We start from the raw sequence: 223,139 nt of genomic DNA on the forward strand, positions 1-223,139 counted from the left end.
CTCGCACGTACTTGTCACCAGTGATGTGATAAGGATGCAAACCGATCTGCTTGGTGCAGGCGGTGACGCCGATTAACGGCAGGCGTGACATGTAACACCCCGGTATTATTGCTGTTATGGGTTTGAATCGAGCTTAGCCTTGTTCATTTTTTTACACAACACCCCCGTAAAAAATACAACACGGCCCGCTCAAGCCTGCGGGCGGCACGGTTTTTTTTAAGTGAATGGCGCCCTAAAAAGCGTCAAAAATGGCCTTTCAGCGCTTTTTTAGGGCGAAAAACAGGCTGCTTGACTTCGGTATGCCGTTCGGGTTGACTGAAACCCGTAGCGCTCAATGATTGATATTTTTAACAACAAAGGTGTTGCATCATGTCGGTACCCCCGCGTGCCGTTCAGCTGAATGAAGCGAACGCGTTCCTTAAGGAACATCCTGAGGTTCTGTACGTTGACCTTCTAATTGCGGATATGAATGGTGTAGTGCGCGGCAAGCGCATTGAACGCACCAGCCTCCACAAGGTTTACGAGAAAGGCATCAACCTGCCAGCCTCTTTATTTGCTCTGGATATCAATGGCTCAACGGTGGAAAGCACCGGTCTGGGTCTGGACATCGGTGACGCAGACCGAATCTGTTATCCAATCCCTGACACCCTGTGCAATGAACCATGGCAAAAGCGCCCGACTGCGCAACTGCTCATGACCATGCACGAACTTGAAGGTGAACCTTTCTTCGCCGATCCCCGCGAAGTACTGCGTCAAGTCGTGACCAAATTCGACGATCTTGGCCTGACCATCTGCGCCGCGTTCGAGCTGGAGTTCTACCTGATTGACCAGGAGAACGTGAACGGTCGTCCGCAACCTCCTCGCTCGCCAATTTCCGGCAAACGCCCGCATTCGACTCAGGTCTACCTGATCGACGACCTCGACGAATACGTCGACTGCCTCCAGGACATTCTGGAAGGTGCGAAAGAGCAAGGCATCCCGGCTGACGCCATCGTTAAAGAAAGCGCCCCGGCTCAGTTCGAGGTGAACCTGCACCACGTCGCCGACCCGATCAAGGCGTGCGACTACGCGGTATTGCTCAAGCGCCTGATTAAAAACATCGCCTACGACCATGAGATGGACACCACATTCATGGCCAAGCCTTATCCGGGCCAGGCGGGTAACGGGTTGCATGTACACATTTCGATTCTGGACAAAGATGGCAAGAACATTTTTGCCAGCGAGGATCCCGAGCAGAACGCCGCATTGCGCCATGCAATCGGCGGTGTGCTGGAGACCCTGCCCGCCCAAATGGCGTTCCTTTGCCCTAACGTCAACTCCTACCGTCGCTTTGGCGCACAGTTCTACGTGCCGAATTCGCCGTGCTGGGGCCTGGACAACCGCACGGTCGCGATTCGCGTTCCGACGGGTTCGTCCGACGCTGTGCGTATCGAGCACCGGGTAGCGGGCGCCGATGCCAACCCGTACCTGTTGATGGCGTCTGTTCTGGCCGGTGTTCACCACGGCCTGACCAACAAGATCGAGCCGGGTGCTCCGGTTGAAGGCAACAGCTACGAGCAGAACGAGCAAAGTCTGCCCAACAACTTGCGTGATGCACTGCGCGAGCTGGACGACAGCGAAGTGATGGCCAAGTACATCGACCCCAAATACATCGATATCTTTGTCGCCTGTAAAGAGAGTGAGCTGGAAGAGTTCGAACACTCCATCTCCGACCTCGAATACAACTGGTACTTGCACACCGTGTAAACGGATCGTGCGCAAAAAAACGCCGCCGGCTTCTGAGCCCGCGGCGTTTTTTTTGGTTTTTTCGTTCAATTAATCAGGCTTTTTCTGTCGCCACACAGGACAAATCTTACATAAAAATACATTTGAAGCTCCCAAGATGATCGACTTGTTGAGCCTCACATAGGGCGCTCCATTACCTTCACCGGACTGCCTTTTTATGCATCTTGTCTTGAAGCGGTCAGCGATCAAACATCACCGCCTGGCGGCGACCCTTTTGTTAATGGCGTTGATGGTCTATCACTCTGCCTTGGCTGAGGAAGCGCCTTGGCGCTATCACGCGCCTTCCCGTGCAGAGCACCTGGCAACGCTGGACCCAAAATACGCGTTGTGTAGTGCCGGGGAACATCAGTCGCCTATCAATATTGAGCAGGCGGTGTTTGCCGATTTGCCCCCCTTGCAGGTCCGCTATTTCAGAGGCCCTGCCACTGTGAGGCATAACGGGCATACGCTCGAAGTTCGTACAGACCTCAAAGGTGAGCTCAGGTTAGGCAATAAAGTCTATGAACTTGACCAGTTGCATTTTCATACCCCAAGCGGTGTGCAAATCCAGGGTCAGATTTATCCCCTGTCTGCGCATCTGGTTCATCGCGACAAAAAAGGCACGCTGGCGGTGATAGCCATTCAGTTCAAAAAAGGAAAAGAAAACATCAGTCTCGCTCAGTTGTTAGGGGTCATGCCTCGACACAAGGGCGATGCCTATGTGTTAGGGCAATTGGATGTGGAGCGTTTTTTTCCTGCTCAGCGTCATTACTACACTTACCGAGAAGGCTTGCCTGTACCGCCCTGCACTGAAAGGGTCCGCTGGCATATCTTGAAAACGCCCGTCGAAGTGTCTGAGGAACAGATTGTTGCCTTTCAATTGATGTTCCCGGTTGATCCGCAGCCCATCGAGCCTGTGATCAAGCACGCCGTGAGGGTCAGTGGCTAACCGCCCACTCGGCTCGTACAATGCCTGCTCCCCCGCAGGAGAGCCCCATGACGCGCCCCGCCCCTTCACGTGCAACACCTCGCAAGGCCCGCGCACGTAGCCAGGGTCGGATTGAGGCCATCCTTGCTGCCGCCCGCACGTTGCTTGCCACCGAAGGGGTCGCCAGTCTGTCCATTTATAGCGTGGCAGAGCGGGCGCAAATTCCGCCGTCCTCGGTCTACCATTTTTTTTCCGGTGTTCCGGGGCTGCTCGAAGCCCTCACCAATGATGTTCACGCCGCGTTTCGCGCCTGCCTGCAAGTGCCCGTCGAGCATGCGCAGGTGCACGGCTGGCGCGATCTGGCCCGTGTGGTGGAACAACGCATGCTGAGGATATACAACGAGGATGCGGCTGCTCGGCAGCTGATTCTGGCGCAACATGGCCTCACCGAAGTCACTCAGGCCGACCGTCAACACGACCTGGAACTGGGCCAATTGCTGCACGCCGTGTTTTCCCGGCATTTCCAACTGCCCGTCATGCCTGATGACGTAGACGTCTTCACCTTGGCGATGGAGCTGGGGGATCGCGTATACGCGCGTTCGATTCAGCTTCACGGCAGCATTACGCCGCGCATGGCCGAAGAGGGCATGCGGGTGTTCGAAGCCTATCTGGCGCTCTATTTGCCGCCGTTTCTGCCCAAGCGCACGGCACCTGTTTCAGCGGATCACTGATCTGCCGCTGGCTTTTTAAACACGTAGAACAGATTCGGTTCGCTGACCACGTACACCGTGCCTTCATCGTCCATCGCGACGCCTTCAGCCTGCGGGACTGATTTCTTCAAGCCATGCCGCCCTTTTTTCAGGGACAACGTGCTGATAGGGCGTCCTTCTACATCCAGTTCGATCAACAGCTTCGACTCGTCCGAAAGCGCCAGCAAATGGCCGCTGCGCTCATCGTATTGCAGGCTCGACAAGTCGCGTACAAAGAGCCGGGAGTCGCGGCGCGGGTTGTTCACCACATGGGTCGCATACGGCCGTTGGGGATTGGACTGAGGAAAGCCGCGCACTTCGTAGATCAGCATGGGATCACGCTCTTTGGCGACAAACAGGCGCTTGCCCACCGAGTCGTACGCCAAGCCTTCAAACCCCTTATTGCCCGACAGATTGATGCCCAAGGTCAGTTGTTCGGCGTGCGCCGCGTCCAGCACTTGGGTGCTGTCATCCACATGGACCTTGATCAGGCGCTGCTGACGCTCGTCGGTGATGACATAAGTATCAGGCCCAATGAACTCCACTGCCTCGGCGTCACCGAAACCGATCAGCGGGATGCGTCGCAAAATCCTGCCGTCCAGGGACAGCTCCACCAACTCGGCTTGCTTGTTGGTGACGGTAAACAGGCTTTTACGCAGAGGGTCGTAGGTGAGTGCGGATACATCGTCTTCAAGGCCTTCAATTTTCTGACCCTGCAGCACGGCCTGGTATTCGCCCAGATTGATGCTCTGCGGATCAACCGGCTCCCACAATTGGCGGGCGTTGAACCACGCCCGCTCAAACAGGCGAACGTGCTGTGCAGCAAAGCCTGCGGCCACAAAGACCACAAGCAGGAGGCTGATGAAAAAAACAGTAGAGCGACGGGTGCGGCGCATGGATTTCGAACTCAAATCAGATCAGGCCGTGTAGATACCACGGCTGTATGAATTAAACCTTAATCTACGTAGCACGCCGCCGCCTTCAAGAATAATCCTACGTGTCTATAGGTTATTTCTTGGTTTTCTCGAAGCGGTAAAACAGATTGGGCTCGCTGACCATGTACAGGGTGCCCTGTTCATCAATGGCGACGCCTTCAGCACGAGGAATTGTCTCTTTCAAGCCGTTGAAGCCTCCGAGCAGCGTCATGAAACTGACTTGCTCCCCCAACTCATCCAGTTCAAGCAACATGTGCGAGTCAGCCGACAACACCAACGTATGACCGGTGCGTGGATCGACGCTCAAGGCCGACAGGTTGCGCAAGTCCAGTTCATCACTGGGCACTTTTTGCTTCTCCCCGGTGAGCACCTGACTGCCATCGCTCTTCCAGATGAACATCGCCGGGGGGCGTTCCTCTCCCAGCAACAGTTGCTGGCGGCGCGGGTCCCAGGCGATGGCTTCAAAGGCTTTATTCTGGTCTTTCGAAACCCCAAGGTCGTATTGAGGGAAGTCAGCCCTGTTCAAGCGCTGGGTATTGGCGTCGATTTTCACAACGGTCAGGACGTGATTGCGTTCATCCACAATAGCCAACAGCCCATTTTCCATGACGGTCAGCCCTTCAGGGTTGCTCCACCCGTCCAGGGGGATTTTGCGCAATACGTCGCCTTCAAGGGTTAACTCGACCAGAAACGGGTTTTTGCCCATGACCGAAAACAGCGTCTTGGTCAGTGGCGAATAGGCCAGATCGGAGGCCTCATCTTTCTCCATGCCAGGCAAGGCTTTGGCATCAATGACAGCCGTGTAATCAGGAAGCCAGACGCTTTCGCCCTGTTCCTTCTTGCTCTCGAACCGTTCCAGCACCCATAACGCGCCCCGATCATCCCAGTGCATGGCTATCACCAGGCCGTAAAGCAAAACAACCAGCAGTAAAAGCCAGTAATACCAGCGCAAGCCAAAGCGCGAAGGTCGGCGAGCAGACGGATTTAGTAGGGGATCGGTGGGCATGGGTGTGCTCTTCCAGAAATTTTTGCTACGTCTAAATAACACAAACAGGTTTCAGTGACGGATTTCTCCCGCAGGCATTATCCGGATGGCATGTGAAATTATTGGCAAAAGGGCTGACAACAGGGAGGCAAGCTTAGAGGAACGCCGGGAAAATCATCAGTGATGGCGTATGGCTATGGTGCTGTGAGCGCGAAAGATTAATGGCCAGCGGCTAGGCGTAACCTATTAAAGTCGTTGTAGGAACCATCTATAAATTCGCGCGATAACTAAAATACCCCTCGGTATCCACGACATGCATCTTGTGCATGGCCGCATCAAATAAGATGAGCAGCGCTTTAACTTGTACGCAAGTACATTACATATGTGTGCCTTTTAAAACTACAAATAGGCGAAAGTTGCTGATCGAAGCATCCTGAAAGTAGGAACTTTCCGAATAGCTTGCAGACATTTGTATTCGATTACTTCAAACTTGACACCTGCCTTCTTAGCCACTTATCTAATAAAACGATTTCCATCGTTTGCACTTTATATCGGCCGCCCCGTATGCAGGGGGCGATCGAGCGGAGGGCAATCACACGTATTCCGGGACATGACATCCGCTGCGGGTCTCGGGCCAGGCTTCATTTGCGCTGACGTACGCGGTTATGTTCTTAATAAATGATTATGGAGTTTTCATATGCCATTCACCTCGCACACGCAAAAACTCGCGGCGCCTACCCTTTATCAAACTAATAAAAACACTATTTGTGCGTTGGCCGCCGAGCAGCTGTTCATAACAATCATGCCCTATACAAATATGGAGGAGGGCGACCTGATCGAGTTGTTCTGGGATGGTTGCTATGTAACTTCTCGACAAGTTGGAAAGTTGGATGTGGGGCAGCCCTGCCAGCTCAGGGTGCCGGAAAGTTTCATACAAAATGGTACTGCCCGACTTTATTATCGGGTGATGCATGTAGGTAGCAGCCCTGCACTGTCCGCTCAACTCAAAGTCCTGGTAAAACTGGATTCCCCAGGCGGCAAGGCCATCGGTGAAGAAAACCAGGGATTGGCACCCGTGATCATTCCTGATCCGATCCAGCGCTATGGGGTCAACCCGAGCCAAATGAAGCGTGGGGTGCCGCTGACCATTGAGCCTTATCCCAACATGGCAGTCGAAGATGCCATCACACTGATGTGGGGCGACATTCGCATGGATGTGCCCAAATTGCGTGTGATGGATATCGGTAAGCCCGTGAATGTATTCGTCCCGCCCGAGATCATTCAGGAAGCCGGGGAAGACCTGAAGCTGGAAATCACCTATTGCGTGATCGATCGCGTCGGCAATAACTCGCGATGGGCGCCTCCTCGCAGCATCAGGGTCGGGGCCAACAAACGTTACGTTAATCCTGCTCCCCGCGAGCTGCTACGCGCGGCTGAACCTAGGCCCAACTGGCGTGAATAGCCCGAGCCATCGCTGTGAGAAGTAAGTAAACAGGATGTGAGAAACGTCTATCTATATTCCTAAAAGTTAGTTCTTAAAATTTTTATACTCGATTAGGGTATATAGACCGGACCACCGGACTCTCAAGTGATTATCCGCGCCGTTGAATGGCGCTCCCATGAGATGCGAGGTAGGTATGGTCAGTAACACAATCACCCTTGTGCGTAACGCCAGGGCATTGGGTGCAGCCAAGGAGCGGTACTGATGTCTAATTTGGCTAATGCACATTTGCACAGCGACCAGGACGTCGCGCCTTTGTTGTTACCTGCGCGCATTCTGCGCACGGATAACGAAGCCCTTGAAGCTGCGCACGCCCTGGCTGCTGTGGCCCGCGAACACGCTGCCAAGCGAGATCAGCAACGCAAGCTGCCGTGGTCCCTGATCGAGGCGTTCACCCAGAGTGGCTTGGGCAGTATTTCAATCCCCCGCGAGTTTGGCGGCCCTCAGGTGTCTTATGTCACCTTGGCTGAAGTCTTTGCGATCATCTCGGCGGCCGACCCGGCGCTGGGGCAGATCCCGCAAAATCAGGTCGGCATCCTGAATCTGATTCTGAATACGGCGACTCAGGCTCAAAAAGAGCAACTGTTTGGCAGCGTGCTGCAAGGGTGGCGCATTGGAAATGCCGGCCCTGAGCGCGGCAGTAAAAACACCCTCGACCTTAAAGCGCGTATCACTGCTGATGGCGATGCATTCGTCATCAACGGTCAGAAGTTTTACTCAACCGGTGCGTTATTTGCCCACTGGATTGCCGTCAAAGCGCTGAATGAAGCAGGTAAACAGGTCATCGCCTTTGTGCAGCGCGCAACGCCGGGTTTGCGTGTGGTAGACGACTGGTCAGGTTTTGGTCAGCGCACGACTGCCAGCGGCACCGTGCTGCTCAACAATGTGCGGGTTGACGCTGACCTGGTGGTCGACAACTGGCGACTCAACGAAAGCCCGAATATTCAAGGCGCGGTGTCGCAGCTGATTCAGGCGGCCATTGATTTGGGCATCGCCCGCGAAGCCATTGCCGACACCGTCCGCTTCGTGCGTGAACGCTCTCGCCCGTGGATTGACGCCAAGGTTGAGCGCAACAGTGATGACCCGTATGTGATCGCAGACATCGGCAAACTCAGCATCGAGTTGCATGCCGCAGAAGCGCTGCTGCGCAAGGCCGGACGTGTGCTCGATGAGGTGAGTGCCAGCCCCGTCGACGCGCAAGCCGCCGCTCGCGCCTCGATTGCCGTGGCCGAAGCCAAAGTGTTGAGCACCGAACTGTCGCTATTGGCCAGCGAAAAACTCTTCGAGCTGTCCGGCAGCCGCGCCACCCTCGCCGAATTCAACCTTGACCGGCACTGGCGTAACGCCCGCGTACACACCTTGCATGACCCGGTGCGCTGGAAATACCACGCCATTGGTGCGTATCGCCTGAACGGCACCTTGCCCGCCCGGCATTCCTGGATCTGACTCTGGAGAGAACCATGTCACTGACATCCCAACAGGTCCCGGTGCTGCGCAGCGACGCCGAGGCCCTGAGCGTAGCGCGTGAGCTGGCGGCCGTTTTAAAGCGCGACAGCGCCCTGCGCGACCGCGAACGGCGCTTGCCCCACGACGAACTCGAACTGTTTTCCCGCACCGGCCTGTGGGGCATTTCCGTGCCCAAGGCCTTTGGTGGCGCGGGTGTTTCAAACACCACGCTGGCCAACGTAATTGCCGTGATTGCGGCGGCGGACAGCTCGCTGGGGCAAATCCCGCAAAACCATTTCTATGCCCTCGAAGTGCTAAGGGTGAATGGCAGCCCGCAACAAAAGCAGCGTTTGTATGAAGAAGTCCTCGCGGGTCAACGTTTCGGTAATGCGCTGGCGGAGCTGGGTACCAAAAACGCTCATGAGCGTACGACTCATCTGGCAAAGGCTGAGCACGGTTTCCGTATTACCGGCCGCAAGTTTTACGCCACGGGCGCGCTGTATGCGCAACGCATTCCCACCTCGGTGGTCGACGATGATGGCATTCAGCATCTGGCTTTCGTGCCGCGTGACAGCGATGGGCTGACCGTCATTGATGACTGGAGTGGCTTCGGCCAGCGCACCACGGGCAGTGGTTCGGTGGTGTTCGACAACGTATTCGTGGCCGCTGAAGAGGTGATCCCGTTCCAAAGCGCTTTCGAGCGCCCGACCACCGTGGGCCCGCTGGCGCAGATCCTTCATGCGGCCATCGACACTGGCATTGCCCGGGCGGCTTATGAAGACGCGTTGCACTTTGTGCGCACCAAAACCCGCCCGTGGATCGACGCCACCACCGACATCGCCAGTGAAGACCCGTTGACCCTCAAAAGTTTTGGCCACCTGAGCGTGCGCCTGAGTGCGACCGAAGCCCTGCTGGAACGGGCCGGGGAGTTTCTTGATCGTGCCCAGGCCAACCCGACTGCCGAGACAGTGGCCGCTGCCTCCATCGCCGTGGCCGAAGCGCGCGCCTTGAGCACCGAGATTTCCCTGGCCGCTGGCAGCACCTTGTTTGAACTGGCGGGCAGCCAGGCAACCCTGGCCGAGCACGGGCTGGACCGCCACTGGCGCAATGCCCGGGTGCACACCCTGCATGACCCGGTGCGCTGGAAGTACCACGCCGTGGGCAATTACTACCTCAATGATGAAAACCCGCCACTGCGGGGGACGATCTGATGGCCAAGAAAAAGATCCTGCTCAATGCTTTCAACATGAATTGCATTGGCCACATCAACCACGGGTTGTGGACACATCCGCGCGACAACTCCACGGCGTTCAATACCCTTGAGTACTGGACTGAACTGGCGCAGTTACTGGAGCGCGGGCTGTTTGACGGCCTGTTTATCGCAGACATTGTCGGCGTGTACGACGTGTATCAGCAGTCAGTGGATGTCCCGCTCAAAGAGTCGATTCAATTGCCGGTCAATGACCCTTTGTTGTTGGTGTCGGCGATGGCAGCGGTCACCCGCCACCTTGGTTTTGGCCTCACGGCGAACCTGACCTACGAAGCGCCGTATCTGTTCGCACGTCGCATGTCGACGTTGGATCACCTCAGTCGCGGCCGAGTGGGCTGGAACATCGTGACCGGCTACCTCGACAGCGCTGCCAAGGCCATGGGGTTGAAGGAACAAGTCGAGCATGACCGCCGTTATGACCAGGCCGATGAATACCTGGAGGTGCTCTACAAACTGTGGGAGGGCAGTTGGGAAAAGGGCGCGGTGATTAACGACCCGGCGCAGCGCATCTATGCCCGGCCGGAGAAGGTACACAAGGTGAAGCACCAGGGCGAGTTCTATCAGGTGGAGGGTTATCACCTGTGCGAACCCTCGCCCCAGCGCACGCCCGTGCTGTTTCAGGCCGGCAGTTCCGACCGCGGGCTGGCCTTCGCCGGGCGCCATGCCGAATGCGTGTTCATCAGCGGTCAGACCAAGTCGGCAACCCGCCAGCAGGTCGACAAGGTGCGCGCCAGCGCCGAGGCCGCCGGGCGCAACCCGGATGACATCAAAGTGTTCATGGGCCTCAACGTGATCGTCGCGCCGACCGAGCAACAGGCCCACGCCAAGCGCGAGGAATACCTCAGCTATGCCAGCGCCGAAGCGGGTGTGGCGCATTTCTCCAGCTCCACGGGCATCGACTTCTCGGACTACGAACTGGACGAACCGATCCAGTACGTGAAGAGCAACGCCATTCAGTCCGCCACCCAGGTGCTGCAAAACAACGATTGGACGCGCCGCAAACTGCTGGAACAGCACGCGTTGGGCGGGCGGTACATGACGGTGGTGGGGTCGCCCGAGCAGGTTGCCGATGAGCTGGAAGCGTGGATTGCAGAAACCGGGCTGGACGGTTTCAACCTGACCCGCATCGTCACCCCGGAAAGCTACCAGGACTTCATCGAGCTGGTGATACCCGAGTTGCAACGCCGGGGCTCGTACAAAACGGCCTATGACCCCGGCAGCCTGCGTCAAAAACTGTTTACCGAAGGCGATGCGCACCTGCCCCAGCGGCATACCGGTGCGAGTTACCGCCACAGCGCCTGAAGCGGCGCTCTTGAATGTCCCCCTTTGACTGGAACATGCCCATGAACAAAAAACACATCACCCACCCAGTCAACGCACTGGTGTTAGCCCTCGGCCTGATCAGCGGATTCGCCCATGCCGCCGACAACCCCCTCAAGGTTGGCACGACTGCCGCCTTTGCCATCCCGCTGGAAACAGCCGTCGCAGAAGCTGAAAAACAGGGCCTGAAAGTGGAACTGGTGGAGTTCACGGACTGGATCGCGCCCAACACCACCTTGGCGGCGGGCGATATCGACGTTAACTATTTCCAGCACATTCCGTTTCTGGAGAATGCCAACGCGGCTTCCGGCAGCGATCTGGTGCCGTTCAAACCGGGGATCATCAACAACATCGGCTTGTACTCCAAAACGTACAAAAGCCTGGAAGCGCTGCCGACCGGGGCCACGGTGGCGATCGCCAATGACCCGATCAACAGCGGTCGCGGCCTGCAATTACTGGCTAAAGCGGGGCTGATTACGCTCAAGCCGGGCGTCGGTTACAAAGCCACCGAAGACGACATCACCGCCAACCCCAAAAACATCAACATTCTGCAAGTCGAAGCCGTGCAATTGGTCCGCGCCTACGATGATGCCGATCTGGTGCAGGGTTATCCGGCCTACATCCGTCTGGCCAAAACCTTTGATGCCGGTTCTGCCCTGCTGTTTGACGGCCTCGATCACCCGGAATACGTGATTCAGTTCGTCATCAAGCCGCAGAACAAGGACGACCCGCGCATCGCCAAATTTGTGGACATCTACCAGCATTCGCCGGTGGTCAAAGCGTCGCTGGATAAAACCTACGGCACCTTGTACCAGCCGGGCTGGGGAGGCTGACATGAGCGTGGCCATTGCTCGCGCGCGGCTCGACACCCAGTCACCCGGTGCGACCCAGACCGAACTGCACCCTGAACTCAGCCGCGCCCATGTGCGCTTTATCGGCGTGGGTAAAACCTATGACGGGCGCCAGGGCCCGGTGGATGCGCTGTCGGGCATCGACCTGGCGATTCAACGCGGGGAGATCTTCGGCATCATTGGCCGCAGCGGGGCGGGCAAATCGTCGTTGATTCGCACCATCAACCGTCTGGAACAACCCACCCGCGGCCGTGTGCTGATCGATCAGGTCGACATTGGCGGGTTTGATGAAAACACGCTGGTGACGCTGCGCCGGCAGATCGGCATGATTTTTCAGCACTTCAACCTGATGTCCGCCAAAACTGTGTGGCAAAACGTGGAGTTGCCGTTGAAGGTGGCGGGCGTGCCGAAATTGCAGCGCGAACAAAAAGTCCGTGAGTTGCTGGAACTGGTGGGCTTGCAAGGCAAGCACACGGCCTACCCGGCGCAGCTGTCAGGCGGGCAGAAGCAGCGCGTGGGCATTGCCCGTGCATTGGTGCATAACCCTGCCATTTTGTTGTGCGACGAAGCCACGTCGGCACTCGACCCTGAAACCACGCACTCGATCCTCGGCTTGTTGCGTGAGATCAACCAGCGATTGGGGCTGACCATCGTGCTCATTACCCATGAAATGGCTGTCATTCGCGACATCTGCCATCGCGTGGTGGTCCTGGAGCAGGGGCGCATTGTCGAGCAGGGCCCGGTGTGGCAGGTGTTTGGCAACCCACAGCACGAGGTCAGTAAAACGTTGCTTGCGCCGTTGCAGGATGCGTTGCCCGAAAGCGTGCAGGCACGCATTAGCGCGCAACCGGTGTCGGCGCAATCGAGTGTGATCCTGCGCTTGCGCTTGACTGGCCAGCAGGCGCAGGAGCCTGACCTTGGCGCCCTGTTTGCCGCACTCGGTGGCCAGGTGCGCTTGCTGCAGGGCGGGGTTGAACAGATTCAGGGCCATGCCTTGGGGCAACTGCTGCTCAGTGTCAGCGGCATGTCAGTGGGGGCGGAAGAACTGCGCAAGCGCGCCCAACACTGGGCACAACACGTCGAGGTGATCGGTTATGGCATTTGATCGTTTGTGGCAGGGGGTGATCGACACCTTCCTGATGGTCGGCGTGTCGTCGTTGATCGCGCTGGTGCTGGGGATTCCGCTGGCGGTCATTTTGGTGACCAGTGACAAGGGCGGCATTTATCAGGCGCCCGCGCTGAACAAGGCACTGGGCGCGTTCGTGAACCTGTTTCGTTCCATCCCGTTCCTGATTCTGATGGTGGCCCTGATTCCGTTCACCCGGCTGATTGTCGGTACGACTTACGGCGTGTGGGCGGCAGTCGTGCCATTGACCATCGCCGCAACCCCGTTTTTTGCGCGCATTGCCGAGGTCAGTTTGCGTGAAGTGGACCACGGCCTGATCGAAGCGGCACAAGCCATGGGCTGCAAACGCCATCACATCATTTGGCACGTCCTGCTGCCTGAAGCATTACCCGGCATCGTGGGTGGATTCACCATCACTCTGGTGACCATGATCAATTCCTCCGCCATGGCAGGTGCCATCGGCGCGGGCGGTCTGGGGGACATTGCCTATCGGTATGGCTACCAGCGATTTGACACTCAAGTGATGCTCACTGTGATTGTGTTGCTGGTGGTGCTGGTCGCGGTGATTCAGCAGGGAGGGGATCGTCTGGCGAGGGGGCTGAACAAGCGGTAAATCAGTCCCGATAACCTGCTGGCACACGTGCCAGCAGGTTTTTCACGGTTAGCCCCGGGCTTTGCGAACACCCTCAGCCAAGGCGGCACACAGGCTCAGCACACCATCCACAGCCTGTTCCGGGGTTGCGGCATTTTCGATCTTGTCGATCAGCGCCGAGCCGACCACCACGCCGTCGGCCAAGCGGGCAATGGCGGCCGCCTGTTCCGGGGTGCGAATGCCAAACCCGACACTGATCGGCAAGTCGGTGTGCCGACGCAGACGTTCAATGGCTTCACTGACCTGATCGGTGGTCGCAGAACCTGCCCCGGTCACACCCGCGACCGACACGTAATACACAAAACCCGAACTGCCGGTCAGTACTTTGGGCAGTCGTGCGTCGTCGGTGGTGGGTGTGGTCAGGCGGATAAAATCCAGGCCCGCTGCTTGTGCGGGGTCGCACAGCTCGCTGTTGTGCTCGGGCGGCATGTCCACCACGATCATCCCGTCAACGCCGGATGCCTTCGCTTCGGCAATGAATTTGGCCACGCCGTAATGGTGAATCGGGTTGAAATAGCCCATCAACACCAGCGGGGTATCGCTGTTCCCTTCGCGGAACTCGCGCACCATTTGCAGGGTTTTGGCCAGATTCTGATGGCCGCTGAGCGCACGAATGTTGGCCAGTTGGATGGCGGGACCATCGGCCATCGGGTCGGTGAACGGCATGCCCAGCTCGATCACGTCCGCCCCCGCAGCAGGCAGGCCTTTAAGAATGGCCAGCGACGTGGCGTAATCCGGATCGCCCGCCGTGACAAAGGTCACCAGTGCGGCGCGATTCTGTTCCTTGAGTTCGGCAAAGCGGGTTTGCAGGCGGCTCATCATTGTTTCTCCTGCTGGGACTGTTCCATGTGGTGCATCACGGTTTGCATGTCTTTGTCGCCGCGACCGGACAAGTTGACCACCATCAAGTGGTCGGCTGGCAGGGTCGGTGCGCGCTTGAATACTTCAGCCAGTGCGTGGGCGCTTTCCAGCGCGGGGATGATGCCTTCCAGGCGGCAGCATTTATGGAACGCGTCGAGGGCTTCATCGTCAGTGACCGAGGTGTATTCGACACGACCGATGTCATGTAACCACGCGTGTTCCGGGCCGATGCCGGGGTAATCGAGACCGGCAGAAATGGAGTGAGCGTCGATGATCTGACCGTCGTTGTCCTGCAACAGGAACGTGCGGTTGCCGTGCAAGACCCCTGGCTCTCCACCATTGAGGCTGGCGGCGTGCTTGCCGGTTTCGATGCCGTACCCGGCCGCTTCGACGCCGATGATCTGAACGCTGGTGTCGTCCAGGAACGGGTGGAACAGGCCCATGGCGTTGGAGCCGCCACCGATGCACGCCACCAGGCTGTCGGGCAGGCGGCCTTCCTGTGCCTGCATCTGGTCGCGGGTTTCCTTGCCGATCACGGCCTGGAAGTCGCGCACCATCGCCGGGTACGGGTGCGGGCCTGCCACGGTGCCGATCAGGTAGAACGTGCTGTCGACATGGGTCACCCAGTCACGCAGGGCTTCATTCATGGCGTCCTTGAGCGTGCCGGTACCGGCCACGACCGGGATCACTTCGGCGCCCAGCAGCTTCATGCGGAACACGTTGGCTTGCTGACGTTCGATGTCGGTCGTGCCCATGTAGATCACGCATTGCAGGCCGAACCGCGCCGCCACGGTGGCGGTGGCCACGCCGTGCATCCCGGCGCCGGTTTCGGCAATGATGCGTTTTTTGCCCATGCGCCGTGCCAGCAGGATCTGGCCGATGCAGTTGTTGATTTTGTGCGCGCCGGTGTGGTTCAGCTCTTCACGCTTGAGGTAGATTTTTGCGCCGCCGCAGAACTCGGTCAGGCGTTCGGCGTAGTACAGCGGGCTGGGACGGCCCACGTAGTCGCGCTGAAAGTACGCCAGTTCTTTGATGAATTCGGGGTCGTGCTTGGCCAGCTCGTATTCGCGATCCAGCTCAAGGATCAAGGGCATCAGGGTTTCTGCCACGTAACGGCCGCCGAATGAACCGAACAGGCCATTGGCGTCGGGGCCGGTACGCAAATTGGATTGAGTCATGGGACGCTCCAGCTGAAAAGGTACGAAGGTCGATGGGCCTGACTCTACGCGCGACAGACCGCGATGAAAACCGATAAGATCGCCGCAACCTGTCAGGAAAACTCACAGATACCATGAGCCGCGACCTCCCACCCTTAAATGCCCTGCGTGCCTTCGAAGCCACTGCCCGCCTGAACAGCGTCAGTCAGGCGGCTGAACAGTTGAACGTCACCCACGGCGCCGTCAGTCGGCAAATCAAAGTCCTCGAAGAGCACTTGGGCGTGAGCCTGTTCGTCAAGGAAGGCCGTGGCCTGAGGCTGACCGACGCCGGGGTGCGCCTGCGAGATGCCAGCAGCGAAGCCTTTGATCGCGTACGCAACGTGTGCAACGAACTCACGCAAAGCCACATTGATGCGCCGTTTGTGCTGGGGTGTTCGGGCAGTTTGCTGGCGCGCTGGTTCATCCCCCGGCTGGGGCGGTTGAACGCCGATTTGCCGGATCTGCGTTTGCACCTGTCTGCCGGTGAAGGCGATCTTGACCCCCGTAAACCGGGACTCGACGCCTTGCTGGTGTTCGCTGAGCCGCCGTGGCCCGCCGACATGCAGGTGTATGAATTAGGCAGCGAGTGGATCGGGCCTGTGCTCAGCCCGCGCTTCGCCCGTTATGAACAGTTGCGCAATGCACCGGTCGGCGCCTTGCTCGATGAGGCGTTACTGCACACCACGTCCAGGCCGCAGGCATGGCCCAGCTGGGCGCAGCAGCATGCACTCGATGCAACGGCATTGAAATATGGGCAGGGGTTTGAGCACTTGTACTACCTGCTGGAGGCCGCAGTCGCCGGGTTGGGCGTTGCGATTGCCCCGCAGCCGCTGGTCACCGAGGACCTCAAGGCAGGGCGCCTGGTTGCGCCGTGGGGTTTTGTGCAAACCCCGGCGCAACTGGCGTTATGGCTGCCCAAACGCGCCGCAGATGGGCGCGCCCGGCAACTGGCGCAATGGCTCAAGGCTGAGCTTGCGCGTAACGCGGTTTAGTTGCCGCGCTTGCACATCAGGTAAGCGGCCAGCAGGCCCAGTGCGCCGATGGCAACGCCCGCTGTGGCGTAGGGGTGCTCTTGAGCGTATTCGCGGGTGGCAATGGCCGTCTCGCGGGTTTTGTCCTTCACTTCTTCGAAGGTTTCGCTGAGCAGGTGACGGGAATGTTTGAGGGCATTCTCAGCATTGCCTTTGAGTGCCTTAAGGGTCTTCTTGGACTCTTCCGAGGCGTCGTCTTTGAGGCTTTCCAGAGACTTAAGCAGGCTCTCGATCTCAGCTTCCATGCTTTGCAATGAGGCTTTACGTAAAGAATTGCTAGCCATTAGGGCTCTCCTGCATTGATGAGTGACTGTGTGTGTTAAGTCCGACTCCGGCGTTTTCAGAAAGTGCAGTAAACCTGAACTTTTCCTTTCGCATCGCTTCCCAAGTATTCAGCACATTCGCTGCGAGTAACGATAAATGGAGAACGTTATGTCTGACCATCACACCTACAAGAAAATCGAACTGGTAGGCTCGTCCCCGAGCAGCATAGAAGACGCCATCAGTAATGCACTGGCCGAGGCCAACAAAAGCATCAAGCACATGGAGTGGTTCGAAGTGCTGGAGACTCGCGGGCACATCAAGGACGGCAAAGTGGCGCACTACCAGGTGACCCTTAAGGTCGGATTCCGCATCGCCAGCAGCTGAGTCGCGCAATCCTTTTGAACTTGTGAGCTGGCCGTTTGCCATAAACTCCGCTACACCGTCTGGGTGCGACGCTGCACAAGCGCGGCGCACCCTTTTTGTTTTGAACAGGGGATGTGACGGATGAAGAAGATTTTAGTGGCTGTCGGTTTGATGACACTGGCGAGCACAGCCTTTGCCGCAAAAGACTGCGGTGAGCTGAAAAGCGAAATTGCCGCCAAACTAGACGCCAAGGGTGTTCCACACTACTCGCTGGAGATCGTGGACAAGGGCGCTTCGGCTGATGGCAAAGTGGTCGGCACCTGCGGCGGTGACACCAAAGAAATCGTTTACAAGCGCGGATAAGTCAACGCGTACAAAAAAGCCGACGCATGCGTCGGCTTTTTCATGCCTGAGGTTTTATTTCGACAGGGTTTTTACGCCTTCTGGTGTGCCCAGCAACAGCAAATCCGCAGGCCGTGCCGCGAACAAACCGTTCGTCACCACGCCCACGATGGCGTTGATTTGACGCTCCAGTTCCACCGGGTTGGTGATCTGCATGTTGAACACGTCAAGGATGATATTGCCGTTGTCGGTGATGACACCTTCGCGGTAAACCGGGTCGCCGCCCAGTTTGACCAACTCGCGGGCCACGTGGCTGCGGGCCATCGGGATCACTTCGACCGGCAGCGGGAACGCACCCAGCACTGGCACCAGCTTGCTGGCGTCGGCGATGCAGATGAAAGTCTTGGCAACGGCGGCCACGATCTTCTCGCGGGTCAGGGCTGCGCCACCGCCCTTGATCAGGTTCAGGTGCTCGTCGCTCTCGTCGGCGCCGTCCACGTAGAACTCCAGGTCGCTGACGGTGTTGAGTTCATACACCGGAATTCCGTGGCCCTTGAGGCGTGCGGCGGTGGCTTCGGAGCTGGCGACGGCGCCGTCGAACGCGCCTTTGTGTTGGGCCAGTGCGTCGATGAAGCAGTTGGCCGTGGAGCCGGTGCCGACCCCCACGATGCTCTTGTCATCCAGTTTTGGGAGGATGAAATCGACAGCCGCTTGGGCGACGGCCTGTTTGAGTTGATCCTGGGTCATGCGGGCTCCGGGGCGGGAAGGGGAACAGAAGGCCGGCATTATACGGACAAGCGTTGAGCTGTGGGCGTGGTCTGACAACGGGTGCGACCCTGTGCCCTGTTCCTTTAGGAGAGGGTCGGGATAAGGAGACGGTATAAACCTCCCATTTCGTGTGGTCGGCCGCGTAAACGCTGGGGTAGACTCCCGGGTCCCTGCTAACTCGCACAGTGACGCTTTCCGATGCTCGAACAGTACGTTAAGAAGATCCTCAACTCGCGCGTTTATGACGTGGCCGTTGAAACGCCCTTGCAAGCCGCCAACCAGCTGACCGAGCGGTTGGGCAATCAGATTTGGCTTAAACGCGAAGATCTGCAGCCGGTGTACTCGTTCAAGATTCGTGGCGCTTACAACAAGTTGATGCACCTGAGCGACGCCGAGCGCGCGTGTGGCGTGGTCACGGCTTCTGCGGGCAATCACGCTCAGGGCCTGGCGCTGGCCGCCAAAAAGCTGGGGGTCAAGGCCACCATCGTGATGCCCAAAACCACGCCCGAGATCAAAATCGAAGGCGTGCGTTCCCGTGGTGGCATTGTGGTGCTGCACGGCGATTCGTTCCCCGAGGCGCTGGCGTACTCACTGCAATTGGTGGAGCAAAAAGGCTACGTCTACGTGCATCCCTACGATGACCCGCACACCATCGCCGGGCAGGGCACCGTGGCGATGGAAATTCTGCGCCAGCACCCGGCGCCGCTGGACGCGATTTTCGTGCCGGTGGGCGGCGGCGGGCTGATTGCAGGGATCGCCGCGTACGTGAAGTACTTGCGGCCGGACATCAAGGTCATTGGCGTGGAGCCGGACGATTCCAACTGCCTGCAAGCCGCCATGGCCGCGGGCGAGCGCGTGGTGTTGCCGACCGTGGGCATCTTTGCCGATGGCGTGGCCGTCGGCCAGATTGGCCAGCACACCTTTGATATCTGCAAAGACTACGTGGATGAAGTCATCACGGTCAGCACAGACGAGATCTGTGCCGCCATCAAGGATATCTTCGACGATACCCGCTCGATCACCGAACCTGCCGGTGCGCTGGGTGTGGCCGGGATCAAGAAATACGTCGAGCAGCGTGGCGTGAAGGGCCAGACGCTGGTTGCGATCGACTCGGGCGCCAACGTCAACTTCGACCGCTTGCGCCATGTGGCCGAACGCGCGGAGTTGGGTGAAGGCCGTGAAGCCATCATCGCGGTGACCATTCCTGAAGAGGTCGGCAGTTTCAAGGCGTTCTGCCAGGCGATCGGCAAGCGTCAGATCACCGAATTCAACTACCGCTACCACACCGGCCGGGAAGCGCACATTTTTGTCGGCGTGCAGACGCACCCGGTCAACGATCCGCGCAGCGCCTTGCTGGCGAGCTTGCGCGAGCAAGGCTTCCCGGTGGTGGACCTGACCGACAACGAACTGGCCAAGTTGCACATCCGCCACATGGTGGGCGGGCACGCCGACAAAGTCAGTGATGAGCAGTTGTTCCGCTTCGAATTCCCGGAACGCCCCGGTGCCTTGTTCAACTTCCTCAACAAACTGGGTGGGCGCTGGAATATCTCGATGTTCCATTACCGCAACCATGGCGCCGCAGATGGCCGTGTGATGGCCGGATTGCAAGTGCCTGCGGACGAGCGTCATCTGGTGCCTGCCGCGCTGGCGGATATTGGCTACCCGTACTGGGATGAAAGTGATAACCCGGCCTATCAGCTGTTTCTTGGCTGATAGGCGCTAAGCTGAATGAACCGTTCAAGGAAGCAATGACATGGAAACCTTCACCGCGTTGAAGCTGTTGCATGGGGTGTCGACACTGCTGCTGTTCGTCTGCGCCATTGCGTTGCTGGTGGTGGTTATTCGCCGTAACCGGGCCGGGGATAAAGACGTGTCGGGTGGCGCGTTGCGACGCCCGTGGGGCTTTGTCTGGGCACTGATGGGGTTGTGCCTGCTGGCCTTGCCCGTCAGCGGGTGGTGGCTGGTGCATCTGGCGGGTTGGCCGTTGAGTCAACTGTGGTTGCTGGCGGGTAGTTGCTTGTACCTGCTGGGCGCGCTGAGCTGGGTGTGGTTGGTGGTCAGGCTCAATCGCTTGCGGTTGGGGCACGTGGCCAAACACCCTCGTTTCACGCTGCTGTTGGCGATTTTTTGTGCCGTTTGCTTTGTCGCCATCGCCGGTTTGATGGGCGCCAAGCCGGTTTAAGCCGTGTGCTGAACCCGACGAGCCCCTCTGCAAAGAGGGGCTTTTGCATTCAGTCGCGCAGCGACATGACCTTCCAGCCACGTTTGATGGCTTCGGCCCGCAGGTTGGGGTCCGGGTCGACGGCTACTGGATGGGTGACACATTCCAGCAACGGCAGGTCGTTCATCGAATCACTGTAAAAGTAGCTGTCTTCGAGGGTGTGGCCGTTTTCTGCCATCCAGCGTGTCAGGCGCGTGACCTTGCCTTCTCGAAAGCACGGAACGTCAGCGCTGCGGCCGGTGTAGCGGCCATCGACGATCTCGCACTCGGTGGCGATCAAATGTTCCACGCCCAGGTGCCTGGCAATCGGCGCGGTGACCACGCGATTGGTGGCGGTAATGATGACCAGCGTATCGCCAGCTTCGCGGTGTTGGGCCAGCAGCGCCTGGGCCTTGGGCAGCATCAACGGCTCGATGCAGTCGCGCATGAATTCACGGTGCCACTGATCCAGTTGCGCCATGTCATGGCGGCCGAAGATTTCCATGCTGAAATTCAGGTAGGCCGCGTTATCGAGTGTGCCTGCCAGGTAATCCTGATAAAACGCGTCGTTGCGCGCTTTGTAGGCCTCACCGTCGAGAATGCCGCGTTCGCACAGGTAATCGCCCCATGCGTGGTCGCTGTCGCCGCCTAAAAGGGTGTTGTCCAAGTCGAATAAAGCCAGACGCATTGCAATTACCCGCTGAGCTGTCGGTTGAAAGCCCACAAGAATACGGTCTTTTAAGAAGAGTGCACATAAGACAGGGTGGCGCGTTGCTGCGTTCACAACCTTTGTGGAACAATGCGGCGACATGCGTTTGCGAGGTTGTTGCCGTGATCGACCCCGATGGTTTCCGTCCTAATGTCGGGATTATTCTGACAAATGATGCTGGTCAGGTACTTTGGGCTCGCCGAATCAATCAAGACGCGTGGCAGTTTCCACAGGGCGGTATCAACCCTGATGAGACGCCAGAGGACGCCTTGTACCGTGAGCTGAACGAAGAAGTTGGCCTTGAACGCGAAGATGTAGAAATACTCGCCTGCACGCGAGGCTGGTTGCGCTATCGTTTGCCGCAACGTTTGGTCCGTACCCACAGCCAGCCGCTGTGCATCGGCCAGAAGCAGAAGTGGTTTTTGCTGCGCCTGATCTCTAACGAGCAGCGGGTGCGGATGGATTTGACCGGTAAACCGGAATTCGATGGCTGGCGCTGGGTCAGCTATTGGTATCCGTTGGGCCAGGTGGTGACATTCAAGCGCGAGGTCTACCGTCGCGCTCTCAAAGAGCTTGCCCCGCGCCTTTTAACGCGCGCCTGACACGGAGTTCGACCCCGAGCCATGCTCAATACGCTGCGCAAGATCGTCCAGGAAGTTAACTCCGCCAAGGATCTCAAGGCGGCGTTGGGGATTATTGTGTTGCGCGTCAAAGAGGCCATGGGCAGTCAGGTCTGCTCGGTCTATTTGCTTGATCCAGAGACCAACCGTTTTGTGTTGATGGCCACCGAGGGCTTGAACAAGCGCTCGATCGGCAAGGTCAGCATGGCGCCCAACGAAGGCCTGGTCGGCCTGGTGGGCACCCGTGAAGAACCTCTGAACCTCGAAAACGCCGCCGATCACCCGCGCTATCGCTACTTTGCCGAGACCGGTGAAGAGCGTTATGCCGCCTTCCTGGGCGCGCCGATCATCCACCACCGCCGTGTGGTCGGCGTTCTGGTGATCCAGCAAAAAGAACGTCGCCAGTTCGACGAAGGCGAAGAAGCCTTTCTGGTCACGATGAGCGCGCAACTGGCCGGGGTGATCGCCCACGCTGAAGCCACCGGCTCGATTCGCGGCCTGGGGCGTCAGGGCAAGGGCATCCAGGAAGCCAAGTTTGTCGGCGTGCCCGGTTCCCCCGGCGCAGCGGTCGGCACGGCGGTGGTCATGCTGCCCCCGGCCGATCTCGACGTGGTGCCCGACAAGGCCATCACCGACATCCCGGCGGAAATCGCCCTGTTCAAGACCGCCCTCGAAGGCGTGCGCAATGACATGCGTGCCGTGTCGAAGAAACTCGCCACGCAACTGCGCCCTGAAGAACAGGCGCTGTTCGACGTTTACCTGATGATGCTCGACGACGCGTCACTGGGCAGCGAAGTCAAAAATGTAATCAAGACCGGTCAGTGGGCCCAGGGCGCGTTGCGTCAGGTGGTGACGGACCACGTCAACCGTTTCGAATTGATGGACGACGATTACCTGCGCGAGCGGGCGTCGGATGTGCGCGACCTGGGTCGGCGGTTGCTGGCCTATTTGCAGCATGATCGAAAACAAACCATGGTCTACCCCGACCACACGATCCTGGTCAGTGAAGAGCTGACGGCAACCATGCTTGGCGAGGTGCCCGAGGGCAAACTGGCCGGTCTGGTCTCGGTACTGGGTTCGGGCAACTCCCACGTGGCGATCCTGGCCCGGGCCATGGGTATCCCGACCGTCATGGGCCTGGTGGACCTGCCGTATTCCAAGGTCGACGGCATTCAGATGATCGTCGACGGCTATCACGGCGAGGTCTACACCAACCCCAGTGAACTGCTGCGCAAGCAATACGCCGACGTGGTGGAAGAAGAGCGTCAGTTGTCCCAGGGCCTCGATGCCCTGCGCGAACTGCCGTGCATCACCCCGGACGGGCATCGCATGCCGCTGTGGGTCAACACCGGCTTGCTGGCCGATGTGGCACGGGCGCAACAGCGCGGCGCAGAAGGCGTAGGTCTGTACCGCACCGAAGTGCCGTTCATGATCAATCAGCGCTTTCCGAGCGAAAAGGAGCAGCTGGCGATTTATCGCGAGCAACTCGCCGCCTTCCATCCGCAACCGGTGACCATGCGCAGCCTGGACATTGGCGGCGACAAGTCACTGTCGTACTTCCCGATCAAAGAAGACAACCCGTTCCTCGGCTGGCGCGGGATTCGCGTCACCCTCGATCACCCGGAAATCTTTCTGGTTCAGGCCCGGGCCATGCTCAAGGCCAGCGAAGGCCTGAACAACCTGCGTATTTTGTTGCCGATGATCTCTGGCACGCACGAACTCGAAGAAGCCCTGCACTTGCTGCACCGTGCCTGGGGCGAAGTGCGCGATGAAGGCACCGATGTGCCGATGCCCCCCATCGGTGTGATGATCGAAATCCCCGCAGCGGTTTACCAGACCCGGGAACTGGCGAGGCAGGTGGACTTCCTGTCTGTCGGTTCCAACGACCTTACCCAATACCTGCTGGCGGTGGACCGCAACAACCCGCGCGTTGCCGACTTGTACGACTACCTGCACCCGGCGGTGCTGCAAGCCTTGCAATCGGTGGTGCGCGATGCCCACGCCGAAGGCAAGCCTGCCAGCATCTGCGGCGAAATGGCGGGCGATCCGGCGGCGGCGATCCTGTTGATGGCCATGGGCTTCGACAGCCTGTCGATGAACGCCACCAACTTGCCGAAAGTGAAATGGATGCTGCGTCAGGTTGAACTCAGCCGTGCCAAGGAGCTGCTGGCCGAAGTCATGACCATCGACAACCCACAGGTGATTCGCAGCACCGTGCAACTGGCCCTGAAAAACATGGGCCTGACCCGCATGATGAACCCGGCGGCCATCAAGCCGTATTAATAACCGCCTCACCCGGCCCTCTCGCACAGGAGCGGATCAGGGTGAGGGCTGCTCCAGCCTGACTTCCCCCAGGCGCCCGCCATTGGGCCCGAAGCTGTGTTCTACCATCACCCTTGAACCGTCAGCGTTAACAATCAGTGCCGTGCTGGAACGGGTGCCGTAGGTGGTGCTGGCAATAAAGATACTCGACAGCAAATGCTCCGTGGCCAGCCCCACACCGGTATCGGGCAGGTCACTGAATGAGGCAGTCTGTCGATCTTCCAGAATGGCCAGCAACGCTTGCGGGTCGGGTGCGTTTAACACGTCGCCGAGCGCGGCCCTGGCTTTCACTAATTTGGGCCACGGTGTGTCCAGTCCGGCGTTGGACAGGCCATAAACCCCCGAACTCAGGCGCACCGGGGCGACGTCCCTGGAATTGAAATGCCACAGCTCGTTGCGGGTGCCCACCAGCAAATTGAAGCCGGCGTAATTCACTGATTGTTGACTAACGTCGTTTAAATACTCGGCAGTCGATAGATTCCCGCTTAAAAAGCGCGCAACCAAATCCCCCCGCGAACGCCGTGTAGGCGGTTTGTGCGGTTCGCGAATATTGGTCAAAGCCGCAAAGCGGCCGTTCGCGCCAACGCCCAGCCACGTGCCGCCTGCCTCCAGATCACGCCCGGCATACACGTGCGGCGCATCGACCCACTGCGCAAGGGGCCTGGCGGGGCGGGCATAAAATTCATCCCGGTTCGCCGCCACCACCAGCGGCTGTGCATGGCCGGGGCGCCACGCGAAGACAATCAGGCACATGGTCAGTCCTTAATGTTTTTTTAACCCCTGTACTTATAGATTGCTCAGGCGTCTCGCGCCATGTGTGGAGCCCAAGCCCTTGCTCCGTTACCATGCGGGTCAAATTTGGGGGGGCGTCATGGAATTTCTGCTCTATCTGGTGCTGGGAGGCTTTGCCGGGGTATTGGCCGGTTTGTTCGGGGTCGGGGGCGGCATCATCATCGTCCCGGTGCTGGTGTTCAGTTTCACCTTGCAGGGCTTCAACCCCGAGGTGCTGACCCATCTGGCCGTGGGCACCTCATTGGCCACGATCATCTTTACTTCGATCAATTCGATCCGCGAACACCACCGCAAAGGCGCGGTGCGCTGGCCACTGTTTGTGTGGATGGCGCTGGGCATTTTGATCGGCGCGGGCATCGGTGCGCTGACGGCCGAAGCGATTGCCGGTCCTCATTTGCAGAAAATCATTGGCGTTTTTGCCTTGGTCATCGCCGTGCAAATGGCGCTTGAACTCAAACCCAAAGCCAGCCGAACGGTGCCGGGTAAAGTCGGTCTGACCCTCGCGGGCACCGTGATTGGCTGGGCGTCGGCGATTTTCGGGGTGGGCGGTGGCTCCTTGACCGTGCCGTTCCTGAGCTGGCGCAGTGTGCCGATGCAGCAAGCCGTGGCCACGTCGGCCGCTTGCGGGCTGCCGATTGCGTTGGTAGGTGCATTAAGTTTCATGATCATTGGCTGGCACAACCCCGACCTGCCCGCGCATAGTCTCGGGTTTGTGTATTTGCCGGCGCTGCTCGGGATTGCCCTGACCAGCATGTTTTTCGCCCGTTTTGGTGCGCGTTTGGCCCACACACTATCGCCGCGCTTGCTGAAACGGCTGTTTGCCGCACTGTTGTTCTGTGTCGGTTTGAGTTTCCTGATCTAACAAGGAGTCGCAATGCTGCCTTACCCGCAGATTGACCCGGTGGCATTGGCCATCGGCCCGCTGAAAATCCATTGGTACGGCTTGATGTACCTGATCGGCATTGGCGCCGCCTGGCTGATCCTGTCGCGCCGCCTGAACCGCTTCGACCCGACCTGGACCAAAGAGAAACTCTCCGACCTGGTGTTTTGGGTGGCCATGGGCGTGATCGTCGGCGGGCGATTGGGCTACGTGTTGTTTTACGACCTGAGCGCTTATATCGCCAACCCGCTGCTGATCTTTGAAGTGTGGAAGGGCGGCATGGCGTTCCACGGCGGGCTGATCGGCGTGATGCTGGCGACCTGGTGGTTCGGCAAGCGCAACAACAAGTCGTTCTTCCAGATCATGGACTTTATTGCGCCGGTGGTGCCGATTGGCCTGGGTGCCGGACGTATCGGCAACTTCATCAATGCCGAGTTGTGGGGCAAGGCGAGCGACGTGCCCTGGGCGATGATTTTCCCGACCGATCCGCAGCAACTGGCGCGTCACCCGTCGCAGCTTTACCAGTTCGCCCTCGAAGGTGTGGCACTCTTCCTGATTCTGTGGCTGTACTCGCGCAAACCGCGCCCGACTATGGCCGTTTCCGGCATGTTCGCCCTGTTCTACGGGATTTTCCGTTTCATCGTCGAGTTCGTCCGCGTGCCGGATGCTCAGCTAGGCTATCTGGCGTTCGGCTGGGTGACGATGGGTCAAATTCTCTGCATCCCGATGATTCTCGGTGGCCTGTTCTTGATCTGGTGGGCGTACCACCGCGATCCGGCGGCCCGCCAAGCAGCGCAATAAATTCGAATCGCAGGGCTGCGCGGCCCTGCATTCAAACGGTAGGAAAACCATGAAGCAATATCTCGACCTCGTTGCCGACGTCATTAAAAACGGCACCCTGCAAGCCAACCGTACCGGTGTGAAGACCATCAGTCTGCCCGGCGCCATGTTGCGCTACGACCTAAAGGAAGGCTTTCCGGCCATCACCACCCGCCGCATGGCGTTCAAATCGGCCATTGGCGAGATGTGCGGTTTCTTGCGTCCGGTCAACAGCGCGGCTGACTTCCGCGCCCTGGGCTGCAAAGTCTGGGACCAGAACGCCAATGAAAACGCCCAGTGGCTGGCCAACCCGTTCCGTCAGGGTGAAGACGACCTTGGCGAAATCTATGGCGTGCAATGGCGCAAATGGCCCGCGTACAAGCAGATTGCCCGCAGCAATCGGGCGGCCATCGAACTTTGCCTGAGCCAGGGCTACCGCCAGATCGCTGAAGGTGAAGAAGACGGCCAACCGTACGTGGTGCTCTACAAGGCCATCGATCAGGTGCGCCAGTGCGTCGACACGATCATCAACGACCCGGGCAGCCGCCGTATCCTGTTCCACGGCTGGAACTGTGCCCAGCTCGACGAAATGGCTTTGCCGCCGTGCCACTTGCTGTACCAGTTCCACCCGAACGTCGAGACCCGGGAAATCTCCCTGACCCTCTACATTCGCTCCAACGACCTGGGCCTGGGCACGCCGTTCAACCTGACGGAAGGCGCTGCCTTACTGAGCCTGATCGGCCGCTTGACCGGCTATACGCCGCGCTGGTTCACCTACTTCATTGGCGATGCCCACGTGTATGAAAACCACCTGGACATGCTCAACGAACAACTGACCCGCGAGCCGTTCCCGATGCCCAAACTGGTGATTTCGGAGCGCGTGCCCGAGTTTGCCAAGACGGGTGTGTACCAGCCTGAATGGCTGGAGCTGATCGAGCCGAGCGACTTCAGCCTCGAAGGCTATCAGCACCATGCGCCCATGACCGCGCCGATGGCGGTGTAACTCACCCTCCCGATCCCGCGCCGCGTCCAACCCTGACGTTGTACGCGGCATTATGGGTGCTTGGATCTATACCGAAAGAGTCTATTCAACTGTTAGTTATGACAGTTACTGATAAAGCAGACGCATGTTTATTTGGCTCTTCAATTGCGATGCAACTGGAGAGCCTGTCATGACGCATAAAGATGAATTAAACACTGAAGGTTTCTGGCTGAGCGAAAACGTTGGCACAGCGATAAAACGTGATACCCGGACGAGTGGTAAAAGTGTCCGGGCTGGTTTATTCCCGCCACAGGTCATATACCTCTACGAGGAGGAATATTTTTATTTTGGTGTCACTGCGCCCGAGGGGGTGGTCATTGCGCAGGAAATAATCGGACATCCGTTTTTTAGAAATGCAATAACGGTATTCATAGATACAGATGTACCAGAGATTGAAGTCGGCGACACAGTTCGGGCGGTCTGGACTGTACTCTCGGCAGACGATTTTTATGAATATCGATCGGACCCCGTGCGTGTTGAGAGCAAACAAGAGGGTGTGCTGATCACCTTGCCTGACACCGAGGCGGTCAGATTTGTAGGGAAGAAATCCGAAATTGTCTATTTCCATATGCCACAAGCGGGGGGTGTCACACCTTCGCTTGGAACGTTGGTGTATGTCGCACCCTCATTGGGGCCTAAACCCATCCTGAAGGTAATGGGTGTGGTTGATGGTGTTCTGGATACGAAGGCTCACCCGGATGGCATTAAAGTCATTATTGATCCCATTGCCAACATGCACCGATATAACGCGCTGGAGATCCGCTGGACACAGGACTCCGGTATTTGGGTCGACTCTCAACACAAAATGACCGTTTACCCAGACCAATCAATGGAATTCACGATTCCCCCGGTTGTCTATCAGCCCCATGTCGGCAAGCACGTATTAGTGCGGTACTTTATTTTTCTTGGGGCGAATATGAGCCCGAATCTGAGGTGGTCAGCTAGTACTCTCACGTACGCTGAATTCGACTTGATTTGACCGCTTCAAACAGTCAATTAATAACGCTTTCTTGTTAATTGACTGTACTTTACCCATCAATGCCCGTGGCTTCTGCCCACATGGCTCGGTTCGCCTTCTGGCGCAGCCACTGAACCGCTGACCTCCAGACGCTGCAATATCGCACACTGATCCTTCTCCGGGCCTTCGCCACAGCGTTGGCGCAGGTCGAGCAGCTGTGTCTGCAAGGCCTGCAAGCCATCAATTCGCGCTTTCACGTGCTGGATGTGCTCGTCGATCAGCGCGTTGACGCTTTCGCATTGGTCCTGCGGGCTGTCGCGCAGGTTCAGCAGGCTGCGGATCTCTTCAAGGGTCATGTCCAGGCTGCGGCAATTGCGGATAAACGTGAGTCGCTCAACGTGTGTCTGGGTGTACAACCGATAATTACCCTCACTGCGCGCCGGTTCCGGCAGCAGCCCTTCGCGCTCGTAATAACGGATAGTTTCGACCTGACAGTCGGTCAATTTCGCCAGTTCCCCGATTTTCATTACGGCTCTCTCCGAAAGGTTGCTTGACCCTATAGTGGCTACAGGGTCTTTACTTGGCAACAAGCACCTTTTCTGGACGCACCCTGATGAGCGATTCCATCCACACCCCGCACAAACCGCACGCTGATCACGATCACGATCACGATCACGATCACGATCACGATCACGATCACGGCGCCACGCATGCGCCTGAAGCCCATGCCCACAGTTGCTGTTCGGCGGCAGAAGGTCCGAGCGTGATTAAACTCAGCGCTAAGCCCACGGCAGGCGCCCGGCTGAGCAGCTTTCGCATTGAAGCGATGGACTGCCCGACCGAACAAACGCTCATTCAGAACAAATTGGGCAAGCTGGCGGGTGTGCAGCAACTGGAATTCAACCTGATCAACCGCGTGCTCGGCGTGACCCACGACCTGCCGTCTACCGACCCTATAGTCGAGGCGATCAAGTCCCTCGGCATGCAGGCCGATCCGTTGGAATCGGGCAGCGATAGTCCGCCGGCGCCGGTCGAGAAAAAACATGCGTGGCCGCTTGCAGTGTCCGGCGTGGGAGCACTGGCTGCGGAAGTGCTGCACTTCACGAATGCCGCGCCGACCTGGGTGATTGCGCTGGTGGCGCTGGTGTCGATCTTCAGCGGCGGTCTGACCACCTACAAGAAGGGCTGGATCGCCCTGAAAAACCTCAACCTGAACATCAACGCGCTCATGAGCATCGCTGTGACCGGTGCCATCTTGATTGGCCAATGGCCTGAAGCGGCGATGGTGATGTTCCTGTTTACCGTGGCCGAGCTGATCGAAGCCAAATCCCTCGACCGCGCCCGCAATGCCATCGGTGGCCTGATGCAAATGGCGCCTGACAAAGCCACGGTGCAGCAGGCAGACGGCGGCTGGCTTGAGCTGGACGTCAAAGACATCGCCCTGGAGGCCATCGTGCGCGTGCGTCCTGGTGAGCGCATTGGCCTGGATGGCGAAGTGGTGTCAGGCCGTTCAACCATCGATCAGGCGCCCATCACCGGCGAAAGCCTGCCGATTGAGAAAACCGTGGGCGATAAAGTCTTCGCCGGCACCATCAATCAGGCGGGATCATTGGAGTACCGCGTCACAGCGGCGGCCAACCATTCCACGCTGGCGCGCATCATCCATGCCGTGGAACAAGCCCAAGGTGCCCGGGCCCCGACCCAGCGTTTCGTCGACAGCTTCGCCAAAATCTACACACCCGTGGTGTTCCTGTTCGCGCTGGCCGTGGCAGTAGTTCCGCCGTTACTCATGGGCGGCTCGTGGTTTGACTGGGTTTACCGTGCGCTGGTGTTGTTGGTGGTGGCGTGCCCGTGCGCGCTAGTGATTTCGACCCCTGTGACCATCGTCAGCGGGCTGGCGGCTGCGGCGCGCAAAGGCATCCTGGTCAAAGGCGGGGTTTACCTCGAAAGCGGTCACACACTCGACTACCTGGCGCTGGATAAAACCGGCACCATCACCCACGGCAAGCCGGTGCAAACCGATTACCTGCCGCTGGACCCGCTGGTGGCTGACCGTGCTGTATTGCTGGCCGCCAGCCTGGCCTCGCGTTCCGATCACCCGGTGTCGCTGGCAGTGGCCAATGCCGCTGTGGATAAAAAACAGGCATGGCGCGCTGTGGATAACTTCACCGCACTGGCCGGGCGTGGCGTGCGGGGCGAAATCGACGGCACGCTTTATCACTTGGGCAACCATCGTCTGGTGGAAGAACTGGGCCTGTGCTCCCCTGAGCTGGAAGAAAAACTGTTCGCCCTGGAGCAGCAGGGCAAGACGGTGATCCTGTTGTGCGACAGCGCAGGCCCCATGGCGCTGTTTGCCGTTGCCGACACGGTCAAGGCCTCCAGCCGCGAAGCGATTGCCGAGTTGCACGCGCTGGGCATCAAAACCCTCATGCTGACCGGTGACAACCCGCACACGGCCAAGGCCATTGCCGCGCAAGTGGGCATCGACGAAGCGCAAGGCAACCTGCTGCCGGAGGACAAACTGAAGGCCATTGAAGCGCTGTATGCCAAAGGCCATCACGTCGGCATGGTCGGTGACGGGATCAACGACGCCCCGGCCCTGGCACGGGCCGAAATCGGTTTCGCCATGGCGGCGGCAGGCACCGATACGGCGATAGAAACGGCTGATGTCGCCCTGATGGACGACGATCTGCGCAAAATTCCGGCATTCATTCGCCTGTCACGTCAAACGTCCAGCATCCTTAAGCAGAACATCGCGTTGGCGCTGGTCATCAAAGCGATCTTTCTTGCGGTAACCTTCCTCGGTCTGGCCACCATGTGGATGGCCGTGTTTGCCGACATGGGCGTAAGCCTGTTGGTGGTGTTCAACGGGTTGCGCCTGTTGCGCAAATAGATCAAGAGAGGCCGCAGTGCTGAGTGCCGAGCTGAAAGCGTTTTACCGGGTGGCCCAATTGGGCAGCATGACGCAGGCTGCGAAAAAGCTCGGGCTCAGCCAGCCGACGGTGACCACGCAGATTCGCCAGCTTGAAAGCCAGTACGCCGTGGAGCTGTTCTACCGTGGAGGACGCCGTCTGACCTTGACCGAAGACGGCGTGCGCTTGATGCCGATGGTCAAGGCGTTACTCCAGCAAGAAGCGGACATCGAATTCTTCCTGCGCAACAGCGGCCAGGGCACGGGCGCATTGCGTATCGCCGCGACCGCGCCGTATTACATCCTCGATCTGGTCAAAGCCTTTCGCGAGCGTTTGCCGCAGATCGACGTGTCGGTGGACATCGGCAATTCGCAGCAAGTCCTGGAGGCGCTGGAGGAGTATCGCGTCGACATTGCGGTGTCCTCGCAACTGCTGGAAGACCCGCGTCTGATACGCCGCGTACTGGGCTCGGACCCGCTGGTACTGGCGGTGCATCGCAATCACCCGCTGGCCGCGCTGGATCATGTGCCGCTCAGTGCATTGGCCGGGCATTGCCTGTTGATGCGCGAACAGGGTTCGACCACCCGTCGTCTGACTGAAGACCTGCTGGCCACCGCCGGTGTGGGCTTTGGCCCGCTGCTGGAGATCGGCAGTCGCGAGTCCATTCGTGAAGCCGTTTTGCGCAACATAGGCATCAGCATCATCGCCCGTCAGGAAGTGCCGCACGATCCCCAGTTGCGGGTGCTGACGCTGGAAAACGCGCCCGTGATTCACGAATACCTGTACTGCCTTAAAGAGCGAAAGGCGGCGCGTTTGCCAGCGGCCTTCCTGGGGTTGGCGCAGGAAATGTCGGGCTGCTGAAAAGTCCCTCACCCAAATCCACCAATACCACTATCGGCAGCTTTTGCCTTGCTGCCACATCTTGTACGCATTGCCTCTCTAGGATGACGCTCATCTGCTTGATGAGGTGCATCCATGAACCGCTCCAACGCAACCGTTTTGTCCCAACCCGGCGTGCCGATGCAGGTGCGCAATGTGAGCAAACGCTTCGGCGCGTTCACCGCGCTGGATGATGTGTCGCTGGATGTGGCCGCAGGCGAGCTGGTGTGTCTGCTCGGGCCGTCCGGCTGCGGCAAGACCACGTTGCTGCGTTGCATTGCCGGGCTCGAACGCCAGGACAGCGGCGTGTTGTACCTGGGCAGCCGCGATGTCTCCGACCTCGCCCCTCAAGCACGGGATTACGGGATTCTGTTTCAGTCCTACGCCTTGTTTCCCAATCTCAGCGTCGAAGCCAACATCGCCTACGGGCTGGCGGGCAGCAATCGCGATGTAGTGCGCAAACGGGTCTGCGAAATGCTGGCGCTGGTGGGCCTGACCGGCAGCGAGAAGAAATTCCCCGGCCAGCTCTCGGGCGGTCAGCAACAACGTGTCGCACTGGCCCGGGCACTGGCGCCGTCGCCTTCGCTACTGTTGCTCGATGAACCCATGTCGGCCCTGGATGCCAGAGTGCGCGAGCATTTGTGTACCGAGCTGCGTCAATTGCAGCGCCAGCTCGGCATCACCACGCTGATGGTCACCCACAATCAGGACGAAGCCATGCTGATGGCCGACCGTATTGCGGTGATGAACCATGGCAAGGTCGAGCAATACGACACGCCCCAAGCGATTTACAACCGGCCTGCTACGCCGTTTGTGGCCGAGTTTGTCGGGCAGGGTAATTGGCTGCCGTTCCAGCGCAGCAGCGACAGCCATGCACAGGTCGGCGGCCTGAACGTGCGGCTGGCGGATGATACCGGCCATGCCGCCTCAGGGCGGTTGTTCTGCCGGCCTGAAGCAATCACTGTTAATCCGGTGCTGCATCAGGAAAACCTGTTTCCCGCCCGTGTGCGGGAGATCACCTTCCTCGGCAACCGCTGCCGCATGCGCTTTGAGCTCAACCATTTGCCGGGTCATGCGCTGATGGCCGAAGTGAGCAGTCATGACCTGCCGCGCCTCGGTAATCAGGACATTGTGGTCGCCTTGCCGCCCGCCAGTTTGCAGGTGTTTGCCTGAGATGGCCGCGGACATGGCGTTGCCACTGCCCGGCAAATTGACTCACCGCTTGTCGCGTGCCGAACTCGGCGACCGGCTTTTCGTGGTCGGCGGCAAATGGCTGTTATTGCTGCTGTTGGTCGTCGCGGTGTTGATGCCGTTGCTGGCGATCTTCTGGCGCGGCTTCAGCGCAGAAGACGGGCAGGGCGGCGGCTGGGCGGCGGCACGGGCGCTGTTGGTCAGTGACAACTTTCATTGGTTGCTCGGCAACAGCCTGAAGGTTTCGCTGAGCGTGGCGGTGATTGTCGTACCGCTGGCCTACCTGTTTGCCTACGCGTTGCAACGCACTCTGATCCCCGGCAAACGTTTCTGGCGCGGGCTATCGCTGTTGCCGTTGATGGCCCCGTCCATGCTGCCGGGTATTGCGCTGGTCTACCTGTTTGGCAATCAGGGCCTGTTGCGCGGTCTGATGCCGGACAACATTTATGGCTTTTGGGGGATTGTGCTGGGGGAGGCGATTTACACCTTTCCCCATGCCCTGATGATTTTGCTATCGGCCCTGTCGCTGGCCGATGCTCGCCTGTTCGATGCCGCGTCCAGCATGGGCGCTGGGCCTTTCAAAGCGTTTCGCAGCATCACCTGGCCCGGCACACGCCAGGCCGTGTTTGCCGCGTTCTGTCTGGTGTTCACCCTGACCATCACCGATTTTGGCGTGCCCGTGGTGGTGGGGGGCGACTATCAGGTGCTGGCGCTGGAAGCCTACAAAGCCGTGGTCGGGCAGCAACAATTCGGCCGGGGTGCCTTGATTGGTATGGTCTTGCTGCTGCCTGCGCTGTTCAGTTTTGGCGTCGATGCGTGGCTGCGCCGGCAACACGGCGATGCCATGAGCGGCCGTGCTCACGTCTTCACACCGGCGCCGGGCAAGGTGCGCGACGGCTGTTATCTGGCCATCGTGCTGCTGATGTGCGCGGTCTTGCTGACGGTGTTCGGCATGGCGGTGTATTCGTCGCTGGTCACGTTCTGGCCCTACAACCTGTCGCTCTCGCTCAACCACTATCAATTCAACGACACGGCCGGGGGCGGCTGGCTGGCCTATCGCAACAGCCTGACCATGGCACTGTGGACGGCGTTGATCGGCAGCGCAGTGATCTTCACCGGCGCGTACCTGATGGAGAAAACCAACAGCCAGAAGGGGCTTAACCTGGCCCTGCGCATGCTCAGCTTTGTGCCCATGGCCGTGCCGGGCCTCGTGTTGGGGTTGGGCTACGTGTTCTTTTTCAACCTGACCGGCAACCCGCTGCATGTGCTGTACGGAACCATGACGCTGTTGGTGGTGTGCACCATTGCTCACTATTTGACCACTGCGCAAATGACCGCCACCACGGCCCTGCGCCAACTGGATGCCGAGTTCGAAGCCGCCGCGTTATTGCTCAAGGCCCCGCTGTATCGCCATTACCTGCGGGTCACGGTGCCGATCTGCCTGCCGGCCCTGCTGGACATCGTGCGTTATCTGTTTGTATCGGCCATGACCACCGTGTCGGCCGCGATTTTCCTCTACAGCCCCGACACCCTCCTCGCGGCGGTGGCCGTGCTGAACATGGATGACGCGGGCAACGTGGGCGGCGCCGCCGCCATGTCGACCCTGATTCTGTTGACCTCGGCGGGTGTCTCCCTGCTGCTGGCCGCTGCCTCACGCGGCTTGCTGCGCCGTTCGCAAGCCTGGCGCCAAGGCGCCCCGGCGCAATGATCCGTCCTTCACTCACTCAAAGGAACCGCACCATGTTCAAGCCTCTTGCCCTTGTCGCTGCTGTCCTCACGGCTTTTAGCGTCAACGCGTTTGCTGCCAACACCCAGTTGACCGTGTACACGGCCCTCGAAGCCGAACAGCTCAACACCTACAAAAAAGCCTTCGAAAAGGCCAACCCGGCCGTGGAAATCAAGTGGGTGCGTGACTCCACCGGCATCATCACCGCCAAACTGCTGGCCGAGAAAGCGCGTCCACAGGCGGATGCGGTGTGGGGGCTGGCGGCGTCCAGTCTGGCGATCCTCGACCAGCAAGGGATGTTGCAACACTATGCGCCCCACGACCTGGGCAAGATCGGGCCGAACTACCGCGACGCCGCCAACCCGCCGGCCTGGGTGGGGATGGACGTGTGGGCCGCGACGATTTGCTTCAACACCATCGAGGCTGAAAAACAGGGCCTGACCAAGCCCGTGAGCTGGCAAGACCTGACCCGGCCCGAATACAAGGGCAAAATCGTGATGCCTAACCCGGCGTCATCCGGGACGGGGTTTCTGGATGTGAGCGCGTGGCTGCAAACCTTCGGTGAAAAGCAGGGCTGGCAGTACATGGACGATCTGCACCAGAACATCGGGCAATACGTTCACTCTGGCTCCAAGCCCTGCAAGTTGGCGGCTGCGGGTGAATTCCCGATCGGTATTTCGTTTGAATACCCGGCCGTGCAGCTCAAGCGCCAGGGCGCGCCGCTGGACATCGTTTTGCCCAAAGAAGGCTTGGGTTGGGAGATTGAGGCCACGGCGGTGATCAAAGGCACGCCCCACGAAGAGGCGGCGAAAAAGCTGGCAGACTTCTCGGCCAGCCCTGAAGCCATGGAGCTGTACAAAGAGAACTTTGCGGTATTGGCCCAGCCGGGGATCGCCAAGCCGCAGACCGAACTGCCTGCCGACTATGAGCAGCGTTTGATCAAAAACGACTTCGCCTGGGCCTCGAAAAACCGCGACCAGATTTTGACCGAGTGGCGTAAGCGTTACGACGGCAAGACTGAAAAAGCCGCGCCGTAAAGGGCCATCCGAGGAGTTCGCTATGTCCGATTCCAACTCGATTCTGATCGTCGGTGCCGGGATTCTTGGCCTGTCCCACGCCTACGCGGCAGCCCGGCGCGGCCTCAAGGTGCGGGTGTTCGAGCGCACGGCCACGCCACTGGGCGCGTCGGTGCGCAACTTCGGCCAAGCGCTGGTCACGGGCCAGCCCCCCGGCGAAATGCTGGACCTGGCCCGCGCCAGCCGCAGCATGTGGGCAGACTGGTCCCGGCAGGCGGGCTTCGACCTCAAGCGCAACGGCTCGTATCTGTTCGCCCGCACCGAAGCCGAAGAACAACTGCTCGATGCGTTCTGTCAGGGCCGCGCGCAGGAATATGGCTACCGTGCCGAATGGCTCGGCGCCCGTGATCTCGGCACCCTGTATGGCGGCCAGTTCAAGCATCACCGCGCCGCGTTGCATGGCCTGGACGACCAACAAGTCTATTCCCGCGAAGCCATCCCGGCGTTGATCGAGTACCTGCGCAACGCGCTGGGCGTCGTGTTTCATTTCTCAACCCTGGTGCGCGACGTCGAACCGGGCGTGGTGCACACCACCGCAGGCAGCTTCAAAGGCGCGCAAGTGATTGTCTGTTCGGGCCACGATTACCAAACCCTGCTGGCAGCGCCCATGGCGCAGCTCGCGCCTAAAATCTGTCGCCTGCAAATGTTGCGTGTGCGCCCGCAGGTGGCGTTGAACCTGCAACATGCTTTGCTCACGGGCCTGAGCTGCGTGCATTACGGGGCGTTTGCCGATTTGCCCGAGGCCGCCGCAGTGCAGGAGGAGATTCTGCGCAACAGCCCTCATCTGGACGATCACGGTATTCACCTGCTGATCAGCCCGACCCCTTATGGCGATTTGATCGTCGGGGATTCTCACGAATACGGCGACGATCCATCGCCTTTCAACGGCGAACAGGTTGATGAGTGGATGCTGCAACTGTGTGAGGACACCCTCGGCTGTCGCGTGCAGGTCGTAGAACGCTGGCAAGGGGTGTACGGCGCCAAAGGGGCCAGACCTTTCTCATGGCTGGACGTGGCACCGGGCCTGCATGCCGCGCTCATGCACACCGGGGTGGGCATGAGCATCGGGCCCGCCATGGCCGAGGACAATATCGCCCGCATGCTGCAGGAGGCGTGACGCGGCTGACGTGCGGGCGCTTGGGCTCAGATCTGTTCGGCCAACGCTTCAATCTGCTCCTGACGCTCAGCCTGGCTCAGCTTCGGGTGCGGGTTGAGTGACGACCACTGCGGGTGCGCCCGCGCCTTGTACAGCGCTTCTGGCAGCTTGCCTTCGCGCCAGGTGGTCTCTTGTGGCGTGGCGACCTTGATGCTGTCGACGGCGGCATGCCCTCGGGCGTTCAGCGCATGCAGCAATTGGCGTTGGCGCAAGGCCAGCAGGCGCAGCACGCTGTCGTCCACGGTCAGTTCGCGCTGGCCTTTGATTTTGCCCAGCAAGCGGCTGCCATAACTGCGCGCGGTTTGCAGGGCGCCACCGGCAATGGCCCCGGCCAACGCTGCCGCGCCCAGCGTCAGGCCGCCCACCATCAAGTCCACGCCCGCACCTGCCGCGGCGCCTGCGGCAATACCGCCGCCCACGCGCACGCCCAGTTGTTTGAGGGTTTCGGGGTTGAACAAGTCATCGCCCCAGCGCCCGTCCAGCAGTGGCAAATCGCTGGCCGCAGCGTCGCTGGCGCGAAAACCGTAGAGCTTGAGCAGGGCTTCCACGCAACGTTGTTCGCGCTGGCGAACGGCCTGACGCAGTTGATGAATGGCCTCCTGTTCAGCCGTTTTGTTGCTGACCACGCTGCGTCGACAGGCCGCGCAGTCGATCAGCAATTCGGCAATCAGGCGCAGCGCGCTGTGCTTGCGGGCCTCGCGCTGGGCTTGCAGATCGGTGACCAGGCGCTGCAGCGCGTCCCGTGAGTGCTCCAGCAGCAGCGCAAGGCTTTCATACAGGCGCCGTTCGCCATCCTCGGGCGGGGCGACGCTGTCGAAACGCACCAGTGCATGCAAACCGAGGCGCGCCAGGGCGTCGCGCCACTCGGGTTCGCGCTGTTGCGGACTGCTGACGAAATTGAGCACCGGCAGCAGCGGTTTGCCGCAACTGGCCAGCACGCTGAGTTCGTCACGGTATTTGGCGAGCACCGGTTCGCGGGCATCGATCACGTAGAGCCCGGCGTCCGAAGCCAGCAGTTGGCGCAGGACTTTGGCCTCTTGCTCGAAGCGCTGTCTGGCCTCGCTGCCTTCCAGGAAGCGCGCCACCCGGGCCGGGCCGTCCAAGCGTTCACCGGGGCGGTCGAGGCGCTCCAGGTAGTTGAGCAGGGCGATGGCATCTTCCAGCCCCGGCGTGTCGTACAACTCCAGTAAGGCTTCGCCGTCCACTGACAGGCGTGCCCCTTCAACGTGCCGGGTGGTGCTGGGGCGATGGGAGACTTCGCCAAAGCCGACATCCCGGGTGAGGGTGCGCAAAAGCGAGGTCTTGCCGACATTGGTGTGGCCGACCACGGCCAGCGTCAGAGGCTTAGTCATGGCCCGTCTCCAGCCAGTTCAAGGGCGCGCTGGCGGCAAAGGGCAGGCCCAGTTGCTCCAGCGCGGCATGCCAGTCACTCAGACGGTCAGCGTCCAGCGCCTGACCGGGCGGAGCTTGCAGCAACCAGACCCGCGTGGCGGCGGCACTGCGCGCCAGTTCACCAATCAACGCCAGGCTGCCGCGGTCCGGTGAGCGCCGCGGATCACAGGCAATCGCCAGGCGCGCGGGCGGGAAGCGGGTCATTTGCTCCAGCAGGGTTTGCCGTGACTCGCGGCTGTCGAGGATGCCAGCGTCTTTGACCGAGGCAGGTAAGGCGGGCGGCCATGGCTGTTGGTCGTCGAGTTCGAGGCCCACGATCAGTGCGCCATCGGTTTGCAGTGCCGACTGCCCGGCCTGCACGCGATGCAACTGTTCGGGCGCGCTGTCGTTGACACCCAGGCGCTCGCTGCTGGGCATTAAGGGTTCGCGCAGTTGGCTGTAGCCGGGCAAGGTGAGGTCCAGCTGCAAGGTGTCGCGTCCGGTTTTCCAGCGCCAGCGGCAGAAAACGTAGAGCAGCAGGCGCGGGATCACGCCATAGATCAGAACAACGCCGACCAGCCAGATCGCCCAGGACTGACGAACCAACTCGTTGTTGTAGAGACTGCTGTCCGTGCTGACGAGGATCATCTCCACGGTGGGCACGCTGAAACCCAGCCAGTTCGGCAGTGCGCCCAGCGCCCGTGTGGCAGCGACGAACACATCGGCGCCGAGGATCGTGGTCTCCCAGATAAACCCGTAGCGGCGCGTGGCCATGAGCAACAACATCATCACCAGCGCGCTGAGCATGGCCAGCAGCCACAGGCCATTGACCAGCGCGCCAACGGCCCAGCGATTGAGCTTGCGCCGTTGCAGCAACAGCACTAACGCGGGGCCAAGCTGTGCGGCCTTGGCATCGCGGGCGAGTTTTTCACTGAGCCATAGCCACAATCGGCCCAGACCCGCACCGTGCTCACCGGCACACACCAGGCCGACCACCCAGCTCAGCAGCAGGATCAGGTTGAGCCCGAGCAAACTGCCCAGCGCCCAAAACACGTTGACCGGTGTCTGGCCGTTGCCCAGCGCCGCAAAGGCCAGCCCGGCACCGCTGACGATAGCCATCACCGCGAGCACCAACAGGGCCAGCCGCGCGCCTTGCAGCCAATGCAGCATGGCGCTGAGCAAACCGTCGCGCTCGGCCAGCCACAGGGCCCGGTTTTCAATGCGTGCGGGCAAGTCGCCGCAGGTAGTGCGGGCGCGGCGGTTGGCTTCCAGATCATCCAGCGGGCCAGCATGTGCTTCGCGCAGACGCACGGTTTCAGTCAGCCAAAGGCGTTGCAAAGGAGAGAGTTGAGTCACAGGCCGATCCATTCAAGTGAGCCAAGAGCATAACCGCTGCGGCGCCGGACGGGGTACTGCGGGCGCGGGTCGCTCTGGTATCCTCGCCCCCATGAAAAAAACACTCCCCCTCAGCCTGATCGCAGCCCTCGGTGAAAACCGCGTGATCGGCGTCGACAACAGCATGCCGTGGCATTTGCCGGCGGACTTCAAATATTTCAAGGCCACCACCCTGGGCAAGCCCATCATCATGGGGCGTAAAACCTGGGACTCGCTGGGCCGCCCCTTGCCGGGCCGGTTGAACCTTGTCGTCAGTCGTCAGACCGGCTTGCAACTCGAAGGTGCCGAGGTGTTCGCCTCCCTCGATGCCGCCGTCGCGCGCGCCCAGGCCTGGGCGGTGGAACAGGGTGTCAGCGAAGTGATGTTGATTGGGGGCGCGCAAATGTACACCCAGGGTCTGGCGGATGCCGACCGGTTGTACCTGACGCGTGTGGGCCTGAGCCCGGAAGGCGATGCGTGGTTTCCTGAGTTTGATCAGGCGCAGTGGACATTGGTGTCCAACGAGCCGCATGCGGCTGAAGACGGAAAACCGGCGTTCAGTTTTGAAGTGTGGGAAAGGGCTTAAGCAAGCATTGAAGCCCCTCTCCCATAGGGAGAGGGGTCAGTGAGGGTCAAGCGTTACGCGTGTGCCAGCTCGCCATGATCGTCTTCAGCCAGAATGGCTTTATCCGTCTCATTCATGATCTGGCTGGTCACCGTACCGGCCACCATGGCGCCGCTCACGTTCAAGGCCGTGCGGCCCATGTCGATCAGCGGTTCAACCGAGATCAACAGCGCCACCAGCGACACTGGCAGGCCCATCGCGGGCAGTACGATCAGCGCAGCGAAGGTTGCGCCACCGCCCACGCCAGCCACACCGGCTGAGCTCAGCGTCACGATCGCCACCAGCGTTGCAATCCACAACGGGTCCAGCGGGTTGATGCCCACTGTCGGGGCAACCATCACGGCCAGCATGGCCGGGTACAGACCGGCACAGCCGTTTTGACCGATGGTCGCGCCAAACGAGGCCGCAAAGCTGGCGATGGACGACGGAATCCCCAAGCGACGGGTTTGCGCCTCAATGCTCAACGGAATGCTGGCTGCGCTTGAACGGCTGGTGAACGCGAACGTCAGCACCGGCCAGACCTTACGGAAGAAGCGCAGCGGGTTAACCCCGGACAGCGACACGATCAGCCCGTGAATCACGAACATCAGCGCCAGGCCGATGTAAGACACCACCACGAAACTGCCGAGTTTGATGATGTCTTGCAGGTTGGACGTCGCCACCACTTTGGTCATCAAGGCCAGCACGCCGTACGGGGTCAGTTTCATGACCAGACGTACCAGACGCATCACCCAGGCTTGCAGGGTGTCGATGGCATTGAGCACTTTGCTGCCTTTCTCCGGCTCATCCTTGAACAGTTGCAGCGCGGCAACGCCCAGGAATGCAGCAAAGATCACCACGCTGATAATCGACGTCGGCTTGGCGCGGGCCAGGTCGGCAAACGGGTTTTGCGGGATAAACGACAGCAGCAACTGCGGCACATTCAGGTCGGCCACTTTCCCTGCGTAATCGCTTTGAATGATCTGCAGGCGGCTCATCTCCGCAGCGCCCGCCACCAGACCTTCAGCCGTGAGGCCGAACAGGTTGGTCAGGCCGATGCCCACCAGCGCTGCGATCATGGTGGTAAACAGCAGCGTGCCGATGGTCAAAAAGCTGATCTTGCCCAACGACGACGCGTTATGCAGCCGCGCCACGGCGCTCAGGATCGACGCAAATACCAGCGGAATCACGATCATTTGCAGCAACTGCACATAACCGCTGCCAACCAGATCGAACCAGCCGATGGACGTTTTCAGGGTAGGGTTTTCAGCACCATAGATAAGGTGCAAACCAAGACCGAAAATCACACCGACAACCAGCGCCAGCAGGACTTTTTTAGCAAGGCTCCACGCGGTGTGGCGGGTCAGCGACAAGCCGAACAGCAACGCGAGGAACACCAGCAGATTGAGGATCAGCGGGTAATTCATGAAAGCTCCGAGAGGCGACTTGTACCAGTCTTGGGATGTAACAATTTCGAACCGGAAATGCTAACAGGTTGATATAGCTAGAAATATACCGTTCTGGAATGACTACCTTTGATTTGGGAATAAGCCTGTCGACAGGCCGAAGGTTGTTTGTGCCTCTCGTGTCGCTTATAGAGAAGCATAGCGGCTATGCGTCAGACGAATCAGCATTCGGCGCTGCGTTGACGTGCCATCAGTCGGGTCGCAAGCGCTCCGGGGGGAGTAGCAGAATCGGTGTTGGCATCATATGTATGAATACCCATTCACCCAGGCTTTGCAGGCTTGGCTGCGAGGTCAAAATATCCAACTGCCCAGCGCCTGCCCTGCGACAACCTCCAGCCGTGCGAGTGGAGCGCTTGAGGCAGAACTCAAAGCATGATCCCTGCTTCAAAAAATGCTGGAAATCAATAAGGAATGAATGGATGAGGCTCAAAGATATTAGGTATTACTCCTTGGTCACCCTGATGGCTCTCGCCAATGCGGCATTTTATACAGTGTTTATAATGCTGGGGTTGCGTGAAGTCTTTCCATCGATTGAAGAGAACTTTGAAGTAATATCTGCAGCGATGTATATATTCTTGGTGGTTGTCGGGGTGGCATGGGGTATTCCAAGGCTTAGGACGTTTTTCGGGTAGTGGGTCCTTGATTTATTGCTGAGTCGTGTGCGTGTCATGTTCCAAATTGAGTAATGAGTTCAACGAAAATGCGTCAACAAGCGCTTCCAAAATTAACGAAATTTTGCCTGTTTGTTTATAAGCATGCTCACTGTCGGTGGGGATGTGTCTGAATAATTTGAATGTGTCTTCTTTTTCTACACGTCTAGCGAGTCCTGTTGCTGATAACAATAAATCGGCAGAGTAGTACGCCATGTCACCTTGGTAGGCATCTTTGTAGAATTGTCTGTAGCCCTGTCTGATAAAGCCTACGGCTTCATTATTTCCATTGTAAATATTGGTCGCGCCTTCATATATGTTATTAAGGCCGTGCATGATCATCGGACCTCCATATGCAAAACCCAATCCCCGAGTGCTTACTATTGATTGGGCGCCTGTTTTTACTTGCATAGCACCCCCCTGCAATGCCTATTCCGTTTTTTGCATAGAATATTATTTTGTTGGCTAATTCATCGTATTCACTTTTGAGTTTCTGCATGCCTTCCCAGGCGCTGATAACACTGTCATTGACATCGCGAATGACGTTGTTTAGGTAATTTGCAATTGCCGAGCTGAAGGTGAGCTGCATGACACCGTCAGGGAGAAAAGTTCCTGTCGCTGAACAACCCAATGACATCAGGTCTGAGGCCGCTTTTGTGACATCGTGGATGTCACACTGTTGGTCGTTCATATCTCGTTTATCCATGAGCTATGTGCACTCGTTCCAGCCGGGATGTGTGTCCATGTAATATCCCGATAACGAATGGCAACGATTTCTTGCGGCTGGCCATCTGTCATATGAATAGCATGGGGTACTTGAATGTTCATGTAAGCAATGCGTGCACCAGACAGGCGAACGTTGAAGTATTTTTCTTGGCTGCCCACTGTAGACGTTCTATAAAAATCAATGATGCATTCGACTTCCTCCCCATCGTGAAGTGCTGCAGCGATCAGTGGCGAAGACTTATCTATATTCTTTGTAATAACGACAGGTTTGTGTTGTCCGCGACCGCCAGTAATTGTCCCGTCACTGCCTGCCACCATGTCATGTGAATACGCTAACACCATGATTTCGTCAGCGTGGCCCATTTGACATTTATTGCCTATAGAGTCTTGGGTCGAACAGCCGGAAGATATTAGGCCTTGTTTTCTTCCTGTAATTGACATGTAGCCATGATTAGCCATTTCAGCATCCCCGTTTAATTGAGCACTGACTGTATTGCAGTAGTGGCTAATGGGCTGTAGGGGGATTCCTGAAATTCAAATAAAGCATTGCAAATGAGCTTTGAATCCAGAGCATGCCAGCCAGGACACATCTTTTCCGGATGCTTTTGGTTTCAAGGGTGAATATCTTTTGCCCGCTCATTAAAAATCCCGGCACATGGCCGGGATTTTGGGGGGCGAGGTGGGTTACGGCACCAGTTTGTCCAGCAAGGCTTTGTCACGTACCGCGCCCTTGTCGGCGCTGGTGGCGAGCAAGGCGTATGCCTTCAATGCCGTGGTGACTTTGCGTGGACGCACTTCGACCGGTTTCCAGCCTTTTTTGTCCTGCTCGACCCGGCGCGCCGCCAGTTCTTCGTCGCTGACCAACAAGTTGATCGAGCGGTTCGGGATGTCGATCAGGACTTTGTCGCCGTCCTGTACCAGGCCAATCGCGCCGCCCGCCGCAGCTTCCGGTGAGGCGTGGCCGATGGACAGGCCCGACGTACCGCCCGAGAAGCGTCCGTCGGTGAGCAAGGCGCAGGCTTTGCCCAGCCCTTTGGATTTGAGGTACGAGGTGGGGTAGAGCATCTCTTGCATGCCCGGCCCGCCTTTCGGGCCTTCGTAGCGAATGATCACGATGTCGCCCGCCTGCACTTCATCCGCGAGGATGCCGCGCACGGCGCTGTCCTGGCTTTCGAAGATTTTGGCGTTGCCTTCGAACACGTGAATCGACTCATCGACCCCGGCGGTTTTCACCACGCAACCATCCAGCGCGATGTTGCCGTACAGCACGGCCAACCCGCCTTCCTGCGAGTAAGCGTGTTCGACGCTGCGAATGCAGCCGTTTTCACGGTCGTCGTCCAGCGTGTCCCAGCGGGTCGACTGGCTGAACGCGGTTTGCGTCGGGATGCCCGCCGGGCCCGCGCGGAAGAAGGTGTGCACGGCTTCGTTGTCAGTCTGGGTGATGTCCCACTGGGAGATGGCGTCGGCCATGGTCTTGCTGTGCACCGTCGGCAGGTCGGTGTGCAGCAAGCCGCCACGGGCCAGCGAGCCGAGGATGGAGAAAATGCCGCCAGCGCGGTGCACGTCTTCCATGTGGTACTTCTGGATGTTCGGCGCCACTTTGCACAGTTGCGGGACGTGGCGCGACAGGCGGTCGATGTCCTTGAGGTCGAAGTCGATCTCGGCCTCCTGGGCGGCGGCCAACAAATGCAGGATGGTGTTGGTCGAGCCGCCCATGGCGATGTCCAGCGTCATGGCATTTTCGAATGCCTTGAAGTTGGCGATGTTGCGCGGCAGTACCGATTCGTCGTTTTCGACGTAGTACTGGCGGCACAGGTCGACGATGGTGCGGCCTGCTTGCAGGAACAGTTGCTCGCGGTCGCTGTGGGTGGCCAGTGTCGAGCCGTTGCCCGGCAGCGCCAGGCCGAGGGCTTCAGTCAGGCAGTTCATCGAGTTGGCGGTGAACATGCCGGAACATGAACCGCAGGTCGGGCAGGCGCTGCGCTCGTACTCGGCAACCTTCTCGTCAGAAGCGCTGGAGTCGGCTGCAATCACCATGGCATCCACCAGATCGAGGCCGTGGCTGGCGAGCTTGGTTTTGCCCGCTTCCATCGGCCCGCCGGAGACGAAAATCACCGGGATGTTGAGGCGCAACGAGGCCATCAGCATGCCGGGGGTGATTTTGTCGCAGTTGGAAATGCACACGATGGCGTCGGCGCAGTGGGCGTTGACCATGTACTCCACGGAGTCGGCAATGATCTCGCGGCTCGGCAGCGAATAGAGCATGCCGTCATGGCCCATGGCGATGCCGTCGTCCACGGCGATGGTGTTGAATTCTTTGGCAACGCCGCCTGCGCGCTCAATCTCGCGGGCGACCAGTTGGCCCATGTCCTTGAGGTGGACGTGGCCCGGCACGAATTGGGTAAAGGAGTTGGCAATGGCGATGATCGGCTTCTTGAAGTCGGCATCTTTCATCCCCGTGGCGCGCCACAACGCGCGCGCACCGGCCATGTTGCGGCCATGGGTGGAGGTTTTCGAACGATAGTCAGGCATGGAGCAACTCCGGGCGGCTAATCAGGTAACAAACAGGGAAGTGAGCTTCTAATCGCTGACTGACAACACAGAAAATGACTACGTGTCAGCAAGCTGCCGTTAACGCTGCGGGATCGCCGCGCGTCTGGGCCTGAGCTCATAAACCCGCCGGGGATGATTGGCGATGAATGCGTCGATTCTACACGGCTGGCGGGCGGAGGGAATGGGCCTAACGCACGGCCCACAGAGCAAGGGCTATGCCGGGCGCTGTTCGCGCAGGCGTCGGCAGGTTGCCAGGATCAAGCCCAGCGCAATCAGGCCCAGCGCCATGAAGGTGGTCGCCAGCGTCACTGGCAGGCTGGCCGGGCTGAGGTTGACCCAGGCACTGACAACCCCGCCGCAGATGAAGATCAGCGCGCTGCCGGCTGACGACGCCGTGCCTGCCAGATCAGGAAAGACGTCCATCGCCCGTGAGGTGGCAATTGGCCGGGCGATGGTGATGCCCATGGTGCAGACCATCATGGGCAGCAGCACGTTAAAGACCGTCAAGCCTGCGTGGCGGTGCAGCAGCCCCATCAAGCCCCCCGCCAAAACGATCAATAACAGCCCGGCAATGATCTGTCGGTTCGCGCTAATGCGTTTGCTGAGTCCATGAGCCAACACGCCGCCGCCCACATAGGCTGCGCCGTACACCAGCAGTATCAGCGAGAAGGTGTAGCTGGACAGGTGCAGTTGCTCCAGAAACAACAAGGGCGACATGACGATGAATGAAAAATGGCAGGCGAAAGCGATGGCCGATATCAACCAGTAGCTGATGAACGTGGGATTGCGGCACACAAGGGCGTAGGCCCTCAGCAGGCTGTGGGAGGACGGATTGCGCGCGGGGTTGTCCCTTAAGTGCCTCCAGGCAATGACCCAGACGGTCAACCCCAGCGCAATGAACACCCAGAAGCTGCCGGGCCAATCGAAGGCGTCCTGCAACACGGTGCCCGCCAAGGGTGAGAGCGAGATCGCCAGCCCGCTGGCGGTGACCATCAGGATGCGCAGATGGTCCCGTTGCTTGCCGGTGAACAGGTCTTGGATCAAGGCTTGAGACAAAACGAAACACCCGCACCCGACGGCCTGCAGGCACCTGAACAGCAGAAATCCGCCGTAATCCGTGGACAGCACGCAACCCGCCGCGCCGACAATCGACAGGGCCATGCCCGCAAGCAGCAAGGATTTGCGCCCTATGCGGTCAGAAAGCGGACCTATGAGCAGTTGTGAAAGCGAAATGCCAATAGCGAACAGGCTGATGGACAGTGCGATATCGCCCGGTGTTCGTTGAAAGTAGTCAGCCAGGGCCGGAAATGAGGGCAATACGACGTCCAGCGGGAACACCCCGAGCACCACCATGCTGAGCAACATGAAAATCGCCAGACCCGGTCTGGTCGCGGGCGTTTCAGGCATCCATAAACCCCGCGCTCAAGAACAGTCGCCGGTTGTGCTCCAGGGTGAAAAAACCGGCATTGGCCAACGCCAGCACGGTGGCTCTGGCCCCGGCACGCACGCGTTGTTGGTGAACGGCGGGCTGCTGCAACTGGATGCAGATCTGTTCGATAGTGGTCGGGTTGAGGTCGACACTGGCGAGGCTTTCTTTCAGCCAACGGGTGTCGCTTTCGAAAAAGATGCCGAGGAGGGTGAGTAACTGGGTGGCCGCTTTGGCGCGCTGGACGTCATCGAGCAACGACCACACATGGGCGAACACTTCACTAAAGTACCGGCTGTGACGGGCTTCGTCCCCAAGATGGCTTTTGAACATGTCCAGCACGGTGGACACCAGCGGGACATGGATGGCGCCGAGCAGCTCTTTGGCAATGATCGTCTCGGACACAAAGCCGATCAAAAACCAGTGCAGAGCCCTGTCCGCCGGTCGGCAGATGTCTATTTGATGCTGCAGGCGCTGGATGCGGTGGGCGGGGCGGGAGCGGTTGTTGATGCCGTACAGCTCAGCCACCTGTTCGGCGATCTGGTTGGAGAACAGCGCGTGATAGCCCTCGTCGGTGTACAGCTGCAAGGCGGCGTTTTTCATGGCGAGCGGCACGTGAAGGCCGAGTTCGTTGTGGATCAGGGTCTCGAGCGCGCGGTTAACCAGTTTGTGTTCCAGCACCGTGGTGTAGTCGAGGAAGTACACCAGTTGATTGGCCTCCAGGCGCCGCACCACGGACGTGCCTGCCTGCACGATGTCCGGGTGATCGAGGTAAGGCATGAAGGCGGGCACAAACCAGTGGCGGTCGCCCAGTTGGGACTCCAGGTCGGCAGGCAAGGCGTAAGGGGTGCGATCCAGACGCACGCTGGCGTTGGTGTCCCAGCCAGCCAACGTGTAGGGCGCAGGGGAGGCACACGTTCTTTGGGGGCAGGGTTTGTTCACGGTGCGGGGTCCTTGTGCTGGATGAGCGCCATCAGTTCCTGGCATTGCACTTGGCCGTCGCCTTTGCCGCAGCCCACAAAAAACAAGGGCTGTTCGGGGCTGTCGTCCAGGCCCAGCAGCGCTTCTACACGGTCATCGGTCAGGGCACCGGTCAGCCAGGTATCCAGCCCCAACTGTGTGGCCACAAGCTGGAACGTTTGAGCGATATGCCCGGCCTCAACGTAGGCCATGCGATAAGCCCGTGAGTGCTCGTACTTCCACCACAATTTGTCGAAGCGCGAGGTGATGAACAGCCCGACGGGCAGGGTGTTGATGAAATGCTGGCCGCACAGCAGCTTGCCCAAAGGCTCGTCCGGGAGCGGGCTGATGAGGCTCAGGGCATGCAGGTCACTTGAATAGGCATACACGCCAGCCTTGAGACCGGTCACGTGCTGCACATACACATAACCCTCGCAGGCGTTGAGTCCGCCGCCGGAAGGACTGCTGCGACGCGCTTCCATGCCCAGTGGAATGGACAGATTGATCTCGCCCCGACGTTCGTTCAGATAGCCGAGTGATAGGTAAAGCAAGGTGCTGAGTTGGCGCAATGAAAGGCTTTGCCCGGTAAAAGAGCGGGACGTTTTGCGGTTGATCAATGCAGTGGCCAGCGAACCTTTCAAGGCGTCGGCAGGCTTGCACACGGGCAGGGCCACCAGATTGGCGTTATGAGGATCGATACGATTGGGCTCGGGGGCCGGGGTGCTCAAGACTTCGTTGCAGTGTGCCAGGTACTGCACGGCCCATTCATGGACGTCTTGAGGAATGTGCTCCTGCGGCAGGTTCTTGGTGCCGATATGGAAGATTCGGGAGAGGTCATCCCAGCCCCATTCCGGTGTGGGGATTTCTTCGTCCGTAATAATCGAAGCCGCCAGAAAGTCCTGATCGACAGTGCTGTTGGGGTCGAAAAGTTCAGGGCAAGTAATAAGTTGGGTTAATCGCTTGCTGTAGTGGAAGTCGAGTTCAAATTGCGTGTGATTGGAATAGTTCCAGACAATGTGATGCGGTGGCCGGGCCAATATAAACAAGTAAGGATTTATATGCATGGATCAACAGCTCTGAAGGGGAAGGTAATGAAGCCGGGGTGTCGGCAGGCCCCGGCTTCATTGTCAGCGACGTTGCGTTAGCGCTGAGGAGGGACGGCCAGACAGGCCAGGTTGGCGATTTTGCTAGCTTCTAGAGAAATGGCTTTCATCATCGTGCTCCTTACATAAAAGTGGGTGACTTCAGGGAGTAAGTGCAGTCACTTCGTACTGCGTCGTTCTCGAAGTGACTTGGTTAAAACTAGCTGCTTACGGAAAAACAACAATGTTATATGAAGTGAGTTATTGCCCGCTTTCATGTGGGAATACTCTTAAGTAAGAGTTAAATACGAGTTTTATCTACAGGTAGTTCGCTGAAAGCGCTCTGTATAGGCGATTTTGGTATTAAGGCTTAAAGTGTCGAGGTGCTTTTCTTACAGGGATTTTGAACGATGGTCATTACACGCTCCATCAAGACCTGCCTGGCCATTGGCCTCGTGCAGGGGGTGTTGCTCTGGCTGGCCCGCTCTATCACCGAAAACGGCCTCAAGTTCGCACTGGTGACGGCGGTGTTGGTGGGGGGCATCAACGTGCTGCTGCTGGGCGATAACGTGCGTCAGCGCGGCACCGGCTGGCTGGTACTGGGCCTGACGGGCGTGATGAGCGCCATCAGCGCCTGGGTGTTCTGGGAAGGGGGTGAGCAGTGGCGTTCAAGCAGTTGGCTGACGGGCAGTTGGACCTGTTTCGGGGTGGTGATTGCGTACATCTGCACGGTCTTCATCCTCAGCTGGCCGACCCGCGAAGGGCGTTTCCCACGCTATGAAGACTTGTTCCGCCACGCGTGGGACACGGTGTTCATCGTGCTACTGGGGCTGCTGCTTAACGCGGTGTTCTGGGCGTTGATCCTGTTGTGGGGCGGCCTGTTCAAAATGCTCGGCATTGTGGCGCTGAACACATTGTTTTCCACCGACGGATTTATCTACATCAGTTCGGCCATGGTGTTTGCTCTGGGCCTGAAGATGGGCCGGGACAATGATCGGGTGATCGGCTTGCTGCGCGGCATTCTGCTCACGTTGTGCCGGTTCTTGCTGCCGCTTGGCGTGCTGATTGGCCTGGTGTTTACCTTCGCCTTGCCCTTCACCGGACTGGGGCCGATTTGGGACACGGGTTATTCGACGCCAATCATGGTGTGTCTGGTGGCCGTCATCCTGTTCCTGCTCAACGGCGTGGTACAGGACGGCGAACACGAGATTGGCTACCCCAAGTGGCTACTGCGCATGGTCGACCTGTGTTTGTTGTGCCTGCCGGTTCTGGTGGTGCTGGCCGGGTATTCGACCTGGTTAAGAATTGAACAGTATGGCCTGACGCCGACCCGTCTGTTGGCGATGCTGCTGGTGGTCGTGATGGTGTTGCACAGCCTGGCGGCTGTCTGGGCCGTGGTGCTGCCACAGCATCAGTGGTTGGCGCGTTTGCGAGTCAGCAACCCGTTGATCGCGTTGTTGAGCGTGTTGCTGTTATTGGCGATTCATACCCCGTGGTTCAGCCCGCTGCAGTTCAGTGCCCAGAATCAGGTCAACCGGGTTTTGAGCGGCAAAGCGTCGGTCGACACCTTTGATGCAGACACCTTGCGTTACCGTTTGGGACCTCCCGGCAAACAGGCTTTTGAGGCCTTGTTGGCGCAGGTGGAGCAGGGGCAGGTGTTGTCGGCGCCACAGCGTGACGTGCTGTTGAAGCGTCTCAAAGAGGCGGACATGGGGGACCGGGTTAGCGGGCCAAGTGAGCGGATGCTGGAATGGATCGGCCCTAAAGTCGAAGGCAGTGAGCAGTTCGCTGATAGGGGCATCGGCGGCCAGCCCTGCTGGGCACCGGGGTGCGCGTTGTGGGCGGTGGATCTGAATAACGACGGGCAGATGGAAGTGCTGCAGTTGCCGAAGCAGAAGTGGTCGGGCCCTGTGTACTTTTTTACGCGCGACGCCCAAGGCCAATGGAAACGGGCGGGCACCTACGAGGAAAGCGACAACTCTCCCGAGTTGATTGAGGCGATTCGTCAGGGGAAGGTGAAGGTGGTCAAGCCGCGCTATCAGTCTTTACAGATTGGCACCACAGAACTGAGCCCCAAGCTGGATCGAGAACCGCAGCCATAAGCCTGAAGCCACAGCCGCTACCGTCGGTAGCGGCTGTGGAACGTGCCCGTTTAGCTGTTTGGCAGCAAACGGCAGGTGATGCTCTTGATGTAGCGCGTTTCCTGGATCGCCGGGTGTACCGGGTGATCCGGGCCCTGGCTGCCGCGTTCCAGCAACTGGATATTGCGGTCCAGGTGACGGGCGCTGGTCAGCAGGATGTTTTGCAGGTCGTCTTCGGGCAAGTGCATCGAGCACGATGCGCTGACCAGAATGCCGTCTTTGGTGAGCAGGCGCATGGCTTGCTCGTTCAGGCGGCGGTAGGCGCCTTCGCCGTTTTTCAGGTCTTTTTTACGTTTGATGAACGCCGGCGGGTCGGCCACGATCACGTCGAAACGCTCTTCGTTGGCTTTCAGCTCTTTAAGCGCTTCAAACACGTCGCCTTCCAGGCAGGTCACGCGGTCCGCGAAACCGTTGAGTGCCGCGTTGCGCTCGACGCCGTCCAGTGCGAACGACGATGCATCCACGCACATGACTTCGCTGGCGCCAAAGGCAGCAGCCTGGATGCCCCAGCCGCCGATGTAGCTGTACAGGTCCAGAACGCGCTTGCCCTTGGCATACGGCGCCAGACGGGCACGGTTCATGCGGTGGTCGTAGAACCAGCCGGTTTTTTGTCCGGCGATGACCGGGGCTTCAAACTTCACGCCGTTTTCTTCCAGCGCAACCCACTCCGGCACCAGACCAAACACGGTTTCGACGTAACGCTCAAGGCCTTCGGCATCACGGGCGGCCGAGTCGTTCTTGAACAGAATGCCGCTCGGCTTGACCACCTGAACCAGCGCGGCGATCACGTCGGCCTTGTGCTGCTCCATGGTCGCGGAAGCCAGTTGCACCACCAGAATGTCGCCGAAACGATCCACTACCAGGCCCGGCAGTAAATCCGAATCGCCGTACACCAGGCGGTAAAACGGTTTGTCGAACAGGCGATCACGCAGCGAAAGCGCCACGTTGAGGCGGTGAACCAAGAACGACTTGTCCAGTGGCACTTTGACGTCGCGCGACAGCAAACGCGCGCAGATCAGGTTGTTCGGGCTCATGGCAACGATGCCCAGCGGTTTGCCGCCAGCAGTCTCCAGCACCGCTTGGTCACCAGCCTTGAAACCGTGCAACGGCGTGGTGGCGACATCGATTTCGTTGCTGTAGACCCACAAGTGGCCGGCGCGCAGGCGTCGATCGGCATTGGCTTTAAGGCGCAGGCTTGGCAGGGACATGACGTCGCTCCGGGTATTGAAAAGGGCGCGATTATAGCCCTAGACGCGCACGCGGGGCTTGGCTGATTCACCGCATTGTGTCGGATTGCCTGCGCAAAGCTGCGGTAAATTCCGTTAGAATCGCGGGCTATTCCAGAGTGTGTCGTCATGCCCCCAGAGCTTTCATCCGAACAGATCAGCCAAACGCTGCAAGGCATTAGCGTGCCGCCTCAACCGCAAATCATGGTGGATTTGCAGATGGAGCAGTACATGCCCGATCCGGACCTGGAGGCCATTTCCCGCCTGATCGCCCAAGACCCCGGTTTGTCGGGCGCCTTGCTGAAAATCGTCAACTCGCCGCATTACGGCCTGACCAACAAGATTGCGTCCATCAAGCGGGCCGTGACGTTGCTGGGCTGCCGGACGGTGATCAATTTGATCAATGCGCAGTCGATCAAAGGCGAGATGTGCGACGAAACCATCGTAACCCTCAACCGGTTCTGGGACAGCGCCCAGGACGTGGCCATGACCAGCATGACACTGGCCAAGCGCACCGGCTCGCAGGCGGTCGATGAAGCCTACGCGTTAGGGCTGTTTCACGATTGCGGCATCCCGTTGATGCTCAAGCGCTTCCCCAACTACATGTCAGTGCTGGAACAGGCCTACGCCAATGCCGGTCCGAACAGTCGCGTGGTCGACACCGAAAACACCCACTTCAACACCAACCATGCGGTGGTCGGCTACTACACGGCCAAGTCCTGGCGCTTGCCGGAACACCTGACCCACGCCATTGCCAATCACCACAACGCGCTGGCGATCTTCAGCGACGACTCGTCGCGCCACAGCCAACTGAAAAACCTGCTGGCGATCCTCAAGATGGCCGAGCATATTTGTGCCTCGCACAAGGTCTTGGGCAATCAGCGCGAAGACCACGAATGGAACAGCATCAGCCATCTGGTGCTGGATTACATCGGTCTGTCCGAATATGACTTTGAGAACCTCAAGGAAAGCATCCGCGAGTTGGGTGCCCACTAGGTTGTCCCCCGCCGGAGTGTCGAATGCCTGAATTACCTGAAGTCGAAACCACTCGCCGCGGCATTGCCCCGCACCTCGAAGGGCAGCGGGTCAGCCGGGTGATCGTGCGTGAGCGGCGCCTGCGTTGGCCGATTCCCGAAGACCTGGATGTGCGTTTGTCCGGGCAGAAAATCGTCGGGGTCGAACGTCGCGCCAAGTACCTGCTGATTAACGCCGAAGTCGGGACATTGATCAGCCATTTGGGCATGTCGGGTAATTTGCGTCTGGTTGAGGCGGGGTCACTGGCGGCCAAGCATGAGCACGTGGACATCGAGCTGGAGTCCGGGCTTGCCCTGCGCTACACCGACCCGCGCCGCTTTGGCGCGATGCTCTGGACCCACGACCCGCTCAACCACGCATTGCTGTTGCGTCTGGGGCCTGAGCCACTGACCGATCTGTTTGACGGCGAGCGCCTGTTCCAGCTGTCGCGCAAACGCGCCATGGCGGTCAAGCCGTTCATCATGGACAACGCCGTCGTGGTGGGCGTGGGCAATATCTATGCGACTGAAGCGCTGTTTGCGGCTGGGATTGACCCGCGCCGCGAAGCCAAAAGCATTTCGCGGGCTCGCTATCTGAAGCTGGCGATCGAGATCAAACGCATATTGGCGGCAGCCATTGAGCGCGGGGGCACCACCCTGCGGGACTTCATTGGTGGCGATGGCCAGCCCGGCTACTTCCAGCAAGAACTGTTTGTGTACGGGCGCGCCTACGAGCAGTGCAAGGTGTGCGGCAGCGAATTGCGCGAGGTCAAGCTGGGCCAGCGCTCAAGCGTGTTCTGCCCGCGCTGCCAGACCTGAGTCGGGTCGCGCGGCTGACGGCACCGTGTTGTTTTACGCCTTGCCAGTGATCTGACGGTATTTTTCCATCAGCTGTTCTTCGGTTTCCGGGTGGGCTTCATCCAGTGGGATGCAGTCGACCGGGCAGACCTGCTGGCACTGCGGCTCGTCGTAGTGACCGACGCACTGGGTGCACAGGTTCGGGTCAATGACGTAGATCTCTTCACCTTGGGAGATCGCGGCGTTCGGACACTCGGGTTCGCAGACGTCGCAATTGATGCAATCGTCGGTGATGATCAGGGACATGGGTACTCCTGCCGGGGCGGTCGGCCCGGGCAACTGAAATCGAATGCGGGCAATTGTGCCGCATTGGCGCCCGCAGTGCACGCGGGCGCCGCTTCAGCGGTCACTTCTTGCGAAAGCGCTCAGTCAGGGCATCGGCCACGGCCGGGTGCACGAACTTGCTGATATCACCGCCCAACGCTGCGATTTCTCGCACTAACGTCGACGATATGAACGAATAACGCTCCGACGGCGTCAGGAACAGACTCTCAACATCCGGTGCCAGTTGGCGATTCATGTTCGCCAGCTGAAACTCATATTCGAAGTCCGACACCGCTCGCAGGCCGCGCAAAAATACATTGGCGTTCTGCTCTTTGGCGAAATGCGCAAGCAGGGTCGAGAAACCGACCACTTCGACATTGGGCAGGTGTTTGGTGACTTCGCGCGCCAGCTCAACGCGTTGTTCCAGGGGGAACAGCGGGTTTTTCTTGGGGCTGGCAGCGACAGCAATGATGACGTGGTCGAACAGGCGCGAAGCGCGTTCAACCAGGTCGCCATGGCCCTTGGTAATAGGGTCGAATGTACCTGGGTACAACACTCGGTTCATCGCGTCGTCCTGGCGGGAATCCGTTGGGGAGTCGGATGGTATCGCAGCAATCCCGGTCGGCCAAGTCGCCATTCGCAGTAGAAAGCACTATAGACGCCGCTGATTTGCCGATTATTTTCAGTTTTCATCCGGCTTTTACCAGGCGTTCGGCCAACAGTGTCGCCAGTTTTGCCGTGAGCCCATACACCGACAGTTGCGGGTTGGCGCCAATGCTGGTGGGGAATAATGAGCCGTCATGTACCGACACATTGCTCAGTTGATGATGTCGCCCAAGGCTGTCAGTGACGGCGAAGTGCGGATTCTCACCCATCGCGCAGCCGCCCATCACGTGGGCGCTGGCCAGACGTGTCCGATACAGCTCAAGGCTCAAACTGTCGATCAGTTCACGGGTTTCTCGCAGGTTTGTGCACATACGCGCATCGCTGTGCAGTGGCATCACGGCGCTGGCGCCTGCGGCAAATTGAACCTCGGCCATGCTGTGAAAGGCCCGCCTCAACCCCTCCCAGCCGTATGCCGTGAGGCGGTAATCCAGCACCGCAGAGCCGTCGCTGCGCAATTCAACGCTGCCGCCGGGGCTGTCGGGGTGAAAACCGTCGCGCATCAGGGCCAGCATCATCTGGGTGTTGGGCAACTGCGCCATGTGTTGCGCACCGGTTTCGCCATAGCGGGCAAACAGGGTGGCGGCCAGCGCCGGGTGCAAGGGCGGTACTTCGAGTTTGTAGCCCATCGGCCCGGTCACGCCGTCTTTCCACTGAAAATGGTCTGAGTAAATCGACTGCGGGGCACCGTAAAACCCGTTAATGGCGGTAGGAAACTGTGCGGCAGAAAAGTTGACCACGTGCAGAAATGTCCGCTTGCCCAGCGTTTTATGGGGATCGGGTGCGTCCGACCTCAGCAACAGGCCGGGGGTATTGATGCCACCGCCCGAGAGCACGTAATGCCGCGCCCTGACCGTGATCAGCCGGCCGGTGGGGGCGACGCAGCGCGGGTCCATGGCTTGGCATTCCAGCCCTGTGACCTGATCGCCCTTAATCAACAGGCGGTGGGCGCGTGCCAGATACAGCAATTGCCCCCCGTTTTCGAGGGTGGCGGGGATGGTCGTTACCAGCATCGACTGCTTGGCGTTGGTCGGGCAGCCCATGCCGCAATAACCGAGGTTCCAGCACCCGCGCACGTTGCGCGGGATGACGTCCCAGCTGTAACCCAACTGCTCGCAGCCGGTTTGCAGCACCTGATTATTGGCATTGGGCGGGACCCGCCAGGGTGCCACGCCCAGGCGTTGCTCCATGCGCTCGAACCAGGGCGCCATCTGTTCGCTGCCATGACCGACCACCGCATGCTCACGGGCCCACTGTTCAAGGGTGGGCGCGGGCGTGCGAAAGCTGGACGTCCAATTCACCAGCGTGGTTCCGCCCACCGCCCGGCCTTGCAAAATGCTCACGGCGCCGTCTTTGCTCATGCGGCCGATGCCCTCCTGATAGAGGCTGGCGTACGCCTCGTCTTCGAGCATCTTGAAATCACTGCTGGTTTTGAGCGGGCCTTCTTCGATCAACAGCACCTTCAAGCCCGCTGCACTGAGGATCTCGGCCGTGGTGCCGCCCCCTGCGCCGCTGCCGATGATGGCAACGTCGGCGTCCAGGATCAGGTCATGGTCGAGCTGCGCACCGTTGAGGGTTTTCCAGCCACGGGCCATGCCGTCGCGAAAGAGGTCGGGGACAGGCATAAGGAGGTATCCATTGGTTTTTATTGTTTTGGATGGTGCGGATCAGACAGTCGGCGGACCGGGATACCCGCACTGTGCCCAGGATTCCGGTCGTTCGTACCAACTCATCATCACCAGTTGCAGCAGGGAGGCATGCCCCATGCGCAGCAGGCTCAGGCTGCTGTTCTGCCAGCGTTCGAGAAAATGCCGAATACGTTCCGGGCTGGCGTTTTCCCAACCGCCCCAGACACCGGTGAGCGGGCCGCGTGTGACGGGCATGGCCAGCACATCAAACAGTTGCTGAGTGAGCGTTAATAGCGCGGGTGACAAGCGATTGAGGTTGCTGTCCAGCTTATGCAGGGTGGCATCGTTTGCACCGGGCATCAGTGATGGCGTGACGCTGCCGGCCAGCATGACGGGGATCAATGCCTGCAAAAAGGGCAGATCACGGTTACGCAGGACCGCAAAGCCACAGGCGCGGTCGCTGGACGAGCAACCACTGAGGCTGGCGGTTAAGCCGGCGGTGGCCAATAAGGTACTGGCCACCAGGCCGACTTTCATGACGCCCCGGCGCGACAACAGTGCGTTTTCCATACGGGCGTCAGGCATGCCCACTCCTTGTCGATCAGCGAATAAAGAGTTTCTGCACCCAGCGCCCGAGGGTGCGTCCGTAGGGCGGGTAGATGGCCAGCGAGCTGTTCACACGTTGCTTGGTCAGCACGGCTTTGGCATGGCTGAAGGTCAAAAACCCTTCGTGACCGTGATAGCAGCCCATCCCGGAAGGCCCCACGCCGCCAAAAGGCAGGTCGTCGATGGCCACGTGCAGCAAGGTTTCATTCACACACACGCCGCCTGAGTGGGTGTTTTCAAGCACCCGTTGCTGTTCGGCCTTGTTGTAGCCGAAATAATAGAGCGCGAGCGGGCGGGGTCTGTCGTTGATGTAGGCCAATGCCTGTTCCAGGTTGCGATACGGCACGATCGGCAGGAGCGGACCGAAGATTTCCTCCTGCATCACCTGCATCTCGTCGTTGACCTCCAGCAGCAGGCAATGGGGCATGCGTCGGCCCTGGCCCTGCTCATACAGCGGGATCAGGCGTGCGCCTTTGGCGCTGGCATCGGTTTTCAAATGCTCCAGGCGCGCCAGTTGCCGCTCGTTGATGATGGCTGTGTAGTCGGGGTTATCGCTCAGCGTCGGATAAAAACTGTGCATCACCTGACGATACGCATCAATAAAAGCGCCGACCCGGTCTTCAGGCACCAACACGTAATCAGGGGCGATACAGGTTTGTCCCGCATTCAGGCTTTTGCCCCAGGCGATGCGCTGGGCGGCGTCCTTGAGCGGTACGTCGGCCGAGACAATGGCCGGGGATTTGCCCCCCAGTTCCAGCGTGACCGGCGTCAGGTGTTCGGCCGCCGCACGCATCACCAACTTGCCCACATGGGTCGAGCCGGTGAACAGCAGGTGGTCCACTGGCAAAGAAGAAAAAGCCACCGCGACCTCGGCATCGCCCAGCACCACGGTGACCATGTCATCGGGAAAAATCCGCCCCAGCAGGTCTTTGAGCAAACGCCCGGTGGCCGGGGTGAATTCACTGAGTTTGAGCATCACCCGGTTGCCCGCCGCCAACGCACCGATCAAGGGGCCCATCGCCAAAAACAGCGGGTAATTCCACGGAACTATGATCCCGATCACGCCCAGAGGCTGATACAGGACGCGGGCGCTGGCGGGTTGGAACATTACGCCTACGCTGCGAGAAGAGGGTTTCATCCAGCGTTTAAGGTGTTTAAGGGCGTAATCGATGTTGTGCAGGCTGGGCATCAGTTCGGCAAACAGCGTTTCGTCAGGGCTACGGTGGCTAAAGTCCTGGCTGATGGCGTCGATTAACACCTCGCGTTCATCGCTGAGCAACCGCCGTAGGCTTTTGAGCCACTGCTGGCGTTGTGCAAGCGGAGGATAAGGATGCGCAGCGTAGGCCTGACGCTGTTTGTCGAGCAGGGAGAGAAGATCAGTCGGTAGGACTTTGGTGTCTTGATGGTAGGCACTGTCTACAGACATGATCCGCTCCGGGTCGTTTTTTATAGGTAATGTTTACAAGAGCCAGGTCGTTTCTAGAACGTATGCTCTAAGTTGTCAATCAGGGGGCCTGCCTGTCGCGTTGTTTATCGATTCGGGGTTAGGCCGTAAGATGCCATTCGTTCTCAAGTAAAGCTCAAGACCATGGCCGCACGAATAAAAACCAGCCAGCGTATTGTCAACACCAGCCTGGAGCTGTTTAACCAGTTGGGCGAGCGCAGTGTGAGCACCAACCACATTGCGGCGCACATGGAGATTTCTCCGGGCAATCTGTATTACCACTTCCCCAATAAGCAGGCGATCATCGCCGTTTTGTTTGGCGAATACGAAACGCTTGTCCTGAGCTTTTTGCGCGCGCCAGAAGGGCGTCTGGCGACGGTTGCCGATAAACATTTCTACTTGCAACAACTGCTCGATGCGATGTGGCGCTACCGGTTCTTGTACCGTGACATTGAGCATTTGCTGCACAGCGACAGCGAGCTGGCCTCCCGTTACCGGCTTTTCTCGCAAAACTGCCTGAAGCAGGCCCAGTTGATTTATGCGAGCTTCGTCGAGGCGGGGATTCTCAACATGACCCCGCTGCAAATCGAGTCGTTGACCCTCAATGCGTGGATCATCCTGACGTCATGGGTCGGGTTTCTGTGTACCACGCGTGAGAACAGCGACCAGCTCAGCGAGCAGGCGATCAAACGTGGTGTTTATCAACTGCTGGTACTGGAAGCCGGGTTCGTCACCGATCAGGCCCGGGAGGCGGTTGATGAACTCATCAAGGAATATTACGTTCCGCTGGAAAACACCCTGGATTCTCACTAACTGCTTTTGATCCGTCACAGGAGTTCACGATGCCCGTTGCGCAATTGATCAGCCCTCAAGCCCTGAACGAACGCCAGTCCCAGCCCGGTTTGGTCATTCTGGATTGCCGCTTTGCGCTTGAAGACCCGGACTACGGGCTGCGCAGCTATGCCGAAGGCCACATCGAGGGCGCGCAGTTTGCCGACCTGGAACGCGACTTGAGTGGCCCGGTGACCAAAGGCGTCACGGGGCGTCATCCGTTGCCTGATCCCGATGAGCTGATAGAGCGTTTGCGCGGGTGGGGCATCAACAACGACAGCGATGTGGTGCTGTATGACGACGGTCCGGGGGCATTTGCCGCGCGGGCGTGGTGGTTGTTGGCGTGGCTGGGCAAGCGGGACGGGGTGTTTGTGCTCGACGGCGGCCTTAAAGCCTGGCACGCCGCGGGTTTTCCGCTGAACCTTGATTCGGTCAAGCTTCCCCGGGGGCATTTTGACGGAGCACCGGACAATCAGTTGCTGATCAAGGCCCAAGCGCTGCAAAAGCGCCTCAACGACCCTGTCCTGACCTTGATCGATGCTCGCGCCTTGCCGCGCTTTCGGGGCGAGGTTGAACCGATCGACCCGGTGGCCGGGCACATCCCGGGTGCGCAATGTGCGGCTTTTGGCGAAAACCTCGACAGCAGCGGGCGGTTTCTCCCGGTTGAGCAACTCAAGCAGCGTTTTGCCGAAAAACTCGGTGATCGCTCGCCGGATGAACTGGTGGCGTACTGCGGTTCTGGCGTGACGGCGTGTCATAACTTGTTCGCGCTGGCATTGGCCGGTTATCCGCTGGGCAAACTCTACGCCGGGTCATGGAGCGAATGGATCAATGACCCGCAGCGCGGCGTTGCGACGGGCGAGTAAAAGGCGCGGTAGCCGCCGGGTGGGCGGGCAACTGCGGATTGATCGGTGTCAGGTACACGCGGCCCGGTAGGCCGCAGGCCCCACACCGTAAACCTTTTTGAATTGTCGGCTGAGGTGGCTTTGGTCCGCGAACCCCAGTTGGGTCGCGACGTATACCGGCAAGCAACCTTGTTGCAATAAAGCCCGCGCGTGAGCGACGCGTTGCTGCATCAACCAGGCGTGCGGCGGCATGCCCGTGGCGCGCTGAAAGACCCGCGCAAAGTGAAACGGCGACAAATTGACGGCTGCCGCCAGTTCTTCCAGCGATGGCGGATGCGCCAGGCGTGTCTGCAACAGTTCCTTGGCCTGCCTCACCGCCCGGTGTTCCACCCCCGGTGGGGCCGGTTGCGGCAAACGGGCATGGCGGCTGAGCAGCGCAAGCATCATCTGCCGCCAGACGGTTTGTTGTTGCAGCGCCGATTCCGGGCCTTCGAGCAGTTGGTGCAAGTGGCACAGCCCGCTGAACAGTTCGGGGTCTTGCAGCAGCGTGTCGTTGAACGTGGGCAAGTGCGTGCCGGGCAGGTTCAGTTCCTCCAGCAAGCTGTGCATCTGCGCGTTGTCAGGGTAGAAGGCGCGGTAGCGCCAGCCGGCGTCGTGGCCTTTGTGCCCGTTATGCACTTCGTCGGGGTTGATGAGTACCAGCGTCCCGGTGGGCGCCAGGTGTTCAGCCCCGCGATACCGATAACGCTGGGCACCGGCCATGATCATGCCGATCACAAAGCCATCGTGCACATGGGGCACGAAACGGTGTTCGATGTAGCGCGCGGTGAGTAACTCGACACCTGTCAGCGGGGCTGTTTGCCAGAAACGGATCGACTCACCTTGCTCGCCGTTCATCACGCCGACTCATGTTTCAGACTGGCCAGCCACTGCGGAATGCGGCGTTCAAGGTAGTAACGCGGTGTTCTCAAGGAACCTTCCACGAAGCCCACATGGCCGCCCCTGGCGTGCAGCTCCAGCTCGGTGCAGGGTGACAGCTCGCTGGCTTCGGGGATGCTGTGCTTGAACACGAACGGGTCATCTTCGGACTGGATAATCAACGTCGGTGTCTCGATAGCGCCCAGGTAGTAACGGCTGGACGCACGGCGGTAATAGTCGTCCACATTCAGATAGCCGTTGAGCGGGGCCGTGACCCGGTCATCGAACTCCCAAAACGTACGCATTTTGCTCAAGGATTTAAGCGTGCCCAGTTTGGCCAGCGTGGCCAGGCCTTCCTGCTTGGCGTCGTGGGTGAACTGACGCTGTTTGTTTTTCACGTACGCCACCATCTCGCGCATGAAATGCGCTTGATACACCTTGGAAAACCCTAGTCCGATGCGGTCTGCGCATTGGTCCAGTCGGAACGGCACCGACACCGCGACTGCGCCCTGCAGACCACTGGCGCTGCCCGATTCGCCCAAGTATTTGAGCAAGACGTTGCCGCCCAGCGAGTAGCCCACGGCATACAGCGGCGCCAGCGGGAAGCGTGCACGCAGGTGGGCGACAGCGGCGGCCAAGTCTTCACTGGCCCCGGAATGGTAACTGCGCGCCAGCAGGTTGGGTTCCCCGGAGCACCCACGCCAGTTCAACGCCACGCTGGCCCAGCCCTGAGCCGCCAGCGCGCATTGTTGGCCCACGATGTAATGCGACCCCGAAGAGCCGGTCAAGCCATGCAGGAGTAACACCAACGGTTGATAGGCCGATGGCGCGCCATGCCAATCCAGGTCCAGAAAGTCGCCATCGTCGAGCCACAGCCGTTCTCGCTGGTGTTCAACCACAGGTTTGGTACGCCACAACGGCCCCCATAACGTTTGCAGATGTGGGTTGCCAAGGCCTGAAGCTGGGTTAAACGATTCAACAGGTAACGCAGGGGAAACTGGAGCGCGCACTTAAGTTCTCAATCGGTGACAGGGGTTGGGGTGTGCTTAAGTTGCCACAACACGGAGCGGTGCCCAAGCAGTGTGTGCTGGCCGGGGCTGGCCCAATTGGTCGATGTGCAGGTCTGCCCGGTGTCGGGCGTCCCGGTGACGATGTCGGGCAGGGGCCGTTGTTCGACGCTGGGACCCAGTGTCAGGCTGACCCAGCTATCAGCGTCAAGGTGCCGTTTCATGGCCGCCGTGATCTGTTGCGGGGTCATTTTTTGGATTTCGGCGGTTTTGAGCGTGAAATCCAACGCTTGGTCGAAGCGGTTGATGATCCCCAGTTCATTGAGCAGGTTCTTGTTGGTCGCCATCAATTGGGGCAGGGCCTGGCGCAGATATTGTTTGATGGTGTCCAGTTGTTCTTCGCTCGGGCCTTCCTTGAGAAATTGCGCAAACAGCGTTTTGGCCAGGTTCAGGGCTTCGCGACTGTAAGAGGGCGGGGTGCTGAACTGGATCATCCAGCCTGTGGCACCTCGGGCATGCTCGATGTCGGAAAACACCCCGTAGGTCACGCTGTATTTTTCACGTAACTGAGCATTGAGTACGTGAGAAAAAACGACATTGGCGATACGAATCGCGATGGCGTCCGGGTGCTGATTGGGCAAGGCGTTTTGCATCATCAACAGCAGCGTCCGGTTGGCATCTTCCTCCAGATGCACGTGCTGGCCAGTGCTTGGCGCCGCGGTGAAGGTGGGCGCAGCCGCCAGCGCCGGACCTTGTGGCAGCGCATCGGCCAGGTGCTGGCTGAACGCCCGCGCCTGTTCCGGCGTAAGGTCGCCCACTATCACGATGTGTGCGTTGGCGGCGGTATAAGCGCGACGATAAAAATCACGCACCTGCCGGGCATCGATGTGTTCAAGGCTTTGCGTCGTGCCATTGACCGGGCGCGACAGCGGGTGGTCCTTGTACAGGGTGGCTCGTATCAAGGCCAGCGCCCGTGACTCGGGGAGCGATTGTTCGAGTTTGAGATCCGTCTGCAGCGACCGCCTGATCCGCTGCAGGTTTGCCTCGCTGAAGGTGGGGCGGGTGAGGGTCTCGGTAAACAGGGCCATCACCGGGTCAAGGATGGCTTTGTCGCTCAGGCTTCTGAGCGTGTAATAGCTGTGTTCGGTGTCGATACCGTGGGTGATTTTCACGCCGTAACGGTCAAACCCGCGGGCAATGTCATTCGCTTGCTTGAGCGCCGAGTCCCCGCTGAACAGCGATTGGGTCATGGCGGCCAGCCCTGGGCTATCGCCGTCGTGATAACTGCCGGCGGCAAAGCTGAGTTTCAGGTCGATCATGGGCAAGCGGTGACTTTCGACAAACAGCACGCGGGTGCCTTGTTTAAGCCTCCAGGACTGGATGAGCGGGGCGGTGGTGACGGCTTCGGGTTCTGTCAGTTCGCGCAGCGATTGCAAAGGCAGCGAGGGTGCCGGGTGTTCGGCAGCGTGAAGGTAACGACCCATGCACAGGGCAATCCCCAGCAGTGCAATCAGGCAGGTGAGTGCGCAGCGAGTAAAGGTCTCGGGGTTATTCATGAGGCATCTCCTCAGGCAGTGCGTAGCTGGTGGTCAAGTGATCGGTTGCGAGGAAGGTGCGCACCACGCGTTGAACGTCTAGTGGGGTGATGGCCTTCAGGGTGTCGAGCCTTGCCTGTTCCGAACGCCAGTCCAGCCCGGCCATCTCCTGCTTGCCCAACTGCAACGCCCGGTTCGACAGTTCGTCCTGATCGAACACGCGTCGGGCAGTGATCTGAACGCGTGCGCGGTCCAGGTCCTGCTGACGGGGAGGGGCCGTTTTCAGCGTGTCGATAAGGGCCAGGATCCGGGTTTTGACTGCCTCCATGGACCCGGCTTTCTCAAGGTCAGGCAAGGCCCGGATGCTGAACAACTCATCACCCTGACTGACGGCTGTGTAGTGAACGGTTATGCCGCTCACCAAGCCTTCCTGATGGGCTAGTCGGGTCTTGAACAGCGAGCTGTTTGCGCCTGCCAGCAACTCGCTGAGCAGTTCCAGTGCCGGGGCGATCGTGGGGTCTGCTTGCGTCTTCAGGCTGGGTACGTTGAAGGCCATGTAGAGCACAGGAATCTGGTGAGGGATGTATTGGGTGATGCGACGTTCACCCGGTGTCGGCAGTTCGAGGGGGGCAGGGCTGTAAGGCAATGGTCGTCGCGCGATGGGCCCGAAGTAACGCTCGGCCAGCTGTTTGACCTGCTGTGCATCCACATCGCCGGTGACCACCAGTACCGCGTTATTGGGCGCGTACCAGTGGCCGTACCAGTGCTTCAAGTCTTCTATTTGCAGACGATCCAGGTCATGCCGCCACCCGATGACCGGGTTGCCCGCAGCGCTTGCAGGCAGCGCCAGGCGTCGTGGCAACTCCAGTGCGCGTCTCAGGGGATGGTTTTCAAAGGACTCACTGCGTTCGTTTTTGATCACTTCTCGCTCGCCGCCCCACTGGGTGGCGGACAGGTGCGAGGTGCTCATCTGGTCGGCCAGAATTTCAAAACTCACGCCCAGGGCGTGCGCAGGCAGGGTGTGAAAGTAGAGGGTTGCGTCATTCAGGGTCGTGGCATTTTCGCTGCCGCCCAGGTGTTGCAGGATCTGGTCGGACTCGCCCGAGCACAGCTTGCTGCTGCCATTGAACAGCATGTGTTCCAAGGCGTGTGACAGGCCTGTCTGGCCGGGGCCTTCCTGGTTCGAACCAATGCGATACCACAGGTGGGAGTGAACCAGAGGGGCGTGGTGGTCTTCATAAACAATGAGCTTCAGGCCGTTGTCGAGCATGAACTCATGAATCGATGGTGGGCGGCTGGCGAACGCCAACAGCGGTTGCAACATGACGCCGAATACCAGTGCGGCGAGGAGTGGTCTCATGGGGGTGTCCTGACGATTGTTCGTCAGGACAGGTTGCGTCACACGCCTGTTGCACGTGCGTTACATAAGTACGCAATGATCGGCGCCGGGCATTCAGGGCGCCGGGACAGGTAAAGGACGCTGGGTCGTCGTGGGGCCATGGCTGGTTATCACCCATTGATCGGCCTTGAGATACCGGTTTATGACCGCTTTGATGTGCGCAGGCGTCAGCTGTTGCGCTTGCATGACCAGCGCGTCGAAGTTGCGGGGTAACCCGTGTGCGCCGATGAGCAGCAACTGTTGCAGCATTTGCGCATTGCTGGCGCTGGTCAGCGGCAGGTTCCCCGCGAGCCGTCGCTTGACGTCGACCAGTTCTTGCTCGGTTGGCCCTTCGTCCAACCATTGCTCAAACAGCGTTTTGACAAGCCTGATCGTGGCCTCTTGGTGGTCGGGATCGGTTTGTACGCTGATGGTCCAGGGGCCTCCCGCCTGCCACAGCGGCATGAAGGACGCTGCGCTGTAGGTCAACCCGCGCTTATGGCGTAGCTCATTGATCAGGCGGTTATGACCGGAGCCACCGAACAGCAGGCTGGCCACTTGCAGCGCGACGTAATCGGGGTGATTGGCCGGTATGCCGGGCTGCGCCAGCATGATGTGGGTCTGGCCGGAGAGCGCTTCAACGTGCGCATGGCCGGGCCGGGTTGCCATGCCCATGTTCAGCGCAATGGGCGCCAGTTTCGGCCCTTGAGGCAATGCCTGGCTCAAGGCGATGCTGAGCGTTGTGGCGTCGTCCAGCGAGAGGTCACCGACCATTACCAGCAAGGCATTGGAGGCGCTGTAGGCCTGTTGATGGAAGGCCCGCAGGTGTTCAGCCCCGAGCTTTGCGATGCTCTGCTCGTTGCCTGCCTGCGCACTGGCGTAAGGATGACCGGCGTATAGCTGTGCATGCAGGGCCTGTTGGGTGAGCAAAGCGGGGTTTTGCCGGGCCAGCGTGAGTTCGTTGAGTGCGGTTGCCTTGATGCGCTCGGTGGCCGTCGGGGAAAACGCGGGGGCGCTGACCAGTTGCGTGAACAGCTCAACGGCCGCGCTGCGGGTCTTTGGTTCGCTCAGGGTGCGCAGGTTCACGCGCACTTCGTCCTTGTCCACGGAAGACGTCAGTTGCGCGCCCAGTTGATCGAAGGTGTCGGCAATGGTCTGCGCGTCCTTGCCCTCAATGCCTTGATGCAACAGTTTCAAGGTCAGGGCGGCTCGCCCCGGCATGTCATCGTCCCGGCTGCTGCCTGCCGAGAAGCGCACGCTTAGGTCCACCACAGGAATCTCGCGGGTTTCGATAAAGAGCACGCCGGTGCCTTCATGGGTTGACCAGGCATGAATCTTCAGGGGCCGGTTGGCAATGTGGCTGTCATCAAGGGTCTCCAGGGTCTTCAACCCCGCCGACACGGGCTCTACGGCGTGCGCCGCGGCGTTCAGGCTCAGGCTGATGACCAGCACTGAACGTGCTGCGCGCAGGAAGGAGGAACGCTTCGGCGTCGAGCACAGGTCAGTCATGTTTTTTCTCCGGCCCCGGCAGGTAAGCGGCGCTGTAGCGGTTTTCAGTGAGGTAGGTGCGGGCCAGTTGCTGAATGTCAGATGCGGTCAGTGCCAGCACGCTCCGGGCCTGAGTGTCGAGGGTGGACCAGGGCAGGCCGATGCTTTCCAGTTCGCCCAGTTCGCTGGCTTGTTTCTCGACTTGATCGTGGGCATAGATGCGCTTGGTGATGATTCTGCGTTTGGCGCGGTCCAGGATTTCAGCGCTGACGGGCGTGGTTTTTAGCCCATCAAGGTGCGCCCAGATCAGGCGCTCGATGTCGTGGGGCGTCTGCGTACTCGAAGGGCTGATTTCAGCCCACAACCTGAGCAGGCCATCGCCGCGGTTCAACAGGTCGTAATGGGAATAAGCGCCTGCCAGCAACCCTTGTTCATGGAGCAGACGGACTTTGAGAGGCGAGCTGTTGCTGCTGGCCAGCAACTCGTTGAGCACCAGTAGGCCAAACGCGGTTTGAGGGTCTTTCGCGGTTTTTAAACTGGGCACGTTAAACGCCAGGGCCAGCTTGCCATTGGGGCTGGGGAGGCCAAGGTGCAACTCGCGGCGCCCGAGACGATGCAGTTCGACCGGCGGCCGTGCCGTGGGCAAGGGGCGTGCGACCAACGCGGCGAAATGCTCGGTGACCATGGCTTTGACCTGCGCCAGGGTAACGTCGCCGGCGATGACCAGAACGGCATTGTTTGGCGCGTACCACTGTCGATACCACTGGGTGAGTGGCGGGTCGGGCATGCGCTGGATGTCATGCATCCAGCCCAGAATCGGGTTTTTATAGGTGCTGGCCACATGGGCCGTGGTTTTAAGCCGCTCGTTGATCACGCTCCACAGGTTGTGGTCGACGGTGGTCAGGCGTTCTTTTTGGATGACCTGTAATTCGGTCTGTAACTGGGCTTCACTCCAGCGTGCGCTGCGCATCTGATCGGCAAGTACTTCCAGCGACACCGCCAGCCGGTTCTTCGCCTGTAGCTGCGTGTAGAACGTGGCATCGGGACGGGTGGTGGCCTGGTGGCTGACGCCCAGCGAATCAAACACCTTCACCGCCTGGCCTTCAGGCAACTTGCTGCTGCCTTTGAACACCATATGTTCCAGCGCGTGGGACACACCTGTTTGCCCTTCCTGCTCATAGCTGGCGCCGACCTTGTACCAAAGCTGGGACGCCACCACGGGGGCGCGGTGATCTTCGCGGACGACGACCTTCAGGCCGTTGTCGAGTGTGAAAACGTGAGTAACGGGGTGTGAGTGGGCATGAACGGTCGCTGGCAACCACAAGGCGATTAGCCAGCGACCCAAGAGCGGGAGTTTCATCCGGGAGGATCCTTGAGTGTTCTGTTTGTAGGTCAGAACAGGGTGGATCAACCCGAAGGCAGCAAGGCGGTATATAGGTAGCGCGCCTTACTCAAGGGGGGTCAAGGGGTGCGCGGCAGGATATGCGCCACACTCAAGCGTTCCGGTGTGAAGTACGTGTTGGCCACACGCAGGATGTCCTCGGCCGTGATGCTGCGGATCTGTTGGGCTTCGTCATCGATCAGCGTCCAGGGTTGACCGATGGCAAGCAGGTTGCCGATCACCGAAGCCTGCATTTCCAGGGTGTCCAGATCGTTAAGGTAGGCCAGGGCCTGATGTCGGCCGTAGCACAGCGTGTCTGTATCCAGCGCCTGATTTTTGAGTGTTTCCAGCAGTTGCTTTATTTCCAGCTCAACGTGATCGATAGACGCCGAGGTGTGTTCGCCGAGGGTGGCGCTGATCAGGAACAGATCATCTTTTAGGCGATAGCCCGGAAAGCGGCTGATCGCGCTGCTCAGGGTTTGCGCGCCACCGGACAACTTGCCCGGTAGCCAGGCCTGCGGGCCTCTGGTCAGCAAGGCGCTGATGACTTGCAACGCGCGCAGGTCGCGTGTGTCTTCAACGGTGGCCAGCCCAGGGGTGTTGAAGGCCAGTTGCAGGCGCGGCCTCGGGGTATCGAGGTATTGAGTGAGCCTGCGTTCATCGCCAAGGGGCTGGCTGGCAGGCTGTTCTATGGGAGTAAAGCCATTGAAACGCGGAACACCGCCAAACATGCGCTGGACCAAAGGTTGAATCTCTTCAAGGGTGGTATCGCCTGCCACGACCAGAATCGAATTGTTGGGCGCGTAGCCTTCTTCATGCCAGCGCAGTACATCCGCGACCGTCATGCGCTCAAGGTGGTCGATGTTTGCGAATTTGTAGACCTTGCCGGCCGCGGGGAAAATCAGCTGTTCGAATTCAGGGCTGATCCAGTGATCCGAGGTGAAGTACGGCTCGCTCAGTTCCAGTTCTCGGGTGCGCAGGAGGCCTTTGTTGAGGCGCTCCTGGGTCAGTACGGGGGTTGCCATCCTGCCCGCCAGCAATTGCAGAACCGTTTGCAGTCCGGTTCGCGGCGCTTCTAGGCTGTAAGTGCTGAGGTGGTAATCGAGCCAGCCGTTGGCAACGGCGCCGATTGTCTTCTCCAGCGCTTTGTCTTTGAAGGTGGCGCCACCCGCCAGATAGGCCAGACCGCGCTGGTCCGGGCGTTCATGGTCGGTGCCGACTTTGTGGAACAACGAGGCGCAGATAGCCTCGGTGCGGTGATCCTGGCGCACAACGACGTGCAGGCCGTTGTCCAGTGTGTAGGCGTAAGTCGGTTTTTCAGTGGTAGGGCTCATGGTTCACATTCCGTTGTTTGGATAACGCCGATCGGTGCAGATGCGCACGTAAGGAGAGCGATCGGGTCGAGCAAACAGAATGCGTGGTTGCCGGGCAGGCGGGGCGGTACATAGATAGGGCAGTTGCAGGTGACATGCAGCCGTTGCCGCCATGGACGGCAGCGACTGCACAGAGGTCAGCGGCGCTTATTGTTCAGCAGGCACCTGAGGCGCTTCACGCTGCCACAGGGCGTAGTTCACGCCCCCGGCTTTTTGTTCGCGGTGCAAGCGCCAGTTGGCAGGTAAGCCCAGTTCAGAAGGACGGACCTCGCTCTCGGTGTAGACCCAGGCCTCGTCTGCCAGCCAGCCGCGCTGTTCCAGCAGGTCGCAGGCAGGCTTGAGCAGGTCCTTGTGGAACGGCGGGTCGAGGAAGACCACGTCAAACGTGTCGCCGGGGGCGGCATCCAGATAACGCAGGGCGTCAGTTTGCTGCACCTGGCCTACGGTGCACCGCAGGATGCCCATGTTCTCGCGGATGTTGGAAATCGCATCGCGATTGCTGTCCAGTGCCACGCCCTTGGCGGCCCCACGGGACATGGCTTCGAGGAACAGTGCGCCGCTGCCGGCAAACACGTCCAGGACCTTGGCGCCGCCGATGTAGGGCGCGAGCCAGTTGAACAGGGTTTCACGTACACGGTCGGGTGTAGGCCGCAGGCCTTCTACGTGGGGGAAGTCGAGCTTGCGGCTGCGCCATTCCCCGCCAATGATGCGTAACTGACCCGCACCCGAGTGCGATGTGTTTTTGGGCTTTGCCATTAATGCTCCGGAACCCCAAGAGGTTGCTCTGAAGGTTTATCGGTTGGAGGCGGCAGTGGTTTTTGCGGCACGGTTGGGCCGGCGGTCACCACGACCATTTTGTCGGCGCTCAGGTGCTTGTTCATGGCGGCCTTGACCTGCTCGGTGGTCAGGTTCTGGGACTGCTGCATGAAGGTTTCGAGATAGTCCAAAGGCAAATCGTAGAAGCCCATCGCGCCCAGTTGGCCGACGATGGCCGCGTTGCTGGCAGTGGACAGCGGGAAGCTGCCGGCCAGTTCACGTTTGGCATCGTCGAGTTCTTTTTGCGTCGGACCTTCTTTGAGGTAGTCAGCGAGGATGTCCTGCACCAGCTTGAGCGTGCCTTCGCTCAGCTCTGCGCGGGTTTGCAGGTTGATCAGGAACGGACCGCGAGCCTGCATCGGGCTGAAGTTGGAGTACACGCCGTAGGTCAGGCCGCGTTTCTCGCGCACTTGCGTCATCAGGCGCGTACCGAAACCGCCACCGCCGAGTACCTGATTGCCCAGCGACAACGCGGCGTAGTCAGGGTCGTCGCGGTCAATGCCCAATTGCGACAGCAGCAAGTGAGTTTGCTTGGACGGGAACTCGATGTGGGTTGCACCCGGCTTGGGCTCGGTCGGCTGCACGGTTTTTGGCAGCGCAGGGCCTTTGGGCAGTGCGGCCGATACTTGGGCGGCCATGGCTTGGGCCTCTTCGCGCGACAGGTCGCCGACGATTGCGATCACGGCGTTGCCCGCCGTATAAGCCTTGTTGTGGAAGGCTTTGAGCTGGTCGACGGTAATTGACGTCACGGTTTGAGCATTGCCGTCGCTGGCGTGAGCATACGGGTGATTGCCGTACAGGCGCTTGAACAGCTCATCGCTGGCCAGTTTGCCGGGGTTTTGCTTCTGGAATTCAAAGCTGGCCAGCAGTTGGTTTTTGATGCGGGCCAACGAGTCGGCCGGGAAGGTCGGTTGGCCAATCACTTCAGCAAACAGGTTTAACGCAGGCGCGCGTTTGGCCGGGTCGCTCAGGCTGCGCAGGGAGGCCACGGCCATGTCGCGATAGGCACCATTGCCGAACTCGGCTCCCAGGCCCTCAAAACCCTGGGCGATGGCGCCGACATCTTTACCGGCAACGCCTTCATTGAGCATGGCATTGGTCAGCAAGGCCAGTCCTGGAGTGTTGTCGTCCTGACTGCTGCCGGCGGCGAAGGTCACGCGCAGGTCGAACATCGGCAACTGGCGGGCTTCAACAAACAGGACTTTGGAGCCTTCGGCGGTTTTCCAGGTTTGAACATTCATGGCGCGGTGGCTGGGGGCCTTGCCGTCCAGTTCTGCCAGCGACTCCAGCGTGTGCTCGGTCTTGGCGTTTTCCAGTGCCGGGCTGGCTACGGACTCAGCCGGGCTGGCGAAATAGTAGCCGAGTGCGCCGACCAGAACAGCGGCGGTCAGGCCGAGCAGGGCGTAGCGGGGACCTTTACGCTCACTCATGGGTTTTCTCCTCGGGCAGTACGTGCGCAACGCTCAGACGGTCGCGAGTGAAATAGGTGCGGGCGGCTTGCTGGATGTCGGCCGGGGTGACTTTTTGCAGGTCTTGCAGCTCGGTGTCCATCAGCTTCCAGGACAAACCGACTGTTTCAAGCTGACCGATGGACGTGGCTTGCGAGGTGATCGAGTCACGTTCGTAGACCAGACCGGCGATCACTTGAGCGCGAACGCGTTCCAGTTCTTCAGGCGTGGGCGGCGTCTTTTTCAGGTCGTCGAGCAAACGCCACAGGCCCGCTTCGGCTTGAGCCATCGTGACCTTCTTCTGGCTGTTGGGCATGGCGCTGAGCAGGAACAGGCTGTCGCCCCGGGTGAACGCGTCATAGCTTGACGATGCGCCGGAGACCAGTTCTTCACCGCGCTCCAGTTGAGTGGGCATGCGCGCACTGTAGCCGCCGTCCAGCAGGGCCGAGATCAGGCGCAGGGCGTTGGCCGTGACCGGGTCTTTGGCGGTGGACACGCTCGGCACGTTAAAGCCCATCATCAGGCTCGGGAGTTGGGTCTGCACATGAACCTTGAGCAGGCGCTCGCCGGGGGTCGGCAGTTCAAGCGGGGCCTTGGCGATCGGTACTTCACGCTTGACCACCGGGCCGAAATAACGCTGGGCCAACGCTTTGACTTCGTCCGGGGTGACGTCCCCGACCACCACCAGCGTGGCGTTGTTCGGTGCATACCACTCTTCGTACCACGCGCGCAGCTCGGCAACGCTCATGCGCTCCAGGTCGACCATCCAGCCGATGGTCGGGGTGTGGTAGCCGCTGGACGGGTAGGCCATGGCGCTGAACAGTTCGTAGGCTTTGCTCATCGGTTGGTCATCGGTGCGCAGACGGCGCTCTTCCTTGATGACTTCGATCTCGCGTTTGAACTCTTCGGGCGGCAGACGCAGGCTGGCCATGCGGTCGGCTTCCAGCTCAAAGGCCACACCCAGACGGTCGCGGGCCAGAACCTGGTAATACGCGGTGTAGTCGTCGCTGGTGAAGGCGTTTTCCTGTGCGCCGAGGTCGCGCAGGATCAACGAGGCTTCGCCGGGCCCCACCTTGTTGCTGCCTTTGAACATCATGTGTTCAAGGGCATGGGACAGGCCGGTCTTGCCAGGTGTCTCGTAACTGGAGCCCACCTTGTACCAGACCTGCGACACCACGACCGGCGCGCGGTGGTCTTCGCGGACGATGACTTTAAGGCCATTGTCCAGACGGAACTCATGGGTGGGTTGCGGCTCGGCTGCCAAGGCCGAAAGTGGAAGGCAAACTGTGCTGAGCAACAGGCCAGCAGCGCGGCGGGCTAGAGCATTCATTCGTTTTTAAACCTGTAGGGCTGCCCGCTTGGCCTTAGCGTCTGCGGGTGAGGAGGTGCTAGGATACTGATCCGTTTTACTGGCGGCCACGCCTATCAGGCCTTTGACGATCAGACGACGTTTGATCGGGCAGTATAGGAGCCCGCTTGGAAGTGTGGATGTATCCCGGTAAATTTCGCTTTTTTGCCGATTTTCCCGATCCAGTTCCGAGTAAAGACGAAGTTTCGCAGGTGTTTTTTACCCTGCGACTAAGTTGTGTGCGAACGAGCTGACAAAAATACAGTCTTTTTCACACCGAATATTATTTGCCGGGGCGCCACAGTGGCGCTTCGCTACGATGAGATAGCCGTCCTCCATGTTTGGTTCCAACGACGACAAGAAGAACCCAGCCAAGGCTGGCGAGAAAAAAGGCCTGTTCGGATGGCTGCGCAGAAAGCCGCAGGAAGCCGTCGTTGAACAGCCGGCTGCGACCCCCGAGCCAGCGCCCGAGACCTTGATCGACGCCGCGCCCGTGATCGTGGCGCCCACCCCTGAAGAAGTGGTGTTGATCGAGCCTGCTGTCGAGCCGCAGACGGCCGCTGAGCCATGGCCGCCTTTGCCCGTCCCGGAAGAGCCGGTGGCGTTGGTCGAGGACGTGCAAGCGCCGCATATCGTGCCGCCGATTCCGGCGCCGGAAATCGAGGTGGTCGCAGAACCTGTGATCGCCACGCCACCTGTGGTCGAAGTGCTTGAGCACATCGAGCCTGTGATTGAACCAGCCCCTGCCCCGGTCATTGAACCGGTGGCCGAGCCCGTGGTGGTTGCGCCTCAACCGGTGCCTGCTCCGGTCGTTGAAACGCCGCCTGCGGTGATTGAGGCTCCGGCTCCCAAGGCCGAACCTGCTCCCGAAGCCAAAACCGGTTTCTTTGCCCGTCTCAAGCAAGGTCTGTCGAAAACCAGTGCCAGCATCGGCGAGGGCATGGCCAGCCTGTTCCTGGGCAAAAAGGCCATCGATGACGACCTGCTCGAAGAAATCGAAACCCGCTTGCTGACGGCAGATGTGGGTGTCGAAGCCACGTCGGTGATCATCAAGAACTTGACGCAAAAAGTGGCGCGCAAGCAATTGACTGATGCCGACGCTTTGTACAAATCCTTGCAGGACGAGCTGGCGGCGATGCTCAAGCCGGTTGAACAGCCGCTGAAAATCGAATCGCAAAACAAGCCGTTCGTGATTCTGGTGGTCGGCGTGAATGGGGCGGGTAAAACCACCACCATCGGCAAACTGGCGAAAAAACTGCAACTTGAAGGCAAGAAAGTCATGCTCGCTGCGGGCGATACTTTCCGCGCTGCGGCGGTGGAGCAATTGCAAGTGTGGGGCGAGCGCAACCACATCCCCGTGATTGCGCAGCACACCGGTGCCGACTCCGCCTCGGTGATCTTCGACGCCGTACAAGCGGCCAAGGCCCGCGGGATTGACGTGCTGATCGCGGACACGGCCGGGCGTCTGCACACCAAAGACAACTTGATGGAAGAACTGAAAAAGGTTCGCCGCGTGATCGGCAAGCTCGACGAAGACGCGCCGCACGAAGTGCTGCTGGTGCTCGACGCCGGTACTGGCCAAAACGCCATCAGTCAGGCCAAACAATTCAATCAGACGGTCGCGCTGACCGGCTTGGCGCTGACTAAGCTGGACGGTACGGCCAAAGGTGGCGTGATCTTCGCCCTGGCCAAGCAATTCGGCATCCCGATCCGCTTTATTGGTGTCGGTGAAGGCATTGATGATTTGCGCACGTTTGAATCCGAACCCTTTGTTCAGGCTCTGTTTGCGGAGCGGGAGCGTCCATGATTCGTTTCGAGCAGGTCGGTAAACGCTATCCAAATGGACATGTGGGCCTGCACGAGCTGAGCTTTCGGGTCCGCCGTGGCGAATTCCTTTTTGTCACGGGCCATTCTGGCGCGGGCAAAAGTACGTTGTTGCGCCTGTTGCTGGCCATGGAACGCCCCACCAGCGGCAAGTTGCTGCTGGCCGGGCAAGACCTGAGCCAGATCAGCAACGCGCAAATCCCGTTTTTGCGGCGTCAGATCGGCGTGGTGTTCCAGAACCACCAGTTGCTGTTTGATCGCACCGTGTTCAATAACGTCGCCTTGCCGTTGCAGATTCAAGGGCTGTCCAAGGCCGAAATCGTCAAGCGTGTTGATTCGGCGCTGGAGCGGGTATCGCTCTCGGATAAAACCGACCTGTACCCCGGCGACTTGTCCACGGGCCAGCAACAACGCGTGGGTATTGCCCGCGCCATCGTGCATCGCCCAGCATTGCTCCTGGCCGATGAACCCACCGGCAACCTCGACCCGCGTCTGGCGGCGGAAATCATGGGCGTATTTGAAGACATCAACCGGTTGGGCACCAGCGTACTGATTGCCAGCCACGACCTGGCACTGATCGCCCGCATGCGTCATCGCATGTTGACCTTGCAGCGCGGGCGATTGATCGGCGACGGGGAGGCCGGGCAATGAGTGCAACACGCAGCCCCAAGGTATCGGAGCGCGTTGCGCCCAAGGCCGCTGAACCGCAGCCACCGAAGAAAAAGCACGATGAAGACGACGGCCCGACGTTTGGCATGTTGTTTCACGCCTGGATCGACGCGCACCGCGCCAGTTTGCTCGACAGCCTGCGGCGTTTGGGCAAGCAGCCGATTGGCAGCTTTTTTACCTGCCTGGTGATGGCCGTGGCGCTGAGCTTGCCCATGGGCTTGTCGTTGTTGCTTAACAACGTGGAACGCCTGGGAGGCTCGTGGCAGCGCGCAGCACAGATTTCGGTGTACTTGCAGATGGACGCCACGGGCGATCAGGGCGAGCAACTGAGCAATCAGATAAAAGGTATGGCCGGTGTCGCGCAGGCTGAGTTCATCAGCCGCGAACAAGCCCTTGAAGAGTTCCAACAGCAGTCAGGGCTGGGCGAAGCGCTCAAGGAGCTGCCGGACAACCCGTTGCCGGGCGTGGTCCTGGTAACGCCGAATGAGGTAGATAAAGCCACCCTTGAGGCCCTTCGCGAGCGACTTTCCGAGTTGCCGAAAGTGCAACAGGCGCAACTTGATCTAGTCTGGGTTGAGCGTCTGGCGGCCATCCTCAAATTGGGTGACCGTTTTGTGTTCGGTTTGACGGTGCTGCTGGTCTCGGCCCTGTTGCTGGTGATCGGTAATACGATTCGGCTGCATATCGAGAACCGCAGAGTCGAGATTGAGGTCACCAAGCTGGTCGGCGGTACTGATAGCTATGTGCGTAGGCCGTTTCTATACATGGGCGCGCTTTATGGCTTTGGTGCCGGTGTACTTTCGTGGGGCGTTCTGGCGTTCGGTCTGAACTGGCTCAATGACGCGGTTGTCGGGCTGGCCGGTCTTTATGGCAGCGATTTTGCCCTCGCGGGCGTGCCTGTTGCCGACGGTCTGTCGCTCTTGCTTGGCGCGGTACTGTTAGGGTATATCGGTGCATGGATTGCGGTAGCACGGCATTTACGTGAGCTTTCACCCAAGTAGTTTCATTTTTACCTGTTGACCTTTTCAGCTTATGTGGGAACTTTTTTTGTGGTTCCCGGTCAATTTTCGCAGTGCTGAACTGCACGAGTTATGTGAGTCGGAGGTTTTTCGTATGACCACTTCTTTGCAACCTGCGTATGCGTTGGTCCCTGGTGCGAACCTTGAGGCCTACGTAAACACCGTGAACAGCATTCCTCTGCTGACGCCGGAGCAGGAGCGTGAACTGGCCGAGAGTCTCTATTATGAGCAGGATCTTGAGGCGGCTCGGCAGATGGTGCTCGCCCACCTGCGTTTTGTCGTACACATCGCTCGTAGTTATTCGGGCTATGGCCTGGCACAGGCCGACCTGATCCAGGAAGGCAATGTTGGCCTGATGAAAGCGGTCAAACGCTTCAACCCTGAAATGGGTGTGCGTCTGGTGTCGTTCGCTGTGCACTGGATCAAGGCTGAAATTCACGAGTTCATCCTGCGCAACTGGCGGATCGTGAAAGTGGCGACCACCAAGGCGCAGCGCAAACTGTTCTTCAACCTGCGCAGCCAGAAAAAACGGCTGGCCTGGCTGAACAACGACGAAGTACATCGCGTGGCTGAGAGCCTTGGCGTTGAACCGCGCGAAGTACGTGAGATGGAAAGCCGGTTGACCGGCCATGACATGGCGTTCGACCCGGCTGCTGAAGCGGACGATGACAGTGCGTTCCAGTCGCCAGCCAACTATCTGGAAGACCACCGCTACGACCCTGCGCGTCAATTGGAAGATGCTGACTGGACCGATAACTCCACCAGCAACCTGCATGAAGCGCTGGAAGTGCTGGACGAACGCAGCCGCGACATTCTCTATCAGCGCTGGTTGGCTGAAGAGAAAGCCACGCTGCATGACCTGGCACAGAAGTACAACGTGTCTGCCGAGCGTATTCGTCAGCTGGAAAAAAGCGCGATGAACAAGCTCAAACTGTCGATTGCCGCCTAAATCGGTCGACAAAAAAACGCCCCGCTGAGTCGGGGCGTTTTTGTATGTGCATCACGCTGAAGTGCCGAGAGTCAGTGCCTACAAGGCCCACGGCGCCTGGCGTGAGTTGTTCAGGGTGTCCAGATAACTGTCCCCGCCCAATTGACGCATTTGCTGGCGTATCCAGGCCGCACGCGTGCTCACATACGCAGACGGGCGACCGGCGCTCCAGTTGCGCGGGTTCGGCAATACCGCGGCCAATTGGCTGGCCTGCTGACGGCTCAACCGGGCAGCACTCACGCCAAAATGATGTTGCGCGGCCGCTTCGGCGCCAAACACGCCGTCATCCCACTCGGCGCTATTGAGGTAGACCTCCAGAATGCGTTGCTTGGGCCACAACACTTCAATCAGCCCCGTGAACCAGGCTTCCAGCCCTTTGCGCAGCCAACTGCGGCCCGACCACAAAAACAGGTTTTTAGCGACTTGCTGACTGAGGGTGCTGGCCCCGCGCAATGTGCCGCCCCGCTCGTTGTGTACGAACGCGGCGCGAATGGCACTCAGGTCAAAGCCCCAATGCTCGGCAAATTTCTGATCCTCGCCGGCAATGACGGCGACTTTCAAATCATTGGAGATCTCGTCCCATGGCCGCCAGCTGCGTTGCAGGTCGATGGGCTGGCCGTCGAACCACGATTCAACCTTGCGCTCCACCATCAGCGCGGTGCCTGGCGGTGGCACCCAGCGGAAAATCAGCACCAGCACGGCACTGCCGGCAGCGAACCATAGCAGGGCTTTGAACAATCGATGAACCAGTAAACGCAGCATAGATGGCTTGGCCGAACCCGTTGAGCGGGCCATTATACAGACCCTACGCCATTCGATGACCTTACGGGAGTGCCCCCATGCTGCGCGTTTTTCTGATGCTGGCTGCGTTTTTTGGCTTTACCGGTGTGGCGCTTGGCGCCTTTGCAGCCCACGGCTTGAAAAGCCGTTTGAGCGAACAGTATCTGGCTGTTTTTCATACAGGCGTCACCTATCAACTGGTTCACACCTTGGCTCTGCTGGGCGTGGCGCTGCTTGCCACCCAGCTGCAAAGCCGCTTGGTGACGTGGGCAGGCGTGTGTTTCGCCGTGGGGATCGTGCTGTTCTCCGGCAGCTTGTACCTGCTGACGATGAGCGGTATTGCCAAGCTGGGGATGATCACCCCGATTGGCGGCGTGGCTTTTTTGGCGGGCTGGTTGTGCTTGGGACTGGCCGCCTGGCGCCTGAGCTGAGGGCGCAAGATGAATGGCTTGGGTCGACCTGACGGATCGGGCTAGAATGCTGGCCCCCTAAAAATGAAGGCAGCGTCGAGCATGCGCATTCAGTTGAACGGTGAACCTTGTGAACTGCCGGACGGCGAGACCGTCGCAGGCCTTTTGGCGCTTCGGGAGTTGGCGGGCCGTCGGGTGGCGGTTGAGCTGAATCTGGACATCGTCCCGCGCAGCCAGCACGCAGACACGGTGCTCAAAGAGGGCGATCAGGTCGAAGTGGTTCACGCCATCGGTGGCGGCTAGGTTTCGGACCGAACGTTTACCCCCGCAGCGCCACTGAGAATTCATATTCAAGAGGTTTACCGATGAGCAATGTTCGCAGCGACAAGCCGTTTATCCTGGCCGGCCGTACGTACCAATCCCGTTTGCTGGTGGGCACGGGCAAATACCGCGACCTCGAAGAAACCCGTCTGGCCATTGAGGCCTCGGGTGCTGAAATCGTCACAGTCGCCGTGCGTCGCACCAACATCGGTCAGAACCCCGGCGAGCCGAACCTGCTCGATGTATTGCCGCCAGACCGTTACACCATCCTGCCGAACACGGCCGGTTGCTTTGACGCCATTGAAGCGGTGCGCACTTGCCGTCTGGCCCGTGAGCTGCTCGATGGCCATAACCTGGTCAAGCTTGAAGTGCTGGCCGACCAGAAAACCCTGTTCCCCAACGTGATCGAAACCCTCAAGGCCGCCGAAGTGCTGGTCAAGGAAGGTTTTGACGTGATGGTTTACACCAGTGATGACCCGATCATCGCCCGTGAGCTCGAAGCCATGGGCTGCGTGGCCGTGATGCCGTTGGCTGGCCTGATCGGCAGCGGTCTGGGCATCTGCAACCCGTACAACCTGCGGGTCATCCTTGAAGAAGCCAACATTCCGGTGCTGGTGGACGCGGGCGTGGGCACGGCCTCCGACGCGACAATCGCCATGGAAATGGGCTGCGAAGCGGTGCTGATGAACTCGGCCATCGCCAATGCCCAGCACCCGATCCTCATGGCCCAAGCCATGAAATACGCCATTGAGGCAGGTCGTCTGGCCTATCTGGCCGGGCGTATGCCGAAAAAACTCTATGCCAGCGCCTCCTCGCCGCTGGATGGTCTGATCAAGTAAGAGCCCCTGATGACTGAACCACTCGATACCCCAACCCCGGAAGAAGGCGAAGATCGCCAGCACCGTCGCATCAAGAGCTTTGTCATGCGCGCCGGGCGTATGACCGAAGGCCAGCAACGCGGCCTCGATCAAGGTGCGCCGCTGTACGTTTTGCCGCTGGCCGATGCGCCGGTCGATTTCGATCAGGTCTTTGGCCGCTCTGCACCGCGCACGCTGGAAATCGGCTTTGGCATGGGGCATTCCCTGCTGGAGATGGCAGCAGCGTCGCCGGAGCAGGATTTCATCGGGGTCGAAGTTCACCGTCCGGGCGTGGGCGCGTTGCTCAATGGCGTGCTGACCCAGGGCCTGACCAATCTGCGTGTCTACGATTGCGATGCCATCGAAGTCCTGACCTGCTGCGTCGCGGACAACAGCCTGGACCGTCTGCTGCTGTTCTTCCCGGACCCGTGGCACAAGAGCCGCCATCACAAGCGCCGCATCGTGCAGGCGTCTTTCGCGGAACTGGTGCGCTCCAAGCTCAAGGTCGGCGGTGTCTTGCACATGGCCACCGACTGGGAACCCTATGCCGAGTACATGCTTGAAGTCATGAACGTGGCACCGGGTTACCGCAATCTGGCCGAAGACGGCCGTTGCGTGCCGCGCCCTGCTGAGCGCCCGGTCACCAAGTTCGAACGCCGCGGCGAACGTCTTGGGCATGGCGTGTGGGACTTGAAGTTCGAAAAACTGGCCTGAGCCGTTTTTCAATGACTGGCCTCCGTTCGGGGGCCGGTTTCTTTAGGCGACGTCCGTCGCGTTGCATCACAGCACGAACCTGACGCGTTTGCTCAGCAGGATCAGCACCGGCGCGGCCGCCAGCGCCAGGGCGATGACCACCAGCGCCAGCAGGTTGCCGTACGCCATCCCCGCCGCCAGTGCCCCCAAAATAAACATTGGATGGATGTAATACACCGCCGAAGACACCTTGGCCGCCGTGTTGCGGGTGGACGCCCGAAAATACACGCACGCCAGCAAAAACAACGCGGGCGTGAGAACGGGCAACGAAAACATAAAGTCGAAATACACCTGCGGCTTGGCCCGCAGCGAGTAATTGATGTACGACTCGGCCAGCATCAGGGCTGTGCCCGCCACCAGCCAGCCCCACACCCATGGGCGTGTCACCTTTTGCGGGACCTGATGCCTGGCCAACACAAACCCCATGCACATGAACGGGAAACCCATGAACAGGAAGTTACGGGCGGCGTAGTCGTTTTGATTGAAGTGCTGCAGCAGGGGGTCGGGCAGAACGTAATAAACACGCGCATATTGCAATGTCAGCCCGATCGCATAGGCGATCAGGGCCAGCGTCATCAGCGTTGGAGTGGCCGAATTGCGCAGCGCATACAGGATCAGTCCACCGCCGAGCATGCCCACCAGATACCAGAGGTGGAAATAGCCGATCAGCAAAGACTTGATGATCCCGAGCACGCCTTTTAGAGAGCCCAGCGTCGCAGGGTCGACGTAAAACGGGCTGTAGACCAGCATCCAGAAGAGGTACATCCACAAACCGCGTTTGAACCACGTGCCGAACGAGTGGCCTTCGCTGAGGGTGTGGAACAGGTAATACCCGTTGATGATAAAGAAGACAGGGACCGCGACCCGAAACAGCCCATTGCCCAGCATGTAACCGATGGCCGTGTCATTACCGCCCAGAATCTTGCAGTGCAGCGCGACGACGGCTATCGCCAGCGCCACTTTCAGTGCATCGAGATTGCCATTTAAAAGCTTCGGCATGGGCAGTGCTCACGTATCAGGCGATACCCAAGCGTAGCCCACAATCGGCTGCTTTCTGCGTGGCCTTTATCCCCCCGGCCAGCACTTGCAGCTACAGGTTAGCGGCGATCAGCCACCACGCCGATCAGCACCAACACCACCAGCAACACCGGCGCCAGGCTGTAGTTGTTGAACTGACTCAGCCCGCGCTCGACCCACGGCGTGGCGTAGATCAGCGCTGCGCCGCTGCCGATCAGGCACAACAGCGCCATCAGCGGGACGCGCAAGGCGCCTGCAATGCTGCCCAGACGTTGCTCGACCCAGCCCTTGAAGTCAGCGCCAAACAGCACCAGCAAACAGCCAATCAATGCCAGGGAGATCTCCGAGAGGTGGCTGCGGCTCCAGCGCGATACCGTGGCAAGCAGGTCGAGTACCAAGTCCATTCGATTTCCTTACGTCAAAAAGTGCTGCAACAGGTCATTGAGAAACAGCTGGCCTCGGGCAGTCGCCGCCAGGCGTGTCGGTTCGACCTGCAATAAGCCACTTTGTTCGGCGGCTTCACGCCCGGCGTTCAAACTGTCGAGGGGTAAGCCGGTGCGCAGTGGATAAAGGGCTGAATCCACGCCGTCAGTCAGGCGCAAGGCGTTCATTAGAAACTCAAACGGCAGTTCTTCGGCAGTCAGAACTTTCTCGCCAGCCTGAAAGCTCTTCGCCGGATTTAGGTAATCTTTCGGTAGGCGGGTTTTCCAGGTGCGCACGATGCGGCCATCGGGATGGCTCAACTTGCCATGGGCACCGGCGCCAATGCCGATGAAGTCGCCAAAGCTCCAGTAGTTGAGGTTATGCCGCGCCGGTCGGCCGGGCAGGGCGTAGGCCGACACTTCGTACTGTGCGTAGCCGTGTTCGGCGAGCAGGGCTTGCCCCGCTTCCTGAATGTCCCACAGGGTGTCGTCTTCCGGCAGCGTCGGAGGCTGGTTCCAGAACACCGTGTTGGGTTCCAGCGTCAGTTGATACCACGACAGATGCGTCGGCTTGAGGGCGATGGCCTGGCGCAGGTCGCTCAGGGCGTCGTCCAGCGACTGATCGGGCAAACCGTGCATCAAGTCCAGGTTGAAGTTGTCAAACCCCGCCTGACGCGCCATGCCAGCGGCACGCACGGCTTCGTCGCCGTTGTGGATACGCCCCAGTGCCTTGAGCTTTTCTGGCTGAAAACTCTGGATACCAATGGACAGCCGATTGATCCCCAGCGCACGGTACGCGACGAACTTTTCCTGCTCGAACGTACCGGGGTTGGCTTCCAGCGTGATTTCGATATCGGCGGCAAACGCAATGCGTGCTTCAACGCCTTTGAGCAAACGGCCCAGCGCCGCGGCGCTGAACAGACTCGGCGTACCGCCGCCAAAGAAAATAGAACTCAGCTCGCGCCCATATGCCGCGTGCAGGTCCTGATCGAGATCGGCCAGCAGCGCGTCCACGTAGGCTTCTTCGGGCAGTTCCGGGCTGGCGGTATGGGAATTGAAATCGCAATACGGGCATTTGCGCACGCACCACGGAATGTGGATGTACAACGACAGCGGCGGCAGTTGCGTCAGGGGGGCGCGGGGCGCCTGCTGAGAAAAGCCAGCCGCACCGAGATAGAGCGGCTGAGGAGGTGTGTCGTGGGTCATTTCAGGCCCAGACGCTGACGCAGCAAAGCCATGGCGCGAGCGCGGTGGCTGAGCTGGTTTTTTTCCGCCGGGCTGAGCTCGGCGCTGGAGCAATTGCGTTCAGGCACCCAAAACAGCGGGTCGTAGCCAAAACCGTGCTCACCGCTGGCGGCAGGCAGAATGCGCCCGTGCCACAAGCCTTCGCAGATAATCGGCAGCGGGTCGTCAGCGTGGCGGACCAAAGCCAGGACGCAGACAAACTGCGCGCCGCGTTCGGCTTGCGGCACGTCTTTGAGGGCATCGAGCAATTTGGCGTTGTTCGCCGCATCGCCCTGGCCATCGGCATAGCGGGCAGAGTAAATGCCTGGCGCGCCGCCCAGAGCATCCACCGCCAGCCCCGAGTCGTCCGCCAATGCGGGCAGGCCGCAAATGCGCGATGCATGGCGGGCCTTAAGAATGGCGTTCTCGACAAACGACAAGCCGGTTTCTTCCGGCTCGACGCTGCTGAACTCTCCAATCGAGCGCAACTGCACCGACTCGCCGAGCATGGCCTGAAGTTCTTTGAGTTTGCCCGCGTTGTGGCTGGCGAGTACCAGTTGCGTGAAGTTCATCATTCGATTGGAGCGACCATTTGAGTAAATTCGATTGTTTCAGCGCGAGCGCCGCCCGCTTTTACATCCACCTTGAAGGTGAAGGTTTGCGGGCCTTTGACCGGGAACTGGGCCAGGTAATTGATCTCGCCACCTTTGCCGACTTGCCGGAAGCTCAGGCGCTTTGGCTTTTCATCCCCGGTTTTAACCGTGCCCTGCACATTGGCCGGTATATTTTTGCCCGCCTTGTTGACGGTGATGTTCAGCACGGCGTTGTTCTTGCTGCGCGAGACCTCAACCTGTTGGGCAATCTTAGGCGTCAGAAAAGTAGACGGGAACGCGTTGTAATACACCGTCATGTCGCCAAACGTCTGCTGCCGTTGGGCAGGATTCACGTCGGCCGCCATGGCCTGCGCGCCCAAACACATTGAAAGCAGTAGTAACCCAATACGACCCATGGTCTTTCTCCTTTGAGCGAACCTGTTAAACCGCGACGTTATGGTCCTGAAGGCCAGGACTGCTGACACGGTAAATGCCAATCTCGCCCAACAGGTTAGGCCATATCTTGCTGGCCCACCCGTGTCGATGTTGTTGATCCACGGCAAGGCGGTTGATGACACGCGCTTCACGCTCACGGCACAGCGCTTCGAAGTCTTCAAAGGTGCAGAAGTGAATGTTCGGCGTGTTGTACCAGGTGTACGGCAAAAACTCGGACACCGGCATGCGGCCTTTGCTGGCCAGGTACCAGCGGCAGCGCCAGTGGCCGAAGTTCGGGAAGGTGATGATGCATTGACGGCCGACCCGCAGCATTTCGTCGAGGATCCGGTCGGGGTAGTGCACGGCCTGCAATGCCTGGGTCATGACCACGATGTCGAAGCTGTTGCTGGCAAAGTTGCCCAGCCCTTTGTCGAGATCCTGCTCAATGACGTTAATGCCTTTGGCAACACATTCGGCAATGTTGTCCGGGTCGTTTTCCAGCCCGTAGCCGGTGACGTGCTTGTTGTCGCGCAGCCAGCTCAGCAGTTCGCCATTACCGCAACCGAGGTCGAGCACGCGGCTGCCAGCGGGGATCCAGTCTTGGATGATTTCCAGGTCGGCTCTCATGGCGTTCTCACAGTTCAATACGGTTCATGTAGTTGCTGAAGGCTTGCAGGTAGCGCGGGATCGGAATCAGAAAGGCGTCATGGCCCTGCGGCGCGTCGATCTCCAGGTAGCACACGTCTTTTTTGGCGGCCATCAACGCATCCACCAGCTCCCGCGAGCGGGCGGGCGAGAAGCGCCAGTCGGTGGTGAACGACATCACGCAAAAGCGTGCCTTGGCGCCCGCAAAGGTCTTGGCCAGGTCGTCATCGAAGTTCGCCGCCGGGTCGAAGTAGTCCAGCGCCTTGGTCATCAGCAAATAGGTGTTGGCATCGAAACGCCCGGAGAACTCTTCGCCCTGATAGCGCAAATAGCTCTCAACCTGAAACTCGACGCTGTGGAAGTCGTAGTTAAGGTTTTCGTTCTTCAGCCCGCGGCCGAATTTTTCGCCCATCGAGTCATCCGACAGGTACGTGATGTGGCCGACCATTCGCGCCAGCATCAGACCGCGTTTGGGGATGACGCCCTTTTCCTGAAACGACCCGCCATGGAACTCGGGGTCGGTGAGGATGGCCTGGCGCGCGACTTCGTTGAACGCGATGTTTTGCGCCGAGAGCTTCGGCGCCGAGGCGATGGCCAGACAATGGCGCAGACGGTCGGGGTAGCTGATGCTCCATTGCAATGCCTGCATCCCGCCAAGGCTGCCACCGATCACGGCGGCCCACTGCGAGATGCCCAGGCGGTCAGACAGACGCGCCTGGCTGTGCACCCAGTCTTCAACGGTCAGCACCGGGAACGACGCGCCAAACGGGCGGCCGGTGTCGGGGTCGATGCTGCTCGGGCCGGTCGAACCGTTGCAACCGCCGAGGTTGTTGAGGCTGACCACGAAGAATTTGCGGGTGTCGATGGGCTTGCCGGGGCCGATACAGCTGTCCCACCAGCCGGGCTTGCGGTCGTCGACGCTGTGATACCCGGCGGCGTGATGATGACCTGACAGCGCGTGGCAAATCAGCACGGCATTACTGGCCGACGCATTGAGCTGGCCGTAGGTTTCGTAAATCAGGTCATAGGCTGGCAGTGAGCGGCCGCAAGCAAGTGCCAGCGGTTCGCTGAAATGTGCAACGTGAGGCACAACCAGACCAACGGAATCGGGGGGAAAGGCAGCTGGCATCGACCCTGCTCTCATTTAAATGAGGCGTAAGTCTAATGAGCGGGGCAGCGAGCGGCAAGCAATGGTGCAAAACCCTTTGGTCGCGTTTGAAGGCTGTTCTGAAGGCCGTCGTACAGCCTGTCGCAGCCCGCGCAAACGGGAACAGACCCTAGAGGTCGGGACGGGTCAACCCGGGCAGCACCGGCAGTTTTTTGGGGCTGTGCAGGCGTACCCGTTTTTGCCGGTTGAGTTCGCCACTGATCAGGCTGACCTGACTTTTGGCGATGCCAAACGCCTTGGCCAGAAAAGCCATCAAATGGGCGTTGGCCTTGCCTTCGACCGGTGGGGCGGTGAGCCGGATTTTCAGGCGGTCACCGTGCAGGCCAGCGAACTCATCGCTGCTGGCCTTGGGTTGCAAATGACAATCGAGAATCAGGTCGTCACCGTCCCAGCGGAAATAACTCATCAGATCAGGCCGAACAGCTCAAGCGGCATACCGACGTACATGGCCAGTGGCGGGATCACGTAGCTCTGGATCAACTGGATGACCATGAACGCCAGGATCGGCGAGATGTCCAGGCCGCCCAGGTTCGGCAGGAAGCGACGGAACGGGGCCAGCGCCGGCTCGGTGATCTGGTTGACCAGCTCAGCGCCAGGGCTGGTGCTTCCCGGTGCCACCCACGACAGAATCACGCTGATGATCATGGCGAAGAAGAACACTTTCAGGAACAGTGCCGTCACGCCGATGATCGACCACAGCAGCAGCCCGAGGATGTTGAACGGGATATAGCTCAAGGTCAGCACGATGGCGAACACCACCATTTGCACCAGAATCGCCAGTACCAGCGACGACATGTCCAGGCCGAAAATGCTGGGAATCACGCGGCGCATGGGCTTGAGCAGGGTTTGCGTGGCCTTGACGATGAACTGGCAGATCGGGTTGTAGAAGTTGGCGCGTACCAGTTGCAGGATGAAACGCAACAGCACGACCAGCAAATACAGGCTGCCCAGGGTTTGAACCACAAAAATGGCAGCGCCATTAAGTCCTGACATCATTTGCTCCTTTATTGACCCAGTTGTTCGGCCAATTCGGCCGAGCGGTGCGCGGCGGCACTCAATGCTTTTTCGACCGTGGCTTCAAAACCACTGGCCTGGAATGACTTGATTGCAGCTTCGGTGGTGCCCGCGGGCGAGGTCACGCGACGACGCAATTCGGCCGCGTCGGCATCGCTGTCCACGGCCATGCAGGCGGCGCCCAGTGCTGTGTGCTCGGCCAGTTTCTCCGCGACGTCATGGCTCAGGCCCAACTTCACGCCCGCGTTGGTCATGGCTTCGATCAGCAGGAAGAAATACGCCGGGCCACTGCCCGATACCGCCGTCACGGCGTCGATCTGAGCTTCTTGCTCGACCCAGACCACAACGCCCACAGCGCTCAGCAGCTCATCGGCCAGCGCGCGTTGTGTTTGGGTGACCTGCTGAGTGGCGAACAGACCGCTGACCCCTTTGCCCAGCAGGGCAGGCGTGTTGGGCATGCAGCGCACCAGCGGCTGAGTGCCCAACCATTCCAGCAAACTGGAGGCGTTGATACCGGCAGCAATCGACACCACCAGTTGTTTGGGCTGAAGGTGCGGACGCAGGTCCTGGCACACAGCCTTCATCGCCTGTGGCTTGACTGCAATGACAATGACGTCAGCGTCCTGCACCGCTTTTTCGTTTTCAGCGAACACGTCGATACCGTGTTCGGCCGCTACCTTGGTGCGGGTGTCGGCGCCAGGGTCGCTGGCGCGGATCTGTGCAGCGTCGAACCCTTTGGCCAGCAGGCCGCCGATCAAGCTGGAAGCCATGTTGCCGGCTCCGATAAAGGCAATACGCGTCTTGCTCATGACCGATCCTTATAAGTGTGAGGCAAGCCTTTTCAGGCCTGACTGTAGTCGCGAGCGCCAAACAGTGCAGTACCGATCCGCACCCACGTGGCGCCTTGGGCAATGGCCGACTCAAGGTCGTGGCTCATGCCCATGGAAAGTGTGTCGAGGCCCATGTTCAGGCCCTCTTGCAATTCACGGACCTTCGCAAACGCGGCGTCCTGTTCGGCGCGCTCGTCGGTGGGCTCGGGAATCGCCATCAACCCGCGCAGTGTCAAGCGTGGCAAAGCGCTGATGGCGTGTGCCAGCGCGGGCAGGTCAGCCGGGGCACACCCGGACTTGCTGGCTTCGCCGCTGACGTTCACCTGAATGCAAATGTTCAACGGGGGCAGCCCGTCTGGCCGCTGCTCTGACAGACGTTGGGCAATTTTGAGGCGGTCTACGGAATGCACCCACGCAAAATGCTCAGCGATGTCACGCGTCTTGTTCGATTGAATGGGGCCGATGAAGTGCCAACACAAGGGCAGGTCAGCTAATTCGACCTGTTTGGCGCGAGCTTCCTGCAGATAATTTTCGCCAAAGTCGCGCAGCCCGGCGGCATAGGCGTCACGCAGCGCAGCGGCGGGTTTGGTCTTGCTGACCGCCAGTAAGCGAACGCTCGTTACATCGCGTTGCACAGCCAGTGCGGCCGCACGGATGCGCGCCTCAACCTGAGCAATGTTGTCAGCTATCGTGGACATTCAATTAAGCCCGCCGTGGTGAAAGTCTGCGGCATTCTACTGGAATTGGGAGGGGGGATGGATATCGCCGACCTGTTGGCTGTATGCGTGGCGCGCGGCGCATCGGACATGCACCTGTCTGCGGGCGTGGAGCCGCTGCTGCGCATTGATGGCGAGCTGCAGCGGTGCGAGCTGCCGAGCGTAAGTGCGCAGTGTGTACTCGAACTTATCCACAGCATGATGACCGCGTCGCAGCGCGAGGCGTTTGAAACAACCCTCGAAGCTGATTTTTCGTACACCGTGCCGGAGCTGGGGCGGTTTCGGGTGAATGCCTTCAGGCAACAGCATGGCCCCGCAGCGGTGTTGCGCCGTATTGGCGCCACGGTGCCGAGCCTGGCATCACTGGGTTTGGATCAAGTGCTGAGCCCGCTCTTTAACGTGCCTCATGGTCTGATCCTGATCACCGGCGCCACGGGTTCAGGCAAAACCACCACGCTGGCCGCCCTCATCGATCACCTCAACAGCACGCGTCAGCAACACATTCTGACCATTGAAGACCCGATTGAATTCGTTCACACCTCGCGACGCTGCCTGATCAATCAGCGCGAAGTCCACCGCGACACCCACGGTTTCGCCAACGCATTGCGCTCAGCGTTGCGTGAAGACCCGGACGTGATTGTGCTCGGTGAAATGCGCGACCTCGACAGTATCCGGTTGGCCCTGACCGCCGCAGAAACCGGGCACTTGGTGTTTGCCACGTTGCACACGCCCAGTGCGGCCAAGACCATTGACCGCATCGTCGATGTGTTTGCGGCCGAAGAGAAAGCCATGGTGCGGGCGATGCTGTCCGAATCACTGCAGGCAGTGGTGTCTCAGACGTTGCTCAAGAAAAAGGGCGGCGGGCGGGTGGCGGCACACGAAATCATGCTCGGTACGCCTGCGATCCGGAACCTGATACGGGAAAACAAAGTGGCGCAGATGGCGTCTGTCATCCAGACCGGCGCAGCGGTCGGCATGCAGACATTGGACCTGAGTGTGAAACGCTTGCAGGAGAGGGGAATCATCGACCTGTAACCGCCGAAGAGCAGCCTTGCGCTGCCCTTCAACGATGTCAGTTAGCGCTGCGCAACCCGCAGGTTGGTTTGCTCTTTGGGCAATACGCGCTTGGCGACTACGTAGTGGCTCTGCCAGTACGGCTTTTTCAGGGTGTCGATGGTCACCGACTTGCCGCGGCGTGGCGCGTGAATAAACCGGTCGTTGCCCAGGTAAATGGCCACGTGGTTGACCTTGCGGCTCTTGATGTTGAAAAACAGCAAGTCGCCGGGCTTCAAGTCTTTGCGATCGACTTTCTGGCCGTGGCCGCTGGCCATGGCGCTGGAGCTGCGGGGCAGATTGACCGCCGCCACATCGTTGAACGCGTATTTGACCAGCCCGCTGCAATCAAAGCCTTTACTTGGGCTGCTGCCGCCCCAACGATAAGGGGTGCCCAGCACGTTGACCGCACGGCTCAGTACGGTGCTGCTTTGCTTGTTGGCGGCGACCAGAGAAGCGGTCGCCATTTTGCCGGGGGCTTTGCGATGAACTTTACTGGAGGTCGCACGTGAGACGGTTTTGCTGTTAGAGGCTACAAACGGTGCACTCGCAGATGACTTTGCGGTGTATCCGGTGAAACCCGAAGGAAGACGTTGCTCACGGTTGGTGGCGTGGGCGGCCAGAGGCAGTAATAGGCAAATGGTTAGCCATGTCTTGAATAAAGGACGCATTCGGCAGGGCTCTATGTGGTTAAGCGCGCAACTTTATAACAGCTTTTTTGTCCTTTCTAAGGCCGTTTGTCGATTGGACCGGGGGGTCAAAAACCCTCAAGGTGGTGGCAAATTGTCACAGTGTGGCGATGCAGGCCTGATGGCATAAGGGTTTGCGCGAAAACCTGCAACAGACTATTACGTGTTGCGAGACAGTAAAAAAGTCACAAAAAAAGTGTAAATTTTTTTCTATCGACTCCCAAGGGGGCATTAATGAGCGGCTATCGAGACGATGTACAACACGATACCCACAGCAAGGTACTGGGTTATCTGCTGTGGATTTTTGGCTTTCTGGGGGCTCATCGTTTCTATTACGGCAAGCCGGTCACCGGAACCATCTGGTTCTTCACCCTGGGCTTGTTGGGCATTGGCTGGCTGATCGACTTGTTCCTGATCCCGAGCATGGACCGCGAAGCGGACTTGCGCTTTACATCGGGTAACACCGATTACAGCGTGGCGTGGATTCTGCTGACATTTTTGGGCGTGTTCGGCCTGCACCGCATGTACATGGGCAAATGGATCACCGGGATCATCTACCTGTTCACGGGCGGTTTGTTCCTGATCGGTGTCTTGTACGACTTCTGGACCTTGAATACCCAGATCTCGATCAAGAATGCCGAGCGCCGTTAAGCGCTAAAAAAACCCTCACCCCGAGCCTCTACCGCAGGCAGGGGGTGGGGTGAGGGTGTAGGGCGACGCCTTAGCCTTCGTAGCTGATTCGACCGTCCACCAGCGTGTAGCGCACGGCGCCTGGCAGGCAATGGCCCAGGAATGGGCAGTTGTCGCCTTTGGAGTGCCATGTTTCACCGGCCACGGTGGAAGCGCCCGGATCGAACAGCACCAGATCGGCCGCCGAACCCACACTCAAACGCCCCGCTGGCAAGCTCAAGGCATCTGCCGGGCCGGTGCTCAAGCGCGCCAGCAACGTCGGCAAGTCCAGCAAACCGTCTTCGACCAGCGTCATCGCCAACGGCAACAACAGCTCTACGCTGCTCATGCCCGGCTCGGTGGCGCCGAACGGGGCCAGTTTGGCGTCCCGCTCATGGGGTTGGTGATGGCTGGAGATGGCCTGCACCACGCCGGATTTGACGGCTTCACGCAGCCCGTCACGGTCGGCGCGGGTGCGCAGCGGCGGTTGCACGTGGTAGACGCTGGAGAAGTCCACCAGCGCTTCGTCGGTCAGGATCAACTGATAGAGCGCCACATCGGCGGTGACCTTAAGGCCGCGAGCCTGAGCTTGCGCTATCAGCGCGACGCCCCGGGCGCTGGTCAGTTGGCTGAAGTGCGCGCGCACGCCGCTTTGCTCGACCAGCAACAGGTCGCGGGCCAGCGCCACGGTTTCGGCGGTTTCAGGGATGCCGGGCAAGCCACGGAAGGCCGCCATCGGGCCATCGTGGGCCAGGCCGCCTTCAGCCAGGTCACGGTCCTGAGAGTGGAAAATCACCGTCAGGTCAAACGTGGCCGCGTATTCCAGCGCGCGGCACAAGGTGCGCGTGTTGCTGAAACTGCTCAGGCCGTTGCCGAAGGCCACGCAACCGGCATCGCGCAGGGCGATCAGTTCGGCCAGTTGTTCGCCTTCGAGCCCTTTGCTCAGTGCCCCGATGGGGAACACTTTGCAGTTGCCGGCTTCGCGGGCGCGGTCGAGGATCAGTTCGGCCACGGCCGAGGTGTCGAGCACCGGTTTGGTATGCGGCGGGCAGCACAGGCTGGTCACGCCACCGGCTGCGGCGGCGCGGGTTTCGCTGGCAATTGTGCCTTTGCGGCTGTAACCGGGCTCGCGCAGGGCAACGTTCAAGTCCACCAGCCCCGGTGCGGCCACAAGGCCCTTGGCGTCAAGCGTGCGGGCGGGCGAGAAACCCGCCGGGGCCGCGCCCATGGCGACGATTTTTCCGGCTTCCAGGTGCAGGTCGGTGACCTGGTCAAACTGGCTGGCAGGGTCTATTACACGGGCGCCGAGAATGCTGAGCTTCACTGGGCGTTCTCCTGTTCGAATTGGCGCTGGGCCGTTTGCCCGCTCATGGTCATGGACAACACCGCCATGCGCACGGCGATGCCGTACGTCACCTGATTGAGAATCACCGAGTGCGGGCCATCGGCCACGGCTGATTCAATTTCCACGCCACGGTTGATCGGGCCGGGGTGCATGACGATGCAGTCGGGTTTGGCGCCCGCCAGGCGGGCAGTGGTCAGGCCGAACAGGCGGTAGAACTCGCCTTCGCTTGGCAGCAGGCCGCCGGACATGCGCTCACGCTGCAGGCGCAACATGATGACCACGTCGACGTCCTTCAGGCCCTCGGTCATGTCGGTGTACACCTTGACCCCGTATTGCTCGATGCCCACAGGCAGCAGGGTTTTTGGGGCAATGACGCGAATGTCCTGACAGCCCAGTGTTTTGAGCGCGATCATGTTCGAGCGTGCGACCCGCGAGTGCAGGATGTCGCCGACGATGGCCACCGACAGGTTTTCAAACCCGCCCTTGTGGCGGCGAATGGTCAGCATGTCGAGCATGCCCTGGGTCGGGTGAGCGTGACGGCCGTCGCCGCCGTTGATGATCGCGACCTGCGGGCACACGTGCTCGGCGATGAAATGTGCAGCGCCCGAATCGCCGTGGCGCACCACGAACATGTCAGCGGCCATGGCTTCGAGGTTGCGCAGGGTATCGAGCAGGGTTTCACCCTTGCTCGCCGAGGACGTGGACACATTGAGTGTGATCACGTCGGCAGACAGGCGCTGGGCGGCCATTTCAAAGGTGGTGCGGGTGCGGGTGGAGTTTTCGAAGAACACGTTGCACACGGTCTTGCCGCGCAGCAACGGGACTTTTTTCACCGCACGGGCGCCGACCTCAAGGAACGAGTCGGCAGTGTCGAGGATCTCTGTCAGCAGCTCACGGGACAAGCCGTCGAGCGACAGAAAGTGGCGCAGCTGGCCCTGATCATTGAGCTGCAGCGGGCGCTTGGCGTCTGTAGGCGTCATCGCAGTGGTCTCTTAAAGGGCGGGTTCTTGAGATAGGTCTTGGAGTTCGAGTGTCAGTGGCGCGGGGCCGGACAATTTTACCCGCTCGGTCGGTTTGAGCGACAAGGTCGCGCCCACCACATTCGGCCGGATCGGCAGCTCGGCGGCGTCCAGGTCGAGCAGGCTGACCAGGGTCACGCTGGCCGGACGACCATAGTCGAACAATTCGTTGAGTGCCGCGCGGATGGTGCGGCCGCTCATCAGTACGTCGTCGATCAGTACCAGGTGCTGGCCTTCGATCTCGAACGGCAGGTCGGACGGCCGCACTTGCGGGTGCAGCCCGTTCTGGCTGAAGTCGTCGCGGTAGAACGAGACGTCCAGCGTGCCCAGCGGCGCGTCGCTGTCCATGGCCCGCAACAGCGCCTGGGCCACCCAGATGCCGCCCGTGCGGATGCCGATGAAACGGGGCTCGGTGATGTGACGGCGGGCCAGATGGGCCTTGAGATCAAGCGCCATCTGAGAGATCAGTTCAGCGGGAACAGGCAGGATCATGGTGGCTCCTTAAAAGGCCCGCGCAGGATGCGTGCTGCGACGGGCGCAAACAATGAGGTGCGTCAAACAATTAAACGCAATGTCAGGCTTGAGGTTCAGCCGGGTGCTCGTCGAGCCAGCCTTGCAGCACCAGTTTGGCGGCGATGGCATCGACGGGGTTGTCGCGGTAACTGCCCCGCTGGCCACCCTGGGCCTTGCGTTCGCCCTTGGCCTCAAAGGTGGTCAGGCGTTCGTCGTGGGTAAAAACGGGGAGATTGAAGCGGCCATTCAACCGATTGGCAAATTTTTGCGCGCGAGCACAGAACTCGCTGGGGGTGCCGTCCATATTCAACGGCATGCCGACCACCATGGCATCGGGCTGCCATTCTTTGATCAGTTTCTCGATTTCTTCCCACTTCGGGATGCCGTTCTCGGCTTTCAAATTGCACAGCTCGCGAGCTTGCCCGGTAATCATCTGGCCGACGGCGACGCCGATGGAGCGGGTGCCGTAATCAAAACCCAGCAGTAAACGTAGGTGGGCCATCAGGCGTGACCTGCTTGAGTGCTTAACAAGTTGAGGTTAACTCCGAGGTGTTTGGCGGCCGCGTCAAGGCGCAGCTCGCTCGAGGTGTTGAACAAAATGTGGGCAGAGTACGGGCACGTGAGCCAGGCGTTGTCAGCCAGTTCGGCTTCGAGTTGACCGGCTTCCCACCCGGCATAGCCCAGGCAAATCAGGCTGCGTCGCGGGCCATTGCCGTCGGCGATGCTGCCCAGGGCATCCAGTGACGTGCTTAGCGCCAAGCCCTCTTGCAGCTCAACCGTGGCGTCGAAACTCATGCTGGCGGGGTGCAGGACAAAACCGCGGTCGGTCATTACCGGGCCGCCTGCATAAATCGGCACGTGCTCGCACAGCTCGGGCACGGCGCGCTCGGGGCGCAACTGCTCAAGAATATCTTTGAGGTTGAGGTCCAGCGGCCGATTGATGGTCAGGCCCATCGCCCCATTGGCCGTGTGCTCGACGATGTACGTCAAGGAATGAGCAAAATTCGGGTCAGCCATGTGCGGCATGGCGATCAGGAACTGATGCTTGAGGTAGGTCGGTGCGCGGTTTTTCATGAGCCTTAGTGTGGCGCTGACAAGTGAAACTGACAAGTTGGCAGATGGCGCGCCTTGAAACCCGCTTGGGCTACGCGGCGCGAGCGCTCATTTACCCCGGCATTAATTACTGGACAGCCGGTCGCCCTGGGCGAATTTCCAGGTGCGGATGATTTCGAGGCGGTCGATGTCGGCCAGGTCACCGGTGAACGGCGCGAACGGCGCGGCCAGACGTACGATGCGCTGCGCTGCCTGATCCAGCAACGGCTGGCCGGAAGATTCGAGCACCAGTACTTCATGCAGCGAACCGTCGCGATTGATCGAGACCAGCAGCCGCAGCTTGCCGTAGATTTTTTCGCGGCGTGCCTGTTCGGGGTAGTTGAGGTTGCCGATGCGCTCGATCTTTTTGCGCCAGTCCTCTTTGTACCAGGCGCCTTTGTCGCGCATGGTCGAGGCCGCACTCATGCGGTAGATCTTGGGCCTTTTGGCATACAGCTGTTGCTCGTTGGCCAGTTCGGCTTCGAGGCTGGAGATCTCGCTCGACAGTTGGGAGCTGTCAAACGACGGAATGCTGGCCTTGGGCGCGGCCTCGGTGATGACCTTCTGCGGCTCGCGCGTGGCTTTTTTGGGCTTTGGCGCCACGGTGGTGACGGCGGCTTTGGGGGCGGCCTGCTTTTGTTCGGGCCGGGCGGCAGGGGGCGGCGTGACCTTTTTGACTTCGTTGGCCTGAAACGGCGCCACTTCTGTGGTTTTGGGCACGGCTTTCTTGTCCAGCGTGCCGCTGCCTTGCTGATTGTCCTGCGCCAGAAAGTCCGCCTGCTTCGGTGCCTTCTCGCTCTTGAACGTGGACAGGGTGATTTCGAGGGTTTTGCTGATCTGTTTGGGCTCGCTCATGCTGAACCCGACGCCCAGGATCACCGCCAGGTGAATCAGTGCCGCGACAAACAGCGTAAACCCCAGACGATCAGCCGCGCGCACGCCGCCGTGCGTGAGTTCAGAGGGCAGGTCGCTGGGAAGTGTCATGGCAAAAGACCAACATCGCGGGTTTCACAGGCTGCGCATGATAACGCAATGTTGGTCTGTGTCTGGCGGATAGAAATCAGCGAGCGGCCAGTTTGCGCTCAATGGCGTCCATCAGCAGTGCGCCGATGTTGGTGCCGAACGCGTTATCGATCTCGCGGATGCAGGTCGGGCTGGTGACGTTGATTTCGGTCAGGTGCTCACCGATTACGTCCAGTCCTACGAACAACAAGCCTTTTTCACGCAGGGTCGGGCCGACCTGTTCAGCGATCCAGCGATCCTTGTCACTCAACGGGCGGGCTTCGCCGCGACCACCGGCGGCCAGGTTGCCGCGTGTTTCGCCCTGCGCCGGAATGCGCGCCAGGCAATAGGGAACAGGCTCGCCGTCGATCATCAGGATGCGCTTGTCGCCGTCTTTGATCCCCGGCAAGTAGCCTTGCGCCATGATTTGCTGAGTGCCGTTGGCGGTGAGGGTTTCGAGGATCACCGACAGGTTCGGGTCCCCCACGCGATGACGGAAAATCGACGTACCGCCCATGCCGTCCAGCGGCTTGAGGATCACATCACCGTGCAGTGCTGCAAATTCGCGCAGGACATCGGCGCGACGGCTGACGACCGTCGGCGGCGTGCATTGGGTGAATTGCGTGGCGAACAGTTTTTCGTTGCAGTCGCGCAGGCTCTGCGGCTTGTTGACGATCAATACGCCGTCACGCTCGGCCTGTTCGAGCAAGTAGGTGGAATACACGAACTCCATGTCGAACGGCGGGTCCTTGCGCATCAGGATCACGTCGAGATCGCTCAGGGCCGTGTCGGTTTCGGCTTCAAGCTCAAACCATTTTTCCGGGTTGGCGAACACCTTGAGCGGCTTCATGCGCGCCCGCGCCTTGCCTTCATTGAGGTACAGGTCTTGCTGTTCCATATAGAACAGCGTCCAGCCGCGCGCCTGCGCAGCCAGCAACATGGCCAGCGAGCTGTCCTTCTTGTAGGAGATGCTCGCAATGGGGTCCATGACAATCCCGACTCGAACGCTCATGGCAAATTCCTCAACAGTAGTGAGCTAAGCCAATCGCTGTAAAAGCGATCAGCAGGCAATTAAAAGTGGCGCCAGAGTGGCGCCGTGTGGTGTCTCGGTCAAGGAAAAACCGTCTGCGCCAGCAGGTGGCGGGACGTTCGATAGATTGCATGTAGAGACTGTGCTAAAAAGGCTCGCACAGCACCTGCAGCCCTTGTCTACCAAGGACTTGGGCTTCGGGATCGCAACGTTGTAACAAAACGGGTCGCCGTGGCGATGGTAGAGCACATATGGACAAGCATTCCAGCGCCTTGAAGGTGATGGTGATTGACGATTCGAAAACCATTCGCCGCACCGCTGAAACGTTGCTCAAAAACGTTGGCTGCGAGGTGATCACCGCCGTTGACGGCTTCGATGCATTGGCCAAAATTGTCGACCATCATCCGCACATCATTTTTGTCGACATCATGATGCCGCGCCTTGATGGCTACCAGACCTGCGCACTGATCAAAAACCACCGTTCCTTCAAGTCCACGCCGGTGATCATGCTGTCCTCCAAAGACGGCCTGTTCGACAAGGCAAAAGGGCGTATCGTCGGGTCTGATCAATTTTTGACCAAACCCTTCAGCCGGGACGAGTTGCTCAATGCAATCAAGGCGCACGTGCCCGGTTTCACGGTTGTGCAAAACGCTCACTGATGCTCGGTCAACAGGCCGATCACCTTATAAATGGGGAACACCATGGCTCGCATTCTGATCGTCGATGACTCGCCGACTGAAATGTACAAACTGACCGGCATGCTCGAAAAGCACGGCCATCAAGTGTTGCAGGCGGGCAACGGCGCAGATGGCGTCGCACTGGCGCGCAAGGAAAAACCCGATCTGGTCCTGATGGACATCGTGATGCCGGGCCTCAACGGGTTCCAGGCCACGCGTCAATTGACCAAAGACCCGGAAACCCAAGGGATCCCGGTCATTGTGGTGACCACCAAGGATCAAGAGACCGACATGGTCTGGGCCGCTCGACAGGGGGCAAAAGCGTATTTGACCAAACCGGTCGAAGAGGATGCGCTGACCGAGGGAATCAATAAATTTCTGCCAGCCTCCACGCACAAGTGATGGCCGCACCATGCCCGATTCTCTGACCGCGTTTGAGCTGCTGCTCGACATTGACCAGCGCTGTCGCTCGCTGGCGGCGGGGCCTGTAGCCGAGCCCGCCGCGGCGCACACCTGGAGCGGTATTGGTTTTCGCATCGGCGAGCAGTGTTTTGTGGCGCCTATGGGGGAAATCGCCGAGATCCTGCATGAGCCGCGTTTCACCTTGCTGCCGGGTGTCAAACCCTGGGTCAGAGGCGTCGCCAACCTGCGTGGGCAACTGCTGCCGATCATGGACTTGTGCGGCTTTTTCGGCGTCGAGTTATCCCCGTTGCGCAAACAGCGCCGGGTGTTGGTGCTGGAGTACGACGACATCTTCGTCGGCCTGCAAGTCGATGAAGTGCTGGGCATGCAGCACTTTGCCCAAACGGATCTGGACACCCACCCACCCGTTTCCCCCGGCTTACCTTTCGCGCCTTATGTACAAGGACGCTTCGCTGCCGCCCATGACTGGTGGGTATTCAGCCCGTTTGCCTTGGCGCAAGCGCCCGAGTTCCGGGCGGTCGCGGTGTGAGCAGTGAGCACGTGGAACCTCAAGCATCCATACAGCAGTCAGGGCCTGATCGATGACCGCAGCCAACAACGCTAAACCAATGGAAGGGTCGCGCAGCCGTTCGCAGATCATCGTGCTGTTTATCGCCCTGATCGTGTTCATCATGCTGTTGTTCGCCAATTTTGCTTACCTCAACACCCAGTCCAACTACGACAAGCAATACATCAGCCACGCGGGCGAGCTGCGCGTGCTGTCCCAGCGCATTGCCAAAAACGCCACTGAAGCCGCTGCCGGTAAAACCGCAGCGTTCCGCCTGCTGAGCGATGCGCGCAACGACTTCAGCCAGCGCTGGGGTTACTTGAAAAAAGGCGACCCGGCCACCGGCCTGCCCGCCGCGCCACCCGCCGTGCACAAAGAAATGCAGGCCGTTCAGCGCGACTGGGAACAGTTGCTGAGCAACACCAACGCCATTTTGGCCAGTGAACAAACCGTGCTCTCGCTGCACCAAGTGGCGGCAACGCTGGCCGAAACCGTGCCGCAGTTGCAGGTCGAATACGAAAAAGTGGTCGAGATCCTGTTGCAGCGCGGAGCGCCGGCCAGCCAGGTGGCGGTGGCACAACGCCAATCATTGCTGGCCGAGCGGATTCTGGGCGCCGTCAACACGGTACTGGCCGGGGACGAAACCGCGGCTCAGGCAGCCGATGCTTTCGGGCGTGACGCCAACCGTTTCGGCCAAGTGCTGAACGGCATGCTCGAAGGCAACGCGGGCATGCGTATTTCGCAGGTCGAAGACAAAGACGCCCGCGCCCGCTTGCAGGAAATCTCGGAGCTGTTCCAGTTTGTATCGGGTTCGGTGGATGAAATCCTCGAAACCTCGCCGCAGTTGTTTCAAGTGCGCGAAGCCGCGAGCAATATCTTCAGCCTGTCGCAGACCTTGCTCGACGAAGCCTCAATGCTGGCCAACGGGTTCGAGAACCTTGCCAGCGGCCGCTCGCTGGACATCATCGGCGGCTACGTATTGGGCTTGCTGGCGCTGGCGTCGATCATCCTGATCGGTATGGTGATGGTGCGCGAAACCAATCGCCAACTGCGCGAAACCGCCGAGAAGAACGACCGCAACCAAAACGCAATCATGCGTTTGCTGGATGAAATTGCCGACCTGGCCGATGGCGACCTGACGGTCACCGCCTCCGTGACCGAAGATTTTACGGGCACCATTGCCGACTCGATCAACTACTCGGTCGACCAGCTTCGCGATCTGGTGGCCACCATCAACCTCACCGCCGGGCAAGTGGCGGCGGCGGTGCAAGACACCCAGGCCACCGCGATGCAACTGGCCGAAGCCTCCGAGCATCAGGCCCGGCAGATTGCCGAAGCCTCGGGCGCCATTCAGCAAATGGCCCACTCCATCGATGAAGTGTCGGCCAACGCGTCAGAGTCCTCGGCGGTGGCCGAGCGCTCGGTGGCGATTGCCAACAAAGGCAACGAAGTGGTGCACAACACCATTCACGGCATGGACAACATCCGTGACCAGATTCAGGACACGGCCAAGCGCATCAAGCGTCTGGGCGAGTCGTCTCAAGAGATTGGCGACATTGTCAGCCTGATTGACGACATTGCCGACCAGACCAATATTTTGGCCCTCAACGCGGCGATTCAGGCGTCCATGGCCGGGGATGCCGGGCGCGGCTTTGCCGTGGTCGCTGACGAAGTCCAGCGCTTGGCCGAGCGTTCATCGGCCGCCACGCGGCAAATCGAAACCCTGGTGCGGGCGATTCAGGCCGACACCAACGAAGCGGTGATCTCCATGGAGCAAACCACCACCGAAGTGGTGCGCGGGGCGCGTCTGGCGCAGGACGCCGGGGTGGCGCTCGAAGAGATCGAAGGCGTGTCGCAAAACCTCGCCGCCCTGATTCAAAGCATTTCCAATGCCGCCCAGCAGCAAACCACCTCGGCGGGCCAGATTTCCTTGACCATGAACGTGATCCAGCAAATCACCAGCCAGACCTCGTCCGGCTCGACCGCCACCGCCGACAGCATTGGCAACCTGGCCAAGATGGCCAGCCAACTGCGGCGTTCGGTGTCCGGCTTTACCTTGCCCGACACCCCTGAACCGCGTGAGCCTCAGTAGTGCGGCGCAATATTGACGGGAGTCGTTATGGTTGACCGGCACGACTACGTAGCCCTTGAGTGGGTCAAAGACGAAATCGGCGAGACCCTCAAACTGGCCCGCGCAGCGCTGGACGGCTATACGTTGCAGCCTTCGCCCCAGGCGCTGGCGCAGTGCCTGACGTGCGTGCATCAAGTGCATGGCAGCTTGTTGATGGTCGAGTTCTACGGCGCTGCGTTGCTGGCCGAAGAGATGGAGCAGTTGGTGATGGCCCTGCAACACGGGCGCGTCAGCCAGCTCGACGAGGCCGTGCGGGTCTTGCAACAGGCCTTCAACCAATTGCCGCTTTATTTGGACCGCGTGCACAGCGCCCGGCGCGACTGGCCGTTGGTGGTGCTGCCTTTAATCAACGACCTGCGCACCGCCCGGGGCCAACCCCTGCTTGCGCAAACCAGCCTGTTCAGCCCGCCCTTGCAAGTGCTGGAGCCGCTGGCGCCCGAGGCGCTGGCGCAACTGCCGGTGCAGGACGTGTCCGAGCGGGTGCCTGCCCTGCGTCAACACCTGCAAAGTGCGTTGCTGGGGCTGCTGCGTGAAGACGACGTGCCGGGTCAGTTGGCGCAACTGGCCGAGGTCTTTGCGCAACTGGAAACCCTGTGCCGGGGCGCGCCCCTTAATGCGCTGTGGACAATCGCCTCGGCGTTGGTCGAAGGCATGCTCAAGGGTAAAGTCGCCAACAGCCCGGCGCTGCGCAGCCTGCTCAGAGAAACCGACAAACCGCTGCAACGGCTGCAGGCCCAGGGCATCGAAGCGGTCAATCAGCCCGCTTCCGACAGGCTCGTCACCAGCCTGCTGTTTTACATCGCCAAGGCTGAGCGCCCCACGCCGAAAATGCTCAGCCTCAAGGCCCTGTACGAACTGGACGAAGCCATGCCCGATGCGGCCATGGTCGACGCCGAGCGCGCGCGCCTGGCCGGGCCGGACCGCGATGCCATGCGCTCCGTCGTGGCCGCGCTGTGTGAGGAACTGGTGCGGGTCAAGGAGCGCCTCGACCTGTTCGTGCGCAGCGACCGCACCCACGTGTCGGAGCTCAGCAGTCTGCTGGCGCCGCTGCGGCAGATAGCCGACACGCTGGCCGTTTTAGGCTTTGGCCAGCCGCGCAAGGTCATCATTGACCAACTGGCTGTGGTGCAGAGCCTGGCTCAGGGCCAGCGCGAGCCAACGGACCCGGTGTTGATGGACGTTGCCGCCGCGCTGCTGTACGTCGAGGCCACGCTGGCCGGGATGGTCGGCAGCGTCGAACCTTCGCAACGCGAAGAAAGCCGCCTGCCCACCACCGACCTGATGCAAATCCACCAGTTGGTGATCAAAGAAGCGCGGCTGGTGTTCGACGAAGCCAAAGACTTGATCAACGATTACCTGGCCGCCGATTACGACCGCGAGGCGTTGCAGGCGGTGCCGGGTTTGCTCACGCAAATTCGCGGGGCACTGGCGATGATCCCGCTCAACCGCGCTGCCAGCCTGCTGCAAGCCTGTGACGACTACTTGTGCGAGCACCTGCTGCTGGGCCGCGAGCGGCCCGATGCGCGGCACATCGACCACTTTGCCGACGCACTGGTGAGCATCGAATACTATTTGGAGCGTCTGGCCCTGGACCCCGGTGCGGCAGGCGAGGCCGTACTGGACCGTGCCGAAAACAGCCTGATCGCGCTCGGGTATGCCCCGGCCGAACGCAATGTCCCGCTGCTCGATGACATCCTCAGCCCGACCGAAGTGCTGGTGATGGAAGACTTGCAAGAGTTGCAAGACCCGCAGGTGGTGCAAAGCCTGGCCGACGTGTTGGCCAGCCCGGTGTCGGCACTCAACCCGCCCGCGCAGCACATCCCCGGCAGCCTGTTGCCGCCCCCGGTGGACGAGGTGCCGGTGGACGAAGAGCTGCTCGAAGTCTTCCTCGAAGAAACCGATGAAGTGCTGATGGCGCTGCACGAAGCCCTGCCGCAATGGGTGGCCAACCCAGCGGACAGCAACGCGCTGAGTGAGCTGCGACGCGGCTTTCACACCTTGAAAGGCAGCGGACGCATGGTGCGCGCCCTGGTGCTGGGTGAACTGGCGTGGGCAGTCGAAAACCTGCTCAACCGGGTGATCGAACGCAGCGTGGCGCCGGGGCCGGCGATTCATCAGTTGCTCGAAGACACGCTGGTGATCCTGCCCGACTTGATCCAGGCGTTTGCCGAGCGAGACCAGCGTCAGCGCGACGACGTCGACGCACTGGCCGCGCGGGCGCATCAGTTGTCCCAAGGCGACCCTTTGCCGTTGTTGATCGAGCAGGACAGCCCGGCCTTTGACCCGCAATTACTGGAGATCTTCCGGCAGGAAGCGCAGACCCACCTCGACACGTTGAACCGCTTCCTCGATCAGGCCAGCGCGCACATGCCGCTGCATGCCAGTGATGACCTGCAACGTGCCGTGCACACGCTCAAAGGCAGCGCACACATGGCGGGCGTGTTGCCCATGGCCGAACTGGCGGCGCCACTGGACCATCTGGTGCGTGAGTACAAAGCCCATCACGTGGCGCTGGATCTGGACGAAATCGAGCTGCTGCTCGAAGCCGACGGCCTGTTGCACCGCGGCTTGAAGCAACTGGACGTTGATCCGCTGGCCGACATCCAGGGCGCGCGCTCCCTGATTGAGCGCACGGAATGCCTGATTGCCGACCGGCTGGATGCGTTGCTCAACGCAACTGGCAGCGCGTTGGTGCCCAAGCGCGACCCGCAGCGCATCACGGCGTTTCTGGAACAGGGCATGGACACCCTGTTTGACGCCGAAGACCTGCTGCGTCACTGGCGTCAGCACCCCCATGAGCGCGAGGGGCTCGACACGCTGCTGGACCTGTTGACCGCCTTTGGCGAGGCCGCGCACGCGCTCGACCTGCAACCGGTCGACGCGCTGTGCGAAGCCCTGCTGGACCTGTATGGGGCGGTTGAAGAAAGCAGTCTGGCCGTCAGCGATCGTTTTTTCGACGTGGCTGATGAGGCCCACGAAGCGCTGATTAACATGCTCGACCAATTGGCCGCAGGTCAGGAAATCACCCCGCAGCCGACTCTCATCCACACCTTGAACCAATTACTGCACCAAGGGTTGGCGCCCGACGCCACGGGGTTGATCCGCCGCGAAGGCGGCCAGACCCAGGACATCACCGAGCTGGGGGCTGCCACTGCACAACTCGATGAGATCGCAGGCGAGGACGACGATGACGGGCTGGACGACGAAATAGTCGCCATTTTCCTCGAAGAAGCGGTCGACATTCTGGAGAGCGCGGGCCAGGCCTTGCAGCGCTGGTTGAGCGAGCCCGACAGCCTCGCGCCCCTGTCATCGTTGCAGCGTGATTTGCACACCCTCAAGGGCGGGGCACGCATGGCGGGCGTCGTCCCGGTGGGCGATTTGGCCCATGAGCTGGAACACTTGTACGAGGGCCTGCTGGACCGTCGTGCCAACGAGAGCCCGGCGCTGGCGCAGTTGCTGGTTCGCAGCCACCAGCACCTGGCCCTCATGCTTGAACACCTGCAACAGCAGCAACCGCTGCGCGAGCCCTTTGAACTGATTGAGGCCATTCGCGGCTATCGTCATCCCGGCCCGCCGGTTGCCGGGCAGCCCGCCGCTGAGCCGGACCCAACCAGCGGCGCCGATCCCGAGTTGCTGGAAATCTTCCTCGAAGAAGCCTTCGACATCCTCGAAAGCTCGGGCGCCGCCTTGGCGCGCTGGCAAGCCGAACCGCAAAACACCCTTGAAGTCGAAAACCTGCTGCGCGATCTGCACACCCTCAAAGGCGGCGCGCGCATGGTGGAAATCACCGCCATTGGCGACTTCGCCCACGAACTGGAAACCCTGCTGGAGGACGTGTCGGCGGGTGTGGTCACGGCGGATGCCGAGCTGTTTGCCTTGTTGCAGGGTTGTCATGACCGCACCGCGCAAATGCTCGATGCCCTGCGCAGCGGGCAGCCGTTGCAGTCGCCGCAGGACTTGATTGCGCGAATTCGCAGCACCGAACGCTCAGACCCGCAAGCGCCGCAGCCCCCCGCGCCGAGCAAGGCCGAAGCCAGTGCCACGGCGGTGACCGAAGGCGAGCGCACCGGGCTGGACACCGTCAAGGTGCCGGCCGAGTTGCTGGAAGACATGGTCAACCTGTCGGGCGAAACCTCGATGATTCGCGGCCGTATCGAGCAACAGATCAACGATGGCCACGTCGCGCTCAATGAGATGCAAACCACGCTGGAGCGCATGCGCGACCAGCTACGCCGTCTCGACATCGAAACCCAGGGCCGTTTGCACAACCGTCCGCACAGCGAGGCGGAGGGGCTGGCCTACGACGAGTTCGACCCGCTGGAAATGGACCGGCATTCGCAGTTGCAACAACTGTCGCGTGCGCTGTTCGAGTCCGCGTCCGACCTGTTCGACCTCAAGGCCACACTGGCCGCGCGCAATCAGGACGCACACAACCTGTTGCAAAAACAGGCGCGGGTGAACACCCAGTTACAAGAGGGCCTGATGGGCACCCGCATGGTGCCGTTCGAGCGCGTTTTGCCGCGCCTCAAGCGGGTGGTGCGCCAGGTGGCCAGCGAGTTGGGCAAACAGGTCGAATTCAGCGTCATCAACGCCGAAGCCGAGATTGACCGCAACGTGCTGGAGCGCATGGTGGCGCCGTTGGAGCACATGCTGCGCAACGCCGTCGACCACGGTCTGGAGCCTGCCGAGGTGCGCCATGCCAGCGGCAAGCCCGAGCAAGGGATGATTACGCTTGAGCTGTCCAACGAAGGCGGCGACGTGGTGTTTGATATCCGCGACGACGGCGCCGGTGTCCCGCTTGAAGCCGTGCGCCGCAAAGCGATCCATCGCGGCCTGCTGGACCCGCTGAACAGCGTCAGCGACCGCGACGTGTTGCAGTTCATCTTGCAACCGGGCTTCTCCACGGCCGAGAAAATCACCCAGATTTCCGGGCGCGGCGTGGGCATGGACGTCGTCCACGAAGAAGTGCGTCAGTTGGGGGGCAGCATGACCCTCGACTCGGTGGCAGGGCAGGGCGTGCACTTTCAGATTCGTCTGCCGTTCAGTGTGTCCCTCAACCGGGCCTTGATGGTGCAGTGCGCCGATGAGCAATACGCCATCGCGCTTAACACCGTTGAAGGCATCGTGCGGGTCATGCCCAGCGAGCTGGAAAGCTATTACCAACTCAACCCGCCGCTGTATCACTACGGCGGCCAGACCTACGAACTGCGGTATCTGGGCGAGTTGTTACAGACCGTGGTCAAACCCAAGCTGGCGGGCGAAACCCATTCATTGCCGGTGCTGCTGGTGCATTGCCAGGACATGCGCGTGGCCCTGCAAGTCGATGCCCTGGCGGGCTCGCGCGAGATCGTGGTCAAGAGCCTCGGCCCGCAATTTGCTGCCGTGCAGGGGTTGTCGGGTGCGACGATTCTGGGGGATGGCCGTGTGGTACTGATCCTGGATTTGCTGGCCTACATCCGCGCGCATCAGGTGCGTCAGCCGTTGCTGCGCGCCCAGCACGAAGCAGGCGGCGGCCTCGAATTCATCCCGGCCGTGCGCCCGCCGCTGGTGCTGGTGGTCGACGATTCGGTGACCGTGCGCAAAGTCACCAGCCGCCTGCTGGAGCGCAACGGCATGCACGTCATCACCGCCAAAGACGGGGTCGACGCCATGAGCGTGCTCGAAGAACACACCCCGGACCTGATGCTGCTGGACATCGAAATGCCGCGCATGGACGGCTTCGAAGTGGCCACGCACGTGCGTAACGACCCGCGCCTCAAAGACATGCCGATCATCATGATTACCTCGCGTACCGGGCAGAAACACCAGAACCGCGCCATGGCCATTGGCGTCAACGACTACCTGGGCAAGCCCTACCAAGAGTCGGTATTGCTGGAACGCATCGCCTACTGGAGCACCTTCCATGCTTGATCACCGTGTAGGCAGCCTGACGTGCCTGCTCTTGCCGCTGGCCGATCGCGACCTGTTACTGCCCAACGTCGCGATCGCAGAACTGATCGACTACCAGCGTGGCGAACCCAGCAGTGACTCGCCGCCGTGGCACCTGCGCCAGATCATCTGGCGCGACCATCCCTTGCCGCTCATCAGCTTCGAAGCGGCCTGCGGCAGCCCGCTGCTGATTGGCGACCGCGCGCGCATCGTCATCCTCAACACCCTGGGCGGCAACCCGGCGCTCAAGTACATCGCCATGGTGGTCCAAGGCATCCCGCGTTCCTACAAACTCGACAGCCAACTGAGCTTTGTCGACGTGCCCCTCTGCCCGCTGGAACGGGCTGCCGTGCAAGTGGGCGAGCATGTGGCCAAGATCCCGGATTTGTGGGCGTTGGAGCGGTTGGTGTTGGGGGCGCAGTAGCCCGACCTTATTGAATTAACTCAATCGAAACGGGACGTTAATGAACAGGAGTTGTGTGGGTGAGTGAGTTTGTGTCGCACGCCATAAATATGCCCTACGGCATTGATTTGGTTTTTTGGGCTGTCTTCATGTTCTTGGCCGTGCTGGTGGTCACTAAGTTTCCGCAGGGCATAGGGTGTCTTTTTGCATTCTTAGTGTCGGTGACTGGCGCCGTTACAATCCTGACGCATATGTATTTTGTAGAAGGGGAGTTGAAAAAAAGCGTCGATTATCCCGAGATCATTGTTCAAGCGGCGATTGAAAAATTGTCGGCTGAAAGCATCCAGTGCGGCAAAGATACAACCCGGTGCTCTGACCTCGATCAGTTGAAGTTGAACGTGGAACAAGCGCTGGCCAGCAGGCAGCGCAGTCAGACCGAAGAGGAGCAGCAGTCCACGGCGTTCGCACTGGTCAGCAACTTGTGCATCTTTACGTTGGGCGGGATGTCAGCGGGTTTCATTACCGCAGTCGGGCTGCGTCGGCCTAAACCGGGTGAGGACGAAGCGGAAGAGGCCGATATGCGGGCCAAGAGTCGCGAGGGTGTCATAGGCTTTTGCACGTTTCTGATTGTCATGGTGGCTGCCGCGATCTCGGCGGCTTATCTGGGGGCATACATGGGCAGTGCGTTCAGCCGAGTGTTAACAGACGCTAGCTTCAAATCGCTGTGGGTTGCCTTGGGCCTGTCAGTGTTCGGTTATCTGTGTGCTTATTGGTTCTATGATGCAAGGCCAATAGGGAAATGGTGCATGTATATTATTTTCTTTATAACCGTGAGCGTGATGGGCTTTTATATAAGTGCATTGCATGCCGGTCTATATATTGTGGTTCGCGAGCACGCATGGCCGATGCTGTTTATAGCAGGCGTCCCTTTAATGTATGCCGTGTGGAAAGTTTCAGTCGCGGTGTATTTACGAAACGCCGAGCGCATTTAACAAACAACGGTGAAGCGCGCCTGCTGTCAATCAGGCGCGTGTCTGGATCAGCGGGCCGTGAGGCTGCTCAACGATAGATCGACCTGCGTTCTGGCCATGTCCACCAAGTACAGCACCGACAACACCCAGTCGCGTTGCGTCCCGTCCAGGTTGCTGCTTGCCTCAACAGCCGAGACGCTGGCGCAACGTAACAAGTCCGACGCGTGAACCAATGCGTTTTCTACGTCGATGCTTGGGTGACGGGCGGTGTTGCCGGGCAGGTAGTGACTCAGGGCGCGTTGCGCAGCGGCACGGTCCTTGAGCAACTCATCATTGGACGCCAACACAAACGTCCCGTGGGCGGGTGGATCCGGGGTGATTTTGAGCATGGGTACGAACTCCTAACGTAGTGTGGAGACCGCCAGTTTCGCTGCTAAACGAAGGGTGGCGGCCGAGCGCAGGTTAGCAGGCCGGTACGTTAGGAAACCGGCGCACCCGAAGGTGCCCTGCGCACGACCACCATAAAATTCAGGCAAAAAAAAGCGCCTGTATTGAAGGGGCGAAGTACGCCTAACGTGATCCGAGCTGCTAAACCCGATCGCTGATGAGCAGCGACGGAGCGAGACTAGGCGCGTAAACCGTCAGGCGCAATGCGTTGGGGATTGTCTCGGAAAGTTCGCGCAAGGGAAAGGGATGCATCCCATGAAACTGCATGGGCAGGGCTGTGTGTGATCGGCGCGATCTTTTCGATTTAGTGGCGGCTAATCATCTGTGCAATGTTCGGCCTACCCCTCGACGAACGCCGCATTGCCCTTTAAGTTCGCAACCTTGACCCTTATCTCGTAACAAAGTGACACAGTCGCACTATCGGCTATTGAGGATGTTGCAGATGTATCACGGAGAAAAGCTCAATGCCTGGACTCACTTGCTGGGGGCCGTGGCCGCCGCAGTGGGCAGTGTTTGGTTGTTGGTCATGGCGTGCCTTGACGGCAGCCCGCAGAAGATTGTCAGCGCGGCAATTTATGGGGTCACGCTGGTGTTGCTGTACAGCGTGTCGACCGTTTATCACAGCGTGCGCGGGCGATCCAAGGTGATCATGCAGAAGTTTGATCACCTGTCGATTTACCTGTTGATCGCCGGGAGTTACACGCCGTTTTGCCTTGTGACGTTGCATGGGCCGTGGGGCTGGTCGCTATTCGGGATCGTGTGGGGCATGGCGGTGATTGGCATGCTGCAAGAGATCAAACCGCGCTCCGAGGCGCGTATTTTGTCGATTGTGATTTACGCCGTGATGGGCTGGATCGTGCTGGTGGCGGTCAAGCCGCTGATTGCCGCGCTCGGCACGGCCGGGTTTATCTGGCTGGCCACGGGCGGTGTGATGTACACGGTGGGGATTATCTTTTTTGCCCTGGATCATCGCCTGCGCCATGCCCACGGCATTTGGCATTTGTTTGTGATCGCCGGCAGCCTGCTGCATTTTGTGGCAATCGCGCATTACGTGATTTAAAGCGCCACTCGACCCGCAGGGGCGCCTTGGCCCCTGCGGTTGCAGCGATCAGCTTTTCGCGGGTTTCGGGTTGTCGCTGCGAATTTGCGCATGGCTGATCAAGGCAAAGATGAAGCTGCCGCCAATGATGTTGCCCGCCAGTGTGGGGCCGGCAAAGATCAGCCAGAAGTCCTTCCATGGCAGCTCGCCTGCAAACACCAGATACGACACTTCCGCCGTGCCGACCACGATGTGGGTGAAATCGCCCAGCGCCATCAGGTAGGTGATGAGGATGATGATCCACATCTTGGCGCTTTCCATCGACGGGATCATCCACACCATGGTCGCGATCATCCAGCCGGAAATAATGCCCTTGGCGAACATCTGGCGCGTGTCGTTTTCCATGACCTTGCGGCCGATTTCCAGAAAGGCGTTGTCGGTCCGGGTGTCGAAAATCGGCAAGTGCAGCATGACGTAGGCCACCAGCAGGGTGCCGAGCAGGTTACCCACCAGCACCACTCCCCATAGCCTGAACAGGCGCCCGAAATTGCTCAGTGTCGGTTTGCTCATGATGGGCAGCACGGCGGTGAGGGTGTTTTCGGTAAACAGTTGCTGGCGAGCCAGAATCACGGCCAAAAAGCCTGCGCAGTAGCCGAAGCTGGCAATCACTTTGAAGGCTTCGCCGCTGGGCAGCCGCGAGTTGAGCAGCCCCATGGCCATGAGCGACAGGCCCATGGTCAGACCGGCAGCCAGGGCCGACCAGAACAGGGCCGCGACGCTGCGCTCCAGTTCCTGATCGCCCTGCAAGCGGATGATTTCATGCAGCACCGCCGCACGCGGGGGCTGGTTTTTAGTGATGTCGTGCTCTTCTTCAGCCGACAGGTTGGGGGTTTTGCCGGTGTTTTGTGTGTCCATGAGGCTTCATGACCGTTAGCGTGTGTAAGCGTACGACACTGGCGGCATGAAGCTGTTCACTGTGCCCCTGCTTTACAGGGGGCTCAGCGACGCTTGAGGTTGTCCCGTGCCCGGACAGCGAGGGCGGGCGGTGGATCAGGCCTGGTTTTCATCCTGGAACTGGTCTTTGACGTATTTGATCTCGGTACGGCCATGAGGTGAGGGCAGGCCGTCTTCACCGAGGTTGACGAACACCATCTTGTCGACGGTGAGGATGCTCTTGCGCGTGATCTTGTTGCGCACTTCGCAGGTGAGGGTGATGGAGGTGCGGCCAAATTCGGTGGCGGTGATGCCCAACTCGATGATGTCGCCCTGACGGGAGGCGCTGACGAAGTTGATTTCAGAGATGTATTTGGTCACTACGCGCTGGTTGCCCAGTTGAACGATGGCGTAGATGGCGGCTTCTTCGTCGATCCAGCGCAGCAAGCTGCCGCCAAACAGGGTGCCATTGGGGTTGAGGTCTTCGGGTTTTACCCATTTGCGGGTGTGGAAATTCATGTTCACTCCTGACCGTCTGCCGTTAGATGCCGCGCATGATGTCAGACCATGGCGCCCAGCTCTATTAAGCTTCGACTATGGTCTCGATTACGCAAATGAAAAAGCCTTGGATAAAGCCTTGGGATCATCTGCCCGGATGGCTATAATCACCCCCGCTTCACAACGGTCATTGTCACCCAGTACCGTTCCCGCCACCTGTCCGAGGGGCGCTGCAGCAGGTCTTACCTGTCAGGCTCGGATGGGGCGTTGTTTGTTCAGGGCTCCCTGGGCAGGCACTCAACGCACAACGGCGCCCATTCGCGATTAAACGAATGGAGGCTCTCTATGAGCGCTGTAAACACGCCTGCAGGTTTTACCGACTACAAAGTCGCTGACATGTCCCTTGCCCCATGGGGCCGTCGTGAAACCTTTATCGCCGAGTCCGAAATGCCGGCGCTGATGGGCCTGCGTCGCAAGTATGCCGCTGAACAACCGCTCAAGGGCGCGAAGATTCTGGGCTGCATCCACATGACCATCCAGACCGCCGTACTGATCGAAACCCTGGTTGCCCTGGGTGCCGAAGTGCGTTGGTCGTCGTGCAACATCTTCTCGACTCAAGACCAGGCCGCTGCCGCTATCGCTGCTGCCGGCATTCCGGTTTTCGCCTGGAAAGGCGAAACCGAGCAAGAGTACGAGTGGTGCCTGGAGCAAACCATCCTCAAAGATGGCCAGCCATGGGATGCCAACATGATCCTGGACGACGGTGGCGACCTGACCGAGCTGCTGCACAAGAAATACCCGGACATGCTGAAGAAGATCCACGGCGTGACCGAAGAAACCACCACCGGCGTACACCGTCTGCTGGACATGCTGGCCAAGGGCGAGCTGATGATCCCGGCGATCAACGTGAACGACTCGGTGACCAAAAGCAAAAACGACAACAAGTACGGCTGCCGTCACAGTCTGAACGATGCCATCAAGCGCGCCACGGACCACTTGCTGTCCGGCAAGCAAGCTCTGGTGATCGGCTACGGTGACGTGGGCAAGGGTTCGGCCCAGTCCCTGCGTCAGGAAGGCATGATCGTTAAAGTCTCCGAAGTTGACCCGATCTGCGCCATGCAAGCGTGCATGGACGGCTACGAAGTGGTTTCGCCGTTCATCAACGGCCAGAACGACGGCACCGCCGCCAGCATTGACGCGGCGCTGTTGGGCAAGATCGACCTGATCGTGACCACCACCGGAAACGTCAACGTGTGCGACAAAAACATGCTGGCTGCGCTGAAAAAACGCGCCGTGGTGTGCAACATCGGTCACTTTGACAACGAAATCGACACCGCTTTCATGCGCAAGAACTGGGCATGGGAAGAAGTGAAGCCGCAGGTTCACAAGATCCACCGTACCGGCCCTAACGATTTCGATCCGCAGAACGACGACTACCTGATCCTGCTGGCCGAAGGCCGTCTGGTGAACCTGGGCAACGCCACAGGCCACCCGAGCCGCATCATGGACGGTTCGTTCGCCAACCAGGTGCTGGCGCAGATCTTCCTGTTCGCCCAGAAGTACGCTGACATGCCGGCTGAACTGCAAGCCGAGCGTCTGACCGTAGAAGTGCTGCCCAAGAAGCTCGACGAAGAAGTGGCACTGGAAATGGTTCGCGGTTTTGGTGGCGTGGTCACCCAGTTGACCAAGCAACAGGCTGATTACATCGGCGTCACCGTCGAAGGCCCGTTCAAGCCAGACGCTTACCGTTACTGATTAAAGAAAGGCGGCCAGGCATGCACTGACCGCCTTTTTTTTGTGTGTGAGTTCAGCGTCAGGGGTTGCTGCTGGCCCCCTGCGCGTACGCAAGGGTATTCCCATGTCTCAAGACCGTCGTTTCAGCTTCGAGTTCTTCCCGACCAAGACCGATGCTGGACATGAAAAGCTGATGAACACGGCTCGCCATCTGGCGACCTTCAACCCGGATTTTTTCTCCTGCACTTACGGTGCCGGTGGCTCTACCCGTGACCGCACGATCAATACCGTGCTGCAACTGGAGAGCGAAGTACACGTGCCTGCGGCGCCGCACCTGTCGTGTGTGGGCGACAGCAAAAGCGACCTGCGCGGCCTGCTGGAGCAGTACAAGGCTGCGGGCATCAAACGCATTGTTGCGCTGCGTGGCGACCTGCCTTCGGGCATGGGCATGGCCAGCGGTGAACTGCGTTACGCCAATGACCTGGTGAGCTTCATCCGTGAAGAGACCGGCAGCCACTTTCACATTGAAGTCGCCGCTTACCCGGAGATGCACCCGCAAGCGCGCAACTTCGAAGACGATATCAGCAACTTCGTGCGCAAAGCCCACGCGGGCGCTGACAGCGCCATCACCCAGTACTTCTTCAACGCCGACAGCTACTTCCGGTTTGTTGAGCGCGTACAGGCCGCGGGCGTCACCCTGCCGATCGTGCCGGGCATCATGCCGATCACCAACTACAGCAAGCTGGCGCGTTTCTCTGACGCGTGTGGCGCTGAAATCCCGCGCTGGATTCGCAAGCAGCTCGAAGCCTATGGCGACGACGTGCACAGCATTCAAGCGTTTGGTGAACAAGTGATCAGCGAGATGTGCGAACGCTTGCTGGACGGCGGCGCGCCGGGGCTGCACTTCTACACCTTGAACCAGTCTGAACCGAGCCTGGCGATCTGGAACAACCTGAAGTTGCCACGCTGATTCACGCGCCTGTAACCGCCGCCGCACGTTGCACGGGCGCTGGCGGTTACAGGCCGGGTGCGCTCGATGGGTACAAAACCGTTGAGCAGCATGAAATCGGCGCGTTGTGAATGCTCTGTTATACTCCGGGCTTTCCGCCAGGCTTACGCCCGGCCGCTCGTCCTTGTACAAGGCATTCAACCCCGCTACTGCGCAGCACTTGCCAGCGCGAGCGGTGCGAATGGACCTTCAGGACCGAAGCAGGACCGGACGGGATTGCGTCTCCTATAAACGCCATTCACGCCAGGCAAGACTATCCCTTTGGGCAAAGCCCTAACTAGAACAGGATTACTCATGTCCTTTGCTTCCCTCGGTCTCTCCGAGGCTTTAGTCCGCGCCATTGAAGCAGCGGGCTATACCGAGCCTACTCCGGTGCAACAGCGGGCCATTCCCGCCGTGTTGCAAGGTCGCGACCTGATGGTTGCGGCTCAGACAGGTACTGGTAAAACCGGCGGCTTCGCTCTTCCGATTCTGGAAAAGCTGTTTCCCAATGGCCACCCAGACAAATCCCAGCGTCACGGTCCACGCCAACCACGCGTACTGGTCCTGACGCCTACCCGCGAACTCGCCGCACAGGTCCACGAGAGCTTCAAGCTCTACGCCCGTGACCTGAAGTTCGTCAGCGCCTGCATCTTCGGCGGCGTTGGCATGAACCCTCAGGTTCAAGCCATGGCCCGCGGTGTAGACGTGCTGGTCGCTTGCCCCGGTCGTTTGCTCGACCTGGCGGGCCAAGGCAGTGTCGACCTTTCCCACGTTGAAATCCTGGTGCTCGATGAAGCCGACCGGATGCTCGACATGGGCTTCGTCCACGACGTGAAAAAAGTGCTCGCGCGTCTGCCGACCAAGCGTCAAAACCTGCTGTTTTCGGCGACGTTCTCCAAAGACATCACCGATCTGGCCGGCAAGCTGCTGCGCAACCCGGAGCGTATTGAAGTCACGCCGCCCAACACCACGGTCGAGCGTATCGAACAGCGCGTGTTCCGCCTGCCAGCCAGCCACAAGCGCGCCCTGCTGGCGCACTTGATCACGGCCGGTGCGTGGGAGCAGGTGTTGGTCTTCACCCGCACCAAGCACGGCGCCAACCGTCTGGCTGAATACCTGGACAAGCATGGCCTGAGCGCTGTCGCGATCCACGGCAACAAGAGCCAGAACGCGCGCACCAAAGCGCTGGCTGACTTCAAGGCAGGCACTGTGCGTATTCTGGTTGCGACCGATATCGCGGCCCGTGGCCTGGACATCGATCAGTTGCCGCACGTGGTCAACTTCGAACTGCCCAACGTGGATGAAGACTACGTTCACCGTATCGGCCGTACCGGCCGTGCCGGTCGCTCGGGCGAAGCGATCTCGATGGTTGCGCCGGACGAAGAAAAACTGCTGAAAAGCATCGAACGCATGACCAAGCAGAAAATCGCCGACGGCGACCTGATGGGCTTCGATGCCAGCACGATTGAAGCTGAAAAGCCTGAAGTGCGTGAGCGTCCGGATGTGCGTAACCCGCGCAACCCGCCGCGTGGTCCACGTGGCGATGGTCCTAATGGCGGCGGTGGCGGTCGTAAGGACAAAGGCAAAGACAAGGGTAAAGAAAAACCGGCCGCAGCCCGTGGCGAACGCCCGGCCCGTGAGCACAAACCACGCGAAGGCACACCGGCGCGTGAACCGCGTCAGCAAGCGGCCGCTGCCGTCCCGCGCCCGGACGCCAACCGTGCGCCGGACGAGTTCCGTGATGACGACGTGGACAACTTTGGTAACCGCGCTGATTACGTCAGCCCGTACCAGAACAAAAACAACCAGAGCCGTGGTCGTCGTCCGGGCGCTCCGGCGCAAGGCACCGGCGCGGCTCCGGCCGGTCGCACCGGCGGTCGTCAGAACGGTCCACGCACCGGCACGGGCGCCAGCACCGGCACGCCGCCTGCCAAACGCAGTGGCCCGCGCAACGGCGCTCCGCGTGACGGCCAGGCCCGTCGCGAGAACCGTCCAGCCCGGGATGATCGCCAGGAGCCAGCCGTTAAAGGCCCTCGCGAGAATCAGCCTAAGATCATGCACAAAGAGTCGAAAAGCGATCGCTTCCCGACCCCTGAGCAGCTCGATCAACTGCCGAACCGTCCTCGCGGTGAGAAGCCAGCCTTGCTGACCCGCAACCGCTGAGTGACTGACGAATAAAAAACGCCCTCCATCGCAAGATCGGGGGCGTTTTTTTGTGTCGCCAAACATGGCCTCGCCCCTCGCCGTTCGCTCATCAGACGCGGGCCAAGGGGGGAATCCCACGCACAAAAAAACGCCCTGGCTCTCACAAGCCGGGGCGTTCTTTTTAGCCGTGTGTACGCGCTATTACTTGTTCTTTGTACCTTCCAGCGTGATGTCCAGGTCCAGGGTCTGAGACGTAGGGCCCGGGCCTTTGATGCCGAAGTCGTTCAGGTTCAGGGTCGTGGTGGCGTTGAAGCCAGCACGTTCGCCGCCCCATGGATCTTTGCCTTCGCCGTTGAACGTTGCCTTGAATGTCACGGGCTTGGTCACGCCGTGCAGGGTCAGGTCACCGGTGACGTCAGCTGTTTTCTCGCCCGTCGGCACGACTTTGGTCGAGACGAACTTGGCTTCCGGGTACTTGCTCACGTCCAGGAAGTCTTTGCTGGCGATGTGCTTGTCACGTTCAGCGTGGTTCGAGAACAGGCTGGCGGTCTTCAGGGTCACGTCGATTTTGCTGTCAGCAGGCTTGGCAGCATCCCAGGAGAATGTGCCGCTCCAGTCTTTGAACGTACCGTGAATGAAGCTGTAGCCCAGGTGGCTGATTTTCCAGTCGATAAAGGCGTGCTGACCTTCTTTGTCGATGGTGTAGTCAGCAGCCATTGCCTGGCCGGCGGACAACAGTGCAGTACCCAGTGCCAAAGCGGCGAGAGTCTTTTTCAACATGCGTTCTATTCCTTTTGAGTTGAGGTTGAACATCAGGCTTTGCGTCCCAGCATACGAGTCAGGGTCGCATCACGATCGATAAAGTGGTGCTTGAGAGCGACTAGACCATGCAAACCGGCAAAGATCACCACGGCCCACGCCAGGTACAAATGCACGACACCGGCCACATCCGCCTGGTCAGGCAGGTTTGAAATCAGTGCCGGTACTTCAAACAGCCCGAATACTGGGATGCCAACGCCTTCGGCGGTGGAAATCAGGTAACCGGCGATCATTACCGCAAACAAACTTAGATACAAAAAACCATGGCCGAGCTTGGCGCCAATGCGTGTGGCACGGCTGTAGCTGGCCAATGCAGGCGGTGCCGGACTGATCCAGCGCCACACCACGCGAATGACCATCAGGGCCAGTAGCGTCAAACCGATGCTTTTGTGCAGGTCCGGGGCTTCCTTGCGCCAAGGGCTGTAATAGTCGAGACCGACCATCCACAATCCCAGGGCAAACAGGCCGAACACGGCCAGGGCAATAAACCAATGCAAGAAAATACTGACCGCACCGTAGCGAGAAGAAGAGTTGCGTAGCTGCATTGCCAACATCCTGTAGGAACTTGGGCCTAAGACTAATCGTTTACCTATCGAATGAAAGCGCATTTTTTTGCTGGAAGGTATCGATAAATACGATCTGTAGCCTGGGAGGAAGGTATTAAGAAAACATTAACGATGATTCATGACTCCCCGGCGACGGCGGTCGTCAGCACACCATAGAAGCGATACGCATTGTTGCAAGTGCAATGACTTGTTACGAACTCGCGCATTGCATAGGCTTGCGCGATTGTTTGCCCGCACACGCCGGGAGCCAGCGCCAGGAGAGTGGAAATGGGCCTGAATAATCAGTGGATGCAGCGCGATTTAGCCGTTTTATGGCACCCCTGCACCCAAATGAAAGATCACGAGCAATTGCCGCTTATCCCGATCAAGCGCGGTGAGGGCGTGTGGCTCGAAGACTTTGAAGGCAAACGCTACCTCGATGCCGTGAGCTCGTGGTGGGTCAACGTGTTCGGGCATGCCAACCCGCGCATCAATCAGCGCATCAAGGATCAGGTCGATCAGCTGGAGCACGTGATTCTGGCCGGGTTCAGCCATCAGCCGGTGATCGAGCTGTCGGAGCGTCTGGTGAAGATGACGCCAGACGGCCTGACCCGCTGCTTTTATGCCGACAACGGTTCGTCCTGCATAGAAGTGGCGCTGAAAATGAGCTTTCACTACTGGCTCAACCGTGGTCAGCCGAACAAAAAGCGCTTCGTGACCCTGACCAACAGCTATCACGGCGAGACCATGGCAGCGATGTCGGTGGGCGATGTGCCGCTGTTCACTGAAACCTACAAGGCGCTGCTGCTCGACACGATCAAAGTGCCCAGCCCCGATTGCTACCTGCGCCCGGACGGCATGAGCTGGGAAGAACACTCGCGCGTGATGTTCATGGCCATGGAGCAGACCCTGGCCGAGCACCACGCCACTGTGGCCGCCGTGATTGTCGAGCCGCTGATTCAGGGGGCGGGGGGCATGCGCATGTACCACCCGGTGTACCTTAAATTGTTGCGCGAAGCCTGTGACCGTTATGGCGTGCACTTGATTCACGACGAAATCGCGGTGGGCTTCGGTCGCACCGGGACGATGTTCGCGTGTGAGCAGGCCGGTATCACTCCCGACTTCCTGTGCCTGTCCAAGGCATTGACCGGCGGTTACTTGCCCTTGGCGGCCTGTGTGACCACCGACGAGGTTTACAGCGCCTTCTACGACGACTACCCGACCCTGCGCGCCTTCCTCCATTCCCACAGCTACACCGGCAACCCGCTGGCGTGTGCGGCCGCGTTGGCCACGCTGGACATCTTCGAGCAAGACGATGTGATCGAGCGCAACAAGGCCCTCGCGCAGCGCATGGCCAGCTCGACGGCGCATTTGGCGGATCACCCGCATGTGTCGGAAGTGCGTCAGACCGGCATGGTTCTGGCGATTGAAATGGTCCAGGACAAGGCCAGCAAAACGGCGTACCCGTGGCAGGAACGCCGAGGGCTCAAAGTGTTCCAGCATGCGCTGGAACGTGGCGCGTTGTTGCGTCCGCTGGGCAGCGTGGTGTATTTCTTGCCGCCTTACGTAATCACCCCGGAGCAAATCGACTTTCTGGCCGAAGTGGCCAGCGAAGGCATCGACATCGCGACCCGCAGCGACATCAGCGTGGCCGTACCGGCGAACTTTCACCCGGACTTCCGCGACCCGGGCTAGGGGCTGTTCCCGTGTCACCGCGACGCGGCTTGCAATGAAACGGGGAACAGACCCTCGGGTTATTTTCTTCAGATGCGCGCACGTTCGCGCCTGAAGCGCACATTTTTCAGAGAAAACACATGAGATTGTCCCGTTTCTTCATCGATGCGCCGTTGAGCCTCGGTGAGCATGAATTGCCTGAGGCTCAGGCGCATTACATAGGCCGCGTGCTGCGCATGGCCGAGGGCGATGCCCTGCAAGTGTTCGACGGCTCGGGTCACGAGTTCCTCGGGCGCTTGCTGGAAGTTGGCAAAAAACGCGTGCGCGTGCTGCTGGAAGAAACCTTCGCCGGGCAAGTCGAGTCGCCGCTGGCCATCCATCTTGGCCAGGGGCTGTCCCGTGGCGAGCGCATGGACTGGGCGATTCAGAAAGCCACCGAGCTTGGGGTCAACGAAATCACGCCGATCATGAGCGAGCGCTGCGAAGTGCGGCTCAAGGACGAACGCGCCGATAAACGCCTGGCCCACTGGCGTCAGGTGGCGATCAGTGCATGTGAGCAATGCGGGCGTTCACGGGTGCCGGTGATTCATCCGCCGATGCTGCTCACTGACTGGATCAACAGCACGCAAGCCGACCTCAAGCTGGTGCTGCATCCGGTCTCCGCGCCGCTGGCCAGCCATGCCAAACCGTCACGCTTGGCGTTCCTGATCGGGCCGGAAGGCGGCTTGACCGACCCTGAAGTCGACCAGGCCCAGGCGGCGGGCTATCAACCGGCGCGCCTCGGCCCACGGGTGTTGCGTACCGAAACCGCCCCGGTGGTCGCGCTGGCCGTGGCTCAGCAGTTGTGGGGCGACTTCTGACACGCAGGCGTCAAGTGTTTACATCGACACGAAGAAAAAGCTGACGATCAGCCCCATGCCGATGAACCACACCAGCGAACGCAGCAGTGCCCAGTCCGCCAGGTAGCAAATGATGTACAGCAAGCGGCTGGTGATAAACAGCACGGCCAGTACATCAATCGTGACGGGCTGGGCGTTGCCGACGATGTCGGCAATGATCACGGCGGCGGCAAACGCCGGGGTGACTTCGAAGCTGTTGAGTTGGGCGCTGTGGGCGCGTTTGGCGAACCCGTCGAGGGTGTCGAGAAACGCGCGCGGGTCATGGTTTTGTCGAGGCCCGAACTTGCCGCCGCTGAACTTGGCCACCGCGGTACACACGTACGGCAGACACAAGGCAATCAGTACACACCAGAAGGCAACCGTCATTGGAATTTCCTTTTTAGAGTTTCATCACGAGCATGCCGATCAGCACCAGCCCACAGGCTAAGAGTCTGGGCCCGCCAAAAGGTTCTTTGAGGTAGCGCATGCCGAACAGCACCACCAAGATCACGCTGACCTCGCGCAAGGCCGCGGCTTCGGCAATCGAGCCCAGTTGCATCGCCCACAGCACCAGCGCATAGCTGACCAGCACGCACACCCCCACCGCCAACCCCAACCGCCATTGCGTGCGCCAGAACAGCGTGAACGCGGCACGTTTGCGGGTGATTGCCAGCAGCGGGAACGGCCACGCGCTGATGAGCGTCAGCCACACCAGATAATCCAGCGGGTGCGACCAGCGCTGTAGCGCCTGACCATCAAGAAAGGTATAGCAGCCAATGCACAGGCCGATGAGTGCGACCACCGGCAGCATTGACCACGGCAGACGATCACCGCCGCCGCCCTGCCACAGCAGGCACGCCATGCCGCACGGAATCAGGAGGATGCCGATGATTTGCTGACCGCTCAGTGCTTCTGCGGCAAACGTCAGGGTCAGCGCCAGCACCACCAAGGGCGAAAGGCCGCGCATCAGCGGGTACACCAGCCCCAGGTCCCCCACCCGGTAGGCGCGGATCAGCAGCACGCGGTACAGCAACTCGAAGAGTGCGGACGCCAGAATCCACGGCCAGATAGCCAGCGGCGGGAACGACACAAACCCCACCAGCACGGCGACAACCAGCAGTGCCACGGTGTCCATGCAGGCGATGACCAGCAGGCGCTCGCCGCTGAATTTGATCAGGGTATTCCAGACCGCATGCAACACGGCCGCGATCAACACCAATAAAGTGGCCAGCACCCCGTGCTCCTTAATGCGATGGGACGACGGCTGTTTATACGTCAAACAGTCGTCGGCGCGGGCACCGTGTGTGGGGTCAAACGAATAATCGTGCGCCCGACGCAGGCCGGGGCTGATCCGGCACGGCCTCCAGCAACGGGCTCAAATGCCTGTGACCCTGACACAGCTTGGCGTACCAGTTATTCAGGGTCGGCACATCGACGTGCCCTTCCTGAACCTCGACCCACAGCACCAGATCCCCGGCGCTGTCTGCCGCCACATGCACCGGCGCCAGTGCTGAAAAGGGCCCGTTGGCTTGCAGCAATTGCAGCTGCACACCCAGTAGCATCGGGCTGGGCAGGCGTCCCAGGCGCATCGCCATCAGCCAGCCGCCCGGCACTTTCTCCAGCACCAGTTCGGGGTCATCCGCGACTTGCAGGCGGCAGGTTTCGGCATTGTTCGCGGGCAGTTGGATGCCCCATTGGTCCAGCCAGTGTTGCACGCTCATGTGTGTTTACTCCGCCATCCGCCAGGCTTTGGCCATTTCAATCGTGGGGGAGCTCAACGGCTTGCTCCACGGCTTATTGCGCGCGCCATAGTTGTCGATGATGTCGTCGAGCACCTGATTGACCTGCGCCGCCGTCGTGGCCCGGGCCAGGCTGTGTTCAGCGCGGCGTAGCAAGGCGACGTTGGAGTCCGGCTGACCGGCGCGGTACAACGACGGGTAAATGACTTCTTTGCGGATGTTCTCGGCCACCACGGCCACGGTCCGCACCTGCATTTCTTCGATCGCGGCCTTGAGCACTGGCGACTCGATGGCCTGCCCGCGCACGGCGCTGAGCAATTGCTGATGATCCACGTTGTCGGCGTGGTTCAGTTCCTTGGCCAGCCACTCTTTGCGCTCCGGCGTACTGGCCAGCGCGTCGAGTTGGGTGAAGGCCGCCCGCATCTGATCGTTGAACGTCAGCCCGGCCGGTGTGCCGTTCTGCGCCACAATCGCCACGGTCAATTCGCTGAACGCCTCGCGTGCCTGCTGACGGAACTGCAACACGTCCCCGGCCTGGGCGGGGTTTTGGGCGGCGAGGCTGGTGAGCATGTCATCGTCCAGCGCGTTCAAGGCGGCCTCCATGGACGCGAACGTGTACTGCTCGCGCGTCTGGGCACGCTGCTCAAGATGGCCGCTGACCGCCTGATCGAGACGTTCTTGCAGGTGATTTTTGACATCCCCCGGCATGCTGAAATTCAGCGTGCCGCCAAACGTGGTGCTGAAGTCGCCCTTGTCCGTTTTCAGCGGCACGATCACGGTCTGGTCGTCGTGCGCGGCCAGCGCTTCGTTTTGCAGAATCAGCCGGGCGGCCACCGGAGCGCCCACCATCCAGTCCGTGAGCGCGCCGCCGAAACGATCGCCACGGTCCGGCTCCACGCCTTCTTCTTCCTCAAACATGAGGATCAGGTTGTCTGACTGGCGCAGCGGGCTGGTGCTGAACGTCCTGTCGACCATTTCCGGGACGGGCACGTTAAGCATCACGCCGCCGTCCTTGAATGCCGTGTGTTCACCTTCGACCTGGAACGGTTGCGCCTGTTCGTCCACCGGCTTGAACACCACCGGGAAGGAGCCGGAAATATGCGCGGCCCGCGCAATGCTCATGTCCGGCGTGAGGCTGGCATTGAACACCACCATCTGGGGGCGACCTTCGTACATTGCGGTGCCGGTGATGTTCAGTTCCTTGATCTGCGGGATGTGCTGGCTCAACAGTTTGAGGTCGCCAAACGTGACCGCGCCGCCCTGCTCCAGTTTGTGGGCAATGGCCGCAACGGCCGGTTGGCTGGCCACCTGCGGGTGAGCGCTGATCTGGTTCAGAACGGCTTTGGACGACTCGTCGCGAATGACTTTTTCCAGCGGCAGGGCTTCGGACTGAACCCGTGGCAACACGTTGAGAATCAGCTGGGTGAAGCTGCCGACCTTGGGCAGGTATTTGTGCGCCAGATTGCCGATTTCCGTGCAGATGCGCTGGAACAGCTTGTGTTTTGTGTGGGTGCTGTCGAGCAGTGAAATCAAGTCCATGCCATCGGACAGGGTCTTGAATTCGCCCGCGCCCATGCCCGATGCCAGCAGCGCTGCTGTGATGCCGCCTGCGGACGACCCCGACATGCTGCGAATGCCGTCGAGTGCGCCGTTGTCTTCCAGCGCCTTGATCGCGCCCGGATAGGCGGCCCCTTTGGCACCGCCCCCGCTGAGCACCAGGCTGGTCAACGGCGGGCGGCTGAGTTCCAGCTGCGCCACGCCATTGTCGAATTCACGCAGGGTCAATTGGCGCTGACCGACCTGTTGCGCCACGGTGTGCGCAGCCCCTTGCGGCAGCGGGGTCAGCAGCTTGATACGGCCGATGTCCGGCAGTTGGTCTTTGATCACAATCCCCGACGCGCTCTTCAGTGCGCTGGTCAGGCTTTGGCCGACCGGGTCAGTGGATAACGTGGCTTTGGGCGCTTGCGCGGCAGGGGGTGCAGGTGTGGCGATGGCGGGGTTGAGACCGGCAGGCGGGGTGGACTGAATTTTCATATGCGCTCCTTGGAGGACCTGAGTTCCTGGATGGCGCAAAGCTTAAGTGAATCGTTTGAAGGGCTTTTTTAGTATCAGGCGCATTTTTGTCACTTTGCACGAGCGCCTTGAAAATGAATGACGCTCACCACCTCGCCTGCCGGTGCTGCGCCGGATTTTCAGCGCTCACGGGATTGTGTCAGGGCCGTTGCCAGCGCTGCCAATTGCCCGTCGACACTGGCGTCGATGATGCCGATTTCGGTCTCCAGAATGCAGCCGCCTTCGTCCAGCCGGGCGTCGGCCACTACGTCCACATACCCCACTTCCGGGAAGTCCTTGAGGATGTGCGAGACGCGCTCGCGCACAGCGCTCACTTGCTCGGGCTGGACGTGCAGGATCACTTGTTTCTGATTGCTGACCAACGACAACGCTTCGCGGGTCACGCTCAGCGCCAGCTCGGTGTTGTCGTACTGCTTGAGGATCTTGCGCACCGCGTGCAGCACCACATCGCTCATCTTTTGCTCGACCGCGCGGTAGTACTGGTTGCATTGCAGCAAGGTTTCCTGGATCAGCGTGGCCTGCGAGGTGCGCGCCTCGTCGACGCCCGCCTGCCAGCCCAGGGCCTTTTGTTGTTCGTAGACGTCCCGCGCGCCTTGCTCGATGGCTTGCGCCCGTTCCCGGGCCAGTTCCACCAACTGATTGGCGGTCAGGTAGGCCTGATAGTCGGCACTGCGCAGCACCACTTGATCTGGCGCCAAGAGCACTTGATCACTTTTTATTTCAATAAATGGCAACATTCCGGACTCACCTGTCGAGCAACTTTGAGGCACAGCGCCTGCGCCAGCGCGGGGTTTTCGGCGGGTAACGCGGCGTAACGCGAGGGCGGCCCCGGCGGCAGGCGTACACGCAAGCGGCGGGCACAGCCGCTGTCGATGTCACCGGCTGCACTGAGCCAGAACTCCAGACCGCAGGTTTGCAGATAGCCCCCCAGGTCGCCGTCCGGCAACGTGCCCTGCCAGCCCGTCGGCCATGGACCGATGATCACGTCCAGCTGTTGCAGGCAATACCGGTGACCGGTTTCACCCAGCGCCGCGCGAACCCGTTGCGCCGCGCTGGCGGTCAAGGCCTGGCGCAACGCCTGCCCATGCAACAGGCCGCCCAGGCAACGCAAGGTATGCTGCAGCGCGACCTGCCCGAACAGCGCCAAGCCGCCGAGCCGGGGAGGCAGTTGGTAGTCAGTCGGCAACCCCAGTTCATCGAGCAGCCAGGCGTTGATTGCACTGCGCTGGCGCCAGTCCGGCAGCGCCTTGCGCACCGCCAGCAAGGCCGTGGGCACGTGCCCCTCGTCAATGTAGCGGGCCGGGCAGAAGCGCAGCTGATAGGGCGTCAGGCAGCGGGTCATGCTTGAGTCCGGTGCCACATGAACTGCGCCGCATTGCTCACCAGCAGCAGGGCGACCATCACGCCAAACAGGCCGATCAGCCGCCCCCGGGAATCTTCGGTGACTTGAATCGAAAACAGGGTGTCGTAATGCGGTGCCAAGGGCACCTGACGCACGTCCGCCGACGGCACCAGCACCACGCTGATCCGGTCGTAACTCAAGCCCTCGATGCCGTTGTTGACCAATTGTTTGATCTGCGGGATGTAGGCGTCGAGCTGGATGTCCGCAGCGTGCTTGATAAACACCGAGGCGGAGGCCGGTGAGGACTTCTTGCCCAGCCCGTCACGTTCTTCTGGCAACACCACATGCACCCGCGCCACCAGCACGCCATCGATTTCAGACAGCGTGCGGGAGATTTCCTGCGCCTTGGCGTAGTTCAGGCGCGCCCGTTCTTCGACCGGAGATGAAATCAGCCCGTCTTTGGGGAACACGTCCTTGAGTGTCGAAAAGCTTTCACGCGGATACCCTTTGCGCTTGAGGGCATCCACGGCTTCAGCGATGTCCGACTCTTCCACCAGCAATTTGATTTTGCCGTCCTTGTCTGGCTGTTTGTCGGCCGAAATGCCTTCGGAGCGCAGCAGGGCCAGCATCTCGTTGCCTTCCTTTTGGCTGACACCGGCGTACAGCTCGATCTTGCACCCGGCGAGCGCCAGCACGGCGGCCAGCAGCAGGCCGCGCTGCACGGTTTTCAAAGCGGTTCGAACACGGCGCATCATTGGGTCTTCATCAAGGTTTCGACGTTCTGGCTCATACGTCCGACGGTCTTGGCGATCAGTTCTTCCTGCATGCTGATGCGCATCAACGACCACTGCATCTGCATCAGGCTGTTGGGGTCGTCACCGGGGGTCGACAGTTGCACTTTCAGCGCTTCTTTGGCCTCGGTGAACTGCTCTTTGATGTGCCCGATTTCACTTAAAAAACTGCCGCCCAGGCTGTCGGCCCCGTTGCTCATGGCGTGATCAAAGTCTGCAACCTGCGCGGCATTGGCTTCGGCCGGTTGGAGTTCTTCAAGGCTGGTAACCACCGATTGGCTGATCTGGCTGATGTCCATTACGACTCCAGGTCGGGTTTATGGGTGTAGCGCGTCAGGTTGTCGATCATCCCGGCCAGCGGGATGACGTGCCTGAGCTCGGTGTTGATGACGCGGCTCGCGGCGGTGGTGTCCGGCAGCGGTTTGATCTCGCCCAACACCCGCAGCAGCGCGTCTTGCTGTTGCTTGGCAAACGGTGCTTCTTGCTTGATGAGGTCCTTGAGTGCCGCACGCGCCTGGCGCTCGTTGTCACGGTGGGCGTCCAGGGTTCTCAGCACCCGCAGCGCCACCGGACTCACGGGGTTCGCCACCTCGGCGGGCGCGTGCATGGCTTGTTCAAAGGCGTGCGTGTCGGCTGTTTGTGCCGACCGCACAGGGTGGGCAGCCGGTGGCGACAGACCGCGATTGAGCGTCAGGGGGTCGAGCGGGTTCATGCGTGCTCCGGATGACGCATACCCTCGGCAAACTGCACCAGGCGCGGGTCATCGCTGAGCGCCAGGTGCGCCAGGCGTCGGTCCAGTGCTGACCCCATGCCCAGGCGCCATTCGCACAGCGCCAGCCAGGGCGACAACGAGGGCCAGTCCTGATCCTTGCCCTGGCCTTCAAGCAACGCCTGTTGATAATCACCGCGGTTCATCAGGCTGCAGAGGCGGATCAGGCACGCGGCTTCGGAGTGTTTTTCGACCTGATCCAGCCACTCAGCGATGTGCAGGGCCTGCGCATGACAATGGTGCCCGGTGCCCGCCAGCGCGACTTCGGCCAAAAGCCCTTTCAATGAACTGTCCATAATCAAATCTTCTGCAAAATGCTCTGCATGAGGTCTCTCATGGAGCGGGTCACGGTGGAGTTGATGTTGTAGATCACCGACCATTTATTGAGCTTGTGTTGCAGGTCGGCCAACACTGCCGGGTTATCGCCGTTGTCGTTGCTGAGCGCCGTAATGGCGTTTTTCACGTCCGTGTTGGCGGTGTTCGCCTGCGCTTTGATCTGCTCGGCAACCTGATCGAGGGTGTTGGTGGTGTCGTTGGCAAAAATGGCGGCCATCAGCAGGCTCCTTTGAGGGTGTCGAGGATGCTCAGGGCGGCTTCGAGTGCCTGCGCTTCCTGTTGCCATTGCTGGTATTGCGCAGGCGTCGCGCCTTTGTGCAGGCGCTGTTTGCAGTCGTTTTGCGCGCTTTGCAGCGTAGCGCGCACCTGCGCGTGATAGCCCGCGCCTTCACGGCTCAGGCGTTCCTCCAATGCGGTCATCATTGCGTTTGTCCCTTGAGGTGGATGATGAATTGCTGTTTGCCGCGACTGACCACAATCGCTTCGTCTGTGATCGACAACACGCGAACGCCGTTGGGGGTTGAAGCGTTTACCGGGTATTTCTGACTGTCGTTGAGCACCACGTAGGGCACTTTGCCCAGTGACACGCCGCGTACCACGAAGGCCAGTTCTTCAGCGCTGCCACGGCGTGAGCGGTTAATCAGTTCCAGCGTCGGGCTGGCGCCGAACTCGCGGCGGAACGTGCGTTGCAGTTGTGCAAAGTCATTCAACTGGCGCTCATCCAGCTGGCCGCGCAGCTCAATGCGCTCGCCGTGATCGCGATAGCTCAGCGCCGAGGTCAGGTGTGCGTCGCTGAGCAGTTGTTCCAGGCGCTTGATGTGCGAACCGGCGAGCCGCACGCGGTTCTCGACGCCCATCAGGCCGGGCACGTCGGCCATCAGCAGGGTGTCGATGTTGGCCCAGTGGTCGTCTTGTTCGGCCAGTTCGCCTTCGAGCATGATCCAGCCGGCTTTTGACGAGGGCGTGCTGCGCACCCGCGAGTAGCCGAATTTTTGCAGGATGAAGTCCACGCCCTGACGCACTTCTTCCATGCTGCGCAATTCCAGCCGATAACTCAGCCCGCTTTTTTCAAGGTATTGGGTGAGCAGCAAGCGGCTGCGGTTGTCATCCAGATACCCGGTCAGCAACACACCGCCATCGGCTTGCGGGGCTTCAATCTGCACGTGCTGATAGGGCTTGTCGCTCAAGAACGTCTGCAACCCCAGCAGCGGATCTTCATCGGCCGTGCTGTGGTTGACGCTGGACCACGGGTCGCTCATCAAGCCGATCAACAGCACCACCAGCACAACGCTCAACCCCGCCATCACGCGACCGCTCCAATGCGCAGGGTGGCGTGGGGCCCGACGTTCCTGTGCCCGGCCGATCACCTGTTGCAGCGGCGCGAAGGCGCGTTCCTGCGCGCAATACGCCCAGCTCAAGGGGCCGCATTGCTGCATGGCCAAGGCGTGCAGCCCCGTGCCCGGCTGCACGGGCAGGCCGTCCTCGGTCGGCTCACACGCGGCGTCCCATTCCAGCAAGCGCACCCCTTGCGGGTCGACCTCCAGCAACAGGTGCATGGCCGCGATACCGTCGTCCACCAGCACCAGGTCGGCGCTCAGCGGGTCTGAACCGATCACCACCCGACCGGCGCTCAGGGGCACTTCGGCCCCTTGATTCAAGCCGCTGTAAAACCGGATTTTCCAGCCCATGTCAGGGGCGCTTCAGCGGGCGGACGCAGTGCGTTGCCGCGTCATCGCACGCGCCTTCAATCACGCGCCAGCCGCGGCTTTCGCCGTCCATGCGACACGCGGACAACCGTGAGCTTTTGCCCGCCTGTTGCAGTGCGTTTTGCAGCAATTGCGCGGTGGCCAGCGCCTGGCACTGGGTGGCGCCAATCGCGTTGGCCAGCTCCAGGCTCTGGTTGGACAGTTGATCGACATTGAGCAAACCGTCGAGGTAGCCCCGTTGGCTGCCCAGGGCTGCGTAATGGGCCAGCCCGTCGTCAATCAGGCGCGGTTCGATCAGAAACAGGCGCACCGAGCGCCGCACGGTGTTGGACTGAAAGCGGAACAAGGCGCCAAGGTACGGAATGTCCCCCAGTAACGGCACTTTGCGCACGCCTTCGCTGAGTTCGTCGCGGTGGATCCCGCCAATCAACAGGCTTTGGCCATGGCCGACGCGGGCCACGGTGTCGACCACGGTACGGTTGATGGTGGGGATGCCTTCGGGGCCGGAGCTATTGGGTTTTTGGCTGCCGTCTTCGATGTGCAGGCTCAGGCTGATCTCCGGCTTATCCCCTAACTGAACCACCCGCGGGGTCATTTTCAACATGGTGCCGTAGGTGATGGACTTCAGTTCAGCGACGCGTTCGCCGGTCACTTTCACGTAATAGGTTTCGCTGTGATCGATCACCGCGAGGGTGTTTTCCTGCGTCAGCAAGGTCGGGCGCGACCCCACCTGAGCGCGGCCCTGACTTTGCAGCAGGGTGACGCGGGCCATCAAAAAGTCGAGGCCGCGGCTGTCGACCAGGCTTGCGCCAGGGGCTTGCGCGCCGGGTGCGCCGGAGCCGCTGGTGCGGATGTCGATGACTTTCTTTGGCCCCAGCCCAATCCCCACATGCCAGTCGACCCCGAGTTCGGCAAGGTTTTCGGCGTTGATGTCGACAATCGATAGCGCGACTTCGATGCGCGCCGAAGGCCGGTCCAGCGCTTCAATCAGGCGTTTGTACATGGGCATGCGTTCGGCGCTGTCGCGCACCACGATCGCGTTCAATGACGGTTCGGCCTGAATCACCGCGCGCCCGGAGCGCAGCGGTGCGCGGCTGCCGTTCGCCTGGCCGTCCACCGACACCACATTGGCGTCACCCAGCACGTTGGCCAGAATGGTGGCCACGCCCGGTGCCTGAATGTCGTCTTCGCGGTACTTGATTTGGCGGTCTTCGGCCGACGCGTATTTGAGGGGAAAGATTTCCACCGACACGTCGCCGGTCTTTTCGCTGCGCAGGGTGGATTGTTGTTCCAGCGCCTGCGCGGTCTGCTCTACCAGTTCCAGGTATCGGGCCGGGCCCGACACATAGACCAGCCGTCCATCGCCGCCCGAACGCCAGCCGAATGTCGGCTCCCACACGCCCGCGGCCTGTAACGCCTCTTGCAGGTCGGACTCGGTGACCTGTTCGAGCTTGATCAGCCGCGACTGCATTTCCGTGCTTTTGAAGACGTACAGCACCGCGCCGTCGTAGTACCAGATCAGGTTGTAGAGCGCGGTCATCTGTTGCAAAAAGGCTTGTGGGGTGGGCAGGTCGAAACGGCCGCTGACTTGATCGTTGACCTTGTCGCTGACAATCACCGGGCTGTCGTAATTGGCCCCGAAGTTAATCAGCACATCGCGCAGGTTTTCACCCTGCGCCACGTAGTGGTAAGGCACTGGCGCCCAGTCCAGTTCCTGAGCCGTGGCGGGGCAGGCGGCACTGGCCAGCAGCCAGGCGGCAACGCGCAGCCACTTCATGGGCGCCATAAGGTGGGTGTCCACTGCGGTGGGCGCTCAGCCTGCTGCAAACCGGGCTTGAGGGACTCAAGAATGCCCACCTGCGCTGCCAGCACACGCTCAAGTTCATCCAGCTCAAGGGAGGCGAACTCAAGGCGGGCTTCGAGCAGCAGGCGGTCGTTTTCGTCCAGCACCAGGGCTTGGGGGTAGTGGCGGCTCCAGCGGGTCACGTGTTCCAGCACGTCGCGCAACACCTCGCGCTGCCCCGCTGCGTCGGCACGGGCTTGCCAGTCCAGCGGGCTATGGACGATCAGGTCTGCCCCCTGGCGGGCCAGAAACAGGCTGTGGCCATCGATGCGCAGGTGGTAGGCACCCGTTTGATCGGCAACAAAAGGCCCTTGGCCGGTTCGCGCGGCCAATCCAGTCAGTAAACGTTCCATGAGTCCTCAGTGCCGCGGTTGGTCAGGCGCCTTGCCAGTAAAAGTGATCCTGGGCCTGACACAGGCTGCGTTCGTGCAGCCAGTGCTGCACGGCGTCGGCAGCGCTGGCGTCTGCGTCGAGCCTGATCAGGGGTTCCCACAGGGAAATAAGCGCCAGCGGCACCGGTGAAAAACCGTCCAGCTTGCCATCGGCCAGCAGCACGGCCACGCCTTGATGCCAGTTGGGCCACGCTGCGCGGGCCTGTTCGGAAATGGCGCCCAGCTTGCGTGCCAGCGCGGCTATTTCGATTTCGGTTTCAGCTTGGCGGCGAGCGACGGCTTGCAGCTCCTCGTCGACCAGTTGCGGGTCGGCATCGGTGGCCTGACGCCAGAATTGCGCCTTGATGCGCAATTGCCGCGACTGGGTTTCGAACTCGATCAACGAAGCGCGCCAGCTGGGAATGGCTTCGTCAAACAGGCTTTCCCACCAGCTGTACACCGGCAGCAATACCCAGTCGATCAGGGTTTGCGGGCAGGCCAGGTTGATGCGGTCGCCCAGCCAGTTACACCAGTTCTCGCCTTGTTCGCTGGCCTTGCGCAACACCAACTGCACATCCCCGCGTTCCAGGGCCATGCCGCGGGCCAGACGCTGCTGTAACCAATGGGACTGAAACAGTTGCTCCAATTGCTCGCGGGGCAACAGGCGTTGCATGAGCATCAGTTGCCGGGCGCTGATGATGTCGCTATCACGGTAAATCTTGCCCGAAATACAACCGGCGACACTTCCCCGCGCACGAGCATCCTGGCTCACGACAGAGACGCGCCGGCCGGCGAACATCCCTTGGCGGGGACTTTGATTAGGGTCTTCCTGGCTCATTCTCTGCCTTGACTGTTTTGTTTCGTGACACGCACATCAGGGGCCTGCGTTGCGGGTCAATCTTACGGGTGAGTGGCGCGAGTGACTTGCAATAAACGTCAGTTTTTTTTAGTCCGGGGCTATTCTTTGCCCTGCCGCGAACGGCTGGGGGTACAGCCAAATCGACGACGGTAACTCTGGGTGAAATACGACTGGCTGGAAAACCCGCTTTCCATGGCAATGTCGACAATGCTCATCTCGCTGTTGAGCAGCAAATGGTGCGCGTACAGAATGCGCCGCTCACTGATCCAGGCCCTGGGCGAGACGCCGTAGACCGAACCGAACAACTCCTTGAACGTGGTCAGGCCCATGCCGAACTCGCGGGCGAATTCGCTCAGGCGCCACTCCTGTAAATAATTGGCCTCCATGAACGCCTGCAACCGCTCCACTTGCCGGTTGCCCTGCTGGCGCAACATGGCCATCAAGGCCGGGCCTTGCGGACTGAATGCAAACAGCATCAACAACTCTTCAATGCGCAACACCGCCAGAGCGGGCGGGTGCTCGTGTTCCAGTAATGCTTTGATCCCTTTGACACAGTCGGCCAGCAACGGGGTGCTGGCAAACGCGATCATCCCGCTGCTGGGTTCTTCACAGCGCTCAACTTCGCTGAGCAACGCGCCGAAGCGCTGTATAAAACTTTGCAAGCGCGTAACCGTTAACGGAATCCACAGAATGCGACTCTCCTGACCTTCAGTGCTCACGACGTAATTACCGCGTCGGGCAAATATCATTTCACCGGGCGCAATACGCAACGTGGTGCAGACATCTTGAACAATCAGTTCACCTTCAATAAGTATGGCAATTCCTTCTTCGGGGTTGGACTTGAATTCGAAGGTGGGCATACACCATCGACACTGCGTTATTCGTTGGCCACGTAAACTGGCACCTTGCATAGGTAGTGATCCTGAACGTGTGCGGCGTATTGACGCGTCATTACTGACAGACGTATGAGCACACTCTATCTCCATGCACATGCGGTCATTCGCATATAGCAAATTCTTGAAAGCAAGCCAGGTCATGAATAAGAGTAATTATTCAAATTTAGAATAATTACTCTTATTCAATGAACCGCTCAATATGATTCGAACTGTTGGTGTTTCGGCTGCGTGCCGAAATCGTTTAATTATTTATAACCAGACTTGCAACACGGTGTTACCAAGGTGTGTTTATCCGGCAGTTCGGATAGCACGTTAAAGGGGTCAACTGCAGCTGCGCCGCTTGGCCGGGCACAACCTGTCGCCACCCGCGTGCCTGAACCGAACCGGCCTCGGACCACGCCAACTCACTTCTGATCAACCACTGGCGATCCGTCGCAGCGGGGACGTGAAAACTGAACCCCAGCGGCAGGGCGCTGACCCGATAGTCCGACTTCGCGACCCTTCGCGGTTGCCCGGCCACCACTTCATACAGGCGAACACGCACATAAGCCGCCCGGGTCAATACCAGGCGGCTGCTCACGTTCCCTGTGAGGTCCAGCGTGTGTGCAGGGGCGGCGGGCTGGCTGATACACCCCGACAAGGCACTGACCAGCAGTGCGCCCATCGCCGCGCGCTTCATGGCAACCGGACCCGGCGCTCATGCAAGGGCGTGATGTCGCCGTCCAGTAACCGTTGCAGCCGTTGCTCGCTGTGAGGGCTGGTCTGCAACTCGGTGCCGAGCCAGTCCAGCAGCTCGGCCAACGTGATCTGCGCCTGAGCGGGGTTGGCCCCCGGCGTCAGCGCACGGCCGTTGAAATGGCCCACCTCTGTCGGGCCTTCATTCGCGGATAACGGCGCAATGCCCGCGCTTTCGATCTTCATCACAGGCTCACACTCGCATGCCTGCAGGCTGGGCTGCCGGCGGCGTGACACGCACGTGGCCGGGCAGCAATTGCTGCCAGAACTCGGCGTGGTCAAGCAGGTTGGCCAACGTGCGCTCGAAGTTTTCCAGCGTCAGCTCGGCGGCTGGCAACTGGGCGTACAACTGCACTTGACCGGTTTGCTCGTCAAACCCGAAATGCAGGTCGAACCGATACCAGCGGCGATTAAAACTCGCCAATTGACGGAAGATGCCTTCCCCCAGTGTGTCCAGACCGGCCACATTGGCTTCCATGACCAGCCGATCACGGCCACCCAAAAGCACCAGCGTCACGTGTAACTGTTCATCAAACAGCAACGTCGCGACCCCGTCTGCGTCGAGCGACAAGGCGGGCAACCCACTGCGATTGGCAAATTCGGCCAGCAGCCGATTAACCCTGATCGTTAAATCCATGCTTGTCTCCTCGTACCAGGCGAATGCTAGCACCAGGCCACAACCTGATTTTGTCACTGGTAGACTTATCTTTTAAGAAAAAAGCCACATCTCAGTGGCTTTTTTCTTACTCGCATCAATCGATCAAACAATCGCCGCCGCTGCTTTCCAGGCGGCTACGTAGTTCTGAGAAAGTTCATGAAGTGTCTGAATCAGCTCTTTCATGGAGTTAGAGTTATAACTCAATTGTTCATCAACTATCTGTTTGCGACTTTGTGCAATTGACGCATCAACTTCGTCCTCTTTGGCGTTGGCCTGAATGTGTCCTTGCCTGACTTGTACCGAAGTATTGGCCATCTGCCCCAGTGACTGATTAACGCTGTTCATTGCCTGGTAAGTGGTAGTGCGGGTGTCTATTTTTCTCCCGGTTTTAGTCAGCAGTTCGCTATCGAACGCTTGGGCCTGTTCCCAAACAGCGCCGACGGTTTTGCGATCGGCGTCCGACGTTTTGCCCAGTGATTGCATCTTGGCGTCGATCAGTTCGTTGCGCCCGGCAATGGACTTTTCCAGTTGCCCTTCCTGCTTGATGGCCTTGCCATTTTTGCTCGCGCCCACCGCGCCGATGATCGCCGTGCCGACGGCCATGATCCCGGAGATCACTGCCATGGCAATCATCAGGTTGGCGCCCGAACGCATCTCGGTGACCTGGGATTTCTGTGCCTCGATAATCGTCGTGTTTTCGCTGTCGCGTTGCAGCACGCCCAGTTCCCGAGCCTTTTGCGCGATACGAAACAGCAACACCATCAGCTCAACGGTGGTGTCCAGTTCGCGGGTGACTTTGCCCAACGTGGCGGGGTTGAAGTGTTGTGCGGGTTTGACCAGCTCGATGCTGCCCGCCGGTGAGGTGGCAGGAGCCGACACATCGGCGGCCCGGTGAGCCGTCTCGCGGCTCACCGGGGCAGCGCTTTTTTCAACCGGGCCGCTGGAAGCGACGTCACTCAATGCCCGAGGGCTGACACTCATATCAATCATCATGGGGGGCTCCTCAAATGGCCGCAGGGCGGCTGGACAAGTTATGCAGCAGGTCGCCCTTGGCGTTGATCATCTGGAAAATCTGTTCCATGACCTGGGTAAACGCCTCGACCATGCGGGTCAGTTCTTCGCGCAGGATGTCGATCACGGCTTGAAACGCGCTCAGCTCTGCGCGGTTCTCCAGCACGTCGGCCTGGCGCAGGGCTGCGTGGGCCTGATAGCTATTGTTGACGGCCTGAGAGGCGCCGTTGGCCACGTCCAGTGTGACGTCGGCCACTTGCACGCCGAGCTTGGCGCCATGGGACATGGACAGGCTCGCCACGGTGCCGAATTTGCTGCCAAATTCAGTGACTTTGCTGGCAATCGTGGCCGTGAGTTCTGCCACTTTAGTGCCCATCTTCGCGCCCAGTTTGGCCACGCCCGCCACTGCTGTGCCGCCAAAACTGGCCACGGCGGCCATCAGGGCCACGGCGATTTCAATGCCCATCAACACCGGGCCGAGTTTTTCCATCGTCTCTTTACTGATCAAGCCCGCCGCCGCAGCGGCCTGCACGGACTGGGACACAATGCCCATGACCCCGCCGGCGATCATCAGCGCGCCAGCAATTGCGCCTGCGCCGCTGGCGACCATGATGAGGCCCACGATGATCGAGGCCACGGCACTGACCCACCCAAAAATCTTGGCTGCAAGGCCCGATTTCTGGGCCTCTTTGGCAGCGTCTTGCGACTCTTGAATCTTCTTCTGGTTGTCGTCCATCTTTTGCAGGTTCTGCTCGCGCGCCCGCTTGATGTCTTCCAGTTTGTTGGCTTTTTGCGCGCTTCCCAGCTCGCTGGTGATGCGGGACAGTTCAATCTCGAACGCTTGCGGCGAGCTCAGGCGGGCGGCGGCAAGGCGGGGTACTGCGACAAGCAGTTGTTGTGTCAGGCGGCTACTGTCGTGAATGACCGTGCTGACCAACTGTTTGATGTTGGCCAGCGTCTGCGGTTGCAGGCTGTGGGCAACGCCGGGAGCAGGGGCGGGCAATTGCACGCCCTGCGACGGGACAGCGGACCACGCCTGTGCCTGGACCCGGCTGACGGTGACGTCGTGTTCGCGTTCTGCACGTTTGGGCCCGTCCGGTTCGGCAGTCGAGGCTGCCCCCGGCGTGAGCCCGTTGCGATCAATCGCTGATGCAATCATGGTGTTGATCCTTTCTGATGAGGACGGCTTCCAGTAAAGCGCCTGCACGCTCGGCCAGCGCCGCGTGTGCAGGTTGGGCTGCGGCCAGGGCCCGGGCCGAATAGAAGCCACTTTCGGCTCCGTCGAGATCACCCAGTTGCAGGTGGCACTCAGCAGCGTGAAACGGGAATCGTGGCTCGTTGACGTCAATCACCGCGCCGTAGCTGTAACTCTGCAACGCCAGCTCGAACTGCCCCATGGACTGACGGCATGCGCCCAGCCCGAGGAAGAACCGCACGTCGTAATGGTCGAGCATGCACAGCGCCTGAAACACCTTGTGGGCGCTGTCCCACTTGCCGGCCTGATAGTCGTTGAACGCCAGCGAATAGAGTTGCTCCAGGCTGTCGGCCGACACGTCCTTGAGCATGGCGAGGGTGCCGCCGTCGCGCAAAAACGCTTCCATTTCCTGCTCGCAGGCGTCTTGGGTGGGCTGGGTCATGGGCGTTCCTTTAAATGGCATTGAGAATGTCGCGCAGCAGGCTGTCGTGCTTTTGCACAAAGCGGTTAAGCGCTTCGATGGCGGCGTTGTAGCGCGAGCTGACATCGTTGAGCAGGGTGGTTTTTTCGCTTACTTTGTCGTTCAGCGGCCGCGCGCGATCACCCACCGTCGTGGCCAGGTTGGCGACCGGGTTGTTGTCTTTTTCGAAGGGGTAGTCGGGCTTCAAATCGACGGCCTTGATGGCGCCGCTTTCTTTGGGCACGCCGCTCAAAAAGTCCTTGATGCTGATGCGGGTCTTGCCTTTGCCGGTGTCCATCCCGGTCAACAAGGCGTACTCGGCGCTTTTCAGCCAGCGGCTGTCCTCGCTGTAGCCGTACAGCGTCTTGTCCAGCAGGTTCAGGCCGGTTGTGGCTGAGGTGTCTTCAATGTTGATGGCGCTTTTGGAGGATAAGCGCGCGTTGATCTGCGCCTGCACCACGCTGTAGATCGACAGCTCGCCGGTCAGCGATGTCAACTCGTCGCGCAGCGTGAGGCGCTTGGCGTCCTGTTGCTCCATGACGGCGACGTACACGTCGATCACGTCATCGTCGAGCGTGTCGGATGTCAGGTCGGCATGGGTCAGCGCCAGAAAATCGCTCAGCGGCCATGGCGTGGCAGGGTGTGCCTTGGCGTAAGCGGCCAGGGTCTTTTTCACCGCCTCAAGCCCGCTTTGGGTCTGGCTCGCGTACCAGCCGTTGGCAACCTGCGCCTGGGGTGGCAACAGGTACGCCAGCACCTTGGTCATCTGCTCCGGGGTCAGGGGCGTGCCGTCATGGGTGACGCGGATATTCAGCCTGCCCAGTGTCTGTTGCAGGTCGGCCAGCGCGCGGGTGTCTTTGCCGCGCAATTGGTCCAGCGACGCACCGTTCAGGTCGCTGAGAAACGGCGTGGTTTTGCTGTAGTGGGAAATGCTCATGCTGAGTCCTTAAACCATAAGCCCGCGCATCCGGGCAGGGCGCCGCACGCGGCTGCCTGCTTGGGCGGCAGGTCGTTGGGCGGCGCGCATGCGCTCGACTTCCTTGAGCAGCTCTTGCTCGGCGGCCTGTATCAAACGGTCGTGGCCGGGACGAAACACCCGGTCACGCACCTCGGGAGACAGCCCCAGGCCTTCCCACATTTCAGACAGCAGGCGGCCGCGCTGGGCATTGTTTTCAATGGTCAGCCGGGCGGCCTGGACGGTCGTGGCGAGGGGGGCAGGGTCTTTGTTCATGCGCTCTATAGTAGGGATAGCGCGCACGGCTTCCTGTCAGGCACGGTCGAGTTTTTGTCGTTTTCGCATGTGCTGTAGCGAGCACACGCGGCTTACGTCCAGCTCGAACCAGCCGGGTTGCGGTTGATGGGCGCCCGCCCAGCGCTGATAGAAACGGCCCAGGCGCGCAGCCGCCAGCGGGCTGTGGGCCAGTACCTCGACATTCCCGTACAGCGAGGCCGGGGGCGGCAGCACGCAGCGCGCCGCTTCGGCCAGCAGATACAAAGGCGCAAAGGGGTTGGCCAGGCCGAGGCGTTCGTCGAGGCGGCGAAACATCACAATCCACACCCGCGCGCCCTCGCAGCGCCACGCGACTTCGCAACCGCCAGACATAAATTGCCAGCCCAACTGAAGGCCTGTGTTGCGCAGAAAGTGCGGGCGCACGCCCCGGCCGCTTTGCTCGAACCAGTCACACAGCGGGTCGCGGTTCACAGGGCAATCCTGCCCAAGGGCTGAATGTTGATTTGCTGCGTCAGCTCCTGATACGACAGCACCGGCAACCCGTAGTAATCGCTTTCAATCAACTTGCGCACGTAGCGGCGAATGTCCATTGAAACAATCAGCACCGGCTTGCTCTGCATGCCGGACAGGTCGCCCACGGTTTGGCGCACTTGCTGTAAAAACGCCTGGGTCACGGCCGGGTCCAGCGCCAGGTAACTGCCCGCACTGGTCTGGCGGATGCCACCGCGAATCTGTTCCTCCACCTGCTGGTCGAGCAAGTAGGCGGGCAAGATGTTGTTGCCGCTCGAGTACTTGTGGCAGATGTAGCGCTTGAGGCTACTGCGGATGTATTCGGTGAGCTGCACCACATCCTTTTCCTTCTGCCCCCACTCCACCATGGCTTCGAGGATCGAACGCAGGTTGCGGATGGAAATGTCTTCGCCCACCAGCCGCTGGAGGATTTCGGTCATGCGCTGCAAGGGGATGATGCGCAGGGCTTCCTTAACCAGTTCGGCGTAGCTGTGCTCCATCTGTTCGAGCAGGTAGCGGGTCTCCTGAATCCCGATAAAGTCTTCGGCGTATTCGCGCAGCACGTGGGACAAGTGCCAGGTCAGCACCTGGTCCATGCTCAACACGCTGCAACCTGCCCGCTCAAGGCGTGGCCGGTGTTCTTCGCCAACCCACAGCGTGGGCTGGCCCGGCAGCACTGGGTCGCCTTCTTCGAACGGCACGCCCAACAGTTCCAACTGGCTGCTGCGTTCCTGCACCAACAGCTGCGCCGGGCGCAGGCGGCCCCGCGCGACAGGCACTTCCTGAAGCTGGATCAGGTAGTCACCGTCTTTCAAGCCTTCATTGAAACGCAGGTGAATCCCTGGAAACGGCACCCCGAAGTCCAGGTACAGGGCGCGACGTACCCGCACCAGTTCTTCATTGAGCGAGTAGCCTTCCAGGCTCTGCTGCAGGCTGGCGTCGACGTCGATCAGTAACGGCACGGTCATGGCGAACTCTTCCTTGTCACTCAGGCGCCCGCCCTTGGTTTTGCCGGGCGAAGGCTTGCCGCGAGGCTTGACCGAAGGCGCGCCCGCCCCTTGTGCCAGCAGCGTGGGCAGGTCGTGGGCTTCGCCTGCCGCCGCGGCACTGCGCTGGCGCAGCACCATCCAGTAACCGCCGCCGCCCACCAGTAATGCCAGGGCGAAAAAGGTCACGGTCGGGAAGCCCGGAATCAGCCCGAACAGCACCAACAGCACGCCCCCGATCATCAATGCCTTGGGCTGCGCCACGACCTGATCGCCGATGTCGCTGCCCAGATCGGTTGACGTGTCTGACGAATCGCGGGTGACGATGATCCCCGCCGTGATGGCGATCAACAGCGCCGGGATCTGCGTGACCATGCCGTCGCCCACGGTCAGTACCGAGTACAGCTGCAAGGCATCGGCGGCGGTCATGCCTTTTTGTGTGACGCCTATGGTGATGCCGGCCAGGATGTTGACGAAGATGATGATCAGCCCGGCGATGGCGTCGCCTTTGACGAACTTCATGGCGCCGTCCATCGAGCCGAACATCTGGCTTTCCTTCTCGATCATCGAGCGTCGCTCGCGGGCTTCGTTGACGTCGATGACCCCGGCGCGCATGTCGCCGTCGATGCTCATTTGCTTACCGGGCATGGCGTCCAGCGAGAAGCGTGCGCTCACTTCGGCCACGCGTTCCGCGCCTTTGGTTATAACCAGAAACTGCACGATGGTGATGATCAAAAACAGAATGCAGCCCACCACGAGGTTGCCGCCGACCACGAAGTTGCCAAAGGTTTCGACGATCTTCCCGGCGTCCGCTTCGAGCAGGATCATCCGCGTGGTGCTGACCGACAGCGCCAGCCGGAACAGCGTGGTAATCAGCAGCACTGCGGGGAACACCGAGAACTGCAAGGGCGAGTTTATGTAGACCGACATCATCATCAGCACCACCGAAATGGTGATGTTCATCGCGATCAGGATGTCCAGCAAAAACGGCGGCAGCGGCAACACCATCATGAACACCACCGCCAGCAGCATGATTGCCAGCATGATGTCTTTACGGGCGCCGAGGCGGGTCAGAAACTCCGTGAGTTCAGGCATGGGTATCCCGCAGGGCAAGGAAGTGCTCGTAATCGGCGCGGGCCTGTTCCAGTTGGCCTTGCAGCTGGCGCGCACGGCTCAGGCAGGCCCAGAGTGCCGGGTCCTGTTCGCCGTCGGCCAGCAATTGCTCACAGTGCTGTTGGGCCTGGGCGCCCAGGTCCAGTTGCAGCAATGCCACCACCAGCGCCTTGCGCGCGTCGCGTTGGCGGGGTTCTGCACTGAGCAGGGCTTCAAAAAACGTGCGGGCGCGGCCCGGTTGGGCGCATTGCAGTTGCACCCATCCGAGCAGCAACAGCAGGGTTTGCTCAACCGGTTTCAAGCTCATGTCACTCATACCTTGTGCAACAAATTCAGCGCCACGTGCAGCAGTTGCTCGTCGTCACTGCGCGCGGCAATCAGCTGTGCCGCCGCGTGCAGGTGAGGGTCCGGCGACGCTTCCAGGGTCTGGCGTAATTGGGCGAGGGCCTGGCGAAACGCCTGGGGGCGCAGCAGTTCGTGAAAATGCCGGGAGGGGCGTGCCAGATCCAGCCATTGCTGTTCGGCACGACGGGCCGGGTACAAGGCATCGAAATGCGCCTCCACACTGTGGCCGTCCGGCGGCAACACATAGCGCTCGGGCAGCCCGGCCAGGTCATGGGCGCTGTCGACTTCGCTGAGGTGCTCGATCCCGATATGCAGGCCGCTGATGCGACTCACGGGGCCAGCACTTCTTCACGCACGGCGATCAGCGTGCGCAGTGCTTGATGCAACACCGGCACCGTGACCCGCCGCGCCTCCAGGGTGATAAACAGCAGCAGGCGCGATTCGCCCGCCCAACCACAGCGCAGCGGCAACGGGGGCGCGGCCCGGCTGTAACAACGCGACAGGGCGCGCAGCATGCCCTGATGCGCCTGATGCCACGGCAGCTCCAGCGCCAGCCAGAGCGTCAGCCCGTGGGCATGCCGCTCCAGTTGCAGGGTGCCTGCGTGCTCGAATTCCAGCTGCACCAGGTCACTCAACGGCGACGGCAACGCCACGCCCATGTCCTGACAGAACCGGGTCAGCGCCTGATCAATCCACTGCATGCTGTGTTCTCATTGGGCTTGCCATTCGTCCTCTTCCTGATCGATGGCCAGATCCATGGCCAGCTGACAGGCGTTGAGCAGGTTGTGCCGCTGTTCCTCATCGGCAAATGTTTCGATGGGCAACAGGCGCAGCAGGCGTTTGATTTCACGGTAGAAGGTGATGAGTTCGGCCACGCTGTGCAGCGGCATCGACTGGCCCATGCGCTGAATGTCCTGCACCGTGACCCAGCGTTTATCCACCAGTGAGACCAGATCGCCCATCAGTTCAGAAGGCCCGTATGCCATGCCCTTGCTCTCCCGTGACCAACGCTTTCCATAGCGCATGAACCTGATCCGACAGGCCGCACAGCACTCGCAGCTTGGCCATGTCGCTCATCACCCGCTCCAGCTTGACCGGGTCGAGGTGAGCTTGCTGGCTGTCCAGATCGGCACTCAGGGCTTTCATCATGAACCCTGTCACGCCTTCGATGGCGGAGCTGGCGAAGCGCGTCTGAATGTCCTGCCAGGCCGCAGACAGGCCTTTGTAATCAAGGACGGCATCGCGGTAGGTGTCGCGCAGCGCCTGCACTTCGCCCAGCCCTTGGGCGTGTGCCTCAAAGGCCAGCGGGCCGATGCTCAGGCCGGTTTCAATTGCGGCGCCGTGTTCTTCGGCCATCTGCAACAGGGCTTGATCGATCAACGCCAACAGCGCGCGGGCGTCGGTTTTGGCGGCCAGCGTCTGACGCGCAAACGACAGCGCCACAAACTGGTGGCTGACCTCGCCGGAAAAGCTGTTGAGGTAGGCCTTGAGCTGCGCCATGTGGGTGAGCTGCCCGCTGGACAGTTGCGCCACCAGGGTGTCGAGTTTTTGCTGGCGGTCGAGGTCGGGCACCTTGTGCAGGTACTCTTCGAGCATCTCCTGAACTTCGCTCAGGCGCGCTTGCCCGTCGCTGATCTTGCGTTTGGCCAGTGACTTTTCCACCCGCTCGGAAAACGCGAACGTCAGTTCTTCAGCGGCATCGGCCATCGACTGGCTGGTGGACACGTAGTGCACCCGCTCGCCCTGAAAACTGCCGCTCAAGCGTGGGTCGGGGCTGCGCGACGGTTCGACCTCGCGATCCCGTGGCGCGGTGGGTGCCAGCAGGTTCTGGATGTTGGCCATAGAGGCACTCGCTCTCGTGCAGCTGTGAAGAAGAGCGCCATTGTAAAAATGCGCGGCTGGCGGCGGCTGCCAAAATCCGTCGCATTTTTTTAGGCTGCCCGTTTAAACGACTGGCCCAACCAATTTATAAAAACTCTCGGCCGAGACTGAAATTTCCTACAGAAGCTTCTCTTTAAAATGGCGGCCAGCCCCACACCCAAGCCGACCATGCCCCTCTCTTTTGACCCCATCGCCGATCAGATGCAGCACGTCATTGAACAATGCCGGCTGATTCAGATCCGTGGCCGGGTGACGCAAGTCACCGGCACGTTGCTCAAGGCCGTGGTGCCGGGCGTGCGCATTGGCGAGTTGTGTCACCTGCGCAACCCGGACCATTCGTTGTCATTGATGGCGGAGGTCATTGGTTTTCAGCAGCATCAGGCGTTGCTGACACCGCTGGGAGAAATGCACGGGATTTCCTCAAACACCGAGGTCAGCCCGACCGGCACCATGCACCAAGTGGGCGTGGGCGAACATTTGCTCGGGCAGGTGCTCGATGGCTTGGGTCAGCCTTTGCAAGGCGGACCCTTGGGCGAACCGGCCGCCTGGTATCCGGTGTATCGCGACGCGCCCGCGCCCATGAGCCGCCAGCTGATTACCCGCCCGATTTCATTGGGCGTGCGCACCCTGGACGGGCTGTTGTGTTGCGGCGAAGGCCAGCGCATGGGGATTTTTGCAGCGGCGGGCGGCGGCAAAAGCACGTTGCTGGCGACGCTGATGCGTAACGCTGAAGTGGACGTGATCGTACTCGCGCTGGTGGGTGAGCGCGGGCGCGAAGTGCGCGAATTCATTGAGTCCGACCTGGGCGAAGAGGGCCTGCGGCGTTCGGTGCTGGTGGTGGCGACCTCCGACCGGCCCGCCATGGAACGGGCCAAGGCGGGCTTCGTGGCGACCAGCATCGCGGAGTACTTTCGCGATCAGGGCAAGCGGGTGTTGCTGCTGATGGACTCGGTCACCCGCTTTGCCCGTGCCCAACGGGAGATCGGTCTGGCAGCGGGCGAACCGCCCACGCGCCGTGGCTATCCACCGTCCGTGTTTGCCGCCTTGCCGCGGTTGATGGAGCGCGCCGGGCAATCGGACACCGGCTCGATCACCGCGCTGTACACGGTGCTGGTGGAGGGCGACGACATGACCGAGCCGGTGGCCGATGAAACCCGCTCGATCCTCGACGGGCACATCATCCTGTCGCGCAAGCTGGCGGCGGCCAATCACTACCCGGCCATCGATGTGTTGCGCTCGGTGAGCCGGGTGATGAACCAGATTGTGACCCCCAGTCATCGGCACGCGGCCAGTCAGGTGCGCGAGTGGATGGCCAAATACGAAGAAGTGGAATTGCTGCTCAAGATCGGTGAGTACCAGAAAGGCCAGGACCCGATTGCCGACCGCGCCATCGACAAGATGCCTGCGATCCGGGACTGGTTGCGTCAGGGGACTCACGAACTCAGCAACTTGCCGCACAGCCTTGCCCAACTGGAGGCCCTTGCCCAGTGACCTTGCACACGCTGTTAACCATCAAGTCCTTGCGCGCCCGGCGGGCGGAGCAGGAACAACATCGCCATCAACTGCGGGTACAGGCCTGCCGACACGCCCAGGCCCTGAGCGTGACCGAGCATCAGCAGTACCAACAGTGGCGTCAGGCCGAGGAAGCGCGCCTGTTCGAGCAGTGCAAGGAGCAGCCGTTCAACCGGCAGAAACTGGAGCGGTGGCAACAACAGGTGGCCCTGTTGCGTGAAGAAGAAGCCCGCCTCGAACAAGCGATTGCCGAGCGCACGCATGTGCTGGTGCAAGAGCGCGAGTTGTGGCGCTTGAGCCAGCGCAAGCTGCTGGACGCGCAGCAACAGGTGGAAAAATTCACCGAATTGAGCCGCCATGCACTGGACGAAGAACGCCACATGAATGAGTTGAAAGAAGAAATGGAACTCGATGAATTCCGTCGTCCGGACGTGATGTCATGACCCGCATCAGCCCGGTCGAACCTTCGCTGCCGGGTGAGGCGCCAACCCCGATGCCCCCTGAAAAAGCGCTGCAACAGCACTTTGAACAGGCACTGCTTGCACCGCGAGTGAACGTGCCGACACCGTTGCGCCCGACGCTGTCGGCGCTGGGCAGATCCTTTCAACAGGCTCATCACGCGTTCGCCCAGTTGCTCAGAGGGCCTGAACCCCAGGCGACACCTGCGCCCCCGGCCGACGAACAGCACAGGCAGCACGCCGCAGAAGCGTTCAATGTCGAGGACAGGGCGCAGCGCCCGCCCGTGCGTGCGATGGAGACCTTAAAACCTGCTGTCGACGTTGCCGAGGGCTGCGAACCTGCAGCGGTACACGCCAAGACGCACGATCATGCTCAGCCCCTCACCGCCGCGCAACTGCCTGCCCGACACCCTGCCATCGACACGTTAAATACCGTTGCGGACGCTGCCGAACCTGCCGAACCTGCCAGAGACGTCATGCCCGAGGGCGTTAGCCTCCCTTTTGCAGCCCAACAACCGGCGCAGATACCGCCCTTTCACACCGCTGCCGTCGCTGCCGAACCGGCGAAGCACGTCAAGCCTGAAGGCGATACCCAGCCGCTCACCGCCGCACCGCTGACGCTGCGGGAGGCGTTGAAAACCATCGTGTCCATCGCCGCAGGTGACGTACACCCTGTCGATTCCCACGGCGCAGCGGCGCCGGTTGCGCCTGCGAACGACAGCCGCGCTCAGGATGACCCGCCTCAGGACGAGCCGACTCGCGATCTGCCCCTGGTGGATGACCCGCCTGACGCGTTCGCCGCCTTGATGACCCCCGGCGACAAGCTGCTCGCCCGTTTACAGCCCACTCCGGCCGCCCCCGTTTTGACGCGGGACGTGCAGCAGTTGCTCAGCGCGTTGCAGCCGCACATCCAGTGCGCTGTCACCCCCACCGGCAGCGCCAGTGTGGTGCAGGTGCATTTGCCGCAGCTCGGGCATGTGGAGGTGCAGTTGGTGACGATTCACGGTCAGTTACAAGTCGATATTCAGGCCAGCCCCGGCAGCCTGTTGCAGTTGCAACTGGCGCGCCATGAGCTGCTGGAGCGTCTGCAACGGGTCAGCCCGGAGCAACCGGTGCACCTGTCATTCAGCAATGCCCAGGACGGCGATCAGCGCTCGCGTCAGCGGCGCAGTGTGTATGACGAGTGGGAGCCGCAGCCATGAACGGCTTGGGACTTAAGGCGGTCGAGCCGCAGGAGTGGGCGTTGCAGCAACGCCTGGCGGTGTGCCGCAGCCGCTACCCGTTTGAGGACGGGCACGCGCAATTGGCGGTCAGCCATCCTCCGGCGGGTCTTGATATGGCGCTGCGGGTTCACTGGCGCGGCGTGCCGCTACGCTGGTTGTGCCACCGCGCCTGTCTGGCGCAATGGCTGGCGCCACGCTTGCAGGAGGCGGCTTTCGCCAGTTTGCCCCCCGCCCTGCAACTGGCGTTGCTGGAAGTGGAAGCGGCGTCGTTTAACGGCCTGGTGTGGGAGGCCGTCGAGCCGTGTGTGCCGACCGCGCGATCCCCTTGCTTGAGCCTCAGCCTGTCCCGTGGCAGCGAGCAGTTAGTGGGGTGGCTTGAGGGAGATCCCGGCGCGCTGCTGGCCATGCTCGCGCCCCGGCCGTTGCGCGAAATGCAGCCTGTGGCGCTGGTGTTGTCGTTGCAGTGGGGCCCCGTGGCGCTGACCCCCGCGCTGTTGAATTCGGTCTGCCCCGGCGATGTGCTGCTGTTGCCTGCGCACCACGACGCGCAAAGCCCGTTGCTGGCCCATATCGAAGGGCGCCCGTGGGCGCACGTTCTTCCTGAAGACTCTCACCTCAAGGTACTCGCCATGCACACACCGCCCCCGACTGACCCCGACCACGCCCTGGCAGGCCTCGATCAACTCGACGTGCAGGTCAGTTTTGAGGTGGGTCGTCAAACCCTCGACCTGCACACGCTGGCAGCGCTGGAGCCGGGCGCGCTGATTGATCTGGCCTGCGGGCTGGAAGGCGAGGTGCGCATCCTGGCCAATCAGCGCTGCGTCGGCACCGGTGAGCTGGTGCGCATTCAGGATCGGTTGGGGGTGCGCGTCACCCGCCTGTTGCCGGGCAGCGCCGCATGATTCAGTTACCGGACGAACTCAGCCTCATCATGGGGCTGGCCTTGCTGGCCCTGTTGCCGTTTATCGCGGTGATGGCCACATCGTTTATCAAAATGACGGTGGTGTTTTCGCTGCTGCGCAACGCGCTGGGCGTGCAACAAATCCCGCCCAACATGGCGATGTATGGGCTGGCCATTATTTTGAGTGTGTACGTGATGGCCCCCGTGGGGTTCGCCACCCGCGACTACCTGAAAACCCATGAGGTGAGCCTGAGTAAAACCGAATCGGTCGAGTTGTTTCTCGATGAAGGCATGCAGCCGTACCGCGATTTTCTCAAGCGTCAGATCCAGACCCGCGAGCACGCGTTTTTCGTCGACAGCACGCGGCAGATCTGGCCCGCCGAATACGCCGACCGTCTGGAACCCGACAGCCTGCTGATCCTGCTGCCTGCGTTCACCGTCAGTGAGCTGACCCGCGCGTTTGAAATCGGCTTTTTGATCTACCTGCCGTTTATTGCCATCGACCTGATCATCTCCAACATCCTGCTGGCGATGGGGATGATGATGGTGTCGCCGATGACCATTTCGCTGCCGTTCAAACTGTTGCTGTTTGTATTGCTCGACGGCTGGGCGCGCCTGACCCATGGGCTGGTCATCAGTTACGGGGTGTGGCCGTGAACAACGCCGACATCCTGCACTTCACCAGCCAGAGCCTGTGGCTGGTGCTGGTGTTGTCGCTGCCCACGGTGCTGATTGCCGCCGCCGTCGGGACACTGGTGTCGCTGCTGCAAGCCCTGACGCAAATCCAGGAACAAACCCTGGGCTTCGTCGCCAAGCTGGTGGCGGTGGTGGTGACTTTGTTTGCCACGGCGGGCTGGATGGGCAACGAGCTGTTCACGTTCGCGGACATGACGCTGCATAAGGTGGCGCTGGTCCGATGAGCATTCAGGACCTGCAACAGCTGCTGCTGGCCTACACGCTGCTGTTGCCGCGCATCCTGTGCTGTTTTGTGGTGATGCCGATCCTGAGCAAACAGATGCTCGGTGGCGGGCTGGTGCGCAACGGCGTGGCCTGTTCGCTAGCGCTGTTCATCTACCCGGCCGTGGCCGGCACGCTGCCTGCGACCCTGACGGGGCTGGAGCTGGCGCTGGTGATCGGCAAGGAAATCCTGCTGGGGCTGTTGATCGGCTTCGTGGCGACCATTCCGTTCTGGGCGATTGAGGCCACCGGCTTCATCATTGACAACCAGCGCGGCGCCTCGATTGCCTCGACCCTGAACCCGACGCTGGGCAGCCAGACCAGCCCCACCGGGTTATTGCTGACGCAAACCCTGATCACGTTGTTTTTCTCCGGCGGCGCGTTTTTGATGTTGCTCGGGGCGCTGTTCCAGAGCTACGTGAGCTGGCCGGTGGCGACGTTTTTTCCGCACGTGGGCGAGCAATGGGTGGTTTTTTTCTACAGCCAGTTCAGCCAGCTGCTCAGCCTGTGCGTGCTGCTGGCCGCGCCGCTGTTGATCGCGATGTTTCTGGCAGAGTTCGGACTGGCCCTGATCAGCCGATTTGCGCCGTCGCTCAACGTGTTCATTCTGGCCATGCCGATCAAAAGCATCATCGCCAGTTTTTTGCTGGTGATTTACCTCAACGTCCTGATGACCCACGCCTATGACAGCCTGTTGCTGGCGCTGGACCCGGTGCAGTTACTGACGCCGGTGCTGGAGGGGCGATGAGCGGTGAAAAAAGCGAACAGCCCACGCCCAAGAAACTGCGCGATGCGCGGGTCAAGGGGCAGGTGGTCAAAAGCCGTGAAGTGGTGTCCACGGCGTTGATTCTGGCCTTGGTCGCGTTGTTCATGGGCGCCTCGTCGTACTACATGGAACACTTGGGCGGCCTGATGCTGATGCCCGCCACCTACCTGAACCTGCCCTTTGGCCAGGCCTTCGAGCTGGTGCTGGAAAACCTCATGCAGGAGCTGGTGTACCTGTGCCTGCCGATACTGGCCGTGGCTGCGCTGGTGGTGATCGCCTCGCACCTGGCGCAATACGGCTTTCTGCTCAGTGGCGACGCGATCAAGCCTGACCTCAAAAAGATCAACCCGGTGGAAGGCGCGAAGAAGATCTTTTCGGTTCGCAGCCTGGTGGAGTTTCTCAAGTCCACCCTCAAGGTTGCGCTGTTGACGCTGTTGGTGTGGGTCACGCTGGAGGGCAACCTCAACGCGTTGATTCGTTTGCCCGCCTGCGGCCTGGGCTGCATTGCACCGGTCATCGGCCTGATGCTTGAGCAGTTGATGCTGGTATGCGGTGTCGGCTTTGTGCTGATTTCAGCCGCGGACTATGCGTTTGAGCGCTACCAGCACAACAAGCAGTTGCGCATGAGCAAGGACGAGATCAAGCGTGAGTACAAGGAAATGGAAGGCAGCCCCGAGATCAAGAGCAAACGGCGGCAGTTTCACCAGGAGCTACAGACCAGCAACCTGCGCGCTGACGTGCAGCGCTCGTCGGTCATCGTCGCCAACCCTACGCACATCGCCATTGGCATTCGATATGTGCGGGGCGAGACGCCGTTGCCGCTGATTACCCTCAAATACACCGACGCCCAAGCGCTTCAGGTGCGGCGCATCGCCGAGGAAGAAGGCATCCCGGTTTTGCAGCGCATCCCGCTGGCGCGCGCGTTGTATCAGGGCGGTCATGTGGATCAGTACATTCCGGCCGATTTGATCGAGCCCACGGCCGAAGTGTTGCGCTGGCTGGCCGACTTGCACAAAGAACCGTAAATCCGGCTGATCGTGCAACCTGGCAGGCCTTTTGTGGTCAATGCTGGCCGGGCGTTGCGTCGGTTTGTCACGCTTGGCCATGTGCCGCTGCACCCGGCTTTTGCATCAAACCAACGCCCGGCCTGATCGGGCCTCCCTCCATCTCGCCACCACAGGAACTCGGATGCTTGAGCTTGTTGCTGCGTTTATCTGCCTGACGTCGTTGCTGACGTATGTGAATTACCGTTTTATCGGCCTACCGCCCACGATTGGCGTGATGGTCACCGCCCTTTTATTTTCCCTGCTGTTGCAAGGGTTGAGCGTACTCGGCTACCCGGGCCTCGAAGACCGCGTGCAACAGTTGATCGGCCAGATCGATTTTGGCGATCTGCTCATGAACTGGATGCTGGGCTTTTTGCTGTTTGCGGGCGCCTTGCACGTTAACTTCAACGACGTGCGCAGCTACCGCTGGCCGATCGGTTTGTTGGCCACCGTGGGTGTCTTGATTGCTACCACGGTGATCGGCAGCCTGGCGTACTGGATTTTTGGCCTGTTCGGCTGGCACATCAGCTTCCTCTACTGCCTGCTGTTCGGCGCGCTGATTTCCCCCACCGATCCGATTGCAGTACTCGGTGTGCTGCGGACCGCCAACGCCTCCAAACCCCTGAAAACCACCATCGTGGGCGAGTCGCTGTTCAATGATGGCACCGCCGTTGTGGTGTTCACCGTGTTGCTGGGCATTGTCCAGTTGGGCGAAACCCCCAGTGTCAGCGCCACGGCCATGATGTTCGCCCACGAAGCCATTGGCGGCGTGGTGTTTGGCGGGCTGATCGGTTATCTGGTGTACCGGATGATCAAAAGCATTGAGCAGTACCAGATCGAAGTCATGCTGACCCTGGCGCTGGTGATCGGCGGCTCGGCCATGGCCAGCGAGCTGCACGTGTCGGCGCCGATTGCGATGGTGGTGGCCGGTCTGATTATCGGCAATCTGGGCCGTAACAAAGCCATGAACGAGATGACCCGTCGTTACATGGACGGTTTCTGGGAGTTGCTGGATGACATGCTCAACGCGCTGCTGTTTGCGCTGATCGGCATGGAGTTGTTGCTGCTGCCGTTCTCGTGGCTGCATTTGCTGGCTGCCAGTGCGTTGGCCGTGGCGATTCTGCTGTCGCGCCTGCTCACCGTCGCCCCGGCCATTGTGTTGCTGCGCCGCTGGCGCGCCGTGCCCCGGGGCACCATCCGCATCCTGACCTGGGGCGGCCTGCGGGGCGGGGTGTCGGTTGCTCTGGCACTGGCGTTGCCGCTGGGCCCGGAGCGTGACCTGATCCTGAGTATCACCTACATCGTGGTGCTGTCGTCGATCCTGTTCCAAGGGTTGACCATCGGCAAACTGGTCAGACACGTGACCCACGATGCGCCTGCCCCCGCCGCGGCCAACAGCGCGCATTAACCCCACCACCCGGCACAGACCCTCTGGTCGCTGACGAGCCGTGCGAGGCTGCACATGCAGCCTCGCCCCTCAACAGCGACTACGTAAGACCCTTCTTGCATCCTTGTGGGTGCTTCCCTACACGTTGACTACACTGAATCTCGTTTGGCTGAAGGTGCTTTCGGCAATGGCCTGAGTGCGCCTGTTCGTTCGGGTTTTCCTTACATACCCAATGTGTACATAACGGAAAAGGGGAAAGGGATGAGTACATCTGCATATGCGTCACCCGCGGCAACGCCCAGGCGTCACGTGGGTGCTTATATTTTGATCGTCGCGGCACTGGTGGCACTGGTCATCACGGCGTGGCGCTTCTTCACCCCGCTGTCGGGCATTGATGGCTCGGGCGGAGCGATGACGGCGATGTTTGCCGAACTGGTGATGGTTGTACTCGGGCTGTTACTGCTCAAAAGCCATGCAGGCGGGCTGCGAGGCTTTCTCCTGTTTTTGAGTTGGGCGGGGATTATCGGGACCTTTATCGCCGCCCTGTTTTTGCACGGGTGGTGGACTGCCGCCGTGCTGGCAGTGGGCGCGGTGGGTGTCGTGATTGAAACCTTCACCCCGGCAACCAGGAGCGCGTGACATGACTGGAATGAAAAAACACCTTTTGAGCGCCCCGGCCTTGTGCATGCTCGCGGGCTTTTCCACGGCCCAGGCCGACACCTACACCGTACCCGCGCCGCTGCTGGCCCCGTCGAACGTATCGGCCGAGAGCGCCAGGCTGCCGACGCCGAACGGCAAGGAATGGGACAGCTTTCACGGCCAGTTGAGTGCGCAAAAGTATTCGCCCCTCACGCAAATCAATAAGGACAACGTCGGCAACCTGACCAAGGTCTGGCAGTACTTCACCGGGGACATGTCCACCGGCACCGGCAAAATCCCGCCGTCTGTCTGGTCGGCCACGCCGATTTTTGCCAATGACACCTTGTACATCGGCACGCCGTTTTACCGAATCATTGCCCTCGAACCCGAGACTGGCAAAGAGAAATGGGTGTTTGATACCAAGTCGCCTCTGGTGGCCGAAACCCAGCCCGCGTTGAAATCCCGTGGCGTGGCCTATTGGCAGGAGAAAACCCCGCAAGCGGGCGTGGCCTGCCAGAAAGTCGTGTACCTGGGCAACATGACGGCGCAGCTGTTTGCGGTCGATGCCGACACCGGAAAGCCGTGCGAAAACTTCGGCAAAAATGGCGTCGTAGACATCAACCAGTGGAACACCCTCAACGCCAAATGGCCGCTGTCGGTCCTGCAACCGCCTACCGTGATTGGCGACAAACTGATCGTGGGCTGGGCGGGCAAAGACTGGGAATACGAAGTCGAATCACCGGGCTCGCTGTTCGCCCTGAACGCCCGCACCGGCGAGCTGGAATGGGAGTTCAAGCCGATTCCGCCTGAAGAAGAGGGCAAAACCGGTACGGCCAACATCTGGACGGCCATGTCCTACGACCCGGCGCTGGGCTTGCTGTACATCCCGGTGTCCTCGCCGTCGCCCAACTACTGGGGCGGCAACCGCACCAAGCCGATCCCGCTGGGCACATCTACCACCGCGCTGGATATCAACACCGGCAAAGTCGTCTGGTCGCGTCAGTGGGTTCACCATGACCTGTGGGATTACGACATCAACTCGGCACCGACGTTGATGGACATTACGGTGAATGGCAAACCGGTGGCTGCCTTGGTGCAAGCGACCAAGATGGGCTTCCTGTTCACGGTTGACCGGCGTACCGGCGAAGACGTGTGGCCGATCGAGGAGCGTCCGGTGCCGCAGGGCGATGCCGATGGCGAAGTGTACTCACCGACCCAGCCGTTCCCGACCAAACCTGCGCCGTTGATGGACCAGTCCAAGAAACCGGCGATCTGGAAAGTCGCGGACATCGTTGGCTTTGGCCAGTGCTCGAAGATGTGGGACGGTCTGGAATACAACGGCATGTACTCGCCGCCGAGCACCAAAGGCAATGGCGTGCTCGCCTACCCGGACAGTGCCGGTGGCGTGCAGTGGGGCGGGGTTGCGTTTGACCCGGTCAACCAGGTGGCCATCGTGAACACCTCGCACATCGTGCAGATGATCAAACTGTGGGACCGCGCCGCGTACGACAAACAGCCCAAGGACGCCGGTAACGAAAACGGCTTCTACCCGCAGATCGGCGCGCCGTATGGCATGTCCTTGCTGAACGCGCAGAACTGGGCCGGCATGCCATGCTGGGCGCCGCCGTTCGGCGAAATCGTGGCCCTGGACATGCGCACCGGCGACGTGAAGTGGCGTCGCCCGATGGGCGCGGTTCAGCAGTGGGGCTGGTACATGCCGCAAGACATGGGCTCACCCACCATCGGTGGCCCGGCGGTGACGGCGGGCGGCGTGATCTTCATCGGTGCCTCGATGGACGCCAAAGTCCGTGCCTACGCGCTGGATGACGGCAAGGAGCTGTGGTCCGACATCGTCATGGCCCCCGCCGTGGCCAACCCTGCGGTATACGAATACAAAGGCCGGCAATACGTGGCCTTCGTCGCGGGGGGCAACTCGATCCTCAAGGATCAAGTGGGCGATCAGGTGGTGGTGTACGCATTGCCGAAGTAATGCCTGACACCTGCATGCGCAGTGGCTGCCGCCCTGCGGCGGGCTTTGAGGTTTAAAGCCCGCCTCGGGGTGGCAGTACGTCTACAGCGACAAACGCTGCAACTGTTCGCTGGCGTGTTGCGCGAACAATTGCAGCAATCCCTCCAGCGTATGCGGGCCCGGTTCGTCGGCTCGGGTCAGGGCGTACAGCGTGATCGGCAAGGCGGGTGTCAGGGGCCGGATCCTGGTGCGCTCGCGTGATGCCCCCAACGCGGTAAACGGGTCAATCACGGCAAGCCCGGCACCCGATTCCACCATGGCGCTGGCCAGTGAATAGGTCTGCACCGCCAGCCCGATACGGGGCGGCGGTTCGATGGCTTGCAGGTAACGTTCAAATCGCGCAAACAGCGGGTCTGCGCTGCTCAGGCCAATCAGCGGTGCATTCGCCAACTCATCCAGTGCCAGCGGCAACCCGAGCTCGGCGTCGGGCCAGTAATCCCGTGGTGCCAGTGCCACCAGCACGCCGTGGGCCAGCGCCTGCGCCTTGATGCCGGGGTGATCGGGTTGTTTGAAGGTCAGGGCGACGTCGAGTTCGCGCATCAGCAGGTTTTGCACCAATTCGCGGGTATGCGCGCTGGCCAGTTCGCACCGGGTGTCGGGGTAGCGCCGGGTCCATTCATTGATGACCGGCGGCATCAGCGACAGGGCCAGCGCCGGGGTGCTGCCGATGCGCAAACGATGCCCCGGCTCGCGGCGCAGGCTGGCGGCCAGGCGCTGCACGCCTTGCAAGCTTTCGGTGACCTTATCAACCTCACGCTCCAGCAACAGCGCTTCGGGCGTGGGCTGGAGTTTGCCGCGTACCCGCAGGAATAATGCAAACCCCAGTTGTAATTCGGCGTGCTGCAACACCTTGCTGACCGCCGGTTGCGAGACGTGCAGCAACTGGGCAGCGGCACTCACCGAGCCAGTTTGGCGGATGGCCTGAAAAACCTCGATATGTCGCAAACGCATGGCAGTCGTCCATAACCTTTGTTTATGGGATGAGCATCTTTATTCATTGTTCGTGGCCTGTCACCTGCCCCTAATCTGAAAGCCGCATAACTTTGGGTTAAGGACTGACATGGCACAGCGGGTTTGCATCATCGGCGGCGGCGTTATCGGGCTGGCAACAGCGTATGCGCTGGTGCGCGAAGGTTTTGATGTGACGCTGATCGAAGCCCAGCCCACCCTCGGCAGTCAGACCAGTTTCGCCAATGGTGGCCAGTTGTCGTATCGCTATGTGGCGCCCCTGGCCGATGCCGGGGTGCCGTGGCAAGCCTTGGGGTGGATGCTGCGCGCCGATTCGCCCCTCAAACTTCGCCCGCGCATGGACCCGGCTCAATGGCGTTGGCTGGCCTCGTTTGTTGGCGCTTGCCGGGGCTCGGTCAATCAGCGCAACGGTGCGCACCTGCTGCGCTTGGCGCTGCTTAGCCAGGCCACCTTGCAGCAGTGGCGCGAAGAAGATCAGCTCGACGGCTTCGAGTGGCGGCGCAATGGCAAACTCGTGGCCTTTCGTGAACCCGCGCACTTCGATAAGGCGCAGCAAAAGGTTATCCACAGCTCGTTTCAACAGGCGCTGTCAGCCAGTGAGTGCGCGGCGCTGGAGCCGGGTCTGCAAGGCGCTCCCTTTGTCGGCGGTATTTACACCCCGGACGAGGAGGTGGGCGATTGCCATCTGTTTTGTCAGCAGTTGGTGGCGCGCTTGCACGCCTCTGGCCGTTGCACGTTTTTGTTGGGCAAAACCGTGACGCGTCTCGTGCAGCATCAGGGCGCCGTGACCGCGGTGGAGATGGGGCATGACCTGTTGCCGGTCAGTCAGCTGGTACTGGCTGCGGGCCATAACAGCCCTGCGCTGCGCTTACCCGGACTGGACCTGCCGATGTACCCGCTCAAGGGCTACAGCCTGACCTTGCCCTTGGCCGATGTGAAAAAAGCCCCGGATGTGAGCCTCACCGACTACGACCGCAAGATTGTGTACGCACGCATTGGCGACCAGTTGCGTATCGCCGCGATGGTCGACATCGTCGGGTTCGACGCAGCGCCGGACCCCAAGCGCCTGGCTCAAATGCGCCAGTTGGCGCAAAGCACCTTCCCTGAGGCCGGTGACTATGGCGACGCCATCGAATGGGCTGGCATGCGCCCTGCAACACCGACGGGTGTGCCGATCCTGGGGGCCAGCGGCTATCGCAACTTGTGGCTCAACCTGGGGCATGGCGCCCTGGGCTTCACGCTGGCCTGTGGCAGCGGCCGATTGCTGACGGAATTGATCGCGCAGCGCCAACCTTCCATCGACATGCAGGGCCTTGCGCCCCATGCCGCTTGAATCTGTACCCACAACAAGGAACCACCCGATGACGATTCACCGAATTAACAGCAATGACCGTTTGAGCGCCGCCGCGACGTTTGAGGCGTTGGTGTTTTTGTCCGGGCAAGTTCCCACGCACACTCAGGACATTGCCGCGCAAACCGAAGAAGTGCTGGGCAAGATTGATGCGCTGTTGGCCGAAGCAGGCAGTGACAAAGACCACATTCTCAACGCCACTATTTATGTGCAAAACATCCAGCGTGATTTTGCGGCCATGAATGCGGTGTGGTCGGCCTGGCTGTCGGCTGGCAAGGCGCCGACCCGTACCACGCTGCAAGCCGAGCTGGCGCGGCCCGAAGTGCTGGTGGAAATCAGCGTGATTGCTGTACGTCGTTAATCTGTTTTAAAGGGGAAATAAGAAGATGAAAAAACTCACCTTGATCAGTTGCACGCTGGGCCTGCTGATCAGTCAGGCAGTATCCGCCAATGACGCACCGTTGCAGGGCACGTTGAAAAAGATCGCGGATTCGGGGCGCATCACCCTCGGCTATCGGGACGCGTCGGTGCCGTTCTCGTATGTCGGCGACAATTCGGGCAAGCCCATGGGCTACTCGGTGGATCTGGCGAATAAAATCGTCGAAAACGTGCAAAAGAAGCTGGGCGACAAGCCCCTGAACATCAAATACAACCTGGTGACGTCGCAAACCCGCATCCCGCTGGTGCAAAACGGCACGGTGGATCTGGAGTGCGGCTCAACTGGCGTTACGGCTGAACGTCAGAAGCAGGTGGCGTTTTCCTACGGGTTTATCTACGTCAAAGGCCAGTTGCTGACCGCCAAGGACAGTGGCATCAAGGGGTTTGATGACCTGCGCGAGAAAAACGTAGTGACCACCGCGGGCACCACTAATGAGCGTTTCATCAAAAGCTACAGCGCCGATCACAAAATGGGCATGAACGTCATCAGCGCCAAAGACCATGGCGAAGCGTTCAAAATGCTCGAAACCGGCCGTGCCGTGGCGTTTTATATGGATGATGCATTGCTGTACGGCGAACGCGCCAAGGCGCGCGACCCGCATAACTGGGTGGTGGTCGGGGACGAACAATCGCGGGAAATCTACAGCTGCATGGTGCGCAAAGATGACCCGCAATTTCTGGCGGTGGTGAATCAAACCCTGGCCGACCTCTACAGCTCGGGTGAAATCAACGGCATCTACCAGCGCTGGTTCGAGCAACCGATTGCGCCCAATAACCTGAACCTTGAGTTCCCGATGACCGCTGAGTTAAAGCAAATCATCGCAAAGCCGGTGAGTGATCCGGTGGAGTAACGCCGATCTGTCGCTGTCGAGCGGCATCAGCGAGTGCTCGACAGCGATACAGACGGTGGGTCAACGCCGGTTTTACTCCGGCAGCGCTGCACCTTTGGGCCACAGTAGCCAGATATTGCCTTTCTGCTTCATGTCGCCCGCCAGTTTGCCCGCCTCGGGGCCTGTGCCGACGAAGAAGTCGGCACGCACTTCACCTGCTATCGCACCGCCGGTGTCTTGTGCGGCCACCGGGCGCACGATGGGCTGGCCATCTGGCTGAGTGGTGGAGAGCCACAACAGGCTACCCAGTGGAATCACCTTGCGGTCCACCGCCACGCTGTAGCCAGCGGTCAGGGGCACGTTCAGCGAGCCGCGCGGGCCTTCGTTGCTGTCGGGGTTTTGGGTGAAGAACACGTAGCTCGGGTTGCTGGCCAGCAGTTCGTTGACGCGCTCGGGGTGCGCCATGGCCCAGGCGTGAATGGTGCCCATGGTCACGTCTTCTTTCTTCAATTGCCCCTGTTCCACCAGCCAGCGGCCGATCGGTTTGTAGGGATGGCCATTCTGGTCGGCGTAGCCAATGCGCAATTGGCGGCCGTCATCCAGTTGCACGCGGCCCGAACCCTGGATCTGCAGGAACTGCAGGTCCATCGGGTCGGTCAACCACGCAATCACAGGCGCGTTCAGGCCTTGGGCATTGATGGTGGCCGCGGTGTCGTAGGGTTTGATCACACGGCCTTCAAGGCGACCGCGCAGACGCTTGCCCTTGAGTTCCGGGTAGAGGCTGTCGAGGTTGACCACGATCAGGTCGGACGGCACGCCGTAAACCGGCACCTTGGCGACCTCGTTGGCTGTCAGGCTGCCGGGGTAGACGGGTTCGTAATAACCGGTAATCAGGCCGTCGCGGCTGCCCTGCGCCGAACGCAGGCTGTAGACATCCAGGTGGGTTTGCAGAAAATCGCTGATCTGGGCCACGCTCGGGCTGGCCGGTAATTGGGCCGCCTCGCTGCAAATGCGGCCCCAGTTGGCGTCGGCCTTGAGCCGGGTGCAGGCGCTGCGCCAAGAGGCGAACCCGCCTTGCAGATCCGTACCGGTCACTTCGGGCAATGCACCCCAGTCCGCTTTGCTGTACGTGGTGTGAGGGGCTTCAGGCTGTTTGGCGTCCTGATCGGTGCCGTTGCAGCCGGCCAACAACATGACGACGGGCAAGGCCCACACCCATGGCTTTAAAAGACGACTCATCTGCGATGTTCCTTTGCGGTTGCCGGGGTTCGAGAACCGTCAGGGCAATCCTTATATTCATTAGGGGTATTGGTCTTTACAGGTGACGCGAGGATACTGGCGACCGATTTTCGTGATGTGAAGCGACCATGACTCTGAAACGATTGACTGTTGTACTGCTGGCCTGCCTGACGCTGTCGGCGTGTGGTGGGGTTGATCCCAATTCGCCGCTGGGCCAGCGCAAAGCGATTTTCAAACAAATGCTCAAGACCAGTGAAGACCTGGGCGGCATGTTGCGTGGGCGAATTCCGTTTGATGGCCCGCGTTTTACCGAGGGCGCGATCAAGCTGGATGCATTGGCCCATGAGCCGTGGAAGCATTTCTCGCAGGTGAAAGAGTCCGACCAGACCAGCGCGACCGATGATGTGTGGCAAAAACAGGCACGTTTTCAAGACCTGGCCCGTCAACTGGAAGCGGCCACGGGTGAGTTGGTCATTGCCAGTCAGGTTCAACCGTACAAGGCCAGCCACCTCGCGCCTGCGGTGCAGAAAGTCGAAGACACGTGCAGCGCGTGTCACAAGGAATTTCGCAACCACTGATCAGGCCTTCACATTCCCAGCTTGGCCGGCCCTCTCACTGCGTGAAAGGGCCGTGCGAGGCTGGCGTGAGGCTTACTGGTCCAGTTGATCCAGCGCTTCTTGCAATTCTTTGCGCGACTCAGCCAGCTTGTCTTTGCGCTTGTTGATTTTTTCCGGGTCGCCTTTCTTCATGGCTTTGTCCAGATCGGCCTGACGCCGGCTGACTTCATGCTTGGCATCGAGCACCTTGCTTTCGCGCTCCTTCTTCAAGCTTGAATCGGTGCAATACTTTTTGACTTTTTCCAGGGCTGTTTCAAGACCGGCAATCTGCCCGCTGTTGTTGTGAGCGCGGGCGTATTCCAGCTGCGTTTCGATTTCTTTGATCTTGGCAGCGCAGCCCTTCAACTCGGGCGCTTGATCCGCAGCCATCAGCGGGGCAGCCATCAGGCCGCAAACAGTAAACAGGGCGAGCGGTGAAAGAAATTTCATGAATAGCTCCATAACAAAAAGTGACAATACACACAGTTCAAAAATGCGAAACGCAGCATGGGTGTTGAATAAGTCTGAAGCAGGCTAGTCGAAGCCCGGCACTGCAGCAGCCCGTAATGTTTCGCTTATTGCCCGTACGTTCGGGTCTTGCAGGAACGCACTCAATTGTTCGGCACGGCGTGGGCCAATGCCCGGCTCTGCCCGCCAGGCGTCGGTATCACGCGCAACCAGCGCCTGCCACGAGTGGCCCAACGCCGCGTCCCCCGTGGGCGGCAACCCGATTGCTTTGACCCAGCGCTCGAACGGTTGTTGCCGGGCGCCCTGAAAACTGGTCAATAAACGTTCACTGCTGCGCTCGCCGAAGCCCGCAATCTTAACAAGCCGGGAAGCATCCAGGGTCAACCAATCGGTCAGGCTGTTGATTTGTCCGCTCTGGATCAACTTTTTCCACGTTCCGGGCCCGACAAACGGTAGGGCCAGACCCTGCTTGCTGCTCAACCTGTTCAGTCGCGCCAAAAATTGGCTTTCGCAGCCCGGCGTCGGCTGCCAGCAGCTCAGGCTGTGGAAGTTCTGGGGGGTGGGGGCGTTGACTTCAAGGCGCTCGGGTGCGCGCAGCACCACACTGTCCAGGCGGGGAATGGTCATGCCTGCGAGGCTGATGGCCACGTGGTCTCCGGGGCGAATATCCAGGGTTTGCCAGCGTTGCAGTGAGCCGACGCTGATGCGCTGGATGCGCCGGTCATCGAGTGTCACGGGGGCCAGCGTCAGCATCGGCGTGATGCGCCCGGTGCGGCCGATATTGAACGTCACGCTGCGCACTTCGGAGATGGCTTGGGCGTGGGGGTATTTCCAGGCAACGGCCCAGTTTGGGGGGGTTGCCTGCCAGCGCTTGGCGTCGGGGCGTTCGCTCTGGCGTAACACAACGCCATCGGTGGCAAACGGCAACGCCGTGGTGTGCCAGCGCTGGCGCCAATCTCGCGCCTGTTCGAAGTGTTCGACTGGCTGGCTGTAGGTCTGGCTGTCGACAAACCCCAGGCGGGTCAGGTGCTGCAAACGCTCGTTCAGCGTGGCCGGGCCGTCGGGCCAGTCCCAGACAAACAGGCCAATACGCTCGGCATGCTCAGGGGCGAGGGTGTGGCGTGCCATCAGGCCTGCAACCAGGCTGCGCGCATTCAGGCTGCCAGAGGTGGCTTGGACATGGCCGGGCAAGCGCCAGTAGAGTTCGCCGTGCAGCACCAGCGTGACAGGGTGCGCCAAGGTACGGGGAATGGCATTGAGGGTAAGGGCCGAGGCTGTCCAGTCCTGACCTTTCTCTCCGTCCCCCCGGCTGATCACGTGTTGCAGTTGGCCTTGTCGATAGGTCAGCGTCACGGCCACGCCGTCGACCTTGGGTTGCACCCAAATCCCCCGGCGGTTGGCCAGCCAGCGTTTAACGGCCTGGTCGTCGGGCAGTTTGCTCAGACCGGTGTGGGGCACGGGGTGCGCCACCTTGCCCCGTGCTGTGTGCAGCGGGTCACTCGCAGGCGTTGCGCCGACGCAACGTTGCCACTGTTCCAGGCGCGCACGTGCTTGATCGTATTGAGCATCCGTCACGAGGGAAACGCCTAGGCGATGGTAGCTGTCATCCCAGATCTGCACTTGTTGTTCGAGACGGCTGATGGACAGGTTGGCCTGGGCCGGTGACCCGTCGGGGCAGGTGGCGGCGCCTGCAAAGGCCGTGAGAAACGCGAGCGCAAGCCCGCTGAGAAGACGAAGTGTGACCAGCATCATGAGCGTCCTTGCCCGGTAAGAATGCTTAAGGCTAGTGCAGGTTCTCAGTCGGACCGTGCCGCAGCTTTACCGCATGTTTCGCGGGCAACACGTTCACCGGGCGCAGCACCAAAAAAGCCCCGGACAGTTGCCTGTCCGGGGCTTTTGGGTGCAGCGGGGCGCGGTTACACGCCAGCGGCAGCGCGCAGCTCTTCAGCGCGGTCAGTGCGCTCCCACGTGAACGTGGTGAAGGTGTCGTCGCCGACCGTTTTGGTCTGCGGCGTGCGGCCGAAGTGGCCGTAAGCGGCGGTTTCCTGGTACATCGGGTGCAGCAGGTCGAGCATCTTGGTGATGGCATAAGGACGCAGGTCGAACACGTCACGCACCAACTTGATGATTTTCTCGTCAGAGATTTTGCCAGTGCCGAAGGTGTTCAACGAGATCGAAGTCGGTTGAGCGACGCCAATTGCGTAGGAAACCTGAATCTCGCAACGCTCGGCCAGACCGGCAGCCACAATGTTCTTGGCCACATAACGACCCGCGTAAGCCGCCGAACGGTCAACCTTGGAAGGATCTTTACCCGAGAATGCACCGCCGCCGTGACGGGCCATGCCGCCGTAGGTGTCAACGATGATCTTGCGACCGGTCAGGCCGCAGTCACCCACCGGGCCGCCAATGATGAACTGGCCAGTCGGGTTGATGTGGAACTGGGTGTCTTTGTGCAGCAGTTCGGCAGGCAGTACGTGCTTGACGATCAGCTCCATCACGCCTTCGCGCAGGTCGGCTGCGCTGACGTCCGGGTTGTGCTGGGTCGACAGCACGATTGCGTCGATGCCCACCACCTTGCCATTGTCGTAGCGGCACGTGACCTGGGATTTTGCGTCCGGACGCAGCCAAGGCAGCAGGCCGGATTTACGGGCTTCGGCCTGGCGCTGAACCAGCTGGTGCGAGAAGGTGATCGGCGCTGGCATCAGCACGTCAGTTTCGTTGCTGGCGTAGCCGAACATCAGGCCCTGGTCGCCGGCGCCCTGATCTTCAGGCTTGGCGCGGTCAACACCCTGGTTGATGTCAGGGGACTGCTTGCCGATGATGTTCATCACGCCGCAGGTAGCGCCGTCGAAGCCGACGTCAGAGCTGGTGTAGCCGATGTCGGTGATCACGTCACGAACGATCTGCTCCAGGTCAACCCAGGCCGACGTGGTCACTTCGCCGGCGATGATCGCTACGCCGGTTTTCACCAGAGTCTCGCACGCCACACGGGCGAACTTGTCTTCAGCAATGATGGCGTCCAGCACCGCGTCAGAAATCTGGTCGGCGATTTTGTCCGGATGCCCTTCAGACACGGACTCGGAGGTGAAAATGGAGTATTCGCTCATCTCGACGGTTTCCTAATATTTACCGATGGTGAGTGTCGCCAGAAGGTCGCTGAAAGTGGCGGACCTGAATCTGGAAACCATTACGTAAGCCTACATAGAGGCTTTCCCCGGGAGCGAGTCCCGCAGCGGTGGCCCAACGGGCCAGATCATCTTGTTCAAAACCTAGCCACAAATCGCCGCACGCCTCGCGGGCCCACGCCTGATTATGGCTACACAACTCTGTTACCAGCAGGCTACCGCCAGGTTGCAGCAAGGTGGCCAGTTGCTTCACTGCTTCGGCCGGTGCGGCGAAATGGTGCAGGACCATGTTCACCACCACGCAATCGACTTGAATCTGCGAACCGTTGAGCGCGTCGGCCAGGATCAGGCTGACGTTGTTCAGTGATTCGCGCTCACACACCTGACGCGCCAGTTCAAGCATCGCCGGGCTGTTGTCCAGTGCCGTGACCTGGTCAAAGCGTCGGGCCAGATCAGGCAAGAAGCTGCCATCGCCGGGGCCGACCTCCAACGCAGTGGCGGGCGCAGTGAAGCTCAGTTTGTCGAGCAATGCCAATACGCTGTCCCGGTACTGCGGCAAGCCTGCAATCAGGTCTTGCTGGGCGCGAAATTTCTCGGCAATGCGCGAGAAAAAGTCTTGGCTAGCGGCAGCGCGTTGCCCGTGTACGGCGCTGATGCGTGCCTGTACGTCGGCGGGCAGGGTCAGGTTGTCGACCTCACCCAGTAACGCGGCGTGCAACGTGCCGCCCAATTGTTCGGTGTGGGGCAGGGCGCGGCGATAAAAGATCGCGTTGCCTTCACGCCGTGTAGCCACCAGCCCGGCCTGGGACAGCACCTTGAGGTGATGGCTCATGCCAGATTGGCCGGTCGCGAAAATCTGGGTCAGCTCCAGCACACCAAATGAATCGTTGGCCAACGCGCGCAGCACATTCAGTCGCAGCGGGTCGCCTCCAGCCTTGCACAAGGCGGAGAGCTCATCGCAATCGTCATGGCGAATTGAAGGCACGCGTAAGTTCATGGGGTCGCAGTCTAGTTACCCCGTTCTGTCGTCGCAAGACCAATATCAAAACATTTTGATATTGGTCGATAACTGGCACGTTGGTCGGACGGCTTAAGTGTAATGACGAGCGCAGCGGTCCAATCCTCAACAGATTGAACGGTTAAGCACAGGAAAAATGATTCAAGTGACTATCTGTCATTGCCCGAGGGCGCTGCCTGAGGGAAAATGCTCGCCTTTTTCCGATTCGTTTTTATTTACCAATTCCCAGGAGAACAGCGATGCCCAGCCGTCGTGAGCGTGCCAACGCCATTCGTGCACTCAGCATGGATGCCGTGCAAAAAGCCAACAGCGGCCACCCGGGTGCCCCGATGGGCATGGCGGATATCGCCGAAGTACTGTGGCGCGATTATCTGAAGCACAACCCGAGCAACCCGTCGTTCGCTGACCGTGACCGCTTCGTGCTGTCCAACGGCCATGGTTCGATGCTGATCTACTCGTTGCTGCACCTGACCGGCTACGACCTGTCGATCGACGACCTGAAAAACTTCCGCCAACTGCACAGCCGCACCCCGGGTCACCCGGAGCTGGGCTACACGCCGGGTGTTGAGACCACCACCGGCCCGTTGGGTCAGGGTCTGGCCAATGCCGTGGGCTTTGCCCTGGCAGAAAAAGTCATGGGCGCGCAGTTCAACCGCCCTGGCCACACGGTAGTCGACCACCACACCTACGTGTTCCTGGGTGATGGCTGCATGATGGAAGGCATCTCCCACGAAGTCGGCTCGTTGGCCGGTACGTTGGGTCTGGGCAAGCTGATCGCGTTCTACGACGACAACGGCATCTCCATCGACGGCGAAGTTGAAGGCTGGTTCACCGACGACACGCCAAAGCGTTTCGAAGCCTACAACTGGCAAGTGATCCGCAATGTTGACGGCCACGATCCGGAAGAGATCAAGACCGCCATCGAAACCGCGCGCAAAAGCGACCAGCCAACGCTGATCTGCTGCAAGACCACCATCGGTTTCGGTTCGCCGAACAAGCAGGGCAAAGAAGACTGCCACGGTGCTCCGCTGGGCAACGACGAAATCGCCCTGACCCGCCAGGCGCTGAACTGGAACCACGGCCCGTTTGAAATCCCGGCTGATATCTACGCCGAATGGGACGCCAAGCAAGCCGGTGCTGCCGTTGAGTCCGAGTGGGAAAAACGTTTTGCAGCCTATGCGGCCGAGTTCCCGGAACTGGCGGCAGAGCTGTCCCGTCGCCTGAGCGGCGAACTGCCCGCTGACTTCGATGCCAAGGCCACGGCCTACATCAACGAAGTCGCGGCCAAAGGCGAGACCATCGCCAGCCGTAAAGCCAGCCAGAACACCCTGAATGCCTTCGGCCCGCTGCTGCCGGAACTGCTGGGCGGCTCGGCCGACCTGGCCGGTTCCAACCTGACCCTGTGGAAAGGCTGCAAAGGTGTGTCGGCAGAAGACGCCAACGGTAACTACGTGTACTACGGCGTGCGCGAGTTCGGCATGAGCGCCATCATGAACGGCGTGGCAGTACACGGCGGTCTGGTGCCTTACGGTGCGACCTTCCTGATGTTCATGGAATACGCTCGTAACGCCATTCGCATGTCGGCCCTGATGAAGCAGCGCGTGATTTACGTGTTCACCCACGACTCCATCGGTCTGGGCGAAGACGGCCCGACGCACCAGCCCATCGAGCAACTGACCAGCCTGCGCACCACGCCGAACCTGGACACCTGGCGCCCGGCTGACGCGGTGGAATCCGCAGCGGCCTGGAAGTTCGCTCTGGAGCGTAAGGACGGCCCGTCGGCGCTGATCTTCTCGCGTCAGAACCTCAACCACCAAACCCGTGATGCCGCGCAAATTGCCGACATCAACCGCGGTGGTTACGTGCTCAAGGACTGTGCAGGCGAGCCTGAGCTGATCCTGATCTCGGCCGGTTCCGAAGTCGGCCTGGCGGTTCAGGCTTACGAGAAGCTGACCGAGCAAGGCCGCAAGGTTCGCGTAGTGTCGATGCCCTGCACCAGCGTGTATGAAGCGCAGGACGCAGGCTACAAGCAATCGGTTCTGCCGTTGCAGGTCAGCGCGCGTATTGCCATCGAAGCGTCCCACGCAGACTACTGGTACAAGTACGTTGGCCTGGAAGGTCGCGTCATCGGCATGACCACCTACGGCGAGTCGGCGCCTGCGCCTGCCTTGTTCGAAGAGTTTGGTTTCACCCTGGAAAACATCCTGGGTCAGGCTGAAGAACTGCTCGAAGACTAAACGCCCGACGCGGCGGCCCTTTGGCTGCCGCGCTTCCCGTCGTCGTTGCCCACGGTTGTGAAGGGGCGCTGTGCAACCCTTTGCTGAAGGCCTGCGGGCCTGATCGCAGCTTTGGGCAGCGACTGCAGGTTTTGAAGAATAAGAGAACCCCATGCCTCAACCGCGTCCTTACAAAGTTGCACTCAACGGCTACGGCCGCATTGGTCGTTGCGTCTTGCGTGCGTTGTGTGAGCGGGGAGCGGCTGCCGGGTTTGAAATTGTTGCCCTCAATGACTTGGCCGATATGGCCAGCCTCGAATATTTGACGCGCTTCGACTCCACGCATGGCCGGTTTCCCGGCGAGATCCGGATCGAAGGCGACTGCCTGCATATCAATGGCGACTGCGTGAAAGTGTTCCGCAGTGCCACCCCTGAAGGGATCGACTGGGCCGCGCTCGGTGTTGATCTGGTACTGGAATGTTCCGGTGCCTACAACACGCGCACCGATGGCCAGCGTTTTCTCGACGCCGGGGCCCCCGCTGTATTGTTTTCGCAACCGATGGCCAGCGAGGCCGATGCCGACGCCACCATCGTGTACGGCGTGAACCAGCACAGCCTGACCGGCACCGAGCGCCTGATTTCCAACGCGTCATGCACCACCAACTGCGGCGTGCCGCTGTTGCGTCTGCTGGATCAGGCGTTTGGTCTGGAGTACGTGTCGATCACCACCATTCACTCAGCGATGAACGATCAGCCGGTGATTGATGCTTACCATGACGAAGACCTTCGTCGTACACGCTCGGCGTTTCAGTCAGTGATTCCGGTGTCCACCGGTCTGGCCAAAGGTATTGAACGTTTGCTGCCGGAACTTGCTGGCCGAATTCAAGCCAAAGCCGTACGGGTGCCGACCTTGAATGTGTCGTGCCTGGATATCACGTTGGTCACCGCGCGCGACACCACCGCGGTGGAAGTGAACCGGATGTTGCGCGAGGCCGCGACCAGCGGCCCGCTCAAAGGCTTGTTGGCGTATACCGAATTGCCCCATGCCAGCTGTGATTTCAACCATGACCCGCATTCGGCGATTGTCGATGCCAGCCAGACCCGTGTGTCCGGCCCGCGGTTGGTTAACCTGCTGGCCTGGTTTGACAACGAATGGGGTTTTGCCAATCGAATGATCGATGTGGCAGAGCACTATCTGCATGTAACTCACCCAAAAACCGTTCTCTCACATTAGAAACTCAGGAACTGCGACCCATGACCGTGTTGAAGATGACCGACCTCGATCTGCAAGGTAAGCGCGTACTGATCCGCGAAGACCTCAACGTCCCAGTCAAGGACGGTGTTGTCACCAGCGATGCGCGCATCCTTGCTTCGCTGCCGACCATCAAGCTGGCGTTGGAAAAAGGCGCGGCGGTCATGGTCTGTTCGCACCTGGGCCGCCCGACTGAAGGCGAATTCTCCGCTGAAAACAGCCTCAAGCCCGTGGCTGACTACCTGAGCAAGGCGCTGGGCCGTGAAGTGCCGCTGGTGAGCGACTACCTCAATGGCGTCGACGTGAACGCCGGCGACATCGTATTGTTCGAGAACGTGCGCTTCAACAAGGGCGAAAAGAAGAACGCCGATGAACTGGCCAAGCAATACGCGGCCTTGTGCGACGTGTTCGTGATGGACGCTTTCGGCACCGCGCACCGCGCTGAAGGTTCGACCCACGGCGTGGCCAAGTTCGCCAAGGTTGCAGCGGCAGGTCCGTTGCTGGCTGCCGAGCTGGAAGCGCTGGGCAAAGCCCTGGGCGCCCCGGCCAAACCCATGGCTGCGATTGTCGCGGGCTCCAAGGTGTCGACCAAACTCGACGTCCTGAACAGCCTGAGCCAGATTTGCGACCTGCTGATCGTGGGCGGCGGCATTGCCAACACGTTCCTCGCGGCGGCCGGCCACCCGGTGGGCAAGTCGCTGTACGAACCCGACCTGTTGGACACCGCGCGCGCCATCGCCGCCAAGGTCAATGTGCCGTTGCCGACCGACGTGGTGGTGGCCAAGGAATTCGCTGAAAGCGCTGAAGCCACTGTCAAACTGATTGCTGACGTGGCAGAAGACGACATGATTCTGGACATCGGCCCGCAGACGGCTGCGCACTTCGCCGAGCTGCTGAAATCATCCAAGACTATTCTGTGGAACGGTCCGGTCGGCGTTTTTGAGTTTGACCAGTTCGGCAATGGCACCAAAGTGTTGGCCCACGCCATCGCTGACAGCGCTGCATTCTCGATTGCAGGCGGTGGTGACACACTGGCCGCCATCGACAAGTACGGCGTTGCTGACAAAATCTCTTACATCTCGACCGGTGGCGGTGCGTTCCTGGAATTCGTTGAAGGCAAGGTATTGCCTGCCGTGGACGTTCTGGAAAGCCGCGCGAAAGCCTGAACGTGAATCAGGCCCTGAAAGGAAGCATGGACATGCTCAAGTTGTTACCGCTGTTGATGATTGCAGGCTTCGTGGCCGGGTGTTCCGGCTCGCCCAAGCCCGCGCCTGAAGCGGCCACGCCTGAAGAGAGCGGCTGCTACCAGGCTGACTGGCAGGCGCAGAGCGTGCCATTGGTTAATAAACGATCAGGGCCTGAGGCACTGGAGAAATACGAGTCACCCACGCCTTCTAAAGAGCGCGGGTGCCCGTAACGCTTTGAGCTGTAGGCGTGGCTGATTCAGTGATGGGCTTTGAGCCGACTGCGGCAGCGACTACAGATGAGGCTAATGACGCGCAGAGCGGTTACCCCCGATCTGCAAAAACTTGAATAGCAGCCGCCGCTCCGGCAGGCTTGCACGATTAACGACCCTCGTCCGGGAGAGACACGCACAATGGCACTTATCAGCATGCGCCAGATGCTGGACCACGCCGCCGAATTCGGCTACGGCGTTCCAGCTTTTAACGTCAACAACCTTGAGCAGATGCGCGCCATCATGGAAGCCGCTGACAAGACTGACTCCCCGGTGATCGTTCAGGCTTCGGCCGGTGCGCGCAAATACGCAGGTGCTCCGTTCCTGCGTCACCTGATCCTGGCCGCGATCGAAGAATTCCCGCATATCCCGGTGTGCATGCACCAGGACCACGGCACCAGCCCTGACGTGTGTCAGCGTTCCATCCAACTGGGCTTCAGCTCGGTGATGATGGACGGCTCGCTGGGTGAAGACGGCAAGACCCCGACTGACTACGACTACAACGTGCGCGTGACTCAGCAAACCGTGGCCCTGGCTCACGCCTGTGGTGTGTCGGTAGAAGGCGAGCTGGGTTGCCTGGGTTCGCTGGAAACCGGTATGGCCGGCGAAGAAGACGGCATCGGCGCGGAAGGCGTGCTGGATCACAGCCAAATGCTGACCGATCCTGAAGAAGCCGCTGACTTTGTAAAACGCACCCAAGTGGACGCCCTGGCCATTGCCATCGGTACATCCCACGGCGCGTACAAATTCACCAAGCCGCCGACTGGCGACGTGCTGGCGATTGATCGCATCAAAGAAATCCACAAGCGCATTCCGAACACTCACCTGGTGATGCACGGTTCGTCCTCGGTGCCGCAAGAGTGGCTGAAAATCATCAACGAGTACGGCGGCGACATCAAAGAAACCTACGGCGTGCCGGTTGAAGAAATCGTTGAAGGCATCAAGCACGGCGTGCGCAAGGTCAACATCGACACCGACCTGCGTCTGGCATCGACGGGCGCCATGCGTCGCCTGATGGCCACCAACCCGAGCGAGTTTGACCCGCGCAAATTCTTCGGCGCTACGGTAACGGCCATGCGTGATGTCTGCATCGCCCGTTACGAAGCCTTCGGCACCGCCGGTAACGCTTCGAAGATCAAGCCGATCTCTCTGGAAGCCATGTACCAGCGTTACCTCAAAGGTGAGCTGAACGCCAAGGTCAACTAAGACCTGCGCGTCCTGCTGTTGAGTGAAGGCCGGTTGGTCCGTGCTCAGTCAGCAAAAACATCCGGCGTCTCTCAGGGGCGTCGGATTTTTTTTGCCTGTTGTTTGGGTTTTACCCCACCCGTAGCGTTTCATCCGCGGCGTTCTGGCCACTGCCTCAAGTCACCCTGCCATCAAATGACCCTTGCATAATCAGCTTGCCATCACGACAATGCGAGCGATTACCATTTACGCATGGGTGGCATGTTCATGTCGGCGCTTGATCGCTCAGCACTTCATCAGTTGTACAGCGACCACAACAGTTGGCTGAAGGGCTGGTTGCGGGTTCGGTTGGGCAATGCGGCCGATGCCGCCGATCTGGCGCAGGATACGTTTGTGCGGGTCATGACGGCCCGGATCGACACGCCAATCCGCGAGCCACGCGGTTATCTGAGCGCCATCGCGCGGTCGCTGTTAATCGATAAATCCCGTCGCCGCACCATCGAGCAGGCCTATTTGCAGGCTTTATCGCTGCGCCCTGAACCGGTCGATATTTCGCCGGAAACGCGGCTGTCGATCATCGAAATGCTGGTCTCAATCGATACGCTGCTCGATGAACTGGGCTGTCGGACACGGGATATTTTCCTCGCGGTGCAACTTGAAGGACTCAGCTACGTGGCGACGGCCGAACGCTACGGCGTGTCCGTCACCACGGTGAAAAATCATTTGATTCGGGCCATGACCCGCTGCCTGTTACTGATGGAGCACGAATGAGCGGTGCTCCCGACCTCAAGGTCCTTGAGGCCGCCGCAACGTGGTACGTGCAATTGAATGACGACACCTGCTGCGACGCCACGTCCCGCGCCTGGCAAACCTGGCTGCACGCCAGCCCCCAGCATGCGGCGGCGTGGGCACGTGTCGAGAAACTTCAGCAACAATGGGCCCGCGTGCCCCGTCAAACGGCCTTGTCCAGCCTCAGTGCAGCCAAGGCGCAGCGCCGGGAGGTCTTGAAAATACTCAGTCTGCTACTGGCCGCAGGTGCCTGTTCCTGGCTGGCGGTTGAAGAGCTGCCCTACCGTTCGATGCTCGCCGGGCAACGTACGGGCAGCCGCGAGCGGCGTTCGCTGCGCCTGGACGATGGCTCGCAGGTGCAGATGAATGCCCACACATCGCTGGACATCCGCTTCGATTCAACCCAGCGCCTGATCCAGCTGCACGGTGGGGAAATTCTGGTTCAGACCGCCAAGGACTCGGCCCTGCGGCCTTTTATTGTAGATACCGGAGAAGGGCGCGTGCGGGCACTGGGCACGCAATTCAGCGTGCGCCAACTGCCCGGGCGCACCCGTGTCGGCGTGTTGCAGGCCGCGGTTGAAGTGACGGCCCGTCGGTCATCCGGTCATCCTGTGCGGGTGGAGGCTGGGCAGCAAGTGACGTTTGACCGCGAGGCGATCGAGGACATTAGCCCTTTAGCAGCAGGGTCGACGGCTTGGGTCCACGGCATGCTGCGTGTGGACGACTGGCGGCTGGGGGACTTTGTCGAGGAACTGAACCGCTATCGGCCCGGCGTGTTGCAGTGTGCGACAGCGGTTCAGGACCTACGCATATCGGGCGCTTTTCGTATCGATGACACCGAAACCGTACTGGAGAACCTGAGTAAAACCCTGCCAGTAAAGGTGCGTTTCATGACCCGCTATTGGGCCAGCATCGAGCCCGCTTAAAAGGTTTCCTGTTGAACCTTGCTGATTTTGATTCTCATCCGTCAATGACATAAGCCGCGATCGCAGCGAGTTACTGCCATGACAACGCAAGGATCACCCAATGCACCCGCTCCCCCTCACTGCCACCCATAAAATCACCCGTGCTGTGCGCCTGTCGCTGCTGGGCGCGTCCCTGGCCAGCCTGTCTGCGCTGGCGATGATGCCCGCGCTGAGTTATGCGCACAGCCAAACGACCTACCAGATACCGGCTGGCCCGCTGGGCAGCGCCTTGACCCAATTTGGCGTGCAAGCGGGGGTGACGATTTCGTTTGATACCGAGCAGGCTCGTCAGCTCACCACCGCCGGGCTTGAAGGGTCATACAGCATTGAAGAGGCGTTGGACCGCTTGCTGGCCAGCAGCGGGCTGCACGCCGAGCGTCAGACGAACGGGGGCTATGTGCTGGTCGCGCGCAGCCTTCAGTCCGGCCTCCAGCTGGGTGCCACTGAAGTGGTGACCAACCAGTTGGGTTCAGTGACCGAAGGCACTGGCTCTTACGCGCCGGGCTACATCGCCACGGCCACGCGCATGGTGCTCAAGCCCCGCGAGACACCGCAATCGATCAGCGTCATCACCCGCCAGCATATGGATGATTTCGCGCTCGACAACGTTGACGATGTGATGCGTCACACACCGGGCATCACCGTCTCGGCGTACGACACGGACCGGACCAATTACTACTCGCGCGGTTTCTCGATCAACAACTTCCAGTACGACGGCATTCCTTCGGCGGTGCGCAACGTTGCCTATTCGGCGGGCAACACCCTGAGCGACATGGCGATCTATGACCGTATCGAGGTGCTCAAGGGGGCTTCCGGATTGTTGAGCGGCGCCGGTTCGCTGGGCGGCACCATCAACCTGGTGCGCAAGAAGCCCACCCATGATTTTCATGGCCATATCACCACGGGCGCCGGCTCCTGGGACAACTACCGCACGGAAGCGGACATCAGCGGCCCGTTGACCGACAGCGGCAACGTACGTGGCCGCGCAGTGGCGGCCTATCAAGACCGTCAGTCCTATATCGACCGCTACTCCAACCAGAGTTCGGTGTTCTACGGCATCCTCGAAGCCGACCTCACGCCTGACACGTTGCTGACCGTGGGCGCCGACTATCAGGACAACCGGCCTCAGGGGTCAACCTGGTCGGGGAGTTTTCCGCTGTACAACTACGCTGGCGAGATCAACGACGCCAAGCGTTCATTCAGCAATGCCACCGACTGGAGCAGTTGGCAGCAATACACCCGCACCGTTTTTGCCACGCTGGAACAAGACCTCGGCGGTGGCTGGGTCGGCAAGCTGCAACTCGATCACAAGCTCAATGGCTACGACGCCCAGTTGGGCGCCATCCAGTTCAACCAGCCCGCAGCCGATGGCACGGCGACCATCAATGCGCAACGCTACAAGGGTGAAACCACCAGCGATGCGGCTGACCTCTATATCAGTGGCCCTTACAGCCTGATGGGGCGTGAACACCAACTGGTGCTGGGCGGCTCGATCAGCAAGGCAAACTGGCAAGGCAAAGGTTTCTGGGACGTTAAGTTCTCCACGCCCAACCTGGTCGATTACTTCAACTGGAACGGGCACCTGGCCAAACCTGATTGGGGCAGGGCATCCCAAATCAGCGATGACACGGTGCGTCAGACGGGGATGTACGGGACCACCCGGCTCTCTATCACCGACGACCTGAATGTGTTTCTCGGTGCGCGAGTGGTGGACTACACCCTGACCGGCACCACCACGACCTACCATGAATCTGGCCGCGTGATCCCCTATGCGGGCATCACGTATGACCTGACCGACTCCCTCACGGCGTATGCCAGCTACACCGACGTGTTCATGCCGCAGGAGTTCTACAACCTGGATCGACACAGCAAGATGCTCGACCCGGACCAGGGTGAAAACTATGAAATCGGCCTCAAGAGCGAAATGTTCGAGGGCCGCCTGAATGCCAGCCTGGCGTACTTTGAGATCAAGGAAAGCAATCGCCCCATCCCCGACGACGCCTGGAACAACCTGTCGCCCACGCCACCCAACTATGCCTTCAAGGGCACTGCCGCGAGGACCAAGGGCTATGAGCTGGAAATATCCGGGGAGTTGAGCCCCGGCTGGAGCTTGCAAGGTGGCTACACGCACAAGGTAGTACGCGATGACACAGGCAAGAAAATCTCGACCTTTGAGCCCGAAGACCAGCTCAGCTTCTACACCATTTACAAACTCAAGGGCGACCTGAGCAAAGTCTCCGTGGGCGGTGGTGCCCGTTGGCAGAGCACGGCCTGGCAAGAAATGTACAACGGCCCGAAAAACCGCTACGAGGATTTCTCGCAGAAGCCCTATTGGCTGGTCGACCTGATGACCCGTTATCAATTCACGGAAAACCTGTCGACCACCCTTAACGTCAATAACGTGTTCGACAAGTACTACTTCACCAACATCGGGTTCTATAACTCGGCGATTTATGGCGAGCCACGCAACTTTATGGTGACCACGCGCTGGGACTTCTGAGCCTGACGGTCAGGGGCTCACCTTGCCCCTGACTGTGGAAAAAAAACCAATGAGTGACGGTCAGTGAGCAGAGAGTGATCGTTGCTCAAGGTTGACAGCACTGCCAGCGCAACTGGTTTTGAGTTGGGGCTAAAAAGGGTCTGGATCTGCCTGCCTACAACGAATCAGGGTCCACGCCATTGCCCCTGAGCAGTGCGTCCACCAGCGAGCGGGTCATCTCGACGGAATGCAGCATCGACCAGATCAGCCCTCGCTCTATGCCGCTGGCGCGTTCGGTGATCTCGTCCGAAACCTCCTCGGTGCTTTTGAGCATGATCGACATATGCTTCAAGGCTTCCAACGCCCGCACGTCACCGCGCACGGCGAAAGGCGAGGCCGGGCTGACCTCGGCGGGTTGAGTCGGGTTGAGTTCGTCCAGCGGAGCGGGTGCAGCGTTGAGGTCATCAAGCAGGCGTCGAGTTTTTTCATCGTGCTGGTGATCGTCGCGCTTTTTCTTCATGTCGATTCCACTAGGAGCATCAATTGGGCCAGGCCGCTTGGCGACTCAAGAAGATAGCCCTGTGACTTTCAGGGCCGCAAGCAGTGCCTGCGGGGGGATCGTCATCTCAGAAGTGCCCTTCACTTACATACGGAAACATCCCACTTTTGACCGGGGATGGATCCGTTGACTCGCATCATCTGGCCATCACGTTACGTAACCCATAGTGGTTAAAAAACCATAACGTGAAGGAGAACACCGTGATTAAACCGTGGGTTGCACTGTGCAGTTTGATGCTGGGGGTGCAGGCGTGGGCCGCCGTGCCGATCAATGAACCGATACAGCCGATACAACCGGCAAAAATAACTGACCCGGCGAAGGTGGAACTGGGCAAGCAGTTATGGTTTGACCCGAGGTTGTCCAAGTCCGGATTTATTTCCTGTAACTCGTGCCACAACTTGAGCATGGGCGGTAGCGATAATTTACCGACGTCCATTGGTCACAACTGGCATCAAGGGCCGATCAATTCGCCCACGGTGCTTAACTCCAGCCTGAACGTCGTGCAGTTTTGGGACGGGCGCGCCAAAACCCTCAAGGAACAGGCGGGCGGGCCGATTGCCAACCCCGGTGAAATGGGCTTTACCCACAACCTGGCCTCTGACGTGGTGCGCTCGATCCCGCAATATCGCGCTTCATTCAAAGCGGTGTATGGCGATGACACGGTCAGTATCGACCACATCACCGATGCACTGGCGGCATTCGAGGAGACGCTGGTCACACCCAATGCGCCGTTTGACCGGTGGTTAAAAGGTGAAAAAGACGCTATCAGCCCGGCCGCGGTTAAAGGGTATGAACTGTTTAAAAACACGGGCTGCATTGCTTGCCATAACGGCGAGGCCGTGGGCGGAGCATCGATGCAGAAAATGGGGATGATCGAGCCCTATGTGACCAAGAACCCGTCCGAAGGTGTCGCCGGGCTGACGGGTAAAGACACCGACCGCATGCTGTTCAAGGTGCCCACCTTGCGCAACGTCGAGCTGACTTATCCGTACTTCCATGACGGTGCGTACTGGAATCTGGATGAAGCGGTGGATGTGATGGCCCGACTGCAATTGGGTCGCAAACTGAGCCAGGAGGAGGTGGGGCAGATAGTGGCTTTCCTTAAAACCCTGACGGGCGATCAGCCGAGCTTTATGTTGCCGCAGTTGCCGCCGTCCTCTGCACACACCCCGCACCCCGTGCCATTCGGCCAGTGATGCATTGAAGACAGAGCCGCCACGGCGGCTCTGCGCTTAACTCAGGGCGCGTTGTGGTCGATGTCCAGCTTGCTGAACGTGACTTGCCCGCCTTCTTTGCTATTGCCTGTGTTGTCCTGCACGTACGCCCCGGCCTTGAAGTACAACGGTTTGTCGCGCCATGTAGCGCTGATGGGCGTGTTCCAGACTTTATTGGCGCCCTTGACGTTCAAGGTGCCGTCGGGTGTCAGGTTGATGACATAGGTGAAGCTCTTTTGCAGAGGCACATTCTCGGCCACCGTTACGGTCTTGATGGTGGTGTCGTTGGGGCGTATGCGCACCTTGGCCACCAGGTTGCCGCTGAGTTTGCTGGTCTTGTATTGGTATTCCAGCTTGAGCAGGGGCTGCTGACTTTGAAACGCATGGATCTGCCCGATCACGACCTTGCCGGAGGAGGGCACTTGATTGACGGCCAGCGTGGCGTTCAAAAAATGGTTGGCGCTGGGGTACAGCCAATTGCGCAAAGAGCCATCGGCGCGGGTTTCACGTAATTCGCTGCGCGGGTAAATGGCGTTGACGGTGGTGCTTCCGGTCACCGGCGCCCAGAAAAAAAGCGTGCCGGAATCGGCATGGAAATACACATTTTTGAAACCCTTAAGCAGGCGGGGAGTGTCGATGGTCGTCGGAGTGGAGCCGACCGGAACGCTCAGGTTCCAGGTTGCCAGATCGATCATGTTTCGGGCCTTGTGCTGCTGCGCTTACAGGCCACACACACCGGGGTGGTGTCTGGACCAAGGCTTTGACGGGAGGTCTTTATAGGACGAACGGTATGGCCAGTTAAATGATGGCACTTTTATTTGACGTCAAAAAAAACGTTATAACCGTAAAGCCCGCATTACACGTGGGGATAAACGGGCATACCGTTAGTCGGTTGGATCCACTTATGTCTAATTGCGTAGCGCAAGGTCGCTTCTGCTTTGCAGTGCCCGGGTTTAGAGTTGAACTTCAGTTTTAGTCCGGTTTTCACCTGAGTTCAGGACAGTCATATAGAGAAGCAGCATGGAATGCGTGCCCGAGAAACCGGCTGAGGCTGGTTCAGTTCTTTTGGTAGTGGATGATTACCCTGAAAATCTGATCAGCATGCAGGCGTTGTTGCAGCGCCCCGACTGGCACATTCTGACCGCCGCGTCAGGTGTTGAAGCCCTGGACATGTTGCTGCGCCACGAGGTCGATCTGGTGCTGCTGGACGTTCAGATGCCCGTCATGGACGGGTTTGAAGTCGCGCGTTTGATGCGTGGCAGCCAGCGTACGCGTTTTACCCCCATTATTTTCCTGACCGCCAACGCGCAATCGCGGGATGCCGTCCTGGAGGGCTACGCATGCGGTGCCGTTGACTACCTGCTCAAGCCTTTTGATTCCCAAATTCTCAAACCCAAAGTGCAGGCGCTGCTGGAGCATCAAAGCAATGCCAGGGCGTTGCGTCGCCTGAGCCGCGATCTGGAAATTGCCCAGGCGTTCAATGCTTCGGTACTGGAAAACGCCGCCGAGGGGATTCTGGTGGTCAACGAGGACGGCCGTATCCGCTTTGCCAACCCGGCCATTTCGCGCCTGCTCAAGGTCTCGGTGGCGGGGCTCGAAGGCGTGCCGCTGCTGGATTTTCTGCAAAAGCCCCACGTTCCGGACTGGTATGAATCTGCCATCTACCACGGCTACCAGCGGGGCGAAACCTACCGGGTGCATGACGCCATCCTGCGTTCGGCCCACGACCAGTTGCTCCCCGTGACCTTGTCCTGTGCGCCGCTTTCCGGGCAGCAACACGCCATGGTGGTGACGGTGCTGGACATGTCCGAAGTGTGCCATCTGCATCAGCAGCTTGAACTGCAAGCCATCACCGATTCGCTTACGGGGTTATTGAACCGGCGCGGTTTTCAACGGGCTGTCGACGCATTGCTGATGCGCGATGACGTCGATGCGCAACTGCGCGTGTTGTTGTACCTGGACCTGGATGGGTTCAAGCGCATCAATGACTCGCTGGGGCATGAGGTCGGAGACCACGCCCTGAGCTGGGTCTCCGAACAGCTGGAGCAGTGCGCCCGCCCCGGCGATATTCTGGGCCGCATTGGCGGGGATGAATTCACCCTGTTGTTGAACGTCGATGAGCCGCAGGAAGCCGCGCAGATTGCCGAGCAACTGATCGAGCGGATTGCAGTGCATCAGCTCATCCAGGGGCTGGATGTCAGCCTCGGCGTCAGCATTGGCATTGCGGTTTACCCCGGCGGCGACACCGGCCTTGAAACCCTGATGCGCGCAGCCGACGCGGCCATGTATGAAGCCAAGCGGGCAGGGCGTCAGCAGTACCGTTTTTATGACGCGCTGATCAGCACCCAGGCGCTGCTCAGCCCTGCTCACTGGAAGTAAGGGCCGGTGCGCCGCTACACTGGCGCACCTTTACGCGTCGCGCGGGCCCCATGACTGTTCTCAAATACCTCCAGGCATACCCTCAGACCTTGCAGGATCAAGTGCGGCAATTGATCGAGCGCGATCAGTTAGGCGCGTACCTGAACGAACGCTACCCCGGCAAACATGCCGTGCAAAGCGACAAGGCCCTGTACGCGTACGCGCTCGAACTCAAGCAGGAACACCTGCGCAATGCGCCGTCCTTCGACAAGGTGCTGTTCGATAACCGCCTCGACCTGACCCACCGCGCACTGGGCTTGCACACCACCATTTCACGGGTACAGGGCGGCAAGCTCAAGGCCAAGAAAGAGCTGCGCGTGGCCTCTTTGTTCAAAGACACCGCGCCCGCGTTCCTGAAGATGATCGTCGTCCACGAGTTGGCCCACTTGAAAGAATCGGACCACAACAAAGCGTTCTACAAACTGTGCCAGTACATGTTGCCCGACTACCACCAGCTGGAATTCGACTTGCGGGTGTACCTGACGTGGCGTGACATGCAGGGCAAACCCTGACTTGACCGGCGGCCGCGCACCGGTTCGCGCAGTCGGCAATCCAACGTGTGACAGGAGTGATCAATGGACGTCAGTAAAACCAAAAGCAGCTTTTACCGGCGCCTGTATGTGGCCTGGTTGATTGATACCCAACGGGCCAGCAATGTGCCGGCGCTCACCGAAGTGACCGGCATGCCCCGCCGCACGGCGCAGGACACCCTTGCAGCGCTCGCTGACCTGGACATCCTGTGCGAATTCGAACAAGAGGACGGCGCCCGCAATCACGCCGGGCGCTACGTGATCCGCAGTTGGGGCCCGATTGATAAAAGTTGGGTCGCCCGACAGGTGGAGCAGATCAAGCAGGTATTGAATTACCCCTGAGCGTCGGCGTTCAGGCGCATGCCGATATGCGGGATGTTGTCTTCGAAGTAGGGCTCGCCCACGGCGTTAAAACCGTGCTTGGCGTACAGCGATTGCAGGTGCGCCTGGGCGGACAGGAAGACAGGCTCCTGCGGCCAGTTTTCTTTGATGTTATGCAGCGCCTGGTCCATCAAATCATGGCCCAGGCTCTGCCCACGTGCCTGCGGTGCAACAATTACCCGGCCAATCACCACGTCCCCGGCATGGGACTCAGGGTCGAGCAAGCGGGCATACGCCACCAGTTGATCGTTTTGCCAGCCCATCAGGTGCAGCGTGTCACCTTCCAGATCCTGCCCGTCGATGTCCAGATAGGCGCATTCCTGTTCAACGATGAACACTTCGCAGCGCAGCTTCAAAATGGCGTACAGCTGTTCTTTACCCAGGTCAGAGTGGTGTTTACAGATCCAGTCAGTGGTCACGGTGTTGTCCTGAAAGAGTGGCAATCGCCAGATACTAGGCGCGAATGGCAAAGCAGGCCAAGCGTAAAAGTGTCAGCAGATAAGGCTTTTTGATATCAACCTACCGCGATTGGGGGTTATCTTTAAGTGGCCCGGGCCTTCATCCCTTGACGCTGATCAGGATGAGACCCAATAAATGGCAGCTAAATAATAGTGGGCAGCCCCTTAAGGATCTTGCATGTCTCGCTTGCGCAGAGCTTTGATTGTGTCTGGATTGACCTTATGGGCTCATCACGCCAGCGCCGACACGCTGCGCCTGGTGGGCGATCACTGGCCGCCGTTTACCGATGGCACGCTGGTCAATGGCGGGCTGGCCACCGATCTGGTCAGCACGGCCCTTGCGCGGGCCGGTTACCCCAGCGCTTTTGAGCAAGTGCCGTGGGCCAGGGCGTTGCAAGGGATACAAAACGGTCGTTACGACGTGCTGGTTAACGCCTGGTTCCATGAAGATCGTCAGAAAATCGGGCAGTTTTCAGCGCCGTATCTGCAAAACCGCCTGCGTTTTATCCGCCGCAAAGACTCCCCCGTTGAATACGACACGCTGGGGCAGTTGACCGGTTATGCCATCGCCTATGTGCCCGGTTACGCCTATACCCCCGAGTTCGACAACAGCACCCAGCTCAACAAAGTCCCTGTGCATAACTTTGCGATGGCTGTGCGCATGCTGGTGGCAGGCCGGGTGAGCCTGACGCTGGAAGACGAGTATGTGGCGCGCTACCGGCTGTCGCGCGAATCGGCGCGGGTGCGCAACGCGGTGGAGTTCATGCCCAAGGCCTTGAGCGAAAACCAGCTGCATATTCTGGTCAGCCTGCAAAACCCCGATCACGCCAAAATCGTCTCGGATTTCGACCGTGAAATCACCGCCATGAAAGCCGACGGCAGTTTTGAACGCCTGCTCAAAGCCCATGGCATGTAGGCCGTATTAGTCGCCCGAGGCGCTAAATGGCTTTACGGGGTTTTGATCAAGTGCGCAGCCAGTGTGCGCAAAGGCCCGAGCTGGCGGCAGATCAGCGCCAGTTGGGTTTGCACCAGTCGCTGGCTTTCGTCGATGTCATCCGGCATCTGCTCCAGCGCGCTGGCCAGCGCTTCCTCGTCATCGCTTTGCACCGCCACCGGTTGACGGTTGACCAGCCCTTGGGCGATCAGGTCAATGCTGTCGGCAATCGTGCGCCCGGCCCCTTCGATCAACTGTTCGCGCACCTCGGGCGGTAACTGCGTGTCGCGGTGCGCACCCAGCCCTGACAGATAACTGAGCAAGGTGTGCGACAACACCAGAAAGCGGAAGCCCATGTCCGCATCCTTACGGAAGTGCCCCGGTTCCATCAGCATGTTGGCCAGCGTGGTCGACAGCGCGGCATCCGCGTTGTGGGCATTGCGTCGGGCCAGCCGATAGGCCAGGTCGTCGCTTTTGCCCTGCGCGTATTGCTGCAAGATCTGGCGCAGGTACTGGCTGTTGCAGCTCAAGGTGTTGGCCAGCACTTTATTCAGGCGCCGCCCTTGCCAGTCGGGCAGGAACAGGAACACGGCGGCAGCCGCAATCACGCTGCCCACCAAGGTGTCGAACAGGCGCGGCAGGAACAACCCGTAGCCGTCGCCCACCTGATTGAAGCAAAACAGCACCATCAAGGTGATGGCCGCGGTGCTCAAGGTGTAGCGCGAGGTGCGGTTAATAAAGAACACCACCCCGGCCGCCACCGCAAACATCGACTGGATCAGCGGGTTGGGGAACAGATCGAACAGCGCCCAGCCCACCGCCAGGCCGATGGCCGTGCCGATGATGCGCTGGCTGAACTTGCGCCGCGTAGCCCCGTAGCTGGGCGAGCACACAAACAATGTGGTCAGGATGATCCAGTAGCCTTGGGTCGGGTGAATCCAGTGCACCATGGCAAAGCCGATGCACAGTGCCAACGGCAGGCGCAGGGCGTGACGAAAGATCAGCGACGTGGGCGTCAGGTTCTGGCGCAGACGCGACCACACATCCTTCAGGTTGCGCGGCGAGCGGTCCAGCAAGCTGCTGTCGGTGGCGTCCGCCAAGGTGTCGGGGTTGCTGGCGTCACTCAGCAACCGGTCGAGGGTGCCGAGGTTCGCGGCCAGCGCCCGCAGGGAGCGCAACAGCCCGCGCCAGGCCGGATTGCTCTGGATGCGCAAGTGTTCGAGCGAGGCATGCAAGTCGCCCAGCGCTTCGGCAAAACTGTCGTCATAGACAAAGGCTTGGCGCAGCTTGATCGATTCGGACAACCGCTGGCAGGCGACCCCTTGCTGGCGCAGCAGGCGCTGGCAGCGGAACATGACGTCACTGTGGAAGAAGGCATCGGCCAGCGCGTTGTAAGGGTAGTGCGAGGAGCTGGCGCGCTCGTGAATGTCCTGGGCCAGGAAGTACAGCTTCAAGTAGCGACTGAGGGTGGAGCCCGGCCGCGAGTTGCCGACCCGGTGCAGGATGATTTCCTTGGCGGTGTTCAGGGCTGCCACCACTTTGCCGTTCTGACGGGCCAGCTCAAGGCGACCGGCTTCCACGTCCAGCGTGCGGATCGGTTCGAACAACGACGATTTGAGCTTGAGGTACAGCCCCAATTCCCAAAACAGCCGCGCCAGGCTTTGCTGCACCGGCTGATTGGAAAACAGCGCCTGCCACAGTACCGACAGCACGCCATACCAGGCGGCGCCCGCCACCAGCAGCAGCGGTTCGTGCCAGAAGTCGGTCACTTCGCCGCCACGCTGATCCACACCGATCATCGTGTACACCGCCAGAATCAGCGTGGCAGAGGCAATGGCGCCATAGCGCTCACCCAAGGCCCCGAGCATGGTCAGGCCAAAGCTGGCCAGCGCCAGCGCGCACACCATCAACAGCGGGTAGGGGAATAACAGTTCAACCGTGGTCGCAGCGGCGGTGAAACACACCAGCGTCACCAGCAAGGCATTCAGACGGCCTTGCCAGCTGTCATCGGTTTCGGACAGGGCGCTGGCGATGATCCCCAAAAACAGCGGGATCAGCAGCTTCATTTCATTCTGATACCAGCAAAAGGCCATGCTGCCGGTCAGGGCGATAAACACCCGCACGCTGTAACTGAACTTGTCCTGTGCCCACAGGCGGCGCAGAGACTGTCGAACGGTTTTCGATGACATTGAAGTGGCGTTGCCTTGCGAGTCGTTTCGCTAAATTGAGCCAGTTATGACGACAGTGCAATGACACTGTTCACATCGCCCCCAAAAAAATTCAGGGGCTGTCAACGCGGTCAGACGTATTGCGCTGCCGCGTAGCCCGAAGCCCAGGCCCACTGAAAATTGAAGCCGCCCAAGTGGCCGCTGACATCCAGCACCTCGCCCACGAAATACAGGCCAGGGCTTTTCAGCGATTCCATGGTTTTGGACGACACTTCGCGCGTGTCCACACCCCCCAGCGTCACCTCGGCGGTGCGGTAGCCTTCGGTGCCCGCCGGTACGACCTTCCAGCTCGCCAGTTTGTCCGCCACGTCCGCCAGCTCACCGGGCGTGTATTGCTTCATTGGCTTGGACACAAACCAGTGTTCGGCCAGCAGGTTGGCCATCTTCTTGGTGAAAATCTCGCCCAGCAGGGTTTTCAGCTCGCTGTTCGGGCGTTCGGCCTGCTGGCTGTGCAGCCAGTCGAGGGCGTCGAGGTCGGGCAGCAGGTTGATTTCAACCGTATCGCCAGGGTTCCAGAACGATGAAATCTGCAAAATCGCCGGGCCGCTCAAGCCACGGTGAGTGAACAGGATGTTCTCGCGAAAGCTCTGGTCGTTGCAGCTCACCAGGCAATCCACCGAGGTGCCGGACAGTTCGGTGCAGATCGCTTTCAACTGGTCTGTGATGGTGAACGGCACCAGCCCGGCGCGGGTCGGCAGCAGGGTATGCCCGAACTGCTTGGCCACTTGATAGCCGAAACCGGTCGCACCGAGGGTCGGGATCGACAAGCCGCCGGTGGCGATCACCAGCGATTGGCACTGCAACGCATCGAGCGTGGTGTTCACGGTGTAGCCGGCTTCGGTTTTCTCGATCTGCTCGACGGACGTGTCCAGGTGCAGGCTGACCCCCGCGTGCTGGCATTCGTCCAGGAGCATCTCAAGGATGTCGCTGGACTTGTTGTCGCAAAACAGTTGGCCGAGTTTTTTCTCGTGGTACGGCACGCCATGCTTGGCCACCATCGCGATGAAATCCCACTGGGTGTAACGGGCCAATGCCGACTTGCAGAAGTGCGGGTTCTGCGACAGAAAATTGTTGGGTTCGGTGTACATATTGGTGAAGTTGCAACGTCCACCGCCGGACATGAGGATTTTTTTGCCCGCCTTGTTGGCGTGGTCGATCAACATCACCTTGCGCCCACGTCCGGCAGCGGTCAGCGCGCACATCAAGCCTGCGGCGCCAGCGCCAATGATTACAACGTCGGTAGAACGCACAGCGCAGTCCTCACTAAAAGCTACCCTCACCCCGGCCTCTCCCGGTGGGGGAGGCCTGAGATGAGACGATCTTGAATTCTGCCCCCTCGCCCTCCGGGAGAGGGTTGGGGCGAGGGGGTTTTTTAAAGCGTTTTACAACACCCGAACGCGCAGCGAACGGCCTTTGATCTTGCCGTCGCTCAGGCGCTGAGCGGCCTGCTTGGCGATGGTGCGATCCACGGCCACGTACGCCTGGAAGTCGAAAATCGCAATTTTGCCGACCTGAGCGCCCGGGATTCCGGCGTCGCCTGTCAGCGCGCCAAGAATGTCGCCCGGACGCACTTTGTCTTTACGACCGGCACCGATGCACAACGTGCTCATGGCCGGCAGCAGCGGCGCGCCACCCTGCGAGGTGAGGGTGTCGAGGGTTTCCCAATTCAGCGGGGCTTTCTGCAATTGTTCGATGGCCTGGGCGCGGTGCGCTTCGGACGGGGCGACCAGGCTGATGGCGATGCCTTTTTCACCGGCACGGCCGGTACGCCCTACACGGTGAATGTGGATTTCGGAATCGCGCGCCAGTTCGACGTTGATGACCATGTCCAGGGCATCGATGTCCAGACCACGGGCGGCTACGTCCGTGGCCACCAGCACCGACGTCGAGCGGTTGGCGAACATGGCCAGTACCTGATCGCGGTCGCGCTGTTCCAGATCGCCGTGCAGGCCGACCGCCGAAATGCCTTTGGAGGTCAGGTGGTCGACGGTTTCCTGAACCTGCTGCTTGGTGAAGCAGAAGGCCACGCACGATTGCGGGCGGAAATGGCCCAGCACCTTGGTCACGGCGCTCATGCGTTCTTCAGGGGAGATCTCGTAGAAACGCTGCTCGATCTGGCTGTCAGTGTGCAACGCCTCGGCCTTGACCTGCTGCGGGTTGCGCATGAACTTGGACGACAACTGCTTGATGCCGACCGGGTACGTGGCCGAGAACAGCAAGGTCTGACGGCGCTCCGGGGTTTGCACGATGATGTCTTCGATGGCGTCGTAGAAGCCCATGTCGAGCATGCGGTCGGCTTCGTCCAGCACCAGCGTGTTCAGGCCGTCGAGGACCAGCGAACCTTTGCGCAAGTGCTGCTGGATGCGGCCCGGGGTGCCGACGATGATGTGCGCGCCGTGCTCCAGCGAACCGATCTGCGGCCCGAAGGACACGCCACCACACAGGGTCAGCACTTTGATGTTGTCTTCGGCGCGGGCCAGACGGCGGATTTCTTTGGCGACCTGGTCAGCCAGTTCGCGGGTCGGGCAAATCACCAACGCCTGACAGCCGAAGAAGCGCGGGTTGATCGGGTTCAGCAGGCCGATACCAAAGGCGGCGGTCTTGCCGCTGCCGGTCTTGGCCTGAGCGATCAGGTCCATGCCTTTGAGGATCACCGGCAAGCTCTGCGCCTGAATCGGCGTCATCTGGGCATAACCGAGGGAGTCGAGGTTAGCCAACATGGCGGCGGACAAGGGCAAAGTATTAAAAGCGGTGGCGATGGTGGTCACGGGACTGGCCTGCAAAACAAAATGTCGCGCAGTGTAACAGCCCAAGGCCCTTCGCCTGAAGATTCTGGACGAGTTGTCGCCCAGAATCTGCGGCAACGATCAGTGTTCCAGTTCGTGCTCCGAGTGGGCTTTGGGCTTACGGCCATCCTGAGGCGACAGTTGCAGGAAGATCGCCGCCGCCAGCATGGCCATGATGCCCACCGTCAGGAAGGTCAGCTGGAACGCCCCCAGCACCGTGTCGACCCCATCCCCGCCACCATCGCCCGTGAAACCGCCGAGCAGCGCGCCGGCACAGGCCACGCCCAGGCTGAGCGACAACTGCGCCACCACCGACAGCAAGCTGTTGCCACTGCTGGCGCTGGCGTCGTCGAGGTCGATCAGGGTCACGGTGTTCATGGCCGTGAACTGCAACGAGTTGATGGCGCCGAGCACGGCCAGCATCGACAGCAACAGCGGGTAGGGCGTATGTGCCGTCACCAACCCCATGCTGGCCAGCATGATGCCCAGCGCGAAGGTGTTGAAGGTCAGTACTTTGCGATAGCCCAGGCGCTCGATCAGCGGCCGCGCGACCCATTTGGCCAGCATCGCGGCGCCTGCCAGCGGCAGCATGCTCATCCCGGCCTGAGAAGGCGAATACCCCAACGCCACTTGCAGCAGCAACGGCACCAGAAACGGCAGCGCGCCACTGCCCAGACGCGCAAACAGGTTGCCGAGGATGCCCACGGCAAAGGTCTTGGTCTTGAACAGCCTGGGCGAAAACAGCGGGTTGGCGATGTTACCGGCGCGCAGCCAATACGCCGCCAGACACGCCATGCCCGCGAACAGCAGCAACATCACCCGCAAGTGCGGCATGTGCAGTTCGCCCAACCCTTCCATGGCAATGGTGATGAACACCATTGCCGCGCCAAACAGCAAAAAGCCCAGGCCATCGAAGCGGGTGCGTTCGTCGCCGCGCAAATCCGGAATGAAGTGCCAGACCGCCCAACAGCCGAACGCGCCGACCGGCAGGTTAATCAGGAAGATCCAGTGCCAGCTCAGGTACTGCACCATCCAGCCGCCCATGGTCGGGCCGATCAACGGGCCGAGCAGGCCGGGAATGGTGATGAAACCCATGATCCGCACCAGCTCCGAGCGCGGATACGCCTTAAGCACCACCAGCCGCCCCACCGGCAGCATCAGGGCGCCGCCCAGCCCTTGAATCACGCGGGCGCCGATCAGTTGATTGAGGGTGCCGGACAACGCGCACAGCAAAGAGCCGAGGCTGAACAGGAGGATGGCACTGAAGAAGATTTTCTTGGTGCCGAAGCGGTCGGCAATCCAGCCGGAAGCCGGGATCAGCAAGGCCACCGTGAGCATGTAAGCGACGATCACGCCCTGCATGCGCAAGGGGTTCTCGTCGAGGTCGCGGGCCATGTCGGGCAACGCCGTGTTGAGGATCGTGCCATCGAGTGACTGCATGAAGAACGCGATGGCGACCACCCACGGCAACCAGCGCAATGTTTCAGGACTGAGAACCGGGCGAGCGGGCATAAGACCTCGTCGTGTGAAAAGTCAGCGGTTTCGCCGCTGCCGCAGGCGGCATGGGGCCAGCGGCAGCGATGGCGCGCAAGGTTACAACGTCAACGTGAGTGTTTTGACCAGTGCGCCGGGCAACAGGTTCGATGCCGTCTGGCGTTGGTCGTACGTGCTGGCCGACACCAGCCATTCGCGCTCCACCGTCAGCGCTTCCAGTTGCGAACCCAGCAGACTATAGACGCTGTCATCAAAACGCATGGTGTTCACCGGGGCGATGATCTGGCCGTCTTCGACCCAGAATGTCGCGAAACGGGTCATGCCGGTCATGCGCGCGGCAGGCTGGTCCGAGTAGTTCAAGTACCACAGGTTGCTGATGTACAGCCCGGTGCCCAGTTGCGTGAGGATATCGGCCTGTTCCAGCGTGCCCGGCGCCATTGCCAGCGCACTCGGGGACTCGCCCGGCAGCGCGCCGTTGACCTGCAAGCCATACTCGGCCGCGCTGCGTGAGCCCACCAGTTGTTGATCGGCCATGCCGTGCCTGACCAGTGACAAGTCCTGGCGCGGATACCCTTCCCCGGAAAACGCCGGGCTCAGGGACTGGCTCACCTGTTCGTCCAGCGACACCAGCGGGCTGAGGCGGGCGTCACCGGCGTAGAGCTTTTGCAGCGGGCTGGCCTTGCTGGCCAACGCCTGGGCCGAAAACCCGCCCCAGCTCAGCATGCTCATGACTTCTTCCAGCGCCGCCGGGGCCAGGTAGGCACGGTATTGGCCGGGGGCCAACACGTGGGCCGGGCGGCCAAGAAACGCCAGTTGTTCGCGCGCCAGTTGCATGCGCCGGGCGAAGCGTTGGCTGTCCCATTGGGCGCCCGCGTAACTGGCTTTCACCGCCTGACCGTTGCTGTGGAACAGGCTCCAGTCGAAATTGAAGCTGTTGGCCTGATGCCAGCCAAACGCATCTTCGGAGCTGGCATAGCCATAGCTGATCGGCCCGCTGGCGTAAAAGCCCACCAGGTCGACGCCGTGCGACGCACTGCGGATTTCGTCCAGCACCTGTGCGGTGTCCGGCAAAGGCGAGTCTTGTACGTTGCGGCTCTGCCAGGACTCGGCGCTGAGCAGCAAATACGGGTCCACCGGCAGCAGCGGCAAGGTCTCGCGCAGTTGCTGTAACGCCAGGGCCAGACGCGATTGATCAACCTCGGCCTCACCGCTGAGGGTCACGCGGATATCGGCATGACGGCCTTCGTTAATCAACTTGAGGCTCAGGCTGGCCTGTTGCACGTTTCCGGCCTGTCGCACCTTGCCCTTGTTGAAACGGATGAACGTCGAAGTTTCGGCGTTGTAGTTCAGGGTGAACCGCTCAGGGCCGCGCAACGCTGCCCGTAACCCGTCGACCAGCCCTTCGAAATGCCTGGCTTCACGCATTGATTGATCCATCAGGCATCCCCTCCAAAGACATCGATATCACTGAATACACACGCTGGCGAAGCATGCCCGACGCGGATGACCTGATTGGGTTCGCCTTTGCCACAGTTGGGTGTGCCCAGCACTTTGAAGGTGCTGAGGTCGCCCACCGCGCTGAGGCTGCGCCAGAACTGTTCGGAAATGCCCCGGTAGTTGGGGTTTTTCACCACGCCCTTGAGTTCGCCGTTTTCGATCAACTGGCCCCATTCGCAGCCGAACTGGAATTTGTTGCGGGCATCGTCAATCGACCACGAGCGGTTGGTGGCCATGAGAATGCCGCGCTCAATGCCGCCAATCAGTTGGGGCAGGCTTTGGTCACCGGGCTCCACGTTGAGGTTGGCCATGCGGTCAGTCGGCGGTCGGTTCCAACTGCAAGCGCGGCTGTTGGCCACGCCCTCCAGCCCGGAGCGGAACTGCGACAGCGCACCGCCCAGCGGGCGCAGCAACAGCCCTTCGCGGATCAGGAATGCCTTGTGAGCCGGGGTGCCGTCGTCATCGTGGCTGTAGCTGGCGAGTTGCTCCGGCAGGGTGGGGTCGAAGGTCACGTTCAACAACGGCGAGCCGTATTGCAGCTGCCCGAAGTCGCTGGTTTTGACAAAGCTGGTGCCCGCGTAATTGCGCTCGTCACCCAGGATGCGGTCCAGTTCCAGCGGGTGGCCGATGGATTCGTGGATTTGCAGGATCATTTGGTCCGGCATCAGCAGCAGGTCACGTTTGCCTTGAGGCGCATTGGGTGCCAACAGCAGTTGCAGCGCTTGATCCGCCACGTTGGGCGCAGCGCCCACCAGCCCGCTGCGGTGGATGACATCGGCGCCGCCCTGCTGGCCAAAGTTCTCGCGGCCCAGGCTGCGGGTCTGGCTGTCGTGGCCGTCGAACGCCGTGACTGACATCCCCGGATAGACAAACCGCTGCGCCTGGCGCACCTCGGCCCCCGCACTGTTGAGGTAGATCTGCTCGACGTGGGTAAGCCCCAGGCTGACGTCCCAACTCACCAGTCGTTCGTCCTTCGGCACCGCAGCGGACTCGGCGCCCAGCAGTGCGTAGCAATCGCTCAGGGAAGGGAAGGGCTGATGGAGGTCGGGCGAGCAGTAATCGGCGCACTCGCTGGAAACCGGCTCCTGCGTCAAATCGAGCAGGGCGTGGCTGGCGATCAGGCGCGCCAGTTGCTCGGCGCGTTCGAGCGCTGCCTGCAAACCGGCGGGCGTCACGTCATGAGTGGCCGCATAGGCCTCGACCCCGTTGACCCGCGCCGTGAGCATCACGCCCTGGTCCTGACTGAAGTAAGGAGGTTCTGCGACATGCTTGCGCACCGACAGAAATTGCCCGGATTCGCGCACATACCGCAACGAATGGAACTCGGCCCGGGTGTGCAACGCGGCAAAGCATCGCTTGAGCTGAGGGTAGAAATCGAACATGCACAGAACTCCTGACTGAGAGCGAACCGGCCTTCACCCTGACCCTCTCGCGCAGGCGAGGGTCAGGACAACGCAGCGTAGCGTTTTAAACCGGGCAGCCCTTGGCGCGCAGGATGGCGTCGAAACGGTCCGGGTCCAGGGTGCCTTCTTCGATGGCTTTGAGCGTGGCTTGTTCACGCGCCAGCAGGTCATGGCAGCGGATCAGCAGTTCAGGCAGTTCGCTGCGCGACGCGGCAACCACACCGTCGCCATCGCCAATCATCAGGTCGCCAGGCATCACCAGCATCCCGGCACAAGAGATCGGCACGTTGATTTCGCCGCCGCCGTCGGTGCTCGGGCCACGGTGTACGCCGCCGATGGCGTAGGCGGGCAACTCGCCGGTTTGCCACTCGTCCAGGTCACGCAGGGCGCCGTTGATGACCACCCCGACGATGCCAGCCTTGAGTGCCATGGCGCGCATGATGCCGCCGAACACGGCGCGGGTCAGGTCAGCGCTGCCGTCGATCACCAGCACATCGCCGGGACGCGCCATTTGCATGGCCTTGAGGATCATCAGGTTGTCGCCGGGGCGCACGCGCACCGTCAACGCGCTGCCCAGCATCGGGCGGTTGCCGTGGAAAGACTTGAGGCCCAGGCCGCCGACATTGCGGCCCAGGCAGTCGCTCACAGCGGCGGCAGGGATTTTGCTGAACTCGGTCAGCCACTTCGGATCGAGAGGTTCTGCGTTTGGATTAATCAGGAAGCCGGTTGGCCATTTGCTCGAAGAAACAACATCAAACATAGAAAACCTCGTGGCCAGGCAGGTGCTGGCATGTCGGGTGGGGCGGGGGGGTGTGGCGCGAAACGAGGCATTAGAGTAGGCCTGCGTTGAGGCCGGGGCAAGCGGGGGAGGATGAAACACATGCGGGAAAAAACCTGCAAACGCTGGCACAGGTTGCGCCAGCGGTTGCAGGTTCAGGCTTGCTTACTGCGCCGTACGGCTCACATCACGCAGCGGCTTGCCACGCACTGGTGCGTCGCCTGCCACGTAGTAATCGGCGGTGCTGCGTGGCAACGGTGCGCGGCCACGGATCTTGTCGGCGATTTTCTCGGCGATCATGATCGTTGGCGCGTTCAGGTTGCCGGTGGTGATCAGCGGCATGATCGAGGCATCGACCACACGCAGACCTTGCATGCCATGCACGCGGCCTTCGCCGTCTACAACCGCCATCTCGTCGGTGCCCATCTTGCACGAGCACGACGGGTGGAACGCGGTCTCGGCGTGTTCGCGGATGAACGTGTCCAGCTCTTCGTCCGTCTGCTTGTCGATACCGGGGCTGATTTCGCGGCCACGGTACGCGTCCAGAGCCGGCTGCTGCATGATTTCACGGGTCAGGCGGATGCCGTCGCGGAACTCCTGCCAGTCCTGCTCGGTGGACATGTAGTTAAACAGGATGCTCGGGTACTCACGCGGGTCCTTGGACTTCACGTTGATCCGGCCACGGCTTGGCGAACGCATGGAACCCATGTGTGCCTGGAAACCGTGTTCTTTCACGCCATTGCTGCCGTTGTAGTTAATCGCGACCGGCAGGAAGTGGTACTGAATGTTCGGCCATTCGAAATGTTCACGGGTGCGGATAAAACCACCGGCTTCGAACTGGTTGCTCGCGCCAATGCCTTTGCCCATGAACAGCCACTCGGCACCGATCGCCGGCTGGTTCCACCACAACAGTGACGGGTACAGCGAAACCGGCTGCGTGCACGCGTATTGCAGGTACAGCTCAAGGTGGTCTTGCAGGTTGCGGCCAACGCCCGGCAGGTCATGCACCACGGGAATGTCGAGGCTGTTCAACAGCTCGGCGGGGCCCACACCGGAACGTTGCAACACGGTTGGGGAACCAATGGCGCCGCTGCACAGCAGGACTTCTTTGCGTGCCTTGGCTTCAATGCGCGTATCGCTGTCGCCCACCATGTACGCCACGCCCACTGCGCGCTTGCCTTCGAACAGGATTTTGTCGGTCAGGGCATGGGTGACGATTTTCAGCGTCGAACGCTGTTTGGCCGTGTCCAGGTAGCCGCGTGCGGTGCTGGCGCGACGGCCGTTCGGCGTCACGGTACGGTCCATCGGGCCGAAACCTTCCTGCTGGTAGCCGTTCAAGTCTTCGGTGCGCGGGTAGCCCGCTTGCACACCGGCTTCAACCATGGCGTGGAACAGCACGTTATTACCGGCTTTTGGCGTGGTCACGCTCACCGGGCCGTCGCCACCGTGGTAGTCGTTCGGGCCGATGTCACGGGTTTCTGCCTTGCGGAAATACGGCAGGCAATCCAGGTAGCTCCAGTCTTCCAGGCCCGGGTTTTTCGCCCAGCCGTCATAGTCCATCGCGTTGCCACGGATGTAGCACATGCCGTTGATCAGCGACGAGCCGCCCAGGCCCTTGCCACGGCCACATTCCATGCGGCGACCGTCCATGTGCGGCTCTGGATCGGTTTCGAACGCCCAGTTATAGCGACGGCCTTGCAGCGGGTACGCCAGTGCCGCAGGCATCTGGGTACGGAAGTCGAAACGGTAGTCCGGGCCGCCCGCTTCAAGCAGCAGCACGGTGACGCCCTGGTCTTCAGTCAGACGGGTCGCCAGGGTGTTACCGGCAGAGCCGGCACCAATAATGATGTAGTCGAATTCTTGGGACATAAAATGCACCCTCTTTGAAATAGATAAACCGAAGTCGCTGCCCAAGGCTGCGAAGGGTTGTGCGCCAACCCGTTTTTGCAGAGGCCGTACAGGCGTGCTCGCAGCCTTGTGCCAGGCTTAGAACACCGAAACGTAATCGCCCAGCTCGACCTGTACCGATTTGATCTGTGTGTACTGCGCCAGCGAGCTGATGCCGTTTTCGCGGCCAATGCCCGACTGCTTGTAGCCGCCTACTGGCATTTTTGCGTCGGACTCGCCCCAGGCGTTGATCCAGCAAATACCGGCTTGCAGCTGATGAATCACGCGGTGCGCGCGGTTCAGGTCCTTGGTCACCAGACCGGCGGCCAGACCGAACTCGGTGTCGTTGGCGCGACGGATGACTTCCTCTTCGGTGTCGTACGTCAGGATGCTCATCACCGGGCCGAAGATTTCTTCTTTAACGATGGTCATCTCGTCGGTGCAATCGGTGAACACGGTCGGGGCCACGTAGGCGCCTTTGCCCAGTGCGCCTTCGGTCAGACGTTCGCCGCCGCACAGCAGACGGGCGCCTTCTTCTTTACCCTTGGCGATGTAGCCCAGCACGCTTTCCATGTGAGCAAAGCTAACCAGCGGGCCGAAGTTGATGTTTTCGTCTTCCGGGTTACCGATGCGGATGCGCGCAACGCGCTCCAGGATTTTGGCTTCGAAGGCGGCTTTGAGCGACGTCGGTACGAACACGCGAGTGCCGTTGGTGCAGACCTGACCCGAGCTGTAGAAGTTGGCCATCATTGCGGTATCGGCAGCGCGGTCCAGATCGGCGTCGTCGAAAATGATCAGCGGCGACTTGCCGCCCAGTTCCATGGTCACTTCCTTCAAGGAAGAGCTGGTGGCGCTGGACGTTACTTTTTTGCCGGTGTCGGTGCCGCCGGTGAACGAGATCTTCTCGATGCGCGGGTGCTCGGTCAGCCAGGTGCCGACTTCACGGCCGCTGCCGGTCAGCACGTTGAACACACCGTTCGGCAGGCCGGCTTCGGTGAAGATTTCAGCCAGTTTCAGGGTGGTCAGCGACGTCACTTCGCTTGGCTTGAAAATCATCGCGTTGCCCGCGGCCAATGCCGGAGCCGATTTCCACAGGGCGATCTGGATCGGGTAGTTCCACGCGCCGATACCGGCCACAACGCCCAGCGGCTCGCGACGGGTGTAGACAAACGAGGTGTCACGCAGCGGGATTTGCTCGCCTTCAATGGCCGGGGCCAGGCCCGCGTAGTATTCCAGTACGTCGGCGCCGGTCACGATGTCGACGTAACGGGTTTCGGAGTACGACTTACCGGTGTCCAGGGTTTCCAGTGCGGCCAGTTCATCGTTGCGCTCGCGCAGGATGTCCACGGCACGGCGCAGGATGCGCGAACGCTCCATGGAGGTCATGGCGGCCCAGATCTTCTGGCCTTTTTCAGCGCTGACAACGGCGCGTTCGACGTCTTCTTTGGTCGCACGCTGCACTTGGGCGAGGACTTCGCCGTTGGCCGGGTTGATGGCATCGAAGGTTGCATCGCTGCTGGCGTCGGTGTAGCCGCCGTCGATGTAAAGTTTTTGCAGTTCGAAACGGGCCATAAAATCCTCGCAAGTGCATAAGTGGTTGGCGTTGATCGTGTCACTGGATGCCATCTGACTGGGGCAACTCAGATTCACGACAGTTCAGGGGTTAAGCAGTCATTGAGGCCTAACTCACCTGTTTCGCCAGTTGTAGATCCATGTATTCGTAGCAGATGCGTTGCGCCTGCTCGGTGTCGAAAGCGTCTCCCGACAGGGCACCCCGCAACCAAAGACCATCGATGAGAGCCGCCAGTCCGCGGGCTGCCGAGCGGGCTTCCGCCAACGGCAATACACGACGGAACTGGCAGCACAGATTGGAATACAGGCGGTGATCGTTGATCCGCTGCAATCTGTGCAACGACGGCTGATGCATGCTGGCGGCCCAAAAGGCCAGCCAGGTTTTCATTGCCGGGCCACTGACCTGGCTGGCGTCGAAGTTGCCTTCAACGATGACCTGCAAGTGCGCCCTGGGGCTGTCGTCACCCAACGCTTGGCGGCGCTCGGTGACGTTGTCGATCAAGACGTTCATCAAGTACCGCATGGTGGCGGCAATCAGACCGTTCTTGTCTCGAAAGTAGTGGCTGATGATGCCGTTCGACACGCCGGCCAAACGGGCAATCAGCGCAATGCTGGCATCCGCCATACCAACCTGATCGACGGCCTGTAACGTGGCTTCAATCAACTGCTGACGGCGTATGGGTTGCATACCGACCTTGGGCATTTTTGCTCATCTCCTTGGGCCGGCGGACAGTGCAGGGAAGCTCACTGAACGGCGGCCAGTCTATTTTGTTTTGATTGAACGTTCAATCAACAAAGAATACTATCTGCGACAATTCGTCGCGATTGATGCCGGTTTCCTACGCATGAATGGCGCAATTCGGCACGGCAAACATCACCAAACCCCCTGATTTTGCAGGAGCACACCGGCTCGCGAAGGTCATGACCGATAGACGCGCCAGAGGCACAGGCGCGGCGCTCTTGGGATTTTCGCCAGCCTGCGTGCTGCGACAAAGGTTGTGTTCACAGGGGCCGTTTTTTTTGCGGTGTCTTTATATCACCCGACCGTTGGTCGCTATCTAAGCGAATAGTCGGGTGGTGCGTTGCTGATCGTTCTTCTCTCGCACTGCCTGGAGCATCCGTGCAATGAGTTCTGCCTCTCTTATAAAGACCCCACCGCAAAAGGTGACGGTCAACGGTTGGGTGTTTTACACCTCCACTGCCTTGATACTGTTGTTGACTGCCATCCTGATCGCCGCTCCCGAAGAAGCCGGCCGCGTGTTGGGCGTTGCCCAAGAGTGGCTGTCGCGGACCTTTGGTTGGTACTACATGGTGGTGATCGCCGCTTACCTGATTTTTGTGGTCGGGTTGGCGTTCTCCTCGTACGGCAAACTGAAACTGGGGACCAAGCAAGACACCCCGGATTTCAGCTACGGCGCCTGGGCCGGGATGCTGTTCTCCTCGGGCATCGGCATCTCCTTGCTGTACTTCGGCGCCTCCGAGCCGCTGGACCACTACTTCAACCCGCCTGAAGGCGTGTCGGGCAGCCATGAAGCGGCGCGTCAGGCGCTGCAACTGACCTTCCTGCACTGGGGCCTGCACGGCTGGGCGATCTACGCGTTGGTCGGGTTGGCCGTGGCGTACTTTGCGTACCGTCACAACCAGCCGCTGGCCTTGCGTTCGGCGCTGTACCCGTTGATGGGCGAGCGTTGGGTCAAAGGCGCTGCGGGCCACGCGGTGGACGGCTTCGGCATGTTCGTCACCTTGCTCGGCCTGGTGACCAACCTGGGCATTGGTGCAATGCAAGTGTCCTCCGGGCTGGAAAACCTGTTCGGCATGGAACACAGCAACACCAACCTGCTGATCGTCATCATCGTGATGAGCACCGTGGCCACCATCGCGGCGGTCTCCGGTGTTGAAAACGGCATTCGTCGCCTGTCCAATCTGAACATCGTGCTGTTCAGTGGCTTGCTGATTTTTGTGTTGTTGTTCGGCCCGACCCTGCACCTGCTCAACGGCTTTGTGCAGAACACCGGTGACTACCTCAACGGGTTGATCATGAAAACCTTCGACCTGTACGTGTATGCAGGCGACACCGGCAAAACCGAAGGCTGGCTGGGCCTGTGGACCCTGTTCTACTGGGCCTGGTGGATTTCCTGGGCCCCGTTTGTCGGCATGTTCATCGCGCGTATTTCCCGTGGCCGCACCGTGCGTGAGCTGGTGGCGGGCGTGCTGCTGATCCCGCTGGGCTTCACCCTGGCATGGCTGTCGATCTTCGGTAACTCGGCGCTGGATCTGGTGGTCAACCAGGGCGCAGTGGAACTGGGCAAAACCGCGCTGGAACAGCCCTCGATGGCGATTTACCAACTGCTTGAGCATTACCCGGCGTCGAAAATCGTGATCGGCGTGTCGATCTTTGTTGGCTTTGTGTTGTTCCTGACACCCGCCGACTCGGGCGCCGTGATGATGGCCAACCTGTCCTGCAAAGGCGGCGACGTCGACGAAGACGCCCCGCACTGGCTGCGAATCTTCTGGTCGGTGGTGATTACGCTGGTGACCATCGGTCTGTTGTTCGCCGGTAACTTTGCGGCAATGCAAACCATGGTGGTGTTGGCGGGCCTGCCGTTCTCGGTGGTGCTGATCCTGTTCATGTTCGGCCTGCACAAAGCGATGCGTCAGGACGCCCAAATGGAACTGGAACAGGCCGAACTGGCGGCGCGTGGACGTCGTGGTTTCTTCAGCGAGCGCTTGACCGCCCAAGAGCTGCAACCGACCCAAGCGGTGGTTCAGCGCTTCATGGACAAACATGTGACGCCCGCGCTGGAAGAAGCGGCCGTGCATTTGCGCAGTCAGGGCCTGGACGTACAAACCCTGCTGGGCAAAGCCAAGCGTTGCATGGGCGTGCGGGTTGAAATGGACGAGGGCAACCCGTTCGTTTACGAAGTCAGCCTGGACGGCTACCTGGCGGCCCCAAGCGAGTCGGAGCAAAACGCGACGAGCAGCGAAGAAGTGCGCAGCCGTTACTACCGTGCCGAAGTGTATTTGCACAACGGCAGCCAGGAGTACGACTTGATGGGCTTCACGGATGACCAGATCACCCGTGACGTGCTCGACCAGTTCGAAAGCCATCGCCAACTCCTTGGCCGGGTGTATAGCTGAGTGGAGCGGGGTGCAAGGCAGGGTCGGCCGTGTTGGCCCTCACCCCAACCCTCTCCCGCAGGGAGAGGGGGCTGATTGAGGCGTTAGCGAGAGCCCGTTCATTCAGTTAAATCGTCTGGCCACCCCAACCCTTTCTCTGTGGGAGAGGGCTGGGGCGAAGGCCGGCGTCTAACCTAAATTCTTGCCTAACAACGCGTGATACAGCTCCGTATCCCCCAAAATCCCCACCACTTGCTGATTGTCATGCAGCACCAGTTTGTTGCCCGTCTGGTAACGAATCTGCAACGCATCACGCATGCCAATGTTGCTGTCCACCAGCGTCGGGCCGCGGCCCAGTCCTTCCACGGCCTGCCCGTGCTGCCACTGCTGCAAATTCAGTGACGTCGCCCCCTGGCGTACACCCTTGATGGTGTTGCCCTGCGCCAGGTCAATCCAGGAATCATCCCCCGGATCAATGCACACCGAACCATTGACCCGTTTGCAGTTGTCCAGCGAACGCATCAGGCTGCGCCCGCACAACACGTTCAGCGGGTTGGTGTGGGCGACGAAGGTGCGCACGTAATCATCCGCCGGGTTGAGGACGATCTCTTCCGGTTTGCTGTACTGGATGATGCGCCCGTCTTTCATGATCGCGATGCGGCTGCCCAGCTTCAGCGCTTCATCCAGGTCATGGCTGACAAACACAATGGTCTTGCTCAGCTTGCGTTGCAGCTCCAGCAGTTCGTCCTGCAACCCCTGGCGGATCAACGGGTCGAGCGCTGAAAACGGCTCATCCATCAGCAAAATGTCGGCGTCCATCGCCAAGGCGCGCGCCAGCCCGACCCGCTGCTGCATGCCGCCACTCAGCTCATCCGGTTTTTTATTGCGCCATTGGGTCAGGCCAACCAGCTCCAGTTTTTCATCCACCAGCGTGCGCCGCTCTTTCTCCGGGCGACCCTGCATCTCAAGCCCAAAACTGATGTTCTCGCGCACGGTCAGCCACGGCATCAACGCGAACTTCTGAAACACCATGGCAATCCGTTGAGTGCGCATCATCTTCAGCTCGGCCGGGCTGCACGAGGCGATGTCGATTTGCTTGCCTTCATGCTCCACGTACAAATGGCCACGGCTGACGGTGTTCAGGCCATTGATACAGCGCAGCAAGCTGGATTTGCCCGAGCCGGACAAGCCCATCAATACGCAAATTTCACCCTTGTCGATGTCCAGGCTGGCCTTTTCGACGCCCACAATCTGACCGGTTTTTTTCAGGATCTGGTCACGGGTCATCCCCTGATCCAGCAAACCCAGCGCCTCACGCGGGTCTTTGGCGAAAATCACGTCTACGTTATCGAAGCGAATAATGCTCATGCGTCGGCTCCTTTCTTGGCGTCCGGCTGCTTGCAGATCCGGTCGAGCATGATGGCCAACAACACAATCGCCAGCCCGGCTTCAAAGCCCAGCGCGATGTCAGCGGTGTTGAGCGCGTTGACCACCGGCTTGCCCAGGCCGTCAGCCCCCACCAGCGCGGCGATGACCACCATCGACAACGACAACATGATGCATTGCGTAATGCCCGCCGCGATGCTCGGCATGGCATGGGGCAGTTCGATGCGGGTCAGCAGTTGGCGTCGCGAGCAGCCAAACGCCTTGCCCGCATCGAGCAGTTCGTGTGGCACGTCGCGAATGCCCAGATAGGTCAGGCGGATCGGCGCCGCAATGGCGAACACAACGGTTGAAATCAACCCCGGCACTACCCCGAGCCCAAACAGGGTCAAGGTGGGGATCAAGTAAACGAACGTAGGAACGGTCTGCATCAGATCCAGTACCGGTCGCATAAAAGTGTAGAACATGGGTTTGTGCGCCGCGAGAATCCCCAGCGGCACCCCGATAATCACGCACACGAACGTGGCAAACAGCACCTGCGCCAGGGTCTCCATGGTCTCCTGCCAATAGCCCAGGTTCAGGATCAGCAGAAACGACAGCGCCACAAACACCGTCAGCGCCCATTTGCGCTGGATGACATGCGCCAGCAGGGCGATTAGCCCGATAAAGACAAAAGGGTTGAACCAGGTCAGCGCAAACGTCACGCCGTGGATCATCGTTTCCAGCGACGTCGCGATGGCATCGAACGTGCTGGCGCCGTGTTGCGTCAACCAGTCGACAAAGCCCGCAATGTACTGGCCTAAAGGGATTTTTTGATCGATCAGCATGGTAGTGAACGTCCGCATGCAGGGGGAATGGAAACGGCGCCCGGCAAACCCGTTGCCCGGCGCCCGCAATTACTGCGCAAGGCTGGCTTTCACGGCCTCCAGACCCGGTTTGCCATCCAGCGTTGTCACGCCCGCCAACCACGTGTCGAGCACCTGCGGGTTCTGTTTGAGCCACGCCTTGGCGGCCACGTTTGGCTTGATCTTTTTATCCAGCACCTCGCCCATCAAGGTGCTTTCCATGTCCAGGCTGAACACCAGGTTTTTCAGCAACTGACCCACGTTGCTGCACTCCTCGGAATAGCCCTTGCGGGTATTGGTGTAGATGGTGGCCTGCCCATAATTGGGTCCAAAGAAATCGTCACCGCCGGTGAGGTATTTCATTTTGAAACGGGTGTTCATCGGGTGCGGTTCCCAGCCCAGAAACACCACGTCAGTGCCACGGCGCTGCGCGCGGTCGACCTGCGACAGCATCCCCGCCTCGCTGGATTCCACCACTTTGAACCCGGCGTCTTTCAAGCCGAACGCGTTCTTGTCGATCATGGTCTGGATCATGCGATTGCCGTCATTGCCGGGCTCGATGCCATAGATCTTCGCGCCCAGTTCCTGCTTGAACTTCGGCAAGTCGGCAAAGTCCTTCAAGCCCTTGTTGTAGAGCGCTTCAGGGACGGCAAGCGTGTACTTGGCGTTCTCCAGGTTGGCGCGCACGGTCTCCACCGTCCCGGCGTCGCGATACGGCTTGATGTCGTTCTCCATGGTCGGCATCCAGTTGCCCAAAAACACGTCCATGTTCTTGCCGTCCGCCAGCGACTTGTAGGTGACCGGCACCGAAATCATGGTGGTTTTAGTCGTGTAACCGAGTGCGTCCAACAACGTGCTGGCGACGGCGGTGGTGACGGTGATGTCTGTCCAGCCGACATCCGAGAAGTTCACCGTGGCGCATTGCGCAGGTTCGGCGGCGTGGGTGATGACCGGCAGACTCAACAGTGCAGCCAACAACACTGATCGGGTGTGGTTCATGGTTCGACTCCTGGCGTTCGTGGGGCGGTTTCGAGCGTGAAACCGTACGTATCAGTTGCGGTTGGGCAATGCCGGGCTGACCGGGCATCGTGCAATCGAGTCAAGAACGATCATGTAACAGTCAAATTCAAACGCCTACAGGGAGCGTCGCATCCAGTACAGGGAGGGTCGTATCTGATGCCTGCGAGGTCGTATCTGGAAATTTATCGCCTGAAAACCGCGTGTTTAGCGTCGCGCCCGCGTTTAAAACGGCGAAGGCGCTGGCGGGCAACCGTGGGTCGCAGGTGGACGTTTTGCGCGGCGCAAGAGGGCTGATGATGGGCGCACTCATCCCCCGAGGTTTGTGCACATGGCTATCAGCGTGTTTGACCTGTTCAAGATTGGCATTGGCCCCTCCAGCTCCCACACCGTAGGGCCGATGCGGGCGGCGGCGTTGTTCGTGCAAGGGTTGCGCGAGCGCGATCAACTGCAACAGGTGCAACGCGTCGAAGTGCAGTTGTACGGCTCGTTGGCCGCCACCGGCGTGGGCCATGGCAGCGACAATGCCGTCATCATGGGGCTGATGGGCGAATGGCCGGACACCATAGACCCGGCCTGCATCGCCCCGCGCATCGCGCACGTGCGCGATTGCAACACCCTGTTGCTCAATGGCGACCTGCCCATTGCCTTTGAATGGACGCGGGACATGCGCTTGATCGAGCAGAACCTGCCGTTTCACCCCAACGCCTTGACCCTGATCGCGTCTACCCACCACGGCGAACTGCACCGCGACACCTATTACTCGGTGGGCGGCGGCTTTGTGGTGGACGCAGCGCAAGCCGCCAGCGGCCTGGCCGATGCCGACCGCAGCCAATTGCCCTATGACTTTGACAGCGCCGTGGCGTTGCTTGAGCTGTGCCGCACGCACCACCTGAGCGTGGCCGCCCTAATGATGGCCAACGAACGCACATGGCGCAGCGAAGACGACATCCGCTGCGGGCTCATGACCCTCTGGCGCGCCATGCAAGACTGTGTCGAACAGGGCCTCACCCACGAAGGCATCCTGCCCGGCGGGTTAAACGTGCGCCGCCGCGCCGCGCGGTTGCACCGCAGCCTGCTGGAGCTGGGCAAACCTAATGTCATCGGCTCAACCCTCAGCGCGATGGAATGGGTCAACCTGTTTGCACTGGCGGTCAACGAAGAAAACGCCGCAGGCGGGCGCATGGTCACGGCACCCACCAACGGCGCGGCGGGCATCATCCCCGCAGTGCTGCACTACTTCATGAAATTCAGCGAGGACGTCAGCGAAGCCCACGTGGTCGACTATTTATTAAGCGCGGCGGCCATCGGCATTTTGTGCAAAAAGAACGCCTCGATCTCCGGCGCCGAAGTGGGCTGCCAGGGGGAGGTCGGTTCGGCCTGCGCCATGGCAGCGGCGGGGCTGGCGCAGATCCTCGGCGCGACGCCCGAGCAACTGTGCAATGCCGCAGAAATTGGCCTGGAACACAACCTGGGCCTGACCTGCGACCCGGTGGGCGGGTTGGTGCAAGTGCCGTGCATCGAGCGCAATGCCATCGCGGCGGTGAAAGCCATCAATGCGGCGCAAATGGCCTTGCGCGGGGATGGCCAGCACTTTATTTCACTGGACCGGGTGATCCGCACGATGCGCGACACCGGCGCCGACATGCACGACAAATACAAAGAAACCTCACGCGGCGGGCTGGCGGTGAGTGCCGTGGAGTGCTGAATGCCCCGGCGGCGGGGCCAAGGACGGTTTGACGCGCCTGTCGCCAAGCAGGCGCGTGCGGCTTAGTGCGTCACCAGACAATCCAGCGATTTATCGACATACGCTCTGGCCAGCTCCGCCAGGTGCACAATCGACAGCACCACATCGCGCTGCGCCCCGTGCAAACCATTCCCCGCCTCGTTCGCCGTTGCCCCCATGCAGCGCAACAAGTCTGACGCTTGGGCCAAAGCCGCTTCTAAATTGACGCTGTTGGGGATGGCATACGTGCAACTGCCCGCAATACGAACAGGCCGATGGTCGGTGAGGTAGTAGTCGAGCGCGCGATTGGCGGCCGCACGGTCCAGTGACTCGGGCGTGCACCCAGCCGCATCCGGCAGGGTGAAAGCGGGCGGATCGGGAACAATTTTTTTCATGAACAACTCCAAACTCATTAAGGGAGCTGCCGTCCGTCGCTACTAAACGAATGGGTGGCAGCCGTACGCAGGTTAGTAGACCGGTGAGTTCGGAAACCGGCGCGCCCGAAGGCGCCCTGCGCACGGCCACCATAAAGCGGAGGCCGAAAAAAGCGCCTCATTCAGGTGGCGCCTTGCGCCAAACTCATACATCGGGCTACTAAACCCGGTCGCTGATTTGGCAGCGACCGGGCGAGACTAGACCCCGAATGTGAGCGGCGCAAGCGAGCGGGATTTTCTCGGAAGTTTCCTCGGAATGAAAGGGAGGCGTCGTACGAATCGCCTGATTTCACCCGCCAGTTACCCCCGCCAACCTGTCAACGTTGCCAGTAGTCAACGTGGGCGAGCGAGCGCAATTTGACGGTATCCCTGAGCCGAGCCTAAGCCGATGGCAACCTACCATTATCACTACGACCCCCTCGACCGATTGATCCAAACGGCGGGTATTCAACGCTTCTACAATCAATCGCGAATGACGACGGAGCTTGAGGGCACGCAGAGTTATAGCGTGTTCCAACAGGACGGGCGGTTATTGGCTCAAAGGCGACGTGACCGTACGAAAGATGAGTGCCACTTATTGGGCACGGATTTACAGCAATCGGTGTTGCACGCAGTGGGTGCCGATAAACATCACTCGATGGCTTATAACGCTTACGGCCATCGCCCGGCAGAAAATGGATTAATCAGTCTATTGGGGTTTAATGGCGAGCGTGCTGACCCCGTGACCGGGCATTATTTATTGGGCAATGGGTATCGGGCGTTTAATCCGGTATTGATGCGGTTTAATAGTCCTGACAGTTGGAGCCCATTTGGGCGGGGCGGGATTAATAGTTATGGGTATTGTGATGGGGATCCAGTTGGCCGAGAGGATCGAAGTGGGCATATTTCTTTTATGGTGAAACTGAGCAAAGGGTTTACACCAATTGGAAAAGGCTTTTTTTCAAAAAAAATTCCAGATTCAAAAAAATTTACCGAATTTTATGAACTTAAGGAAATTGCTCCTGGTGTCGCGGCAGCGAAAGAAACGAGAAAGGGTGGAACTTCTCGACTGACGATACATGCGCATGGTGGTGCTGGGTATATTGCTGCAAAAAATTCGATATTACATGGGGCCAACAGCATAGCCAAGCTTCTGGATGAGGCGGGCTATAAAGGTTACTCATCAATCAGGCTGCTGTCTTGCCATTCTGCTGATGGGGGGGCAACCTCACTTGGGCAAAAATTATCTAATATTACGGGGTTGCCAGTTAAAGGGTACATAGGACCGGTACATGATTTTTATGGCCCCAAAAGATTAATAAAAAGTTTTAGGCAGCTTGAAGGCAAGGACGTTGTCTGGGATGACAGTTTTTTTGTACCGAGAAAAGAGGTGCTGGTCAAAACGAAAGAGCAAGTTCTTGATTCTCGGTGGAAGTTTCTTGGCTATGAACCCGTTAGTTTCAACCCTATTAGAGACTCTTGAGGCGCGGGCATGGCGCTTCTTTCCAGTGCGTACTGACTCTTTTGAGAGCATTAAAGGAAACCTGTGAGGTCGGTGACACTGCCTGTCGGGGTTGTTCCCAGGATTTGCCCTAAGTGCTACCGATGTGCGCAATGTTGGTGCAAGCACGGTGACGTGCCAGTTGATCAGGCGATAACCCCACTGGCTCGGCCTCCCACCCAGCCCCATTGCGACGTCGTTTTCAGGCTTTATTGAATGCCTATTCAAGTTTAGGCATGGCATTTGCGTTGTCTTCGCCAAGCCCCCAGCCAAGTGGGCAATAACAAGAGCCTGCGCCTGGGCCATTCTCTGCATTGTGTGAGGAGATACTGCGATGACGTCGTTCAACTCCGGGGCTCAACCCCAGAACCGTGCGCCTCAATCCATCGGCTTTTTGCTGCTGGACAATTTCACGCTCATTTCCCTGGCCTCCGCGATAGAGCCCTTGCGCATGGCCAATCAGTTGTCCGGCCGCGAGTTGTATCGCTGGTCCACGCTTACCGCCGATGGCAGCCAGGTGTGGGCCAGTGACGGCCTGCAAGTCACGCCCGATGCCAGCATGCACAAGGCCCCGGCGCTGGACATGGTGATTGTGTGCGGCGGTATCGGTATTCAACGCACTGTTACCCGCGAACACGTTTCATGGTTGCAAAGTCAGGCGCGTCAGTCCCGCCGGTTGGGCGCGGTGTGCACCGGCAGTTGGGCGCTGGCGTACGCCGGTTTGCTAGACGGGTTTGATTGCAGCGTGCATTGGGAGTGCCTGGCGTCGATGCAGGAAGCCTTCCCGCGGGTGTCGATGAGCACCCGTTTGTTCACCTTGGACCGTTGCCGGTTTACCAGCTCGGGCGGCACGGCGCCGCTGGACATGATGCTGCACCTGATCAGCCGCGATCATGGCCGCGAGTTGTCGGCGGCGATTTCCGAGATGTTTGTCTACGAGCGTATTCGCAACGAGCAAGACCACCAGCGCGTGCCGCTCAAGCACATGCTCGGCACCAATCAGCCCAAGTTGCAGGAAATCGTGGCGTTGATGGAGGCCAACCTTGAGGAGCCCATCGACCTTGACGAGCTGGCCGAGTACGTGACGGTGTCGCGTCGCCAACTGGAGCGGCTGTTCCAGAAATACCTGCATTGTTCGCCGTCGCGTTATTACCTCAAGCTGCGGCTGGTCCGGGCCCGGCAACTGCTCAAGCAAACGCCGATGTCGATCATCGAAGTGGCGGCGGTGTGCGGGTTTGTGTCAACGCCGCACTTTTCGAAATGTTACCGCGAGTATTTTGGCATTCCGCCGCGCGATGAGCGCGTAGGCTCCAACACCGCGCAACAGACCACGTTGGTGCCGATCCCGCAGTCGTTGCTGCTCAGCCCGCTGGCGGGGCCGCTGTCGGCGTTGAACCAAGCGCGCAATGAATCGACGTTTGCCAGCGTGCGGCTGTAACCGCACGCCTGGGTCGGGGGCAATCAGGTGCGTTTGAAACGCACCAGCCCCGGTAGCAGTTGTTGGTCGATGGCTTGGCGCACCGCTGGCAAGAGTGTGGCGTTGCCGGTGTAGAGTTTTTCGACCATCTGTTTGAGTGCCTGCGCGCCGGTTTCACTCAAACCGCACACCGCGCTCTTGCAGGCCTGCTCCGCGCTGCCCGACACCTCAAAGCCCAGCGAGCGCAACTGGTTGACCAGGTCCACTTCATCAATCAAGTCTGCGTGCATCATAGTTTTTTATCCTTCTGCAGGGCATGAACGTGAAGTGAGTCTGGTCGTGCTCGTGGCAATGGGCAAGCGCACGTTGACCGGATGTCTGGTTTGCCTAAAAGCAGGTCGTTTTCAGGCTTTTAACAAGGCGGCGCACGCTGTTTTGTAAGCGTCATGTTGGTATTTGTTGAGCGACGCAGGCAGGTCGAACGCGTGTTTTTTGAATTGCGCGGTCAGGGTTTGCGGCGAGAGCAATTGCACGTCGCAGTGGTCCAGCAACTGGATGATGCCCTCGATCTTGAACGTGGTCGGGCCACCGGCAAACTCGCCTTTTTTACTCCTTTTTTTGATGGCAATGCGCGTGATGGCGTGGGTGTCCACGAAGGCCGCGATCGAGGCAGCAAATGCTTTGACATGAGCGGCGTTTTCATCGTCGTCCAGGGCAATCTTTTTAGTGGCAATGGCCACGTGCTCCAGACCGTGGGCGCCTTGGGTGGCCACGGCGAAAATGGCTTCACTGCCTTTGATATCAATGCCGCAAATAGTCATAAAAAACCTGTGTTGAGTGAGTGACGTGAACCAGTCGTCGAGTCTGTTATTTCTGACAGTATTTTAGGGGGCCGTATTCACGGATAAGTGCTGGGCAGTGCGTGAGTGTCAGCGTGCACGTTGTACTCCCTGATGTATTAACTCAACACAAAGGATGTAGTGACATGAGTGCTAAAAAACAAAATCTGCCAGCGCCTACCGTTCAAAACTCTCAAAATATTGAACTGAAGGAAATTTCCATAAAAGGCAATGGAACCCACGTGAATGTGGTCGTCTCTGGCCTGCCCGGCAACACCAAGTTGACGGCCAACTTCAAGGTCGGCACCCATGATCGGCATGTGAGTGGCACCACGAGCGGCACAACGCCACTGAGGCTACGTCTGGAATCAGGCTGGTACAGCCAATTTTCAGGTCAAACGGCAACTGTGACGTACACGACCGACCAAGGCACTTCAGATGCACTGAGCATCAAGATTGTTGATTAAGGTGCTCGCGACAGCCCCCCGCCTTTACGCGCCAGCCAAGGCGGTAGCTGTCGCATTCATTCCTGCCCAATCGATTCCAAAAACTCCGAGCGGTCATCGCTGACGCGGGCAATGCAGTCGTTCTGCGCAATGTTGAACGCCTCGGTGCCTGCCGTGGCCGGGAACACGGCAACCGCGCAATCGGCGTCGCGCTGGTGCAACCACAACGATTGGGCGGTTTTGATTTTGCTGGTGATGTTGTTGAGTTGGGTCGGGTTGCTGCCATACAACGAGGTCATGCGGGCTTGCAGGGCTTCGTAGTTATCGGTCAGCAACTGCTCGGCAGCGTTGCGGCTGAACACCGAACACGCCAGGGTTTGCTGGTCGTTTTCGACCGCGTCACAGGGGTTGAAGTCGGCATCATCGGCCGCGTATGCGCCGCTTGTGATCAACGCCAAGGCCAGGAGAATCGATTTCATTGCGCCTTCCTAATCCAGAGTTGGGACCGATTCTGGCTGAACCGCCCCCCAAATAACAGTCAGGCAGCATAGGCCATCAAGCGGCGGCGATGCGCTTTGTCGTGGATTGACGCTTTCGGCAATCGCGCTGTCGCTTTTGCACCCGGCCGCTTTTAACCCCCGGCCTATGCTGGCCCCACAGCGCCGGCAGACGATTCGGCGCCGCAATCGCCACCAAGGGGACGCCTGATGAGCCCAGCCGAGTTGCACGCCGACAGCATCGTTATCGACGGGCTGATCATTGCCAAATGGAGCCGCGACCTGTTCGAAGACATGCGCAAGGGGGGCCTGACGGCGGCCAACTGCACCGTGTCCGTGTGGGAAGGGTTTCAGGCGACGATCAATAACATCGTCGCCAGCCAGACGCTGATCCGCGAGAACAGTGACCTGGTCATCCCGGTCAAGACCACGGCCGACATCCGCCGCGCCAAGGAGCAGGGCAAGACCGGGATCATTTTCGGCTTCCAGAACGCCCATGCGTTCGAAGACCAACTGGGCTATATCGAGATCTTCAAGCAGCTCGGCGTCGGCGTGGTGCAGCTGTGCTACAACACGCAGAACCTGGTGGGCACCGGTTGCTACGAACGCGATGGCGGGCTGTCGGGGTTCGGGCATGAAGTGGTGGCCGAAATGAACCGCGCCGGCATCCTGTGCGACTTGTCCCATGTGGGCGCCAAAACCTCTGAAGAGGTGATCCTGGCTTCCACCAAACCGGTCTGCTATTCGCACTGCTTGCCGTCCGGTCTTAAAGAACACCCGCGCAATAAATCCGACGCAGAACTCAAGTTCATTGCCGACCATGGCGGCTTTGTCGGCGTGACCATGTTCGCGCCGTTTTTGGCCAAGGGCATCGACTCGACCATCGACGATTACGCCGAGGCCATCGAATACACCCTCAACCTCGTGGGCGAAGACGCCATCGGGATTGGCACCGACTTTACCCAGGGCCATGGGCAGGATTTTTTCGAAATGCTGACCCACGACAAAGGCTACGCCCGGCGCCTGACCCGCTTCGGCGAAATCATCAACCCGCTGGGCATCCGCACCGTGGGCGAGTTCCCCAACCTCACCGAAACACTGCTCAAGCGCGGCCACAGCGAACGCCTGGTGCGCAAGATCATGGGGGAAAACTGGGTCAACGTGCTCAAGGACGTGTGGGGCGAGTGACGCGCGCTCACACCTGCTGCGCTCACCGGTAAAGGCGCCAGCGCCACGCAACACTGTGAATCAATTTCTGGAGTGGTACCCATGGCTAAAATCGCCCCGCAACTGCCCATCGAAGTCGACAGCGAAACCGGCGTCTGGACCTCCGACGCCTTGCCGATGCTGTACGTGCCGCGCCACTTTTTCGTCAACAACCACCGGGGCATCGAGGACGTGCTGGGGGCCGATGCGTACGCCGAGATTCTCTACAAGGCCGGTTACACATCCGCCTGGCATTGGTGCGAAAAAGAAGCCCAATGCCACGGCCTTGAAGGCGTCGCGGTGTTCGAGCACTACATGAAACGCCTGTCGCAGCGCGGCTGGGGGCTGTTCAACATCCAGGCCATTGACCTCGACGCGGGGACGGCCACGGTCACGCTCCAACACTCGTGCTTTGTGTACGTGTACGGCAAGGTCGGGCGCAAGGTCGACTACATGTTCACCGGTTGGTTTGCCGGGGCGATGGACCAGATTCTGCACGCGCGGGGCAGTCAGTTACGCACCGTGGCCGAGCAGGTCTACAGCGGATCGCAAGAAGGCCACGACCACGGCCTGTTTACCGTCAAGCCGTTGTAAGTCGAGGATCGGGATATGGCGTTCGAAGCGATGTTTGAGCCGATTCAAATCGGCAAGTTGACCATCCGTAACCGTGTGCTCAGCACGGCCCATGCCGAGGTGTATGCCACCGACGGCGGCATGACCACCGAGCGCTACGTGCAGTACTACGAAGAAAAGGCCAAGGGCGGCATCGGGCTGGCCATTTGTGGCGGTTCATCGGTGGTGGCCATCGACAGCCCGCAAGAGTGGTGGAGTTCGGTCAACCTGAGCACCGACCGCATCATCCCGCACTTTCAGAACCTGGCCGATGCGATGCACAAGCACGGCGCCAAAATCATGATCCAGATCACCCACATGGGCCGTCGCTCGCGGTGGGACGGTTTTAACTGGCCGACCCTGATGTCGCCGTCAGGCGTGCGCGAACCGGTGCACCGCGCCACCTGCAAAACCATCGAACCCGAAGAAATCTGGCGCATCATCGGCAACTACGCCAGCGCCGCGGGCCGGGCCAAGGCAGGTGGGCTGGACGGCGTGGAACTGTCGGCGGTGCACCAGCACATGATCGACCAGTTCTGGAGCCCGCGCGTCAACAAACGCACCGACGAATGGGGCGGCAGTTTTGAAAACCGCATGCGTTTTGGCCTTGAAGTGCTCAAAGCGGTGCGTGCCGAAGTCGGCCCGGATTTTTGTGTGGGCATTCGCCTGTGCGGCGACGAGTTTCACCCCGATGGCCTGAGCCATGAGGACATGAAGCAGATTGCAAAGTATTACGACGACACCGGCATGCTGGATTTCATCGGCGTGGTCGGCTCGGGCTGCGACACCCACAACACGCTGGCCAACGTCATCCCGAACATGAGCTACCCGCCTGAGCCGTTCCTGCACCTGGCGGCGGGCATCAAGGAGGTGGTCAAGGCGCCGGTGCTGCACGCACAAAACATCAAAGACCCGACCCAGGCCACGCGCATCCTGGAAGGCGGTTATGTGGACATGGTCGGCATGACCCGTGCCCACATCGCTGACCCGCACCTGATCGCCAAAATCAAAATGGGCCAGGTCGATCAGATCAAACAATGCGTGGGTGCCAACTACTGCATCGACCGTCAGTACCAGGGGCTGGACGTGCTGTGCATCCAGAACGCCGCCACCTCCCGTGAATACATGGGCGTGCCGCACCTCATCCAGAAGTCCACCGGCCCCAAACGCAGCGTGGTGATTGTGGGCGCTGGCCCTGCGGGCATGGAAGCCGCGCGGGTGGCGGCCGAACGCGGGCACCACGTGACCCTGTTTGAAAAACGCGAGGCCATGGGCGGGCAAATCAGCCTGGCCGCCAAAGCCCCGCAGCGTGACCAGATGGCCGGCATCACGCGTTGGTTTCAACTGGAACTGGCGCGCCTGAACGTAGACGTGCGGCTCGGAACGGCGGCCGATGAGGCCACGATTTTAGACCTGCGCCCTGACATCGTGGTGCTGGCTGTGGGCGGGCACGCGTATGTGGAACAGAACGAACACTGGGGCGCCGCCCAAGGGTTGGTGGTCAGCAGTTGGGACATCCTGGACGGCAAGGTGGCGCCGGGTAAAAACGTGCTGGTGTACGACACCATTTGCGAATTCACGGGCATGTCGGTGGCCGACTTCTTGGCCGAGAAAGGCGCGCAGGTCGAGATCGTCACCGACGACATCAAACCCGGCGTGGCGATAGGCGGCACCTCGTTCCCCACCTACTACCGCAGCCTGTACCCCAAAGAAGTCATCATGACCGGCGACATGATGCTGGAGCAGGTGTACCGCGAAGGCGACACGCTGATTGCCGTGCTGGAAAACGAATACACCGGGGCCCGGGAAGAGCGCGTGCTGGACCAGGTGGTGGTGGAAAACGGCGTGCGCCCGGACGAAGCGTTGTACTACGCACTCAAGCCCGGTTCGCGCAATAAAGGGCAGATAGACGTTGAAGCGTTGTTCGCGATCCAGCCGCAGCCGTGCCTGAGCGAGGCGGGTGACGGGTACTTGTTGTTCCGCATTGGCGACTGCGTGGCGCAACGCAACGTGCATGCGGCGATCTATGACGCGCTCAGGTTGTGCAAGGACTTCTGAGGTAAACCCCGGCATAGCGGCCATACACCGTACCGCCGCCTTTCCCGGCGGGAGAGGGCTGGGGTGAGGGCCTGTGTTTAAACCGACTGTTGATGGGAGCCACCCATGCTGACTATTGTTCTTCCCATCCTGATCTTCGCGGCACTGGGCCTGACCCTCATTGGCGCGTTTCGGCGAATCCACCTCTGGCGTCAGGGCCGCCCGTCCCGCGTCGATCTGCTGGGCGGCCTGCTGGCCATGCCCAAGCGCTACATGAACGACCTGCACCACGTCGTGGCCCGCGACCGCTACATGGCCAACACCCACGTGGCCACGGCGGGCGGCTTTGTGCTGGCGGCGGTGCTGGCGATTCTGGTTCATGGGGTGGGCGTGCATCAGCGCGTCCTCGCCTACGCCTTGCTGTGTGCCACGGCGCTGATGGGTGTGGGGGCGCTGTTTGTCTTCAAACGTCGCCTCAACCCGCCGAGCCGTCTGTCCAAAGGCCCGTGGATGCGCCTGCCGAAAAGCCTGCTGGTGTTTGCCGCGAGTTTTTTCATCCTGACCCTGCCCGTGGCGGGGGTGTTGCCTGAAGGCTTTGGGGGCTGGTCGCTGGCCGCGCTGTTGGTTGTGGGCGTGGTCTGGGGCGTGGGCGAATTGTTCTTCGGCATGACCTGGGGCGGGCCGATGAAGCATGCGTTTGCTGGCGCCTTGCACCTGGCCTGGCACCGCCGCCCCGAGCGATTTGGCGGCGGGCGCTCCACCGGTTTGAAAGCCCTGGACCTGACCGATCGCCGCGCCCCTTTGGGCGTAGAAAAACCTGAAGACTTCACCTGGAACCAGCTCCTGGGGTTTGACGCCTGTGTGCAATGCGGCAAGTGCGAAGCCGCGTGCCCGGCCTTTGCGGCAGGCCAGCCGCTGAACCCGAAGAAGTTGATTCAAGACATGGTGGTGGGCATGGCGGGGGGCACCGATGCTCACTTTGCGGGCAGCCCTTACCCCGGCAAGCCCCTCGGTGAGCACGGGGGCACTGCGCATCAGCCCATCGTCAACGGCCTGGTGGACGCTGACACGTTGTGGTCTTGCACCACGTGCCGAGCCTGTGTCGAAGAGTGCCCGATGATGATCGAGCACGTGGACGCCATCGTCGACATGCGGCGCTTTCTCACGCTGGAGAAAGGCGCCACGCCCAATACCGGTGCGCAGGTGCTGGACAACCTGATCGCCACGGACAACCCCGGCGGGTTCGCACCGGGCGGGCGCATGAACTGGGCCGCCGATTTGAACCTGCCGCTGATGCGCGACAAGCGTTCGGCGCACGTGCTGTTTTGGGTCGGTGACGGCGCGTTCGACATGCGCAATCAACGCACCCTGCGCGCTTTTGTCAGCGTCCTGAAGGCGGCGGGTGTTGATTTCGCCGTCCTGGGGCTTGAAGAACGCGACAGTGGCGACGTGGCCCGGCGTCTGGGCGACGAAGCCACGTTTCAAGCGTTGGCCACGCGCAATATCCAGATCCTGGCGCAATACGCCTTCAGCCGCATCGTCACCTGCGACCCCCACAGCTTTCACGTGTTGAAAAACGAATACGGCGCCTTGGGCGGTGATTACCGGGTGCAGCACCACAGCACCTACATGGCCGAGTTGATCGAGGGCGGGCTGCTTGAGCTTAAACCGGACACCGGAGGCCGCGTGACCTACCACGACCCGTGTTACCTGGGCCGCTACAACGGCGAATACGAGGCCCCGCGTCAGGTGCTGCGTGCACTGGGGCTTGAGGTTCAGGAAATGCAACGTTCGGGGTTCCGTTCCCGCTGTTGCGGCGGCGGGGGCGGGGCGCCGATTACCGACATCCCCGGCTCACAGCGCATCCCCGACATGCGCATGGCCGACATCCGCGAAACCGGCGTCGAACGGGTGGCCGTGGGCTGCCCGCAATGCACGGCCATGCTCGAAGGCGTGGTCGCGCCGCGCCCGCAGATCAAAGACCTGGCCGAACTGGTGGCCGATGCATTGGTGGAGCCAGCTACAGCGCCCGGCCTCGCGAAGCACAACACCCAGGAGGTGATCGCATGAGTGACGTGCTTCGTCGTGACCCGCGTGCCGAGTGGATTGCCCGTAATCGTCTGCACCCGCTGCATGCGGCCTTGCAACCGCGACCTGAACGCTGGATGGGGCCCAACGGCGTGCTGCGCAAAAATGTCCACGGCGTGGGGTTTATCGGCCCGCAGGGGCTTAAGCGCATTGACCGCAGTGGCGGCCAGCAAGGCGGGTCGACCCGGCGTGCGGTCAGTGTGCAGGCTCAACGGCCGTTGCATCAGGTGCCGAGTCCTGCGTTCTACATCGCCGTCGTGCCCGACCTGCCTGGAGGCCGCTTGAGTGCTCACGATCGCGACGTGCTTGGCTTGGCGCATGTCTTGGCAGGCAGCGAAGGCGCGGTGTTGGCCGTGGTATTCGGGGAGCATAAGGAGCGTGCTTTTGCAGAGGCCGGGGTGGATCGATTGCTGATGCTCGACCATCAAGGTTATGCACCGGAGCAGCTAGTGTTGGCGCTCCAGGCTGTGGATAACCAATTTTCCCCCCGGCATTGGGTGTTGCCCGACAGCCGCGAAGGGGGCGGTGAGCGGGGTCGGCGGTTTGCCGCGCGCATCGGTGAGCGCCCTGCAACTCGGGTCTGGCAGGTCAAGGACGGTCTGTGCATCGGCCGTGCGGGCGCGGGTGTGCAAGACCTGCAACAACCCGTGCCCCGGTTGATTTTGGCGGCGGCCGAATGCGCCGATGCGGTGAGCGAGACCCGCCACCAAGCGCTGGCTGTTGAGTTATCCACACCCGTTGTCGCCAACGTGCCGCGCATAGAAGACTTGGGGCCGGTTGAAGTCGATCCGTCGGTGATCCCGATGGCTGAAGCGCCGTTCATTCTCAGTGGCGGCAATGGGGTCAAAGACTGGGGGCTTTTCCACAGGACCGCTGCGGCGTTGGGCGCCACTGAAGGTGCCTCCCGGGTGGCCGTGGACGCAGGCTTTATGGCGCGTGAGCGGCAAGTTGGCGCCAGCGGCACCTGGGTGACCGCCCGCGTGTATGTGGCGGTCGGGATCAGTGGCGCCATTCAGCACCTGCAAGGCATGGGGGCGTGCGACAAAGTCGTGGCGATCAACCTCGATCCGGCGTGCGACATGATCAAACGCGCCGACTTGTCGGTGATTGGGGATGCGGCGTTAGTGCTTGAGGCGTTGCTGGCGGCTGTGGATAAGTGGCGGCAAGACAACGTGCGGGATGCAGCTTAACCGCGCCCACACCCCCAACCCTCTCCCTCTGCGAGCGGGCCAGGGTGAGGGCTTTTGATTTGGAGCGTGATTCATGACCATCCCCACCGTCGTATTGGTATCCATCGGTATCCACCCCGCCTCACAGCGCCCACGCCGCGCCGAACAAGATGCCCGCGCGGTAGAAATGGGCCTGCAACTGGCCGGCGATGACCTGCACGTGCTGCACGCGGGCAACCCCCATGAGCCCGCATTGCGCGCGTATCTGGGCATGGGGCTGGCGCAGTTGCAGGTGCTCGAACAACCCCCACAGGCCGATGCCGTGCCCGTGCTGCGCGACTATCTGCGTGAGGCGGGTGTGCAGTTGGTGCTCACCGGCAATCAGGCAGAAACCGGCGAGGGCTCCGGCATGCTCCCCTACCTGCTGGCCGAGCAACTGGGCTGGCCGCTGGTGGTAGGGGTGGCGCAGATCGAGTCTGTCCACGACGGCGTGGCCAGTGTGTTGCAAGCCTTGCCCCGTGGGCAGCGTCGACGCCTGCACGTGCGCTTGCCCTTTCTGGCCACTGTGGATAACGCCGCGCCCATTGGCCGACAAAGCGCTTATGGCCCGGCCATGCGGGGGGAGATCCACGCGCAAGACGTTGAGGTGGTTGACGATCAGTTATCCACAGCAGCCACGTTATCCCCTGCCAAGCCCCGACCCAAACGCCTCAAGGTGATCAAGGCCAAGAGCGGCGCCGACCGCATGAAAGCCGCGACAGCCAAGGCCGCAGGCGGCAGCGGACGCGTCCTCAGCGGGGTGAGTGCTGAAGAAGGCGCGCAAGCGATTTTGACGTTGCTGATCGAAGAAGGGGTGGTGCGGTGAGACTTGCCCACAAAGTCTGTTAGCGCTTGTGTGGATAACATGTTCGCTATCCGCTGCAAGCCATGCAGAACGTGGCTTGCAGGGTTTTGATCAAAAAATAGCCAAATACCGGTTTTATCCACGGCTCGCTCGCTAAAGCCTTGAATCGTGGCGCTTTCAAGGGCTTTTCCACAGCGGCAGGCACCGTGCATAAGTTGCGCACATTCTCTGTTGGCGGATGTGTGGATAACGTGTTCGCTTTCCGCTGTAGGCCACGCAGGACGTGGCGTGCAGGGTTTTGTACAAAAATTGATCAGTGGGCGCTGGGTGGATGAGGTGTCAACTTCCCCACAATTGCTGTGGGTGTGCCTGTGGATAACGTGTTCGTGCTTGGCTACGCGCCTTTGTAGGCACGGGGTGCGTGCGCTTGATCAAATAATGATCACTGGATGGAAATACCTCGTTATACATAGCCTGCAAGCAGGCGTTGTGACAGCCCCCGTCGCGGGCTAAAAAGCCTATCCATCCCGGCGTAAGAGGCACCCATGACTGTTTTATTCAGACCGGCTCAGCGTGGCGACGCCCGCGAGATTGCACGTTTCTTCCAGATCACCTCGGAAGGCGGGGCGGATTACATCTGGAGCCTGATTGCACAACCCGGCGAGGACTTGCTGGAGGTGGGGGCGGCGCGTTACGCCCGTGAGGGGGTGAATTTTTCGTATGAGAACTGCCTGATCGCGGAGCACCAAGGGCGCGTGATCGGCATGATGCACAGCTACGTGATGCGCCACGACCCGCACGCCGAGCCGGTGACTGACCCGGTGTTGGCGCCCTATGCCGACATGGAAATACCGGACACGCTCTACATTTCAAGCCTGGCGCTGGACGAGGGCTGGCGCAATCAGGGGTTGGGGACGACCTTTCTCCAAGCGGCCCAGGCGCGTTGTGACGCACTGGGGCTCGATGGCCTGAGCCTGATCGATTACGCCGCCAATACCGGGGCTCGACGATTTTATGAGCGCCACGGCTTTCACATTGTCAAAACCTGCCAGATCACCCCTCATCCGCTGTTTCGCGTGACCGGGCAGGCCTATCTGATGAGCAGGCCCGTGACCCGGTAACGCTGGCTTGGGCCGGGTCGATCGCCTCAGCGACACGTGCGCCGAGGCGATCGACGGCGGGCGTCAGGGCGCGCTCACTTCTTTAAGGTAGGGCGCAGGCGCGGCACCGAGGTTGCTGAGCATGCGCTCGCTGTACCAGTCCACGAAGTTGATCACGCCAAATTCGTACGTTTTGGAGTATGGCCCCGGCTGATAAGCGGTGGAGTTGATCCCGCGCTGATTTTCTTCGGCCAGTCGCCGGTCCTGATCGTTGGTGGCGTCCCACACGGTGCGCATGCGCTGCACGTCGTAGTCCACACCTTCGACGGCCTCCTTGTGCACCAGCCATTTGGTGGTGACCACGGTCTCCTGCGCGCTGATCGGCCAGACCGTGAACACAATGATGTGGTCGCCCATGCAGTGGTTCCACGAATGCGGCAGGTGCAGGATGCGCATTGAACCCAAGTCCGGGTTTTTGATGCGGCCCATGAGTTTTGCACAGCCTTGTTTGCCATCCAGCGTCATCGACACCGTGCCCTTGAGCAGGGGCATGCGCACGATGCGGTTGCGCAGGCCAAAGCTTTGGTGGGCATAGGGGATGTGTTCGGCATCCCACGCAGCGGCCGAGGCGGCAACGTGGTCCTTGAACGCCTGATCGGCGCGCGGGTCGGTGACGTCGTCCCATTCCAGCAAGGTTTTGAGCAGTTCCGGGTGCGAGGCGTTGCAGTGGTAACACTCGCGGTTGTTTTCCAGCACCAGTTTCCAGTTGGCTTTCTCCACCAGCGTGGTCTGGATCGCCACTTTGGTGTTTTCCATGTCGTAGGGTTCCATGTAGTGATCGAGCGTGGCGAGGAACTCATCAATGGCCGGCGGGTGCTCGGCCAGGCTGATAAAGACGTAACCGCCCGCGGTTTTCACGTTCACCGGTTTGAGGCCGTACTGCTTCATGTCGAAGTCAGCGCCCATTTCAGTGCCGGCAAACAGCAGGCGCCCATCCAGCTCGTAGGTCCACTGGTGGTAATGGCACACCAGCTTGGCGACTTTGCCTTTCTCGCTGGTACACAGCCTGGACCCCCGGTGGCGGCACACGTTATGAAAGGCATGCACCTGGCCTTCGGCGCCGCGAATCACGATGATCGGGTTGTTGCCCACTTGCAGGGTCAGGAAGTTGCCCTTGCTCGGGATCTCGCAGGTCATGCCTGCGATCAGCCATTCCTTCTGAAAAATCTCCTGCATGTCGATGGCGAATAACCGCTCATCGTTGTAGAACGGCTGGGGCAGGGAAAACGTCCGTTCGCGGGTGTGCAACATTTCGGCGGTGGCCTTGCGTGCGGGTTCCAGTGGATCGCCCAGGCTCAGGGTTGCGGTGACGTCCATCGTGTGGTCCTCATGGCCATGGGAGGCGGCCTTCAAGTGGCGGGTCAAGGGTGCGACGCAAGGTGAAGCCAATGGCGCTGAGTGTGCGTTTCAAGCGCGCGGCGGCCCTGTCTGTGAGCGACATGGCCCAATCTGTTCCCGACGCCCGGGCGCCCGTTTTCAGGGGCTGGTCGCGATAAGCATGTGAATGTCGCGAATAGATAAATGGCGCTCACGGCGCATGCGCAAAATCGCCAGCAAGAGGCCGGCAGTCGGCCGTGGAGAAGCGCATGTCCAACAGCTTTCTGAACCCGGTAACCACCCAGACCTGGGCCAACGGCCGCCACACCGTTCGCTGCGTGAAAGTGATTCAGGAAACCTGGGACGTGCGCACGTTCTGTTTTATGGCCGACCAGCCGATCCTGTTCTTTTTCAAGCCGGGGCAGTTCGTGACACTGGAACTGGACATCGACGGCGAGCAAGTGATGCGCTCGTACACCATCTCCAGCTCACCCTCGGTGCCGTACAGTTTTTCCGTCACCATCAAGCGCGTCCCCGGCGGGCGGGTGTCCAACTGGCTGCATGACACCTTGCAGGAAGGTCAGGAGCTGGCCGTGCATGGCCCGGTGGGTCTGTTCAACGCCATCGATGCGCCGAGCCCCAAAGTGCTGTACCTCAGTGGCGGGGTGGGCATTACCCCGGTGATGTCGATGGCGCGCTGGTTTTACGACACCAATGCCAATGTCGACATGGTGTTTATCCACAGCGCCCGGTCCCCCAAAGACATCATTTACCACCGCGAGCTGGAGCACATGGCCTCGCGCATCGACAACTTCAGCCTGCACCTGATCTGCGAAAAGCACGGCCTGGGCGAACCCTGGGCGGGGTATCGCGGGTATTTGAATCACAAAATGCTGGAACTGATGGCCCCTGATTTTCTGGAGCGCGAAGTGTTCTGCTGCGGCCCCACACCGTACATGACGGCGGTCAAACGGTTGCTCGAAGCCAGCGGGTTTGACATGAGCCGTTACCACGAAGAGTCATTCGGCGCGACGCCGCCCGGCGTGCGGGCCGATGCGCAAGAGCAGGCCGAGCAGGCGGCCGATGCCCCCGAACTGGACGCGTCCGAGCTTAATCAGGTGGAGTTCACGGCGTCGGGCAAGAGCATCCGCGTGGGCCCGGCGGAAACCGTGCATGCGGCGGCGGCCAAGTTGGGGCTGATGATTCCCAAGGCATGCGGGATGGGGATCTGCGGGACGTGCAAAGTGTTGAAGCTGGGCGGGAACGTGGAGATGGAGCACAACGGCGGCATTACCGATGAAGACGTGGCCGAAGGCTACATCCTGTCGTGTTGCAGTGTGCCGAAGGGGGATGTGCGGATCGAGTTTTAGGGTGGCTAGGCCCCTCTCCCTTTGGGTGAGGGGCTTTTGACGTCTGGCTTACAAGCTGAAGCGCGAAACCATGCTGTTCAGGTCTACCGCCAAGCGCGACAGCTCATTGCTCGCCGAGCTGGTCTGGCTGGCACCCGTCGCTGATTGCACCGACAAGTCGCGGATGTTGACCAGGTTGCGGTCCACTTCGCGGGCCACTTGGGCCTGTTCTTCGGCGGCGCTGGCAATCACCAGGTTGCGCTCGTTGATTTCCACAATCGCCGTGTTGATGGTGTCCAGCGCCAGGCCCGCGCCTTTGGCTATGTTGAGCGTCGATTCGGCGCGCTCGGTGCTGTTGCGCATCGAGTCCACGGCCTGTTCGGTGCCGCCCTGAATGCTGCCAATCATGCGTTCAATTTCGCTGGTCGACTGCTGCGTGCGATGTGCCAGTGCCCGCACTTCGTCCGCCACGACCGCAAACCCGCGGCCCGCTTCACCGGCACGCGCCGCTTCGATGGCCGCGTTCAAGGCCAGCAGGTTGGTCTGATCGGCCAGGCCGCGAATCACGTCCAGTACTTTGCCAATGTCCCGCGATTCAGCGGCCAAGTTGCCAATCAGGGTCGCGGTGCTCTGCACATCGCCACTCATGCGTTCGATGGCGCTGACGGTTTCGAGTACCAGGTCGCGGCCATCACCGGCCGATGCGGTCGCGTTTTTCGAGGCTTCGGAGGTGCTGACAGCGTTACGTGCCACTTCTTCCACGGCGCTGGTCATTTCGTTGACGGCCGTTGCGGCTTGCTCGATCTCGTTGTTCTGCTGGGTCAGGCCTTTGGCGCTTTCGTCCGTGACGCAGTTCAGCTCTTCAGCCGCAGACGCCAATTGCGTGGCCGAGCCCGAAATGCGTTGCAGGGTGTCACGCAGCTTGCCTTGCATCTTGGCCATGGCCTGCAACAGACGGCCCGCTTCATCGCTGCCATCGACCTTGATCGGGCGAGTGAGGTTGCCTTCGGCAATCGCTTCGGCCGCCTCAAGCGCCTGCGCAATGGGCTGGGTGATGCTGCGGGTCAGGAGCAGGGCGCAGGCGATGGTCAGCGCAGTGGCCAGTAACAGCAAGAACACCACCAGCTTGATCGCCGCCGAATACATGTCGCTGGCACGCTGATTGGCTTCAGTGATTTGCTGGCCATTAATGCGCATCAGGTTGTTGAGTTCTTTGTTGATCGCTTCGGAGTTTTCCAGCAGTTCGGTGTTGAGCAGTTCGCGCAATTGATCGACCTGGTCATTGCGCGAGTAGTTGCGCATGCGGTCTTGCAGTTGCCCGTATTGACCCATCAGTTGTTTGTAACGATCGTACACCGCTTGCTCTTGAGGGCTGCTGATGTACTTCTCGTATTGCGTTTCGGCCGTACGGATCTCTTGATTGCGCAGGTCCAGCAGTTCCATGGTTTTTTGCTGAACGTCGGGCTCACGGTTAATCAGCAAGCGGTACGACAGCACGCGCAGGCGCAACGCCAGTTGGGTGAACTCATCCAGGTTCTGGATGCTCGGCACGCTCGTGGTGCTGATGTCCTCGGCCGCAGAGCGGATCTGGCCCATCTGGAGCAGTGCGCCAGCCCCCAGAATCAGCATCAGTGTGCCGATCAGCGCAAAGCCTAAAAAGGCGCGCGGAGCGATATTCATATTGCGTAAAGACATGATGTTTCCTGAGGGATGAGGCGCGTTCCGTGCGACGTCAATGCGAGGTGTATATGACCTATCGGTCATAAGACTAAAGTCTTGAATGCCGTCCGCGAAATTGTTGCGCCGCAGGCTTTGCCGACCGGGGGCGGGAACCTAGTTGGCCTGCCACAGTCTTTAGGGGGCTAAATGAACGGCGCCCCTAGCTAAATCGGGCCTTTGGGCCTGAATAACCCTGGCTTAGAAGGTGACTTTTCTTTATCGTACGCGCCCTCTGAAACTGCTTGAGATCTTCCCCATGATTGAGTCATCCCTTAGCAAACTTGAACAACTGGTCAGCGACCTGGTTCAGCAAAAGCAAGAACTGCTGGACGCCAACTCTCAGCTGACGGCTGAACTGGCCCAGGCCAAAGACGAAAACGAAAGCCTGCAACTGAGCCTGATGGAACAGGAAGAGAAGCAAGGCGCCACCGCAGCACGCATTCAGGCACTGGTTGAGCGCGCGAGCGTGAGCCCTGTCAACGCATGAGCGTGGACAGAGACGGTGTAAATGTCGTCTCGATTCTGGGTAACGACTACACGATCAAGGCACCTGAAGGGGAACAACAAACCCTGATGGCCGCCACCGTGATGTTGAAAGCCGCCCTGGCCGAAACGAAACGCAAGTACCCGAGCCTGATCGGGGACAAACTGTTGGTGCTGGCAGCCTTGAATCTGTGTTCGCAACAGATCGAACTGCAACTGAGCCACAAACAGGAGCTCGACCGTTATCAAGAGCAAGTCAGCGCCACGGTCGACGTGATAGAGCGAACACTCGGGCAATCCTGATGATTCGCCATGTTGTGCACAGCGCGCGTAACCCCTGAGCATGCAGGTGAGGGTTACGTCGCTGAACGCAGCCTCGCGGCACCCGTCCACGACCACAGGCATGACTTGATCCTGTAGCCGTCCCGAGACACGAGGCTGCGATCGATTGCGCCGCAGCCGCGGCGCTTATCCCGCCATCACTTCCCGAATATCCGCCGCCAGCTCCCGTACGCGGGCTTCTTCTGTGTCCCACGAGCACATGAAGCGGGCGCCGCCTTTGCCGATGAAGGTATAGAAGCGCCAGCCCTTGGCGGTCAGTGCCGCTACCGCCGGTTCCGACAGTTGCAGGAACACGCCATTGGCCTGCACCGGGAACATCAGTTCAACCCCGTCAATGTCACTCACCAGTTCACTGAGCAATTGCGCGCAGTGGTTGGCGTGTTTGGCGTGTT

General features: G+C 60.2%; 220 protein-coding genes, 2 pseudogenes and 1 riboswitch (2 of these 223 cut by a window edge). Of the genes and pseudogenes, 99 read left to right on the forward strand and 123 right to left on the reverse strand.

Going from position 1 to position 223,139, the window contains the following annotated elements; all coding sequences use genetic code 11:
- On the reverse strand, window positions 1-91 hold the start of the coding sequence (locus BKD70_RS03575; protein WP_047278532.1) for a gamma-glutamyl-gamma-aminobutyrate hydrolase family protein. 686 nt of this gene lie to the left of the window's left edge; the window shows 91 of its 777 coding nt (coding positions 1-91); it begins with the start codon at window positions 89-91; its stop codon lies off the left edge, out of view.
- A gap of 278 nt (window positions 92-369) precedes the next feature.
- Here BKD70_RS03575 and BKD70_RS03580 point away from each other — a divergent pair, with 278 nt between their 5' ends.
- The 3 genes from BKD70_RS03580 (at window position 370) to BKD70_RS03590 (ending at window position 3,423) form a co-directional block, all read left to right on the forward strand.
- Entirely contained in the window at window positions 370-1,746 is a 1,377-nt protein-coding gene (locus BKD70_RS03580) for a glutamine synthetase family protein (protein WP_020295897.1), read from the forward strand.
- Between the two features lie 196 nt (window positions 1,747-1,942).
- A complete protein-coding gene (locus BKD70_RS03585; RefSeq protein WP_052892223.1) occupies window positions 1,943-2,713 on the forward strand; it encodes a carbonic anhydrase in 771 nt (256 codons plus the stop codon).
- 47 nt (window positions 2,714-2,760) lie between these two features.
- On the forward strand, window positions 2,761-3,423 hold the full coding sequence (locus BKD70_RS03590) for a TetR/AcrR family transcriptional regulator (protein ID WP_047278529.1): 663 nt from the start codon (window positions 2,761-2,763) through the stop codon (window positions 3,421-3,423).
- On the opposite strand, the gene BKD70_RS03595 is transcribed toward BKD70_RS03590, so the two are convergent.
- Together BKD70_RS03595 and BKD70_RS03600 are read right to left on the reverse strand one after the other, a co-directional pair.
- Window positions 3,417-4,337: an SdiA-regulated domain-containing protein gene (locus tag BKD70_RS03595; protein WP_047278527.1), complete on the reverse strand. Its 921-nt coding sequence runs from the start codon at window positions 4,335-4,337 to the stop codon at window positions 3,417-3,419. The two genes, BKD70_RS03590 and BKD70_RS03595, sit on opposite strands and share 7 nt — an antisense overlap.
- Window positions 4,338-4,449: 112 nt before the next feature.
- Window positions 4,450-5,382: an SdiA-regulated domain-containing protein gene (locus BKD70_RS03600; RefSeq protein WP_047278525.1), complete on the reverse strand. Its 933-nt coding sequence runs from the start codon at window positions 5,380-5,382 to the stop codon at window positions 4,450-4,452.
- A 676-nt stretch (window positions 5,383-6,058) separates the two neighbouring features.
- Between BKD70_RS03600 and BKD70_RS03605 the strand changes: the two genes are divergently transcribed.
- From BKD70_RS03605 to BKD70_RS03635, 7 genes are all read left to right on the forward strand, one after another.
- Window positions 6,059-6,823: a hypothetical protein gene (locus BKD70_RS03605; RefSeq protein ID WP_047278523.1), complete on the forward strand. Its 765-nt coding sequence runs from the start codon at window positions 6,059-6,061 to the stop codon at window positions 6,821-6,823.
- Window positions 6,824-7,066: 243 nt separating this feature from the next.
- The gene (locus tag BKD70_RS03610; RefSeq protein WP_047278522.1) at window positions 7,067-8,308 is read left to right on the forward strand and encodes an SfnB family sulfur acquisition oxidoreductase; all 1,242 of its coding nucleotides are present in this window, start codon (window positions 7,067-7,069) and stop codon (window positions 8,306-8,308) included.
- Window positions 8,309-8,322: 14 nt separating this feature from the next.
- Window positions 8,323-9,519, forward strand: coding sequence for an SfnB family sulfur acquisition oxidoreductase (locus tag BKD70_RS03615; protein ID WP_047278520.1), 1,197 nt, complete (start codon window positions 8,323-8,325; stop codon window positions 9,517-9,519).
- Complete coding sequence (locus tag BKD70_RS03620; protein ID WP_047278518.1) at window positions 9,519-10,880, forward strand: LLM class flavin-dependent oxidoreductase; 1,362 nt, start codon at window positions 9,519-9,521, stop codon at window positions 10,878-10,880. The genes BKD70_RS03615 and BKD70_RS03620 overlap by 1 nt, the downstream gene beginning before the upstream one ends.
- Window positions 10,881-10,921: 41 nt before the next feature.
- Window positions 10,922-11,731, forward strand: coding sequence for a MetQ/NlpA family ABC transporter substrate-binding protein (locus BKD70_RS03625; RefSeq protein ID WP_047278516.1), 810 nt, complete (start codon window positions 10,922-10,924; stop codon window positions 11,729-11,731).
- A 1-nt stretch (window position 11,732) separates the two neighbouring features.
- Window positions 11,733-12,854 carry a methionine ABC transporter ATP-binding protein gene (locus BKD70_RS03630; RefSeq protein ID WP_047278514.1) on the forward strand — a complete coding sequence of 374 codons (1,122 nt, stop codon included), beginning with the start codon at window positions 11,733-11,735 and terminating at the stop codon, window positions 12,852-12,854.
- Window positions 12,844-13,488 carry a methionine ABC transporter permease gene (locus tag BKD70_RS03635; protein WP_047278512.1) on the forward strand — a complete coding sequence of 215 codons (645 nt, stop codon included), beginning with the start codon at window positions 12,844-12,846 and terminating at the stop codon, window positions 13,486-13,488. The genes BKD70_RS03630 and BKD70_RS03635 overlap by 11 nt, the downstream gene beginning before the upstream one ends.
- A 48-nt stretch (window positions 13,489-13,536) precedes the next feature.
- Here BKD70_RS03635 and trpA read toward each other — a convergent pair whose 3' ends face one another.
- Entirely contained in the window at window positions 13,537-14,346 is an 810-nt protein-coding gene (trpA, locus tag BKD70_RS03640) for a tryptophan synthase subunit alpha (RefSeq protein ID WP_047278510.1), read from the reverse strand.
- Complete coding sequence (trpB, locus tag BKD70_RS03645; protein ID WP_047278508.1) at window positions 14,346-15,566, reverse strand: tryptophan synthase subunit beta; 1,221 nt, start codon at window positions 15,564-15,566, stop codon at window positions 14,346-14,348. Before trpB ends, trpA begins: the two co-directional genes overlap by 1 nt.
- Before the next feature lie 113 nt (window positions 15,567-15,679).
- On the opposite strand from trpB, the gene BKD70_RS03650 reads away from it, so the two are divergent.
- On the forward strand, window positions 15,680-16,576 hold the full coding sequence (locus tag BKD70_RS03650; protein WP_047278506.1) for a LysR family transcriptional regulator: 897 nt from the start codon (window positions 15,680-15,682) through the stop codon (window positions 16,574-16,576).
- On the opposite strand, the gene BKD70_RS03655 is transcribed toward BKD70_RS03650, so the two are convergent.
- Window positions 16,573-16,899, reverse strand: a complete 327-nt coding sequence (locus tag BKD70_RS03655) for a YqjD family protein (RefSeq protein WP_047278504.1) — start codon at window positions 16,897-16,899, stop codon at window positions 16,573-16,575. The genes BKD70_RS03650 and BKD70_RS03655 overlap by 4 nt on opposite strands.
- Before the next feature lie 148 nt (window positions 16,900-17,047).
- Here BKD70_RS03655 and BKD70_RS03660 point away from each other — a divergent pair, with 148 nt between their 5' ends.
- Together BKD70_RS03660 and BKD70_RS03665 are read left to right on the forward strand one after the other, a co-directional pair.
- The gene (locus BKD70_RS03660) at window positions 17,048-17,263 is read left to right on the forward strand and encodes a dodecin (RefSeq protein ID WP_047278502.1); all 216 of its coding nucleotides are present in this window, start codon (window positions 17,048-17,050) and stop codon (window positions 17,261-17,263) included.
- 120 nt (window positions 17,264-17,383) lie between these two features.
- Complete coding sequence (locus tag BKD70_RS03665) at window positions 17,384-17,605, forward strand: DUF1161 domain-containing protein (RefSeq protein ID WP_047278501.1); 222 nt, start codon at window positions 17,384-17,386, stop codon at window positions 17,603-17,605.
- 54 nt (window positions 17,606-17,659) lie between these two features.
- Here the strand turns inward: BKD70_RS03665 and rpiA are convergent, their stop codons facing one another.
- Window positions 17,660-18,331, reverse strand: coding sequence for a ribose-5-phosphate isomerase RpiA (gene rpiA / locus BKD70_RS03670; RefSeq protein ID WP_047278499.1), 672 nt, complete (start codon window positions 18,329-18,331; stop codon window positions 17,660-17,662).
- 219 nt (window positions 18,332-18,550) lie between these two features.
- Here rpiA and ilvA point away from each other — a divergent pair, with 219 nt between their 5' ends.
- Window positions 18,551-20,065, forward strand: coding sequence for a threonine ammonia-lyase, biosynthetic (gene ilvA / locus BKD70_RS03675; protein WP_047278497.1), 1,515 nt, complete (start codon window positions 18,551-18,553; stop codon window positions 20,063-20,065).
- 40 nt (window positions 20,066-20,105) lie between these two features.
- Entirely contained in the window at window positions 20,106-20,534 is a 429-nt protein-coding gene (locus BKD70_RS03680) for a DUF2269 family protein (protein ID WP_047278495.1), read from the forward strand.
- A gap of 49 nt (window positions 20,535-20,583) precedes the next feature.
- Here BKD70_RS03680 and BKD70_RS03685 read toward each other — a convergent pair whose 3' ends face one another.
- Window positions 20,584-21,240 (reverse strand): HAD family phosphatase, encoded by a 657-nt coding sequence (locus BKD70_RS03685; protein ID WP_047278493.1) that lies wholly within the window; start codon window positions 21,238-21,240, stop codon window positions 20,584-20,586.
- A 143-nt stretch (window positions 21,241-21,383) separates the two neighbouring features.
- On the opposite strand from BKD70_RS03685, the gene BKD70_RS03690 reads away from it, so the two are divergent.
- On the forward strand, window positions 21,384-21,863 hold the full coding sequence (locus tag BKD70_RS03690; RefSeq protein WP_047278492.1) for an RNA pyrophosphohydrolase: 480 nt from the start codon (window positions 21,384-21,386) through the stop codon (window positions 21,861-21,863).
- Between the two features lie 21 nt (window positions 21,864-21,884).
- A complete protein-coding gene (gene ptsP / locus BKD70_RS03695; protein WP_047278490.1) occupies window positions 21,885-24,164 on the forward strand; it encodes a phosphoenolpyruvate--protein phosphotransferase in 2,280 nt (759 codons plus the stop codon).
- Between the two features lie 36 nt (window positions 24,165-24,200).
- Here ptsP and BKD70_RS03700 read toward each other — a convergent pair whose 3' ends face one another.
- Window positions 24,201-24,956, reverse strand: a complete 756-nt coding sequence (locus tag BKD70_RS03700) for an NRDE family protein (RefSeq protein WP_047278488.1) — start codon at window positions 24,954-24,956, stop codon at window positions 24,201-24,203.
- 118 nt (window positions 24,957-25,074) lie between these two features.
- Here BKD70_RS03700 and BKD70_RS03705 point away from each other — a divergent pair, with 118 nt between their 5' ends.
- From BKD70_RS03705 to BKD70_RS03720, 4 genes are all read left to right on the forward strand, one after another.
- Window positions 25,075-25,857: a sulfite exporter TauE/SafE family protein gene (locus BKD70_RS03705; RefSeq protein ID WP_047279198.1), complete on the forward strand. Its 783-nt coding sequence runs from the start codon at window positions 25,075-25,077 to the stop codon at window positions 25,855-25,857.
- Window positions 25,858-25,869: 12 nt separating this feature from the next.
- Window positions 25,870-26,676: a prolipoprotein diacylglyceryl transferase gene (gene lgt / locus BKD70_RS03710; protein ID WP_047278487.1), complete on the forward strand. Its 807-nt coding sequence runs from the start codon at window positions 25,870-25,872 to the stop codon at window positions 26,674-26,676.
- 49 nt (window positions 26,677-26,725) lie between these two features.
- On the forward strand, window positions 26,726-27,697 hold the full coding sequence (locus BKD70_RS03715; RefSeq protein ID WP_047278485.1) for a thymidylate synthase: 972 nt from the start codon (window positions 26,726-26,728) through the stop codon (window positions 27,695-27,697).
- Between the two features lie 169 nt (window positions 27,698-27,866).
- A complete protein-coding gene (locus tag BKD70_RS03720) occupies window positions 27,867-28,715 on the forward strand; it encodes a hypothetical protein (RefSeq protein WP_047278482.1) in 849 nt (282 codons plus the stop codon).
- A 56-nt stretch (window positions 28,716-28,771) separates the two neighbouring features.
- Here BKD70_RS03720 and cadR read toward each other — a convergent pair whose 3' ends face one another.
- Entirely contained in the window at window positions 28,772-29,221 is a 450-nt protein-coding gene (gene cadR, locus BKD70_RS03725) for a Cd(II)/Pb(II)-responsive transcriptional regulator (protein WP_047278480.1), read from the reverse strand.
- Between the two features lie 86 nt (window positions 29,222-29,307).
- Between cadR and BKD70_RS03730 the strand changes: the two genes are divergently transcribed.
- The 6 genes from BKD70_RS03730 (at window position 29,308) to BKD70_RS03755 (ending at window position 37,595) form a co-directional block, all read left to right on the forward strand.
- Window positions 29,308-31,587: a heavy metal translocating P-type ATPase gene (locus BKD70_RS03730; RefSeq protein ID WP_047278478.1), complete on the forward strand. Its 2,280-nt coding sequence runs from the start codon at window positions 29,308-29,310 to the stop codon at window positions 31,585-31,587.
- A gap of 16 nt (window positions 31,588-31,603) precedes the next feature.
- Window positions 31,604-32,467: a LysR family transcriptional regulator gene (locus BKD70_RS03735; protein WP_047278476.1), complete on the forward strand. Its 864-nt coding sequence runs from the start codon at window positions 31,604-31,606 to the stop codon at window positions 32,465-32,467.
- Between the two features lie 114 nt (window positions 32,468-32,581).
- The gene (locus BKD70_RS03740) at window positions 32,582-33,658 is read left to right on the forward strand and encodes a putative 2-aminoethylphosphonate ABC transporter ATP-binding protein (protein ID WP_047278474.1); all 1,077 of its coding nucleotides are present in this window, start codon (window positions 32,582-32,584) and stop codon (window positions 33,656-33,658) included.
- A gap of 1 nt (window position 33,659) precedes the next feature.
- Window positions 33,660-35,384, forward strand: coding sequence for a putative 2-aminoethylphosphonate ABC transporter permease subunit (locus BKD70_RS03745; protein ID WP_047278471.1), 1,725 nt, complete (start codon window positions 33,660-33,662; stop codon window positions 35,382-35,384).
- Window positions 35,385-35,416: 32 nt separating this feature from the next.
- Complete coding sequence (locus BKD70_RS03750; protein ID WP_047278469.1) at window positions 35,417-36,439, forward strand: putative 2-aminoethylphosphonate ABC transporter substrate-binding protein; 1,023 nt, start codon at window positions 35,417-35,419, stop codon at window positions 36,437-36,439.
- A gap of 22 nt (window positions 36,440-36,461) precedes the next feature.
- A complete protein-coding gene (locus BKD70_RS03755; protein ID WP_047278466.1) occupies window positions 36,462-37,595 on the forward strand; it encodes a TIGR03364 family FAD-dependent oxidoreductase in 1,134 nt (377 codons plus the stop codon).
- 26 nt (window positions 37,596-37,621) lie between these two features.
- Here the strand turns inward: BKD70_RS03755 and BKD70_RS03760 are convergent, their stop codons facing one another.
- Entirely contained in the window at window positions 37,622-38,986 is a 1,365-nt protein-coding gene (locus BKD70_RS03760) for a DUF3482 domain-containing protein (RefSeq protein WP_047278464.1), read from the reverse strand.
- Window positions 38,979-40,361, reverse strand: a complete 1,383-nt coding sequence (locus BKD70_RS03765) for a DUF2868 domain-containing protein (RefSeq protein WP_047278461.1) — start codon at window positions 40,359-40,361, stop codon at window positions 38,979-38,981. Before BKD70_RS03765 ends, BKD70_RS03760 begins: the two co-directional genes overlap by 8 nt.
- 91 nt (window positions 40,362-40,452) lie before the next feature.
- Here BKD70_RS03765 and BKD70_RS03770 point away from each other — a divergent pair, with 91 nt between their 5' ends.
- Complete coding sequence (locus BKD70_RS03770; RefSeq protein WP_047278459.1) at window positions 40,453-40,965, forward strand: dihydrofolate reductase; 513 nt, start codon at window positions 40,453-40,455, stop codon at window positions 40,963-40,965.
- Window positions 40,966-41,018: 53 nt separating this feature from the next.
- Here BKD70_RS03770 and BKD70_RS03775 read toward each other — a convergent pair whose 3' ends face one another.
- The 8 genes from BKD70_RS03775 to BKD70_RS03810 all read right to left on the reverse strand — a co-directional run bounded on the left by BKD70_RS03775 (window position 41,019) and on the right by BKD70_RS03810 (window position 49,828).
- Window positions 41,019-42,410, reverse strand: a complete 1,392-nt coding sequence (locus BKD70_RS03775) for an L-cystine transporter (protein WP_047278457.1) — start codon at window positions 42,408-42,410, stop codon at window positions 41,019-41,021.
- A gap of 683 nt (window positions 42,411-43,093) precedes the next feature.
- Window positions 43,094-43,510, reverse strand: coding sequence for a DUF4225 domain-containing protein (locus tag BKD70_RS24075; protein WP_080960378.1), 417 nt, complete (start codon window positions 43,508-43,510; stop codon window positions 43,094-43,096).
- Window positions 43,422-43,790 (reverse strand): hypothetical protein, encoded by a 369-nt coding sequence (locus BKD70_RS24985; protein WP_052892221.1) that lies wholly within the window; start codon window positions 43,788-43,790, stop codon window positions 43,422-43,424. Before BKD70_RS24985 ends, BKD70_RS24075 begins: the two co-directional genes overlap by 89 nt.
- Window positions 43,787-44,284, reverse strand: coding sequence for an Hcp family type VI secretion system effector (locus BKD70_RS03790; protein ID WP_047278453.1), 498 nt, complete (start codon window positions 44,282-44,284; stop codon window positions 43,787-43,789). The genes BKD70_RS24985 and BKD70_RS03790 overlap by 4 nt, the downstream gene beginning before the upstream one ends.
- Window positions 44,285-44,509: 225 nt before the next feature.
- Window positions 44,510-46,357, reverse strand: a complete 1,848-nt coding sequence (gene ilvD / locus BKD70_RS03795) for a dihydroxy-acid dehydratase (protein WP_047278452.1) — start codon at window positions 46,355-46,357, stop codon at window positions 44,510-44,512.
- A gap of 234 nt (window positions 46,358-46,591) precedes the next feature.
- Complete coding sequence (locus BKD70_RS03800) at window positions 46,592-47,785, reverse strand: MFS transporter (RefSeq protein WP_047278450.1); 1,194 nt, start codon at window positions 47,783-47,785, stop codon at window positions 46,592-46,594.
- The gene (locus BKD70_RS03805) at window positions 47,778-48,746 is read right to left on the reverse strand and encodes a diiron oxygenase (RefSeq protein WP_240478040.1); all 969 of its coding nucleotides are present in this window, start codon (window positions 48,744-48,746) and stop codon (window positions 47,778-47,780) included. Before BKD70_RS03805 ends, BKD70_RS03800 begins: the two co-directional genes overlap by 8 nt.
- Complete coding sequence (locus BKD70_RS03810) at window positions 48,743-49,828, reverse strand: SagB/ThcOx family dehydrogenase (protein WP_047278446.1); 1,086 nt, start codon at window positions 49,826-49,828, stop codon at window positions 48,743-48,745. Before BKD70_RS03810 ends, BKD70_RS03805 begins: the two co-directional genes overlap by 4 nt.
- Before the next feature lie 428 nt (window positions 49,829-50,256).
- On the opposite strand from BKD70_RS03810, the gene BKD70_RS03815 reads away from it, so the two are divergent.
- Window positions 50,257-51,948: a DUF4153 domain-containing protein gene (locus BKD70_RS03815; protein WP_047278444.1), complete on the forward strand. Its 1,692-nt coding sequence runs from the start codon at window positions 50,257-50,259 to the stop codon at window positions 51,946-51,948.
- A gap of 50 nt (window positions 51,949-51,998) precedes the next feature.
- Here BKD70_RS03815 and BKD70_RS03820 read toward each other — a convergent pair whose 3' ends face one another.
- Entirely contained in the window at window positions 51,999-53,195 is a 1,197-nt protein-coding gene (locus tag BKD70_RS03820; RefSeq protein WP_047278442.1) for a class I SAM-dependent rRNA methyltransferase, read from the reverse strand.
- A 201-nt stretch (window positions 53,196-53,396) separates the two neighbouring features.
- On the opposite strand from BKD70_RS03820, the gene BKD70_RS03825 reads away from it, so the two are divergent.
- Window positions 53,397-54,209: an HDOD domain-containing protein gene (locus tag BKD70_RS03825; RefSeq protein WP_169836151.1), complete on the forward strand. Its 813-nt coding sequence runs from the start codon at window positions 53,397-53,399 to the stop codon at window positions 54,207-54,209.
- Between the two features lie 23 nt (window positions 54,210-54,232).
- Complete coding sequence (mutM, locus tag BKD70_RS03830) at window positions 54,233-55,045, forward strand: bifunctional DNA-formamidopyrimidine glycosylase/DNA-(apurinic or apyrimidinic site) lyase (protein WP_047278438.1); 813 nt, start codon at window positions 54,233-54,235, stop codon at window positions 55,043-55,045.
- 33 nt (window positions 55,046-55,078) lie between these two features.
- On the opposite strand, the gene BKD70_RS03835 is transcribed toward mutM, so the two are convergent.
- The 5 genes from BKD70_RS03835 to BKD70_RS03855 form a co-directional block, all read right to left on the reverse strand.
- Window positions 55,079-55,330 carry a YfhL family 4Fe-4S dicluster ferredoxin gene (locus tag BKD70_RS03835; RefSeq protein ID WP_047278436.1) on the reverse strand — a complete coding sequence of 84 codons (252 nt, stop codon included), beginning with the start codon at window positions 55,328-55,330 and terminating at the stop codon, window positions 55,079-55,081.
- Between the two features lie 100 nt (window positions 55,331-55,430).
- Window positions 55,431-55,913 carry a pantetheine-phosphate adenylyltransferase gene (coaD, locus tag BKD70_RS03840; protein ID WP_047278434.1) on the reverse strand — a complete coding sequence of 161 codons (483 nt, stop codon included), beginning with the start codon at window positions 55,911-55,913 and terminating at the stop codon, window positions 55,431-55,433.
- 124 nt (window positions 55,914-56,037) lie between these two features.
- The gene (locus BKD70_RS03845; protein WP_047278433.1) at window positions 56,038-57,636 is read right to left on the reverse strand and encodes a GMC family oxidoreductase; all 1,599 of its coding nucleotides are present in this window, start codon (window positions 57,634-57,636) and stop codon (window positions 56,038-56,040) included.
- Between the two features lie 42 nt (window positions 57,637-57,678).
- Window positions 57,679-58,224 (reverse strand): hypothetical protein, encoded by a 546-nt coding sequence (locus tag BKD70_RS03850; RefSeq protein WP_047278431.1) that lies wholly within the window; start codon window positions 58,222-58,224, stop codon window positions 57,679-57,681.
- A 16-nt stretch (window positions 58,225-58,240) separates the two neighbouring features.
- Window positions 58,241-59,671 (reverse strand): coniferyl aldehyde dehydrogenase, encoded by a 1,431-nt coding sequence (locus tag BKD70_RS03855; RefSeq protein WP_047278429.1) that lies wholly within the window; start codon window positions 59,669-59,671, stop codon window positions 58,241-58,243.
- Window positions 59,672-59,833: 162 nt separating this feature from the next.
- Here BKD70_RS03855 and BKD70_RS03860 point away from each other — a divergent pair, with 162 nt between their 5' ends.
- Both BKD70_RS03860 and BKD70_RS03865 read left to right on the forward strand, forming a co-directional pair.
- Window positions 59,834-60,502: a TetR/AcrR family transcriptional regulator gene (locus BKD70_RS03860; RefSeq protein ID WP_047278427.1), complete on the forward strand. Its 669-nt coding sequence runs from the start codon at window positions 59,834-59,836 to the stop codon at window positions 60,500-60,502.
- Window positions 60,503-60,531: 29 nt separating this feature from the next.
- On the forward strand, window positions 60,532-61,386 hold the full coding sequence (locus BKD70_RS03865; protein ID WP_047278426.1) for a sulfurtransferase: 855 nt from the start codon (window positions 60,532-60,534) through the stop codon (window positions 61,384-61,386).
- Window positions 61,387-61,434: 48 nt separating this feature from the next.
- Here the strand turns inward: BKD70_RS03865 and BKD70_RS03870 are convergent, their stop codons facing one another.
- From BKD70_RS03870 to BKD70_RS03915, 10 genes are all read right to left on the reverse strand, one after another.
- A complete protein-coding gene (locus BKD70_RS03870; protein WP_047278425.1) occupies window positions 61,435-62,262 on the reverse strand; it encodes an AraC family transcriptional regulator in 828 nt (275 codons plus the stop codon).
- Window positions 62,262-63,293, reverse strand: a complete 1,032-nt coding sequence (locus BKD70_RS03875; protein WP_047278423.1) for a hydrolase — start codon at window positions 63,291-63,293, stop codon at window positions 62,262-62,264. The genes BKD70_RS03870 and BKD70_RS03875 overlap by 1 nt, the downstream gene beginning before the upstream one ends.
- Window positions 63,294-63,301: 8 nt before the next feature.
- Window positions 63,302-64,846, reverse strand: a complete 1,545-nt coding sequence (locus tag BKD70_RS03880; RefSeq protein ID WP_047278421.1) for a pitrilysin family protein — start codon at window positions 64,844-64,846, stop codon at window positions 63,302-63,304.
- Window positions 64,839-66,185, reverse strand: coding sequence for a pitrilysin family protein (locus BKD70_RS03885; protein WP_047278419.1), 1,347 nt, complete (start codon window positions 66,183-66,185; stop codon window positions 64,839-64,841). The genes BKD70_RS03880 and BKD70_RS03885 overlap by 8 nt, the downstream gene beginning before the upstream one ends.
- A gap of 93 nt (window positions 66,186-66,278) precedes the next feature.
- Window positions 66,279-67,712, reverse strand: a complete 1,434-nt coding sequence (locus tag BKD70_RS03890) for a pitrilysin family protein (protein ID WP_047278417.1) — start codon at window positions 67,710-67,712, stop codon at window positions 66,279-66,281.
- Complete coding sequence (locus BKD70_RS03895) at window positions 67,705-69,051, reverse strand: pitrilysin family protein (protein WP_047278414.1); 1,347 nt, start codon at window positions 69,049-69,051, stop codon at window positions 67,705-67,707. The genes BKD70_RS03890 and BKD70_RS03895 overlap by 8 nt, the downstream gene beginning before the upstream one ends.
- 101 nt (window positions 69,052-69,152) lie before the next feature.
- Window positions 69,153-70,406 carry a pitrilysin family protein gene (locus BKD70_RS03900; protein ID WP_047278411.1) on the reverse strand — a complete coding sequence of 418 codons (1,254 nt, stop codon included), beginning with the start codon at window positions 70,404-70,406 and terminating at the stop codon, window positions 69,153-69,155.
- A 186-nt stretch (window positions 70,407-70,592) separates the two neighbouring features.
- Entirely contained in the window at window positions 70,593-71,201 is a 609-nt protein-coding gene (gene rsmD, locus BKD70_RS03905) for a 16S rRNA (guanine(966)-N(2))-methyltransferase RsmD (protein WP_047278409.1), read from the reverse strand.
- Window positions 71,201-72,691 (reverse strand): pitrilysin family protein, encoded by a 1,491-nt coding sequence (locus tag BKD70_RS03910; protein WP_047278407.1) that lies wholly within the window; start codon window positions 72,689-72,691, stop codon window positions 71,201-71,203. Before BKD70_RS03910 ends, rsmD begins: the two co-directional genes overlap by 1 nt.
- Window positions 72,684-74,039 carry a pitrilysin family protein gene (locus BKD70_RS03915; RefSeq protein ID WP_047278405.1) on the reverse strand — a complete coding sequence of 452 codons (1,356 nt, stop codon included), beginning with the start codon at window positions 74,037-74,039 and terminating at the stop codon, window positions 72,684-72,686. Before BKD70_RS03915 ends, BKD70_RS03910 begins: the two co-directional genes overlap by 8 nt.
- Before the next feature lie 355 nt (window positions 74,040-74,394).
- On the opposite strand from BKD70_RS03915, the gene ftsY reads away from it, so the two are divergent.
- From ftsY to rpoH, 4 genes are all read left to right on the forward strand, one after another.
- Window positions 74,395-75,864, forward strand: a complete 1,470-nt coding sequence (gene ftsY / locus BKD70_RS03920) for a signal recognition particle-docking protein FtsY (RefSeq protein ID WP_047278403.1) — start codon at window positions 74,395-74,397, stop codon at window positions 75,862-75,864.
- Complete coding sequence (gene ftsE, locus BKD70_RS03925; RefSeq protein WP_047278401.1) at window positions 75,861-76,532, forward strand: cell division ATP-binding protein FtsE; 672 nt, start codon at window positions 75,861-75,863, stop codon at window positions 76,530-76,532. The genes ftsY and ftsE overlap by 4 nt, the downstream gene beginning before the upstream one ends.
- Window positions 76,529-77,551 carry a permease-like cell division protein FtsX gene (gene ftsX, locus BKD70_RS03930; RefSeq protein ID WP_047278399.1) on the forward strand — a complete coding sequence of 341 codons (1,023 nt, stop codon included), beginning with the start codon at window positions 76,529-76,531 and terminating at the stop codon, window positions 77,549-77,551. Before ftsE ends, ftsX begins: the two co-directional genes overlap by 4 nt.
- A gap of 112 nt (window positions 77,552-77,663) precedes the next feature.
- Complete coding sequence (rpoH, locus tag BKD70_RS03935; protein ID WP_047279197.1) at window positions 77,664-78,518, forward strand: RNA polymerase sigma factor RpoH; 855 nt, start codon at window positions 77,664-77,666, stop codon at window positions 78,516-78,518.
- A 78-nt stretch (window positions 78,519-78,596) separates the two neighbouring features.
- Here rpoH and mtgA read toward each other — a convergent pair whose 3' ends face one another.
- Window positions 78,597-79,352: a monofunctional biosynthetic peptidoglycan transglycosylase gene (gene mtgA / locus BKD70_RS03940; protein WP_047278397.1), complete on the reverse strand. Its 756-nt coding sequence runs from the start codon at window positions 79,350-79,352 to the stop codon at window positions 78,597-78,599.
- 44 nt (window positions 79,353-79,396) lie between these two features.
- Between mtgA and BKD70_RS03945 the strand changes: the two genes are divergently transcribed.
- From BKD70_RS03945 to trmB, 4 genes are all read left to right on the forward strand, one after another.
- Entirely contained in the window at window positions 79,397-79,768 is a 372-nt protein-coding gene (locus BKD70_RS03945) for a DUF423 domain-containing protein (RefSeq protein ID WP_047278391.1), read from the forward strand.
- Between the two features lie 81 nt (window positions 79,769-79,849).
- Window positions 79,850-80,050, forward strand: a complete 201-nt coding sequence (gene thiS / locus BKD70_RS03950) for a sulfur carrier protein ThiS (RefSeq protein WP_047278389.1) — start codon at window positions 79,850-79,852, stop codon at window positions 80,048-80,050.
- Between the two features lie 62 nt (window positions 80,051-80,112).
- Complete coding sequence (locus BKD70_RS03955; RefSeq protein WP_047278387.1) at window positions 80,113-80,907, forward strand: thiazole synthase; 795 nt, start codon at window positions 80,113-80,115, stop codon at window positions 80,905-80,907.
- Between the two features lie 9 nt (window positions 80,908-80,916).
- Complete coding sequence (trmB, locus tag BKD70_RS03960) at window positions 80,917-81,639, forward strand: tRNA (guanosine(46)-N7)-methyltransferase TrmB (RefSeq protein ID WP_047278385.1); 723 nt, start codon at window positions 80,917-80,919, stop codon at window positions 81,637-81,639.
- 66 nt (window positions 81,640-81,705) lie between these two features.
- Here the strand turns inward: trmB and BKD70_RS03965 are convergent, their stop codons facing one another.
- The 11 genes from BKD70_RS03965 to BKD70_RS04015 form a co-directional block, all read right to left on the reverse strand.
- Window positions 81,706-82,677: an acyltransferase gene (locus BKD70_RS03965; protein ID WP_047278384.1), complete on the reverse strand. Its 972-nt coding sequence runs from the start codon at window positions 82,675-82,677 to the stop codon at window positions 81,706-81,708.
- A gap of 98 nt (window positions 82,678-82,775) precedes the next feature.
- Entirely contained in the window at window positions 82,776-83,099 is a 324-nt protein-coding gene (locus BKD70_RS03970) for a DUF3392 domain-containing protein (RefSeq protein ID WP_047278383.1), read from the reverse strand.
- Window positions 83,100-83,108: 9 nt separating this feature from the next.
- Window positions 83,109-84,323: a radical SAM family heme chaperone HemW gene (gene hemW, locus BKD70_RS03975; protein ID WP_047278381.1), complete on the reverse strand. Its 1,215-nt coding sequence runs from the start codon at window positions 84,321-84,323 to the stop codon at window positions 83,109-83,111.
- Window positions 84,320-84,916: an RdgB/HAM1 family non-canonical purine NTP pyrophosphatase gene (rdgB, locus tag BKD70_RS03980; protein ID WP_047278379.1), complete on the reverse strand. Its 597-nt coding sequence runs from the start codon at window positions 84,914-84,916 to the stop codon at window positions 84,320-84,322. Before rdgB ends, hemW begins: the two co-directional genes overlap by 4 nt.
- Window positions 84,913-85,350, reverse strand: a complete 438-nt coding sequence (locus BKD70_RS03985) for a DUF4426 domain-containing protein (RefSeq protein ID WP_047278376.1) — start codon at window positions 85,348-85,350, stop codon at window positions 84,913-84,915. The genes rdgB and BKD70_RS03985 overlap by 4 nt, the downstream gene beginning before the upstream one ends.
- 25 nt (window positions 85,351-85,375) lie before the next feature.
- Entirely contained in the window at window positions 85,376-85,996 is a 621-nt protein-coding gene (gene metW, locus BKD70_RS03990; protein WP_047278374.1) for a methionine biosynthesis protein MetW, read from the reverse strand.
- A gap of 7 nt (window positions 85,997-86,003) precedes the next feature.
- On the reverse strand, window positions 86,004-87,143 hold the full coding sequence (locus BKD70_RS03995; protein WP_047278370.1) for a homoserine O-acetyltransferase: 1,140 nt from the start codon (window positions 87,141-87,143) through the stop codon (window positions 86,004-86,006).
- Between the two features lie 148 nt (window positions 87,144-87,291).
- A complete protein-coding gene (locus BKD70_RS04000) occupies window positions 87,292-87,588 on the reverse strand; it encodes a DUF167 domain-containing protein (protein WP_047278368.1) in 297 nt (98 codons plus the stop codon).
- Window positions 87,588-88,175: a YggT family protein gene (locus BKD70_RS04005; protein WP_047278365.1), complete on the reverse strand. Its 588-nt coding sequence runs from the start codon at window positions 88,173-88,175 to the stop codon at window positions 87,588-87,590. The genes BKD70_RS04000 and BKD70_RS04005 overlap by 1 nt, the downstream gene beginning before the upstream one ends.
- Window positions 88,176-88,186: 11 nt before the next feature.
- A complete protein-coding gene (gene proC / locus BKD70_RS04010; RefSeq protein ID WP_047278363.1) occupies window positions 88,187-89,005 on the reverse strand; it encodes a pyrroline-5-carboxylate reductase in 819 nt (272 codons plus the stop codon).
- A 32-nt stretch (window positions 89,006-89,037) separates the two neighbouring features.
- Window positions 89,038-89,724: a YggS family pyridoxal phosphate-dependent enzyme gene (locus BKD70_RS04015; RefSeq protein ID WP_047278361.1), complete on the reverse strand. Its 687-nt coding sequence runs from the start codon at window positions 89,722-89,724 to the stop codon at window positions 89,038-89,040.
- A gap of 57 nt (window positions 89,725-89,781) precedes the next feature.
- Here BKD70_RS04015 and BKD70_RS04020 point away from each other — a divergent pair, with 57 nt between their 5' ends.
- Complete coding sequence (locus tag BKD70_RS04020) at window positions 89,782-90,777, forward strand: type IV pilus twitching motility protein PilT (protein WP_047278359.1); 996 nt, start codon at window positions 89,782-89,784, stop codon at window positions 90,775-90,777.
- Window positions 90,778-90,818: 41 nt separating this feature from the next.
- Here the strand turns inward: BKD70_RS04020 and BKD70_RS04025 are convergent, their stop codons facing one another.
- Window positions 90,819-91,466, reverse strand: a complete 648-nt coding sequence (locus tag BKD70_RS04025) for a C40 family peptidase (RefSeq protein WP_047278357.1) — start codon at window positions 91,464-91,466, stop codon at window positions 90,819-90,821.
- A 252-nt stretch (window positions 91,467-91,718) separates the two neighbouring features.
- Between BKD70_RS04025 and BKD70_RS04030 the strand changes: the two genes are divergently transcribed.
- Window positions 91,719-92,135, forward strand: coding sequence for a TM2 domain-containing protein (locus BKD70_RS04030; RefSeq protein ID WP_047278349.1), 417 nt, complete (start codon window positions 91,719-91,721; stop codon window positions 92,133-92,135).
- 70 nt (window positions 92,136-92,205) lie between these two features.
- Here the strand turns inward: BKD70_RS04030 and BKD70_RS04035 are convergent, their stop codons facing one another.
- From BKD70_RS04035 to gshB, 7 genes are all read right to left on the reverse strand, one after another.
- Window positions 92,206-93,477, reverse strand: coding sequence for a dihydroorotase (locus BKD70_RS04035; protein ID WP_047278347.1), 1,272 nt, complete (start codon window positions 93,475-93,477; stop codon window positions 92,206-92,208).
- Window positions 93,474-94,478 (reverse strand): aspartate carbamoyltransferase catalytic subunit, encoded by a 1,005-nt coding sequence (locus BKD70_RS04040; protein ID WP_047278345.1) that lies wholly within the window; start codon window positions 94,476-94,478, stop codon window positions 93,474-93,476. The genes BKD70_RS04035 and BKD70_RS04040 overlap by 4 nt, the downstream gene beginning before the upstream one ends.
- 12 nt (window positions 94,479-94,490) lie before the next feature.
- On the reverse strand, window positions 94,491-95,009 hold the full coding sequence (pyrR, locus tag BKD70_RS04045; RefSeq protein ID WP_047278343.1) for a bifunctional pyr operon transcriptional regulator/uracil phosphoribosyltransferase PyrR: 519 nt from the start codon (window positions 95,007-95,009) through the stop codon (window positions 94,491-94,493).
- A gap of 82 nt (window positions 95,010-95,091) precedes the next feature.
- Complete coding sequence (gene ruvX / locus BKD70_RS04050) at window positions 95,092-95,532, reverse strand: Holliday junction resolvase RuvX (RefSeq protein ID WP_047278341.1); 441 nt, start codon at window positions 95,530-95,532, stop codon at window positions 95,092-95,094.
- Window positions 95,532-96,104: a YqgE/AlgH family protein gene (locus tag BKD70_RS04055; protein ID WP_047278339.1), complete on the reverse strand. Its 573-nt coding sequence runs from the start codon at window positions 96,102-96,104 to the stop codon at window positions 95,532-95,534. Before BKD70_RS04055 ends, ruvX begins: the two co-directional genes overlap by 1 nt.
- A gap of 102 nt (window positions 96,105-96,206) precedes the next feature.
- Window positions 96,207-97,106 carry an energy transducer TonB gene (locus BKD70_RS04060; RefSeq protein WP_047278337.1) on the reverse strand — a complete coding sequence of 300 codons (900 nt, stop codon included), beginning with the start codon at window positions 97,104-97,106 and terminating at the stop codon, window positions 96,207-96,209.
- 76 nt (window positions 97,107-97,182) lie between these two features.
- Entirely contained in the window at window positions 97,183-98,136 is a 954-nt protein-coding gene (gene gshB, locus BKD70_RS04065) for a glutathione synthase (protein WP_047278335.1), read from the reverse strand.
- Window positions 98,137-98,405: 269 nt separating this feature from the next.
- Between gshB and pilG the strand changes: the two genes are divergently transcribed.
- Genes pilG through BKD70_RS04100 form a run of 7 tightly spaced genes read left to right on the forward strand, consistent with a single transcriptional unit; the run spans window position 98,406 to window position 109,255 of the window.
- Window positions 98,406-98,813, forward strand: coding sequence for a twitching motility response regulator PilG (gene pilG, locus BKD70_RS04070; protein WP_047278333.1), 408 nt, complete (start codon window positions 98,406-98,408; stop codon window positions 98,811-98,813).
- 42 nt (window positions 98,814-98,855) lie between these two features.
- Complete coding sequence (gene pilH / locus BKD70_RS04075; protein ID WP_047278330.1) at window positions 98,856-99,233, forward strand: twitching motility response regulator PilH; 378 nt, start codon at window positions 98,856-98,858, stop codon at window positions 99,231-99,233.
- 10 nt (window positions 99,234-99,243) lie between these two features.
- Window positions 99,244-99,783, forward strand: a complete 540-nt coding sequence (locus BKD70_RS04080) for a chemotaxis protein CheW (protein WP_047278329.1) — start codon at window positions 99,244-99,246, stop codon at window positions 99,781-99,783.
- A gap of 52 nt (window positions 99,784-99,835) precedes the next feature.
- Window positions 99,836-101,893, forward strand: coding sequence for a methyl-accepting chemotaxis protein (locus BKD70_RS04085; RefSeq protein WP_047278327.1), 2,058 nt, complete (start codon window positions 99,836-99,838; stop codon window positions 101,891-101,893).
- 27 nt (window positions 101,894-101,920) lie between these two features.
- Window positions 101,921-107,842 (forward strand): Hpt domain-containing protein, encoded by a 5,922-nt coding sequence (locus BKD70_RS04090; protein WP_047278325.1) that lies wholly within the window; start codon window positions 101,921-101,923, stop codon window positions 107,840-107,842.
- Window positions 107,835-108,284: a chemotaxis protein CheW gene (locus BKD70_RS04095; RefSeq protein ID WP_047278324.1), complete on the forward strand. Its 450-nt coding sequence runs from the start codon at window positions 107,835-107,837 to the stop codon at window positions 108,282-108,284. The genes BKD70_RS04090 and BKD70_RS04095 overlap by 8 nt, the downstream gene beginning before the upstream one ends.
- Window positions 108,285-108,343: 59 nt before the next feature.
- Window positions 108,344-109,255 carry a hypothetical protein gene (locus BKD70_RS04100; RefSeq protein WP_047278323.1) on the forward strand — a complete coding sequence of 304 codons (912 nt, stop codon included), beginning with the start codon at window positions 108,344-108,346 and terminating at the stop codon, window positions 109,253-109,255.
- 47 nt (window positions 109,256-109,302) lie between these two features.
- On the opposite strand, the gene BKD70_RS04105 is transcribed toward BKD70_RS04100, so the two are convergent.
- Window positions 109,303-109,623 (reverse strand): DUF6124 family protein, encoded by a 321-nt coding sequence (locus BKD70_RS04105; protein WP_052892220.1) that lies wholly within the window; start codon window positions 109,621-109,623, stop codon window positions 109,303-109,305.
- Between the two features lie 500 nt (window positions 109,624-110,123).
- Between BKD70_RS04105 and BKD70_RS04110 the strand changes: the two genes are divergently transcribed.
- Complete coding sequence (locus BKD70_RS04110; protein WP_047278321.1) at window positions 110,124-110,741, forward strand: hemolysin III family protein; 618 nt, start codon at window positions 110,124-110,126, stop codon at window positions 110,739-110,741.
- Between the two features lie 48 nt (window positions 110,742-110,789).
- Here the strand turns inward: BKD70_RS04110 and BKD70_RS04115 are convergent, their stop codons facing one another.
- Together BKD70_RS04115 and BKD70_RS04120 are read right to left on the reverse strand one after the other, a co-directional pair.
- Window positions 110,790-111,635 (reverse strand): formate/nitrite transporter family protein, encoded by an 846-nt coding sequence (locus BKD70_RS04115; protein ID WP_047278319.1) that lies wholly within the window; start codon window positions 111,633-111,635, stop codon window positions 110,790-110,792.
- Between the two features lie 135 nt (window positions 111,636-111,770).
- Window positions 111,771-112,172, reverse strand: a complete 402-nt coding sequence (locus tag BKD70_RS04120; RefSeq protein WP_047278318.1) for an acyl-CoA thioesterase — start codon at window positions 112,170-112,172, stop codon at window positions 111,771-111,773.
- A gap of 195 nt (window positions 112,173-112,367) precedes the next feature.
- Window positions 112,368-112,474: riboswitch (S-adenosyl-L-homocysteine riboswitch) on the forward strand.
- 22 nt (window positions 112,475-112,496) lie between these two features.
- On the opposite strand from BKD70_RS04120, the gene ahcY reads away from it, so the two are divergent.
- The 3 genes from ahcY (at window position 112,497) to BKD70_RS04135 (ending at window position 117,039) form a co-directional block, all read left to right on the forward strand.
- Complete coding sequence (ahcY, locus tag BKD70_RS04125) at window positions 112,497-113,906, forward strand: adenosylhomocysteinase (RefSeq protein ID WP_047278316.1); 1,410 nt, start codon at window positions 112,497-112,499, stop codon at window positions 113,904-113,906.
- Window positions 113,907-114,009: 103 nt separating this feature from the next.
- Window positions 114,010-114,855: a methylenetetrahydrofolate reductase [NAD(P)H] gene (gene metF / locus BKD70_RS04130; protein ID WP_047278314.1), complete on the forward strand. Its 846-nt coding sequence runs from the start codon at window positions 114,010-114,012 to the stop codon at window positions 114,853-114,855.
- A 333-nt stretch (window positions 114,856-115,188) separates the two neighbouring features.
- Window positions 115,189-117,039 (forward strand): DEAD/DEAH box helicase, encoded by a 1,851-nt coding sequence (locus tag BKD70_RS04135; RefSeq protein ID WP_047278311.1) that lies wholly within the window; start codon window positions 115,189-115,191, stop codon window positions 117,037-117,039.
- Between the two features lie 183 nt (window positions 117,040-117,222).
- Here BKD70_RS04135 and BKD70_RS04140 read toward each other — a convergent pair whose 3' ends face one another.
- The gene (locus BKD70_RS04140; RefSeq protein WP_047278309.1) at window positions 117,223-117,801 is read right to left on the reverse strand and encodes a YceI family protein; all 579 of its coding nucleotides are present in this window, start codon (window positions 117,799-117,801) and stop codon (window positions 117,223-117,225) included.
- A gap of 32 nt (window positions 117,802-117,833) precedes the next feature.
- Window positions 117,834-118,385, reverse strand: a complete 552-nt coding sequence (locus tag BKD70_RS04145; RefSeq protein ID WP_047278307.1) for a cytochrome b — start codon at window positions 118,383-118,385, stop codon at window positions 117,834-117,836.
- A 288-nt stretch (window positions 118,386-118,673) separates the two neighbouring features.
- Here BKD70_RS04145 and BKD70_RS04150 point away from each other — a divergent pair, with 288 nt between their 5' ends.
- Window positions 118,674-120,080: an adenosylmethionine--8-amino-7-oxononanoate transaminase gene (locus BKD70_RS04150; RefSeq protein ID WP_047278304.1), complete on the forward strand. Its 1,407-nt coding sequence runs from the start codon at window positions 118,674-118,676 to the stop codon at window positions 120,078-120,080.
- Between the two features lie 119 nt (window positions 120,081-120,199).
- Entirely contained in the window at window positions 120,200-120,919 is a 720-nt protein-coding gene (locus tag BKD70_RS04155; RefSeq protein WP_047278302.1) for a 16S rRNA (uracil(1498)-N(3))-methyltransferase, read from the forward strand.
- A gap of 18 nt (window positions 120,920-120,937) precedes the next feature.
- Here BKD70_RS04155 and BKD70_RS04160 read toward each other — a convergent pair whose 3' ends face one another.
- The 32 genes from BKD70_RS04160 to sctW all read right to left on the reverse strand — a co-directional run bounded on the left by BKD70_RS04160 (window position 120,938) and on the right by sctW (window position 143,748).
- Complete coding sequence (locus BKD70_RS04160; protein ID WP_047278301.1) at window positions 120,938-121,324, reverse strand: MAPEG family protein; 387 nt, start codon at window positions 121,322-121,324, stop codon at window positions 120,938-120,940.
- A 13-nt stretch (window positions 121,325-121,337) separates the two neighbouring features.
- Window positions 121,338-122,171 (reverse strand): DMT family transporter, encoded by an 834-nt coding sequence (locus BKD70_RS04165; RefSeq protein WP_047278299.1) that lies wholly within the window; start codon window positions 122,169-122,171, stop codon window positions 121,338-121,340.
- A gap of 76 nt (window positions 122,172-122,247) precedes the next feature.
- Entirely contained in the window at window positions 122,248-122,658 is a 411-nt protein-coding gene (locus BKD70_RS04170; protein WP_047278298.1) for a CesT family type III secretion system chaperone, read from the reverse strand.
- A gap of 6 nt (window positions 122,659-122,664) precedes the next feature.
- Entirely contained in the window at window positions 122,665-124,710 is a 2,046-nt protein-coding gene (locus BKD70_RS04175) for a patatin-like phospholipase family protein (RefSeq protein WP_052892219.1), read from the reverse strand.
- 158 nt (window positions 124,711-124,868) lie between these two features.
- Window positions 124,869-125,486 (reverse strand): HrpE/YscL family type III secretion apparatus protein, encoded by a 618-nt coding sequence (locus BKD70_RS04180; protein WP_047278297.1) that lies wholly within the window; start codon window positions 125,484-125,486, stop codon window positions 124,869-124,871.
- Complete coding sequence (locus BKD70_RS04185) at window positions 125,465-126,091, reverse strand: SctK family type III secretion system sorting platform protein (protein ID WP_047278295.1); 627 nt, start codon at window positions 126,089-126,091, stop codon at window positions 125,465-125,467. Before BKD70_RS04185 ends, BKD70_RS04180 begins: the two co-directional genes overlap by 22 nt.
- Window positions 126,088-126,843, reverse strand: coding sequence for a type III secretion system inner membrane ring lipoprotein SctJ (sctJ, locus tag BKD70_RS04190; protein WP_047279190.1), 756 nt, complete (start codon window positions 126,841-126,843; stop codon window positions 126,088-126,090). Before sctJ ends, BKD70_RS04185 begins: the two co-directional genes overlap by 4 nt.
- Window positions 126,843-127,181, reverse strand: coding sequence for a type III secretion system inner rod subunit SctI (gene sctI, locus BKD70_RS04195; RefSeq protein ID WP_047278294.1), 339 nt, complete (start codon window positions 127,179-127,181; stop codon window positions 126,843-126,845). Before sctI ends, sctJ begins: the two co-directional genes overlap by 1 nt.
- Window positions 127,181-127,594 (reverse strand): YopR/YscH family type III secretion effector, encoded by a 414-nt coding sequence (locus BKD70_RS04200; RefSeq protein ID WP_052892218.1) that lies wholly within the window; start codon window positions 127,592-127,594, stop codon window positions 127,181-127,183. The genes sctI and BKD70_RS04200 overlap by 1 nt, the downstream gene beginning before the upstream one ends.
- A complete protein-coding gene (locus BKD70_RS04205; RefSeq protein ID WP_094987259.1) occupies window positions 127,591-127,947 on the reverse strand; it encodes a YscG family type III secretion system chaperone in 357 nt (118 codons plus the stop codon). The genes BKD70_RS04200 and BKD70_RS04205 overlap by 4 nt, the downstream gene beginning before the upstream one ends.
- Before the next feature lie 2 nt (window positions 127,948-127,949).
- On the reverse strand, window positions 127,950-128,204 hold the full coding sequence (sctF, locus tag BKD70_RS04210) for a type III secretion system needle filament subunit SctF (RefSeq protein ID WP_047278292.1): 255 nt from the start codon (window positions 128,202-128,204) through the stop codon (window positions 127,950-127,952).
- A complete protein-coding gene (locus BKD70_RS04215; RefSeq protein WP_047278290.1) occupies window positions 128,204-128,410 on the reverse strand; it encodes an EscE/YscE/SsaE family type III secretion system needle protein co-chaperone in 207 nt (68 codons plus the stop codon). Before BKD70_RS04215 ends, sctF begins: the two co-directional genes overlap by 1 nt.
- Entirely contained in the window at window positions 128,407-129,675 is a 1,269-nt protein-coding gene (sctD, locus tag BKD70_RS04220; protein ID WP_047278288.1) for a type III secretion system inner membrane ring subunit SctD, read from the reverse strand. Before sctD ends, BKD70_RS04215 begins: the two co-directional genes overlap by 4 nt.
- A 1-nt stretch (window position 129,676) precedes the next feature.
- Entirely contained in the window at window positions 129,677-131,470 is a 1,794-nt protein-coding gene (gene sctC, locus BKD70_RS04225; protein WP_047279184.1) for a type III secretion system outer membrane ring subunit SctC, read from the reverse strand.
- A complete protein-coding gene (locus tag BKD70_RS04230) occupies window positions 131,467-131,889 on the reverse strand; it encodes a YscB family type III secretion system chaperone (protein WP_047278286.1) in 423 nt (140 codons plus the stop codon). Before BKD70_RS04230 ends, sctC begins: the two co-directional genes overlap by 4 nt.
- A gap of 22 nt (window positions 131,890-131,911) precedes the next feature.
- A complete protein-coding gene (locus BKD70_RS04235) occupies window positions 131,912-132,679 on the reverse strand; it encodes a T3SS regulon anti-activator ExsD domain-containing protein (RefSeq protein ID WP_269468884.1) in 768 nt (255 codons plus the stop codon).
- A gap of 185 nt (window positions 132,680-132,864) precedes the next feature.
- The gene (locus BKD70_RS04240; RefSeq protein ID WP_047278283.1) at window positions 132,865-133,677 is read right to left on the reverse strand and encodes a helix-turn-helix domain-containing protein; all 813 of its coding nucleotides are present in this window, start codon (window positions 133,675-133,677) and stop codon (window positions 132,865-132,867) included.
- Window positions 133,678-133,936: 259 nt separating this feature from the next.
- Entirely contained in the window at window positions 133,937-134,341 is a 405-nt protein-coding gene (locus BKD70_RS04245) for a YscW family type III secretion system pilotin (RefSeq protein ID WP_047278281.1), read from the reverse strand.
- Window positions 134,338-134,583, reverse strand: coding sequence for a T3SS regulon translocated regulator ExsE family protein (locus BKD70_RS04250; protein WP_047278279.1), 246 nt, complete (start codon window positions 134,581-134,583; stop codon window positions 134,338-134,340). Before BKD70_RS04250 ends, BKD70_RS04245 begins: the two co-directional genes overlap by 4 nt.
- A gap of 7 nt (window positions 134,584-134,590) precedes the next feature.
- Window positions 134,591-135,034 (reverse strand): type III secretion system chaperone, encoded by a 444-nt coding sequence (locus BKD70_RS04255; protein ID WP_047278277.1) that lies wholly within the window; start codon window positions 135,032-135,034, stop codon window positions 134,591-134,593.
- Window positions 135,035-135,157: 123 nt separating this feature from the next.
- Window positions 135,158-136,048, reverse strand: a complete 891-nt coding sequence (locus BKD70_RS04260; RefSeq protein ID WP_099421426.1) for a YopD family type III secretion system translocon subunit — start codon at window positions 136,046-136,048, stop codon at window positions 135,158-135,160.
- A 10-nt stretch (window positions 136,049-136,058) separates the two neighbouring features.
- Window positions 136,059-137,225 carry a type III secretion system translocon subunit SctE gene (gene sctE / locus BKD70_RS04265; RefSeq protein ID WP_047278276.1) on the reverse strand — a complete coding sequence of 389 codons (1,167 nt, stop codon included), beginning with the start codon at window positions 137,223-137,225 and terminating at the stop codon, window positions 136,059-136,061.
- Window positions 137,206-137,703, reverse strand: coding sequence for a SycD/LcrH family type III secretion system chaperone (locus BKD70_RS04270; protein WP_047278274.1), 498 nt, complete (start codon window positions 137,701-137,703; stop codon window positions 137,206-137,208). Before BKD70_RS04270 ends, sctE begins: the two co-directional genes overlap by 20 nt.
- A gap of 10 nt (window positions 137,704-137,713) precedes the next feature.
- The gene (locus BKD70_RS04275) at window positions 137,714-138,658 is read right to left on the reverse strand and encodes a virulence-associated V antigen (RefSeq protein WP_047278273.1); all 945 of its coding nucleotides are present in this window, start codon (window positions 138,656-138,658) and stop codon (window positions 137,714-137,716) included.
- 9 nt (window positions 138,659-138,667) lie between these two features.
- Window positions 138,668-138,952: an LcrG family type III secretion system chaperone gene (locus BKD70_RS04280; RefSeq protein WP_047278270.1), complete on the reverse strand. Its 285-nt coding sequence runs from the start codon at window positions 138,950-138,952 to the stop codon at window positions 138,668-138,670.
- Between the two features lie 36 nt (window positions 138,953-138,988).
- Window positions 138,989-139,423 (reverse strand): LcrR family type III secretion system chaperone, encoded by a 435-nt coding sequence (locus BKD70_RS04285; protein ID WP_047278268.1) that lies wholly within the window; start codon window positions 139,421-139,423, stop codon window positions 138,989-138,991.
- Window positions 139,420-141,543 carry a type III secretion system export apparatus subunit SctV gene (sctV, locus tag BKD70_RS04290; RefSeq protein ID WP_047278266.1) on the reverse strand — a complete coding sequence of 708 codons (2,124 nt, stop codon included), beginning with the start codon at window positions 141,541-141,543 and terminating at the stop codon, window positions 139,420-139,422. Before sctV ends, BKD70_RS04285 begins: the two co-directional genes overlap by 4 nt.
- Entirely contained in the window at window positions 141,536-141,868 is a 333-nt protein-coding gene (locus BKD70_RS04295) for a tetratricopeptide repeat protein (RefSeq protein ID WP_047278264.1), read from the reverse strand. Before BKD70_RS04295 ends, sctV begins: the two co-directional genes overlap by 8 nt.
- Before the next feature lie 5 nt (window positions 141,869-141,873).
- Window positions 141,874-142,239, reverse strand: a complete 366-nt coding sequence (locus tag BKD70_RS04300) for a YscX family type III secretion protein (protein ID WP_047278262.1) — start codon at window positions 142,237-142,239, stop codon at window positions 141,874-141,876.
- A complete protein-coding gene (sycN, locus tag BKD70_RS04305) occupies window positions 142,236-142,607 on the reverse strand; it encodes a type III secretion chaperone SycN (RefSeq protein ID WP_047278260.1) in 372 nt (123 codons plus the stop codon). The genes BKD70_RS04300 and sycN overlap by 4 nt, the downstream gene beginning before the upstream one ends.
- A gap of 9 nt (window positions 142,608-142,616) precedes the next feature.
- Window positions 142,617-142,892, reverse strand: a complete 276-nt coding sequence (locus BKD70_RS04310) for a TyeA family type III secretion system gatekeeper subunit (RefSeq protein WP_047278258.1) — start codon at window positions 142,890-142,892, stop codon at window positions 142,617-142,619.
- Entirely contained in the window at window positions 142,873-143,748 is an 876-nt protein-coding gene (gene sctW, locus BKD70_RS04315) for a type III secretion system gatekeeper subunit SctW (protein WP_047278256.1), read from the reverse strand. Before sctW ends, BKD70_RS04310 begins: the two co-directional genes overlap by 20 nt.
- A 207-nt stretch (window positions 143,749-143,955) precedes the next feature.
- On the opposite strand from sctW, the gene sctN reads away from it, so the two are divergent.
- The 11 genes from sctN to BKD70_RS04370 all read left to right on the forward strand — a co-directional run bounded on the left by sctN (window position 143,956) and on the right by BKD70_RS04370 (window position 154,666).
- A complete protein-coding gene (gene sctN, locus BKD70_RS04320) occupies window positions 143,956-145,278 on the forward strand; it encodes a type III secretion system ATPase SctN (protein ID WP_047279179.1) in 1,323 nt (440 codons plus the stop codon).
- Window positions 145,275-145,742: a YscO family type III secretion system apparatus protein gene (locus BKD70_RS04325; RefSeq protein WP_047278255.1), complete on the forward strand. Its 468-nt coding sequence runs from the start codon at window positions 145,275-145,277 to the stop codon at window positions 145,740-145,742. Before sctN ends, BKD70_RS04325 begins: the two co-directional genes overlap by 4 nt.
- The gene (locus BKD70_RS24990) at window positions 145,739-146,959 is read left to right on the forward strand and encodes a type III secretion system needle length determinant (RefSeq protein ID WP_169859485.1); all 1,221 of its coding nucleotides are present in this window, start codon (window positions 145,739-145,741) and stop codon (window positions 146,957-146,959) included. Before BKD70_RS04325 ends, BKD70_RS24990 begins: the two co-directional genes overlap by 4 nt.
- On the forward strand, window positions 146,956-147,882 hold the full coding sequence (sctQ, locus tag BKD70_RS04335) for a type III secretion system cytoplasmic ring protein SctQ (protein ID WP_047278253.1): 927 nt from the start codon (window positions 146,956-146,958) through the stop codon (window positions 147,880-147,882). Before BKD70_RS24990 ends, sctQ begins: the two co-directional genes overlap by 4 nt.
- On the forward strand, window positions 147,879-148,538 hold the full coding sequence (sctR, locus tag BKD70_RS04340) for a type III secretion system export apparatus subunit SctR (protein ID WP_047278251.1): 660 nt from the start codon (window positions 147,879-147,881) through the stop codon (window positions 148,536-148,538). Before sctQ ends, sctR begins: the two co-directional genes overlap by 4 nt.
- The gene (sctS, locus tag BKD70_RS04345) at window positions 148,535-148,801 is read left to right on the forward strand and encodes a type III secretion system export apparatus subunit SctS (protein WP_047279175.1); all 267 of its coding nucleotides are present in this window, start codon (window positions 148,535-148,537) and stop codon (window positions 148,799-148,801) included. The genes sctR and sctS overlap by 4 nt, the downstream gene beginning before the upstream one ends.
- On the forward strand, window positions 148,798-149,586 hold the full coding sequence (gene sctT / locus BKD70_RS04350) for a type III secretion system export apparatus subunit SctT (RefSeq protein ID WP_047278249.1): 789 nt from the start codon (window positions 148,798-148,800) through the stop codon (window positions 149,584-149,586). The genes sctS and sctT overlap by 4 nt, the downstream gene beginning before the upstream one ends.
- Window positions 149,583-150,629 (forward strand): type III secretion system export apparatus subunit SctU, encoded by a 1,047-nt coding sequence (gene sctU / locus BKD70_RS04355; protein WP_047278247.1) that lies wholly within the window; start codon window positions 149,583-149,585, stop codon window positions 150,627-150,629. Before sctT ends, sctU begins: the two co-directional genes overlap by 4 nt.
- 163 nt (window positions 150,630-150,792) lie before the next feature.
- Window positions 150,793-152,058, forward strand: a complete 1,266-nt coding sequence (locus tag BKD70_RS04360; protein WP_047278245.1) for a sodium:proton antiporter — start codon at window positions 150,793-150,795, stop codon at window positions 152,056-152,058.
- Between the two features lie 240 nt (window positions 152,059-152,298).
- Window positions 152,299-152,676 (forward strand): hypothetical protein, encoded by a 378-nt coding sequence (locus BKD70_RS04365; protein ID WP_047278243.1) that lies wholly within the window; start codon window positions 152,299-152,301, stop codon window positions 152,674-152,676.
- Window position 152,677: 1 nt separating this feature from the next.
- Entirely contained in the window at window positions 152,678-154,666 is a 1,989-nt protein-coding gene (locus tag BKD70_RS04370) for a pyrroloquinoline quinone-dependent dehydrogenase (RefSeq protein WP_047278242.1), read from the forward strand.
- Between the two features lie 81 nt (window positions 154,667-154,747).
- Here BKD70_RS04370 and BKD70_RS04375 read toward each other — a convergent pair whose 3' ends face one another.
- Window positions 154,748-155,656, reverse strand: coding sequence for a LysR family transcriptional regulator (locus BKD70_RS04375; protein WP_047278239.1), 909 nt, complete (start codon window positions 155,654-155,656; stop codon window positions 154,748-154,750).
- 109 nt (window positions 155,657-155,765) lie between these two features.
- Here BKD70_RS04375 and BKD70_RS04380 point away from each other — a divergent pair, with 109 nt between their 5' ends.
- From BKD70_RS04380 to BKD70_RS04390, 3 genes are read left to right on the forward strand one after another with little or no spacing between them, the layout of a single operon-like run.
- Window positions 155,766-157,007 carry a D-amino acid dehydrogenase gene (locus BKD70_RS04380; protein ID WP_047278236.1) on the forward strand — a complete coding sequence of 414 codons (1,242 nt, stop codon included), beginning with the start codon at window positions 155,766-155,768 and terminating at the stop codon, window positions 157,005-157,007.
- Between the two features lie 28 nt (window positions 157,008-157,035).
- The gene (locus BKD70_RS04385) at window positions 157,036-157,386 is read left to right on the forward strand and encodes a RidA family protein (protein WP_047278234.1); all 351 of its coding nucleotides are present in this window, start codon (window positions 157,036-157,038) and stop codon (window positions 157,384-157,386) included.
- A 25-nt stretch (window positions 157,387-157,411) separates the two neighbouring features.
- On the forward strand, window positions 157,412-158,314 hold the full coding sequence (locus BKD70_RS04390) for a transporter substrate-binding domain-containing protein (protein ID WP_047278232.1): 903 nt from the start codon (window positions 157,412-157,414) through the stop codon (window positions 158,312-158,314).
- Between the two features lie 72 nt (window positions 158,315-158,386).
- Here the strand turns inward: BKD70_RS04390 and BKD70_RS04395 are convergent, their stop codons facing one another.
- Window positions 158,387-159,532, reverse strand: coding sequence for a murein transglycosylase A (locus BKD70_RS04395; RefSeq protein WP_047278230.1), 1,146 nt, complete (start codon window positions 159,530-159,532; stop codon window positions 158,387-158,389).
- 128 nt (window positions 159,533-159,660) lie between these two features.
- On the opposite strand from BKD70_RS04395, the gene BKD70_RS04400 reads away from it, so the two are divergent.
- Complete coding sequence (locus BKD70_RS04400; protein WP_047278228.1) at window positions 159,661-160,110, forward strand: cytochrome c; 450 nt, start codon at window positions 159,661-159,663, stop codon at window positions 160,108-160,110.
- Window positions 160,111-160,182: 72 nt separating this feature from the next.
- Here BKD70_RS04400 and BKD70_RS04405 read toward each other — a convergent pair whose 3' ends face one another.
- The 4 genes from BKD70_RS04405 to BKD70_RS04420 all read right to left on the reverse strand — a co-directional run bounded on the left by BKD70_RS04405 (window position 160,183) and on the right by BKD70_RS04420 (window position 164,718).
- Window positions 160,183-160,578 (reverse strand): DUF1090 domain-containing protein, encoded by a 396-nt coding sequence (locus BKD70_RS04405; protein WP_047278226.1) that lies wholly within the window; start codon window positions 160,576-160,578, stop codon window positions 160,183-160,185.
- 84 nt (window positions 160,579-160,662) lie between these two features.
- Entirely contained in the window at window positions 160,663-162,345 is a 1,683-nt protein-coding gene (ligB, locus tag BKD70_RS04410; protein ID WP_047278224.1) for an NAD-dependent DNA ligase LigB, read from the reverse strand.
- Window positions 162,346-162,512: 167 nt separating this feature from the next.
- Window positions 162,513-163,703, reverse strand: coding sequence for a methionine adenosyltransferase (gene metK / locus BKD70_RS04415; RefSeq protein WP_047278222.1), 1,191 nt, complete (start codon window positions 163,701-163,703; stop codon window positions 162,513-162,515).
- Window positions 163,704-163,722: 19 nt separating this feature from the next.
- Window positions 163,723-164,718, reverse strand: coding sequence for a metalloregulator ArsR/SmtB family transcription factor (locus BKD70_RS04420; protein ID WP_047278219.1), 996 nt, complete (start codon window positions 164,716-164,718; stop codon window positions 163,723-163,725).
- Window positions 164,719-164,978: 260 nt separating this feature from the next.
- Between BKD70_RS04420 and tkt the strand changes: the two genes are divergently transcribed.
- The 8 genes from tkt (at window position 164,979) to BKD70_RS04460 (ending at window position 175,102) form a co-directional block, all read left to right on the forward strand.
- Window positions 164,979-166,976: a transketolase gene (tkt, locus tag BKD70_RS04425; RefSeq protein ID WP_047278217.1), complete on the forward strand. Its 1,998-nt coding sequence runs from the start codon at window positions 164,979-164,981 to the stop codon at window positions 166,974-166,976.
- 151 nt (window positions 166,977-167,127) lie between these two features.
- On the forward strand, window positions 167,128-168,189 hold the full coding sequence (epd, locus tag BKD70_RS04430; protein WP_047278215.1) for an erythrose-4-phosphate dehydrogenase: 1,062 nt from the start codon (window positions 167,128-167,130) through the stop codon (window positions 168,187-168,189).
- Between the two features lie 20 nt (window positions 168,190-168,209).
- Window positions 168,210-169,373 carry a phosphoglycerate kinase gene (locus BKD70_RS04435; RefSeq protein WP_047278213.1) on the forward strand — a complete coding sequence of 388 codons (1,164 nt, stop codon included), beginning with the start codon at window positions 168,210-168,212 and terminating at the stop codon, window positions 169,371-169,373.
- 32 nt (window positions 169,374-169,405) lie between these two features.
- Window positions 169,406-169,624, forward strand: coding sequence for a hypothetical protein (locus BKD70_RS04440; RefSeq protein ID WP_047278211.1), 219 nt, complete (start codon window positions 169,406-169,408; stop codon window positions 169,622-169,624).
- Window positions 169,625-169,804: 180 nt separating this feature from the next.
- Window positions 169,805-170,869 carry a class II fructose-bisphosphate aldolase gene (gene fba, locus BKD70_RS04445; protein WP_047278209.1) on the forward strand — a complete coding sequence of 355 codons (1,065 nt, stop codon included), beginning with the start codon at window positions 169,805-169,807 and terminating at the stop codon, window positions 170,867-170,869.
- A 246-nt stretch (window positions 170,870-171,115) separates the two neighbouring features.
- Window positions 171,116-171,619: a sigma-70 family RNA polymerase sigma factor gene (locus tag BKD70_RS04450; protein WP_047279173.1), complete on the forward strand. Its 504-nt coding sequence runs from the start codon at window positions 171,116-171,118 to the stop codon at window positions 171,617-171,619.
- Window positions 171,616-172,563, forward strand: a complete 948-nt coding sequence (locus BKD70_RS04455; RefSeq protein WP_047278207.1) for a FecR domain-containing protein — start codon at window positions 171,616-171,618, stop codon at window positions 172,561-172,563. The genes BKD70_RS04450 and BKD70_RS04455 overlap by 4 nt, the downstream gene beginning before the upstream one ends.
- A 100-nt stretch (window positions 172,564-172,663) precedes the next feature.
- A complete protein-coding gene (locus BKD70_RS04460; protein WP_047278205.1) occupies window positions 172,664-175,102 on the forward strand; it encodes a TonB-dependent siderophore receptor in 2,439 nt (812 codons plus the stop codon).
- A gap of 154 nt (window positions 175,103-175,256) precedes the next feature.
- On the opposite strand, the gene BKD70_RS04465 is transcribed toward BKD70_RS04460, so the two are convergent.
- Window positions 175,257-175,601, reverse strand: coding sequence for a hypothetical protein (locus BKD70_RS04465; RefSeq protein ID WP_047278203.1), 345 nt, complete (start codon window positions 175,599-175,601; stop codon window positions 175,257-175,259).
- A 239-nt stretch (window positions 175,602-175,840) separates the two neighbouring features.
- Between BKD70_RS04465 and BKD70_RS04470 the strand changes: the two genes are divergently transcribed.
- Entirely contained in the window at window positions 175,841-176,836 is a 996-nt protein-coding gene (locus tag BKD70_RS04470) for a cytochrome-c peroxidase (RefSeq protein ID WP_273415006.1), read from the forward strand.
- A 41-nt stretch (window positions 176,837-176,877) separates the two neighbouring features.
- Here the strand turns inward: BKD70_RS04470 and BKD70_RS04475 are convergent, their stop codons facing one another.
- Window positions 176,878-177,549, reverse strand: coding sequence for a polysaccharide lyase family 7 protein (locus BKD70_RS04475; protein ID WP_047278201.1), 672 nt, complete (start codon window positions 177,547-177,549; stop codon window positions 176,878-176,880).
- Between the two features lie 325 nt (window positions 177,550-177,874).
- Between BKD70_RS04475 and BKD70_RS04480 the strand changes: the two are divergent.
- The 3 genes and pseudogenes from BKD70_RS04480 to BKD70_RS04490 all read left to right on the forward strand — a co-directional run.
- A pseudogene (locus tag BKD70_RS04480) lies at window positions 177,875-179,185 on the forward strand (diguanylate cyclase domain-containing protein); the annotation flags it as partial.
- 98 nt (window positions 179,186-179,283) lie between these two features.
- Window positions 179,284-179,784, forward strand: coding sequence for a M48 family metallopeptidase (locus tag BKD70_RS04485; protein ID WP_047278199.1), 501 nt, complete (start codon window positions 179,284-179,286; stop codon window positions 179,782-179,784).
- 63 nt (window positions 179,785-179,847) lie between these two features.
- Entirely contained in the window at window positions 179,848-180,144 is a 297-nt protein-coding gene (locus BKD70_RS04490) for a helix-turn-helix domain-containing protein (RefSeq protein WP_047278197.1), read from the forward strand.
- On the opposite strand, the gene BKD70_RS04495 is transcribed toward BKD70_RS04490, so the two are convergent.
- On the reverse strand, window positions 180,135-180,602 hold the full coding sequence (locus tag BKD70_RS04495) for a GNAT family N-acetyltransferase (protein ID WP_047278195.1): 468 nt from the start codon (window positions 180,600-180,602) through the stop codon (window positions 180,135-180,137). The two genes, BKD70_RS04490 and BKD70_RS04495, sit on opposite strands and share 10 nt — an antisense overlap.
- A gap of 217 nt (window positions 180,603-180,819) precedes the next feature.
- Here BKD70_RS04495 and BKD70_RS04500 point away from each other — a divergent pair, with 217 nt between their 5' ends.
- A complete protein-coding gene (locus BKD70_RS04500) occupies window positions 180,820-181,557 on the forward strand; it encodes an ABC transporter substrate-binding protein (protein ID WP_047278193.1) in 738 nt (245 codons plus the stop codon).
- A gap of 32 nt (window positions 181,558-181,589) precedes the next feature.
- Here the strand turns inward: BKD70_RS04500 and yccS are convergent, their stop codons facing one another.
- The 10 genes from yccS to betI form a co-directional block, all read right to left on the reverse strand.
- Window positions 181,590-183,764, reverse strand: a complete 2,175-nt coding sequence (gene yccS, locus BKD70_RS04505; protein ID WP_047278191.1) for a YccS family putative transporter — start codon at window positions 183,762-183,764, stop codon at window positions 181,590-181,592.
- A 110-nt stretch (window positions 183,765-183,874) separates the two neighbouring features.
- The gene (locus BKD70_RS04510) at window positions 183,875-185,053 is read right to left on the reverse strand and encodes an NAD(P)/FAD-dependent oxidoreductase (protein WP_047278189.1); all 1,179 of its coding nucleotides are present in this window, start codon (window positions 185,051-185,053) and stop codon (window positions 183,875-183,877) included.
- 132 nt (window positions 185,054-185,185) lie between these two features.
- Complete coding sequence (gene dbpA, locus BKD70_RS04515) at window positions 185,186-186,523, reverse strand: ATP-dependent RNA helicase DbpA (RefSeq protein WP_240478041.1); 1,338 nt, start codon at window positions 186,521-186,523, stop codon at window positions 185,186-185,188.
- Between the two features lie 147 nt (window positions 186,524-186,670).
- Window positions 186,671-188,101 carry a multidrug transporter subunit MdtD gene (gene mdtD / locus BKD70_RS04520; protein ID WP_047278187.1) on the reverse strand — a complete coding sequence of 477 codons (1,431 nt, stop codon included), beginning with the start codon at window positions 188,099-188,101 and terminating at the stop codon, window positions 186,671-186,673.
- Between the two features lie 81 nt (window positions 188,102-188,182).
- The gene (locus BKD70_RS04525; protein ID WP_047278184.1) at window positions 188,183-189,520 is read right to left on the reverse strand and encodes a TldD/PmbA family protein; all 1,338 of its coding nucleotides are present in this window, start codon (window positions 189,518-189,520) and stop codon (window positions 188,183-188,185) included.
- On the reverse strand, window positions 189,520-190,962 hold the full coding sequence (locus BKD70_RS04530) for a TldD/PmbA family protein (protein ID WP_047278182.1): 1,443 nt from the start codon (window positions 190,960-190,962) through the stop codon (window positions 189,520-189,522). The genes BKD70_RS04525 and BKD70_RS04530 overlap by 1 nt, the downstream gene beginning before the upstream one ends.
- Window positions 190,963-191,047: 85 nt before the next feature.
- On the reverse strand, window positions 191,048-191,743 hold the full coding sequence (locus BKD70_RS04535) for an RraA family protein (RefSeq protein ID WP_047278180.1): 696 nt from the start codon (window positions 191,741-191,743) through the stop codon (window positions 191,048-191,050).
- A gap of 183 nt (window positions 191,744-191,926) precedes the next feature.
- Entirely contained in the window at window positions 191,927-193,630 is a 1,704-nt protein-coding gene (gene betA, locus BKD70_RS04540; RefSeq protein ID WP_047278178.1) for a choline dehydrogenase, read from the reverse strand.
- A 117-nt stretch (window positions 193,631-193,747) separates the two neighbouring features.
- Window positions 193,748-195,220, reverse strand: coding sequence for a betaine-aldehyde dehydrogenase (betB, locus tag BKD70_RS04545; protein WP_047278176.1), 1,473 nt, complete (start codon window positions 195,218-195,220; stop codon window positions 193,748-193,750).
- 109 nt (window positions 195,221-195,329) lie between these two features.
- Window positions 195,330-195,923 carry a transcriptional regulator BetI gene (gene betI, locus BKD70_RS04550; protein ID WP_047278174.1) on the reverse strand — a complete coding sequence of 198 codons (594 nt, stop codon included), beginning with the start codon at window positions 195,921-195,923 and terminating at the stop codon, window positions 195,330-195,332.
- A 479-nt stretch (window positions 195,924-196,402) separates the two neighbouring features.
- Here betI and BKD70_RS04555 point away from each other — a divergent pair, with 479 nt between their 5' ends.
- A complete protein-coding gene (locus BKD70_RS04555; RefSeq protein WP_238591628.1) occupies window positions 196,403-198,358 on the forward strand; it encodes a BCCT family transporter in 1,956 nt (651 codons plus the stop codon).
- 168 nt (window positions 198,359-198,526) lie between these two features.
- Here the strand turns inward: BKD70_RS04555 and choV are convergent, their stop codons facing one another.
- The 3 genes from choV to BKD70_RS04570 form a co-directional block, all read right to left on the reverse strand.
- Window positions 198,527-199,705, reverse strand: a complete 1,179-nt coding sequence (gene choV, locus BKD70_RS04560) for a choline ABC transporter ATP-binding protein (RefSeq protein WP_047278170.1) — start codon at window positions 199,703-199,705, stop codon at window positions 198,527-198,529.
- The gene (gene choW / locus BKD70_RS04565) at window positions 199,702-200,547 is read right to left on the reverse strand and encodes a choline ABC transporter permease subunit (protein WP_047279166.1); all 846 of its coding nucleotides are present in this window, start codon (window positions 200,545-200,547) and stop codon (window positions 199,702-199,704) included. Before choW ends, choV begins: the two co-directional genes overlap by 4 nt.
- 69 nt (window positions 200,548-200,616) lie before the next feature.
- Window positions 200,617-201,564: a choline ABC transporter substrate-binding protein gene (locus tag BKD70_RS04570; RefSeq protein WP_047278167.1), complete on the reverse strand. Its 948-nt coding sequence runs from the start codon at window positions 201,562-201,564 to the stop codon at window positions 200,617-200,619.
- A gap of 349 nt (window positions 201,565-201,913) precedes the next feature.
- Here BKD70_RS04570 and BKD70_RS04575 point away from each other — a divergent pair, with 349 nt between their 5' ends.
- A complete protein-coding gene (locus tag BKD70_RS04575) occupies window positions 201,914-203,290 on the forward strand; it encodes an L-serine ammonia-lyase (RefSeq protein ID WP_047278165.1) in 1,377 nt (458 codons plus the stop codon).
- Window positions 203,291-203,352: 62 nt separating this feature from the next.
- Here BKD70_RS04575 and BKD70_RS04580 read toward each other — a convergent pair whose 3' ends face one another.
- Window positions 203,353-203,703 carry a DUF6124 family protein gene (locus tag BKD70_RS04580; protein WP_047279164.1) on the reverse strand — a complete coding sequence of 117 codons (351 nt, stop codon included), beginning with the start codon at window positions 203,701-203,703 and terminating at the stop codon, window positions 203,353-203,355.
- Window positions 203,704-204,130: 427 nt separating this feature from the next.
- Here BKD70_RS04580 and BKD70_RS24085 point away from each other — a divergent pair, with 427 nt between their 5' ends.
- Together BKD70_RS24085 and BKD70_RS04590 are read left to right on the forward strand one after the other, a co-directional pair.
- Window positions 204,131-205,204: an RHS repeat-associated core domain-containing protein gene (locus BKD70_RS24085; protein WP_080960256.1), complete on the forward strand. Its 1,074-nt coding sequence runs from the start codon at window positions 204,131-204,133 to the stop codon at window positions 205,202-205,204.
- A gap of 352 nt (window positions 205,205-205,556) precedes the next feature.
- Window positions 205,557-206,660 carry a GlxA family transcriptional regulator gene (locus tag BKD70_RS04590; protein ID WP_047278161.1) on the forward strand — a complete coding sequence of 368 codons (1,104 nt, stop codon included), beginning with the start codon at window positions 205,557-205,559 and terminating at the stop codon, window positions 206,658-206,660.
- 23 nt (window positions 206,661-206,683) lie between these two features.
- Here the strand turns inward: BKD70_RS04590 and BKD70_RS04595 are convergent, their stop codons facing one another.
- Window positions 206,684-206,932: a hypothetical protein gene (locus tag BKD70_RS04595; RefSeq protein ID WP_047278159.1), complete on the reverse strand. Its 249-nt coding sequence runs from the start codon at window positions 206,930-206,932 to the stop codon at window positions 206,684-206,686.
- A 111-nt stretch (window positions 206,933-207,043) separates the two neighbouring features.
- On the reverse strand, window positions 207,044-207,460 hold the full coding sequence (locus BKD70_RS04600; RefSeq protein WP_047278158.1) for a DUF3010 family protein: 417 nt from the start codon (window positions 207,458-207,460) through the stop codon (window positions 207,044-207,046).
- Between the two features lie 164 nt (window positions 207,461-207,624).
- Between BKD70_RS04600 and BKD70_RS04605 the strand changes: the two genes are divergently transcribed.
- Window positions 207,625-207,945 carry a hypothetical protein gene (locus BKD70_RS04605; RefSeq protein ID WP_047278156.1) on the forward strand — a complete coding sequence of 107 codons (321 nt, stop codon included), beginning with the start codon at window positions 207,625-207,627 and terminating at the stop codon, window positions 207,943-207,945.
- Window positions 207,946-208,001: 56 nt separating this feature from the next.
- On the opposite strand, the gene BKD70_RS04610 is transcribed toward BKD70_RS04605, so the two are convergent.
- Window positions 208,002-208,403 carry a lysozyme inhibitor LprI family protein gene (locus BKD70_RS04610; protein ID WP_047278154.1) on the reverse strand — a complete coding sequence of 134 codons (402 nt, stop codon included), beginning with the start codon at window positions 208,401-208,403 and terminating at the stop codon, window positions 208,002-208,004.
- Window positions 208,404-208,631: 228 nt separating this feature from the next.
- On the opposite strand from BKD70_RS04610, the gene BKD70_RS04615 reads away from it, so the two are divergent.
- The 7 genes from BKD70_RS04615 to BKD70_RS04645 all read left to right on the forward strand — a co-directional run bounded on the left by BKD70_RS04615 (window position 208,632) and on the right by BKD70_RS04645 (window position 217,498).
- The gene (locus BKD70_RS04615) at window positions 208,632-209,609 is read left to right on the forward strand and encodes a dipeptidase (protein WP_047278152.1); all 978 of its coding nucleotides are present in this window, start codon (window positions 208,632-208,634) and stop codon (window positions 209,607-209,609) included.
- A gap of 81 nt (window positions 209,610-209,690) precedes the next feature.
- A complete protein-coding gene (locus BKD70_RS04620; RefSeq protein WP_047278151.1) occupies window positions 209,691-210,221 on the forward strand; it encodes a DUF5943 domain-containing protein in 531 nt (176 codons plus the stop codon).
- Between the two features lie 15 nt (window positions 210,222-210,236).
- Window positions 210,237-212,297: a dimethylglycine demethylation protein DgcA gene (dgcA, locus tag BKD70_RS04625; RefSeq protein WP_047278149.1), complete on the forward strand. Its 2,061-nt coding sequence runs from the start codon at window positions 210,237-210,239 to the stop codon at window positions 212,295-212,297.
- 105 nt (window positions 212,298-212,402) lie between these two features.
- A complete protein-coding gene (gene dgcB / locus BKD70_RS04630) occupies window positions 212,403-214,346 on the forward strand; it encodes a dimethylglycine demethylation protein DgcB (protein WP_047278147.1) in 1,944 nt (647 codons plus the stop codon).
- Entirely contained in the window at window positions 214,343-215,554 is a 1,212-nt protein-coding gene (locus tag BKD70_RS04635) for an electron transfer flavoprotein subunit alpha/FixB family protein (RefSeq protein WP_047278145.1), read from the forward strand. Before dgcB ends, BKD70_RS04635 begins: the two co-directional genes overlap by 4 nt.
- Before the next feature lie 73 nt (window positions 215,555-215,627).
- Complete coding sequence (locus BKD70_RS04640) at window positions 215,628-216,398, forward strand: electron transfer flavoprotein subunit beta (RefSeq protein WP_047278143.1); 771 nt, start codon at window positions 215,628-215,630, stop codon at window positions 216,396-216,398.
- Between the two features lie 524 nt (window positions 216,399-216,922).
- Entirely contained in the window at window positions 216,923-217,498 is a 576-nt protein-coding gene (locus BKD70_RS04645) for a GNAT family N-acetyltransferase (protein ID WP_047278141.1), read from the forward strand.
- Window positions 217,499-217,561: 63 nt separating this feature from the next.
- On the opposite strand, the gene gbcA is transcribed toward BKD70_RS04645, so the two are convergent.
- Window positions 217,562-218,854 (reverse strand): glycine-betaine demethylase subunit GbcA, encoded by a 1,293-nt coding sequence (gene gbcA, locus BKD70_RS04650; RefSeq protein ID WP_047278139.1) that lies wholly within the window; start codon window positions 218,852-218,854, stop codon window positions 217,562-217,564.
- A 269-nt stretch (window positions 218,855-219,123) separates the two neighbouring features.
- On the opposite strand from gbcA, the gene gbcB reads away from it, so the two are divergent.
- Window positions 219,124-220,224: a glycine-betaine demethylase subunit GbcB gene (gene gbcB, locus BKD70_RS04655; protein ID WP_047278136.1), complete on the forward strand. Its 1,101-nt coding sequence runs from the start codon at window positions 219,124-219,126 to the stop codon at window positions 220,222-220,224.
- A 48-nt stretch (window positions 220,225-220,272) separates the two neighbouring features.
- On the opposite strand, the gene BKD70_RS25600 is transcribed toward gbcB, so the two are convergent.
- Window positions 220,273-221,145, reverse strand: a complete 873-nt coding sequence (locus BKD70_RS25600) for a methyl-accepting chemotaxis protein (RefSeq protein ID WP_371057938.1) — start codon at window positions 221,143-221,145, stop codon at window positions 220,273-220,275.
- Window positions 221,128-221,967: pseudogene (locus BKD70_RS25605) on the reverse strand (MCP four helix bundle domain-containing protein); the annotation flags it as partial. The gene BKD70_RS25600 and the pseudogene BKD70_RS25605, both read right to left, overlap by 18 nt.
- Before the next feature lie 211 nt (window positions 221,968-222,178).
- Between BKD70_RS25605 and BKD70_RS04665 the strand changes: the two are divergent.
- Together BKD70_RS04665 and BKD70_RS04670 are read left to right on the forward strand one after the other, a co-directional pair.
- Window positions 222,179-222,409 carry a hypothetical protein gene (locus BKD70_RS04665; protein WP_047278131.1) on the forward strand — a complete coding sequence of 77 codons (231 nt, stop codon included), beginning with the start codon at window positions 222,179-222,181 and terminating at the stop codon, window positions 222,407-222,409.
- Complete coding sequence (locus tag BKD70_RS04670; protein ID WP_047278128.1) at window positions 222,406-222,708, forward strand: cell division protein ZapA; 303 nt, start codon at window positions 222,406-222,408, stop codon at window positions 222,706-222,708. Before BKD70_RS04665 ends, BKD70_RS04670 begins: the two co-directional genes overlap by 4 nt.
- 165 nt (window positions 222,709-222,873) lie before the next feature.
- Here BKD70_RS04670 and BKD70_RS04675 read toward each other — a convergent pair whose 3' ends face one another.
- A protein-coding gene (locus BKD70_RS04675) for a low specificity L-threonine aldolase (RefSeq protein ID WP_047278126.1) crosses the window boundary here: on the reverse strand, window positions 222,874-223,139 show its 3' portion. Its footprint extends 775 nt past the window's final position; 266 of the gene's 1,041 nt are visible here — the last part of the coding sequence; the start codon falls outside the window, past its right edge — the gene reads right to left on this strand; the stop codon is at window positions 222,874-222,876.

It is taken from the genome of Pseudomonas sp. BS-2016 (assembly GCF_001806145.1).
GTDB classification, from domain to species: domain Bacteria; phylum Pseudomonadota; class Gammaproteobacteria; order Pseudomonadales; family Pseudomonadaceae; genus Aquipseudomonas; species Aquipseudomonas lundensis.

What these genes read in the sequence shown, in the direction of transcription:
- BKD70_RS04160 (WP_047278301.1), bottom strand. Translation starts at nt 121,324, where the DNA reads ATGACGGTTGCCTTCTGGTGTGTACTGATTGCCTTGTGTCTGCCGTAC.
- BKD70_RS04500 (WP_047278193.1), top strand. Translation starts at nt 180,820, where the DNA reads ATGTCTCGCTTGCGCAGAGCTTTGATTGTGTCTGGATTGACCTTATGG.
- BKD70_RS04670 (WP_047278128.1), top strand. Translation starts at nt 222,406, where the DNA reads ATGAGCGTGGACAGAGACGGTGTAAATGTCGTCTCGATTCTGGGTAAC.
- BKD70_RS04215 (WP_047278290.1), bottom strand. Translation starts at nt 128,410, where the DNA reads ATGATGACCGCATTGGAGGAACGCCTGAGCCGTGAAGGCGCGGGCTAT.
- dgcA (WP_047278149.1), top strand. Translation starts at nt 210,237, where the DNA reads ATGGCGTTCGAAGCGATGTTTGAGCCGATTCAAATCGGCAAGTTGACC.
- gbcB (WP_047278136.1), top strand. Translation starts at nt 219,124, where the DNA reads ATGTCCAACAGCTTTCTGAACCCGGTAACCACCCAGACCTGGGCCAAC.
- BKD70_RS03895 (WP_047278414.1), bottom strand. Translation starts at nt 69,051, where the DNA reads ATGAAACTCCCGCTCTTGGGTCGCTGGCTAATCGCCTTGTGGTTGCCA.
- sctC (WP_047279184.1), bottom strand. Translation starts at nt 131,470, where the DNA reads ATGAAGTGGCTGCGCGTTGCCGCCTGGCTGCTGGCCAGTGCCGCCTGC.
- BKD70_RS04400 (WP_047278228.1), top strand. Translation starts at nt 159,661, where the DNA reads ATGACTCTGAAACGATTGACTGTTGTACTGCTGGCCTGCCTGACGCTG.
- sctI (WP_047278294.1), bottom strand. Translation starts at nt 127,181, where the DNA reads ATGGACATCAGCCAGATCAGCCAATCGGTGGTTACCAGCCTTGAAGAA.
- BKD70_RS03660 (WP_047278502.1), top strand. Translation starts at nt 17,048, where the DNA reads ATGTCTGACCATCACACCTACAAGAAAATCGAACTGGTAGGCTCGTCC.
- BKD70_RS03740 (WP_047278474.1), top strand. Translation starts at nt 32,582, where the DNA reads ATGAACCGCTCCAACGCAACCGTTTTGTCCCAACCCGGCGTGCCGATG.
- sctU (WP_047278247.1), top strand. Translation starts at nt 149,583, where the DNA reads ATGAGCGGTGAAAAAAGCGAACAGCCCACGCCCAAGAAACTGCGCGAT.
- proC (WP_047278363.1), bottom strand. Translation starts at nt 89,005, where the DNA reads ATGAGCAAGACGCGTATTGCCTTTATCGGAGCCGGCAACATGGCTTCC.
- fba (WP_047278209.1), top strand. Translation starts at nt 169,805, where the DNA reads ATGGCACTTATCAGCATGCGCCAGATGCTGGACCACGCCGCCGAATTC.
- BKD70_RS03985 (WP_047278376.1), bottom strand. Translation starts at nt 85,350, where the DNA reads ATGGGTCGTATTGGGTTACTACTGCTTTCAATGTGTTTGGGCGCGCAG.
- BKD70_RS03620 (WP_047278518.1), top strand. Translation starts at nt 9,519, where the DNA reads ATGGCCAAGAAAAAGATCCTGCTCAATGCTTTCAACATGAATTGCATT.
- BKD70_RS04590 (WP_047278161.1), top strand. Translation starts at nt 205,557, where the DNA reads ATGACGTCGTTCAACTCCGGGGCTCAACCCCAGAACCGTGCGCCTCAA.
- BKD70_RS04365 (WP_047278243.1), top strand. Translation starts at nt 152,299, where the DNA reads ATGAGTACATCTGCATATGCGTCACCCGCGGCAACGCCCAGGCGTCAC.
- ftsX (WP_047278399.1), top strand. Translation starts at nt 76,529, where the DNA reads ATGAGTGCAACACGCAGCCCCAAGGTATCGGAGCGCGTTGCGCCCAAG.
- BKD70_RS04205 (WP_094987259.1), bottom strand. Translation starts at nt 127,947, where the DNA reads ATGGACAGTTCATTGAAAGGGCTTTTGGCCGAAGTCGCGCTGGCGGGC.
- betI (WP_047278174.1), bottom strand. Translation starts at nt 195,923, where the DNA reads ATGCCCAAGGTCGGTATGCAACCCATACGCCGTCAGCAGTTGATTGAA.
- BKD70_RS04140 (WP_047278309.1), bottom strand. Translation starts at nt 117,801, where the DNA reads ATGTTGAAAAAGACTCTCGCCGCTTTGGCACTGGGTACTGCACTGTTG.
- BKD70_RS04260 (WP_099421426.1), bottom strand. Translation starts at nt 136,048, where the DNA reads ATGATGATTGATATGAGTGTCAGCCCTCGGGCATTGAGTGACGTCGCT.
- BKD70_RS04060 (WP_047278337.1), bottom strand. Translation starts at nt 97,106, where the DNA reads ATGACACTTCCCAGCGACCTGCCCTCTGAACTCACGCACGGCGGCGTG.
- BKD70_RS03700 (WP_047278488.1), bottom strand. Translation starts at nt 24,956, where the DNA reads ATGTGCCTGATTGTCTTCGCGTGGCGCCCCGGCCATGCACAGCCGCTG.
- ilvA (WP_047278497.1), top strand. Translation starts at nt 18,551, where the DNA reads ATGCTCGAACAGTACGTTAAGAAGATCCTCAACTCGCGCGTTTATGAC.
- BKD70_RS03595 (WP_047278527.1), bottom strand. Translation starts at nt 4,337, where the DNA reads ATGCGCCGCACCCGTCGCTCTACTGTTTTTTTCATCAGCCTCCTGCTT.
- BKD70_RS03860 (WP_047278427.1), top strand. Translation starts at nt 59,834, where the DNA reads ATGGCCGCACGAATAAAAACCAGCCAGCGTATTGTCAACACCAGCCTG.
- BKD70_RS03750 (WP_047278469.1), top strand. Translation starts at nt 35,417, where the DNA reads ATGTTCAAGCCTCTTGCCCTTGTCGCTGCTGTCCTCACGGCTTTTAGC.
- BKD70_RS04040 (WP_047278345.1), bottom strand. Translation starts at nt 94,478, where the DNA reads ATGACGCCTACAGACGCCAAGCGCCCGCTGCAGCTCAATGATCAGGGC.
- BKD70_RS04490 (WP_047278197.1), top strand. Translation starts at nt 179,848, where the DNA reads ATGGACGTCAGTAAAACCAAAAGCAGCTTTTACCGGCGCCTGTATGTG.
- BKD70_RS03760 (WP_047278464.1), bottom strand. Translation starts at nt 38,986, where the DNA reads ATGACTAAGCCTCTGACGCTGGCCGTGGTCGGCCACACCAATGTCGGC.
- tkt (WP_047278217.1), top strand. Translation starts at nt 164,979, where the DNA reads ATGCCCAGCCGTCGTGAGCGTGCCAACGCCATTCGTGCACTCAGCATG.
- BKD70_RS03995 (WP_047278370.1), bottom strand. Translation starts at nt 87,143, where the DNA reads ATGCCAGCTGCCTTTCCCCCCGATTCCGTTGGTCTGGTTGTGCCTCAC.
- sctE (WP_047278276.1), bottom strand. Translation starts at nt 137,225, where the DNA reads ATGATTGCATCAGCGATTGATCGCAACGGGCTCACGCCGGGGGCAGCC.
- BKD70_RS04640 (WP_047278143.1), top strand. Translation starts at nt 215,628, where the DNA reads ATGACCATCCCCACCGTCGTATTGGTATCCATCGGTATCCACCCCGCC.
- ftsY (WP_047278403.1), top strand. Translation starts at nt 74,395, where the DNA reads ATGTTTGGTTCCAACGACGACAAGAAGAACCCAGCCAAGGCTGGCGAG.
- BKD70_RS04610 (WP_047278154.1), bottom strand. Translation starts at nt 208,403, where the DNA reads ATGAAATCGATTCTCCTGGCCTTGGCGTTGATCACAAGCGGCGCATAC.
- mtgA (WP_047278397.1), bottom strand. Translation starts at nt 79,352, where the DNA reads ATGGCCCGCTCAACGGGTTCGGCCAAGCCATCTATGCTGCGTTTACTG.
- sctD (WP_047278288.1), bottom strand. Translation starts at nt 129,675, where the DNA reads ATGGGCTGGAAAATCCGGTTTTACAGCGGCTTGAATCAAGGGGCCGAA.
- BKD70_RS04580 (WP_047279164.1), bottom strand. Translation starts at nt 203,703, where the DNA reads ATGAAAAAAATTGTTCCCGATCCGCCCGCTTTCACCCTGCCGGATGCG.
- BKD70_RS03855 (WP_047278429.1), bottom strand. Translation starts at nt 59,671, where the DNA reads ATGTCTGTAGACAGTGCCTACCATCAAGACACCAAAGTCCTACCGACT.
- gbcA (WP_047278139.1), bottom strand. Translation starts at nt 218,854, where the DNA reads ATGGACGTCACCGCAACCCTGAGCCTGGGCGATCCACTGGAACCCGCA.
- BKD70_RS04370 (WP_047278242.1), top strand. Translation starts at nt 152,678, where the DNA reads ATGACTGGAATGAAAAAACACCTTTTGAGCGCCCCGGCCTTGTGCATG.
- pilH (WP_047278330.1), top strand. Translation starts at nt 98,856, where the DNA reads ATGGCTCGCATTCTGATCGTCGATGACTCGCCGACTGAAATGTACAAA.
- BKD70_RS04360 (WP_047278245.1), top strand. Translation starts at nt 150,793, where the DNA reads ATGCTTGAGCTTGTTGCTGCGTTTATCTGCCTGACGTCGTTGCTGACG.
- BKD70_RS03790 (WP_047278453.1), bottom strand. Translation starts at nt 44,284, where the DNA reads ATGGCTAATCATGGCTACATGTCAATTACAGGAAGAAAACAAGGCCTA.
- BKD70_RS04110 (WP_047278321.1), top strand. Translation starts at nt 110,124, where the DNA reads ATGTATCACGGAGAAAAGCTCAATGCCTGGACTCACTTGCTGGGGGCC.
- BKD70_RS04250 (WP_047278279.1), bottom strand. Translation starts at nt 134,583, where the DNA reads ATGAAGATCGAAAGCGCGGGCATTGCGCCGTTATCCGCGAATGAAGGC.
- BKD70_RS04180 (WP_047278297.1), bottom strand. Translation starts at nt 125,486, where the DNA reads ATGTTGCCATTTATTGAAATAAAAAGTGATCAAGTGCTCTTGGCGCCA.
- BKD70_RS03635 (WP_047278512.1), top strand. Translation starts at nt 12,844, where the DNA reads ATGGCATTTGATCGTTTGTGGCAGGGGGTGATCGACACCTTCCTGATG.
- BKD70_RS04020 (WP_047278359.1), top strand. Translation starts at nt 89,782, where the DNA reads ATGGATATCGCCGACCTGTTGGCTGTATGCGTGGCGCGCGGCGCATCG.
- BKD70_RS04150 (WP_047278304.1), top strand. Translation starts at nt 118,674, where the DNA reads ATGGGCCTGAATAATCAGTGGATGCAGCGCGATTTAGCCGTTTTATGG.
- coaD (WP_047278434.1), bottom strand. Translation starts at nt 55,913, where the DNA reads ATGAACCGAGTGTTGTACCCAGGTACATTCGACCCTATTACCAAGGGC.
- dbpA (WP_240478041.1), bottom strand. Translation starts at nt 186,523, where the DNA reads ATGTTGGCTAACCTCGACTCCCTCGGTTATGCCCAGATGACGCCGATT.
- BKD70_RS03850 (WP_047278431.1), bottom strand. Translation starts at nt 58,224, where the DNA reads ATGCCTGACGCCCGTATGGAAAACGCACTGTTGTCGCGCCGGGGCGTC.
- BKD70_RS03755 (WP_047278466.1), top strand. Translation starts at nt 36,462, where the DNA reads ATGTCCGATTCCAACTCGATTCTGATCGTCGGTGCCGGGATTCTTGGC.
- BKD70_RS03720 (WP_047278482.1), top strand. Translation starts at nt 27,867, where the DNA reads ATGACGCATAAAGATGAATTAAACACTGAAGGTTTCTGGCTGAGCGAA.
- BKD70_RS04115 (WP_047278319.1), bottom strand. Translation starts at nt 111,635, where the DNA reads ATGGACACACAAAACACCGGCAAAACCCCCAACCTGTCGGCTGAAGAA.
- sctR (WP_047278251.1), top strand. Translation starts at nt 147,879, where the DNA reads ATGATTCAGTTACCGGACGAACTCAGCCTCATCATGGGGCTGGCCTTG.
- BKD70_RS03585 (WP_052892223.1), top strand. Translation starts at nt 1,943, where the DNA reads ATGCATCTTGTCTTGAAGCGGTCAGCGATCAAACATCACCGCCTGGCG.
- BKD70_RS03775 (WP_047278457.1), bottom strand. Translation starts at nt 42,410, where the DNA reads ATGAATTACCCGCTGATCCTCAATCTGCTGGTGTTCCTCGCGTTGCTG.
- BKD70_RS04405 (WP_047278226.1), bottom strand. Translation starts at nt 160,578, where the DNA reads ATGAAATTTCTTTCACCGCTCGCCCTGTTTACTGTTTGCGGCCTGATG.
- betB (WP_047278176.1), bottom strand. Translation starts at nt 195,220, where the DNA reads ATGGCCCGTTTCGAACTGCAAAAACTTTACATCGACGGCGGCTACACC.
- BKD70_RS04200 (WP_052892218.1), bottom strand. Translation starts at nt 127,594, where the DNA reads ATGAACCCGCTCGACCCCCTGACGCTCAATCGCGGTCTGTCGCCACCG.
- BKD70_RS24075 (WP_080960378.1), bottom strand. Translation starts at nt 43,510, where the DNA reads ATGCAAGTAAAAACAGGCGCCCAATCAATAGTAAGCACTCGGGGATTG.
- sctW (WP_047278256.1), bottom strand. Translation starts at nt 143,748, where the DNA reads ATGGCCAACATCCAGAACCTGCTGGCACCCACCGCGCCACGGGATCGC.
- BKD70_RS04600 (WP_047278158.1), bottom strand. Translation starts at nt 207,460, where the DNA reads ATGACTATTTGCGGCATTGATATCAAAGGCAGTGAAGCCATTTTCGCC.
- BKD70_RS24990 (WP_169859485.1), top strand. Translation starts at nt 145,739, where the DNA reads ATGACCCGCATCAGCCCGGTCGAACCTTCGCTGCCGGGTGAGGCGCCA.
- trmB (WP_047278385.1), top strand. Translation starts at nt 80,917, where the DNA reads ATGACTGAACCACTCGATACCCCAACCCCGGAAGAAGGCGAAGATCGC.
- BKD70_RS04665 (WP_047278131.1), top strand. Translation starts at nt 222,179, where the DNA reads ATGATTGAGTCATCCCTTAGCAAACTTGAACAACTGGTCAGCGACCTG.
- BKD70_RS03970 (WP_047278383.1), bottom strand. Translation starts at nt 83,099, where the DNA reads ATGGACTTGGTACTCGACCTGCTTGCCACGGTATCGCGCTGGAGCCGC.
- BKD70_RS04170 (WP_047278298.1), bottom strand. Translation starts at nt 122,658, where the DNA reads ATGAGCGTGCAACACTGGCTGGACCAATGGGGCATCCAACTGCCCGCG.
- BKD70_RS03600 (WP_047278525.1), bottom strand. Translation starts at nt 5,382, where the DNA reads ATGCCCACCGATCCCCTACTAAATCCGTCTGCTCGCCGACCTTCGCGC.
- BKD70_RS04295 (WP_047278264.1), bottom strand. Translation starts at nt 141,868, where the DNA reads ATGAGCTTGAAACCGGTTGAGCAAACCCTGCTGTTGCTGCTCGGATGG.
- BKD70_RS04605 (WP_047278156.1), top strand. Translation starts at nt 207,625, where the DNA reads ATGAGTGCTAAAAAACAAAATCTGCCAGCGCCTACCGTTCAAAACTCT.
- BKD70_RS04465 (WP_047278203.1), bottom strand. Translation starts at nt 175,601, where the DNA reads ATGAAGAAAAAGCGCGACGATCACCAGCACGATGAAAAAACTCGACGC.
- BKD70_RS03715 (WP_047278485.1), top strand. Translation starts at nt 26,726, where the DNA reads ATGAAGCAATATCTCGACCTCGTTGCCGACGTCATTAAAAACGGCACC.
- BKD70_RS03610 (WP_047278522.1), top strand. Translation starts at nt 7,067, where the DNA reads ATGTCTAATTTGGCTAATGCACATTTGCACAGCGACCAGGACGTCGCG.
- BKD70_RS03650 (WP_047278506.1), top strand. Translation starts at nt 15,680, where the DNA reads ATGAGCCGCGACCTCCCACCCTTAAATGCCCTGCGTGCCTTCGAAGCC.
- BKD70_RS04240 (WP_047278283.1), bottom strand. Translation starts at nt 133,677, where the DNA reads ATGCAAGGTGCCAGTTTACGTGGCCAACGAATAACGCAGTGTCGATGG.
- BKD70_RS03745 (WP_047278471.1), top strand. Translation starts at nt 33,660, where the DNA reads ATGGCCGCGGACATGGCGTTGCCACTGCCCGGCAAATTGACTCACCGC.
- BKD70_RS03815 (WP_047278444.1), top strand. Translation starts at nt 50,257, where the DNA reads ATGGTCATTACACGCTCCATCAAGACCTGCCTGGCCATTGGCCTCGTG.
- BKD70_RS04230 (WP_047278286.1), bottom strand. Translation starts at nt 131,889, where the DNA reads ATGGAACGTTTACTGACTGGATTGGCCGCGCGAACCGGCCAAGGGCCT.
- BKD70_RS04005 (WP_047278365.1), bottom strand. Translation starts at nt 88,175, where the DNA reads ATGTCAGGACTTAATGGCGCTGCCATTTTTGTGGTTCAAACCCTGGGC.
- BKD70_RS04055 (WP_047278339.1), bottom strand. Translation starts at nt 96,104, where the DNA reads ATGAAAAACCGCGCACCGACCTACCTCAAGCATCAGTTCCTGATCGCC.
- ptsP (WP_047278490.1), top strand. Translation starts at nt 21,885, where the DNA reads ATGCTCAATACGCTGCGCAAGATCGTCCAGGAAGTTAACTCCGCCAAG.
- BKD70_RS03820 (WP_047278442.1), bottom strand. Translation starts at nt 53,195, where the DNA reads ATGTCCCTGCCAAGCCTGCGCCTTAAAGCCAATGCCGATCGACGCCTG.
- BKD70_RS04385 (WP_047278234.1), top strand. Translation starts at nt 157,036, where the DNA reads ATGACGATTCACCGAATTAACAGCAATGACCGTTTGAGCGCCGCCGCG.
- BKD70_RS04095 (WP_047278324.1), top strand. Translation starts at nt 107,835, where the DNA reads ATGCTTGATCACCGTGTAGGCAGCCTGACGTGCCTGCTCTTGCCGCTG.
- BKD70_RS04635 (WP_047278145.1), top strand. Translation starts at nt 214,343, where the DNA reads ATGAGTGACGTGCTTCGTCGTGACCCGCGTGCCGAGTGGATTGCCCGT.
- BKD70_RS03915 (WP_047278405.1), bottom strand. Translation starts at nt 74,039, where the DNA reads ATGAATGCTCTAGCCCGCCGCGCTGCTGGCCTGTTGCTCAGCACAGTT.
- BKD70_RS03835 (WP_047278436.1), bottom strand. Translation starts at nt 55,330, where the DNA reads ATGTCCCTGATCATCACCGACGATTGCATCAATTGCGACGTCTGCGAA.
- rsmD (WP_047278409.1), bottom strand. Translation starts at nt 71,201, where the DNA reads ATGGCAAAGCCCAAAAACACATCGCACTCGGGTGCGGGTCAGTTACGC.
- BKD70_RS04450 (WP_047279173.1), top strand. Translation starts at nt 171,116, where the DNA reads ATGTCGGCGCTTGATCGCTCAGCACTTCATCAGTTGTACAGCGACCAC.
- BKD70_RS03680 (WP_047278495.1), top strand. Translation starts at nt 20,106, where the DNA reads ATGGAAACCTTCACCGCGTTGAAGCTGTTGCATGGGGTGTCGACACTG.
- BKD70_RS04615 (WP_047278152.1), top strand. Translation starts at nt 208,632, where the DNA reads ATGAGCCCAGCCGAGTTGCACGCCGACAGCATCGTTATCGACGGGCTG.
- BKD70_RS03965 (WP_047278384.1), bottom strand. Translation starts at nt 82,677, where the DNA reads ATGCCGAAGCTTTTAAATGGCAATCTCGATGCACTGAAAGTGGCGCTG.
- BKD70_RS04080 (WP_047278329.1), top strand. Translation starts at nt 99,244, where the DNA reads ATGCCCGATTCTCTGACCGCGTTTGAGCTGCTGCTCGACATTGACCAG.
- rpoH (WP_047279197.1), top strand. Translation starts at nt 77,664, where the DNA reads ATGACCACTTCTTTGCAACCTGCGTATGCGTTGGTCCCTGGTGCGAAC.
- BKD70_RS03730 (WP_047278478.1), top strand. Translation starts at nt 29,308, where the DNA reads ATGAGCGATTCCATCCACACCCCGCACAAACCGCACGCTGATCACGAT.
- rpiA (WP_047278499.1), bottom strand. Translation starts at nt 18,331, where the DNA reads ATGACCCAGGATCAACTCAAACAGGCCGTCGCCCAAGCGGCTGTCGAT.
- rdgB (WP_047278379.1), bottom strand. Translation starts at nt 84,916, where the DNA reads ATGATGAACTTCACGCAACTGGTACTCGCCAGCCACAACGCGGGCAAA.
- BKD70_RS04245 (WP_047278281.1), bottom strand. Translation starts at nt 134,341, where the DNA reads ATGAAGCGCGCGGCGATGGGCGCACTGCTGGTCAGTGCCTTGTCGGGG.
- BKD70_RS04645 (WP_047278141.1), top strand. Translation starts at nt 216,923, where the DNA reads ATGACTGTTTTATTCAGACCGGCTCAGCGTGGCGACGCCCGCGAGATT.
- BKD70_RS03605 (WP_047278523.1), top strand. Translation starts at nt 6,059, where the DNA reads ATGCCATTCACCTCGCACACGCAAAAACTCGCGGCGCCTACCCTTTAT.
- trpA (WP_047278510.1), bottom strand. Translation starts at nt 14,346, where the DNA reads ATGAGCCGCCTGCAAACCCGCTTTGCCGAACTCAAGGAACAGAATCGC.
- betA (WP_047278178.1), bottom strand. Translation starts at nt 193,630, where the DNA reads ATGTCCCAAGAATTCGACTACATCATTATTGGTGCCGGCTCTGCCGGT.
- mdtD (WP_047278187.1), bottom strand. Translation starts at nt 188,101, where the DNA reads ATGCCCGCTCGCCCGGTTCTCAGTCCTGAAACATTGCGCTGGTTGCCG.
- pyrR (WP_047278343.1), bottom strand. Translation starts at nt 95,009, where the DNA reads ATGATCCTGCCTGTTCCCGCTGAACTGATCTCTCAGATGGCGCTTGAT.
- BKD70_RS03890 (WP_047278417.1), bottom strand. Translation starts at nt 67,712, where the DNA reads ATGACTGACCTGTGCTCGACGCCGAAGCGTTCCTCCTTCCTGCGCGCA.
- BKD70_RS04025 (WP_047278357.1), bottom strand. Translation starts at nt 91,466, where the DNA reads ATGCGTCCTTTATTCAAGACATGGCTAACCATTTGCCTATTACTGCCT.
- BKD70_RS03590 (WP_047278529.1), top strand. Translation starts at nt 2,761, where the DNA reads ATGACGCGCCCCGCCCCTTCACGTGCAACACCTCGCAAGGCCCGCGCA.
- lgt (WP_047278487.1), top strand. Translation starts at nt 25,870, where the DNA reads ATGCTGCCTTACCCGCAGATTGACCCGGTGGCATTGGCCATCGGCCCG.
- BKD70_RS04435 (WP_047278213.1), top strand. Translation starts at nt 168,210, where the DNA reads ATGACCGTGTTGAAGATGACCGACCTCGATCTGCAAGGTAAGCGCGTA.
- BKD70_RS03685 (WP_047278493.1), bottom strand. Translation starts at nt 21,240, where the DNA reads ATGCGTCTGGCTTTATTCGACTTGGACAACACCCTTTTAGGCGGCGAC.
- hemW (WP_047278381.1), bottom strand. Translation starts at nt 84,323, where the DNA reads ATGACCCACGACACACCTCCTCAGCCGCTCTATCTCGGTGCGGCTGGC.
- cadR (WP_047278480.1), bottom strand. Translation starts at nt 29,221, where the DNA reads ATGAAAATCGGGGAACTGGCGAAATTGACCGACTGTCAGGTCGAAACT.
- trpB (WP_047278508.1), bottom strand. Translation starts at nt 15,566, where the DNA reads ATGACTCAATCCAATTTGCGTACCGGCCCCGACGCCAATGGCCTGTTC.
- choV (WP_047278170.1), bottom strand. Translation starts at nt 199,705, where the DNA reads ATGAGCATTATTCGCTTCGATAACGTAGACGTGATTTTCGCCAAAGAC.
- BKD70_RS04575 (WP_047278165.1), top strand. Translation starts at nt 201,914, where the DNA reads ATGGCTATCAGCGTGTTTGACCTGTTCAAGATTGGCATTGGCCCCTCC.
- metF (WP_047278314.1), top strand. Translation starts at nt 114,010, where the DNA reads ATGTCTCAAGACCGTCGTTTCAGCTTCGAGTTCTTCCCGACCAAGACC.
- BKD70_RS04030 (WP_047278349.1), top strand. Translation starts at nt 91,719, where the DNA reads ATGAGCGGCTATCGAGACGATGTACAACACGATACCCACAGCAAGGTA.
- BKD70_RS24085 (WP_080960256.1), top strand. Translation starts at nt 204,131, where the DNA reads ATGGCAACCTACCATTATCACTACGACCCCCTCGACCGATTGATCCAA.
- BKD70_RS04460 (WP_047278205.1), top strand. Translation starts at nt 172,664, where the DNA reads ATGCACCCGCTCCCCCTCACTGCCACCCATAAAATCACCCGTGCTGTG.
- BKD70_RS03655 (WP_047278504.1), bottom strand. Translation starts at nt 16,899, where the DNA reads ATGGCTAGCAATTCTTTACGTAAAGCCTCATTGCAAAGCATGGAAGCT.
- BKD70_RS04105 (WP_052892220.1), bottom strand. Translation starts at nt 109,623, where the DNA reads ATGCTCAAAATCACCCCGGATCCACCCGCCCACGGGACGTTTGTGTTG.
- gshB (WP_047278335.1), bottom strand. Translation starts at nt 98,136, where the DNA reads ATGAGCGTTCGAGTCGGGATTGTCATGGACCCCATTGCGAGCATCTCC.
- mutM (WP_047278438.1), top strand. Translation starts at nt 54,233, where the DNA reads ATGCCTGAATTACCTGAAGTCGAAACCACTCGCCGCGGCATTGCCCCG.
- metW (WP_047278374.1), bottom strand. Translation starts at nt 85,996, where the DNA reads ATGAGAGCCGACCTGGAAATCATCCAAGACTGGATCCCCGCTGGCAGC.
- BKD70_RS04120 (WP_047278318.1), bottom strand. Translation starts at nt 112,172, where the DNA reads ATGAATTTCCACACCCGCAAATGGGTAAAACCCGAAGACCTCAACCCC.
- BKD70_RS04085 (WP_047278327.1), top strand. Translation starts at nt 99,836, where the DNA reads ATGACCGCAGCCAACAACGCTAAACCAATGGAAGGGTCGCGCAGCCGT.
- BKD70_RS04380 (WP_047278236.1), top strand. Translation starts at nt 155,766, where the DNA reads ATGGCACAGCGGGTTTGCATCATCGGCGGCGGCGTTATCGGGCTGGCA.
- ilvD (WP_047278452.1), bottom strand. Translation starts at nt 46,357, where the DNA reads ATGCCTGACTATCGTTCGAAAACCTCCACCCATGGCCGCAACATGGCC.
- BKD70_RS24985 (WP_052892221.1), bottom strand. Translation starts at nt 43,790, where the DNA reads ATGAACGACCAACAGTGTGACATCCACGATGTCACAAAAGCGGCCTCA.
- pilG (WP_047278333.1), top strand. Translation starts at nt 98,406, where the DNA reads ATGGACAAGCATTCCAGCGCCTTGAAGGTGATGGTGATTGACGATTCG.
- BKD70_RS04595 (WP_047278159.1), bottom strand. Translation starts at nt 206,932, where the DNA reads ATGATGCACGCAGACTTGATTGATGAAGTGGACCTGGTCAACCAGTTG.
- BKD70_RS04535 (WP_047278180.1), bottom strand. Translation starts at nt 191,743, where the DNA reads ATGTTTGATGTTGTTTCTTCGAGCAAATGGCCAACCGGCTTCCTGATT.
- BKD70_RS03630 (WP_047278514.1), top strand. Translation starts at nt 11,733, where the DNA reads ATGAGCGTGGCCATTGCTCGCGCGCGGCTCGACACCCAGTCACCCGGT.
- BKD70_RS03900 (WP_047278411.1), bottom strand. Translation starts at nt 70,406, where the DNA reads ATGAGCCCTACCACTGAAAAACCGACTTACGCCTACACACTGGACAAC.
- ahcY (WP_047278316.1), top strand. Translation starts at nt 112,497, where the DNA reads ATGAGCGCTGTAAACACGCCTGCAGGTTTTACCGACTACAAAGTCGCT.
- BKD70_RS04270 (WP_047278274.1), bottom strand. Translation starts at nt 137,703, where the DNA reads ATGACCCAGCCCACCCAAGACGCCTGCGAGCAGGAAATGGAAGCGTTT.
- BKD70_RS03810 (WP_047278446.1), bottom strand. Translation starts at nt 49,828, where the DNA reads ATGCATATAAATCCTTACTTGTTTATATTGGCCCGGCCACCGCATCAC.
- BKD70_RS04525 (WP_047278184.1), bottom strand. Translation starts at nt 189,520, where the DNA reads ATGGATCAATCAATGCGTGAAGCCAGGCATTTCGAAGGGCTGGTCGAC.
- BKD70_RS03625 (WP_047278516.1), top strand. Translation starts at nt 10,922, where the DNA reads ATGAACAAAAAACACATCACCCACCCAGTCAACGCACTGGTGTTAGCC.
- BKD70_RS03770 (WP_047278459.1), top strand. Translation starts at nt 40,453, where the DNA reads ATGAAAAAAACACTCCCCCTCAGCCTGATCGCAGCCCTCGGTGAAAAC.
- ftsE (WP_047278401.1), top strand. Translation starts at nt 75,861, where the DNA reads ATGATTCGTTTCGAGCAGGTCGGTAAACGCTATCCAAATGGACATGTG.
- dgcB (WP_047278147.1), top strand. Translation starts at nt 212,403, where the DNA reads ATGCTGACTATTGTTCTTCCCATCCTGATCTTCGCGGCACTGGGCCTG.
- BKD70_RS04000 (WP_047278368.1), bottom strand. Translation starts at nt 87,588, where the DNA reads ATGAGTTATTTCCGCTGGGACGGTGACGACCTGATTCTCGATTGTCAT.
- BKD70_RS03580 (WP_020295897.1), top strand. Translation starts at nt 370, where the DNA reads ATGTCGGTACCCCCGCGTGCCGTTCAGCTGAATGAAGCGAACGCGTTC.
- BKD70_RS04275 (WP_047278273.1), bottom strand. Translation starts at nt 138,658, where the DNA reads ATGAGCATTTCCCACTACAGCAAAACCACGCCGTTTCTCAGCGACCTG.
- BKD70_RS04475 (WP_047278201.1), bottom strand. Translation starts at nt 177,549, where the DNA reads ATGATCGATCTGGCAACCTGGAACCTGAGCGTTCCGGTCGGCTCCACT.
- BKD70_RS04280 (WP_047278270.1), bottom strand. Translation starts at nt 138,952, where the DNA reads ATGAACAAAGACCCTGCCCCCCTCGCCACGACCGTCCAGGCCGCCCGG.
- ligB (WP_047278224.1), bottom strand. Translation starts at nt 162,345, where the DNA reads ATGCTGGTCACACTTCGTCTTCTCAGCGGGCTTGCGCTCGCGTTTCTC.
- sctV (WP_047278266.1), bottom strand. Translation starts at nt 141,543, where the DNA reads ATGCCTGAACTCACGGAGTTTCTGACCCGCCTCGGCGCCCGTAAAGAC.
- BKD70_RS04310 (WP_047278258.1), bottom strand. Translation starts at nt 142,892, where the DNA reads ATGGCATACGGGCCTTCTGAACTGATGGGCGATCTGGTCTCACTGGTG.
- sctT (WP_047278249.1), top strand. Translation starts at nt 148,798, where the DNA reads ATGAGCATTCAGGACCTGCAACAGCTGCTGCTGGCCTACACGCTGCTG.
- sctJ (WP_047279190.1), bottom strand. Translation starts at nt 126,843, where the DNA reads ATGCGCCGTGTTCGAACCGCTTTGAAAACCGTGCAGCGCGGCCTGCTG.
- sctN (WP_047279179.1), top strand. Translation starts at nt 143,956, where the DNA reads ATGCCCCTCTCTTTTGACCCCATCGCCGATCAGATGCAGCACGTCATT.
- choW (WP_047279166.1), bottom strand. Translation starts at nt 200,547, where the DNA reads ATGCTGATCGATCAAAAAATCCCTTTAGGCCAGTACATTGCGGGCTTT.
- BKD70_RS04455 (WP_047278207.1), top strand. Translation starts at nt 171,616, where the DNA reads ATGAGCGGTGCTCCCGACCTCAAGGTCCTTGAGGCCGCCGCAACGTGG.
- BKD70_RS04155 (WP_047278302.1), top strand. Translation starts at nt 120,200, where the DNA reads ATGAGATTGTCCCGTTTCTTCATCGATGCGCCGTTGAGCCTCGGTGAG.
- BKD70_RS04395 (WP_047278230.1), bottom strand. Translation starts at nt 159,532, where the DNA reads ATGAGTCGTCTTTTAAAGCCATGGGTGTGGGCCTTGCCCGTCGTCATG.
- BKD70_RS03705 (WP_047279198.1), top strand. Translation starts at nt 25,075, where the DNA reads ATGGAATTTCTGCTCTATCTGGTGCTGGGAGGCTTTGCCGGGGTATTG.
- BKD70_RS03865 (WP_047278426.1), top strand. Translation starts at nt 60,532, where the DNA reads ATGCCCGTTGCGCAATTGATCAGCCCTCAAGCCCTGAACGAACGCCAG.
- BKD70_RS04620 (WP_047278151.1), top strand. Translation starts at nt 209,691, where the DNA reads ATGGCTAAAATCGCCCCGCAACTGCCCATCGAAGTCGACAGCGAAACC.
- ruvX (WP_047278341.1), bottom strand. Translation starts at nt 95,532, where the DNA reads ATGGCCCACCTACGTTTACTGCTGGGTTTTGATTACGGCACCCGCTCC.
- BKD70_RS03665 (WP_047278501.1), top strand. Translation starts at nt 17,384, where the DNA reads ATGAAGAAGATTTTAGTGGCTGTCGGTTTGATGACACTGGCGAGCACA.
- BKD70_RS03845 (WP_047278433.1), bottom strand. Translation starts at nt 57,636, where the DNA reads ATGCCTGTCCCCGACCTCTTTCGCGACGGCATGGCCCGTGGCTGGAAA.
- BKD70_RS04420 (WP_047278219.1), bottom strand. Translation starts at nt 164,718, where the DNA reads ATGAACTTACGCGTGCCTTCAATTCGCCATGACGATTGCGATGAGCTC.
- BKD70_RS04135 (WP_047278311.1), top strand. Translation starts at nt 115,189, where the DNA reads ATGTCCTTTGCTTCCCTCGGTCTCTCCGAGGCTTTAGTCCGCGCCATT.
- BKD70_RS03955 (WP_047278387.1), top strand. Translation starts at nt 80,113, where the DNA reads ATGAGCAATGTTCGCAGCGACAAGCCGTTTATCCTGGCCGGCCGTACG.
- sycN (WP_047278260.1), bottom strand. Translation starts at nt 142,607, where the DNA reads ATGCAGTGGATTGATCAGGCGCTGACCCGGTTCTGTCAGGACATGGGC.
- sctF (WP_047278292.1), bottom strand. Translation starts at nt 128,204, where the DNA reads ATGGCCGCCATTTTTGCCAACGACACCACCAACACCCTCGATCAGGTT.
- BKD70_RS25600 (WP_371057938.1), bottom strand. Translation starts at nt 221,145, where the DNA reads ATGGCCAAGATGCAAGGCAAGCTGCGTGACACCCTGCAACGCATTTCG.
- BKD70_RS04530 (WP_047278182.1), bottom strand. Translation starts at nt 190,962, where the DNA reads ATGTTCGATTTCTACCCTCAGCTCAAGCGATGCTTTGCCGCGTTGCAC.
- BKD70_RS04485 (WP_047278199.1), top strand. Translation starts at nt 179,284, where the DNA reads ATGACTGTTCTCAAATACCTCCAGGCATACCCTCAGACCTTGCAGGAT.
- BKD70_RS03880 (WP_047278421.1), bottom strand. Translation starts at nt 64,846, where the DNA reads ATGAATAACCCCGAGACCTTTACTCGCTGCGCACTCACCTGCCTGATT.
- BKD70_RS03910 (WP_047278407.1), bottom strand. Translation starts at nt 72,691, where the DNA reads ATGAGTGAGCGTAAAGGTCCCCGCTACGCCCTGCTCGGCCTGACCGCC.
- metK (WP_047278222.1), bottom strand. Translation starts at nt 163,703, where the DNA reads ATGAGCGAATACTCCATTTTCACCTCCGAGTCCGTGTCTGAAGGGCAT.
- BKD70_RS03885 (WP_047278419.1), bottom strand. Translation starts at nt 66,185, where the DNA reads ATGAGACCACTCCTCGCCGCACTGGTATTCGGCGTCATGTTGCAACCG.
- BKD70_RS03800 (WP_047278450.1), bottom strand. Translation starts at nt 47,785, where the DNA reads ATGCCTGAAACGCCCGCGACCAGACCGGGTCTGGCGATTTTCATGTTG.
- BKD70_RS04090 (WP_047278325.1), top strand. Translation starts at nt 101,921, where the DNA reads ATGGTTGACCGGCACGACTACGTAGCCCTTGAGTGGGTCAAAGACGAA.
- yccS (WP_047278191.1), bottom strand. Translation starts at nt 183,764, where the DNA reads ATGTCATCGAAAACCGTTCGACAGTCTCTGCGCCGCCTGTGGGCACAG.
- BKD70_RS04440 (WP_047278211.1), top strand. Translation starts at nt 169,406, where the DNA reads ATGCTCAAGTTGTTACCGCTGTTGATGATTGCAGGCTTCGTGGCCGGG.
- epd (WP_047278215.1), top strand. Translation starts at nt 167,128, where the DNA reads ATGCCTCAACCGCGTCCTTACAAAGTTGCACTCAACGGCTACGGCCGC.
- sctQ (WP_047278253.1), top strand. Translation starts at nt 146,956, where the DNA reads ATGAACGGCTTGGGACTTAAGGCGGTCGAGCCGCAGGAGTGGGCGTTG.
- BKD70_RS03870 (WP_047278425.1), bottom strand. Translation starts at nt 62,262, where the DNA reads ATGAACGGCGAGCAAGGTGAGTCGATCCGTTTCTGGCAAACAGCCCCG.
- BKD70_RS04390 (WP_047278232.1), top strand. Translation starts at nt 157,412, where the DNA reads ATGAAAAAACTCACCTTGATCAGTTGCACGCTGGGCCTGCTGATCAGT.
- BKD70_RS04175 (WP_052892219.1), bottom strand. Translation starts at nt 124,710, where the DNA reads ATGAAAATTCAGTCCACCCCGCCTGCCGGTCTCAACCCCGCCATCGCC.
- BKD70_RS03945 (WP_047278391.1), top strand. Translation starts at nt 79,397, where the DNA reads ATGCTGCGCGTTTTTCTGATGCTGGCTGCGTTTTTTGGCTTTACCGGT.
- BKD70_RS04255 (WP_047278277.1), bottom strand. Translation starts at nt 135,034, where the DNA reads ATGGATTTAACGATCAGGGTTAATCGGCTGCTGGCCGAATTTGCCAAT.
- BKD70_RS04375 (WP_047278239.1), bottom strand. Translation starts at nt 155,656, where the DNA reads ATGCGTTTGCGACATATCGAGGTTTTTCAGGCCATCCGCCAAACTGGC.
- BKD70_RS04015 (WP_047278361.1), bottom strand. Translation starts at nt 89,724, where the DNA reads ATGTCCACGATAGCTGACAACATTGCTCAGGTTGAGGCGCGCATCCGT.
- thiS (WP_047278389.1), top strand. Translation starts at nt 79,850, where the DNA reads ATGCGCATTCAGTTGAACGGTGAACCTTGTGAACTGCCGGACGGCGAG.
- BKD70_RS04145 (WP_047278307.1), bottom strand. Translation starts at nt 118,385, where the DNA reads ATGCAGCTACGCAACTCTTCTTCTCGCTACGGTGCGGTCAGTATTTTC.
- BKD70_RS04185 (WP_047278295.1), bottom strand. Translation starts at nt 126,091, where the DNA reads ATGACCCGCTGCCTGACGCCCTATCAGCTGCGCTTCTGCCCGGCCCGC.
- BKD70_RS03615 (WP_047278520.1), top strand. Translation starts at nt 8,323, where the DNA reads ATGTCACTGACATCCCAACAGGTCCCGGTGCTGCGCAGCGACGCCGAG.
- BKD70_RS04570 (WP_047278167.1), bottom strand. Translation starts at nt 201,564, where the DNA reads ATGAACCACACCCGATCAGTGTTGTTGGCTGCACTGTTGAGTCTGCCG.